This window comes from Pseudokineococcus sp. 1T1Z-3 (genome assembly GCF_037482365.1).
Lineage (GTDB): Bacteria > Actinomycetota > Actinomycetes > Actinomycetales > Quadrisphaeraceae > Pseudokineococcus.
This window is the reverse complement of record NZ_JBBHZF010000026.1, coordinates 289737-518581: the sequence shown is the minus strand read 5'-3', so window position 1 is coordinate 518581 and position 228845 is coordinate 289737. Positions and strand designations below refer to the sequence as shown.

Annotated in this window: 203 protein-coding genes, 2 tRNA genes and 1 pseudogene (1 of these 206 only partly in view); 74 read left to right on the top strand and 132 right to left on the bottom strand. The window is 75.8% G+C overall.

Going from position 1 to position 228845, the window contains the following annotated elements; all coding sequences use genetic code 11:
• The 7 genes in view from WDV86_RS14500 to WDV86_RS14470 are tightly spaced (at most 51 nt apart) and all read right to left on the bottom strand, a layout consistent with a single transcriptional unit that may run on beyond the window.
• Positions 1-96: the 5' end (the start) of a DEAD/DEAH box helicase gene (locus WDV86_RS14500; protein ID WP_339568345.1), read on the bottom strand. Its footprint begins 3060 nt before the window's first position; only the first 96 of its 3156 coding nucleotides appear in the window; the start codon lies at positions 94-96; the stop codon falls past the left edge of the window.
• A gap of 21 nt (positions 97-117) precedes the next feature.
• Positions 118-1134, bottom strand: a complete 1017-nt coding sequence (locus WDV86_RS14495) for a diacylglycerol/lipid kinase family protein (RefSeq protein ID WP_339568344.1) — start codon at positions 1132-1134, stop codon at positions 118-120.
• Between the two features lie 25 nt (positions 1135-1159).
• Positions 1160-1939 (bottom strand): twin-arginine translocase subunit TatC, encoded by a 780-nt coding sequence (gene tatC, locus WDV86_RS14490; RefSeq protein WP_339568343.1) that lies wholly within the window; start codon positions 1937-1939, stop codon positions 1160-1162.
• A gap of 51 nt (positions 1940-1990) precedes the next feature.
• Complete coding sequence (gene tatA, locus WDV86_RS14485) at positions 1991-2278, bottom strand: Sec-independent protein translocase subunit TatA (RefSeq protein ID WP_339568342.1); 288 nt, start codon at positions 2276-2278, stop codon at positions 1991-1993.
• 47 nt (positions 2279-2325) lie between these two features.
• On the bottom strand, positions 2326-2640 hold the full coding sequence (locus WDV86_RS14480) for a hypothetical protein (RefSeq protein ID WP_339568341.1): 315 nt from the start codon (positions 2638-2640) through the stop codon (positions 2326-2328).
• On the bottom strand, positions 2637-3680 hold the full coding sequence (locus tag WDV86_RS14475; RefSeq protein WP_339568340.1) for a helix-turn-helix transcriptional regulator: 1044 nt from the start codon (positions 3678-3680) through the stop codon (positions 2637-2639). Before WDV86_RS14475 ends, WDV86_RS14480 begins: the two co-directional genes overlap by 4 nt.
• On the bottom strand, positions 3677-4651 hold the full coding sequence (locus WDV86_RS14470) for a helix-turn-helix transcriptional regulator (RefSeq protein ID WP_339568339.1): 975 nt from the start codon (positions 4649-4651) through the stop codon (positions 3677-3679). The genes WDV86_RS14475 and WDV86_RS14470 overlap by 4 nt, the downstream gene beginning before the upstream one ends.
• A 29-nt stretch (positions 4652-4680) precedes the next feature.
• Between WDV86_RS14470 and WDV86_RS14465 the strand changes: the two genes are divergently transcribed.
• Positions 4681-5937, top strand: a complete 1257-nt coding sequence (locus tag WDV86_RS14465; RefSeq protein ID WP_339568338.1) for a DUF3866 family protein — start codon at positions 4681-4683, stop codon at positions 5935-5937.
• Between the two features lie 93 nt (positions 5938-6030).
• On the opposite strand, the gene WDV86_RS14460 is transcribed toward WDV86_RS14465, so the two are convergent.
• From WDV86_RS14460 to dop, 7 genes are all read right to left on the bottom strand, one after another.
• Positions 6031-6402, bottom strand: coding sequence for an FKBP-type peptidyl-prolyl cis-trans isomerase (locus tag WDV86_RS14460; RefSeq protein ID WP_339568337.1), 372 nt, complete (start codon positions 6400-6402; stop codon positions 6031-6033).
• 102 nt (positions 6403-6504) lie between these two features.
• Positions 6505-7461 (bottom strand): FKBP-type peptidyl-prolyl cis-trans isomerase, encoded by a 957-nt coding sequence (locus tag WDV86_RS14455; protein WP_339568336.1) that lies wholly within the window; start codon positions 7459-7461, stop codon positions 6505-6507.
• A gap of 137 nt (positions 7462-7598) precedes the next feature.
• Positions 7599-8966: a Pup--protein ligase gene (pafA, locus tag WDV86_RS14450; protein ID WP_339568335.1), complete on the bottom strand. Its 1368-nt coding sequence runs from the start codon at positions 8964-8966 to the stop codon at positions 7599-7601.
• Between the two features lie 94 nt (positions 8967-9060).
• Complete coding sequence (prcA, locus tag WDV86_RS14445) at positions 9061-9831, bottom strand: proteasome subunit alpha (protein ID WP_339568334.1); 771 nt, start codon at positions 9829-9831, stop codon at positions 9061-9063.
• On the bottom strand, positions 9828-10724 hold the full coding sequence (prcB, locus tag WDV86_RS14440) for a proteasome subunit beta (RefSeq protein ID WP_339568333.1): 897 nt from the start codon (positions 10722-10724) through the stop codon (positions 9828-9830). Before prcB ends, prcA begins: the two co-directional genes overlap by 4 nt.
• A gap of 98 nt (positions 10725-10822) precedes the next feature.
• A complete protein-coding gene (locus WDV86_RS14435; RefSeq protein ID WP_339568332.1) occupies positions 10823-11026 on the bottom strand; it encodes a ubiquitin-like protein Pup in 204 nt (67 codons plus the stop codon).
• 151 nt (positions 11027-11177) lie between these two features.
• Positions 11178-12791 carry a depupylase/deamidase Dop gene (dop, locus tag WDV86_RS14430; RefSeq protein ID WP_445263108.1) on the bottom strand — a complete coding sequence of 538 codons (1614 nt, stop codon included), beginning with the start codon at positions 12789-12791 and terminating at the stop codon, positions 11178-11180.
• A gap of 122 nt (positions 12792-12913) precedes the next feature.
• On the opposite strand from dop, the gene WDV86_RS14425 reads away from it, so the two are divergent.
• A complete protein-coding gene (locus WDV86_RS14425) occupies positions 12914-13402 on the top strand; it encodes a DUF3054 domain-containing protein (RefSeq protein WP_339568330.1) in 489 nt (162 codons plus the stop codon).
• 133 nt (positions 13403-13535) lie between these two features.
• Here the strand turns inward: WDV86_RS14425 and arc are convergent, their stop codons facing one another.
• The 5 genes from arc to WDV86_RS14400 all read right to left on the bottom strand — a co-directional run bounded on the left by arc (position 13536) and on the right by WDV86_RS14400 (position 20613).
• Positions 13536-15251 (bottom strand): proteasome ATPase, encoded by a 1716-nt coding sequence (arc, locus tag WDV86_RS14420; RefSeq protein WP_339568329.1) that lies wholly within the window; start codon positions 15249-15251, stop codon positions 13536-13538.
• Between the two features lie 299 nt (positions 15252-15550).
• Complete coding sequence (locus WDV86_RS14415) at positions 15551-16600, bottom strand: CNNM domain-containing protein (protein ID WP_339568328.1); 1050 nt, start codon at positions 16598-16600, stop codon at positions 15551-15553.
• A complete protein-coding gene (locus WDV86_RS14410) occupies positions 16597-18111 on the bottom strand; it encodes a hemolysin family protein (protein ID WP_445263107.1) in 1515 nt (504 codons plus the stop codon). The genes WDV86_RS14415 and WDV86_RS14410 overlap by 4 nt, the downstream gene beginning before the upstream one ends.
• Before the next feature lie 199 nt (positions 18112-18310).
• On the bottom strand, positions 18311-19417 hold the full coding sequence (locus WDV86_RS14405) for a tRNA (adenine-N1)-methyltransferase (protein ID WP_339568326.1): 1107 nt from the start codon (positions 19415-19417) through the stop codon (positions 18311-18313).
• Entirely contained in the window at positions 19414-20613 is a 1200-nt protein-coding gene (locus WDV86_RS14400; protein WP_339568325.1) for a site-2 protease family protein, read from the bottom strand. Before WDV86_RS14400 ends, WDV86_RS14405 begins: the two co-directional genes overlap by 4 nt.
• Before the next feature lie 197 nt (positions 20614-20810).
• Between WDV86_RS14400 and WDV86_RS14395 the strand changes: the two genes are divergently transcribed.
• Positions 20811-21077, top strand: coding sequence for a hypothetical protein (locus WDV86_RS14395; RefSeq protein WP_339568324.1), 267 nt, complete (start codon positions 20811-20813; stop codon positions 21075-21077).
• Positions 21078-21304: 227 nt separating this feature from the next.
• Here WDV86_RS14395 and WDV86_RS14390 read toward each other — a convergent pair whose 3' ends face one another.
• Positions 21305-21811: a DUF421 domain-containing protein gene (locus WDV86_RS14390; protein ID WP_339568323.1), complete on the bottom strand. Its 507-nt coding sequence runs from the start codon at positions 21809-21811 to the stop codon at positions 21305-21307.
• Positions 21812-22132: 321 nt separating this feature from the next.
• On the bottom strand, positions 22133-22351 hold the full coding sequence (locus tag WDV86_RS14385) for a ribbon-helix-helix protein, CopG family (RefSeq protein ID WP_339568322.1): 219 nt from the start codon (positions 22349-22351) through the stop codon (positions 22133-22135).
• A 361-nt stretch (positions 22352-22712) separates the two neighbouring features.
• On the opposite strand from WDV86_RS14385, the gene WDV86_RS14380 reads away from it, so the two are divergent.
• Positions 22713-23054 carry a hypothetical protein gene (locus tag WDV86_RS14380; protein WP_339568321.1) on the top strand — a complete coding sequence of 114 codons (342 nt, stop codon included), beginning with the start codon at positions 22713-22715 and terminating at the stop codon, positions 23052-23054.
• A gap of 1283 nt (positions 23055-24337) precedes the next feature.
• Here the strand turns inward: WDV86_RS14380 and WDV86_RS14375 are convergent.
• The 8 genes from WDV86_RS14375 to WDV86_RS14340 all read right to left on the bottom strand — a co-directional run bounded on the left by WDV86_RS14375 (position 24338) and on the right by WDV86_RS14340 (position 33174).
• Positions 24338-25009 carry a hypothetical protein gene (locus WDV86_RS14375; RefSeq protein WP_339568320.1) on the bottom strand — a complete coding sequence of 224 codons (672 nt, stop codon included), beginning with the start codon at positions 25007-25009 and terminating at the stop codon, positions 24338-24340.
• Positions 25010-25290: 281 nt separating this feature from the next.
• The gene (locus WDV86_RS14370) at positions 25291-25707 is read right to left on the bottom strand and encodes a tyrosine-type recombinase/integrase (RefSeq protein ID WP_339568319.1); all 417 of its coding nucleotides are present in this window, start codon (positions 25705-25707) and stop codon (positions 25291-25293) included.
• A gap of 670 nt (positions 25708-26377) precedes the next feature.
• Positions 26378-27448, bottom strand: a complete 1071-nt coding sequence (locus WDV86_RS14365; protein WP_445263106.1) for an ABC transporter ATP-binding protein — start codon at positions 27446-27448, stop codon at positions 26378-26380.
• Between the two features lie 47 nt (positions 27449-27495).
• On the bottom strand, positions 27496-28500 hold the full coding sequence (locus tag WDV86_RS14360) for an ABC transporter ATP-binding protein (protein ID WP_445263105.1): 1005 nt from the start codon (positions 28498-28500) through the stop codon (positions 27496-27498).
• Positions 28501-28562: 62 nt separating this feature from the next.
• A complete protein-coding gene (locus WDV86_RS14355; RefSeq protein WP_339568316.1) occupies positions 28563-29552 on the bottom strand; it encodes an ABC transporter permease in 990 nt (329 codons plus the stop codon).
• Positions 29549-30553: an ABC transporter permease gene (locus WDV86_RS14350; protein WP_339568315.1), complete on the bottom strand. Its 1005-nt coding sequence runs from the start codon at positions 30551-30553 to the stop codon at positions 29549-29551. The genes WDV86_RS14355 and WDV86_RS14350 overlap by 4 nt, the downstream gene beginning before the upstream one ends.
• A gap of 79 nt (positions 30554-30632) precedes the next feature.
• Positions 30633-32300 carry an ABC transporter substrate-binding protein gene (locus WDV86_RS14345; protein WP_339568314.1) on the bottom strand — a complete coding sequence of 556 codons (1668 nt, stop codon included), beginning with the start codon at positions 32298-32300 and terminating at the stop codon, positions 30633-30635.
• A gap of 190 nt (positions 32301-32490) precedes the next feature.
• Entirely contained in the window at positions 32491-33174 is a 684-nt protein-coding gene (locus tag WDV86_RS14340; protein WP_339568313.1) for an HAD family hydrolase, read from the bottom strand.
• Between the two features lie 158 nt (positions 33175-33332).
• Between WDV86_RS14340 and WDV86_RS14335 the strand changes: the two genes are divergently transcribed.
• Both WDV86_RS14335 and WDV86_RS14330 read left to right on the top strand, forming a co-directional pair.
• Positions 33333-34232 carry a PAC2 family protein gene (locus WDV86_RS14335; RefSeq protein ID WP_339568312.1) on the top strand — a complete coding sequence of 300 codons (900 nt, stop codon included), beginning with the start codon at positions 33333-33335 and terminating at the stop codon, positions 34230-34232.
• Positions 34233-34284: 52 nt separating this feature from the next.
• The gene (locus WDV86_RS14330; RefSeq protein WP_339568311.1) at positions 34285-34980 is read left to right on the top strand and encodes a DUF1345 domain-containing protein; all 696 of its coding nucleotides are present in this window, start codon (positions 34285-34287) and stop codon (positions 34978-34980) included.
• A 52-nt stretch (positions 34981-35032) separates the two neighbouring features.
• Here WDV86_RS14330 and mshC read toward each other — a convergent pair whose 3' ends face one another.
• From mshC to WDV86_RS14310, 4 genes are all read right to left on the bottom strand, one after another.
• Complete coding sequence (mshC, locus tag WDV86_RS14325; protein ID WP_339568310.1) at positions 35033-36295, bottom strand: cysteine--1-D-myo-inosityl 2-amino-2-deoxy-alpha-D-glucopyranoside ligase; 1263 nt, start codon at positions 36293-36295, stop codon at positions 35033-35035.
• Positions 36296-36318: 23 nt separating this feature from the next.
• Positions 36319-37284 (bottom strand): SCO1664 family protein, encoded by a 966-nt coding sequence (locus WDV86_RS14320; protein WP_339568309.1) that lies wholly within the window; start codon positions 37282-37284, stop codon positions 36319-36321.
• A gap of 44 nt (positions 37285-37328) precedes the next feature.
• Positions 37329-37904: a DUF3090 domain-containing protein gene (locus WDV86_RS14315; RefSeq protein ID WP_339568308.1), complete on the bottom strand. Its 576-nt coding sequence runs from the start codon at positions 37902-37904 to the stop codon at positions 37329-37331.
• Between the two features lie 89 nt (positions 37905-37993).
• On the bottom strand, positions 37994-38716 hold the full coding sequence (locus WDV86_RS14310) for an MSMEG_4193 family putative phosphomutase (RefSeq protein ID WP_339568307.1): 723 nt from the start codon (positions 38714-38716) through the stop codon (positions 37994-37996).
• 135 nt (positions 38717-38851) lie between these two features.
• Between WDV86_RS14310 and WDV86_RS14305 the strand changes: the two genes are divergently transcribed.
• Complete coding sequence (locus WDV86_RS14305) at positions 38852-39853, top strand: magnesium and cobalt transport protein CorA (RefSeq protein ID WP_339568306.1); 1002 nt, start codon at positions 38852-38854, stop codon at positions 39851-39853.
• A 39-nt stretch (positions 39854-39892) separates the two neighbouring features.
• On the opposite strand, the gene WDV86_RS14300 is transcribed toward WDV86_RS14305, so the two are convergent.
• Together WDV86_RS14300 and WDV86_RS14295 are read right to left on the bottom strand one after the other, a co-directional pair.
• Positions 39893-40753, bottom strand: a complete 861-nt coding sequence (locus WDV86_RS14300) for an undecaprenyl-diphosphate phosphatase (RefSeq protein ID WP_339568305.1) — start codon at positions 40751-40753, stop codon at positions 39893-39895.
• Positions 40753-41838, bottom strand: coding sequence for an LLM class F420-dependent oxidoreductase (locus tag WDV86_RS14295; protein WP_339568304.1), 1086 nt, complete (start codon positions 41836-41838; stop codon positions 40753-40755). Before WDV86_RS14295 ends, WDV86_RS14300 begins: the two co-directional genes overlap by 1 nt.
• Before the next feature lie 219 nt (positions 41839-42057).
• On the opposite strand from WDV86_RS14295, the gene WDV86_RS14290 reads away from it, so the two are divergent.
• The gene (locus WDV86_RS14290) at positions 42058-43029 is read left to right on the top strand and encodes an aldo/keto reductase (protein WP_339568303.1); all 972 of its coding nucleotides are present in this window, start codon (positions 42058-42060) and stop codon (positions 43027-43029) included.
• A gap of 22 nt (positions 43030-43051) precedes the next feature.
• On the opposite strand, the gene WDV86_RS14285 is transcribed toward WDV86_RS14290, so the two are convergent.
• Entirely contained in the window at positions 43052-43384 is a 333-nt protein-coding gene (locus WDV86_RS14285; protein ID WP_339568302.1) for a primosomal protein, read from the bottom strand.
• 63 nt (positions 43385-43447) lie between these two features.
• On the opposite strand from WDV86_RS14285, the gene WDV86_RS14280 reads away from it, so the two are divergent.
• Positions 43448-43717 (top strand): DUF5703 family protein, encoded by a 270-nt coding sequence (locus WDV86_RS14280; protein WP_339568301.1) that lies wholly within the window; start codon positions 43448-43450, stop codon positions 43715-43717.
• Positions 43718-43905: 188 nt separating this feature from the next.
• Here WDV86_RS14280 and WDV86_RS14275 read toward each other — a convergent pair whose 3' ends face one another.
• Complete coding sequence (locus WDV86_RS14275; protein ID WP_339568300.1) at positions 43906-45285, bottom strand: M20/M25/M40 family metallo-hydrolase; 1380 nt, start codon at positions 45283-45285, stop codon at positions 43906-43908.
• Positions 45286-45458: 173 nt separating this feature from the next.
• Here WDV86_RS14275 and WDV86_RS14270 point away from each other — a divergent pair, with 173 nt between their 5' ends.
• The 4 genes from WDV86_RS14270 to WDV86_RS14255 all read left to right on the top strand — a co-directional run bounded on the left by WDV86_RS14270 (position 45459) and on the right by WDV86_RS14255 (position 49867).
• Positions 45459-45836, top strand: coding sequence for a hypothetical protein (locus WDV86_RS14270; protein WP_339568299.1), 378 nt, complete (start codon positions 45459-45461; stop codon positions 45834-45836).
• Between the two features lie 123 nt (positions 45837-45959).
• Positions 45960-46047: transfer RNA gene (locus WDV86_RS14265), tRNA-Leu, on the top strand.
• A gap of 277 nt (positions 46048-46324) precedes the next feature.
• Positions 46325-49183, top strand: coding sequence for a phosphoenolpyruvate carboxylase (gene ppc / locus WDV86_RS14260; RefSeq protein WP_339568298.1), 2859 nt, complete (start codon positions 46325-46327; stop codon positions 49181-49183).
• Between the two features lie 147 nt (positions 49184-49330).
• On the top strand, positions 49331-49867 hold the full coding sequence (locus tag WDV86_RS14255; RefSeq protein WP_339568297.1) for a YbaK/EbsC family protein: 537 nt from the start codon (positions 49331-49333) through the stop codon (positions 49865-49867).
• 101 nt (positions 49868-49968) lie between these two features.
• On the opposite strand, the gene WDV86_RS14250 is transcribed toward WDV86_RS14255, so the two are convergent.
• From WDV86_RS14250 to WDV86_RS14240, 3 genes are read right to left on the bottom strand one after another with little or no spacing between them, the layout of a single operon-like run.
• The gene (locus WDV86_RS14250) at positions 49969-50868 is read right to left on the bottom strand and encodes a TrmH family RNA methyltransferase (RefSeq protein ID WP_339568296.1); all 900 of its coding nucleotides are present in this window, start codon (positions 50866-50868) and stop codon (positions 49969-49971) included.
• Positions 50865-51686, bottom strand: coding sequence for a sulfite exporter TauE/SafE family protein (locus WDV86_RS14245; protein ID WP_339568295.1), 822 nt, complete (start codon positions 51684-51686; stop codon positions 50865-50867). Before WDV86_RS14245 ends, WDV86_RS14250 begins: the two co-directional genes overlap by 4 nt.
• Entirely contained in the window at positions 51683-52543 is an 861-nt protein-coding gene (locus WDV86_RS14240) for an ABC transporter ATP-binding protein (protein WP_339568294.1), read from the bottom strand. The genes WDV86_RS14245 and WDV86_RS14240 overlap by 4 nt, the downstream gene beginning before the upstream one ends.
• Positions 52544-52632: 89 nt before the next feature.
• Between WDV86_RS14240 and WDV86_RS14235 the strand changes: the two genes are divergently transcribed.
• Positions 52633-53412 carry a hypothetical protein gene (locus WDV86_RS14235; RefSeq protein WP_339568293.1) on the top strand — a complete coding sequence of 260 codons (780 nt, stop codon included), beginning with the start codon at positions 52633-52635 and terminating at the stop codon, positions 53410-53412.
• Positions 53413-53442: 30 nt separating this feature from the next.
• Here WDV86_RS14235 and glgA read toward each other — a convergent pair whose 3' ends face one another.
• The gene (gene glgA / locus WDV86_RS14230; protein WP_445263104.1) at positions 53443-54648 is read right to left on the bottom strand and encodes a glycogen synthase; all 1206 of its coding nucleotides are present in this window, start codon (positions 54646-54648) and stop codon (positions 53443-53445) included.
• Positions 54649-54936: 288 nt separating this feature from the next.
• On the opposite strand from glgA, the gene glgC reads away from it, so the two are divergent.
• Entirely contained in the window at positions 54937-56190 is a 1254-nt protein-coding gene (gene glgC / locus WDV86_RS14225; protein ID WP_339568291.1) for a glucose-1-phosphate adenylyltransferase, read from the top strand.
• 233 nt (positions 56191-56423) lie between these two features.
• Complete coding sequence (gene serB / locus WDV86_RS14220) at positions 56424-57164, top strand: phosphoserine phosphatase SerB (protein WP_339568290.1); 741 nt, start codon at positions 56424-56426, stop codon at positions 57162-57164.
• 251 nt (positions 57165-57415) lie between these two features.
• Here serB and WDV86_RS14215 read toward each other — a convergent pair whose 3' ends face one another.
• From WDV86_RS14215 to fabG (WDV86_RS14205), 3 genes are all read right to left on the bottom strand, one after another.
• Complete coding sequence (locus WDV86_RS14215; protein ID WP_339568579.1) at positions 57416-57931, bottom strand: SixA phosphatase family protein; 516 nt, start codon at positions 57929-57931, stop codon at positions 57416-57418.
• Between the two features lies 1 nt (position 57932).
• Complete coding sequence (gene fabI, locus WDV86_RS14210) at positions 57933-58694, bottom strand: enoyl-ACP reductase FabI (RefSeq protein ID WP_339568289.1); 762 nt, start codon at positions 58692-58694, stop codon at positions 57933-57935.
• A gap of 167 nt (positions 58695-58861) precedes the next feature.
• The gene (gene fabG, locus WDV86_RS14205) at positions 58862-59572 is read right to left on the bottom strand and encodes a 3-oxoacyl-ACP reductase FabG (protein ID WP_339568288.1); all 711 of its coding nucleotides are present in this window, start codon (positions 59570-59572) and stop codon (positions 58862-58864) included.
• A 350-nt stretch (positions 59573-59922) separates the two neighbouring features.
• On the opposite strand from fabG (WDV86_RS14205), the gene WDV86_RS14200 reads away from it, so the two are divergent.
• From WDV86_RS14200 to WDV86_RS14190, 3 genes are all read left to right on the top strand, one after another.
• On the top strand, positions 59923-60387 hold the full coding sequence (locus tag WDV86_RS14200) for a DUF3099 domain-containing protein (protein WP_339568287.1): 465 nt from the start codon (positions 59923-59925) through the stop codon (positions 60385-60387).
• Positions 60388-60519: 132 nt separating this feature from the next.
• Complete coding sequence (locus tag WDV86_RS14195; protein ID WP_339568286.1) at positions 60520-60816, top strand: hypothetical protein; 297 nt, start codon at positions 60520-60522, stop codon at positions 60814-60816.
• Between the two features lie 4 nt (positions 60817-60820).
• Positions 60821-61858, top strand: coding sequence for an SURF1 family cytochrome oxidase biogenesis protein (locus WDV86_RS14190; protein ID WP_339568285.1), 1038 nt, complete (start codon positions 60821-60823; stop codon positions 61856-61858).
• Positions 61859-61886: 28 nt separating this feature from the next.
• On the opposite strand, the gene WDV86_RS14185 is transcribed toward WDV86_RS14190, so the two are convergent.
• The gene (locus WDV86_RS14185; RefSeq protein WP_339568284.1) at positions 61887-62825 is read right to left on the bottom strand and encodes an NADP-dependent oxidoreductase; all 939 of its coding nucleotides are present in this window, start codon (positions 62823-62825) and stop codon (positions 61887-61889) included.
• Between the two features lie 132 nt (positions 62826-62957).
• Between WDV86_RS14185 and WDV86_RS14180 the strand changes: the two genes are divergently transcribed.
• Positions 62958-63392 (top strand): winged helix-turn-helix transcriptional regulator, encoded by a 435-nt coding sequence (locus tag WDV86_RS14180; RefSeq protein WP_339568283.1) that lies wholly within the window; start codon positions 62958-62960, stop codon positions 63390-63392.
• Here WDV86_RS14180 and WDV86_RS14175 read toward each other — a convergent pair.
• From WDV86_RS14175 to WDV86_RS14130, 10 genes are all read right to left on the bottom strand, one after another.
• Positions 63338-65287, bottom strand: coding sequence for an ABC transporter ATP-binding protein (locus WDV86_RS14175; protein ID WP_339568282.1), 1950 nt, complete (start codon positions 65285-65287; stop codon positions 63338-63340). The two genes, WDV86_RS14180 and WDV86_RS14175, sit on opposite strands and share 55 nt — an antisense overlap.
• Positions 65288-65363: 76 nt before the next feature.
• Positions 65364-65627 carry a helix-turn-helix domain-containing protein gene (locus WDV86_RS14170; RefSeq protein WP_339568281.1) on the bottom strand — a complete coding sequence of 88 codons (264 nt, stop codon included), beginning with the start codon at positions 65625-65627 and terminating at the stop codon, positions 65364-65366.
• 102 nt (positions 65628-65729) lie between these two features.
• Entirely contained in the window at positions 65730-67331 is a 1602-nt protein-coding gene (locus tag WDV86_RS14165; RefSeq protein ID WP_339568280.1) for an ABC-F family ATP-binding cassette domain-containing protein, read from the bottom strand.
• A gap of 154 nt (positions 67332-67485) precedes the next feature.
• Complete coding sequence (locus WDV86_RS14160) at positions 67486-68133, bottom strand: acVLRF1 family peptidyl-tRNA hydrolase (protein WP_339568279.1); 648 nt, start codon at positions 68131-68133, stop codon at positions 67486-67488.
• Positions 68134-68180: 47 nt separating this feature from the next.
• Complete coding sequence (locus WDV86_RS14155) at positions 68181-68567, bottom strand: metal-sulfur cluster assembly factor (protein ID WP_339568278.1); 387 nt, start codon at positions 68565-68567, stop codon at positions 68181-68183.
• A gap of 40 nt (positions 68568-68607) precedes the next feature.
• Positions 68608-69369 carry a Fe-S cluster assembly ATPase SufC gene (gene sufC, locus WDV86_RS14150; RefSeq protein ID WP_339568277.1) on the bottom strand — a complete coding sequence of 254 codons (762 nt, stop codon included), beginning with the start codon at positions 69367-69369 and terminating at the stop codon, positions 68608-68610.
• A gap of 102 nt (positions 69370-69471) precedes the next feature.
• Positions 69472-69828, bottom strand: a complete 357-nt coding sequence (locus WDV86_RS14145) for a non-heme iron oxygenase ferredoxin subunit (protein WP_339568276.1) — start codon at positions 69826-69828, stop codon at positions 69472-69474.
• The gene (sufD, locus tag WDV86_RS14140) at positions 69825-71006 is read right to left on the bottom strand and encodes a Fe-S cluster assembly protein SufD (RefSeq protein WP_445263103.1); all 1182 of its coding nucleotides are present in this window, start codon (positions 71004-71006) and stop codon (positions 69825-69827) included. The genes WDV86_RS14145 and sufD overlap by 4 nt, the downstream gene beginning before the upstream one ends.
• 325 nt (positions 71007-71331) lie before the next feature.
• Positions 71332-72753, bottom strand: a complete 1422-nt coding sequence (gene sufB / locus WDV86_RS14135) for a Fe-S cluster assembly protein SufB (protein WP_339568274.1) — start codon at positions 72751-72753, stop codon at positions 71332-71334.
• Positions 72750-73598, bottom strand: a complete 849-nt coding sequence (locus WDV86_RS14130) for a helix-turn-helix transcriptional regulator (protein ID WP_339568273.1) — start codon at positions 73596-73598, stop codon at positions 72750-72752. The genes sufB and WDV86_RS14130 overlap by 4 nt, the downstream gene beginning before the upstream one ends.
• 121 nt (positions 73599-73719) lie before the next feature.
• On the opposite strand from WDV86_RS14130, the gene WDV86_RS14125 reads away from it, so the two are divergent.
• Genes WDV86_RS14125 through WDV86_RS14110 form a run of 4 tightly spaced genes read left to right on the top strand, consistent with a single transcriptional unit; the run spans position 73720 to position 77381 of the window.
• Positions 73720-74670, top strand: coding sequence for an ABC transporter ATP-binding protein (locus WDV86_RS14125; RefSeq protein WP_339568272.1), 951 nt, complete (start codon positions 73720-73722; stop codon positions 74668-74670).
• Positions 74667-75452 carry an ABC transporter permease gene (locus tag WDV86_RS14120; RefSeq protein WP_339568271.1) on the top strand — a complete coding sequence of 262 codons (786 nt, stop codon included), beginning with the start codon at positions 74667-74669 and terminating at the stop codon, positions 75450-75452. The genes WDV86_RS14125 and WDV86_RS14120 overlap by 4 nt, the downstream gene beginning before the upstream one ends.
• 54 nt (positions 75453-75506) lie before the next feature.
• On the top strand, positions 75507-76535 hold the full coding sequence (locus WDV86_RS14115; RefSeq protein WP_339568270.1) for a COX15/CtaA family protein: 1029 nt from the start codon (positions 75507-75509) through the stop codon (positions 76533-76535).
• A 57-nt stretch (positions 76536-76592) separates the two neighbouring features.
• Positions 76593-77381, top strand: a complete 789-nt coding sequence (locus WDV86_RS14110) for an AMIN-like domain-containing (lipo)protein (RefSeq protein WP_339568269.1) — start codon at positions 76593-76595, stop codon at positions 77379-77381.
• A gap of 106 nt (positions 77382-77487) precedes the next feature.
• On the opposite strand, the gene WDV86_RS14105 is transcribed toward WDV86_RS14110, so the two are convergent.
• On the bottom strand, positions 77488-78414 hold the full coding sequence (locus WDV86_RS14105) for a heme o synthase (RefSeq protein ID WP_445263102.1): 927 nt from the start codon (positions 78412-78414) through the stop codon (positions 77488-77490).
• 725 nt (positions 78415-79139) lie between these two features.
• Between WDV86_RS14105 and tkt the strand changes: the two genes are divergently transcribed.
• The 6 genes from tkt to pgl all read left to right on the top strand — a co-directional run bounded on the left by tkt (position 79140) and on the right by pgl (position 87786).
• Entirely contained in the window at positions 79140-81320 is a 2181-nt protein-coding gene (gene tkt, locus WDV86_RS14100) for a transketolase (protein ID WP_339568267.1), read from the top strand.
• An 86-nt stretch (positions 81321-81406) separates the two neighbouring features.
• Positions 81407-82561, top strand: a complete 1155-nt coding sequence (gene tal, locus WDV86_RS14095) for a transaldolase (RefSeq protein ID WP_339568266.1) — start codon at positions 81407-81409, stop codon at positions 82559-82561.
• 32 nt (positions 82562-82593) lie between these two features.
• Positions 82594-84249, top strand: coding sequence for a glucose-6-phosphate isomerase (locus tag WDV86_RS14090; protein ID WP_445263101.1), 1656 nt, complete (start codon positions 82594-82596; stop codon positions 84247-84249).
• Positions 84250-84296: 47 nt separating this feature from the next.
• A complete protein-coding gene (gene zwf / locus WDV86_RS14085) occupies positions 84297-85841 on the top strand; it encodes a glucose-6-phosphate dehydrogenase (protein ID WP_445263100.1) in 1545 nt (514 codons plus the stop codon).
• Entirely contained in the window at positions 85838-86971 is a 1134-nt protein-coding gene (gene opcA, locus WDV86_RS14080; RefSeq protein WP_339568263.1) for a glucose-6-phosphate dehydrogenase assembly protein OpcA, read from the top strand. The genes zwf and opcA overlap by 4 nt, the downstream gene beginning before the upstream one ends.
• Positions 86968-87786 (top strand): 6-phosphogluconolactonase, encoded by an 819-nt coding sequence (gene pgl / locus WDV86_RS14075; protein WP_339568262.1) that lies wholly within the window; start codon positions 86968-86970, stop codon positions 87784-87786. The genes opcA and pgl overlap by 4 nt, the downstream gene beginning before the upstream one ends.
• A gap of 96 nt (positions 87787-87882) precedes the next feature.
• Here the strand turns inward: pgl and WDV86_RS14070 are convergent, their stop codons facing one another.
• From WDV86_RS14070 to WDV86_RS14015, 12 genes are all read right to left on the bottom strand, one after another.
• On the bottom strand, positions 87883-88233 hold the full coding sequence (locus WDV86_RS14070; protein WP_339568261.1) for an RNA polymerase-binding protein RbpA: 351 nt from the start codon (positions 88231-88233) through the stop codon (positions 87883-87885).
• A 141-nt stretch (positions 88234-88374) separates the two neighbouring features.
• Positions 88375-88626, bottom strand: coding sequence for a preprotein translocase subunit SecG (gene secG / locus WDV86_RS14065; RefSeq protein ID WP_445263099.1), 252 nt, complete (start codon positions 88624-88626; stop codon positions 88375-88377).
• 222 nt (positions 88627-88848) lie between these two features.
• Positions 88849-89643 carry a triose-phosphate isomerase gene (gene tpiA, locus WDV86_RS14060; RefSeq protein ID WP_339568259.1) on the bottom strand — a complete coding sequence of 265 codons (795 nt, stop codon included), beginning with the start codon at positions 89641-89643 and terminating at the stop codon, positions 88849-88851.
• A 3-nt stretch (positions 89644-89646) separates the two neighbouring features.
• On the bottom strand, positions 89647-90864 hold the full coding sequence (locus WDV86_RS14055) for a phosphoglycerate kinase (RefSeq protein WP_339568258.1): 1218 nt from the start codon (positions 90862-90864) through the stop codon (positions 89647-89649).
• A complete protein-coding gene (gap, locus tag WDV86_RS14050) occupies positions 90861-91856 on the bottom strand; it encodes a type I glyceraldehyde-3-phosphate dehydrogenase (protein ID WP_339568257.1) in 996 nt (331 codons plus the stop codon). The genes WDV86_RS14055 and gap overlap by 4 nt, the downstream gene beginning before the upstream one ends.
• 221 nt (positions 91857-92077) lie before the next feature.
• On the bottom strand, positions 92078-93058 hold the full coding sequence (gene whiA, locus WDV86_RS14045; RefSeq protein WP_339568256.1) for a DNA-binding protein WhiA: 981 nt from the start codon (positions 93056-93058) through the stop codon (positions 92078-92080).
• 165 nt (positions 93059-93223) lie between these two features.
• On the bottom strand, positions 93224-94225 hold the full coding sequence (locus tag WDV86_RS14040) for a gluconeogenesis factor YvcK family protein (RefSeq protein WP_445263098.1): 1002 nt from the start codon (positions 94223-94225) through the stop codon (positions 93224-93226).
• Positions 94226-94284: 59 nt separating this feature from the next.
• Positions 94285-95292: an RNase adapter RapZ gene (gene rapZ, locus WDV86_RS14035; protein WP_445263097.1), complete on the bottom strand. Its 1008-nt coding sequence runs from the start codon at positions 95290-95292 to the stop codon at positions 94285-94287.
• A 336-nt stretch (positions 95293-95628) separates the two neighbouring features.
• A complete protein-coding gene (gene uvrC / locus WDV86_RS14030) occupies positions 95629-97776 on the bottom strand; it encodes an excinuclease ABC subunit UvrC (RefSeq protein ID WP_339568253.1) in 2148 nt (715 codons plus the stop codon).
• A 130-nt stretch (positions 97777-97906) separates the two neighbouring features.
• Entirely contained in the window at positions 97907-98968 is a 1062-nt protein-coding gene (locus tag WDV86_RS14025) for a homocysteine S-methyltransferase family protein (protein WP_339568252.1), read from the bottom strand.
• Between the two features lie 216 nt (positions 98969-99184).
• Positions 99185-102106, bottom strand: a complete 2922-nt coding sequence (gene uvrA / locus WDV86_RS14020) for an excinuclease ABC subunit UvrA (RefSeq protein ID WP_339568251.1) — start codon at positions 102104-102106, stop codon at positions 99185-99187.
• 67 nt (positions 102107-102173) lie between these two features.
• A complete protein-coding gene (locus WDV86_RS14015; RefSeq protein ID WP_339568250.1) occupies positions 102174-103619 on the bottom strand; it encodes a glucose-6-phosphate dehydrogenase in 1446 nt (481 codons plus the stop codon).
• Between the two features lie 155 nt (positions 103620-103774).
• Here WDV86_RS14015 and WDV86_RS14010 point away from each other — a divergent pair, with 155 nt between their 5' ends.
• Positions 103775-105571: a glycoside hydrolase family 15 protein gene (locus WDV86_RS14010; protein WP_339568249.1), complete on the top strand. Its 1797-nt coding sequence runs from the start codon at positions 103775-103777 to the stop codon at positions 105569-105571.
• Between the two features lie 25 nt (positions 105572-105596).
• On the top strand, positions 105597-106241 hold the full coding sequence (locus tag WDV86_RS14005; protein ID WP_339568248.1) for an MBL fold metallo-hydrolase: 645 nt from the start codon (positions 105597-105599) through the stop codon (positions 106239-106241).
• An 84-nt stretch (positions 106242-106325) separates the two neighbouring features.
• Here WDV86_RS14005 and WDV86_RS14000 read toward each other — a convergent pair whose 3' ends face one another.
• The 5 genes from WDV86_RS14000 to rpsA all read right to left on the bottom strand — a co-directional run bounded on the left by WDV86_RS14000 (position 106326) and on the right by rpsA (position 113634).
• Positions 106326-107330: a TerC/Alx family metal homeostasis membrane protein gene (locus tag WDV86_RS14000; RefSeq protein WP_339568247.1), complete on the bottom strand. Its 1005-nt coding sequence runs from the start codon at positions 107328-107330 to the stop codon at positions 106326-106328.
• On the bottom strand, positions 107327-108499 hold the full coding sequence (locus WDV86_RS13995) for a TerC family protein (protein WP_339568246.1): 1173 nt from the start codon (positions 108497-108499) through the stop codon (positions 107327-107329). Before WDV86_RS13995 ends, WDV86_RS14000 begins: the two co-directional genes overlap by 4 nt.
• Before the next feature lie 228 nt (positions 108500-108727).
• Complete coding sequence (gene uvrB / locus WDV86_RS13990; RefSeq protein WP_339568245.1) at positions 108728-110839, bottom strand: excinuclease ABC subunit UvrB; 2112 nt, start codon at positions 110837-110839, stop codon at positions 108728-108730.
• 78 nt (positions 110840-110917) lie between these two features.
• Positions 110918-111904 (bottom strand): dephospho-CoA kinase, encoded by a 987-nt coding sequence (coaE, locus tag WDV86_RS13985; protein WP_339568244.1) that lies wholly within the window; start codon positions 111902-111904, stop codon positions 110918-110920.
• 176 nt (positions 111905-112080) lie between these two features.
• Positions 112081-113634: a 30S ribosomal protein S1 gene (rpsA, locus tag WDV86_RS13980; protein ID WP_339568243.1), complete on the bottom strand. Its 1554-nt coding sequence runs from the start codon at positions 113632-113634 to the stop codon at positions 112081-112083.
• A gap of 308 nt (positions 113635-113942) precedes the next feature.
• Here rpsA and WDV86_RS13975 point away from each other — a divergent pair, with 308 nt between their 5' ends.
• Positions 113943-114788: a class I SAM-dependent methyltransferase gene (locus WDV86_RS13975; RefSeq protein ID WP_339568242.1), complete on the top strand. Its 846-nt coding sequence runs from the start codon at positions 113943-113945 to the stop codon at positions 114786-114788.
• Between the two features lie 68 nt (positions 114789-114856).
• On the opposite strand, the gene polA is transcribed toward WDV86_RS13975, so the two are convergent.
• Positions 114857-117589 (bottom strand): DNA polymerase I, encoded by a 2733-nt coding sequence (polA, locus tag WDV86_RS13970; protein ID WP_445263096.1) that lies wholly within the window; start codon positions 117587-117589, stop codon positions 114857-114859.
• A 177-nt stretch (positions 117590-117766) separates the two neighbouring features.
• Here polA and WDV86_RS13965 point away from each other — a divergent pair, with 177 nt between their 5' ends.
• Positions 117767-118360, top strand: coding sequence for a PaaI family thioesterase (locus tag WDV86_RS13965; protein ID WP_339568240.1), 594 nt, complete (start codon positions 117767-117769; stop codon positions 118358-118360).
• 52 nt (positions 118361-118412) lie between these two features.
• Here the strand turns inward: WDV86_RS13965 and WDV86_RS13960 are convergent, their stop codons facing one another.
• Positions 118413-119057 carry a GNAT family N-acetyltransferase gene (locus WDV86_RS13960; RefSeq protein WP_339568239.1) on the bottom strand — a complete coding sequence of 215 codons (645 nt, stop codon included), beginning with the start codon at positions 119055-119057 and terminating at the stop codon, positions 118413-118415.
• 277 nt (positions 119058-119334) lie between these two features.
• Between WDV86_RS13960 and WDV86_RS13955 the strand changes: the two genes are divergently transcribed.
• Genes WDV86_RS13955 through WDV86_RS13940 form a run of 4 tightly spaced genes read left to right on the top strand, consistent with a single transcriptional unit; the run spans position 119335 to position 123604 of the window.
• Complete coding sequence (locus WDV86_RS13955) at positions 119335-120711, top strand: branched-chain amino acid ABC transporter permease (RefSeq protein WP_339568238.1); 1377 nt, start codon at positions 119335-119337, stop codon at positions 120709-120711.
• Positions 120712-120724: 13 nt separating this feature from the next.
• A complete protein-coding gene (locus tag WDV86_RS13950) occupies positions 120725-121720 on the top strand; it encodes a branched-chain amino acid ABC transporter permease (RefSeq protein ID WP_339568237.1) in 996 nt (331 codons plus the stop codon).
• The gene (locus WDV86_RS13945; protein ID WP_339568236.1) at positions 121710-122831 is read left to right on the top strand and encodes an ABC transporter ATP-binding protein; all 1122 of its coding nucleotides are present in this window, start codon (positions 121710-121712) and stop codon (positions 122829-122831) included. The genes WDV86_RS13950 and WDV86_RS13945 overlap by 11 nt, the downstream gene beginning before the upstream one ends.
• Entirely contained in the window at positions 122828-123604 is a 777-nt protein-coding gene (locus tag WDV86_RS13940) for an ABC transporter ATP-binding protein (RefSeq protein ID WP_339568235.1), read from the top strand. The genes WDV86_RS13945 and WDV86_RS13940 overlap by 4 nt, the downstream gene beginning before the upstream one ends.
• A 141-nt stretch (positions 123605-123745) precedes the next feature.
• On the opposite strand, the gene WDV86_RS13935 is transcribed toward WDV86_RS13940, so the two are convergent.
• Both WDV86_RS13935 and WDV86_RS13930 read right to left on the bottom strand, forming a co-directional pair.
• Positions 123746-125092, bottom strand: a complete 1347-nt coding sequence (locus tag WDV86_RS13935; RefSeq protein WP_339568234.1) for an ABC transporter substrate-binding protein — start codon at positions 125090-125092, stop codon at positions 123746-123748.
• A 156-nt stretch (positions 125093-125248) separates the two neighbouring features.
• A complete protein-coding gene (locus tag WDV86_RS13930) occupies positions 125249-125899 on the bottom strand; it encodes an ANTAR domain-containing response regulator (RefSeq protein WP_339568233.1) in 651 nt (216 codons plus the stop codon).
• A gap of 131 nt (positions 125900-126030) precedes the next feature.
• Here WDV86_RS13930 and WDV86_RS13925 point away from each other — a divergent pair.
• Positions 126031-126107: transfer RNA gene (locus tag WDV86_RS13925), tRNA-Leu, on the top strand.
• Positions 126108-126204: 97 nt separating this feature from the next.
• Here WDV86_RS13925 and pyk read toward each other — a convergent pair.
• The 7 genes from pyk to trpC form a co-directional block, all read right to left on the bottom strand.
• On the bottom strand, positions 126205-127686 hold the full coding sequence (gene pyk / locus WDV86_RS13920; protein WP_339568232.1) for a pyruvate kinase: 1482 nt from the start codon (positions 127684-127686) through the stop codon (positions 126205-126207).
• 121 nt (positions 127687-127807) lie between these two features.
• Positions 127808-129301 (bottom strand): glutamate synthase subunit beta, encoded by a 1494-nt coding sequence (locus WDV86_RS13915; RefSeq protein ID WP_339568231.1) that lies wholly within the window; start codon positions 129299-129301, stop codon positions 127808-127810.
• Entirely contained in the window at positions 129294-133922 is a 4629-nt protein-coding gene (gene gltB / locus WDV86_RS13910) for a glutamate synthase large subunit (RefSeq protein WP_339568230.1), read from the bottom strand. The genes WDV86_RS13915 and gltB overlap by 8 nt, the downstream gene beginning before the upstream one ends.
• A 226-nt stretch (positions 133923-134148) precedes the next feature.
• Entirely contained in the window at positions 134149-135246 is a 1098-nt protein-coding gene (gene lgt / locus WDV86_RS13905; RefSeq protein ID WP_339568229.1) for a prolipoprotein diacylglyceryl transferase, read from the bottom strand.
• A complete protein-coding gene (gene trpA / locus WDV86_RS13900; RefSeq protein ID WP_445263095.1) occupies positions 135243-136001 on the bottom strand; it encodes a tryptophan synthase subunit alpha in 759 nt (252 codons plus the stop codon). Before trpA ends, lgt begins: the two co-directional genes overlap by 4 nt.
• An 86-nt stretch (positions 136002-136087) precedes the next feature.
• Complete coding sequence (trpB, locus tag WDV86_RS13895) at positions 136088-137512, bottom strand: tryptophan synthase subunit beta (protein ID WP_445263066.1); 1425 nt, start codon at positions 137510-137512, stop codon at positions 136088-136090.
• Positions 137509-138339 carry an indole-3-glycerol phosphate synthase TrpC gene (gene trpC, locus WDV86_RS13890; RefSeq protein WP_445263065.1) on the bottom strand — a complete coding sequence of 277 codons (831 nt, stop codon included), beginning with the start codon at positions 138337-138339 and terminating at the stop codon, positions 137509-137511. The genes trpB and trpC overlap by 4 nt, the downstream gene beginning before the upstream one ends.
• Positions 138340-138607: 268 nt before the next feature.
• Between trpC and WDV86_RS13885 the strand changes: the two genes are divergently transcribed.
• Positions 138608-139162 carry a DUF4190 domain-containing protein gene (locus WDV86_RS13885; protein ID WP_339568226.1) on the top strand — a complete coding sequence of 185 codons (555 nt, stop codon included), beginning with the start codon at positions 138608-138610 and terminating at the stop codon, positions 139160-139162.
• 162 nt (positions 139163-139324) lie between these two features.
• On the opposite strand, the gene WDV86_RS13880 is transcribed toward WDV86_RS13885, so the two are convergent.
• The 3 genes from WDV86_RS13880 to WDV86_RS13870 all read right to left on the bottom strand — a co-directional run bounded on the left by WDV86_RS13880 (position 139325) and on the right by WDV86_RS13870 (position 141474).
• Positions 139325-139660 (bottom strand): DUF2752 domain-containing protein, encoded by a 336-nt coding sequence (locus WDV86_RS13880; protein ID WP_339568225.1) that lies wholly within the window; start codon positions 139658-139660, stop codon positions 139325-139327.
• A 161-nt stretch (positions 139661-139821) separates the two neighbouring features.
• Positions 139822-140217: an HGxxPAAW family protein gene (locus WDV86_RS13875; protein WP_339568224.1), complete on the bottom strand. Its 396-nt coding sequence runs from the start codon at positions 140215-140217 to the stop codon at positions 139822-139824.
• A gap of 147 nt (positions 140218-140364) precedes the next feature.
• On the bottom strand, positions 140365-141474 hold the full coding sequence (locus tag WDV86_RS13870) for an alcohol dehydrogenase catalytic domain-containing protein (RefSeq protein WP_339568223.1): 1110 nt from the start codon (positions 141472-141474) through the stop codon (positions 140365-140367).
• A 164-nt stretch (positions 141475-141638) separates the two neighbouring features.
• On the opposite strand from WDV86_RS13870, the gene WDV86_RS13865 reads away from it, so the two are divergent.
• Together WDV86_RS13865 and WDV86_RS13860 are read left to right on the top strand one after the other, a co-directional pair.
• Positions 141639-141809 (top strand): hypothetical protein, encoded by a 171-nt coding sequence (locus tag WDV86_RS13865; RefSeq protein WP_339568222.1) that lies wholly within the window; start codon positions 141639-141641, stop codon positions 141807-141809.
• 221 nt (positions 141810-142030) lie between these two features.
• On the top strand, positions 142031-144217 hold the full coding sequence (locus tag WDV86_RS13860) for a RecQ family ATP-dependent DNA helicase (RefSeq protein ID WP_445263094.1): 2187 nt from the start codon (positions 142031-142033) through the stop codon (positions 144215-144217).
• 77 nt (positions 144218-144294) lie between these two features.
• Here the strand turns inward: WDV86_RS13860 and WDV86_RS13855 are convergent, their stop codons facing one another.
• Entirely contained in the window at positions 144295-145047 is a 753-nt protein-coding gene (locus tag WDV86_RS13855; RefSeq protein ID WP_339568220.1) for a GntR family transcriptional regulator, read from the bottom strand.
• Between the two features lie 122 nt (positions 145048-145169).
• On the opposite strand from WDV86_RS13855, the gene WDV86_RS13850 reads away from it, so the two are divergent.
• The 5 genes from WDV86_RS13850 (at position 145170) to WDV86_RS13830 (ending at position 150442) form a co-directional block, all read left to right on the top strand.
• Positions 145170-146459 (top strand): ABC transporter substrate-binding protein, encoded by a 1290-nt coding sequence (locus WDV86_RS13850; RefSeq protein WP_339568219.1) that lies wholly within the window; start codon positions 145170-145172, stop codon positions 146457-146459.
• Positions 146460-146611: 152 nt separating this feature from the next.
• Positions 146612-147400, top strand: a complete 789-nt coding sequence (locus WDV86_RS13845) for a hypothetical protein (protein ID WP_339568218.1) — start codon at positions 146612-146614, stop codon at positions 147398-147400.
• Positions 147397-148413, top strand: a complete 1017-nt coding sequence (locus WDV86_RS13840) for an ABC transporter permease (RefSeq protein ID WP_339568578.1) — start codon at positions 147397-147399, stop codon at positions 148411-148413. The genes WDV86_RS13845 and WDV86_RS13840 overlap by 4 nt, the downstream gene beginning before the upstream one ends.
• The gene (locus WDV86_RS13835; RefSeq protein WP_339568217.1) at positions 148410-149588 is read left to right on the top strand and encodes an ABC transporter ATP-binding protein; all 1179 of its coding nucleotides are present in this window, start codon (positions 148410-148412) and stop codon (positions 149586-149588) included. The genes WDV86_RS13840 and WDV86_RS13835 overlap by 4 nt, the downstream gene beginning before the upstream one ends.
• Positions 149589-149713: 125 nt before the next feature.
• Complete coding sequence (locus WDV86_RS13830; protein WP_339568216.1) at positions 149714-150442, top strand: HAD family hydrolase; 729 nt, start codon at positions 149714-149716, stop codon at positions 150440-150442.
• A 55-nt stretch (positions 150443-150497) separates the two neighbouring features.
• Here the strand turns inward: WDV86_RS13830 and WDV86_RS13825 are convergent, their stop codons facing one another.
• Positions 150498-151577: an NAD-dependent epimerase/dehydratase family protein gene (locus WDV86_RS13825; protein ID WP_339568215.1), complete on the bottom strand. Its 1080-nt coding sequence runs from the start codon at positions 151575-151577 to the stop codon at positions 150498-150500.
• A 222-nt stretch (positions 151578-151799) separates the two neighbouring features.
• On the opposite strand from WDV86_RS13825, the gene fabG (WDV86_RS13820) reads away from it, so the two are divergent.
• A complete protein-coding gene (gene fabG, locus WDV86_RS13820) occupies positions 151800-152564 on the top strand; it encodes a 3-oxoacyl-ACP reductase FabG (RefSeq protein ID WP_339568214.1) in 765 nt (254 codons plus the stop codon).
• Positions 152565-152575: 11 nt separating this feature from the next.
• Entirely contained in the window at positions 152576-153328 is a 753-nt protein-coding gene (locus WDV86_RS13815; RefSeq protein ID WP_339568213.1) for a maleylpyruvate isomerase N-terminal domain-containing protein, read from the top strand.
• Between the two features lie 76 nt (positions 153329-153404).
• Here the strand turns inward: WDV86_RS13815 and WDV86_RS13810 are convergent, their stop codons facing one another.
• Together WDV86_RS13810 and WDV86_RS13805 are read right to left on the bottom strand one after the other, a co-directional pair.
• On the bottom strand, positions 153405-154916 hold the full coding sequence (locus WDV86_RS13810) for an amidohydrolase family protein (RefSeq protein WP_339568212.1): 1512 nt from the start codon (positions 154914-154916) through the stop codon (positions 153405-153407).
• A gap of 60 nt (positions 154917-154976) precedes the next feature.
• Positions 154977-155648, bottom strand: a complete 672-nt coding sequence (locus WDV86_RS13805) for an NAD(P)H-binding protein (RefSeq protein WP_339568211.1) — start codon at positions 155646-155648, stop codon at positions 154977-154979.
• A gap of 165 nt (positions 155649-155813) precedes the next feature.
• On the opposite strand from WDV86_RS13805, the gene serA reads away from it, so the two are divergent.
• Complete coding sequence (gene serA, locus WDV86_RS13800; protein WP_339568210.1) at positions 155814-157007, top strand: phosphoglycerate dehydrogenase; 1194 nt, start codon at positions 155814-155816, stop codon at positions 157005-157007.
• A gap of 37 nt (positions 157008-157044) precedes the next feature.
• On the opposite strand, the gene WDV86_RS13795 is transcribed toward serA, so the two are convergent.
• The 3 genes from WDV86_RS13795 to WDV86_RS13785 all read right to left on the bottom strand — a co-directional run bounded on the left by WDV86_RS13795 (position 157045) and on the right by WDV86_RS13785 (position 160183).
• Complete coding sequence (locus WDV86_RS13795) at positions 157045-157557, bottom strand: metallophosphoesterase family protein (protein WP_445263093.1); 513 nt, start codon at positions 157555-157557, stop codon at positions 157045-157047.
• A 44-nt stretch (positions 157558-157601) separates the two neighbouring features.
• Positions 157602-159374 carry a RecQ family ATP-dependent DNA helicase gene (locus WDV86_RS13790; protein WP_339568208.1) on the bottom strand — a complete coding sequence of 591 codons (1773 nt, stop codon included), beginning with the start codon at positions 159372-159374 and terminating at the stop codon, positions 157602-157604.
• A 176-nt stretch (positions 159375-159550) separates the two neighbouring features.
• A complete protein-coding gene (locus WDV86_RS13785) occupies positions 159551-160183 on the bottom strand; it encodes a superoxide dismutase (protein WP_339568207.1) in 633 nt (210 codons plus the stop codon).
• A gap of 189 nt (positions 160184-160372) precedes the next feature.
• On the opposite strand from WDV86_RS13785, the gene WDV86_RS13780 reads away from it, so the two are divergent.
• A complete protein-coding gene (locus WDV86_RS13780) occupies positions 160373-160804 on the top strand; it encodes a ChaB family protein (RefSeq protein WP_339568206.1) in 432 nt (143 codons plus the stop codon).
• A gap of 73 nt (positions 160805-160877) precedes the next feature.
• The gene (locus WDV86_RS13775; RefSeq protein WP_339568205.1) at positions 160878-161180 is read left to right on the top strand and encodes a DUF3072 domain-containing protein; all 303 of its coding nucleotides are present in this window, start codon (positions 160878-160880) and stop codon (positions 161178-161180) included.
• Positions 161181-161209: 29 nt separating this feature from the next.
• Here the strand turns inward: WDV86_RS13775 and WDV86_RS13770 are convergent, their stop codons facing one another.
• The 4 genes from WDV86_RS13770 to WDV86_RS13755 are packed head-to-tail and all read right to left on the bottom strand — an operon-like array spanning position 161210 to position 168139.
• Positions 161210-162820 (bottom strand): circularly permuted type 2 ATP-grasp protein, encoded by a 1611-nt coding sequence (locus WDV86_RS13770; protein ID WP_339568204.1) that lies wholly within the window; start codon positions 162818-162820, stop codon positions 161210-161212.
• Positions 162817-163986: a carboxylate-amine ligase gene (locus WDV86_RS13765; protein ID WP_339568203.1), complete on the bottom strand. Its 1170-nt coding sequence runs from the start codon at positions 163984-163986 to the stop codon at positions 162817-162819. Before WDV86_RS13765 ends, WDV86_RS13770 begins: the two co-directional genes overlap by 4 nt.
• Positions 163983-166289 (bottom strand): S9 family peptidase, encoded by a 2307-nt coding sequence (locus WDV86_RS13760; protein WP_339568202.1) that lies wholly within the window; start codon positions 166287-166289, stop codon positions 163983-163985. Before WDV86_RS13760 ends, WDV86_RS13765 begins: the two co-directional genes overlap by 4 nt.
• Positions 166290-166294: 5 nt before the next feature.
• A complete protein-coding gene (locus tag WDV86_RS13755) occupies positions 166295-168139 on the bottom strand; it encodes an N-acetylglutaminylglutamine amidotransferase (RefSeq protein WP_339568201.1) in 1845 nt (614 codons plus the stop codon).
• A gap of 233 nt (positions 168140-168372) precedes the next feature.
• Between WDV86_RS13755 and WDV86_RS13750 the strand changes: the two genes are divergently transcribed.
• The 3 genes from WDV86_RS13750 (at position 168373) to WDV86_RS13740 (ending at position 170527) form a co-directional block, all read left to right on the top strand.
• On the top strand, positions 168373-169470 hold the full coding sequence (locus WDV86_RS13750) for an NAD(P)/FAD-dependent oxidoreductase (RefSeq protein ID WP_339568200.1): 1098 nt from the start codon (positions 168373-168375) through the stop codon (positions 169468-169470).
• A gap of 155 nt (positions 169471-169625) precedes the next feature.
• Entirely contained in the window at positions 169626-169838 is a 213-nt protein-coding gene (locus tag WDV86_RS13745; RefSeq protein ID WP_339568199.1) for a hypervirulence associated TUDOR domain-containing protein, read from the top strand.
• Between the two features lie 155 nt (positions 169839-169993).
• A complete protein-coding gene (locus WDV86_RS13740; RefSeq protein ID WP_339568198.1) occupies positions 169994-170527 on the top strand; it encodes a 2'-5' RNA ligase family protein in 534 nt (177 codons plus the stop codon).
• On the opposite strand, the gene WDV86_RS13735 is transcribed toward WDV86_RS13740, so the two are convergent.
• The gene (locus tag WDV86_RS13735) at positions 170524-171459 is read right to left on the bottom strand and encodes an NAD-dependent protein deacetylase (protein ID WP_445263092.1); all 936 of its coding nucleotides are present in this window, start codon (positions 171457-171459) and stop codon (positions 170524-170526) included. The genes WDV86_RS13740 and WDV86_RS13735 overlap by 4 nt on opposite strands.
• A 223-nt stretch (positions 171460-171682) precedes the next feature.
• Here WDV86_RS13735 and WDV86_RS13730 point away from each other — a divergent pair, with 223 nt between their 5' ends.
• Positions 171683-172114 (top strand): ATP-binding protein, encoded by a 432-nt coding sequence (locus WDV86_RS13730; RefSeq protein ID WP_339568196.1) that lies wholly within the window; start codon positions 171683-171685, stop codon positions 172112-172114.
• Between the two features lie 105 nt (positions 172115-172219).
• Here WDV86_RS13730 and WDV86_RS13725 read toward each other — a convergent pair whose 3' ends face one another.
• Entirely contained in the window at positions 172220-172516 is a 297-nt protein-coding gene (locus WDV86_RS13725; protein ID WP_339568195.1) for a DUF1540 domain-containing protein, read from the bottom strand.
• A 311-nt stretch (positions 172517-172827) separates the two neighbouring features.
• Between WDV86_RS13725 and WDV86_RS13720 the strand changes: the two genes are divergently transcribed.
• From WDV86_RS13720 to WDV86_RS13710, 3 genes are read left to right on the top strand one after another with little or no spacing between them, the layout of a single operon-like run.
• Positions 172828-173868: a hypothetical protein gene (locus tag WDV86_RS13720; RefSeq protein ID WP_339568194.1), complete on the top strand. Its 1041-nt coding sequence runs from the start codon at positions 172828-172830 to the stop codon at positions 173866-173868.
• Positions 173869-173925: 57 nt separating this feature from the next.
• Positions 173926-174258 carry a hypothetical protein gene (locus WDV86_RS13715; protein WP_339568193.1) on the top strand — a complete coding sequence of 111 codons (333 nt, stop codon included), beginning with the start codon at positions 173926-173928 and terminating at the stop codon, positions 174256-174258.
• Entirely contained in the window at positions 174255-175601 is a 1347-nt protein-coding gene (locus WDV86_RS13710) for a saccharopine dehydrogenase NADP-binding domain-containing protein (RefSeq protein WP_339568192.1), read from the top strand. Before WDV86_RS13715 ends, WDV86_RS13710 begins: the two co-directional genes overlap by 4 nt.
• Before the next feature lie 20 nt (positions 175602-175621).
• On the opposite strand, the gene nrdR is transcribed toward WDV86_RS13710, so the two are convergent.
• The 3 genes from nrdR to WDV86_RS13695 form a co-directional block, all read right to left on the bottom strand.
• On the bottom strand, positions 175622-176104 hold the full coding sequence (gene nrdR / locus WDV86_RS13705) for a transcriptional regulator NrdR (protein WP_339568191.1): 483 nt from the start codon (positions 176102-176104) through the stop codon (positions 175622-175624).
• Positions 176105-176320: 216 nt separating this feature from the next.
• Entirely contained in the window at positions 176321-177820 is a 1500-nt protein-coding gene (locus WDV86_RS13700; RefSeq protein ID WP_339568190.1) for an NCS2 family permease, read from the bottom strand.
• 200 nt (positions 177821-178020) lie between these two features.
• Complete coding sequence (locus tag WDV86_RS13695) at positions 178021-178566, bottom strand: LysM peptidoglycan-binding domain-containing protein (RefSeq protein WP_339568189.1); 546 nt, start codon at positions 178564-178566, stop codon at positions 178021-178023.
• Between the two features lie 418 nt (positions 178567-178984).
• On the opposite strand from WDV86_RS13695, the gene lexA reads away from it, so the two are divergent.
• Positions 178985-179758 (top strand): transcriptional repressor LexA, encoded by a 774-nt coding sequence (lexA, locus tag WDV86_RS13690; RefSeq protein ID WP_339568188.1) that lies wholly within the window; start codon positions 178985-178987, stop codon positions 179756-179758.
• A gap of 16 nt (positions 179759-179774) precedes the next feature.
• Here the strand turns inward: lexA and WDV86_RS13685 are convergent, their stop codons facing one another.
• The 4 genes from WDV86_RS13685 to hflX all read right to left on the bottom strand — a co-directional run bounded on the left by WDV86_RS13685 (position 179775) and on the right by hflX (position 185363).
• Positions 179775-180446: a UdgX family uracil-DNA binding protein gene (locus WDV86_RS13685; protein WP_339568187.1), complete on the bottom strand. Its 672-nt coding sequence runs from the start codon at positions 180444-180446 to the stop codon at positions 179775-179777.
• A 96-nt stretch (positions 180447-180542) separates the two neighbouring features.
• Entirely contained in the window at positions 180543-181598 is a 1056-nt protein-coding gene (locus tag WDV86_RS13680) for an aminotransferase class V-fold PLP-dependent enzyme (RefSeq protein WP_339568186.1), read from the bottom strand.
• Entirely contained in the window at positions 181595-183700 is a 2106-nt protein-coding gene (locus WDV86_RS13675; RefSeq protein WP_339568185.1) for an ATP-dependent DNA helicase, read from the bottom strand. The genes WDV86_RS13680 and WDV86_RS13675 overlap by 4 nt, the downstream gene beginning before the upstream one ends.
• Before the next feature lie 100 nt (positions 183701-183800).
• The gene (gene hflX, locus WDV86_RS13670; protein WP_339568184.1) at positions 183801-185363 is read right to left on the bottom strand and encodes a GTPase HflX; all 1563 of its coding nucleotides are present in this window, start codon (positions 185361-185363) and stop codon (positions 183801-183803) included.
• Between the two features lie 140 nt (positions 185364-185503).
• Between hflX and WDV86_RS13665 the strand changes: the two genes are divergently transcribed.
• Positions 185504-186190 carry a class I SAM-dependent methyltransferase gene (locus WDV86_RS13665; RefSeq protein WP_339568577.1) on the top strand — a complete coding sequence of 229 codons (687 nt, stop codon included), beginning with the start codon at positions 185504-185506 and terminating at the stop codon, positions 186188-186190.
• Between the two features lie 66 nt (positions 186191-186256).
• On the opposite strand, the gene WDV86_RS13660 is transcribed toward WDV86_RS13665, so the two are convergent.
• The 3 genes from WDV86_RS13660 to miaA form a co-directional block, all read right to left on the bottom strand.
• Positions 186257-186496: a hypothetical protein gene (locus WDV86_RS13660; protein WP_339568183.1), complete on the bottom strand. Its 240-nt coding sequence runs from the start codon at positions 186494-186496 to the stop codon at positions 186257-186259.
• A 200-nt stretch (positions 186497-186696) separates the two neighbouring features.
• Positions 186697-187626, bottom strand: a complete 930-nt coding sequence (gene dapF / locus WDV86_RS13655; RefSeq protein ID WP_339568182.1) for a diaminopimelate epimerase — start codon at positions 187624-187626, stop codon at positions 186697-186699.
• The gene (miaA, locus tag WDV86_RS13650; protein ID WP_339568181.1) at positions 187623-188582 is read right to left on the bottom strand and encodes a tRNA (adenosine(37)-N6)-dimethylallyltransferase MiaA; all 960 of its coding nucleotides are present in this window, start codon (positions 188580-188582) and stop codon (positions 187623-187625) included. The genes dapF and miaA overlap by 4 nt, the downstream gene beginning before the upstream one ends.
• A 68-nt stretch (positions 188583-188650) precedes the next feature.
• On the opposite strand from miaA, the gene WDV86_RS13645 reads away from it, so the two are divergent.
• Positions 188651-189409: a sulfite exporter TauE/SafE family protein gene (locus tag WDV86_RS13645; protein WP_339568576.1), complete on the top strand. Its 759-nt coding sequence runs from the start codon at positions 188651-188653 to the stop codon at positions 189407-189409.
• A gap of 37 nt (positions 189410-189446) precedes the next feature.
• Here the strand turns inward: WDV86_RS13645 and miaB are convergent, their stop codons facing one another.
• Complete coding sequence (miaB, locus tag WDV86_RS13640; protein ID WP_339568180.1) at positions 189447-191054, bottom strand: tRNA (N6-isopentenyl adenosine(37)-C2)-methylthiotransferase MiaB; 1608 nt, start codon at positions 191052-191054, stop codon at positions 189447-189449.
• Positions 191055-191218: 164 nt separating this feature from the next.
• Here miaB and WDV86_RS13635 point away from each other — a divergent pair, with 164 nt between their 5' ends.
• The 4 genes from WDV86_RS13635 (at position 191219) to WDV86_RS13620 (ending at position 194568) form a co-directional block, all read left to right on the top strand.
• Positions 191219-191938, top strand: a complete 720-nt coding sequence (locus WDV86_RS13635) for an amino acid ABC transporter ATP-binding protein (protein ID WP_339568575.1) — start codon at positions 191219-191221, stop codon at positions 191936-191938.
• A gap of 74 nt (positions 191939-192012) precedes the next feature.
• A complete protein-coding gene (locus WDV86_RS13630; protein WP_339568179.1) occupies positions 192013-192918 on the top strand; it encodes a glutamate ABC transporter substrate-binding protein in 906 nt (301 codons plus the stop codon).
• A 112-nt stretch (positions 192919-193030) separates the two neighbouring features.
• A complete protein-coding gene (locus tag WDV86_RS13625) occupies positions 193031-193687 on the top strand; it encodes an amino acid ABC transporter permease (RefSeq protein ID WP_339568178.1) in 657 nt (218 codons plus the stop codon).
• A complete protein-coding gene (locus tag WDV86_RS13620) occupies positions 193684-194568 on the top strand; it encodes an amino acid ABC transporter permease (protein ID WP_339568177.1) in 885 nt (294 codons plus the stop codon). The genes WDV86_RS13625 and WDV86_RS13620 overlap by 4 nt, the downstream gene beginning before the upstream one ends.
• A gap of 72 nt (positions 194569-194640) precedes the next feature.
• Here WDV86_RS13620 and WDV86_RS13615 read toward each other — a convergent pair whose 3' ends face one another.
• The 3 genes from WDV86_RS13615 to WDV86_RS13605 form a co-directional block, all read right to left on the bottom strand.
• Entirely contained in the window at positions 194641-195234 is a 594-nt protein-coding gene (locus WDV86_RS13615) for a regulatory protein RecX (protein WP_445263091.1), read from the bottom strand.
• Positions 195231-196283, bottom strand: coding sequence for a recombinase RecA (gene recA, locus WDV86_RS13610; protein ID WP_339568175.1), 1053 nt, complete (start codon positions 196281-196283; stop codon positions 195231-195233). The genes WDV86_RS13615 and recA overlap by 4 nt, the downstream gene beginning before the upstream one ends.
• Positions 196284-196498: 215 nt before the next feature.
• A complete protein-coding gene (locus tag WDV86_RS13605) occupies positions 196499-196723 on the bottom strand; it encodes a DUF3046 domain-containing protein (protein WP_339568174.1) in 225 nt (74 codons plus the stop codon).
• Between the two features lie 162 nt (positions 196724-196885).
• On the opposite strand from WDV86_RS13605, the gene WDV86_RS13600 reads away from it, so the two are divergent.
• Both WDV86_RS13600 and WDV86_RS13595 read left to right on the top strand, forming a co-directional pair.
• Positions 196886-202105: an Lhr family helicase gene (locus WDV86_RS13600; protein ID WP_445263090.1), complete on the top strand. Its 5220-nt coding sequence runs from the start codon at positions 196886-196888 to the stop codon at positions 202103-202105.
• 9 nt (positions 202106-202114) lie between these two features.
• A complete protein-coding gene (locus tag WDV86_RS13595) occupies positions 202115-203074 on the top strand; it encodes a DNA-formamidopyrimidine glycosylase family protein (RefSeq protein WP_339568172.1) in 960 nt (319 codons plus the stop codon).
• Between the two features lie 76 nt (positions 203075-203150).
• Here the strand turns inward: WDV86_RS13595 and WDV86_RS13590 are convergent, their stop codons facing one another.
• The 10 genes from WDV86_RS13590 to WDV86_RS13545 all read right to left on the bottom strand — a co-directional run bounded on the left by WDV86_RS13590 (position 203151) and on the right by WDV86_RS13545 (position 214413).
• The gene (locus WDV86_RS13590) at positions 203151-203480 is read right to left on the bottom strand and encodes a helix-turn-helix domain-containing protein (protein ID WP_339568171.1); all 330 of its coding nucleotides are present in this window, start codon (positions 203478-203480) and stop codon (positions 203151-203153) included.
• 447 nt (positions 203481-203927) lie between these two features.
• Positions 203928-204464 carry a CinA family protein gene (locus WDV86_RS13585; protein WP_339568170.1) on the bottom strand — a complete coding sequence of 179 codons (537 nt, stop codon included), beginning with the start codon at positions 204462-204464 and terminating at the stop codon, positions 203928-203930.
• Positions 204461-205084, bottom strand: a complete 624-nt coding sequence (pgsA, locus tag WDV86_RS13580) for a CDP-diacylglycerol--glycerol-3-phosphate 3-phosphatidyltransferase (RefSeq protein ID WP_339568169.1) — start codon at positions 205082-205084, stop codon at positions 204461-204463. The genes WDV86_RS13585 and pgsA overlap by 4 nt, the downstream gene beginning before the upstream one ends.
• The gene (gene rimO / locus WDV86_RS13575; protein ID WP_339568168.1) at positions 205081-206625 is read right to left on the bottom strand and encodes a 30S ribosomal protein S12 methylthiotransferase RimO; all 1545 of its coding nucleotides are present in this window, start codon (positions 206623-206625) and stop codon (positions 205081-205083) included. The genes pgsA and rimO overlap by 4 nt, the downstream gene beginning before the upstream one ends.
• Positions 206626-206665: 40 nt before the next feature.
• Positions 206666-207331, bottom strand: a complete 666-nt coding sequence (locus WDV86_RS13570) for an NYN domain-containing protein (protein ID WP_339568167.1) — start codon at positions 207329-207331, stop codon at positions 206666-206668.
• Between the two features lie 7 nt (positions 207332-207338).
• A complete protein-coding gene (locus WDV86_RS13565; protein ID WP_339568166.1) occupies positions 207339-210275 on the bottom strand; it encodes a DNA translocase FtsK in 2937 nt (978 codons plus the stop codon).
• Between the two features lie 76 nt (positions 210276-210351).
• On the bottom strand, positions 210352-210876 hold the full coding sequence (locus WDV86_RS13560; RefSeq protein ID WP_339568165.1) for a hypothetical protein: 525 nt from the start codon (positions 210874-210876) through the stop codon (positions 210352-210354).
• A 1-nt stretch (position 210877) separates the two neighbouring features.
• On the bottom strand, positions 210878-212563 hold the full coding sequence (locus WDV86_RS13555) for a ribonuclease J (RefSeq protein WP_339568164.1): 1686 nt from the start codon (positions 212561-212563) through the stop codon (positions 210878-210880).
• Positions 212560-213492, bottom strand: a complete 933-nt coding sequence (gene dapA, locus WDV86_RS13550; RefSeq protein WP_339568163.1) for a 4-hydroxy-tetrahydrodipicolinate synthase — start codon at positions 213490-213492, stop codon at positions 212560-212562. Before dapA ends, WDV86_RS13555 begins: the two co-directional genes overlap by 4 nt.
• 9 nt (positions 213493-213501) lie before the next feature.
• A complete protein-coding gene (locus WDV86_RS13545; RefSeq protein WP_339568162.1) occupies positions 213502-214413 on the bottom strand; it encodes a lysophospholipid acyltransferase family protein in 912 nt (303 codons plus the stop codon).
• 201 nt (positions 214414-214614) lie between these two features.
• Here WDV86_RS13545 and WDV86_RS13540 point away from each other — a divergent pair, with 201 nt between their 5' ends.
• From WDV86_RS13540 to WDV86_RS13525, 4 genes are all read left to right on the top strand, one after another.
• Positions 214615-215505, top strand: a complete 891-nt coding sequence (locus WDV86_RS13540) for an alpha/beta hydrolase (RefSeq protein WP_339568161.1) — start codon at positions 214615-214617, stop codon at positions 215503-215505.
• Positions 215502-216134, top strand: coding sequence for a hypothetical protein (locus WDV86_RS13535; RefSeq protein WP_339568160.1), 633 nt, complete (start codon positions 215502-215504; stop codon positions 216132-216134). The genes WDV86_RS13540 and WDV86_RS13535 overlap by 4 nt, the downstream gene beginning before the upstream one ends.
• Entirely contained in the window at positions 216131-216547 is a 417-nt protein-coding gene (locus tag WDV86_RS13530; protein WP_339568574.1) for a MerR family transcriptional regulator, read from the top strand. Before WDV86_RS13535 ends, WDV86_RS13530 begins: the two co-directional genes overlap by 4 nt.
• Positions 216548-216720: 173 nt before the next feature.
• Entirely contained in the window at positions 216721-217713 is a 993-nt protein-coding gene (locus WDV86_RS13525; protein WP_445263089.1) for an aldo/keto reductase, read from the top strand.
• On the opposite strand, the gene WDV86_RS13520 is transcribed toward WDV86_RS13525, so the two are convergent.
• The 4 genes from WDV86_RS13520 to WDV86_RS13505 all read right to left on the bottom strand — a co-directional run bounded on the left by WDV86_RS13520 (position 217683) and on the right by WDV86_RS13505 (position 221145).
• Positions 217683-218468: an endonuclease/exonuclease/phosphatase family protein gene (locus WDV86_RS13520; RefSeq protein ID WP_339568158.1), complete on the bottom strand. Its 786-nt coding sequence runs from the start codon at positions 218466-218468 to the stop codon at positions 217683-217685. The two genes, WDV86_RS13525 and WDV86_RS13520, sit on opposite strands and share 31 nt — an antisense overlap.
• Positions 218465-219469: an ROK family glucokinase gene (locus WDV86_RS13515; protein WP_445263088.1), complete on the bottom strand. Its 1005-nt coding sequence runs from the start codon at positions 219467-219469 to the stop codon at positions 218465-218467. Before WDV86_RS13515 ends, WDV86_RS13520 begins: the two co-directional genes overlap by 4 nt.
• A gap of 206 nt (positions 219470-219675) precedes the next feature.
• Positions 219676-220617, bottom strand: a complete 942-nt coding sequence (locus tag WDV86_RS13510) for an ROK family glucokinase (protein ID WP_339568156.1) — start codon at positions 220615-220617, stop codon at positions 219676-219678.
• A 75-nt stretch (positions 220618-220692) separates the two neighbouring features.
• Positions 220693-221145, bottom strand: coding sequence for an SRPBCC family protein (locus WDV86_RS13505; protein WP_339568155.1), 453 nt, complete (start codon positions 221143-221145; stop codon positions 220693-220695).
• Between the two features lie 156 nt (positions 221146-221301).
• Here WDV86_RS13505 and WDV86_RS13500 point away from each other — a divergent pair, with 156 nt between their 5' ends.
• Complete coding sequence (locus WDV86_RS13500; protein WP_339568154.1) at positions 221302-223089, top strand: AMP-dependent synthetase/ligase; 1788 nt, start codon at positions 221302-221304, stop codon at positions 223087-223089.
• Here the strand turns inward: WDV86_RS13500 and WDV86_RS13495 are convergent.
• From WDV86_RS13495 to WDV86_RS13485, 3 genes are read right to left on the bottom strand one after another with little or no spacing between them, the layout of a single operon-like run.
• Positions 223080-224300 (bottom strand): glycosyltransferase family 4 protein, encoded by a 1221-nt coding sequence (locus WDV86_RS13495; RefSeq protein WP_339568153.1) that lies wholly within the window; start codon positions 224298-224300, stop codon positions 223080-223082. The two genes, WDV86_RS13500 and WDV86_RS13495, sit on opposite strands and share 10 nt — an antisense overlap.
• A 1-nt stretch (position 224301) precedes the next feature.
• Positions 224302-225726 (bottom strand): hypothetical protein, encoded by a 1425-nt coding sequence (locus WDV86_RS13490; protein WP_339568152.1) that lies wholly within the window; start codon positions 225724-225726, stop codon positions 224302-224304.
• Entirely contained in the window at positions 225704-226087 is a 384-nt protein-coding gene (locus WDV86_RS13485; RefSeq protein ID WP_339568151.1) for a hypothetical protein, read from the bottom strand. Before WDV86_RS13485 ends, WDV86_RS13490 begins: the two co-directional genes overlap by 23 nt.
• A gap of 188 nt (positions 226088-226275) precedes the next feature.
• Here WDV86_RS13485 and WDV86_RS13480 point away from each other — a divergent pair, with 188 nt between their 5' ends.
• Complete coding sequence (locus tag WDV86_RS13480; protein WP_339568150.1) at positions 226276-228147, top strand: DEDD exonuclease domain-containing protein; 1872 nt, start codon at positions 226276-226278, stop codon at positions 228145-228147.
• 65 nt (positions 228148-228212) lie between these two features.
• On the opposite strand, the pseudogene WDV86_RS13475 reads toward WDV86_RS13480, so the two are convergent.
• Positions 228213-228845, bottom strand: a pseudogene (locus WDV86_RS13475) (anthranilate phosphoribosyltransferase); the annotation flags it as partial.

Below are 228845 nucleotides of genomic sequence, written 5' to 3'. Positions count from 1 at the left end.
GACCTCGGCGTCCCGGGCCGGCGCGGGGCGCTTCGTCCGCCCGCCGGGGCTGCCCTTGGGGCCGGTGCTGCCGGAGCGACGTCGTCGTGACGGCATGCGGCCAGCGTAGGCGCGCGCTCAGGACAGGACGCGCAGGCCCCCGGGGCGCACCTGCACCCGCAGGGGCAGGTCACCGAGCCGCTCGCCGTCGCCGAACGCCGGCGCCGGGCCGTGCGGGCGCCCGCGGCGGTCCCGCCCGGCCGTGGCCCTGCGGGGGGCGTCGGGCCCGTACCCCCCGCCCGCCTCGACGGACAGCTCGACCTCCCGGGCCCGGCGCACCGTGACGGCGGGGTGCTCGACGTGACGACCGCTGAAGACCCGCGGGAAGACGCGGGCGACCTCCCGCGCGGGCAGCGCGTCGACGGTCACGAGGTCGACCAGGCCGTCGCCGGGGTCGGCGTCGGGCGCGATCTGCATCCCCCCGCCGATCGAGGAGGTGTTGGCGACGGCCACGAGGAACGCCTCGCGCTCCTCGACCACGCCGTCGACGACGAGGCGGTAGCGCAGCGGCCGGTGCGCGGGCAGCTCGCGGGCGGCGGCGAGGACGTAACGGGAGCCGCCCCGGGGCCACCGCCAGCTGTTCGCGCGGGCGTTGACGGCGGCGTCGAAGCCGGCGGAGACGACGCCGAGCACGACCCGCTCGCCGTCGTCGGCCGGGGAGCCGTTGGCCTCGGGCGCGCCGGCGCCGTCGCCACCCGCGACGCCGAGGACGTCGACGGACCGGGCCCGGCCCTCCCGCAGGGCGGCGACGACCCGCCTCGTCGACGCCGCCGGGTCGCCCGAGGGCAGGCCGAGGCCGCGGGCGACGTCGTCACCCGTGCCCGCCGGGACGATGCCGAGCGGCAGGTCGTGAGCGGTGGCCACCTCGGCGCCGAGGTGGGCCATCCCGTCCCCGCCGACGACGACGACGGCGTCGGCCCCGGCCGCGGCGACGTGCGCCCGCCGCAGGGAGCGGGACGCGCTGCTGCCGGTCGCGTCGAAGACACGCACACCGAGTGCCTTCAGCACGTGGCGGGCGGCGTCGGCGGCGCCCTGGCCGCGACCGGCGCCTGAGGCGGGGTTGGTGAGCAGGCAGACGAGGGCCGGGTCGCTCACGCCCGTGATGCTCGCACGGCGCCGGTCACAGCGGGCTGACCTCCTCGTCGGCGAGCCCGCCGTACCCCTCCTCGCGGTCCCGGCGCGCGCGGCGGCGGTCGTTGAGCGCGGAGATGCCGATGGCGACGAAGAAGAGCAGCGTCATGGGGACCGCGAGGAAGAACATCGCCGTCACCTCGGGGCTCGGCGTGGCCACGGCGGCGAAGGCGAAGCTGACGACCACGACCCATCGCCACGCCCTGAGCATGCTCCGGGCCTGCAGGACGCCGATGACGTTGAGCGCCACGAGCACCACCGGCAGGAGGAAGGCGATGCCGAAGGCGAGCAGGATCCGCATGACGAAGCCGAGGTACATGCTCGTGTCGACCAGGTTGACGATGCCCTCGGGCGTCAGCTCGACGAGGAAGGTGACCGCGCGGGGCAGGGCCGTGTAGGCGAGGGCGACGCCACCGAGGAAGAGCGGGACGGACGCGGTGACGAAGGCGGTCGCGTACCGCTTCTCCCGCCGGGTCAGGCCTGGGGTGATGAAGGCCCACAGCTGCCACAGCCAGACGGGGCTGGCGAGCAGCACGCCGGTGAAGACCGAGACGCGCACCTTGAGGTCGAAGACACCGACGACGCTGCCGATGTTGAGGGTGACGTCGTCCTCACGCCCAGCCTCTGCGGCGGCGACGGCCAGCGGCCTGCCCAGGACGGCGAAGACCTCGTCGTAGAAGACCCAGCCGACGACGGACAGGACGGTGACCGCGACCGCCACCACGACGACCCGGTTCCGCAGCTCCCTGAGGTGGGCCCCCAGGGGCATCCGTCCCTCGGGGTTGCGCCGTCGCCGGCTGGGCGTCCGGATGGCCACCGGTCAGGAGGAGGGGCGGTGCTGCTGGTCTGCCTCGCGCTGGTGCTCGCGCGCCTCGTCGACCGCGCGACCCTCCAGGGGGCGGGGCGGCTCGGCGGGGCTCGACGTCCCGGTGCTCCCCGGGGAGGGACTCGGCTCGTCGGAGTCGTCGTCGCGCAGGCTCTTGACCTCGGTCTTCATGATCCGCATCGACTTGCCGACGCTCCGGGCCACGTCGGGCAGACGCTTGGCACCGAAGATGATGAGGACCACGAGGAGCAGGACGAGCAGGTGCCAGGGTTCGGGGCGCATCGAGGGCTCCTCGGACGACACGGCCGCCACGAGGGCGGCCCAGGGACTCAGTGGATGGTACGCCGCGCCCTTCCGGCCTGTCGGCGACGGGCACGCGTCCGCTGGGCCAACCGCTGGTTGCGGACGCGGCGGAGGGCGACGGGGTCGTCGAAGGCGGTCGCGACGACCGGCTCCTTCTCCTGCTCGGCACGCAGCCGCGCCACCTGCTCCGAGAGGGCGGCGGAGACCTCGCCGGCGCGGCCGACCTCACCCAGAAGGGCCAGCACCTTGCGCCAGAGGGCGAGGCCGAGGCGGACGAGGACGACGGCGGAGACCACGACGACCGCGGTCCAGAGCAGCACCCACATCCACCACGTGATCACTGCTCGACCCTAGCCGCGTGGGCCAGGGCGGCCCGGGCGGCCGAGGCGAGCTCCCCGGCGAGCCCGGGTGGCGAGACGACGACGGCCGCGCCCCCCAGGCGGAGCACGAGACGCCGCAGCCAGGCGTCGTCGGCGACCCGCAGGCGCACCCGCAGCCACGGCCCTTCCTGACCCGCCCGGGCGCGTGGGCTCGGGGCGACGTCCTCCAGCGGGTAGGAGTCGACGACCCAGCGGGCCGAGGGGGCCAGGTCCAGCACGACCAGCGGGAGGTCCTGCCCGGGGACGAAGAGGCGGTCGTCGAGCTCCGGGGCGAGCACGTCGGCGGGCGGGGTGCCGTCCTCGTCCAGCTCGCGGGCGGTGACGACGCGGTCGAGCCGGAAGCTGCGCACGTCCTGGGCGCGGTGGCACCACGCCTGGAGGTAGAAGTGGCCGTCGCGGGAGTCGAGCCGGACCGGGTCGACGTCGCGGTCGGTGGTCTCGTCGCGGGCCGCGGTGAGGTAGCGCAGCCGCAGGCGGCGGGTGCGGCGCAGGGCGCCGCGCACGGTGGCCAGGACGCCGGTGTCGGCTCCGGTCGCGAGGTCGAGCTGCACCGAGGAGGCAGCCGCGACGGCGTCACCGGCGGCCGCGGAGAGCTTGGCCAGCGCGCCCTCGAGCGCCGCGCTGTCCTCGACGCCCTGGAGGTCGGCGAGGGTTCGCAGGCCCACCAGGAGGGCCAGCGCCTCGTCCTGGCCGAGCCGCAGCGGCCGGGCGATGGCGTCGGCGTTGCCGAGGTAGACCCTCCCTGACTCCCACTCGGCCTCGATGAGGTCGCCGGGCATGTGACCCGGCGTGCCGCAGACGAAGAGGAGCTCCAGGTCGGTGACGAGCTGGTCGGTCGAGACGTCGAAGTGGCGGGCCGCCTCCTCCAGCGCGACGCCCTGGCGCTCCAGCAGCCACGGCACCATCGCCAGCAGCCGCGAGAGCCGGTCGGCGGCACCCGCTCCGGGCGCCGTCGCGGCGGGCCCGGCGATGCGTCCTGAGGCGCGGGCGGCAGGGCTCACGACGCCGCCCCGGGCGCTGCGTGCGCCGCGAGGACGGCGCGCCACCGCGCGACGACGGCCTCGGCCAGGTCGGGCGGAGCCAGCACGCGGACGTCCGCGCCGAGGCCGGCGACCTCGTCGGCCAGCTCCTCGACGTCGGCGAAGGGCACCTCCACCTGCTGCGCGTCGGCCGGGGCGCCGGCACGCAGGCGCAGCGCGGCCCCGGCGCTGCCGGTCAGCGCGAGGGAGGCGGTGCGCTCGGCGGGGGCGCTCGTGCGGCCGCGGACGAGGGCGCGGGCGTCCAGGTCGGCGGGCACCGGCTCGGTGGCGCCCGCGCCCGTCCGCGTGATGCCCGAGGCGACCCGGTCCAGGCGGAAGACCCGCGGCGCCCTGCGGTCGAGGTCGTACCCGACGAGGTACCACCGGCCGTAGCAGGAGGTGATGGCCCAGGGCTCGACCGTGCGCCGGGCCGTCTCCCCCGTCGACCCGGTGCGGTAGGCGAAGGCGACGGGCGCCTTGTCGCGGGTGGCGGCGTAGAGCGGGCCGAAGGCGGGCTCGGCCGTGCGCACGCGGGGCTCGACGCCGACGAGCGAGGCGTCGTCCGGCTCGACGCCGAGGGCGCGCAGCTTGACGAGCGCGCGGGAGGCGGGACCGGCCAGGCTGGCCTGCTGCCAGACCCGGGCGGCCAGGCCCAGGACGGCGAGCTCGGCGGGCGTGACGTCGATCGCCGGCAGCTCCCAGGCCTCGCGGTCGACGCGGTAGGCGGGCTCGTCGTCGAACCAGGCGTCCGCGGCGCCGGTGACGAGCGGCACGCCGAGGTCGCGCAGCTCCTCCTTGTCGCGCTCGAACATGCGGTCGAAGGCCTCGTCGCTGCGGGCCTCGGCGTACTGCGGCACGGCCTGGCGGATCTGGGCCTTCTGCAGCCACCGCCGGGTCGACAGCAGCGCGATCACCAGGTTGAGCAGGCGCTCCGTGCGCTGGGCGGCGGCCACGTCGCGACGCTACCCGTAGCGTCGCGGGCATGACCGAGGGCGACGCGCCGGGAGCAGACGGTGACGGCGTCGCCACGACGGACGGCACCGGCGTCCCTCACCCTCAGGCTGAGGTCGAGACTTCGGACCGGCGAGGCACCGTGCACTGGCGCCGCGGCGTCGTGACGGACGTGGTCCGTGAGTGGCCCGGGGTGCGGGAGGTGGCTGCGCGCCTGGACGCGTCGCTCCCAGGGACCGCAGCGACGACGGGTGCCGGCGAGCGGGGCGGGGACGCCGAGGAGGTGCGGGCGACGGCGCTCACGGACCTCGTCGGCGCCCCGGAGGTCGGCGACGAGGTGCTGCTGTCGGTCTCTGCCCTCGCCCGCGGGCTCGGCACGGGCGGGTCGGCCGGTGTCGTGGCCGTCCCGGGCCGGCTGCCGCCCGACCCGCCCCCCTCCCCGGGGCACCTCGTGAAGGCGCGGTACACCCCGCTGCAGGCGATGGTGCTCGGCGTCGACGAGCAGGAGTCGCCGCACCACGGGGTGATGGCGGAGGCGGACGACCTCGCGGGGCTGCCCGTCGTCGTGGCCGACCTGCACTCGGCGCTGCCGGCCGTCCTCGCCGGCTGGCGCGAGGCCAGGGCCCGCGTCGGCCTGCCGCCCGGGCGCTGCGTCTACGTCATGACCGACGGCGGGGCGTTGCCCGCGGCGCTCTCCCGGGCCGCGGCCGGGCTGCGCCGCGCAGGATGGCTCGACGCCGTCGTGACCACCGGCCAGGCCTTCGGCGGCGACCACGAGGCGGTCACGCTCCACACCGGGCTGCTCGCCGCCCGGCACGTGCTCGACGCCGACCTGGTCGTCGTCGCCCAGGGCCCGGGCAACCTCGGGTCCGGGACGCGGTGGGGCTTCTCCGGCGTCGCGTGCGGCGAGGCCGTCAACGCGACGTCGGTGCTCGGGGGGCGGGCCGTCGCCTCGCTGCGGGTCTCGGGCGCCGACGGGCGCGAGCGGCACCTCGGCGTCTCCCACCACAGCCTGACGGCCTACGGACGGGTGGCGCTGGCGCCGGCCGAGGTGGTCGTGCCGGTGCTGGGCGGTGCGCTGGGCGAGCGGGTGCGCGAGCAGGCGGCGACGTTGGCCGGGCGGCACCGCCTGGTCGAGGTCGGCGTCGACGGCCTGGACGAGGCCCTGGCCGTCAGCCCGGTGCGGCTGTCGACCATGGGGCGCGGCGTCGACGTCGACCCGGCGCCCTTCCTCGCCGCCGCGGCCGCCGGCCGCTGGGCGGCCTGCGACGCCGCGGCGACCAGCTGACCGGCCCGGTTCCCTGCCCCCGGTCGGTCGCCGGGACGCTGCGGCTGGCGCCGGACGCCCGCTCGGCGCGTCCTCGTCAGCGCTGCGGGCCGCTCAGCGCACCGCGTCCAGGTCGACGACGAAGACGAGGGTCTCGCCGGGGGCGATGACGGGCGGGGCGCCGCGGTCGCCGTAGCCGAGGTGCGGCGGGATGGTGATGCGGCGGCGACCGCCGACCCGCATGCCCTGGATGCCGGTGTCCCAGCCCTCGATGACCTGCCCCGCCCCGAGGCGGAAGGACAGCGGCTGGCCGCGGTCCCACGACGCGTCGAACTGGGTGCCGGTCGACCACGAGACGCCGACGTAGTGCGCCGAGACGGTGGCGCCGGCGACGGCCTCCTCGCCGTCGCCGACGACCAGCTCTTCGAGCTCGAGCGCGGCGGGCGGGTCGGTCGCGGGGATCTCGACGGTGGGCTTGTCGGCCACGGGGCAGCTCCTGGGAGTCGCAGGTAAGTCAGGGACGATGGAGGACGCCGCGAGAGGCGGCTGGTGCGAGGCGGGCCTCGGCCCGGCCCGCGAGCGCTCGCGTCAGCGCACGGCGGGCAGGGCCGCGAGGACGTCGACGACGAAGACGAGCGTGGAGCCGCCGGGGATGCCGCCGTTCTCCTGGTCGCCGTAGGCCTGGTCGGGCGGCGCGACGACGAGGACCTGGCTGCCGACGGGGACGCCGGCGAGCCCGGAGTCCCAGGCGGGGATGACCTGGCCCGCGCCCAGGGTGAAGACGAAGGGAGGCCGCTGCGAGCTCCACGTCGAGTCGAACTCCGACCCGTCGCTCCACAGCACCCCCTGGTACTGCACGGCGACGGTGTCGCCGGGCGCGGTGGGCTCGCCCTCGCCCTCGACCAGCGTCTCGACGCGCAGCTCCGTCGGCGGGTCGCCCTCCGGCACGGCGATGGTCGGCGCGCCGTCGTCGGCCAGCGTCACCTGCGGCAGCCCGTCCACGGGCGGCTGCGCCACGCCGGAGGCCCGGTCGGGCACCTCCACCGACCCCTGGACGTCCACCAGCAGGACGACCGAGCCGTCCCCCTCCTCCGGCGTCGCCGCACCGCCCTGGGCGCTCGGGAAGTCGGCCGGGCTGACGGCCACGAGCACGCGCGAGCCCTCCTGCTGCCCGATGACACCGGCAAGCAGGCCCTGGACGGTCGTCGACGGGTCGGCCAGCAGGGTCAGGCGTGTCGGCCCCTCGAAGGTGGAGGACAGCACCTCGCCCGACCCGCCGTCGACGGCCAGGACGTCGAGGGCGACGAGGTCGCCCTCCTCGACGGTGCGCCCCTCGCCCTGCTCGAGGACCTCGACCGAGGTCTCCGCGACGGTGACGGGGGTCTCCAGCTGCAGCTCCGGCGCCTCGCCGTCACCGCCGTCGGAGACGACGTCGACGCGGTCCAGGGGGGTGGAGGTGGACTCCCCGCTGCCGCAGGCCGCCACGAGGAGCAGGCAGGACGCCGCGGCCGCGAGCGCGCGGGCGGGGTGTGGCAGGTGTCGCACGAGGACCTCTCGTCGGGCCGGTCGCCCGGCGTCGTCGTCGGCCGGGGCTCCCGGCGCGACCCCGACGGTAACCGCTGACCCTGGCTCGTCCCTGGGTCCCCCGCCGGCACGGCGGGCCGGCGCCGCGGGTGAGCCGCTCACATGCTCGCGATGAGCCGTTCCACCCGGTCGTCGACGGCGGCGAACGGGTCCTTGAGCAGGACCGTCCGCTGGGACTGGTCGCCGAGCTTCAGGTGCACCCAGTCGACGGTGAAGTCCCGGCCGTGCTCGGTCGCGGCGCGCACGAAGTCCCCGCGCAGCCGGGCGCGCGTCGTCTGCGGCGGGTGCTCGGTCGCCGCGCTCACGTCGTCGTCGGTCGTCGTCCGGTCCACCAGGCCGCGGGCGGCGAGCTGGTGGTAGAGCCCGCGGGTGCGCGAGATGTCGTGGTAGGCGAGGTCGAGGCGGGCGACCCGGGCGCTGGCGAGGGTGAGGTCGTGCTTGCGCATGTACCGGTCGAGCAGCCGCTGCTTGATGGCCCAGTCGAGCTCGCGGTCCACCAGCGTCGGGTCCTGGGTCGCGACGGCGCGCAGCCCCCGCTCCCACAGGTCGAGCACCGCCTTCGTCGTCGCGGTGACCTCCCCGGCGTCGCCGCGCTCGACGAAGGCTCGCGCCCGCTCGCAGAACTCCCCCTGCACGTCCAGCGCGGTGACCTGCCGGCCGCCGGCCGTCCGCAGCAGACGCCGGCCGGTGAGGTCGTGGCTGACCTCGCGGATGGCGCGGATCGGGTTCTCCAGCGCCATGTCCCGCAGCGGCGCCCCCGCCTCGAGCATGCGCAGGACGAGGTCGACGGCGCCGACCTTCAGGGTCGTCGTCGGCTCGGCCATCGTCGAGTCGCCGACGATGACGTGCAGGCGCCGGTAGTGCTCGGCGTCGGCGTGCGGCTCGTCGCGGGTGTTGATGATGGGCCGCGAGCGCGTCGTCGCGCTGGAGACGCCCTCCCAGATGTGGTCGGCGCGCTGGGAGAAGCAGTAGGTCGCCCCCCGCGGGGTCTGCAGCACCTTGCCCGCCCCCACGAGCACCTGGCGCGTGACGAGGAAGGGGATGAGGACGTCGGCCAGCGTGCTGAACTCCCCGGCCCGCGGCACGAGGTAGTTCTCGTGGCAGCCGTAGGAGTTGCCGGCCGAGTCGGTGTTGTTCTTGAAGAGGAAGATCTCGCCCTGGACGCCCTCGTCGGACAGCCGCTGCTCGGCGTCGGCGACGAGGCCCTCGAGCACCCGCTCCCCCGCCCGGTCGCACGCGACGAGCTGCGCGACGTCGTCGCACTCCGGCGTCGCGTACTCCGGGTGGGAGCCGACGTCGAGGTACAGCCGGGCGCCGTTGGCGAGGAAGACGTTGCTCGAGCGCCCCCAGGCGACCACGGTGCGGAAGAGGTAGCGCGCCACCTCGTCCGCCGACAGCCGCCGCTGCCCCTGCGTGGTGCAGGTGACGCCGTACTCGGTCTCCAGGCCGAGGATGCGTCGCTCCATGACGAGAGCCTACGTCGGGCCCCCCGCACGGGCCGGGCGCGCCCGGCACCTCACCCCGCTCCGGCTCAGCGGCTCCCGCGCGGGCTCGGCGCCCTCAGGACCCCTGCGGTCGGGCCGGCGCGAGCAGGTCCGGGGCCGGTGGCAGGTCGGTCGTGCCGTCCTGCGCCGACAGCAGGGCCGCCAGCAGGGTCCCGGTGACCCGGCGGAAGGATCGCCGTGGCCTGCCCCGCTCGAGCACGGCGACCTCGAGCGACTCGGCCCCCAGCTCGCGGGCCGGTCCGGCGGCGGGGGCCGCGGGGTCGGTGGCCAGCACCCGGTGGGCCAGCGACAGCGCGTCGACGAGGGTGAGGTCGGGGCGCCACCCCTGCGTGAGCGGGCCGGAGAGGGCGTCGGCGGCCCCGCCGATGACGACGGCGCCGCGCTCGTCGGCCACCGAGCCGTCGTAGGTGAGCCGGTACACCTGGTCGGCCTCGACGCTCGCACCGACCTCGGCGACGACGATCTCGACCTCCAGCGGCTTGCTCTCGGTCGTGAAGACGCTGCCGAGCGTCTGCGCGTAGGCGTTGGCGAGCCCGCGGGCGGTGACGTCGGCCCGGTCGTAGGAGTACCCGCGCAGGTCGGCGTAGCGGACACCGGCCACGCGCAGGTTCTCGAACTCGTTGTACTTGCCGACGGCGGCGAAGGCGATGCGGTCGTAGACCTCGCTGACCTTGTGCAGCGCCCGCGAGGGGTTGTCGGCGACCAGCGCGATGCCGCCGGCGTACCCGAGCACGACCACGGAGCGCCCCCGGGCGATGCCCTTGCGCGCGAAGTCGGCCCGGTCGCGCATGAGCTGCTCGGGCGAGACGTAGAACGGCTGGCTCACGGCTGCTCCCCTCCCCCGGCTGCGCCGCCCAGGGCGCCGCGGACCTGCCGGCTGGTCGACGTCCGGTCGGCGAGCACCTGCTCGACCACCGCGGCGAGGCGCTCGTCGCCCACCCGGCGGTAGCCGGCCTCGTCGACGACGGCGACGACGGGGTAGATGCCGCGGACGAGGTCGGAGCCGCCGGTCGCCGAGTCGTCGTCGGCGGCGTCGTGGAGGGCCTCGACGGCCGTGGCGACGGCCTCGTCGGCGTCGCCCGTGGGCCGGTGCAGCTTCTTCAGCGCCCCGCGGGCGAAGACCGAGCCCGAGCCGACCGAGTGGTGCCCGCGCTCCTCGTAGCGACCGCCCGTGACGTCGTAGCTGAAGATCCGCCCGCGACCGGCGGCGAGGTCGTACCCGGCGAAGAGCGGGACGACGGCGAGGCCCTGCATCGCGAGACCCAGGTTGCCGCGGATCATCGTGGAGAGCCGGTTCGCTTTCCCGTCGAGGGACAGCACGGCCCCCTCGATCTTCTCGAAGTGCTCCAGCTCGACCTGGAAGAGCCGCACCATCTCCACGGCGATGCCTGCCGTGCCGGCGATGCCGACGCAGGAGTGGGTGTCGGCGGGGAAGACCTTCTCGATCTCCCGGTGGGCGATCATCGCCCCCGCCGTCGCCCGCCGGTCGCCGGCCATGACGACGCCGCCGGGGTAGGTGAGCGCCACGATGGTCGTGGCGTGCGGCGGGTCGAGCTCGGGGGCCAGCGTGCCGGCCGGCAACGGCCGGCGGCCCGGCAGCAGCGACGGGTCGTGACCGCCGACGAAGTCGGTGAAGGACGAGGCGCCCGGCACGAGGAAAGGCGCCGGGAGGCGACCGGGCAGAGCTCCCGGCGGCGGGGCTGGCGTCGCTGACGTCACGGGCCGACCCTAACCAGCGGTGCCGACGGCGGTGCTGGGGCCGGGCGGCGACGTCCCCGGTCGGGACCGGTCAGGACCTCTGGGGACGCGGGCGCCCGCTACTGGCCGCCCTTCTGGACGAAGGAGCGGACGAAGGTCTCGGCGTTGGCCTCGAGGACGTCGTCGATCTCGTCGAGGAGGTCGTCGACCTCGGTGTCGCCCTGGGAGGTCTGTGCCCCCGTCGCGGTGGGCGGCGGGGGCGCGGGCGCCTCGTCCGGCTCCTCGTCGCGGCGGTCGTGCCGGCGCTGCTCCTGGGCTGCCATGGCTGCTCCCTGCTGCTCGGGCCCTGGGCCCCACGGGCCGCTGCGGGCTCCCTCGCGAGCCGCTCGCGCGGCTCCGCTCCTGGCGATGGTAGGCGCCGCACCTGCTCCCGCGGCAGCGGGAGGCCTCGGTCGGCGGCCTCGGCCGCCTGGCTCAGCGCCCGCCCGTGAGGGCGTGCACCAGCTCGACCGCGGTCGGGCACCGGTCCAGCAGGGCCCCGGTGGCCGCCCGGGTGCCCCGCAGCGGCTCGAGCATCGGCACCCGCTGCAGCGACGCCCGGCCGGCGACGTCGAGGACGACGGAGTCCCAGCTCGCGGCCGCGACCTCGTCGCCGTAGCGGCGCACGCACTCCCCGCGGAACCACGCCCGCGTGTCCTCCGGCGGCGTGGTGACGGCGCGGGCGACGTCCGCCGGCTCGTGCAGGACGTCCACGGCGTCGCGGCCGACGAGCCGGGCATGCAGCCCCTTCTCGGGGCGCAGGTCGGCGTACTGGATGTCGATGAGCGCGAGCCGCGCGGCATCCCACGACAGCTGCTCCCGGCTCCGGAAGCCCTCCAGCAGGCGGAGCTTGGCCACCCAGTCCAGCTGCCGGGCGCACCGCAGCGGGTCGGCCTCCAGGTCGGTGAGCACCTGCTCCCACAGGCCGAGCACCTCGGCGGTGTCCGTGTCGACGTCCTGGCCCTGGCGTCGGGCGACGAAGCGCTGCGCCGCCTCCAGGTGCCGCCACTGCAGCTGCACGGCGGTGAGGCGCTCGCCCGTGCGCAGCGTGAGCAGGTGCCGCAGGGACGGGTCGTGGCTCACGGCCCGCACCGCCGCGACGGGGTTCTCGACCGCGAGGTCCGGCATCTCCCCGGCCTCGACCATGGCCAGGACGAGCGACGTCGTGCCCGTCTTCAGCAGGCTCGCGACCTGGCAGAGGTTGGCGTCGCCGACGATGACGTGCAGCCGGCGCCAGGCGTCCGCGCTCGCGTGCGGCTCGTCGCGGGTGTTGACCAGCGGTCGCTTGAGCGTCGTCTCCAGACCTACCTCGGTCTCGAAGAAGTCGGCGCGCTGGCTCAGCTGGAAGCCGTCCTCGCCGCCCTCCTGGCCGCGCCCGACCCGACCGGCGCCGGTGACCACCTGCCGGCTGACGAAGAAGGGCACGAGGGCGCGGGCGATGTCGCCGAAGGGCACCGAGCGCGGCATGAGGTAGTTCTCGTGCGTGCCGTAGGAGGCGCCCTTGCCGTCGGTGTTGTTCTTGTAGAGCACGACGTCGCCCAGCCCCGGCGAGGCGGCGATCCGCCGCATCGCCTCGCGGGCCACCTCGTCCCCCGCGAGGTCCCACAGGACGGCGTCGCGCGGCGTCGTCACCTCCGGGCCGGAGTACTCCGGGTGGGCGTGGTCGACGTAGAGCCGCGCGCCGTTGGTGAGGACGGTGTTGGCCAGTCCGGCGTCCTCCAGCTCCTCGGCGACGGCGACGCCGGAGCCGGCGTCGCCGCGCCGGGTCGCCCGAGCCGGGGACGAGGCCTCGGCGGCGACGTCGGGCGGGACGTCGGTCAGCTGGCTGGGGTGGGCGCGCGCCCGGTCCAGCTCGAAGCCGCGGGCGTCGCGCAGCGGGGCCTCGTCCGCGTAGTCCCAGCGCGTGCCGCGACGGCTGCGGGTGCCGCGACCGGTGACCCCGCTCGGCGCCGGCGCCGCGTAGGCGTGCACGACGCGCCCGGAGAGCAGCATCGGGTTGGTGCCCGGCTCCCCCGGGGCGCTGACGCCGAACTCCGTCTCCAGGCCCATGACCCGGCGGACGCCGCCGTCGCGCCCCCACGGCCCCTGCGAGCGCACCGGCCCCGAGGGCCGGGCGCCCGGCGTCGCGCCGTCAGCAGCGGTGCTCATCGCCGCGAGCCTACGGTGGCCCCGTGAGCAGACCGCACGAGCGACGGCGCAGCGCGCAGCAGCGCGCCCAGCGGCGGACGCAGCAGCAGGCGCGGCGCCGGCGCCGCGAGGAGCAGGCCGTCGTCGAGCCCGCCCCGGCCGGCGGCGCCCCAGCACGCCCGCCGGTCGCCGGCCTGGCCGTGGACCTGGTCGCCGTCCTCGTCTTCGCCGGCGTCGGCCGGGCCAGCCACGGCGAGGGCCTCGGCCTGCTCCAGGTGCTCGGCACCGCGCTGCCCTTCTGGGCGGGCGTCGTCCTCGCCTGGGCGCTGCCGCGGGTGCACCGCGACCCCACCCGGGTCGTGCCCGCCGGCGTCCTCGTCCTCGCGGCGTCCGTCTCCCTCGGCATGGTGCTGCGCCTGGCCACCGGCCAGGGCGCCGAGCCGTCCTTCGTCGTCGTCACGACGCTCGTCCTGGCGGTGCTCATGCTGGGTTGGAGGGCGCTGGCCGGGCGGGCGGCACGCCGCAGCGGCTGACGCCTCACGGGCCGCGTCGCCGGACCACCTGCGCGCCGCCCCTGCCCGCGATGTGTGACCTTGTCGAGTCCTGGTCAGGTGTTCTCGCCAGCGTCAAGGTCACACATCGCGGAGGGGGCGGCGGGGCGGGGCGCTACAGGTACTGCCCCGGGCTCGCGACGGTGTCGATCGTCCGGCCGGCGTCGGAGCCCTTCTTGCCCTGGACGATGGTGCGGATGTAGACGATCCGCTCGCCCTTCTTGCCGGAGATGCGGGCCCAGTCGTCGGGGTTGGTCGTGTTGGGCAGGTCCTCGTTCTCCTTGAACTCCTCGACGCAGGCGACGAGGAGGTGGTCGACGCGGATGCCCTTGGTCCCGGTGGCGAGGAAGTCCTTGACGGCGGTCTTCTTCGCCCGGTCCACGATGTTCTGCACCATCGCGCCGGAGTTGAAGTCCTTGAAGTAGAGGACCTCCTTGTCACCGCCGGCGTAGGTGACCTCGAGGAACTGGTTCTCCTCGGTCTCGCTGTACATCCGCTCGACCGTCGCCCGGATCATCGCGTCCACGCAGTCCTGCGCGGAGCCGCCGTGGTGGGCCAGGTCCTGCGGGTGCAGCGGCAGGTCGGGCGTCAGGTACTTGGCGAAGATGTCCTTGGCCCCCTCGGCGTCGGGCCGCTCCACCTTGATCTTCACGTCGAGACGGCCGGGCCGCAGGATCGCCGGGTCGATCATGTCCTCGCGGTTGGACGCCCCGATGACGATGACGTCGTCCAGGCGCTCGACGCCGTCGATCTCGGCGAGCAGCTGCGGCACGATCGTCGTCTCCACGTCAGAGCTGACGCCCGAGCCGCGGGTGCGGAACAGCGACTCCATCTCGTCGAAGAACACGACGACGGGGTGGCCCTCGCTCGCCTTCTCCCGGGCCCGGGCGAAGATCATCCTGATGTGCCGCTCGGTCTCCCCGACGTACTTGTTGAGCAGCTCCGGCCCCTTGACGTTGAGGAAGAAGCTGCGCGCCTCGTCACGGCCGCTGCGCTCGGCCGACTGCCGGGCCAGCGAGCGCGCCACGGCCTTGGCGATGAGCGTCTTCCCGCACCCGGGCGGGCCGTACAGCAGCACGCCCTTGGGCGGCTTGAGGCCGTGCTCGCGGAAGAGGTCGGGGTGGCGGAAGGGCAGCTCGACGGCGTCGCGGATCGTCTCGATCTGCGCGCCGAGCCCGCCGATGTCGGAGTACTCGATGTCGGGGACCTCCTCCAGCACGAGGTCCTCGACCTCGGCCTTCGGCACCACCTCGTGGACGTACCCCGACCGCGGCTCCATGGTGAGGGACTCCCCCACCTTGATCGTGCGCCCCAGCAGCGGGCCGGCGAGGCGGACGACGCGCTCCTCGTCGCCCTGGACGGCGACGAGCGCCCGGTCCTCCCCCAGCGCCTCCTTGAAGGTGACGACCTCGCCCGTGCGCTCGAAGCCGCGGACGGCGACGACGTTCATCGCCTCGTTGAGCTCGACCTCCTGGCCGGGGCGCAGGTCGTCGGCGTCGATCGCGGCGGACAGGGCGACCCGCATCTTGCGGCCCTGCTGCATGACGTCGACGACTCCCTTCCCCGAGGGGCCCAGGTAGGTCGCGTAGCCGCTGGGCGGCTGGGCCAGCCGCTCCACCTCGCCGCGCAGGGTGAGGAGCTGCTCACGGGCCTGCGTCAGCGTGGTGGCGAGCCGCTCGTTGCGGGCGACGAGCTCGCCGACCTGGTCCTGCAGGGCAGAGACGCGCGCGGCGCTCGTGGCCCAGGTGCGCGGTGGTTCGGCGCGCCGCTGCTCATCGGCGGGCTCGCTGCCGCTGCCGTCGTCGCGGGGCTGGTCGGGTCGGACGTCCATGCACGCCTCCTCACGGGGGCGCGGCCGGGGCCGCGCGGGCACCTCGTCGAGCGGCGACAGTAACCCGCGCACCGGCTCCCAGGTCCGGCGCCCCGCACCTCCGGGCGCCTGCATCGCCGGTTGGGCCAACGGGTGACGACGCGTCGACGTCCTCCGGGCTGCCGCGGCCGGGCGCACGCGCCCCCGATCGGTGCAATGGAGGCGACGGGGACGCGGGCGCCCGGGATGAGCAGCACACCCCGAGCGACGACGTCCCCAGTCGGTGCCGTGAGGCGCCTGGAGACACCAGCGCCCGCCCGTCAGGCCGGCGCGCCCGGCGTGACGACGACGTCCTCGGCCCCGGGCAGGACCCGGGCCAGGACGTCGGAGACCGTGATGACGCCGACGGGCACGTCGTCCGGCCCGACGACGAGCGCCAGCTGCTCGCTGGCCCCCCGCATCCGGGTCAGCGCCTCGTGGACCGGGAGGTCGGCCGGCACGGTGAGCGCCTCGCGGGCCAGCTCTCGCGCCGGCCGCTCCGGCGGCTCCAGCAGCGTGTCGCGCACGTGCACCACCTCGCGGGGGTGCTCGGCACCTGTGGGCCCGCGACCGACGAGCACCCGCAGGTGGCCCGAGCGCAGCGCCGCGGCGTGCACCTCGCCCACGGTGGCCGAGGCGCCGACGGCGGTCGGGGGCTTGCGCCCCTCGGCGAGGGCCCCCGCCGTCAGGGTCTGCAGGTCGATGGCGGTGGCGATCTGCTCCCGGAACGCCGCCTCGAGCGTGCCTACCTGCGCCGAGTGCTCCACGAGGTGGCGGATCGTCGCGGCGTCGCGACCGCCCACGGCCGCCCGCTCCACGGGCTCGACCCCGGTCGCGGCGACGAGCCGGTTGGCGACCTGGTTGACCCAGCCCAGCAACGGCCGGAAGGGCCACACGACGATGCGCGAGGGCAGCCCGATGATCGTCGCCGAGCGCTCCGGGTGGGCGATGGCCCACGACTTCGGCGCCATCTCGCCGACGACGAGGTGCAAGAAGGTCACGAGCACCAGGGACAGACCGAAGGCGAGGGCCCCGGAGACGAAGCCCGGCATGCCCGTGAGCCCGAGCAGGTCCGAGAACCATGCGTCGACGGCCGGCTTCGTGACGGCGCCCAGCGCGAAGGTGCAGGCCGTGATGCCCAGCTGGGCACCGGCGAGCATGACCGTCAGCTCGTTGACCCCTCGCAGCGCCGCCCGCGCCGAGCGGCTCGTGCCCGCGGCCTCCTCAAGCCGGTGCCGGCGGGAGCCGAGGAGCGCGAACTCCACGACGACGAAGAAGGCGCTCGCGAGGACCAGCCCGACCGTGGTGGCCACGACGACAGCCGGGTTCATCGCTCCCCCTCCGCCGAGGCCGCGCTGTCCGCGGTCATCCGGCGCTCCCGGCGGGCGGCGTCGCGCTGCTCGGCCTCCTCGACCTCCTCGCGCTGACGGGCACGGGCCTCCTCCTGCTCACGGTGCTCCGCGGCCTCGTGCTCGGCCAGCACCTCGCCGCGCTCCTCGACGACGCACAGCCTCAGCAGGCTCGGCACGTGCCGCTCGACCTCGAGGACCTCGGCGTTGACGAGCCGCCGCACGGGCTCGTCCTCGAGCAGGTCGCCCGGGTCCTGGGGCAGCGTGACGACGACGACGTCACCCACGGCCGGCAGCGCGCCGTGGGAGGAGATGACGAGGCCGGCGACGGTCTCGAAGTCCCCGCGTGGCAGCTCGTGCTCCAGGGCCCGCTCGGCCTCGTCCACGTGCGCCTCGCCCCCGACGAGCCAGACGCCGTCGCCCTCGGCGGTGACCTCCTCCGGGTCACGACCACCCTCGTCGTGCTCGTCGTGGATCTCCCCGACGACCTCCTCGGCCAGGTCCTCGGTGGTGAGCACGCCGGTGAAGCCGCCGTACTCGTCGATGACGCAGGCCAGCTGGTCGTGCGAGCGTGACAGCTGGGTCAGCGCGTCCGGCAGCGACATGAGCGTCGGCAGCACGACGGGCGCCCGCATGATCTCGGTGACCGGGGACTGCCCCGGGCACTGCGCGCCGAGCACGTCGACGAGGTGGACGACGCCGACGGGCTGCTCCCGGTCGTCGACGACGGGGTAGCGGGTGTGCGCGGTGGCCATGAGGCTGCGGACCTCGTCGACGGTCGTCGTCGGGCGGACGACGTCCACGCGCGAGCGCGAGACCATCGCGTGCTCGACGTCGCGCTGGGGGAAGTCGAGGATGCGGTCCAGGACGACGGACAGCTCGGCCGAGAGGTCCCCGCTCTCCTTGGAGTCCGCGACGATGCGCTCCAGGTCGGCGGCGGTCGCGCTGTCGTCGAGGTCCTCGACCGGCTCGATCTTGAGCAGCCTCAGCAGCCCGGCCGCAGCCCGGTCGAACACGGTGATGAGCCACCCGAAGGCGACGAGGTAGATGCGCGTCGGCCGGGCCAGCGTGCGCGCCAGCGGCGTCGGGTTGGCGATGGCGAGGTTCTTGGGGAACAGCTCGCCGAAGATCATCTGCACGACGGTGGAGACGGCGAGCGCCAGCACCGTGCCGACACCGATGCTCACCGCCGCCGGGACACCGACCCCCCCGAGCAGCGTGCCGAGGGCGCTACCGACGAGCGGCTCGGCGACGTAGCCGACGAGCAGGCCCGTGACGGTGATGCCCAGCTGGGCGCCCGAGAGCATGAAGGACGTGCGCTTGGTCACCGCGAGCGCGTGGCGGGCCTTGTCGTCGCCGGCGTCGGCCTTCGCGCCGAGGACCGAGCGGTCCACCGACATGTAGGCGAACTCCTGCGCCACGAAGAAGCCGTTGGCGGCGATGATGACGCCGATGACCACGACGCCGAGGAGCAGCGTGAGAAGGGCGGTCAGGACCTCCACGGAGCCCCCTCGGGCCAGATCGGTCCACTGCGCGATGGGCCCGCGCCGAGGTCGCTCGGGCGGGCCACGGGTCTGTCGTCCAACAGGCTCCTCGGTCGGTGGGGAGGACGGGCCGCCGTCATGGGGCGGGTCGTCCTAGGCACAGCGTAGGGCCAGCCCCGGGGGCGAGGGCCGCGGCGCCCGCAGACTTCTAGCCGCCGTCGGCGGGGTCCGGGTCGCCGTCCTCGGCCGCGACGTCGCCCACCTCGGCCCGCCCGGGCCGCTGGGCCGCCAGGTCGCGGCGGACCCGGCGGACCTTGCGGGGGGAGACGGCGCGCTCCCCCACCGCCTCGGGCGACCAGTCCTGCTCGTCGGCCCAGGCGCTGCCGCCGACCGGCTCGTCCCCCGCGGGCGCGTCCTCGCCCGTGCGGGTTGCCTCCGGGGTGGCGACCGAGCTGCCCTTGGCCGGCCGCCGGCGGCGCTGCGGCGCGGCGACGCCCTCGGCCATCCGCCGCGTCGTCAGCAGGAAGCCGGTGTGGCCGACCATGCGGTGCTGAGGGCGGACCGCCAGGCCCTCCAGGTGCCAGCCGCGCACCATCGACTCCCAGGCCGACGGCTCGGTCCAGCGGCCGTCGGCGCGCAGGTCCTCGGCCATCCGGGAGAGCTGGGTGGCGGTGGCGACGTAGGCGATGAGCACACCGCCGGGCACGAGCGCCGTGGCGGCGGCGTCCAGGCACTCCCACGGCGCGAGCATGTCGAGGACGACGCGGTCGACGCTGCCGGGCTCCTCCGCCGCGGGCAGGACGTCGACGAGGTCGCCGACGCTCACGCGCCAGGCCGGGTGCGGCCCGCCGAAGAAGCCCTCGACGTTGGCGACGGCGATCTCGGCGAAGTCGGCGCGCCGCTCGACCGAGTGCAGGCAGCCGTCGTCGCCGACGGCCCGCAGCAGCGACATGCTCAGCGCCCCGGAGCCGACGCCGGCCTCGACGACGCGGGCGCCGGGGAAGACGTCGGCCATCGCGACGACCTGCCCGGCGTCCTTGGGGTAGACGACCGCGGCCCCGCGGGGCATGGAGAGCACGTGGTCGGCCAGCAGCGGTCGCAGGGCGAGGTGCTCGACGCCGGAGGTGCTCGTGACGACGACGCCCTCGGGCCCGCCGAGCAGGTCGTCGTGGGCCAGGACGCCGCGGTGGGTGTGGAACTGCCCGCCCGCGCGCAGGGTGATGGTGTGCAGCCGCCCGCGAGGGTCGGTGAGCTGGACCCGCTCGCCCTCGCGCAGGGGCCCACGGCGCAGCGCGGCGCCGGTCGGCGCGCTCACGGGCGAGCCCTGGCGGCCGCGACGACGTCCGACCCCCGCAGGACCCCGACGACGTGCCCGGCGCCGTCGACGACGGCCGCGACCTCGGCGCCCGTGACGGCCTCGGGGTGCCCGCCAGCGGCGGCGAGGCCGTGCACGAGCTCCTGCCCGGCGGCGTCCCGGCGCAGCGGCGCACCGCGCAGCGGGCGGGCGACGGAGGAGGCCTGCACCCACGGCCACCGCTCCTGCGGCACCCGGGTCACGGCGTCCCGGTCGACGAGGGCGACGGGGCGGCCGTCCGGGGCGAGCAGCACGACCTCCTGGGCGCCGGCGGCGTCCGCGGACCGCGCCACGTGCGCGACGACGACGTCGGCCGGCACGCCGACGGCACGCACGAGCAGCTCCTCGGCCCGCAGCGCGGCGACCCGGGTGCGCAGCCGGGCGTCCTTGAGCACGGCGCTGGCGCCCGTCCACAAGGTCCCGGCGACGAGCGCGGCCCAGGCGACGAAGAGCAGGGACGGCGAGCCGCCGCGCAGCACGGGCACGCCGAGCAGCACCAGCACCGCCAGCACGGCGAGGACGCGCCCGGCCTGCGCGGCGACGACCGTGGCGCGCAGCCGGTCCCCCGTGGCCTTCCAGACGCCGGCCTCGAGCATCCGGCCGCCGTCCAGCGGCAGGCCCGGCAGCAGGTTGAAGACGGCGACGAAGAGGTTGGCGAGGGTGAGCGCCGTGAGCAGCAGCCAGGCCAGCCCGCCGAAGGGGACGAGCAGCACCAGCAGCGCACCGAGCCCGGCGAGCACCGCGTTGGACGCCGGCCCGACGGCCGAGATGACGAAGCTGCGCCCGGGCGTGCTGGCCTCGGAGGCGAAGGTGGTGTGGCCGCCCCAGAGCGTCAGGACGATGCGGGTCGGCGGGAGCCCGACGGCGCGGGCCGTCAGGGCGTGGGCGACCTCGTGCACGAGCACCGAGAGGGCCAGCACGAGCGCGTAGGACAGGGCGACGACGACGGCGCCCGGGCCGCCGAGCTCGGGCGCGGTCCGCGCCACCGTCGGCGCGAAGAGCAGCGTGATGACCACGGCGATGACGACCCACGAGCGGGCCAGCACCACCGGCACGCCGGCGATGCTGCCGAGGTTCCAGCCCTCGCTGCCCTTCCGCGGCGCCGGGCCGCTGGCGGGCGGCCCCGCGGGGTCGGGTCGGGCGCTGGCAGGGTGCACCGGACGAGCGTACGGGCGCCTCCCGACAGCCCCGGTCGCGAGTCCCCTCAGATGACGTCGGTGCACCGGACGAGTGTCGTGGTGGGCACCTGGCACGCGATGCTGACGGCACGACGACCGGCGGGCAGCACGGCGGCGACCACGGCGAGCCCGGGCGGGTCGTCGCCTTCTTCCGGGGCGGCCCGCTCCCGCCGACCGTGGACCCGCCCACCGTCGCGCGGTCCGGCCCGCCCGCCGAGAAGCAGAGGCTCGCGGATGAGGACCATCTCGACGACGAGGTCGTCGACCTCCTCGTCCTCTCCGGCGACACCCATGTCGCCGCGGCGCTCGCCACGAGCAGCTCGGTCACCACGGCCACTCTCGAGCGGCTCGCCGAGCTGCACCCCGAGCACCGCCGGTGGATCGGCAGCCAGCCCGAGGTGCCGGTCCACCTCAAGGACGCCGTACCCGTCGACGACCACTGACGTCGGCGACCCGTGGGTGGACCAGCCGGGCGGGCGCTGGGACGTCGGCGACCGGACCGCCGGGGCAGCTCCTCGACCCCCTCGCGACCCAGGGCAGGACGACGGCGGGTCGTGGCGGCGCACGACCTCGACGAGGTCGGGGCACCTGGACGTCGTCGCCGAGCTGGCCGGTGCTCCGACGGGCGAGGAGCAGCTCGCGAGACGAGGACGGACCACCGGCGCTGCGCTCACCGCCCGACGTCGGTGAGCGCGGAGCCGTCGCCGACGGCGTCGAGCGGCACCACGCTGAGCGTGCCGTCGCTCTCGAGCACCACGGCGCCGACCTCGGCGAGGCTGCCCAGGCCGCTGGCGCGCACGGCCTGACGCAGCTCGGCCGGCGAGATGCGGTGGCGGTGCAGGGCTGCCTGCCGCACCTGCCCGTGCTCGAGCAGCAGCGAGGGCGAGGAGGTGACCGCCCACCGCGTGCCGGGCAGCCGCGTCGTCGTCCACGCGACGACCAGCTGCAGCGCGACGAGCAGCACGAGGGCGAGGACCCCCTCGGTCCAGGCGACGTCGGCGCTGAGCAGGATGGTCGCCAGCGTCGAGCCCAGCGCCACGGTGACGACGAGGTCGAAGGCGTTGAGCTTGGCGAGCGTCCGCTTGCCCGAGACCCGCAGCAGCGCCACCAGTGCCGCGTACGCGGCCGTGCCGACCAGCAGCACCCGGACGAGGTCTCCCCACGCGTCGAACCACATGGCGGCCAGCATGGACGCGCCCCCCGACACCGCGCCCGCTCGGCCGGGCGCGGACCCGTGGGGACCGGGCGACGGATCACCCGGCTGGTGGTCGCCCGGTCGGAGGTCTCCCGATGACGACCGACCTCCTGGCGGCGCCCCCTCGACACCGCCCACAGCGCCGTCCCGGCGACGACGGCCGTGGTGGCGACCAGCGCGCCCGTCGGGTCCTCGGCCGCGTCGAGGCCGTAACCGGTCCAGGCACCTGCCACGCTGCCGACGGCGGACAGCGAGAACGCCCACCCGAGGCCCGATGCTGGGTCGAGGTCGACCAGCCGGATCTCACCGCGCAGCATCGTCGAGGCCGTCTCCGGTGGTCGTCTCCCACCAGGCCCGCTCACCGGAGATGTCCCACTCGGCGTACGCCTCGGCATAGGCCTGCTGCAGTCCTTGGTGCCGGAGCCGGCGCACCGCCTGCTGCACGGCCGCGGACCGCGAGGGCAGTCCTGCCATGCAGACGTACTCGTCGAGGGTGGCGACGTCGTCCTCCGTCAGACTCACGCTGAGTTCCACACCGCGATGCTCCCCCGATGCCACCGACGGCCACCGATCGAGTGCAGCCGGTCAGGACGACCGACGGCCGCCTCTCCTCCGACGCCGCCGACTCCCAGAAGCCGGCCGTCGCGGGCCCACAAGGGATCGCTGATCTGGGATGCCTCGTAGAGGCGGGAACCTCGACCACGCCAGCTGCCGTCGTACGGGCATGCGTCGCCGCCTGCTACCAGCCGTGGTCGGCTTCACCGCCGCCCTCACGCTCATGGCCGCGGGCTGCGGGCACGACCCGGGCGCGGACCCGGGTCATCCCCGGCCGACGTGGGATGCCTCGGTCCCTACCCGTAGCGAGCCACCGCCGCAGCCAGCCGTGACCGGTCGGCCTGGGCCGACGCAGACCGCCGTGCAGGAGGTGCTGACGACCGAGACGACGGTCGAACGGCGGCGGACCGCCGTGCGGGTGCAGCTGTGGGGCAGCAGCAGCTGCCCGCAGGTCGTCACGGGCTCGCGCTTCGAGGAACCACGACGGCTGCTGGTGTGGGCCGAGTACGACGGTGGGACCGACGGCGCCTGCACTGCCGACCGGGCGCCGACGTCGTCGACGGTGCCCCTACCTGAGGAGCTGCAGGACGTCGACGAGCTGGAGGTCGTCGTCATCCACCTCGACGAGCAGGAAGTGGGCGTCGTCGGCTCGGTGCACCGTCTCCGGTAGACGCACAGCCCCCGACGGCTTCGCCGCCGCTCCCCGGCCGCCAGGACCTCCTCGTCGTGGTGCGGAACCTTCAGCAGTCCCACTCCACACCGGGAAGTCCTCACCCTCGTCACGACGCGCTCAGGCGCTCACGTCGCACCCACGCGACCAGCGTCCCTGGGCAGTACACCTAGCCGCCGGCGGACGCATCGACCACGAAACCCTCAGCCGCCCCAGCCAACGAGCCTGGCTGCACGCCGCCGCCACCGTCATCAACCAGTGCACGACCACGCCGGCGACCGCCTCGTCCCTGGCGTCGACCCCAGACCGCTGAGCGAGCCGTCGAGCCGGCGCCTCTGGCGTCGTGCTCGGCTGGCTGGCCACCGCCATGCAGTCCTCGTCGAGCCCACCAGATGCAGCATTCCGCCAAAACGCCGACGACGACCCGAACTACCCGGGCGTGGGCGTCCCCCCGCAAGTTCTAGAAAACCGCCGCCTGGACCACCCCTGACGACGGCCCCGTCGCCGACGACGGCGCCCGTGGCGGTAATGGTGACCCACCGGCCCTGCACTCGTCGACGACCACCGCAGGCGACTGGCCCGCGTACGGGTCCTTGGGCACGGGCAACTCTACGGTCCGGCGTAGAAGCACCTACGGCCTGCTACATCTGCGCCGGTAAGGCTCTGGGTCCTGAGTTACACACGTCTTCTCACGACGTGATCACCCGCAGATCGGTAGTCCGGTAGATGCGACCGAGAGACGTAAAAAAGCTAACGGTTTGACCCTCGTCGTTTACAGTCGCTCCAGTGTGAACTCCTAGCGCCCGAGAGTTCTCGAACCACGGGCCGCCGCTGTCTCCGTTCGCCGTGATGGAACGATCCATAAGAGTAAGACCAGAGTAGGTGTAGCGACCGTCCGACCTCGACTCCCCCACCTGGGCTACGAAGGCGCAGCCCCCACCAGTAATAGTGCCATACTTGCATGCTAGGTCGCCCACGCGAGCGTTGCCCGTGCTGAGGATGCGCCTAGTAAATAGTTGGCCGTTCGACGAGCGATCCGAAATGATGTTGTTGGAGGGGCCCTCCTGAGGCGACCTGTGCCACTGCGCATCCGTGTTGCTACCCAGCAGTGCATCCCCAAGGAACTCCATGTTCAACCGGTTCTCGTAGTTCAAGGGGTTCCGGCAGTGCCCAGCAGTCATGAGCCCGTTGCCGCCGCGCACGTTATACACCCCGAAGGCCGCCGTACACGCAAGGGGGGCGTTAGGGATGCCGCCGAGGCCGAGTGCCGTACCGCCAGAAAGTTACTCGGTCTCGAAGAACAGGTCCTCGTCAACCTGCGCGGCGAGGTCCACCTCGACTGACAGGCCCTCGGCGTCGACAACGTCCTGAGCGCTCTCGGCGGCGAGAGCAAGCGCTCCACTCGGCATAACAACCGACGTCTTAACGTCGACCACCCCTGTACGAGGATCGGCACTGCCAGCGGCGATAAAGTCAGTGTTGTTACTCTCTCGCCGTAGTGTTGTCACGGCGGCATCCGCGACCTCTTCGGCGGCGACGGCACTCAAGGCGTAGCCGCCCTCCAACCTCACATCAACAGCCAAGCCGGCAAGCATGTCGATGACTGGCGGCGGAACTGCTCCGACGAAGGAGACGGACGACACCTCGCCGGGCCCATTCGCGTATACTGACGCAGCGAACTGGTCCGGGTATCTTTCTGCGATCGTGTCCACAGCGACGCTGAAGTCGTGATTTGGCCCGTACTCTTCAACGATGTCACTCAGGGGAGTGTCTGTCTGATTGGCCAGAGTAGTCAGGTCTCGTAGATCAACGGGTGTTAAATCCGCCGTGTCCGTCGCTGCAGGCACAATAATGGTGGTAACATCGGTCGCGGCCTGCGCGCCTGTTGCGCTAGAACTGATGAGCAGCGCCGCGCCAGCAAAAGCCACGGAGATGCTTCGCCGGTTGTGGGTCATTGCGCCAGGGTGAGCCAGGGCTGTCAATCTGTCAAGCGGCTTGGGACTTCGTCGTCTCGCAGTCACCCATATAGGCTAGAGCGTGTCCTTCTACCGCCGGGGTAGGTCCCGCCCACGCTGGCCGGGTGACTCGCACAGCTGAGATCGACGACGCGACTTGGGCGGTGCTGGAGCCGTTGCTGCCGTGCAGATGTGGGGGTGGGCCTGAAAGCGGCCCCTAGGGGTGACCCACGCGGTCGGGTAGACACATCGGAGGCTCGATGCGAGCACCTCGACCCACCTCACGGCAGGAGTCCGGCGAGGGCGTAAGTGGGGTGTCGGTCGAGGTTGTGGCGGGCGGTGCGGGGGTTGGCGTGGCCGGCGGCGTCTTGGACGTCGCGGAGGCTGGCGCCGGTGTCCAGGGCGAGGGTGACGAAGGCGTGCCGCAGGTCGTGGGGGTGCAGGGAGCCGGCCTTGTCGGGGACGGCGTTGGCAGCGAGGCGGCGCAGGAGTCGCCAGACGGCGTGGCGGTCCATGGCCCTGCCGGTGCGGGTGGGGAGCAGGGGATCGTTGGTGCGGCCGGCGAAAGCGTGCTGAAGCCGCAGCAGGACGTCGGTGACCCTGCCGTCGTCGTGCGGACTGTTGAAGGCCGTCATCGCGGCTCGCATCGAAGACAGTGACTTCTTCTTCAGAGCCCGGGCGTCTTGCTTGAGCCTCACACGTCAAGGGTGCACCTCGCGAACAGGCCGTGCACGGCGACTCGCCCATGCCACAGCACCACAGCGACCGCTCTGATCAAATCCGGTGACCCCAGCTCGATCGGCAAGACTGATGGGCCAGCAATCGTCCCAGCAGCCGACCCCCTACCGGTGACGCCGCAGGTCAGGACCGCGCCGAGGCAGCGCCTCGGTGTCGGCGTCCCGACAGCCCTGTTCGGATGAAGGTCCCGCGCAGGTGCGTCATGCGGGACGCCTCCAGGGGGCGCGGGCGGTGCGGTGCCTTCTCCGTGCCGGTCATCGGCCTCGGCTGGCCTCCATGCCGGCACGTTGGGCCGCGCGTGGTTGCTGGGAGCGTGAGGGCGGGTGACCACTCCCCCGCCGTGACGATCGCCCCGCGGCTGAAGAGCCGGCCACGGTGGTTCGGTGATGAGTGCGACAAGATTCTGAGACGCCGGCGTTGACCCGTCGGCGAGACATCGCAGGGCCAGCCGGCGGCGCCTACGACAGCTTCAACGAGCTCCTGCAGACGAGGGCTCCCGACGCGTCGAACCACAGGGCCGCCAGCATGGACGTGGTCCCCGACGGCGCGCCTGCCGGCCAGGCGCAGGTCGAGGGCGACCCGATGACCCGACGAGAGGCGCGAGCGGTGCTCGGCCCCGCCCCGCTGGCGTCAGGAGCCCGTCGCCACCTCCCGCGTGGCGGTCGGGTCGGAGGCGTCGGCGCGGGGGGTGATGCGGCCGTCCCGGACGTCCTCGGCCCAGTGGCAGGCGACGGTGTGGCCGGGCGCGAGCTCCCGCGCCCGCGGCACCTCGTCGGAGCAGCGGGTCTCCTGCCGGAACGGGCAGCGGGTGTGGAAGCGGCAGCCGGGTGGTGGGTCGGCCGGGCTCGGCAGGTCACCTGTGAGCAGGATCCGCTCTCGCGCGTCCTCGGCCGCCGGGTCGGGCACGGGGATCGCCGACATCAGCGCGAGGGTGTACGGGTGCAGCGGGCGGGAGTAGAGCTCGTCGCTGGGCGCCTGCTCGACGACGACGCCGAGGTACATGACGCCGACGACGTCGCTGATGTGGCGCACGACGGCGAGGTCGTGGGCGATGACGAGGTAGGTCAGGCCCAGCCGCTCCTGCAGCTCCTCCAAGAGGTTGACCACCTGCGCCTGCACCGACACGTCGAGGGCGCTGACGGGCTCGTCGGCGACCACGAGGTCGGGCGAGAGCGCGACGGCGCGGGCGATGCCGATGCGCTGGCGCTGCCCGCCGGAGAACTCGTGCGGGTAGCGGGCGGCCGCGCTGGCGGGCAGCCCGACGACCTCCAGCAGCTCCAGCACCCGGGCCCGCCAAGCCTGCGGGCCGCCCGGCACGTCGTGGGCGCGCAGCGGCTCGGTGAGCAGGCTCTCGACGCTCTGGCGCGGGTCGAGGCTGCTCATCGGATCCTGGAAGACCATCTGCATGCGCCGACGCAGCGACCGCAGGGCCGCCGGCCGCAGCGCGAGCACGTCCTGCCCGTCGAGCTCGACGGTGCCGGCCGTCGGCTCCTCCAGCCGCAGCAGGGCCCGTCCGAGCGTCGACTTGCCGCAGCCGGACTCCCCCACGAGGCCGTAGGTCTGCCCGCGCCGCAGGTCCAGGTCGACGCCGTCGACCGCCCGCACGTGCCCGACGGTCCGGTCCAGCAGCAGCCCCTTCTTGAGGGGGAAGTGCACCTCCAGGCCGCGCACGCGCAGGAGGACGTCGTCGCCCGTGCCCATCTCGCTCCTGCTCTCCACGTCGTCCCGGTCCTTCGCGCCCACCCCGCTCACGTGCTCGCCCCCGCCGTGGCAGCGGCCGCGGGCAGCGCCGGGTGCACGCACCGGACGGCGTGCCCGCCGCCCAGCTCTGGTGGCTCGCGCAGCGCCATGCCCGGGTCGGCGCACGCGACGTCGGCGTACGCGCACCGCGGGGCGAAGGCGCACGCCCGCGACCACGGCAGCGTGTCGCGCGGCGTGCCGGGGATCGGGCGCAGCGGCTCGCCGCGCGGGCCGTCGAGGCGCGGCACCGAGGCGAGGAGCCCCTCGGTGTAGCGGTGCGCCGGCGCGCCGAACAGCTCGCGCCGGCGAGCGGTCTCGACGACGCGCCCGCTGTACATGACGGTGACGTCGTCGCACAGGCCCGCCACGACGCCGAGGTCGTGCGTGATGAGCAGCATCGCCGTCCCCGACTCGGCGACGAGCACCCGCAGCAGCTCGAGCACCTGCGCCTGGATGGTCACGTCGAGCGCCGTCGTGGGCTCGTCCGCCACCAGCAGCCGCGGCTTGCACGCCAGCGCGATGGCGATGAGCGCCCGCTGCCGCATGCCGCCGGAGAGCTGGTGCGGGTAGTCCTTCAGCCGCCGCCGCGGGTCGGGGATGCCGACGCGGCGCAGCAGGTCCTCCGCCTCGTCCCGCGCCTCCGCCCGGGTGGCGCCGGTGTGCGTGCGCAGCACCTCGGTCACCTGCACCCCTACGGGCACGACGGGGTTCAGCGAGCTCATCGGGTCCTGGAAGACCATCGACATCTGGTCCCCCCGCAGCGCCGCGAGCCGTCGCGGCGCCATCCCGACCAGCTCCTGGCCCGCGAGGCGCACCGAGCCGGTGACGTGCGCCGACCGCCGCGGCAGCAGCCCCATCACCGCGAGCGAGGTCACCGACTTGCCACTGCCGGACTCCCCCACGAGCCCCATGACCTCGCCCGGGCGCACCGACAGGCTCACGCCGTCGACGGCGCGCACCGGCTCGGCGCCGCGGCGGCGGAACTCGACGCCGAGGTCGCGCACCTCCAGCAGCGCCTCGGCGCGGCCCTTCTCGCCCCCGCCGCGCAGGTCGCCGGGAGTCCCGCCCGCGGGGCTCACCGGCGCAGCTTCGGGTCGAGGGACTCGCGCAGGGCCTCGCCGAAGAGCGTGAAGCCGAGCGCGCTGACGGCGATGCAGACGCCGGGCAAGATCGCCAGGTGCGGGTCCGTGGCCAGCCGGTCCTGGGCCCGCACGAGCATCCGGCCCCACTCGGCGACGGTGGGGTTGGGGTCCCCCAGGCCGAGGTAGGACAGCGCGGCGACCTCGATGATCGCCGTCGCCAGCGTGAGCGTGCCCTGCACGATCACGGGGCCGAGGGAGTTCGGCAGGACATGGCTCATCACGACCGTCCGGTGCCGCAGCCCCAGGGAGGACGCCGCGAGCACGTAGTCGGCGCCGCGCTGGCCGAGCATCGACCCCCGCAGCAGCCGGGCGAAGATCGGCACCTGGGCGGCGCCGATGGCGATCATCAGGGCCGTCGGGCTGGGCCCGACCACGGCGGCGACGCTGACGGCCAGCAGCAGGCTGGGGATCGAGAGCAGGATGTCGACGACGCGCATCACCGCGGTGTCGACCCACCCGCCGAAGGCACCGGCCAGCACCCCCAGCGCCGCCCCGAAGACGAGGCCGATGGCCGTGGAGACGACGCCGATGACGAGCGACTGGCGGGCGCCGTAGACCAGCTGGGTGAAGAGGTCCGAGCCGAAGCTGTCCAGCCCCAGCAGGTGGTCATCGCTCGGCCCGGGCACCGAGGACGGCGTCACCTGGCTCGCCCACTGCGCCCCGGCGGGCTCGTAGGGCGCGATGACCGGCGCGAGCAGCGCCACGAGCACGAAGAGCCCGACGATGACGACGCCGACGATCGCGCCGGGGTCGCGCCGCAGCCGGCGCCACGCGCCGCGCCACAGGCTGGTGCCGCGCTCGTCCTCGCCCTCTGGCTCCAGCGCGAGCTCGGCCGGCGTGCCCGGGGGGTCGTCCTGCAGCCGGTCGTCCGGGGCGCCCCCGCTCGCGCCCGCCCCGGGCGGCGGCGTGATCCCGCTGCTCACGAGACCCGCACCCGCGGGTCGACGACGCCGTAGGAGAGGTCGACGAGGAGGTTGACGAGGGCGTAGATGACCGCGATGAAGAGGATGTAGCCCTGCAGCACCGGGTAGTCCAGCGCGGAGATGGACTCGAAGAGGTACTGCCCGATGCCGTTGAAGGCGAAGACCGTCTCGGTGAGGACGGCGCCCGAGAGCAGCAGGCCGGTCTGCAGGCCGACGGTCGTCAGCACCGGCAGCATCGCGTTGCGCAGCACGTGCCGCCGACGCACCAGGGAGCGCGTGAGCCCCTTGGCCTCGGCGGTCCGGACGTAGTCCAGGCCGGTCACCTCCAGCACGGACGCGCGCGTGATCCGCACGATGATGGCGAGCGGGATGGTGCCCAGTGCCACGGCCGGCAGCACGAGGTGCACGACGGCGTCCCAGGCGGCGTCCCACTCCCCCGTGAGGATCCCGTCGAGCACGTAGAAGTTGGTGACGTGGGTCGCGTCGATCCGCGGGTCCTGCCGCCCGGCGGTCGGCAGCCATCCGAGCTGGACGGCGAAGACGAGCTTGAGCAGGTAGGCGAGGAAGAAGACGGGGACCACGGTGCCGAGCAACGAGCCGCCGACAAGCAGGGTGTCGAGCGCGCTGCCGTGCCGGCGCGCCGCCAGGTAGCCCAGCGGGATGCCGAGGACGACGGCGACCAGCAGCGCCGCGACCGACAGCTCCACCGTCGCCGGGAAGCGCAGGAAGAAGCTGGCGACCACGGGCTCCCCCGTGCGGGTGGAGGTGCCGAGGTCACCGGTCAGCAGGTTGCCCAGATAGGTGACGTACTGCACCGGCAGCGGGCGGTCGAAGCCGTAGGCCTCGGTGATCCGGGCGACGGCCGCGGGTGTGGCCCGCTGCCCCAGCAGGGTGGCCGCCGGGTCTCCCGGCAGCGCCCGCAGCCACACGAAGAGCAGCACCGACAGGCCGAGCAGGACGGGCACCAGCAGGGCCAGGCGCCGGACGATGAGCCTCAGCACGGCGGGTGCTGCCCGGCCTCGACGTCGACCACGTCGAGGACCTCGACCACCTCGCGCCCGCCGTGCCGGAGGTCACCGGTCAGCTGACCGTCACCCCGTTCCAGACCTCGTCCTGCACCGGGCTGGGCTCGTAGCCGCTGACGCGCTCGGCGAAGGCCAGCGACGGCACCGGCGAGGCGATCGGGATCCCCGGCAGGAACTCCATGACCTGCTGGTTGATGGCCTCGTAGGCGGTCCCCTGCTCCTCCTCCGAGGGCAGCTCACGGGCGGCCGCGAGGGCGGCGAACAGCTCGGGGTTGTCGAAGCCCCACTCGTCCGACTGCGTGCCGAAGAAGACGCCGACGAAGTTGTCCGGGTCGTTGTAGTCGCCCGTCCACCCGAGCAGGTGCAGGCCATGGTCCGCGCTGCCGATCACGCGGTCGAGGTAGTCCGGCGACCAGGGCAGCGCGACGGGGTTGACCGTGATGCCGACGGCCTCGAGCTGGCTGCGCATCGCGACGAAGCTGTCCTCGGGGTTGGGCATGTAGGGCCGCGAGACCCCTGTCGGGTAGACGAAGTCGATCGTCAGGTCGCTCTGGCCGGCCTCGGCGAGCAGCTCGCGCGCCCGGTCGGGGTCGTACTCGTAGGTCTCCACGTCGGGGCTCCAGCCCGTGACGATCTCGGGCATGAACTGCGTCGCGACGGTCGAGCCCTCGGGCATCGACTGGCTGATGACGGCGTCCTTGTCGATGGCGTGGGCGATGGCCTCGCGCACCAGCGGGTCCGCGAGCTCGGGCACGGCCTGGTTGATGCCGAGGTAGAGCAGGTTGAAGGGGTCGCGGTCCTCGATCTGGAACCCGGCGGCCTCCAAGGCGTCGATGTCGCCGGGGGCGACGAGGTCGTAGCCGTCGATGGTGCCGCCCTCGAGCGCCTGCCGGCGGGCGTTGCCGTCGGAGATCGTCTGGATGACGACGCTGTCGAGCTGGGCGACGTCACCCCAGTAGTCCGGGTAGGGCGAGAGGGTCACCGACTGCCCGCGCTGCCAGCTGTCGAAGACGAAGGGCCCCGTGCCCGTCGGGTGCTCGGTGCCGTAGGCGCTGAACCGGACGTCGTCGGCGTCGCCTTCCAGGTTGTCGGCGTCGTACTCCTCCAGCGCCGTGGGGCTCTGCATGGAGAAGGCGGGCAGCGACAGGGAGGCGATGAAGCCGGCGAAGGGCCGGGTGAGCGTGACGGTCGCCGTCTGCTCGTCGTCCACGGTGCAGCTCTCGTAGAGCCCGCCCACCCGCTCGGGGTCCTCGCTCTCGGCGAAGCCCTGGTAGAGGTTGTTGTAGTAGTAGGAGATGTTCTCGTTCTGCGTCAGCCCGGTCCAGCCGTACCAGCGGTCGAAGTTGAAGCAGACCGCCGCGGCGTCGAAGACCGTGCCGTCGTGGAAGGTGACGCCCTCGCGCAGGTCGAAGGTGTAGGAGAGCCCGTCGTCGGTGCTCTCCCACGACTCGGCCAGCAGCGGCGCGGGGTCGGCCGTGCCGGGCTCGGTGCCGACGAGGCCCTCGAAGATCTGCCGGGCGACGCGGAAGGTCTCGCCGTCGCTGGCGAAGGCCGGGTCCAGCACCACCGGGTCCGAGCTCGCCGCGAAGACGAAGGTGCCGCCGTCGCCGCCCTCGCCCGTGCCGCCGCCGGTGTCGTCGCGCTCGCTGGCGCAGCCGGCCACCGCCACCAGCGCTCCTGCCGTGAGCACCGCCGCTGCCCGTCCTGCGACGTTCCGCCTCATCGTCTGCCCCTCGCGTGTCGCGTCCTCGTGGCCGGCGCGCGGGTCGCGGCCGGCCTCCTGCCGGCACCCGTCCGGCGCGCAGCGGGCAGGACCGTAACCCTGCGGGCCTCAGATGAGGGGAGGCGGCGCTCAGGTGTGCCGAAGCGAGACCTCGGGAGACCGGCCCGGCACCAGCCCGTCGCCCCCGGCGTCAGCCCCGCGTCGGCGCGGAGGCGGTGAGGCGGAGCAGGTCCTGGGGCAGGAGGCCCGCGAGCGTCGGGACGACGGTCCGGCCCGGGCCGGGCTCGATGCCGACGACGTGCGGGACGGCGACCGTCGGCACGCCCGCCGCGACCGCCGAGGCGACACCGGTGGGGCTGTCCTCCACGGCGACGCACCGCGCGGGGTCCACGCCGAGGGCGGCAGCGGCCTGCAGATACGGGTCCGGGGCGGGCTTGCCGCGCGTCACCTCGTCGCCGACGACGACAGCGGTGAAGGTGCCGGCCGGCAGGTGGGCGACCATCGCCTCGGCGATGGAGCGCCACGACATGGTCACGAGGGCGCACGGGACGCCGTCCTCGTGCAGCGCCGTCAGCAGCTCACGGGCGCCGGGGCGCCAGCGGGGGTCGCGCCGGAGCTCGGCGATGACCTGCGCGGCGAGCACCTCGACGAGGGCGGTCGGCTCCAGGTCCACACCGCCCTCACGGCGCAGCGCCTCGGCGGAGACGTAGAGGTCGTTGCCCACGAGCGCCATCGCCTGGCTGTCGGTCCACGTGCCGCCGTGGGCCTCGACGAGCGCCTTCTGCGCCGCCCACCAGACCGGCTCGGTGTCCACCAGCGTGCCGTCCATGTCGAGCAGGACGGCGGCGGGCAGGTCATCCCGCGGCTCCGGCATGGCGGGCAGTCTGCCAGCCGGGCTCCCCGTCGACGGACCGCCCGGGCGGTCGCCGCGCCCGTAAGGTGGTGCGGCCCGGCCGAGGCCGACGGCGGCCGGTGCGCAGGTCGGTGGTCGTGGTGACGGGTCGGGCGGAGCCGGCCCAGGAGGAGGAGTGCGTGAGCGAGCAGGCAGGTCGACCCGGTCCGGGGGCCCCCGAGCTGCGGGACCCGGTCGTGCTGGCCGCCTTCGAGGGCTGGAACGACGCCGCCGAGGCGGCGAGCGGGGCGCTGGACCACCTGGCCCGCGTGTGGGGCGAGACGACCTTCGCCGAGCTGGACCCCGAGGACTACCACGACTTCCAGGTCAACCGGCCGGTCACGGGCTTCGACGAGGACGGCCGGCGGCGCACGACCTGGCCGACCACGCGCCTGGCCTGGGCGCGGCCACCCGGCGCGGACCGTGACGTCGTCCTCGTGCACGGCATCGAGCCGTCGATGCGGTGGCGCTCCTACACGGCCGAGCTGCTGGCCCACGCCGACGCCGTGGGCGCCCGCACCCTCGTGACCCTCGGCGCCCTCCTGGCCGACGTCCCGCACACCCGGCCGATCCCCGTCACCTCGACCGGGACCCCGGCGGACGGCGGGCCGACCCTGGACCACCTGGCGCTGGAGCCCTCCCGCTACGAGGGGCCGACCGGCATCGTCGGCGTCGTCGCGGACGCCGCCGCGGGCCACGGGCTGACGTCGGTGTCGCTCTGGGCCGCCGTCCCGCACTACGTCGGCCAGTCGCCGTCCCCGAAGGCGGTGCTCGCGCTGCTCGGCCGGGTCGAGGAGGTCGTGGGCTCGCCCGTGCCGATGGAGGACCTCGCCGAGGAGGCCGAGGCGTGGGAGCGCGGCGTCGACGAGCTCGCCGGCGAGGACGAGGAGATCGGCGAGTACGTCCAGCAGCTGGAGCAGGCCAAGGACACCGCAGAGCTCCCCGAGGCGAGCGGCGAGGCCATCGCCCGGGAGTTCGAGCGCTACCTGCGCCGACGCGGTGACGAGGGGCCCCGGCGAGGGCCGGCGCCGTCGGCCTGACGCTCTCGGCGCGAGACCCCGGCGCCAGACCCGGCGCGAGAAGGAGCTGGCCGTGGGACCTCTCGCTGGCGACGCACGTCGGCGGCTGCAGGCGGAGCTCGTCCGCGGCCTGGCCGCCTTCGTCGGTGCCCTGCCCGCCGCGGTCGTGGCCGTCGTCGTCGACTCCCTCGAGGTCGCCGGCGTCCTGGCGGGCGGGGTCTTCCTCGCGGCCTTCCTCGTGCTGTACGTCCTCCTCACGGCGGTCGCGTTCGGCGGTCTGCGGGGCGAGGCCCTGCAGGACGCGGCGCAGGCGCTGCCCGCCGACAGCTCCTGGCGGGCGGCCTTCCTCGGGACCCAGCCCGGTGGCGGCGTCGCCCTGGTGGGCGCGGTCGGTGGTCTCGTCGCCGCGGCGGCGCTGCTGCCCCTGGCGCTCGCGGCGCCCGGCGTGCTCGCCCCGGCCGTGATCACCGCGCTCGCCCTCGTGCTCGTCCTCAGCGGCTGGGCGGCGGTGGTCGCGACCTACGCCGTCGACTACCTGCGCCGCGACGTCCACCAGGGCGGCCTCACCTTCCCCGGTGAGGACGAGCGGGTGTTCGCCGACTACACCTACCTGGCCATCGCCGTCTCGACGTCGGTGTCGACGTCCGACGTCCTGGTGACGTCGAGCGCCCTGCGCCGGGTCGTCCGGGGCCACATGGTGGCCGCCTTCGCGTTCAACACCGTCGTCATCACGCTGGCCCTGGCGGTCGTCGCGACGCTGACCCGGTGAGGCGCCGTGGCGGGGCACCGACCCGCGCCGGCCCGCCCCGGGCCCAGGTCGCTCAGGACGCCGGACGCAGCGGGACGCCGAGCAGCGCCTCGACGACGTCGGCGACGAGCGACGTCGTGCCCTCTCCCCCGGCCTCGTCGGCGTCGGCGGGCTGCGCCAGCGCCGCGTCGGCCCAGGCGTCGACGACGGCGAGGGCGCCGGGGGCGTCGAGGTCGTCGGCGAGGCGGCTGCGGACGCCGTCGAGCACGCGGCCGGCGTCGGGCCCGGAGGGCCGCGCCGCGGCGGACCGCCAGCGGGACAGCCGCTCCCGGGCGGTCGCGAGGCCGGCGTCGCTCCAGGACCAGTCGTCGCGGTAGTGGTGGGCCAGGACGGCCAGGCGCACGGCCGCCGGCTCCTCCCCCGCGGCCCGCAGCGCCGAGACGAGCACGAGGTTGCCGCGGGACTTGCTCATCTTCTCGCCGTCGAGCCCGACCATGCCGGCGTGCACGTAGGTCTGGGCGTACGGCACCGAGCCCGTGAGCACCTGCGCGTGCGAGGCGCCCATCTCGTGGTGGGGGAAGACGAGGTCCGAGCCGCCGCCCTGGACGTCGAAGCCGCTGCCCAGGTGGTCCAGCGCGATGGCCACGCACTCGATGTGCCACCCCGGCCGCCCCGCGCCGAGGCTGCCGCCGTCCCAGGCCGGCTCGCCCTCGCGCTCGGCGCGCCACAGCACCGGGTCCAGCGGCGAGCGCTTGCCCGGCGTCCCCGGGTCCCCGCCACGCTCGGCGAACAGGCGCTCCATCGTCGCGGCGTCGTAGCCGCCGACGTCGCCGAAGCGCGGGTCGGCGGCGACGTCGAAGTACACGTCCCCCGAGCTCCCCAGCCGGTAGGCGGCGCCGCGCTCCACCAGCCCGCGGACGGCCTCGGCCGCCCTCGGCACCGTCTCGACGGCGCCGAGATAGACGTCGGGCGGGACGACGCCGAGCGCCGTCATGTCGGCGCGGAAGAGATCGGTCTCGCGGACGGCGAGGTCGCGCCAGTCGATGCCCGTCGCCGCCGCGCGCTCCAGGAGGGGGTCGTCGACGTCGGTGACGTTCTGCACGTACTGCACCTGGTGGCCGGCGTCCCGCCAGGCCCGCACGAGCAGGTCGAAGGCCAGGTACGTGGCCGCGTGCCCCATGTGGGTCGCGTCGTAGGGGGTGATCCCGCAGACGTACAACCCGGCGACCTCCCCCGGAGCCGTCGCGCGGACCTGCCCAGAAGCGGTGTCGTGCACCGAGACCGGTCCGCCTCGCCCTGGCAGCGACGGCAGGGCGGGGTGGGGCCAGGACTTCACCGGGCGAGCCTAGCCCGGGCGCCTCAGAAGACCGGCCAGGGCACGGCGCTGCGGTTCTCGGGCGGCTGCGGCATGACGGCGCCCCGCAGCAGCCGCTCGGTGCGCGTGCGCAGGGCACGCACCTCGCGGGCGGTCAGCAGCGCGCACAGCTGCTCCTCCAAGCCGTCACGCAGGGCGGCGCGCAGCCGGTCGAGCGCCTCCAGCTCGACGTCGGGGAGCGGCTCCCCGGCCCAGCCCCACAAGACCGTCCGCAGCTTGGCCTCCGCGTGCAGCACGAGGCCGTGGTCGATGCCGTGGACGGGCGGGCCGCCCCCCAGCCGGTCGGCGGACGGGACCGCCGCCTCAGGGCGCCCGAGCAGCACGTGCCCGGCCTTGCGGTCGGCGTTGTTCACGACGACGTCGAAGACGGCGACCGAGAGCAGCCGCGGGTCGTCGGCGTGGACGAGCGTCACCGGCTGCCCGCGCGGGCCCCACGCGTCCATCACCCCGTGCCAGCCCTGCGGCACCGCGCCCTCGGGGACGACGTCGACGAGCCCGGCGCCGGGCTCGCCGAGCAGCGGCTCGTCGTCGTGGGCCTCGTCGTCCTCCCGCTCGGCCTCGTCCGGCTCGGCGTCCTCGAGGTCCGCGTCCTCGACGACGCCCTCGTCGGCCGCCTGCTCGTCCAGCGGCGCCCCCCGCGGCGGGTGCACCCACCGCTGCACCGACCCCGGCCCGAGGGGGCCGTCCCGCAGCACCGTCGTGGGCACGACGCCCCATCCGCCCGCCCGCGAGACGAGGTGGGCGGCGACCTCCCTGCCGGCGAGCGTCCCGTCGGGGAAGTCGTGCAGCGGCCGCTCGCCGCGCACGGGCTTGTAGACGCACCGCACGTCGACGTCGCCCGCCCGGCAGGTCGCCAGCAGCGTGACGTTCGACGAGCCGGTGATGCGGCCGACGACCTCCAGCTCGCCCGTCGCGAGCAGGGCCGCGAGGGCGTCGCCGTCGGGCGGCACGGGGCTGCCGGCCGGGCCTGCCGGAGCCGGACCAGCTGACGGAGTCAGCGGCGGTACCCGTTGGCGCGCGGGCAGATGTGGCCCTCGGGGTCCAGGGGCCCGGAGCAGAAGGGGCACGGCGGGCGGCCCGCGGCGACGATCGCGAGCGCGCGGCGGGCGAAGCCGCGGGCCGTGGCCCCGGAGAGGCTCACGCGCAGCACCGAGCGGGCGTCCGGCTCGGGGCCCTCCCCCAGGCCCTCGGCGTCCTCGTCGTCCTCGACCGAGAAGCACTCGATGACGACGACGCCGCGCTCGCCGTCCCACTGCAGGCTCATGGTGCCGACGCGGAACTCCTCCTCGATGGGGGTGTCGAGGGGGGCGTCGTCGGTGGCGCCGAAGGGCACGACGGCAGGCACCGGCGCCTCGCCGCCGCTGCGGCGCACGACCTCGTCGAGCAGCTCCTCGACCTTCTCGGCGAGCGTGGCGACCTGCTGCTTCTCCAGCGCGACGGAGACGACGGCGGGCACGGGGCCCGTGCTCGGCGAGCGGGCCTGCAGGAAGAACGTGCGGGAGCCGGCCTGGCCGACGGTCCCGGCGACGAAACGGTCCGGCGGGTCGTACTCGAACACCTGCGACGCCATGGCTTCGAGACTACCCACGCGGGCCCGGAGGGGGGCCCGCGCCCGGGTGCGGCGCCCGACGGCGCAGACCTGCACGCCGTAGCTGCGGGTCAGGGCGCCGAAGCCCCGCCCCCGCCGCCCACGTCGGCGTCGGAGGAGGCCGCCCGCCGACGTCGGCGCGGCGGCGGCACCAGGCCGGAGAGGTCACCGCCGGTGTCGTTGGTGCGCACGACGAAGGGCCGCAGCGGGGTGTAGCGCACCACCGAGACCGACGCCGGGTCGACGACGATCCGCTGGAAGGAGTCCAGGTGCTGGCCGAGGGCGTCGGCGAGGACGGCCTTGATGACGTCGCCGTGGGAGACGGCGACCCAGACCGCGTCGGCGCCGTGCTCGGCCTCGACCCGCGCGTCGTGCTCGCGGACGGCGGCCAGCGCGCGGGACTGCACGTCGCGCAGCGACTCCCCGCCCGGGAACTGCGCGGCGCTGGGGTGGCCCTGCACCACCTTCCAGTGCGGCTCGCGCGCCAGCTCCTTCAGGGCCCTGCCGGTCCAGGCGCCGTAGTCGCACTCCAACAGCCGCGGCTCCTCGACCAGGGCCGGGCGCGGGCGGCGGGCGGTGCCGCCGGCGGCGAGCAGCGCCTGCGCCGTCGCGACGGTGCGCTGCAGCGGGCTCGCGACGACGGCGGCCAGCGGCACCGCGGCCAGGCGCTCGGCGAGGGCGGCGGCCTGCGCCCGCCCGCTCTCGTCGAGGTCGACACCGGGGCTGCGCCCGGCCAGCACACCTGTGGCGTTGGCCGCGGTGCGGCCGTGTCGGACCAGCAGGAGCGTCGGCACACGCGCCACCCTAGGCGCCGGCCCCTGGCAGCATCCCGCCGCCGGCCTGCCCCGGCCCTGCGCCGCACGCCCCGCCCGACCTCGACCACCGCTGCCCGACCTCCTCGTCGGCGGCCCACGCCCCGAGAGGCCGCCATGACCACGAGCGTCCGCACGTCCGACGGCACGAGCCTGCAGCCCGCTCCCGGGTCGCCCACCCCGGAGCAGGCGGCGGCCGCGCTCACCTCGGCCCGCGACCGCGGGCAGGGCTTCGTGTGGGTGCACCTGGAGGACCCGGGCGAGGAGGACCTGCACGGCTACGACGAGGCGCTCGGCGTCCACCCCCTCGCGGTCGAGGACCTCGTCACCGGCCGCCAGCGGCCCAAGCTGGAGCGCTACACGGGCGAGCACGGCGGCTCGCTGCTCGTCAGCACCCGCCCGGCCAGCTACGACGACGCCCGCTCGGCCGTGGAGACCGGCGAGGTCCTCGTGGTCCTCGGTGACCGGTGGGTGCTCACCGTCGCCCGCGACGACGAGGGCGTCGTCGCCAGGGCACGCGAGCGCGTCGCGCTCGAAGGCCTGGAGCTGGGAGCCGCCGGCGTCCTGCACGCGCTGCTCGACGTCGTCGTCGACGCCTACGTCGCCATCGCCGAGGAGCTGGAGGAGGACGTGAGCGCCCTGGAGACCGAGGTCTTCTCCCCCGACGCCCGCGGGGAGGGCACCACCGCGCGCGTCTACGAGCTGAAGCGGGAGGCGCTGGAGCTGCTGCGGGCCGTGCGCCCGCTCGTCGAGCCCGCCCGCCGGCTCTGGCAGCAGGAGCTGGACCTCGTGCCGGCCGAGGCGCGGGTCTTCCTGCGCGACATCGCCGACCACGTCGTCCAGGCCGCCGAGTCCGTCGAGGGCACCGACCGCCAGCTCGGGGACGTCCACAGCGCCCACCTCGCCGAGGTCGGCCTGCAGCAGAACGAGGACGCGCGGCGGATCTCGGCGTGGGCGGCGCTCGCCGTCGTCCCGACGATCATCGCGGGCATCTACGGCATGAACTTCGACGTCATGCCCGAGCTGGAATGGCGCTTCGGCTACCCGGCGGCCCTGCTGCTCATGGTCGTCGTCTGCTCGACCCTGTGGCGGGCCTTCCGCCGGTCGGGGTGGCTCTGAGCGCGCGCCCTCGCCGCGCCGACGCCGTCGCGGCCGGGCTCACGGCTGCACGGGCGGCGGCGCGACCGGCGTCGCGTCGACGAGGCCGGTCGTGAGCAGCACGACGAGGACGGCGGCCAGCGCGAGCCGGTAGATGACGAAGGGCCGGAAGGTGTGGGTGCTGATGTAACGCAGCAGCCAGGCGATGACAGCGAGGCCGATGGCGAAGGAGACCGCCGTCGCGAGGACCGTCGGCCCCCACGCCACCGAGGCGGCGCCGCCCTCGGCGAGCTCGGAGAACAGCTGGTAGCCACCGGAGGCCACGACGGCGGGGATGGCGAGCAGGAAGGCGTACCGGGCGGCGGCCTCGCGCTTGTAGCCCAGCAGCAGCCCGGCGGTGATGGTGCCGCCGGAGCGCGAGACCCCCGGGATCAGCGCGAGCGCCTGCGCGAAGCCGTAGGCGAGGCCGTCCCGCCAGGTGAGCTGGGTGAGGTCCTTGCGGGTGCGGGCGGTGGCGTCGGCGACCCCGAGCAGGAGGCCGAAGCCGGCGAGCATCGCCGCGGTGAGCCACAGGCTCCGCAGCTGGTTCTCGATGGCGTCCTGGAACACCAGCCCGAGGACGCCGATGGGCAGCGAGCCGAGGATCACGAGCCAGCCGAGGCGCACGTCCGGGTCGTTCCTCGGGACCTTGCCCACGAGCGAGAGCGACCACTGCCGCACGATCCGGACGATGTCGTGCCAGAAGTAGACGACGACGGCGGCCTCGGTGCCGAGCTGGATGATGGCGGTGAAGGCGGCACCAGGGTCGCGGCCCTCGAAGAAGAGCTGGCCGACGATGCTGACGTGCGCGCTCGAGCTGATCGGCAGGAACTCGGTGAGGCCCTGCACGACACCGAGGACGAGCGCCTCGAACCACCCCATCAGGAGCCCGCCCCGCTCGCGGCGAGGGCGTCGGCGACGTCGCGCAGCACCGCCGCCTTCTCGCCCGTGCTGCGGCCCTCGGGCACGACGGACAGCGTGGTGACGCCCGCGGCGGCGTAGGCGGCGAGCCGGTCGCGCACCGCCTCGGGCGGCCCGACGAGGCACGTGGCCTCCAGCAGCCCGCGCGGGACCGCGGCGGCGGCCTCCCGGTGCCGACGGTCGAGGTAGAGCTCTTGCACGAGGGCGGCCTCCTGCTCGTGGCCCAGGCGGACGGCCAGGGCGTTGTAGAAGTTCTGCTGGCGGCTGCCCATGCCGCCGACGTAGAGCGCCAGGCGGGCGCGCAGCGGCGCCAGGCGGCCGGCGTCGTCGTCCTCGGCCACCGAGGCGCCCCCCGAGGGGCGGGCGGGCACGGCGGCGACGACGTCGAAGGGGCGGGTGGGCGGCGTCTGCGCCCGGGCTCGCCCGGCCTCGATGCGGGCGAGGCTCTCCGGCAGGTGCTCCGGCGCGACGAGCACGCCGAGCCACCCGTCGGCGACCTCCCCGGCCAGCTCGAGGTTCTTCGGGCCGACCGCGGCGAGGTAGACCGGGACGTCGGCGCGCAGGGGCGTCACCGACAGCCGCAGCGCCTTGCCGGGGCCGTCGGGCAGCGGTAGACGCAGGTGCGGACCGTCGGCGCGGACCTCCTCGCGCCGCAGCGCGGAGCGGACGACGGCGACGTACTCGCGGGTGCGGGCCAGCGGGGCGTCGAAGCGGACGCCGTGCCAGCCCTCGGAGACCTGCGGGCCCGAGACGCCGAGGCCCAGGCGGAAGCGCCCGCCGGACAGGGCGTCCAGCGACGCCGTCGTCATCGCCGTCATCGCGGCGCTGCGGGCGGGCAGCTGCAGGACGGCGCTGCCGACGTCGATGCGCGTGGTCGTCGCGGCCACGGCGGTGAGGACGGTGACCGCGTCGGTGCCGTAGGCCTCCGGCGCGAAGGCGACGCGGTACCCGAGCCGCTCGGCCTCCTGGGCCAGGCGCACGGGTGCCCAGGGGTCGTCGTCGCCGGCTGCCGAGGAGCGGTGACCGAGGTCGACGGCCAGGTGCACGCCGCGACCCTAGCCAGGCCACGCGCCCTCGGGCGTCCGCCCGGGCACCGAGCGTGGCGCGTCGGCGGGACCCCCGGAGGACTCCCAGGCAACCGGGTCGCGGCGACGGGCGCCCGGGCCGGCGGACGACGTCGACCGGCGGCCGGGTGCGAGCGCCGTCGAGGCCCCCGCGTCCTGGGCGCCGGAGTGAGCCGGGACCGGCCGATACGCTCGCCGACCATGGAGACCCGGCGTGTCGGACGCTCGGGCCTCGACGTCTCGCGGCTCGGTCTCGGCACGCTGACGTGGGGTCGGGACACCGACGAGCACGAGGCCGCCGACCAGCTGCGGGCCCTCGCCGACGCGGGCGGCACGCTCGTCGCCGCAGCGGCGTCGCCGCACGGTGAGGCCGAGCTGCTGCTCGGCGCCCTGATGGAGGACGTCGTGGCGCGGCGCGAGGTCGTCCTGGCGCTGCGGGTCGGGGCCCGCGGCCCGGTGTCGGGCCGCCGCGCGGACGGGTCACGACGGGCGGTGCTGGCCGACCTCGACGACGCCCTGGCGCGCCTGCGCACCGACCACGTCGACCTGCTGCTGGTCGAGGGAGCCGGCGCGAGGGGCGCTGCGCCCGTAGAGGAGTCGCTGCAGGCGCTGGCGCAGGCGCAGCGGTCAGGGCGGACGCGCTACGTCGGCGTCGCCGAGTCCGGGGCCTGGCAGAGCGCGCGAGCCGCCGCGCTGGCCGAGCCGGGCGAGGCCCCGCTCGTCGCCGTCGAGGCCGAGCACTCCCTCGTGGCCCGCTGGGCCGACGTCGACCTCCTGGAGGCGGCCGACATCGCCGGGCTGGGTCTGCTGGCCCGCTCGCCGCTCGGGGGCGGCGTGCTCACGGGCAAGTACCGGCACGCGCTGCCGGCGGACTCGCGGGCGGCGTCCCCGCACCTCGTCGGCGTCGTCGACCCGCACCTGGACGGCGGCGCGCGGCGTGTCGTCGAGGCGGTCTGCACGGCCGCCGACGGGCTGGAGCGCTCACCGGCCGACGTGGCGCTGGCGTGGGCGGCCGACCGCCCGGGCGTCGCCGCCGCGCTCACCGGGGCCCGGACGGCCGCGCAGCTGAAGGTGCTGCTGGCCGGGGCCGACCTCCGCCTGCCGGCGCAGATCCGCGGTGCGCTGGACGAGGTCTCGCGCGAGCGGCTGGGCGTGGGGCGACCGGGCCGCTGAGCCCCTCGCCCCGACGGGCCCGCTAGAGCCGGGGGCGCCGGTCGTCGTCCGGCTCGTCGTCGGGCTCGTCGTCGTCCTCGTCGTCCTCGTCGTCGTCGTCACCGAGGTCTTCGTCGTCCTCGTCGAGGTCGTCGTCGTCGTCGTCCTCGTCGGAGTCGTCGAAGAGGATGAACGGCGTGACCTCGTCGAACTCCTCGTAGAGCGCCTCGTCGTAGGCCTCGAAGGCGTCGGAGAGCTTCTGGTAGGCGTCCTTGACGACGGGGTCGCTGTCCGAACGGCGGCGCTCCACGGCGTCGAGGTGACCCTCGAGCGCCCCGACGAGGCGGGCCAGGGCCGCGCGCGGCTCGGTGCTCATGGGGGGACCGTAGCCGGGTCGTGGCCCCTCGCGCGCCGGACCCGCGTGGCAGCATGGAGCGCGATGGACGCGAGCCGACGCCCCCTCGACGGCGACGACGCGACGCGCCGGCCCGACCAGGGTCTGCAGCGCCGCGGGACGCCCCGTGCCTCCTCCTACGAGTACCGCGAGATCGTGCTGCCCCGGGGCACCTCCCGGGGCGAGGCGCGGGCCCGGCTCACCGAGGAGGCCGAGTACGGCAAGTGGGAGCTGGCCGGCGTGCGGCTCTACCTGGGCGGGCGACGTCGGGTCGTCCTGCGGCGCCGGATCATCCGGATGGACCGGCTGGCCTGACGCCTCCGACCGACGGTTGTCCCTCGCCGTCAGCGCGACGACGTCTCCTCCGACGGCGTCTGCGGACCTCGCGGGCCAGCGGTCGGCGCGTCGTCCCTCGATCTCCGCGCTCGTCCGGACCGGTCGGCGTGCCGTCCCTCAAGGTCCGCGCTCGACTCCCCGCTCCCCGCCCGACGGCGTCGGGCCTCTCAGCAGGTCCGCAGGAGCCGGTCGAGCACGCGGGTGCCGAAGCGCAGGGCGTCGGTGGGCACGCGCTCGTCGACGCCGTGGAACATGCCGGCGAAGTCCAGGTCGGCCGGCAGCTGCAGCGGCGCGAAGCCGAAGCCGCGGATGCCGAGGCGCGCGAGGGACTTGTTGTCCGTGCCGCCGGACAGGCAGTAGGGCAGCACGCGCGCGCCGGGGTCCTCGGCGAGCATCGCGGCGACCATCGCCTCGGGCAGGGCGCCCTCGAGGTCGGTCTCCAGCGCCCTGTCCTGGTGGAGCACCTCGACGTCGACGCCCGGCCCCGCCAGCTCTCGGAGGACGTCGAGGACGTGGTCGGCCTGGTCCGGCAGCGTCCGGCAGTCGACGAGCGCGCTGGCCGTGCCCGGGATGACGTTGTGCTTGTAGCCGGCCTCCAGCTGGGTGGGGTTGGAGGTGTTGCGCAGGGTCGCGCCGACCCAGTTGGCCGCCGTCCCGAGCAGGTCGGTGAGCCGGGCGAAGTCCTCGGGGTCGACGGGCTCACCCGTGATGTCCGAGACCCCCTCGAGGAAGGCCTGCACGCTGGGGCGGACCTCCAGCGGCCACGCGTGCTCGCCGATGCGGGCGACGGCGGCGGCCAGGCGCGTGACGGCGTTGTCGCCGTTGACCTGGCTGCCGTGCCCGGCGCGGCCGTGCGCGACGAGGCGGACCCAGGCGATGCCCTTCTCCGCCGTCTGCAGCAGGTAGCAGCGCTGGCCGGCGACGTCGAGTGAGAAGCCGCCCACCTCGCTGATGGCCTCGGTGGCGCCCTCGAAGAGGTCGGGGCGCGTGTCGACGAGGTGGCGCGCGCCCTTGGCGCCGCCGGCCTCCTCGTCGGCGAAGAAGGCGACGACGAGGTCGCGCGGCGGCGTCCGCCCCTCGCGCGTCATCTGCCGCACGACGGAGAGGATCATCGCGTCCATACCCTTCATGTCGACGGCGCCGCGGCCCCACAGGCAGCCGTCCTTGATCTCGCCGGCGAAGGGGTCGACGCTCCAGTCGGCCGCCTGCGCCGGGACGACGTCGAGGTGGCCGTGGACGACGAGCGCCCCTCGGCTGCGGTCGGCGCCGGGGACGCGCAGGACGACGCTGGCGCGGCCCGGGTCGCTCTCGAACACCTCGGGCGCTAGTCCGACCTCCTCGAGCAGACCGACGACGAGGTCGGCCGCCGCCCGCTCCCCCGGCCCGCGGCCGTCGCCGTAGTTGGAGGTGTCGATGCGGATGAGGTCGCGGGCGATGTCGACGACCTCGTCGGCGGCGGCGGGGACCCCCGGCGCCGGGGTCAGGTCGAGGGCCGCGCGATCGCTCTCCGTGGTCGGGCCGGACGTCGTGGCGGAGGTCGTCGACATGTCCAGCACGGTACCGGCGGGGCCGCGCGACGGGCCGTGCTGCCGGCCTCGCCAGGCACCGGCCCCGGCGGCACAGGCTGTCGGGGGCCGCCGATACCGTGACGACGTCGCCCGGCCCCTCCGCCGGCGACCCGGGTCCACCCAGTGCCCGGCGAGCCCAGCGAGAGGACGCCATGACCGCCCTGACCCTCCTCGTCGGAGCCCTGCTGTCCACCATGGGCGTCGTCGCCTACGCCGCCACCGGCGCCGAGAGCCTGACGGCGCTCATCCCCTCGGTGGTCGGGGTCCTGCTCGTCGTCGCCGGTCTGCTGGCCCGGAAGGCCTCGCTCCACCGCCACGCCGTCCACGGGGCGCTGGTCGTGGCGCTGCTGGGCCTGCTTGGCTCGCTGATGAACGTCGCGCGGGTGCCCGACGTCGTCGCCGGGACGGCCGAGCGGCCGGCCGCCGTCGTCGTCAGCACGCTCATGGCGGTCGTGCTGCTGGGGTACCTCGTCGCCGGCATCCAGTCCTTCGTGCGGGCGCGCAGGCGGCGGGCGGCGGCGTCCGTCTGAGGCCTCACGACGTCCTCGGCGGGGGCGCTCGCACCGGGTCGCCGGGCGCTCTGGCGTTCAGGGCGAGGCCCCCCGCGTGGTAGTTTTCGACCCGCTCGCGGCGCTGTGCGCCGCACGGCACCTGTCCGGGTGGCGGAATGGCAGACGCGCTAGCTTGAGGTGCTAGTGCCCTTTATCGGGCGTGGGGGTTCAAGTCCCCCTCCGGACACCACGATGACGGCCGCTCCCGCTGGGGGCGGCCGTTCTTCGTCGTCGACCCCCGGAGGTACGCCGGCCGACGTGGTGCGAGCCCCGACCGTGCACGGTCAGGTCTGCGCACCTGCCCCAGTGGCTGAGCCCGGGCCTGCACGACCGACCGGGCCTGCACAGCTCACCGCGCGCACCGCCCCCGTGAGGTGCAGCACACTGGCGCGCGTCACCCGGACCCGGCCGGTCCGGCGCCCGCGGCCACGTCGCGGCGCGTCCCGGCCCCGCCCCCGAGGAGCGCCATGACCACGACCGCACCGTCGGCCGACCCGAACACCTCCCCGCTCGTGGACCCTGCCCCGGCGGGCGTCCTGGCTGGGGCGGCCGGCCCCGCGGGCGACGGCGTCTCCTCCGACGAGGCGCACACCCAGCTGCGGGCCTCGGTGCGGCACCTGGCCGCCCTGCTCGGCGAGGCGCTGGAGCGGCACGAGGGGCCCGAGCTGCTGGAGCTCGTCGAGCGGGTCCGGCACCTGGCGCGGCGTCCGGACGAGGGGGCCGAGCTGAGCCGGGTGCTGGCCGACGTCGACGACCGGACGGCGATCGTCCTGGCCCGCGCCTTCACGGCCTACTTCCAGCTCGCCAACATCACCGAGCAGCTGCACCGCGCCCGCGAGCTCGCGACCCGCCCCGGCGCCGGCCTGGCCCTGACCGTACCGCGCATCGCCGAGGCGCTGGAGCAGGGCGACGTCGACCTGGAGATGGTGCAGGCCGTCGTCGACCGGATGGAGCTGCGGCCGGTCTTCACCGCCCACCCCACCGAGTCCAGCCGCCGCTCGGTCCTGGACCTGCTCTCCCGGACCGCCGCGGCGCTCGACCGCTCCGACGACCCGCGCCGCCGGGCCGCCGACACCGAGGCCGACGAGCGGCGCGTCGTCGAGCTCGTCGACCTGCTGTGGCAGACCGACGAGCTGCGGGTCGGGCGCCCGCAGCCCGCCGACGAGGCCCGCTCGGCGCTGTACTACCTGTCCTCCCTCGCCACGGGGGTGCTGCCGGACCTGCTGGAGGAGCTCGACCACCGCCTCTCCGGGCTCGGCGTCGAGATGCGCGCGCGGGCCAGGCCGCTGCGCTTCGGCAGCTGGGTCGGCGGCGACCGCGACGGCAACCCCAACGTCACGCCCGCCGTCACGCTCGAGGTCCTGGCCCAGCAGCACGAGGCGGGCGTCGCGGTGCTGCTGCGGACGGTCGACGAGCTGGTCGTCCAGCTCGCGTCCTCGACGCAGGTCGTCGGCGTCTCCGACGAGCTCGCCGCGAGCCTGGAGCGCGACCGCGAGGCGCTGCCCGCCGTCTACGACCTGCGCCACCGGCTCAACGCCGAGGAGCCGTACCGACTCAAGCTCAGCTACGTCCGCGAGCGGCTCGTCGCGACCGGACGACGGGTGGCGGGCGGCGGCGAGCACGTCCCGGGGCACGACTACGCCGGCGTCGAGGAGCTGCTGGCGGAGCTGGAGCTCGTGCAGCGGTCGCTGGCCGAGAACGGCTGCGAGCTGGTCGCGGGCGGCGTCGTCGCGCGCGCGCTGCGGACGGTCTCGGCGTCGGGGCTGGGGCTGGCCGTGCTCGACGTCCGTGAGCACTCCGAGCGCCACCACACCGCCCTGGCCGCCCTCGTCGACCGGGCCCGTGCGTCGAAGCGCCCCTACGGCGAGCTGGACCGCGCCGAGCGCAAGGCCCTGCTGTCCGCCGAGCTGGCGGGGGGGCGCCCGCTCGCGAGCGCGGCGACGCTCGACGCGGTCGAGGGCACGGCGGCCGAGGTCGTCGAGCTGTTCCGTGCCGTGCGGACGGCGCTGGACCGCTTCGGCGACGACGCCGTCGAGACCTACATCGTCTCGATGACCAAGGGCGTCGACGACCTGCTCGCCGTCTCGGTGCTCGCCCGCGAGGTCGGGCTCGTGGACCTGCCCGCCGACCCCGACGTCCCGGCGACGGCGCGCCTCGGCTTCGCGCCGCTCTTCGAGACCATCACCGAGCTGGAGGCCGCTGGCCCGCTGCTGCACGAGCTGCTCTCCGACGCCTCCTACCGGCGCCTGGTGGCCGCGCGCGGGGACGTGCAGGAGATCATGCTCGGCTACTCCGACAGCTCCAAGGACGGCGGCATCGCGGCGTCGCGCTGGCAGATCCACCGGGCCCAGCGGGCGCTACGCGACGTCGCCCGCGAGCACGGCGTCCAGCTGCGGCTCTTCCACGGCCGCGGCGGCTCCGTGGGGCGTGGCGGCGGGCCGACGGGCGAGGCGATCCTGGCCCAGCCCTACGGCAGCCTCGACGGCGCGATGAAGGTCACCGAGCAGGGCGAGGTGATCTCCGACAAGTACCTGATGCACGGCCTGGCGGTGCACAACCTCGACGTCGCCCTGTCCGCGGTGCTGGAGGCGTCGGTGCTGCACCGGACGTCGTTGCTCTCCCGCGACGTGCTCGACGTCTGGGACGCGACGATGGACGTCGTCGCCTCCGCCGGGCGCGAGCGGTACCGCGCGCTCGTCGACGACGAGCGGCTCGTGCCCTTCTTCGTGCAGGCGACGCCGGTCGAGGAGCTCGGGCACCTCAACATCGGCTCGCGGCCGGCCCGCCGCCCCGGCGGCCTCGGAGGGCTGGAGGACCTGCGCGCCATCCCGTGGGTGTTCGGGTGGACCCAGACCCGCATCAACGTGCCCGGCTGGTACGGCGTCGGCAGCGGCCTGGCGGCGGCGCGCGAGGCCGGCCGCGGCGACGCGCTGCGCGAGATGTTCGCGACCTGGCCGTTCTTCCGCAGCTTCCTCGGCAACGTGCAGATGACGCTGGCCAAGACCGACCTGTCCATCGCCCAGCGCTACGTCGAGAACCTCTGCGACCCCGAGCAGGTCGCCCTGCTCGAGGACATGCGCGCGGAGCTGGAGCGCACGCGGGAGGAGGTGCTCGCCGTCACCGGGCAGTCCGAGCTGCTGGAGGGCGCGCAGGTGCTGCGCCGCACGCTGGACCTGCGCGACCGCTACCTGGCGCCCCTGCACGCCCTGCAGGTCGAGCTGCTGCAGCGCTCCCGGGCGCAGGGCGACGACGTCGACCCGGCGGTCCGCCGGGCCCTGCTCCTGACCATCAACGGCATCGCCGCGGGCATGCGCAACACCGGCTGACCCGCGCCCGTCCCCGCCCTTCCCGGACTTCGTAGCCCTTCTCCGTCGTCAGGGGCCCCGGGGGCGAACTTCGTAGCCTGTCTCCGTCGTGAGCCCTCCCCACGGCGGACTTCGTCGCTCTTCTCCGACACCTGGGGTACCGACACCATGACGACGCTCGACTGGACGCCGGCGCTCACGCGCCCGGACCTGCTCGCCGCCCCCGTCCTCGCCGCGCTGCAGGCGATGGGTGAGGACGCCGACCGGGTGCTCGTCGCCGAGATCGACCCCGACGTCGCCGACACCGCCGCGCTCGTGGCGGCCTCCGACGTCACGCTGGCCGAGTCCGCCAACTGCGTGCTCGTGGCGGGCCGGCGGGACGGCGAGCAGCGGGTGGCGGCGGCGCTCGTGCGCGGCAGCGACCGCGCGGACGTCAACGGCCTGGTCAAGCGCACGCTCGACGTGCGCAAGGCGTCGTTCCTGCCGCGCGAGGACGCCGTCGCGGCCTCCGGCATGGAGTTCGGCGGCATCACCCCGCTCGGGCTGCCGGCCGGGTGGCGGCTGCTGGTGGACGGCGCCGTCGCGGCGCTCCCCCGCGCCGTCATCGGCAGCGGCGTCCGGCGCTCGAAGCTCGCCCTGCCCGGTGAGGTGCTCGCCCGCCTGCCCGGCGCCGTCGTCCTCGCCGACCTCGGTCGCCCCGCCTGACGCTCCGCCCGGAGAAGGGCTACGAAGTCCGCCCAGAGGGCTCCTGGAGGCGGAGAAAGGCTACGAAGTCCGCCCAAAGGGCCCCTGGAGGCGGAGAAAGGCTACGAAGTCCGGTCGGGGCGTGCGGGGGCGCGCAAGGCCCAGAAGGCGACGGCGGACGCCGCGGCGACGTTGAGGGAGTCGACGCCCCCGGCCATCGGGATGCGCACGACGACGTCGCTCGCGGCCACCGCGGCGCGGGACAGGCCGTCGCCCTCGGTGCCGAGCAGCAGCGCGAGGCGCTCGGGCGGGTCGGCGGCCAGCTCGTCCAGGCCCACGGCGTCGTCGGCCAGCGCGAGCGCCGCCACGGTGAAGCCCCGCTCGCGCAGGAGGTCTAGCCCGCCGGGCCAGGGGTCGAGCCGGGTCCACGGCACCTGGAAGACCGTGCCCATGGACACGCGCACGGCCCGCCGGTAGAGCGGGTCGGCGCACCGCGGCGCGGCCAGGACGGCGTCGACGCCGAGCGCGGCGGCCGAGCGGAAGACCGCGCCGACGTTCGTGTGGTCGACGACGTCCTCCAGCACCGCGACCCGCCGGGCGCCCGCCAGGACCTCCTCCAGCGCCGGCAGCACCGGCCGCGCCATCGCCGCCAGCGCCCCGCGGTGCAGGTGGAAGCCGGTGATCTCGCGCAGCAGCGGCTCGGGCGCCACGAGCACCGGGACGTCGCCGTCGCGCGCCCACCGGGCGCTGTGGCGACCCAGCAGCGGCAGCACGTCGGGCAGCCACCGCGGCGCCAGCAGCAGCGAGCGCGGCCGGTGGCCCGCCTCCAGGGCCCGAGCGAGCACCGTGCTCGACTCGGCCATGTACAGGCCCTCGGCCGGCTCCTTGCGCCGACGCAGCGCGACGTCGGTGAGGCCCGTGTAGTCGCCCAGGCGCGGGTCGCCGGCGTCCTCGACCGCCGTGAGCACGACCCCGGGCGGGACGTCGAGTCCTTCGGGCGGCGTCAGCGCCTGCTCGCTCATCCCGCGAGCAGCGCCACGAGCGCGACCACGCCCAGCACGACGATGGTCGCGCGCAGCACCACGGCGGGCAGCCGCCGGCCGAGGTAGGACCCCAGGAGCCCGCCCAGCAGCGACCCGACGGCGATGACGAGCACCGCCGCCCACACGATCCGGTCGAACCCGATGACGACGTACATCGTCGCGGCGACGACGTTGACCACGAGCGTGAGCAGGTTCTTCAGCGCGTTGAGCCGCTGGATCGGCTCGACGAGCAGCGCCCCATGCGCGCCGACCAGCAGGATGCCCTGCGCCGCCGTGAAGTAGCCGCCGTAGACGCCGACGAGCAGCGTGACGATCAGCAGCAGCACCTGCCCGCGGCGGTCGGGACGGCGCGCCTCGCCCGGCGGCAGCGCCGCGTCCAGCCGCTGCATCCGCCGCCGCGTGCGGGCCTGCAGCCGCGGCTGCAGCACGACGAGCACGATGGCCAGGACGACGAGTCCCGGCACCACCGTCTCGAAGGCGCTCGCGGGCAGGCTCAGCAGCAGCAGCGAGCCCGCGACGGCGCCGACCACCGACGCCGGCACGAGCAGGGCGACCCGCCGGCCCTGCCCGCGCAGCTCGCGCCGGTACCCCCACGTCCCGGAGATGCCACCGGCGACGAGCCCGACGGCGTTGGACATCGTCGCCGACACCGGGGGGACGCCCAGGGCCACGAGCGTCGGGAAGGTGACGAGCGTCCCCGAGCCGACGACGGCGTTGATCGAGCCCGCCCAGACGGCGGCGAAGGACAGTAGCAGCAGCTGCCACCCGGTGAGGTCGCCGAGGACGGCCTCGCTCACGCGGCGGCCGCGCGAGCGCTCCAGCGGTTCCCGGTGCGCTCGACCCGCAGCGCCAGCCCGAAGGTCTCCCCCAGCGCCGGGGCGGTGAGCACCTCCTCGACCGGCCCCTGCCCGACCACGCGACCGGCGCGCAGCAGCAGCGCGTGCGTGACGCCCGGCGGCACCTCCTCGACGTGGTGGGTGACGAGGACGAGCGCCGGGGCCAGCGGGTCGGCCGCCAGCGCCCCCAGGCGGCGCACGAGGTCCTCGCGGCCGCCGAGGTCCAGCCCCGCCGCCGGCTCGTCGAGCAGCACGAGCTCGGGGTCGGCCATGAGGGCGCGGGCGATCTGCACCCGCTTGCGCTCACCCTCGCTGAGCGTCCCGTAGGCCCGCGGGCCGAGGCCGTCGACGCCGAGCTGGCGGAGCAGCGCCTGCGCGCGGTCGTGGTCGGGGCCCTCGTAGGCCTCGCGCCAGCGCCCGACCATCCCGTACGAGGCCGTCAGGACGACGTCGACGACCCGCTCGTGCGCCGGGACCCGCTCGGCGAGGGCGGCGCTGGCCAGGCCGATGCGGGGCCGCAGCTCGAAGACGTCGGTCAGCCCGAGCTCCTCCTCCAGCACCTCCGCGCGTCCCCGCGTCGGGTGCACCCGGCCCGCGGCCACCTGCAGCAGCGTCGTCTTACCGGCGCCGTTGGGGCCGAGGACGACCCACCGCTCGTCGGCCCCGACGGCCCAGGAGACGTCGTCGAGCAGCGTCTGGCCGCCCCGCACGACGGTGACGCCGTCGAGGTCGAGGACGGGCACCTCGGGGGTGCCCTTGGCCGTCGGGACGCCGGACGCCGTCCCCGCGCGGACCGTGCCGGTGCTGCCCTGGCTCATGGCAGGCGACCCTAGCGGCGCCGCCCCGACCGCTCATGACGCCAGCGGCTCGCGGGCGGCACGCGGGCGCCGGCTCGTAGCCTTCTCCCGTGATCGACCTGCCACGCTCTGCGCGCCTGGCCGCCTGGGGGACCGCGGCGTGCCGCGGCGAGGTGCCCGTGCCGGCGGCCGTCCGGGCCGTCCAGCGCGACGACGAGCCGCACGAGACCGGCGGCGACGCCCCGGCCACCGACCTCGGCGAGCTGCTGGAGGGCTGGCGCGCCGCCGGTCACCGCGGGCTGCGCCTGGTGCTGCCCGTGCCGGGTGACGTCAGCGGGCTGCCCGGGCCGGCGTCCTTCAACGTCGAGGCGCTCGACGTCGGCGAGGCGGTCCTGACCGACGACGCCGACAAGGCCGGCCGCCGCTGGGGGGCGTGGCCGGACGTCACGGAGTTCGGCTCGGCGCTCGAGCCCGGCGCGATGGTCACGTGGCGCACCGAGCTCGTGCAGCGCCCGGCCGCTCCCCCGTCCACGACGCTGGCCGACGCCGAGCGCCAGCTGGAGCGGGCCCTGTCCACGGCGCTGGACGCCCTGCACCGCCTCGACGTCGCCCGCTGGCGCGAGGACGCCGCCGAGCGCATCGCCCGGGTCCGCGACGGCGCCCTCCCCCGCGACGCCATGCCGGCGTCCGCACCGCCGCGGGCGCAGCGCGTGCTCGGCACCGCGGTGCGGCTGCGCGGCATCGTCGCGCTGGCGTCCGAGGACGACGGCGCCGTCGTCACCGGGTGGGAGGCCGCCGGGCGCACCGAGGCTCTGCGGGGCGTCGAGACGGTGGCGCGGCTCGCCGTCGTCGCCGCCGTCAACGCGGCGCTGGAGCCGGTGCGGCGCTGAGCCCCGGGCCGCGCCGCCGCCGGGCGTGGCTCAGCCGGCGACCCGCGACAGCGCCGCCCGGTAGACCTCCATCGTCCGCTCGCCGATGGCGGTCCAGGAGAACTCTTCGACGGCGCGCTGCCGGCCGGCGGCGCCGCGTCGGCGGGCCTCTGCGACGTCAGCGGTCGCCTCGGTGAGGGTGCGGGCCAGGTCGGCGGCGAAGGCCTCAGGGTCGGTCGGCGCCCCCGTGCCGTCCTGCACCTGGTCGATGGGCACGAGCCAGCCGGTGCGCCCGTCGTCGACGACCTCGGGGATGCCGCCCGTCGCCGTCCCGACGACGGCGGTCCCGCAGGCCATCGCCTCGAGGTTGACGATGCCGAGCGGCTCGTACACCGACGGGCACACGAAGACGGTCGCGGCCGAGAGCACCTGGCAGAGCTCGGCGCGCGGCAGCATCCGGGAGATGACGAGGACGCCGGAGCGGCGGGCCTGCAGCTCGGCGACGAGCCCGTCGACCTCCGCGGCGATCTCGGGGGTGTCCGGCGCACCCGCGCACAGCACGACCTGGACCTCCGGCGGCAGGTCGCGCGCGGCACGCAGCAGGTGCGGCAGGCCCTTCTGCCGGGTGACGCGCCCGACGAAGACGACGCTCGGCCGGTCGGGGTCCACCCCGAGGGAGCGCACGTGCTCGCGCGCCTGCGGGGAGTCGTCGCGCTGCCAGTCGGTGGAGTCGATGCCGTTGTGCACCACGTGCACCCGCTCGGGGTCGACGCCCGGGTAGCACCGCAGGATGTCGGCGCGCATGCCGGCGCTGACGGCGACGACGGCGTCCGCGGTCGTCATCGCCTGCTCCTCGGCCCACGAGGACAGGGCGTAGCCGCCGCCGAGCTGCTCGGCCTTCCACGGCCGCAGCGGCTCCAGGCTGTGCGCCGAGACGACGTGGGGCACGCCGTGGAGCTTGCCGGCCAGGACGCCGGCGAGATTGGCGTACCAGGTGTGGCTGTGGACGAGGTCGGTGCCCTCGGTCGCCGCGACCATGCCGAGGTCGACGCCGATGGTGCGCAGCGCCGCGTTGGCCCCGGCGAGCGTCTCCGGCTCAGGGTGCGCCGTGACGCCGTCCTCCTGGCGCGGCGCGCCGAAGCACTGCACCCGCACGTCGGCCAGGGAGCGCAGCGCGCGGGCCAGCTCGGCGACGTGGACGCCCGCGCCGCCGTAGACCTCCGGCGGGTACTCGCGGGTCAGGAGGTCGACGCGCAGCCGGTCGCCGTCGGCCGGTCCAGCCGCGGGTCCGGTCGCCGCTCCGGTGGGAGACCCCGTGGTGGGGCTGACGGCCGGGCCAGGGGCGGGCCCGGCCCCGGGCCCCGTGCCTGGGAGCGCGGCGGTGGACTGGGCGTCGGCGACCATGGCCGGACCGTAGCGGTCCCCGCCGCTCGCGCGAGCCGAGCGGCCCGCGGGCCGTCCGCGAGCCGGGGACGTCGCCGCGCGCCGCGAGGTCGAGGCGTCGCTCCCGTGCCGACAGCGCGCTACGGGCCTAGGGTCCGGCGCATGCACAACCCGCGCGTGCTCGCCATCGTCCTCGCCGGCGGCGAGGGGAAGCGGCTGATGCCGCTGACCGCCGACCGTGCCAAGCCGGCGGTCCCCTTCGGCGGGACCTACCGGCTCATCGACTTCGCCCTCTCGAACGTGGCGAACTCGCGCTACCTGCAGATGGTCGTCCTGACCCAGTACAAGTCCCACAGCCTCGACAAGCACATCTCCATGACGTGGCGGATGTCGACGATGCTCGGCAACTACGTCACCCCCGTCCCCGCGCAGCAGCGGCTGGGCAAGAACTGGTACCTCGGCAGCGCCGACGCGATCTACCAGAGCCTCAACCTCGTCGACGACGCCCGTCCCGACATCGTCGTCGTGGTCGGCGCCGACCACGTGTACCGCATGGACTTCTCCCAGATGGTGCAGGCGCACGTCGACTCGGGCGCCGGCTGCACCGTCGCGGCGATCCGCCAGCCCGTCGCGATGGCCGACCAGTTCGGCGTCATGGAGGTCGGCGAGGGCGAGGACGTGGCGACGACGCCGCGGATCACCGCCTTCCGCGAGAAGCCCAGCGACCCGGCGACCATCCCCGGCTCCCCGGGGGAGATCCTCGCCTCGATGGGCAACTACGTCTTCGACGCCGACGCGCTCGTCGAGGCCGTGACGCGTGATGCTGGCACCGAGGGGTCCAAGCACGACATGGGCGGCGACATCGTCCCCGACTTCGTGTCCCGGGGAGCCGCGGCGGTCTACGACTACGCCCGCAACGACGTGCCCGGCTCGACGCCGCGCGACCGGGGCTACTGGCGCGACGTCGGGACGATCGACTCCTACTACGACGCGCACATGGACCTCACGTCCGCGCTGCCCGTCTTCAACCTCTACAACGACCGCTGGCCGATCCTGTCCCAGCAGCGGCCGCTGCCCCCCGCCAAGCTCGTCCACGACGCCGACCGCCGGGCCGGCACCGCCGTCGACTCGATCCTCGCGCCGGGCGTCGTCGTCTCGGGGGCGTCGGTCGAGGGCTCGGTGCTGTCCTCCGGGGTGTGGACGAGCTCGGGCAGCACCATCAGCGACTCGGTGCTCCTCGACGGGGTCAAGGTGGGGCGCCACGCCGCCGTGCGGCGGGCGATCCTCGACAAGAACGTCGTCGTCCCCGAGGGCGCGCGGATCGGCTACGACGCCGACCACGACCGCGCCCGCGGGTTCGTCGTGACCGACTCGGGCCTCACCGTCGTCGGCAAGAACGCCGTGGTCCAGCCCTGAGGGGCGCCGCGTCGGCGGAGGGCCGCCACTTCGGCGCGCGGGTCCTCGTCCTCGGTGACGCCGGACGCCCGTCCGCCGTCGACCGGACGGTCGAGCAGCTGCGCGGTCGTCTGTCGCCGGCTCAGGCGTCGGTCGACGCGGGCGACGGCGCGACGCTGGCCGTCGGCGAGCTGCTCCTGCCGACGGACGACGTCCACGCCGAGGAGGAGCTCGTCGCCCGCCTGCGCCGGGACGTGCGCGCCGTCCGGCGCGAGGGCGGGGGCGCGGACGTCCGCCCCGGGACGGTCGGCGACGACGGTGGGGGGGCGGTCGACGTCGCCGTCGTCCCGGCGAGCGCGTCAGGTCTGCCCCGGCTCGTCGTCCTCGACGTCGACTCGACGCTCATCACCGGTGAGGTCGTCGAGATGCTCGCGGCGCGGGCCGGCGTCGAGGCGGAGGTCGCGCGGGTCACCGACGCCGCGATGCGCGGGGAGGTGGACTTCGCCGAGAGCCTGCACCGCCGTGTCGCGCTGCTGGCCGGGCTGCCCGTCACGGTGCTGGCCGGGGTGCTGGCCGACGTCGTGCCCACCCGCGGGGCGCAGGTGATGGCCCGGAGGCTGGCGGGCGCCGGCGTGCCCGTCGGCGTCGTGTCCGGCGGCTTCGCCGAGGTCGTCGAGCCGTTGGCGGCCTCCCTCGGCGTCCCGCACACCCGCGCCAACCGGCTCGAGGTCGCGGCGGGCCGGCTCACGGGGCGGGTCGAGGGCGACGTCGTCGACGCCGCCGCCAAGGAGTCCTTCCTGCGGCGTCTGGCCGCCGACCACGGGGTGCCGCTGGAGGCGGCGGTGGCGGTGGGCGACGGCGCCAACGACCTGGCGATGGTCCGGGCAGCCGGGACGGGCGTCGCCTTCTGCGCGAGGCCCGTGCTGGTGGAGGCCGCAGACGTCGTGCTGCGACGTCGCGACCTCTCGGCGCTCGTCCCCCTCGTCGGCGTCTGACCCTGACACCCCGGGGCTGGCCCCTTCCCCGATGTGTGACCTCGTCGCGGACGCGTGGCGGCCCCTTCCCCGCGGCGTGTGACCTCGCCGGCGTCGTCGCCCGACAAGGTCACACGTCGCGGAGGGAGGCCACCGCGTCTGTCCCGACAAGGTCACATCGCGGCAAGGGGCCGCGGCGAGGAGCGCGCAGAGGGTCCTGGAGCAGGGACGTCGACGGGTCGGGCACCAGCGGGACCGCCGGGTCGCGTCGGTCAGGTCGTCTCGTCGGGCCTGACGACGTCGACGAGCTGGGCGGCGGCCGGCGACAACTCGGCGAGGTCGCCGTCCCACTGCAGGACGGCCGCCTCCGCCGTCCCGAGGCCGCTGAGGACCTCCGCGCGGAGCCGCTGCGCCTCCGGGGCCGCCGAGGGGCCCGCCAGCGCGATGGCCAGGCCTGAGGCACCCGGCTCGTGGCAGACGAGCACCGTGACGCCCGCGTCGGCGCCGCGGTTCTCCAGGACGGCGGCGAGGCGGGAAGGACTGGCCTCGTACACGTCGGGGTCGACCTCGACGGGCCAGTCGTCCCCGCCGACGACCAGCTCCGTGGTCCGCCGGGTGCGCGCCGCGTCGGAGGTGACGACGACGTCGGGCACGAGCCCGCGGCGGCGCAGCGCCTCGCCGAGGGCGCGGGCCTGCTCCTCGCCGGTCGGGGTCAGCACGCGGGCGTGGTCGGGACCCGCCCCGGCGGCGACCGCCTGGGCGTGGCGGAGGACGACGAGAGTGGCCAGGTCAGCTCCCCATCGCGTGGACGCCGCCGTCGACGTGGACGATCTCGCCCGTCGTCGCGGGGAACCAGTCCGACAGCAGCGCCACGCAGGCGCGAGCCGCGGGCCCGGTGTCGGTGAGGTCCCAGCCGAGGGGCGCGCGCTCGGGCCAGCTGTTCTCGAAGGCCTCGAACCCGGGGATGGACTTCGCGGCCATCGTCCGCAGCGGACCGGCCGAGACGAGGTTGCAGCGGATGCCCTCCGGCCCGAGGTCACGGGCGAGGTAGCGCGAGACGGACTCGAACGCCGCCTTGGCCACGCCCATCCAGTCGTAGACCGGCCAGGCGAAGCTCGCGTCGAAGGTCAGCCCCACGATGCTGCCGCCCCCGGAGAGCAGCGGCCGGGTCGCCACGGCGAGCGACTTCAGGCTGTAGGAGGAGATCTGCAGCGCCGTCGCGACGTCGTCCCACCCGGCCCCCATGAAGTCGAAGGCGTCCTTCGGGGCGAAGCCGATGGAGTGCAGGACGCCGTCGAGACCGTCGACGTGCTCGCGCACGCGCCCCTCGAGGGCGTCCAGGTCCTCCTGCTTGCTGACGTCGAGCTCGATGACCGGCGCCGTCTCCGGCAGCCGCCGTGCGATGGCCTGCGTGATCCGCATCTGCCGCCCGAAGGAGGTCAGGACGACGCTGGCCCCCTCGCGCTGGGCGGTCTCCGCCACGCGGAAGGCGATGGAGGCGTCCGTGAGGACCCCCGTGATGAGCAGCCGCTTGCCGTCCAGGATCCCCATGGCGGGTGGTCCGTCCTCTCGTGGTGCCGGTGGTCGCCCTCAGTCAGGGTGCGCCGTCAGTCAGGGTGCGCCCACAGCCAGGGTGCCGTCAGTCAGGGTGCGCCGTCAGTCGTGGTCGCCGTACGTGGTGGTGCGCCGTCGGTGGTCGTGGGTCGTGGAGGCCGCGGTCAGTGCCCCATGCCGAGGCCGCCGTCGACGGGGACGACGGCGCCGCTGACGTAGGCCGCCTCGGGCGAGGCGAGGAACAGGCAGACGCCGGCGACCTCTTCCGGCCGGGCGAGCCGGCCCGCCGGGATGGCCGCCAGGTGCCCGGCGCGGACCTGCTCGGGCAGGGCTGCGGTCATGTCCGTCTCGACGAAGCCGGGGGCGACGACGTTGGCGGTGACGCCGCGCCCGCCGAGCTCGCGGGTCAACGAGCGGGCCATGCCGACGAGGCCGGACTTGCTCGCCGCGTAGTTCACCTGGCCCGGCGAGCCGTACATGCCGACGACGCTGGAGACCAGGACGACGCGCCCGCGCCGCAGCCGCACGAAGCCCTTCGTCGCCCGCTGGACGCACCGGAAGGCGCCGGTGAGGTTCGTGTCGAGGACGTCGGTGAAGTCCTGCTCGCTCATCCGCATCACCAGTCCGTCCTTGGTGATGCCGGCGTTCGCGACGAGCACCTCCACGGGGCCGTGCGCCGCCTCGACCTCGGTGAAAGCGGCGTCGACCGACGCCGTGTCCCGGACGTCGCAGGCCACGCCCAGCGCGCCGTCGGGTGCCTCCCCGGTGCGGGTGGTGACGGCGACCCTGTCTCCCGCGGCGAGGAAGGCCTGCGCGACGGCGCGACCGATGCCGCGGTTGCCCCCGGTGACCAGGACGCTGCGGGGCTCGGGCACGGGAGGGTCCTCCGGACGTCGGCCGCGAGCAGGGCGCGGCAGTGGCTGGTGCGGGAGCAGTGGCGGGGCGGCGCCTCGGTGGCTGGCGCCTCGGTGGTCGGTTCTTCCTGGGTCTGGCGGCGGCCTGCTCGGCACGGGCGCCGACGCCGGCGTCCTGCACGACCGACCCGCCGTCGCGGCGCGGAGGCTACCCGAGCGCCCGTGGGGCGTGACGTTCTGCGCCCACGGCGGCGCGTCGCCCTGCTGCGGCTTGCCAGAGGCGGGCGGGCTCCTGCGGCGCGCTCCCGCAGCCCCCGCCCACGTCCCCTCCCCGCCCGCGCCTGCTCGCGCGCGCGACGTACCGTAGAGACGTGGCCAGCACCAGCGCCGACGGCGCCCGCAGCACGGGGACCTCCTCCCCCCGCCAGCGAGGCTCCGCGTCCTCCTCCGGCGGACGCCGTCAGCACGAGGAGGTCCAGCGGATCACGACGGCGCCCGTCGGCCAGCGGCAGCACCAGCAGCAGCGCATCGGCCGCTACATGGTCTCGATGGGCATCCGGACGGCGTGCTTCGTCCTCGCGCTCGTCGTCGCGAGCTTCTCCATCTGGGCGATGTGGGTGTGCCTCGTGCTGGCGATCGTGCTGCCCTACTTCGCCGTCCTCGCGGCCAACGCCGGCCGGGAGACGGTGCGGGCCACGACGACGCAGGTCACGCCCGTCGCCCAGCCGGCCCTGGCTGCCCCGACGTCCGAGGAGCCGCTGGTCGGCGAGGTGCGCGAGCCCGGCGCGCCGTCGCAGGCGCGCCAGGACGGCGAGCCCTGGCGCGGGGCCGCCTGAGCCGAGGTCGGGAGGGGCCGCGACGGCTCCGCGACCCCCGACCCACGACCCACAGGAGTGCCGTGCGTCCCGGGAGGGACCCGCGACGCAGCCCGCCACGTGCTCGCGCGTCGCGGGGTGGACACTGGGGCGGTGGAGGAGGACCGCAGCGGCGCACGGCCGGCGCCACCGGCCGACCACGACCAGAGCGGCCAGCGCGGCCAGGAGCAGGGGGCCGACCAGGCCCCGCTCGTCTGCAGCGCTCGCGGCTGCCGCGCAGCGCCGGCGTGGGGCCTGCGCTGGAACAACCCGCGCCTGCACACCCCCGAGCGCCGCAAGACCTGGCTCGCCTGCGACGAGCACCGCGAGCGTCTGTCCACCCACCTCGACGTGCGCGGCTTCCTGCGTGACGTCGTCCCGGCGGCGGGGCTGACCGGCGGACGGTCCTGAGCGCGTGCGCTTCCTCCTGACCCGCAGCTGGCTCACGGGCCTGGCCGCCGCCGTGGCGTTCGCCCTCGTCTGCGTCGGCCTCGGCCTGTGGCAGTGGGACCGTCGCCTGGCCCGCCTGGAGGCCAACCAGCTCGTCGTCGAGAACTACACGCAGGCGCCGGTCCCCGCCGGCGAGCTCGTGCCGCCGCCCGGGACCGCCTTCCGCGCCGACGACGAGTGGCGGCCCGTCGAGCTGACCGGCGCGTACCTCACCGGGGCGACGACGCTGCTGCGCCAGCGGCCGCTGGAGGGCACCAACGGCTTCCACGTCCTCGTGCCCTTCCTGCTCGACGAGCCGCTCGCAGGTGGCGAGGCGGCCGTGCTGGTCGACCGCGGCTTCCTTCCCGCCGGCGACGAGGCCGGCTCCGTGGACGTGCCCCCTCCCCCGACCGGTGAGGTCACGCTCGTCGTCCACCTGCGCCCGGGCGAGGACGCCTTCGGGCAGGCACCGGCGTGCCAGACGAGGACGGTCGCCCTCACCGCCATCGCCGCGAGCGGCTGCGTCGCCCCGGTCCTCGCCGCCGCCGACGCGTCGCTCGTCGACGCCGCCTACGGCGAGCTGGTCAGCGAGCAGCCGACCACCTCACCCGCCCCGACGCTCCTGCCGCCGCCGCCCGTCGACCCGGGCCCGCACCTGTCCTACGCGTTCCAGTGGTGGATCTTCGCCCTCGGCGGCTTCGTCGGCTACGGCGTCGTGGCCCGCCGGCACGCCGCCGACCTGCGCGCCGAGCGCGAGGAGGCAGCGGCCGGCGGCCCGCCACCCCCCTCCCCCGACGACGCGAGCACCTCGACGGGGCCCGTGCGGGTGCGGACGCCGACCGGCGCCCGGGCCGTGCGCCCGCGCACCCACCTGCGCCCCACGCGGCGCCGGCCGACCGCCGAGGAGGAGGAGGACGCCCTCCTCGACGCCGCCCAGCACGAGACGACCGTCGTCGAGGTGCCTCACCACGAGATGCCTCACCACGACCAGACGCGGCACGGGAGGACGGCGGTCGACCGGTAGGCCGCGCGGGCCTGCCGCTCCGGTCGCGTCAGGGCAGGAGGACGACCCGCCCGCGCGACCCGCCCCGCTCGAGCCGGCGGTGCGACTCGGCGGCCTCGGCGAGCGGCAGGGTGGCCGCGACCCGGGCGGGCACCTCGCCCGCCGCGGTCCGGGCGAGGACCTGCCGCAGCACGGCGACGTCCGGGCTCACCATGACGGCCGTGGTCGTGGTGGCGCGCACCGGCTCGGGCACCGCCGGCGGGAGGACGCCGACGTAGGCGCCGCCGTCGACGACGACGTCGAGCGCCGGGTCGCCGAGGGCGGCGGCGTCCAGCACCGCGTCGTAGGTCGGCGCCGACGGGAGGCTCGCCGCGGGCTCTGCGCCCAGCCCGCCGACGAAGGCCGCGTCGCCCGCGCGGGCCAGGCCGGTGACGTCGAAGCCCCGCTCGGCCGCGAGCTGCGCCGCGTACGCCCCGACGGCGCCGACCGCACCCGTCACGAGCAGGCGCCGGCCGGCGGCCGGGCCGAGCAGGTCGAGCGCCTGGCTCGCCGTCGTCGCGTTGAGCGGGACCGTCGCCGCGGCGACCGCGTCCAGCCCGGCCGGACGCTCGGCGACCGCCCCGACGTCGAGCAGCACATGCTCGGCGTAGGCCCCGACGGGCTTGTCGACGCCCGCGTGCAGCCCGGCGACGGGTGTCCCGACCCGCAGCGAGGGGGTGCCCGACGCGCCGGTCCCGTCGAGGTCTCCGCCGACGCCTGCGCCGAGCTCCTCGACGACGCCGGCGACGTCCCACCCGAGGCCGACGGTGGGCCTGGTCACCCACCCCACCTCGTGGGCCTGGCCGCTGCGGGTGAACAGGTCGACGGGGTTGACCGCCGCCGCCTCGACCCGGACGAGGACCTGGCCCGGGCCGGGGCGCAGGTCGGGCACGTCGGCCAGCTGCAGGACCTCAGGTCCTCCGGGGGTGGTGACGACGACGGCGCGCACGGGTCCTCCTGGGAGCTCGGTGGTGGAGCGGTCGTCGACCACCGTGCCCGCGCTACTCTCCGATGGGTAGCAGGCACCTGCGAGTGCCCCGGTACCCCGCAGGTGCCCAGGAGCTCGCCGAGGGGAGATCCCATGCCCACGACCACGGCCGCCCAGCGCCGCCAGCAGGCGAAGGTCGCCTACGACGCCTACCTCGCGACGTGCCCGAGCCGGCAGCTGCTGGCGACCCTCTCGGACAAGTGGGTCGTCCTCCTCCTCAAGGCCCTCTCCGACGGCCCGGCTCGCTACTCGGGGCTGCGTCGCACCGTCGCCGGGGTCAGCCCGAAGATGCTCACCCAGACCCTGCGCGGGCTGGAGCGCGACGGCCTGGTCACCCGGGCGGTCGTCCCCACCACGCCGGTCGCCGTCACCTACGAGCTCACCGACCTCGGCGCTTCGCTCCTCTCCGTCGTGGCCGCACTCAAGTCCTGGGCCGAGGACAACATCACGCAGGTCCACGAGGCCCGGGAGCGCTACGACGCGAGGCCACCTGCCGCCGCGACGTCGCCGGGGGCGCCCCGCAGCTGAGTGCGGTGCAGCTCCTCGTACCGCCCGCCGCGCGCCAGCAGCTCCTCGTGCGTGCCGCGCTCGACCACCCGCCCCGCCTCGACGACGGCGATCTCGTCGGCGTCCCGGACCGTCGAGAGCCGGTGCGCGATGACCAGGCTCGTGCGCCCCTCGAGCGCCGTCTCCAGCGCCTTCTGCACGAGCGCCTCCGAGGCGGAGTCCAGGTGCGCCGTCGCCTCGTCGAGCACGACGACGTCCGGCGCCTTGAGCAGCAGCCGGGCCAGCGCCACGCGCTGCTTCTCCCCGCCGGACAGGCGGTGCCCGCGGTCGCCGACCACGGTGTCGAGCCCCTCGGGCAGCTCGCGGACGACCTCGGCCGCCTGCGCCGCCCCCAGGGCGTCCCACAGCTCGGCCTCGGTCGCCGACGGCCGGGCGTAGCGGAGGTTGGCGCGCACGGTGTCGTGGAAGAGGTGGGCGTCCTGGGTGACGACGCCGACCCGGTCGTGCACCGACCCCAGGCGGGCCGCCCGCAGGTCCACCCCGCCGACCCGGACGGCCCCCTCCTGCGGGTCGTGCAGCCGCGCGACGAGCGCCGTGATCGTCGTCTTGCCGGCGCCGCTCGGCCCGACGAGCGCGAGCATCCGCCCCGGCGGCACGTGCAGGTCCACCCCGCTCAGCGCCGGGCCGTCGGGCGGGCCGGGCCCGGCGGCGGCCGCGGCGCCGGCGTCGGGCTCCTCCAGCAGGTCCGACAGCGACCCGGGCGCCGCGCCGTCCAGCGACGTCAGCCCGTCGGCGGCGCGCGGGTAGGCGAAGGTGACGTCGTCCAGCCGGACGTCGAGCGGTCCGGGCGGCAGGTCGACGGCGTCGTCGGCCTCGGTGAGCGGCGAGCGCAGGTCGAGCACCTCGAAGACCCGCTCGAAGCTCACCAGGGCGCTCATGACGTCGACGCGCACGTTGGCCAGGCTCGTGATGGGCCCGTACACCCGCGCCATGATCGCGGCGAGGGCGACGACGTCACCGACGCCCAGCTGCCCGCCCAGGGCCAGCAGTCCACCGACGCCGTAGACGAGCGCGGTGGCGAGCGCCGTCACGGTCGTCAGGGCCGTGAAGAAGACCCGGTTGGACATGGCGATGGAGACGCCGATCCCGCGCACCCGGTCGGCGCGCTCACGGAACTGAGCGTCCTCCTCGGCGGGCCGGCCGAAGAGGGTGACGAGCAGCGCGCCGGAGACGTTGAAGCGCTCCGTCATCCGGTTGCCCATGTCGGCGTTGAGCTCCATCGACCGGCGGGTCAGGCCCGAGAGCCGCTTGCCGACCCGGCGTGCCGGGACCCAGAAGAGCGGCAGCAGCACCGCCACCCCGAGCAGGAGCACGGGCGCCTGGCTGAGGACCACGGCGCCGGCGAGGACGAGCAGGACGGCGTTGGAGACGACCTGCTGCAGCGTCGAGGTGAAGGCCTGCTGCGCGCCGTTGACGTCGCTGTTCAGGCGGGTGACGAGGGCGCCGGTCTGCGCGCGGGTGAAGAAGGAGATCGGCTGGCGCTGCACGTGCGCGAAGACGGCGGTCCGCAGGTCGTAGATGAGGCCCTCGCCGATGCGCGAGGAGTACCAGCGCTGCGCCAGGGTGATGGCGCCCTCGACGAGCGCGAGGGCGCCGACGACGCCCGCGAGGGCCAGGACGAGCCCGCGGTCCTGGTCGGTGACCGCGTTGACGATGGCGCCGAGCAGCAGCGGCGTCGCGATCGCCGCGGCCGAGCTGAGCACGACGAGCGCCAGGAAGGCGGCCAGCTGGCGGCGGTAGGGCCGGGCGAGCCCGCCGATCCGCCGCCAGGTGTCAGACCTGCGGCCCTGCGTGGTGACCGAGCGGTCGCGCGTGAAGCCCCGCAGCGTCTGCCAGGAGGTGTAGCCGTGGCTCATCGCCCGGTGCCGTCGGTCTGCCCCCGGGTCGCGACGTCACCGGCCGGGGCCGCCGGGACGAGGTCGCGCGGAGGTCTCAGGACGCCGCGGCCCGGCGGGTGCTGCCCCCGCGCCCGCGCAGCTCGACGTCGCTCTCGGACAGCAGCCGGTGCACGAAGCCGTAGGAGAGCCCCTCCTCGGCGGCGATCTGCCGGATGCTCGCGCCACCGGTGTACCGCGGCGCCACCCTCTCGACGAGCGCCGAACGCTCCTGCTCGGTGAGCCGACGACCCGGACGTCGCCGTCCTGGTGCCTCGGCGTCGCCCGTCCCCCGGTCCTGCTCGTCGGTCGTGCTGGCCACGGCTGTCCTCCTCGGCGTCCCCCGCGGTCTCCCCGCTGTCTGCCCTGAGCAGATCATCGCCCCACGGCGAGGTTCGCGCGTCCTGACCCTCGACCGGTCGCGCTACGCCAGCTGCACCAGCTCGGCGTACGAGGGGTTCCACAGGTCCTCGGTGCCGTCGGGCAGGACGACGACGCGCTCGGGCTCCAGCGCCTCGACGGCGCCCTCGTCGTGGGTGACGAGGACCACGGCGCCGGCGTAGCGACGCAGCGCCGAGAGCACCTCCTCGCGCGAGGCCGGGTCGAGGTTGTTCGTCGGCTCGTCGAGCAGCAGCACGTTGGCGGCCGAGACGACGAGCGTCGCGAGCGCGAGGCGCGTCTTCTCACCGCCGGAGAGCACCGAGACGGGCTTGCCCGCGTCGTCGCCGGAGAAGAGGAACGAGCCCAGCACGTTGCGCACCTCGGTGTCGCCCAGGTCCGGTGCCGCCGAGCGCATGTTCTCCAACACGGTGCGGCCGGGGTCGAGCGTCTCGTGCTCCTGGGCGTAGTAGCCCAGCCGCAGCCCGTGGCCGGGGACGACCCGGCCGTCGCCGTCGCTCGGCTCCAGGCCCGCGAGCATCCGCAGCAGCGTCGTCTTGCCGGCCCCGTTGAGCCCCAGGACGACGACGCGGCTGCCCCGGTCGACGGCGAGGTCGACACCGGTGAAGACCTCCAGCGAGCCGTAGCTCTTCGACAGGTCCTCCGCCGTCACCGGGGTCCTCCCGCAGGCGGCCGGCTCGGGGAAGCGCAGCTTGGCGACCTTGTCCTGCGCCCGCACGGCCTCGAGCCCCTCCACGAGCCGCTCGGCACGCTTGGCCATGTTCTGCGCCGCGACCGCCTTGGTCGCCTTCGCCCGCATCTTGTCGGCCTGGGCGTTGAGCGTCGCCGCCTTCTTCTCGGCGTTGGCGCGCTCGCGCTGCCGGCGCTTCTCGTCCGTCGCCCGCGCGGCCAGGTAGGCCTTCCAGCCGACGTTGTAGACGTCGACGACGGAGCGGTTGGCGTCGAGGTGGAAGACCTTCGTGACGACGTCCTCCAGCAGCTCGACGTCGTGGCTGATGACGACGAGCCCGCCCGAGTGCCGGGCCAGGTGGTCGCGCAGCCAGCTGATCGAGTCCGCGTCCAGGTGGTTGGTCGGCTCGTCGAGCAGCAGCGTCTCGGCGCCGGAGAAGAGAACGCGCGCCAGCTCGACGCGCCGGCGCTGCCCGCCCGAGAGCGTCTTGAGCGGCTGGTCGAGCACCCGCGGGGGCAGCGCCAGGTTGGCTGCGATGGCGGCCGCCTCGCTCTCGGCGGTGTAGCCGCCCTGGGCCGTGAAGTCGGCGTCCAGGCGCGCCCACCGGTTCATCGCCTTCTCGCGGACGGCGTCGTCCTCGCTGGCCATGCCGATCTCGGCGGTGCGCAGACCCGCGACGATCCGGTCGAGCCCGCGGACGGCGAGGATCCGGTCGCGGGCCAGCACCTCCGGGTCCCCGACGCGCGGGTCCTGCGGCAGGTAGCCGACGGGCGCGTTGCGGCTGATCGAGCCGCCGGCCGGCTGGGTCTCCCCCGCGAGCGCCCTCGTCAGCGTCGTCTTGCCGGCGCCGTTGCGGCCGACGAGGCCCACCCGGTCCCCCGGGCCGACGCGGAAGGTGGCGCCGCCGAGCAGGAGGCGGGCGCCGGCGCGCAGCTCGACGTCGGAGGCAGTGATCACGGGGGCAGGCCTTCCAGGTGGTGCGCCGCCGCCGCTCGGGCGGCCGGCGGTGGCGGGTCAAGGGTACGGACGTACGGGGCCGAGACATGCGGGGCCGGGACGTGCGGGGCCGGGACGTGCGGGGCTGGGACGTGCGGGGCTGGCCTCGCCGCGCTCAGCCGCGCGGCGGGTCCTGCACCCGGACGTGGAGGCCGCCGACGTCGCGGGCGAGGTCGTCGAGCACCCGGCGGCGCGGGTCGGCCGTCAGCGCGAGGTCCTGGCGGACCAGGTTCGCGGCGCCCGCCACGGACGCCGGCAGGGCGGCGAGCGCCGCGGCGCACAGCTCGCGGTCCCCGCCGACGGCCAGCAGGTCGGCGCGGCCGGTGTGCGGTGCCCAGACGGTCGCGGCGCTCGCGGCGGCGTCCCGGACCAGGCCCGCGGCCTGCCCGGCCCGTCGCCGGGCGAAACGCTGCTGGCTCCAGCCGCCCGCGGCCGTCCGGGCCTGCACACGCGCCACCCGGACCCGTGCGTCGAGCACCTGGCTCCCGTCGCGGTCGACGGCGACCACCCCCGCGACCGCCCCACCCCGCCGCAGCAGCAGCACGAGCGCCACCCGCGGGAGCAGCAGCCGGTCGAGCACGTCCTCGGCCTGCAACGGCGAGCCCGCCGGAGCTCCCCCGGCCAGGTCACGACCGGGGCAGCGCCAGAAGGCCTGCGTGCCGTCGGGCGCGGCCAGGTGCACCGCTCCGCCGGCTCCCGCGACGACGGTGACCCCGCCGTGGGAGGCCGCGAAGCGCTGCAGCCAGCCGGGGACCCGCCCCACCGGGACCAGGGCGTCCCGGGTGAGCGCGTCCCGGTGGCCGCGCCTGCTCAGATGTTGAAGCCGAGCGCCCGCAGCTGCTCGCGACCGTCGTCGGTGATCTTCTCCGGGCCCCACGGCGGCATCCAGACCCAGTTGATGCTGTGCCCGGCGACGACGTCGGCGAGCGCCGCGGCGGTCTGGTCCTCGATGACGTCGGTCAGCGGGCACGCCGCCGAGGTCAGCGTCATGTCGACGACGGCGTGGTTGGCCTCGTCGACGGACAGGCCGTAGACGAGGCCGAGGTCGACGATGTTGACGCCCAGCTCGGGGTCGACGACGTCCCGCAGCGCCTCCTCGACCTCGACGACCTGCGCCGGGGTCGGACCGGTCGCCGCGCCCGAGGGCGCGGTGGGGGCGGCGTCGTCGGTGGACGTCGAGGTCGGGCTCGTGCTCATGCTCACTCCCGGGGCAGGTGCGGAGGGGGGCGGGGCCGGCTCAGGCGGGGACGGCCGCGACGAAGCGGTCGTAGCCGTTCTCCTCGAGCTCCTCGGCCAGCTCGGGACCGCCGGTCTCGGCGACGCGTCCGGCGACGAAGACGTGGACGACGTCGGGGCGCACGTACTTGAGGATGCGCGTGTAGTGCGTGATGAGCAGCACGCCCACCTCGCCGCTCTCGCGCACGGTGTTGACGCCCTCGGACACGATCTTCAGCGCGTCGACGTCGAGCCCGGAGTCCGTCTCGTCGAGGACGGCGAACTTCGGCGCGAGCAGCTGCATCTGCAGGATCTCGTGGCGCTTCTTCTCCCCGCCGGAGAAGCCCTCGTTGACGTTCCGCTCGGCGAAGGACGGGTCCATCTTCAGGTCGGCCATGGCCGTGCGGACGTCCTTGACCCAGTGCCGCAGCGCGGGCGCCTCCCCGTCCAGCGCCGTCTTGGCGGTGCGCAGGAAGTTCGAGACGGTGACGCCGGGGACCTCGACGGGGTACTGCATGGCGAGGAAGAGCCCCGCGCGGGCGCGCTCGTCCACGCTCATGGCGAGGACGTCCTCGCCGTCGAGGGTGACGGTGCCGCCGGTCACGGTGTACTTCGGGTGCCCCGCGATGGAGTAGGCCAGGGTCGACTTGCCCGAGCCGTTGGGGCCCATGATGGCGTGGGTCTGGCCGGAGTCGACCGTCAGGTCGACGCCGCGGAGGATCTCCGTGGGCTCGCCGTCGGTGTCGACGCTCACGTGCAGGTCGCGGATCTCGAGGGTGGCCATGGCGCTCAGCTCTCCTTGGACGGGCGCCGGCGCAGCGCCCAGGTCTTGTCGGTCGGGTCGGTCAGGTCTGGTCTGGTCTGGCAGGTGTCGCGGGACGTCGCGTCAGGCCGCGACGTCCTGGCGGACGTCGACGTCGACGAGGACGTCGTCGCCGTCGACCTCCAGCCGGTAGACCGGCAGGGGTCGGGTCGCCGGCAGGCCCGAGGGCTTGCCGGTCCGCAGGTCGAAGCGCGAGCCGTGCAGCCAGCACTCGACCGCGCAGCCCTCGACGGCGTCGTCCTCGCCGTCGGACAGCAGCACGGCCTGGTGGCTGCACTCGTCGGCGACGGCGTGGTACCCGCCGTCCTCGTCGCGCACGACGACGACCGGGAGCAGGGTGCCGTCGGCGCCGGCGACGTCCAGGGCCCGCAGCGAGCCGGGCTCCAGCTCGCCCGCGCCGAGGACGCGGACGAGGCTCATGGGGCGCCGACCAGCGCGGGCCCGGCGGCGGCGTCGGCCACCGCGGCGCTGCCGGTGACGGGGCCGACCGACAGGTCCAGCTCGGCCTCGATGGCCGTCATCACGCGCTCGGTCACCGACGGCACGCCGATGCGCGCGACGACGTCGGCGAAGAAGCCCCGCACCACCAGGCGCCGGGCCACCTCCTCGGGGATGCCGCGCGAGCGCAGGTAGAACAGCTGCTCGTCGTCGAAGCGGCCCGTGGCGCTGGCGTGGCCGGCGCCCTCGATGTCCCCGGTCTCGATCTCCAGGTTGGGCACCGAGTCGGCGCGTGCGCCGTCGGTGAGCACGAGGTTGCGGTTGAGCTCGTAGGTGTCCGTGCCCTCCGCCGCGGCGCGGATGAGGACGTCGCCGATCCACACCGTCCGCGCCGTCTCCCCCTGCAGGGCGCCCTTGTAGCGGACGTCGCTGGAGCAGCGGGGCTGGGCGTGGTCGACGAAGGAGCGGTGCTCCAGGTGCTGGCCGGAGTCGGCGAAGTACACGCCGAGCATCTCGGCCTGGCCGCCCGGGCCGTCGTAGCGAGAGGTCGCGGACAGCCGCACGACCGAGCCGCCGAGCGTCACCGCGATGTGGCGGTAGCGCGCGTCCCGGCCGAGGCGGGCCTCCTGCTGGGAGACGTGGACGGCGTCGTCGTCCCACAGCTGCAGGCTGACGACCGTGAGGTCGGCGCCGTCCCCGACGACGACCTCGACCGCGTCGGCGTGCGTCCCGCCGCCGGTGTGCTCGACGACGACCACGCCGCGGGCGTGCCGCTCGGCCTCGACGACCAGGTGCCCGGCGCCGCGACGCCCGGCGTGGCCGACGACCGACACGTGCACGGGCTCGTCCAGCTCGACCTCGCGGGGGACCCGCACGTGCGTGGCCTCGGTGGCGGCGACGTCGGCCAGCGCGGCGGCGCGGTCCTCGGGCACGAGCGCGGCGCCTCGCGGCCTCTCGCCGCGGGCCAGCGTGCCGACGGTGACGGCCTCCGGGGCCTGCACGACGACGTCACGGGCGCCCTCGTCGACCTCGGCGTCCGCCAGCAGCCCGCCGAGGCGGTCCAGCGGCGTGAAGCGCCAGACCTCCTCCCGCCCCGTCGGCACCGGGAAGTCGGCGGGGTCGAAGGAGCGGGGGCGCTCGCCGCGCGTGGCCTCCAGCACGGCCTCGCCGGCCGCGGCGACGCGCGCCGCCGCGGTGTCGTAGCCGGGGCCGGGGGTCGCCGAGGAGTCCAGCGTCACCTCGGCCGGCGCGCCGGCGGCGTGGTCGACGGCATGCTCCTGCCGCGCCTGGGCGGCGTCCTCGACGGTGACGTCCTCGCCGGGAGAGGCAGGGGTGGCGGTGTCGGCGGTGCTGATGGCGGGCTCCTCGGGCTGTCGGTCGGGCGGTGCGGTGCTGCGGGGCGCCCGCCGCGCCGAGCCCCCGCGGCGCCCCGGCACGGTGCGCGGGGCGGGCGGGGGCGGGCGCGACGAGGTCGCCGGAGGGCGGTCAGCCGACCGCGCCCTCCATCTGCAGCTCGATGAGGCGGTTGAGCTCGAGGGCGTACTCCATCGGGAGCTCACGGGCGATCGGCTCGACGAAGCCGCGCACGATCATCGCCATCGCCTCGTCCTCGGCCATGCCGCGGGACATGAGGTAGAAGAGCTGGTCCTCGCTCACCTTGGAGACCGTGGCCTCGTGCCCCATGACGACGTCGTCCTCGCGGACGTCGACGTAGGGGTAGGTGTCCGAGCGGCTCACCTGGTCCACGAGCAGCGCGTCGCAGCGCACCGTCGAGGCCGAGTGCGCGGCCCCCTCCAGCACCTGCACGAGACCGCGGTAGGAGGTGCGCCCCCCGCCGCGGGCGACGGACTTGCTGATGATGGAGGACGACGTGTGCGGCGCCGCGTGCACCATCTTGGCGCCGGCGTCCTGGTGCTGGCCCTCGCCGGCGAAGGCGATGGACAGCGTCTCGCCCTTGGCGTGCTCGCCCATGAGGAAGATGGCGGGGTACTTCATCGTCACCTTGGAGCCGATGTTGCCGTCGACCCACTCCATGGTGGCGCCCTCGGCGGCCGTGGCCCGCTTGGTGACGAGGTTGTACACGTTGTTCGACCAGTTCTGGATGGTCGTGTAGCGGACGCGGGCGTCCTTCTTCACGACGATCTCGACGACGGCCGAGTGCAGCGAGTCGGTCTTGTAGATGGGCGCCGTGCAGCCCTCGACGTAGTGCACGTACGAGCCCTCGTCGGCGATGATCAGCGTACGCTCGAACTGGCCCATGTTCTCGGTGTTGATCCGGAAGTAGGCCTGCAGCGGGATGTCGACGTGGACGCCCGGCGGGACGTAGATGAACGAGCCGCCCGACCACACCGCGGTGTTGAGCGAGGCGAACTTGTTGTCCCCGGGCGGGATGACGGAGCCGAAGTACTCGCGGAACAGGTCCTCGTGCTCGCGCAGGCCCGTGTCCGTGTCGACGAAGATGACGCCCTTCTCCTCCAGGTCCTCGCGGATCTGGTGGTAGACGACCTCCGACTCGTACTGCGCGGCGACGCCGGCGACCAGGCGCTGCTTCTCGGCCTCGGGGATCCCGAGCCGGTCGTAGGTCGACTTGATGTCCTCGGGCAGCTCCTCCCAGGACGTGGCCTGCTTCTCCGTCGACTTCACGAAGTACTTGATGTTGTCGAAGTCGATGCCGTCCAGGTCGCTGCCCCAGCTCGGCATCGGCTTGCGGCCGAACATGCGCAGCGCCTTGAGCCGGGTGCGCAGCATCCAGTCAGGCTCGCCCTTGCGGCGGGAGATGTCGGTGACGACCTCCTCGTCGACGCCGCGGCGGGCGCTCGCGCCGGCGGCGTCGGAGTCGGCCCAGCCGTAGTTGTAGGTGCCGATGCCCTTGAGCTCGGGGTTGAGTGCTTCGACGTCGGTGGTCATCGAGGTCCCTCCGGGGTGGTGGGGGTCGTGGGCGCGGGGGCGTGGCGCCTGCTGGCCGGCGGCCGGCCGCGGGCCGGCCGACCTTCTGCGCTCCGGCCTGGTGCGCTCTGGTCGGCTGGGGCCCGGTCGGCTGGGGTCCGGTCTGCAGGGCTCCGGTCGCTGCGGGGGCGGACGGCGGTCGGGACGTGCGTGGTGCAGACCCGGTCGCCGGAGCCGAGCGTCGCCAGACGGCGGGTGCCGACGCCGAGGAGGTCGGAGAAGGCGGCCGTCTCGGCGTCGCAGAGCTGGGGGAAGGCCTGTGCGGCGCCGTGGACCGGGCATCTCCCCTGGCACAACTGGAGCGCCCGCACCCCTGTTCCCGGGTCCACCGGCCGGGTGCTGGCGGCGAACCCGTCCCGGCGCAGGGCCTCGGCCAGCGCACCGGCCCGGGCCTCGACGTCGTCGCCGGCGGCCCCCACCTCGGCGGCGTAGCGCTCGCGCAGCGAGGCAGCGCGGTGGTCTGCGTAGGCCCGGACGGCCTCGGCGCCGCCCGTGGCGGCCAGGTGCTGCAGCAGGTCGAGCGCGAGGTCGGCGTACCCGTCGTCGGCGCGCGAGGCGCGGGGGGCGGCGACGAACTCGCGTGCGGGGCGCCCGGGCCCTCTGCCCTGCGTGGTCGTGGCCGGCTGCGCCCGCACGAGCCCCTCGGCCTCCATGGCCTCGAGGTGACGGCGGACGCCGGCCGCCGTCAGGCGCAGGACGTCGGCGACGGCCCCTGCGGTCGCAGGCCCGTGCTCGGTGACGACGGCGAGCACGCGCTCGCGCGTCGTCACCGCCTCGCCCTCGCCGGGCCGCACCTGGGATTGCACAACACGAGTGTGACGAAACCCCGCACGGCTCGTCCAGTGAGGCTCCCCTTGTCTCGTCGGCGCCGCAGCAGGCCGCTCCCGGCGACGGCGGCGCGTGCCGGCGCACCTAGGATCGCCGTCCGTGGGTGGTCCTCCGGGCGGCTCCCCGTCCGGCGGGGCCGCGCTGCGCGTGCGCGGCCTCGTGAAGCGGTACGGGGGCGCCGTCGCGGTCGACGGCCTCGACCTCGACGTGGCCGCCGGCGCCGTCACCGCGCTGCTGGGGCCCAACGGCGCGGGCAAGACCAGCACGGTGGAGTGCTGCCTCGGCCTGCGCCGTCCCGACGCCGGTGAGGTCACGGTCCTCGGCCGCCCCGTCGCCGCGGCCGCCACGGACGCCGACCACCGTGCCGCCGTCGGCGCGATGCTGCAGGACGGCGGCCTGCCGACGTCGGCCAGGCCGCTGCGGCTGCTGCGCCACCTGGCCCGCCTGCACGCCGCCCCCCGGGACGTCGACGAGCTCGCCGGCCGCCTCGGCATCCCGGCCTTCGCCCGCACGAGCGTGCGACGGCTGTCCGGGGGCCAGCGCCAGCGGCTCGCCCTCGCGGCGGCCCTCGTGGGCCGTCCGAGCCTGCTCTTCCTCGACGAGCCGACGGCAGGCCTGGACCCGGCCGCCCGGCTCGTCGTCTGGGAGCTGGTGCGCGAGGTCGTCGCGCAGGGGGCGGGCGTGCTGCTCACCACGCACGACCTGGAGGAGGCCGAGCGCCTGGCCGCGACCGTCGTCATCGTCGACGGCGGCCGGGCCGTCGCGACCGGCGCGCCGAGCGAGCTGGTGGCCGGGGCGGGTGCCTCGGTCCGCTTCCGGGCGAGCCCCGGCCTCGACCTGGCCCCCCTGCGCCAGGCCTTGTCCGAGGACGTCGTCGCCACCGAGCCGGTGCCGGGCAGCTACGTCGTGTCGGGGGCGGTGGACCCGCAGGTCGTCGCCGGCGTGACGTCCTGGTGCGCCCAGCGCGGCGTCATGCCGGAGGCGCTGTCCGTCGGGCGCCCGAGCCTGGAGGAGGTCTTCCTCGACCTCACCGGCCGGAGCCTGCGGTGAGCACCCGGGCCCAGGCGCCGACGGCCGCCCAGCCGCGGGCCGCAGGGGCCGCGGCGCGGGTGCTCGCCCAGGCGCGGTGGGAGGCCGGGACGATGCTGCGCAACGGCGAGCAGGTGCTGCTCACCCTGGTGCTGCCCGCCCTCGTCCTCGTCGGGCTGTCGGTGACCTCCGTCGTCGACCTCGGGCTCGCCCCCGGCCAGGCGGCGGTCGACGTCGTCGCGCCGGGGGTCCTGGCCCTGGCCGTGCTCTCCACCGCCTTCACGGGGCAGGCCATCGCGACCGGCTTCGACCGCCGCAGCGGCGTGCTGCGCCTGCTCGCGACGACGCCGCTCGGGCGCGGCGGCCTGCTCGCCGGGCGGGTGCTCGGCGTCCTCGTCGTGGAGGTGGTGCAGGTGCTCGTGCTCGGGGCCGTCGCCCTGGCCGTCGGGTGGCGCCCCGACCCGCTGGGCCTGCTGCCGGGGGCCCTGCTCGTGCTCGTGGGGACGGCGGCGCTGACGGCCCTGGCCCTGCTGCTGGCCGGGGTGCTGCGCGCCGAGGCGGTGCTGGCCGCCGCCAACCTCGTCTGGGCGCTCCTGCTCGTCGGCGGCGGCGTCGTCGTGCCCGCCGACGCGCTGCCCGGCGCCTGGGGGGCGCTGGTCCACGTCCTCCCGTCGGGTGCCCTGGGCGAGGGGCTGCGGCAGGCCTCGACCGACGGGAGCCTCGACGTCGTCGCCCTCCTCGTCCTCCTGGCGTGGGCGGCCGCCGCCACGCTGGCCGCCCGGCGCTGGTTCCGCTGGGACTAGCGGCGCCAGCCGGGTCCCTGCTGCCCTCCCGCCCCTCCCACCTACCCTGGTGACGTGAGCACAGACGTCGGCCGGCGCCCGCACCCCTCCGGCGGCGCGGCCGAGGGCTCGGACCCCGTGCCGGCGCCGCGCGCGGTGGCCGCTCCCCGGTGGGCCGTCGTCCCGGTCGTGGCCAACCTCGTCGCGCAGGTCGGCATCGTCGTCACCGGCGGCGCGGTGCGGCTCACCGGCTCGGGCCTGGGGTGCCCGACGTGGCCGCAGTGCACGGAGGGCTCCTACACCCCGGTCTACAGCCCCGAGATGGGCCTGCACGACGACATCGAGTTCGGCAACCGGCTGCTGACCTTCGCGGTCGCCCTGGCCTCCCTGGCGGCGCTCGCGGCCGTCGCCCGGCTCGTCGTCACGGGCCGGCGCGAGGCGAACCTGCTCCCGTGGGCGGTCGCGCCGCTCGTCGGGGTCGTCCTGCAGGCGGTCATCGGCGGCATCACCGTGCACCTGTCCCTCCACCCCGTCACGGTGGCCACCCACTTCCTCGTCTCGATGGCGCTGGTCGCCGTCTCGACCGTCCTCCTCGTCCGGGTGCGCGAGCGCGCCGACGGACCGGCGGGCCTCGTCGTGGCGACGGCGCCCCGGCGGGTCGCCCAGGCGTGCGGCGTGCTGCTCGGTGCCGTCCTGGTCCTCGGGACGCTCGTGACCGGCGCCGGCCCGCACTCCGGCGACGCCGAGCAGCCGGCCCGCCTCGGCTTCGACACCGCGGTCGTCTCCCGCGTGCACGCCGACGCGGTCGTGCTGCTCGTCGTGGCCCTGCTCGTCCTCCTCGTGGCGCAGCACCGCACCGGTGCGCCGGCGCGGGCGCAGCGCCGCGCGGTGACGCTGCTCGCCGTCGTCCTCGCCCAGGGCGTCGTCGGCTGGGTGCAGTACGCCACCGACCTGCCCGTGCTGCTCGTCGCCCTGCACATGCTCGGGGCAGGGCTCCTCGTCATCGCGACGACGGTGCTCCTGATGTCCCAGCGACGCCGTTCCCCGCTGCCGCTCCCCCCGGCCCCGCGCTCGCCCGTCGAGCACAGCCCGCAGCAGGCGTGAGCAGATCGTGACCCTGCTGCGCTGAACGTGCGCGCGCGGAGCGCCGATGATCCATCCATGACGACGCCCGTCCCCTGCACGACCACCGGCTGCACGACCACCGGCTGCACGACCACCGGCGCGGCGAGCCTCACCGCCACCCGCGCGGCCGCCGAGGTCGCGGCCCCCCGCCGGAGCCGGGCCGGCGCCGCCTGCGCCCTCGCCGCCGCCCTGCTGCTCGGGGCCGGGTGCGGCGGGAACGGCGTCACCGCCGGGCCGGCGGAGTCCGCGGTCGCCTCGACGCCGGCGCCCACGGACGTGCCCACGCCGGAGGTCGCGGTCTCGCCCACGCCGTCGACGACGCCGTCGCAGGCCTCCGCGAGCACCCCCCGGCCCGACGAGGAGCCGAGCGAGGAGGCCACCGGCCTGCCCGAGGACGCGACGACCGGGACCTCCGAGCAGGCCTCCGGCGGCGGCCCGATGTCCGTCGTCGCCGTGCGCTCGGCGCGCCGCGAGGGCTACGACCGCGTCGTCCTGGAGCTGGCGGGCGAGGAGGGCGAGCCCGGGTGGTTCGTCCAGTACACCGACGAGCCGACGCAGCAGGGCTCCGGCGACCCGGTCGAGGTCCAGGGCGCGGCCACCCTCGTGGTCGTCGTGCGCGGCCTGGGCTACCCCTTCGAGACCGGCCAGGAGGAGGTCCTCGGCGCCTTCCCCGGCCAGGGCACCTCGGTCTTGCAGGAGATGCTCGTCGGCGGGGTCTACGAGGGCCAGGGCCAGGTCTTCCTCGGCCTCTCGCAGGAGGTCCCCTACACCGTCACGCGCCTGCAGGACCCGCCCCGCGTGGTCGTCGACCTGTACGGCGGCTGACCCGCCGGCCCGGGGGTGCAGACGCCCCGGCGAGCGCGGCCGCCGCGGGCTGGCCCTACCGGTCTGGCGACCGCGGCCGATGCCTGACGGCGGCCCCGCCCGGCCCTCACCACCAGCCGACGAAGGGGTCCACACCCACGGCGAGGAAGAGGAGGGTCAGGTAGGAGATCGAGACGTGGAAGACGCGCATCGCGCCGGCGGTCGCGACCGGCTCGGGCGACTCCTCGGCGCGAGCGGCGCGACGACGCAGCGCGTGCGCCTCGGCGAGGAACCAGGCGCCGAGCAGCACCGCCGCGAAGGTGTAGACCGGGCCGGTGCCGGCGACGGGCACGAGCAGCAGCGAGCAGGCCACCATCGCCCACGAGTAGGCGAGGATCCGGCGGGCGACGAAGCCCGGCCGCTCGACCGCGCCGAGCATCGGCACGTGGACCGCGGAGTAGTCGCGCGCGTACCGCATCGACAGGGGCCAGTAGTGCGGGGGCGTCCACAAGAAGACGACCCCGAAGAGCACGAGCGGGGCCCACGCCAGCGAGCCGGTCACCGACGACCAGCCGACCAGCACGGGGATGCAGCCGGCGGCACCGCCCCAGACGATGTTCTGGGAGGTCCGGCGCTTGAGCCCGAGGGTGTAGACGAAGAGGTAGAAGGCGATGGCCGCCAGCGCCAGCGCCGCCGAGAGGACGTTGACGAGGGTGGCGAGCCACCCGACGGCGACGACGCCGAGCGCCACGCCGAAGACCAGCGCCTCGCGCGGGCTCACCTCGCCCGTGACGAGGGGCCGCTCGCGGGTGCGGTCCATCAGCGCGTCGATGTCCCGGTCGACGTAGCAGTTGAGGGTGTTGGCGCTGCCGGCGGCGAGCGCACCGCCGACCAGGGTGGCGAGCACGAGCCAGAAGGAGGGGAAGCCCCCGGCGGCCAGGAACATCACCGGCACGGTCGTGACGAGCAGCAGCTCGATGATGCGCGGCTTCGTCAGCGCGAGGAAGGCCGCGGCCCGGGGACGCCGCGCCCGCCCCGCCGAGCCAGGGTGCAGGGGGCCGGAGACGCCGTGCGCGGCGTCCTGGGCCGCGACCTCTGCGGACGGCCACCGCCCCGACGTCGCGGGGGCGGGGTCGTGGGTGCGCGCCCCCGCCGGGTCGGTCGCTCTCACGGCATCTTCACGAGGAGGTCTCGTCCGATCCTTCCGGGGTCCGGGTCCGCGGGGCGCCCGGCCGCCCCGCAGGGCCTGCCGGAGCCTCGGCCGCCGGTACCCCGGCCGCCGGCGCTCGCGCTCCACCGCCGCCGATCGTAGCCGTCGCGCCGGGCCCCGGGTCGGCGGCCCGCCGCTGGCGGGCTCGCCGCCGCACCGGCCGCCGCGCGGGTGAGGAGGACCGGCGGGCGGCGACGAGGACCGGCGGGGGGCGACGAGGGCCGAGCGCCACTAGGGTCCTGGCGCGAGAGGAGCAGGCCCTCGACGAGGGCCGGAGACGACGTCGCCCGCGCGCGCCACGGCGGGCCGAGGACCCGGGGAAGAGCGAGGACCCGGGGAAGAGCCCGGGGAAGAGCACGGACGGTCCCGACGCTGGGGTCACCCGGGAGGACGCCGCCGGGGCCTGGCGCCGGCGGGCCGACGTCAGCAGGAGACCGGCCCGGCCGACGCCTGGGTCGGCGCTCGCGCCAGACCAGCACACGCGCCAGACCAGCACACGAGCAGACGAGCACCGGCCCACCGCTGCGGGGCACCCCGCCGGCCGGCCCGGGAGGAGCGAGGAGCAGCGCATGGACACCGAGACGACGCCTGACACCTTCACCTGGAGCGAGGCCGACCAGCGGGCGGTGGACACCGTCCGCGTGCTGGCCGCCGACGCCGTCGAGAAGGTCGGCAACGGCCACCCCGGCACCGCCATGAGCCTCGCGCCCGCGGCCTACCTCCTGTTCCAGAAGGTCATGCGCCACGACCCCGCCGACTCCCACTGGCACGGCCGTGACCGCTTCGTGCTCTCCGCCGGGCACTCCTCCCTGACGCTGTACATCCAGCTGTACCTCGCGGGCTACGACCTGGGCCTCGACGACCTCAAGGCCCTGCGGACCTGGGGCTCGCGGACGCCGGGCCACCCGGAGTTCCGCCACACCGACGGGGTGGAGATCACCACCGGCCCCCTCGGGCAGGGGCTGGCCAGCGCGACCGGCATGGCGATGGCGGCCCGGCGCGAGCGCCACCTGCTCGACCCGGAGGCGGCGCCCGGCGAGAGCCCCTTCGACCACACGATCTACGTCATCGCCTCCGACGGCGACGTCCAGGAGGGCGTCACCGCCGAGGCGGGCTCCCTCGCGGGCCACCAGGAGCTGGGCAACCTCGTCGTCATCTACGACGACAACCGCATCTCCATCGAGGACGACACGGACATCGCCTTCAGCGAGGACGTGCTCGCCCGCTACGCCGCCTACGGCTGGCACACCCAGCACGTCGACTTCACCCGCGGCGGCACCTACGCCGAGGACGTCGAGGGGCTGCACGCGGCGCTGACGAAGGCGCGCGCCGAGACCGCCCGCCCGTCGATCATCAAGCTGAGCACCGTCATCGCCTGGCCCGCCCCGACCATGCAGGGCACGGGCGCCTCCCACGGTGCCGCCCTCGGGGACGAGGAGATCCGCGCCACCAAGGAGGCCCTCGGGTTCGACCCCGACCAGACCTTCCAGGTCGACGACGAGGTGCTGGAGATCACCCGGGCGAGCACCGAGCGCGCCAAGGGGGTCCGCCAGGCGTGGGACGAGCGGTACCAGGCGTGGCGCTCGGCCAACCCCGACCGGGCCGCGCTGCTGGACCGCATCTCCGCGCGCGAGCTGCCCGAGGGCTGGGCCGACGCGCTGCCCGACTTCCCGGCGGGCAAGGACGTCGCCACCCGGTCGGCGTCCGGCGACGTGCTCTCCTCCCTGGCCGACGTGCTGCCCGAGCTGTGGGGCGGCTCGGCCGACCTCGCCGGCAGCAACAACACGACGATGGCGGGCGTCAGCTCCTTCGTCCCGGCCGGGCGGGCCACGAAGAAGTTCCCGGGCGACGAGGGCGGGCGCACCCTGCACTTCGGCATCCGCGAGCACGCGATGGGCGCCGTCCTGAACGGCATCACGCTGCACGGCGGCACGCGGGCCTACGGCGGCACCTTCCTCATCTTCAGCGACTACATGCGCCCGGCGGTCCGGCTCGCCGCGCTCATGGCGATCCCGACGATCTACGTCTGGACGCACGACTCCATCGGCCTCGGCGAGGACGGCCCGACCCACCAGCCGGTCGAGCAGCTGGCGGCCCTGCGCGCCATCCCGGGCCTCGACGTCGTCCGCCCCGCGGACGCCAACGAGACGTCGTGGGCGTGGCGGACGGTGCTGGAGCACACCGACCGCCCTGCCGGCATCGCCCTGACCCGGCAGAAGCTGCCGACGCTGGAGCGCGGCGACGGCGCGGCGCAGGGCACGACGCTCGGGGCGGCGTCCGGCGTCGCCCGGGGTGCGTACGTCCTGGCCGACGCGCCCGAGGGCGGCACGCCCGACGTCCTGCTCGTCGCCACCGGCTCCGAGGTGCACCTGGCGCTGGCGGCCCGGGAGGCCCTCGCCGGCGAGGGCGTCGGCGCACGCGTCGTCTCCATGCCCTGCCGCGAGTGGTTCGACGAGCAGGACGCCGAGTACCGAGAGTCCGTCCTGCCCGCCGGGGTGCGGGCCCGCGTCTCGGTCGAGGCCGCGGTCGCCCAGGGCTGGCGCGACGTCGTCGGCGACGCCGGCCGCACCGTCTCCCTGGAGCACTTCGGCGCGTCGGCCGACTACGAGACGCTGTACCGGGAGTTCGGCCTCACGGCCGAGGCCGTCGCCGCCGCGGCACGGGAGTCGATCGCCGCCGCGACCGACGGCGACACGCCCGGCGGCGCCGCCACGACGCCGACCGACCCCGGCACCGGCGACCAGCAGTGAGCCGGCCTGCCTGAGCGCCCGACGAGAGCACCCGGAAGACCCAGAACGCTGACAGAGCACGTCCGCCCACCGCACCGGAGGACACCGTGACAAGCACCACGCAGACCGGCTCCGACCCGCTCGCCCAGCTCTCTGCCGAGGGGGTCTCCGTCTGGCTCGACGACCTCTCCCGCGAGCTGCTGGAGTCGGGGGAGCTCGCGCGGATCATGGCCGAGAAGTCGGTCGTCGGCGTGACGAGCAACCCGACGATCTTCGCCAGCGCCCTCGCCAAGGGCGACGTCTACGCCGAGCAGACGAGCGGTCTGGCCGAGCGGGGCGTCGGCGTCGACGAGGCCGTCTTCGAGCTGACGACCGAGGACGTCCGGCGGGCGTGCGACCTGTTCATGCCGGTCTACGAGCGCACCGGCCACCTCGACGGCCGGGTCTCCCTGGAGGTCGAGCCGGGACTGGCGCACGACACCGAGGGGACCGTCGCGGCGGCCCGTGCCATCTGGGCGGCCGTCGACCGGCCGAACCTCATGGTCAAGATCCCCGCGACGCTCGAGGGGCTGCCGGCCATCACGACGGCGCTGTCCGAGGGCATCAGCGTCAACGTCACGCTGATCTTCTCCCTCGACCGCTACCGCGCGGTCATGAACGCCTTCCTCACGGGGCTGGAGCAGGCTCGGGAGGCAGGGCGTGACCTGTCGTCGATCGCGTCGGTGGCGTCGTTCTTCGTCAGCCGCGTCGACTCCGAGATCGACAAGCGGCTGGAGGCGGTGGGCACCGACGAGGCGCTGGCGCTGCGCGGGAAGGCCGGCCTCGCCAACGCCCGGCTCGCCTGGGCCGCCTACGAGGAGGTGTTCGCGACGCCGCGCTGGGAGGTGCTCGCCGAGGCGGGCGCCCGCCCGCAGCGGCCGCTGTGGGCCTCCACCGGCGTGAAGAACCCCGACTACCCCGACACGCTCTACGTCACCGAGCTCGTCGCCCCCGGCACGGTGAACACGATGCCGGGCTCGACGATGGACAAGACCGCCGACCACGGCCAGGTGCACGGCGACACGATGTCGGGGACGGCCGAGGCCTCCACCGAGGTCATGGACCACCTGGAGCGTCTGGGCGTCTCCTACGCCGACGTCGTCGACCAGCTCGAGCGCGAGGGCGTGCAGAAGTTCGCCGACTCCTGGGACGAGCTGCTGCAGACCGTCTCCGACGAGCTGGCACGGCTGTCGACGACCGACGACGCCGAGGCCGGGCAGTGACCTCCGGGCTGGACACCACGCCGGACGCCGCCATGAGCGACCCGGCGCCCGGGCTCGCGCTCGCCGTCGCGGGTGCCGCGGCCACCGCCGTCGCGGAGCACGTCCCGACCCTCGTCGCGGACGGGGTCGCCGGCGGGATCGCCGCCCAGCGGGCCGACCTGTGGGGACCGGAGGCCGAGGAGGAGTCGGGCAAGCGCCTCGGCTGGGTCGCCGTCGGCGAGCGGTCCGCGGACCTGCCGGCGCGGGTCGAGGCGCTGCGGGCCGAGCTCGCGGCCGAGGGCGTCGACCGGGTGGTCCTGTGCGGCATGGGCGGGTCCTCGCTCGCGCCCGAGGTCATCACCGCGGCGGCCGGCGTCCCGCTCGTCGTGCTCGACGGCACCGACCCGGGCCAGGTCCGCGACGCTCTCGCCGAGGGCCTGGGCCGCACGGTCGTCGTCGTCTCCAGCAAGTCCGGCGGGACGGTCGAGACCGACTCCCAGCGGCGGGCGTTCGTCGAGGCGCTCACCGCTGCAGGCGTCGACGCCGCCTCACGGGTCGTCGTGGTCACCGACCCGGGCTCGCCCTTCTCCCAGCTGGCCCGTGACGAGGGCTACCGCGCGCTCTTCGAGGCCGACCCGACCGTCGGCGGGCGTTACTCCGCCCTGACGGCCTTCGGGCTGGTGCCCGCCGGCCTGGCTGGGGCCGACGTCGCCGGGCTGCTGGCGGACGGCGCCGAGGCGCTCGCCCTGCTGGCGGCCGACGACGACGGCAACCCGGCGCTGCAGCTGGGTGCGGCGCTCGGCGGCACGTCTCCCCTACGGGACAAGGTCGTCCTTATCGACGACGGCAGCCCGCTGCCGGGCTTCGGCGCCTGGGCCGAGCAGCTCGTGGCCGAGTCCACGGGCAAGGAGGGCACCGGGCTCCTGCCGGTCGTCGTCGCCGGGACGGGCTCCCCCGAGGTGAGAAGCCCCGCGGACGACGTGCTGCTCGTCCACCTCGTCGCCGACGCCAGCACGGCCGGGCCGGCCGCGGGTGACGCGACGGTCTGGACGAGCGGCTCGCTCGGCGCGCAGATGGTGCTGTGGGAGACGGCCACGGCGGTCGCCGGGCGGCTGCTCGGCATCAACCCCTTCGACCAGCCCGACGTCGAGAGCGCCAAGTCCGCCACGCGCGAGCTCCTCGAGGGCTCCCCCGAGCCCGAGCCGGCCGACATGAGCGACGACGGCGTCGAGCTGCGGGCCACGCCCGGCCTGCTCGATCGGGCCGAGGACCTGGAGGGCGCCGTCGCCGCTCTGCTCGCCACGCTGGAGGACGTCGAGGGCGGCCGCGGCTACCTCGCCGTCATGGCTTACCTGGACCGGGAGGCCGACGCGTCGCTGGAGGAGGTGCGCGAGTCGTTGGCGGCCCGCACCGGCCGGCCGGTGACCTTCGGGTGGGGCCCGCGCTTCCTGCACTCGACCGGGCAGTACCACAAGGGCGGCCCGGCCACGGGCGTCTACCTGCAGGTGACGTCCGCGCCCGCCGGGGAGGACCTGCCCATCCCCGACCGGCCGTTCACCTTCGGGGTCCTGCAGCGCGCCCAGGCCGCGGGCGACGCCGCCGTGCTCGCCGACCACGGGCGCCCGGTCCTGCGGGTGCACCTCACCGACCGCGGCCATCTGAGCCGTCTGCGCGAGGTGCTGTCCGCCCCCGCGGCGGGGACCGCGTGAGCACGACGACGTCGTCGGGCGCCGCCCGACGTCCCGTCCGGGCGGGGCTGCTGGGCGGTGGCCAGCCGGCCGAGACCAACCCGCTGCGCGACCCGCGCGACAAGCGGCTCTCGCGCATCGCCGGGCCCTCCTGCCTCGTCATGTTCGGGGTCACGGGCGACCTGGCGCGCAAGAAGCTCATGCCGGCGGTCTACGACCTCGCCAACCGAGGTCTGCTGCCGCCGGGGTTCTCCCTCGTCGGCTTCGCCCGCCGGGAGTGGTCGGACGAGGACTTCGGGCGGGTCGTCCACGACGCCGTGCGGGAGCACGCGCGGACGCCGTTCCGGGAGGAGGTCTGGCGCCAGCTCGCCGAGGGCCTGCGCTTCCTGCCCGGGGAGTTCGGCGACGACGAGGCCTTCGACGCGCTCGCCCGGACGGTCAAGGACCTGGACGCCGCCCGCGGCACGGGCGGCAACGTCGCCTTCTACCTCTCGATCCCGCCGTCGAGCTTCCCCGTCGTCTGCGAGCAGCTGGACCGCTCCGGGCTGGCACGCTCCCAGGACGGGTCCTGGCGCCGCGTCGTCATCGAGAAGCCCTTCGGGCACGACCTCGCCTCCGCGCGCGAGCTCAACGCCGTCGTCGAGCGCGTCTTCCCCTCCGACGCGGTCTTCCGGATCGACCACTACCTCGGCAAGGAGACCGTCCAGAACCTCCTGGCGCTGCGCTTCGCCAACGAGCTGTTCGAGCCGACGTGGAACGGCCAGCACGTCGACCACGTGCAGATCACCATGGCCGAGGACATCGGCATCGGTGGTCGTGCCGGCTACTACGACGGCATCGGCGCGGCGCGCGACGTCATCCAGAACCACCTGCTGCAGCTGCTGGCGCTCACCGCGATGGAGGAGCCGGTCTCCTTCGACGCCGCGGACCTGCGCGCCGAGAAGGAGAAGGTCCTCTCGGCCGTCCGCCACCCCGCCGAGGGGCTGGACGCCTCGACGGCCCGCGGGCGGTACGCCGCCGGCTGGCAGGGCGGCACGGAGGTCAAGGGGTACCTCGAGGAGGACGGAATCTCGCCCGACTCCACGACGGAGACCTTCGCCGCCGTCAAGGTCGAGGTGGAGACGCGGCGCTGGGCCGGCGTGCCCTTCTACCTGCGGGCGGGCAAGCGGCTGGGACGCCGCGTCACCGAGATCGCCGTCGTCTTCCGCCGGGCGCCGCACCTGCCCTTCGAGCAGACGGCGACCGAGGAGCTCGGCAAGAACGCGCTCGTCATCCGGGTGCAGCCCGACGAGGGCGTCACGCTGCGCTTCGGGTCCAAGGTGCCGGGCACGGCGATGGAGGTGCGCGACGTGACGATGGACTTCGGCTACGGGCACGCGTTCACCGAGTCCAGCCCCGAGGCCTACGAGCGCCTCATCCTCGACGTCCTGCTCGGCGACCCGCCCCTGTTCCCGCGGCACGAGGAGGTCGACCTGTCCTGGCGGATCCTCGACCCGGTCATCGAGCACTGGGCCGCGCAGGGGGTCCCCGAGACCTATCCCTCCGGCAGCTGGGGGCCTCAGGGCGCCTTCGCCATGATGGCGCGCGACGGCCGCGAGTGGAGGCGCCCGTGATCATCGACCTGCCCTCGACGACGACGAGCCGGATCAACCGGCGTCTGGTCGACCTCCGCGAGAGCGGCGGTGCCGTCGCCCTCGGCCGGGTCCTCACGCTCGTCATCGCGACGGACGACGAGGAGGCCGAGGAGGCCATCGCCGCGGCCAACGAGGCCAGCCGGGAGCACCCGTGCCGCGTGCTGGTCGTCGCCCGCGGCAGCCGGCGCGGAGCCAGCCGCCTCGACGGCCAGATCCGGGTGGGCGGCGACGCCGGCGCCAGCGAGGTCGTCGTCGCCCGGCTGTACGGCGAGCTCGCCCGCCACGGCGACGCCGTCGTCGTCCCGCTGCTGCTGCCGGACGCGCCCGTCGTCGTCTGGTGGCCGGGCGAGCCGCCGGCGGCGCCGAGCCAGGACCCGCTGGGGGCCATGGCGCAGCGGCGGATCACCGACTCCGGGGCGGCGAGGCGGCCGTCGAAGGCCCTGCAGGCGCTCGCCGCCGGGCACGTCCCCGGTGACACCGACCTGGCCTGGAGCCGGCTCACGCTGTGGCGCGGGATCCTCGCGGCGGCGCTGGACCAGCCACCGTTCGACCCGGTCGTCTCGGCGACGGTCACGGGGGCGGAGGACTCCCCCAGCACCGACCTGCTGGCCGCCTGGCTCGGGATGGCCCTGGACTGCCCCGCGGCCCGGGTCCGCAGCGCCTCGGGCACGGGCATCGTCGGCGTCCGGCTGGAGCGCCGCAGCGGGGACGTGGAGCTCGTGCGGCCCGAGGGCTCGACGGCGCTGCTCACGGCGCCGGGCCAGCCCGAGCGGCAGGTCGCCCTCCCCGTCCGCGGGGTGCGCGACTGCCTCTCCGAGGAGCTGCGCCGGCTCGACCCGGACGAGGTCTACGGCGAGGTCCTCACCGTGGGCCTCGGACGGCTCGGGCGGGCGAGGCGGGCGGGTGACCGCGCCGGCGTCTCGCGGTCGGGCGCCCAGCAGCGGCTCGACGAGCGCCAGGAAGAGGCCCGTGCGCACGCGGCGGCCGTCGCCGACGCCGAGCCGGCGGACCCACCGCCGGTGGAGGAGCCGACGGACAGCTCCGAGGTGGTCTCCGTCGGCCCGACCGTCCCGGTGACCGGCACGGACGGCGACGGGGCACGGGCATGAGCGACCACGTCGAGGTGGTGCTGCACGAGAACGCCGAGGACCTCGCGCAGCAGACCGCACGGCGGCTCCTCGCGGCCGTGGGCGAGGTGCTCGGCTCCCGGCCCGCCCCGGCGCCCGTGCACGTCGTCCTCACCGGCGGTCGGGTCGGCGGCCGGACGCTTCAGGCGCTCGGCGAGCTCGCCGGGGACGCCGTCGCCGGCGAGGAGGGCTGGGACCTCTCCCGCCTGCACCTGTGGTTCGGCGACGAGCGTTACGTCCCGGCGGGCAGCGACGACCGCAACGACGCCCAGGCCCGAGCGGCACTGGCCTCCTCCCCCGCCCTCGCACCGGTCTGCTGGCACCCGATGCCGTCGGCGGACGACGGCGGTGACGCCGTGGACGCGGCGGCGCGCTACGCCGCCGAGCTGGCCGAGCACGCCGAGGACCTGGGCGCGCCCGACGTCGAGGGCGACGGCCGGCAGCTGCCCGGCGTCCCCGCCTTCGACGTGCTGATGCTGGGCGTCGGCCCGGACGGCCACGTCGCCTCCCTGTTCCCCGACCGGCAGACGCTGTCGCAGCAGGGCGTCAGCGTCGTGGTCGAGGAGGACGCGCCCAAGCCGCCGGCGCTGCGCCTCAGCCTGGGCGTCGACGCCATCCGCTCCGCGGCCGAGGTGTGGCTGGTGGTCGCCGGCGAGGACAAGGCCCAGGGCGTGGCCCGGGGCCTCGACCCCGACGAGGACGTCGTGCGGACTCCCGCCGTCGCCGCGCGCGGCCGCCGGGTCACGCGCTGGCTGGTCGACCGGGCGGCGGCGTCGCAGCTGTCGGGGAACGCGTAGCGCCCGAGCGGGCACCTCCTGCCCTGGCGGGCACGCACGCACGACGGCCCGCACCCCGAGGGGATGCGGGCCGTCGACGGTGGTGGGTGAGCGGGCTCAGGGCACGAGCCGCCTGGCGCGCAGCGACTCCAGGGCCTCCTCGAGCAGTGCGGCGCCGTCCGCGTCGTTGCGGCGCTCCTTCACGTACGCGAGGTGCGTCTTGTACGGCTCGTTGCGCAGGGGCTGCGGCGGGTTCGCGCGGTCCTGCCCGGCCGGGAAGCCGCAGCGAGGGCAGTCCCACGTCTCGGGGACGGGGACGCCGGAGTCCTGCGCGAAGCTCGGGCGGACCTCGTGCTCGTTGGCGCACCAGTAGGAGATGACCACGCGGGGCGCGCTGTCGCCACGCTCGGCCTCTCCCATCGGCCCCGCCCCGACCCGGCTGCCCCGGATCGCGTTGCCTCCCGCCACTGGACCCCTCCTCGTTCGTGCACGCCGTCGGGCACGTCCCTCATGACGTGCTGGTGGTCGTGCTCCCGGTGCTGCTCGTCGTGCTCGTGCTGCTCGTGCTGCTGGCCGCCGCTGCCGCTCCGGCCGGGTCGTCGGCCTCTCTCAGATCGTCGGGTCGAAACGCTCGACCAGGCCGAGGAGGACGACGACGGCCGCCCAGACGAGCGCCATCCCCACCGTCAGCCGGTTGAGGTTCCGCTCGGCGACGCCGGAGCTGCCGACGCTGGCGGACATCCCGCCGCCGAACATGTCCGACAGGCCACCGCCCTTGCCCTTGTGGAGCAGGACGAGCATGACCTGGAAGAGGCCGGTGACGGCGAGGAGGACCATCAGCACGATCCTCAGGACGTCGATCAGGGTGCTCTCCTCCTCGGTGACCCACGGACCGGTGCCGTGGTCGATCTCCTCGTGCGCTCACGTCCAGCGAGCGGCCGCGCGGCGCCCAGGGTACGGGATGTGGCCAGGGTCACGGCCCGCGACGAGCGGTGAGCACGCCGGACCCCCACCACGACCCGGGTGCGCCGAGGCCCCACCCGGTCGGGTGCACCGGGTGGGGCCGTCGGGCAGGAGGAGCGCTCAGCTGCCGCCGTGGTGGTGCTGGTAGCGGACGATGGCGGCGAAGTCGCCCGGGTCGAGGCTGGCGCCGCCGACCAGGGCTCCGTCGACGTCGGTCTCGGCCATCACGGCCGCGACGTTGCTCGCCTTGACCGAGCCGCCGTAGAGCACGCGGACTCCCTCGGCGGCCTCGTCGCCGTGCGTCTCGCGCAGCCGGGCGCGGATGGCCCCGCACACCTCCTGCGCGTCAGCCGGCGTCGCCACCTCGCCGGTGCCGATGGCCCACACCGGCTCGTAGGCCACGACGAGCCCCGCGACCGCGGCGGCGTCCAGGCCGGCGAGCGAGCCGTCGACCTGGGCGAGGACGTGCTCGACCTGCCGCCCGGCCTGCCGGACGTCGAGACCCTCCCCGACGCAGACGACGGGAGTGATGCCGTGCTCGAGCGCCTTGCGGGCCTTCGCGGCGACGACCTCGTCGGCCTCGCCGTGGCCCTCGCGCCGCTCGCTGTGCCCGACGACGACGTAGGAGCAGCCGAGCCGGGCCAGCATGGCTCCCGACACCTCGCCGGTGTGCGCGCCCTTCTCATGCGCGGACAGGTCCTGGGCGCCGAAGCGGATCTCCAGCTTGTCGCCGTCGACGAGGGTCTGCACCGTCCGCAGGTCCGTGAACGGCGGCAGGACGACGACCTCGACGCTGGAGTGGTCGTGAGAGGCGTCCTGCAGGGTCCACGCCAGCTTCTGCAGGGTGGACGCCGCCTGCAGGTGGTCCAGGTTCATCTTCCAGTTGCCCGCCATGAGCGGGGTGCGCGACGCCACGGGTCAGTCCTCCAGTGCCTGCAGGCCGGGCAGCACGTCGCCCTGGAGGTACTCCAGGCTCGCACCCCCGCCGGTCGAGATGTGGCCGAAGTCCTCCTCGGACAGCCCGAGGGCGCGGACGGCCGCGGCGGAGTCTCCGCCGCCGACCACCGAGAAGGCGTCCGAGCCGGCGATCGCCTCGGCGACGGCCCGGGTGCCGCCCGCGTAGGGCTCCATCTCGAAGACGCCCATCGGGCCGTTCCAGAAGACGGTGCCCGCGTCGGCCAGGGCGCTCGCGAAGGCCGCCGAGGACTCCGGCCCGATGTCCAGGCCCATCCGGTCGGCGGGGATGGCGTCGGCGGCCACGACGGCGTGGTCGGCGTCGGCGGAGAAGGCGGTGGCCGCGACGACGTCGGTGGGCAGCACGATCTGCACGCCCCGCTCGGCGGCGGTCGCCAGGTAGCCGCGCACGCGGTCGAGCTGGTCGCGCTCGAGCAGGCTCGACCCGACGTCGTGGCCCTGCGCCGCGAGGAAGGTGAAGACCATGCCGCCGCCGACGAGGATCTTGTCGGCGGCGCCGAGCAGGGCCTCGATGACCCCGAGCTTGTCGGAGACCTTCGAGCCGCCGAGGACGACGACGTAGGGCCGGGCCGGGTCGGTCGTCAGGCGCCGGAGCACCTCCACCTCGGCGAGCACGAGCCCGCCGGCGGCCGACGGCAGGTGCCGCGGGACGTCGTAGACCGAGGCGTGCTTGCGGTGGACCGCGCCGAAGCCGTCACCGACGTAGGCGCTGGCGCCGTCGGCGAGGTCTCGGGCGAGCCGGCCGCGCTCGTCGTCGTCCTTGCTCGTCTCGCCCTTCTCGAACCGCAGGTTCTCCAGCAGCAGGAGCTCTCCGTCGCCGAGGGCGTCGCCCTGCGCCCTCGCGGACTCCCCGACGAGGTCGGTCGCGAACCGCACCGTGGTGCCCGGGAGCAGCTCGCGGACACGCTCGGCGACCGGGGCGAGGGAGTACTTCTCCTCCGGCTCGCCCTTCGGACGGCCGAGGTGGGCGCACACGACGACCCGCGCGCCCTGGTCCAGCAGCGCCTGCCACGTGGGCAGCGAGGCCCGGATGCGCCCGTCGTCGGTGATCCGGCGGACGCCGTCCTCCTCGGCCAGCGGGACGTTGAGGTCGCTGCGGACGAGGACGCGCTTGCCGCCGAGGCCGTCGACCTCGGCGGCGAGCTGCTCCAGCGACCTCACAGGTCGGCGCCGACGAGCTTCACGAGGTCGACGAGGCGGCTGGAGTAGCCCCACTCGTTGTCGTACCAGCCGACGACCTTGACCTGGTCGCCGATGACCTTGGTGAGGCCGGCGTCGAAGATGCACGACGCCGGGTCGCCGGCGATGTCGGAGGAGACCAGCGGGTCCTCGGTGTAGCGCAGGATCGTCCCGTCCGCGGCGGCCTTGACCGCGGCGTTGACCTCGGCGACCGAGGTCTCGCGCCCGACCGTGACGGTCAGGTCGGTGGCCGAGCCCGTGGGCACGGGCACGCGCAGCGCGTAGCCGTCGAGCTTGCCCTTGAGCTCGGGCAGGACCAGCCCGATGGCCTTCGCGGCGCCCGTCGACGTCGGCACGATGTTGAGGGCGGCGGCACGGGCCCGGCGCGGGTCCTTGTGCGGGCCGTCCTGGAGGTTCTGGTCGGCGGTGTAGGCGTGCACCGTCGTCATGAGGCCCTGCTTGATGTCGAAGGCGTCGTGGATCGCCTTGGCCATCGGCGCGAGGCAGTTCGTCGTGCACGAGGCGTTGGAGATGATCGTGTGCGCCGAGGGGTCGTAGGTGCCCTCGTTGACGCCCATCACGACGGTGACGTCCTCGTCGGTGGCCGGCGCGGAGATGATGACCTTCTTGGCCCCGGCGTCGACGTGCGCCCTGGCCTTCGAGCCGCTCGTGAAGATGCCGGTCGACTCCACGACGACGTCGGCCCCGAGGTCTCCCCAGGGCAGGCCCGCCGGGTTGCGCTCGGAGGAGACCGCGACGTGCCGGCCGCCGATCGTCAGGCCCTTCTCGTCGGCGGAGACGTCCTGCGCCAGGCGACCGAGGAGGGAGTCGTACTTCAGGAGGTGGGCCAGGGCCTGGTTGTCGGCGAGGTCGTTGACGCCGACGACCTCGACGTCGGCGCCGGAGGCCAGGGCGGCGCGGAAGAAGTTGCGGCCGATGCGGCCGAAGCCGTTGATGCCCACGCGGATGGTCACGTCGAGTCTCCAGGGGGTGCTGGGCCCGCGGGGGCGGGCCGACGGGAGGTGCTGCACGGCGGTCCGGGCCGACGGCGGTGGGAGCGCCCTCGCGGGTGGCTCGTCGCGTCCGGCCCTGCGCCACCGACCCTAGGGGATGCGGCCCTCGCGGGCACCGGAGAGGTGCCCCCGGATGTGACTCGGGTCACAGCCTGGGCGGGGCGCCCGGGGCGGCGCCGGCCTCAGGCCTCGAGCATGTCGGGGGTGAGGTTGGCCTCCGTGCCCGGGACGCCGGTCTCGACGGCGCGCCGGTCGGCCATGGCCAGCAGCCGTCGGATGCGCCCGGCGACGGCGTCCTTCGTCATCACGGGGTCGGCCATGGCGCCCAGCTCCTCCAGCGAGGCCTGGCGGTGCTCGCACCGGAGGCGTCCGGCGACGAGCAGGTGCTCGGGCACGTCGTCGCCGAGGATCTCCAGGGCCCTCTCGACGCGGGCGCCCGCCGCCACCGCCGCCCGGGCGGAGCGGCGCAGGTTGGCGTCGTCGAAGTTGGCGAGCCGGTTGGCCGTGGCCCGGACCTCGCGGCGCATCCGCCGCTCCTCCCAGACCATGACCGCGTCGTGCGCGCCGAGGCGGGTGAGCAGGGCGCCGATGGCGTCGCCGTCGCGGACGACGACACGGTCGACGCCGCGCACCTCGCGGGCCTTGGCGGAGACCCCGAGACGGCGGGCCGCGCCGACGAGCGCGAGGGCCGCCTCCGGCCCGGGGCAGGTGATCTCCAGGGAGGCGCTGCGGCCGGGCTCGGTGAGCGAGCCGTGCGCGAGGAAGGCCCCCCGCCAGGCGGCCTCCGCGCAGCAGGCGGCCCCGCCGACGACCTGCGGCGGCAGCCCCCGCACGGGGCGCCCGCGGGTGTCGAGCAGGCCGGTCTGGCGCGCCAGGGCCTCGCCCTCCCGCAGGACCCGGACGACGTAGCGGGTGCCGCGGCGCAACCCCCCCGGGGAGAGGACGACGACGTCGCACGAGGCGCCGAAGACCTCGCTGACGTCCTTGCGCAGCCGCCGCGCGGCCGCCCCCGTGTCGAGCTCGGCCTCCACGACGACCTGCCCGGAGACGATGTGAAGCCCGCCGGCGAAGCGCAGGACCGAGGAGGTCTCGGCCTTGCGGTCGCACGAACGGGTGACGGGGAGGCGGCTGAGCTCGTCCTTGACCTGCGCCGTCAGTGCCATGCACCCATCCTCGCACCGGAGCCGGCCTCCCCGGCCCGGGGCCGGCCACGTCGACCGGCCACGTCGACCGGCCACGTCGACCGGCCACCTCGAGCCGGCCACCTCGAGCCGGCCGACGAGGCTCCGGCGGCGCGTGGCGCCCGGCGCCCCTACCGGCCCGCGCGGTCAGCGCGGCAGCGCGTCGGCCCCCTCGAAGGCGTCGCGGAAGGCGGCGGCCAGCCGCAGCGGGTCGTGCACGTCGGCCGTCGCCGAGCGGGCCACGCGCCGCAGCACGAGCTGGGCGCCCAGGTCCGCGCAGACCCGCTCCAGCGCGCCGCCGGCGGGGCCGCGGGCGCAGCGGTCGTCCGCGACGACGGCGTCCAGGCGCAGGTCGGGGGCGTGCCGGGCCAGGGCGGCGAGGTGGTCGGCCGGGGTCAGGCCGGCCGTCTCCGCCTGCGTCGAGGTGAGGTTGAGGACGACGCACCGCCGCGCCGACGTCGTCCCCAGCGCCTCGGCCAGCTCGGGCACGCACAGGTGCGGCATGACGCTCGTGAACCACGACCCCGGGCCGAGGACGACCCAGTCGGCCTCGTGCACGGCCTCGAGCGCCTCGGGGCAGGCGGGCGGCGCGCCGGGGTCGAGCCGGACGGCGTCGATGCGGCCGGTCGCCGTCGCGAGCGCCACCTGGCCGCGGACGACCCGGCTGGGTCCTCCCTCCTCGGGGGTGACGTCGCCCTCGACGACGAGCGGCACGAGCGACATGGGGAGCACCCGGCCGCGCGCCCCCAGCAGGTGCGCCATCCAGTCCAGCCCGGCGACGGTGTCGTCGAGCAGCTCCCAGAGCGCGACGAGCAGGAGGTTGCCGACCGAGTGGCCCCGAAGCTCGCCCTCCCCGGCGAAGCGGTGCTGGACGACGTCGCTCCACGTGCGGCCCCAGTCGGCGTCGTCGCAGAGGGCGGCGAGCGCCATCCGCAGGTCGCCGGGGGGCAGCACGCCGAGCTCGGCGCGCAGGCGCCCGCTGGAGCCGCCGTCGTCGGCGACCGTCACGACGGCGGTGAGCCGGTCGGTGAGGTGGCGCAGCGCGGACAGGGACGCCGAGAGCCCGTGGCCGCCGCCCAGGGCGACGACCGAGGGCGGCGGGGCGCCGTCCCCGGACCGGCCGGGCGCCGTGAGCGGCAGGCCGCCCAGGCTGAGGGGCCCCGTCGTCGGGCCCGCGTGGGCGCCGGTGTGCACGCCGCCCTGCGGGCTCACTCGCGGCCCAGGTCGCGGTGGACGACGCGGGTGCTCACGTCCCCGCCGGCCAGGAGCCCGCCGAGCGCCTCGCTGAGGGCGACCGAGCGGTGCTTGCCGCCGGTGCACCCCACCGCGACGGTGGCGAAGCCGCGGTGCTCGCGCCGGTACCCCCCGACGACCGGCTCCAGGGCGGCGGCGTACCGCTCGAGCCACTCCCGGGCGCCCTCCTGGGCGAGGACGAAGTCGCGGACGACGTCCTCGCGCCCGGTGTGCGGGCGCAGCGCCGGGTCCCAGTAGGGGTTGGGCAGGAAGCGGACGTCGGTGACGTGGTCGGCGTCGACCGGGATGCCGTACTTGAAGCCGAACGACATGACCGTCAGCTGCAGCCGGGCCCGCCCGACCTCGCCGAAGTCCTCGGCGACGCGGGCCCCGAGCTGGTGCACGTTGAGCTGGCTGGTGTCGACGAGCAGGTCCGCACCACCGCGCAGCGCGGCGACGAGGTCGCGCTCGCGGCGGATGCCGTCGAGGATCCGGCCGCCCTCCTGGAGCGGGTGCGGGCGCCGCACCGACTCGAACCGTCGGACCAGCGCCTCGTCGGAGGCCTCGAGGAACAGGACGCGGACGACGACGCCACGCCCGCGCAGCTCCCCCAGCGCGGACTGCACCTCGGGGAAGAACTCCTGCCCGCGGACGTCGAGGACGACGGCGACCCGCGGCAGGCCCCGCCGCGCGCGCGAGGCGAGCCCCGCGAGGGCGCCGAGCATCTGCGGCGGCAGGTTGTCGACGACGTACCAGCCGAGGTCCTCCAGCCGGTCGGCGACCGTCGAGCGCCCCGCCCCGGACATGCCGGTGATGACGAGCACCTCGGTCTTGGCCTGCGCGTTCTCCCCGTGCACCGTCGGCGCCGCTGCCGTCCGGGCCGGCGAGGCCTGACCGTCCGTGGCGGGTGGTGGCGCGGCACGGTGCTCACCGGTGCGGGCCCAGGCCCGGTCCCCCTCGGTGGCCTCCTCGACGTCGGCCAGGTCGCCGTCCTCGGGGGCGGGCGCCTCGGCCGGCACGTCGCCGCCCGCCGGGAGGAGGAGCTGCCCCTCACCGCCCCCCGCGGCGCTCGACCACCCCCGCGGCTCGGCGGTCGCGCCGTCGGGCCGTGCGTCGTGGGGCCCGTCGCTCGCCGGACGCACGACCGGCACCTCACCGGTCTCCTCGAGGTTGCCCCACGGGCTCGGACGCCCCGGCACGGGCGTCGCTCCCCCTCCTCGGCGCTCGTCGGTCACCCACCGATCTTGGCAGCGTGCCCGCCCGGCGTCGACGCCGAGCCCCCGCGCCACGTCGCAGGCGGGCGGGCGTGGCGCGCTCGCTCAGTCGTCGAGCAGCTCGCCGGTGGCCGTGTTGACGCGCAGGGGGGCGTCGTCGGCGCGTCCGGCGCTCGCCTGGGCCGGCACCTTCTCGCCCGCGGGAGCCAGCGCGTCCAGCACCGCCCGCGCGGTGGCGGGGCCGACGCCGGGCACCTCGCAGACCTCGTCGACGGTCGCGGCACGCAGCCGCTTGAGCGAGCCGAACCGCTTGAGCAGTGCCTGGCGGCGGGCCGGGCCGAGCCCGGGGACGTCGTCGAGGGCGCTGCGGGTCATCGACGAGCTGCGCCTCTGCCGGTGGTAGGCGATGGCGAAGCGGTGGGCCTCGTCGCGCACCCGCTGCAGCAGGTAGAGCCCCTCGCTCTGGCGGGGCAGGACCACAGGGAACTCCTCGCCCGGCAGCCAGACCTCCTCCAGCCGCTTGGCGAGGCCGACCAGGGCGACGTCGCTGATGCCGAGCTCGGACAGCGCCCGGGCCGCGGCGTCGACCTGCGGGCGACCGCCGTCGACGACGACGAGCTGCGGCGGGTAGGCGAAGCGGCGGGGGCGGCCGGTGTCGGGGTCGACGGGCTGGTGCGCGGGCTCGTCCGCGCTGCCACCGGCCCCGCCGGCGGCCGGGCCGGTCGCCGCGTCGTCGGTGAGCCCCTCGGGCGGCGGGCCGGCGACCGCGCCGCTCGCCGACAGGTGGCGACGGAAGCGTCGGAGCATGACCTCGTGCAGCGACGCCGTGTCGTCCTGCTCGTCCCCGGCGCGCACCGAGTCCCCGCGGACGGCGAACCGGCGGTACTCGCCCTTGCGGGGCAGCCCGTCCTCGAAGACGACCATGGAGGCGACGACGTCGGTGCCCTGGAGGTTGGAGACGTCGTAGCACTCGACCCGCAGCGGGGCCTCGTCGAGGTCGAGGGCCTCCTGCAGCTCCTGCAGCGCCAGGCTGCGGGTGGTCAGGTCACCGCCGCGGCGGGTCTTGTGCAGCGCGAGCGCCTGCCCGGCGTTCTTCTCCACCGTCTCCAGGAGCGCCCGCTTGTCTCCGCGCTGCGGCACGCGGACGTCGACGGCGGACCCGCGCAGCCCCGTGAGCCACTCCGTCATCTGCTCGGCGTCCTGCGGCGCGACCGGCACGAGGACCTCGCGCGGGACGGCGCCCGTGGGGGCGCTGCGCCCCTCCCCCGGGCGGCGGGCCGAGAGGTCCTCGGGGTCGGCCGCCGCCATCACCGCCTCGGCGTCGCCGTAGACCTGCTGCAGCAGGTGCTGGACGAGGCCGGCCGTGCTGACGTCCTCGACCTTCTCCACGACCCAGCCCCGCTGGCCGCGGACGCGCCCGCCGCGGACGTGGAAGACCTGGACGGCCGCCTCCAGCTCGTCCTCGGCGAGGGCGAAGACGTCGGCGTCCGTCGCGTCGGGCAGGACGACGGCGCTCTTCTCCAGCGCCCGGCGCAGCGCGCCGAGGTCGTCGCGGCGGCGTGCGGCCCGCTCGAAGTCCAGGTCCGCCGAGGCCTCGCGCATCTCCGCCTCGAGCCTGCGCTCGAACCTCGCCGTGCGCCCGGCCATGAAGTCGGCGAAGTCCTCGGCGAGGGCGCGGTGGTCCTCCTCGCTGATCTGCCCCGTGCAGGGCGCCGAGCACTTGCCGATGTAGCCCAGCAGGCACGGTCGTCCCACCTGCGCCGCGCGCCGCAGGACGCCGGCCGAGCAGCTGCGGATGGGGAAGACCCGCAGGAGCAGGTCGACCGTCTCGCGGATGGCCCAGGCGTGGGTGTAAGGCCCGAAGTACCGGGTGCCCTTGCGCTTGGTGCCGCGCATGACCTGCACGCGGGGGATGGCCTCCCCCATCGTGATGGCGAGGTAGGGGTAGGACTTGTCGTCGCGGTACTTGACGTTGAAGCGCGGGTCGAACTCCTTGATCCAGGAGTACTCCAGCTGGAGCGACTCGACCTCGGTCGCGACGCTCGTCCACTCCACCGACGCGGCCGTCGTCACCATCGTCTGGGTGCGTGGGTGCAGCCCGGCGACGTCGGCGAAGTAGCTGTTCAGCCGCTGCCGGAGGCTGCGGGCCTTGCCGACGTAGATGACCCGTCCGTGCGCGTCGCGGAACCGGTAGACCCCCGGCGTGTCCGGGATCTCCCCCGGCCTCGGTCGGTAGGAGGACGGGTCGGCCACCGCCCCAGACTAGGTCGGCGGCGCGGCGGTGGCCGACGGCGTCCGGGCGGCCGCCGCCACGCCCGGCCGGGGACGACGACCGGGCCCGGTCGCCGGAGGCGACGGTCAGGCCGGTCGCCGGAGGCGACGGTCAGGCCCGGTCGCCGAGGGCGACGATGTGCTCGGGGAGCCGCTCGTTGCTGCCGTACATGAAGTGGTTGCTCATGTTCTCGGAGAAGCGGCTGGCCGGCGTGGTGCGGCCGACGGCCTCGGCGGTCTCCCGCAGGTGGACCGGCGAGGCGCCGCAGCAGACGCCCAGGTAGTGGATGCCGAGGTCGTAGGCCTCCTTGGCGAAGGCCCCGATCTCGTACCGGTTGGTGTACAGCGGGTCCAGCGCGGTGGGGAAGGTCCGGCCGTGCGGGGACGGCACGGCGGCGCGGTCGTCGGAGAGGTTGAAGAAGGTCGGCTCGGCGTCGGTCGTCCGGTACGGGATGGGCAGGGCGCCGACGTGGCAGGACACGGCCTCCCGGATCTGCCGCAGCCAGGGCAGCATCGTCTGCGGGCCACGGAAGCAGTTCATGCCCACGACGTCGGCCCCTGCCTGCTCGAGCCGCTGGCAGGTCTCGACGATGCCCATGCCGTCGGCCATCTCCTCGAAGGCCATCGGCGCGAGGGTGACGACGGAGGGGAGCCCCGAGGCCTTGATGACCTCGAGGGCCGTGAGGGCCTCTTGCGCGAAGTAGAAGGTCTCCCCGATGACGAGGTCGGCGCCCTCCTCGACGGCCCAGCCGACCATCTCCTCGAACATGCCGCGGACCTCGGCCTGGCGGGCCGGGTCGGCGGGGTCCCAGATGTTGGTGTTGGAGATGTTGCCGGCCATGAGGTCGCCGGGGTTCGCGTCGGCGACGCCGCGGGCGATCTGCAGCGCGGCCCGGTTGAGCGGCTCGAGCAGGTCCTCCTTGCCGATGACCCGCATCTTCTCGCGGTGGCCGTTGTAGGTGAAGGCCTCGACGACGTCGGAGCCGGCGCGCTGGAAGTCCACGTGCAGGGCGCGCAGCGCCTCGGGGAACTCCAGGGCCACCTCGGGCACGAACTCCCCGGCCGTGAGGTACCCGCGCCGCTCCAGCTCGAAGAGGAAGCCCTCGGCGCACAGGACCGGGCCGGCGTCGAGCCGGTCGGTGAGGGAGGGGACGGTGGCGTCAGCAGCAGACATCAGAGGTCCTTCGCGGTGAGGAAGGTCGGGTGGGGCACGAGCGTGCCGGGCGCCGCCGGCGGACCGGGGGTCGCAGGCGGGTCAGGGGGCGCAGGCGGGTCAGGGGGCGCAGGCATCTTGGCCCATCCCACGCCGCCGCCGGACCGCCTGCCCGGCAGTCGGGCAGGGCGTCGGCGGACGACCGGGCGACCGGACGACCGGACGACCGGCCCACGGTCAGGCGGTGGCCGCCGCCGGTGTGCGCCGCGGCGGCGGCAGCGCGTCGGCCGATCGGGTCGGTCCGCCGGCGTGCTCCCCGGTGCCGAGCACCTCGGCGAGGAAGCGCCCGGTGTGGCTCTCGACCCGCCGCGAGACCTGCTCGGGCGTGCCCTCGGCGACGACCCGGCCGCCGCCCCCGCCGCCCTCGGGGCCCATGTCGACGACCCAGTCGGCGCTCTTGACGACGTCGAGGTTGTGCTCGATGACCAGGACGGTGTTGCCCTTGTCGACGAGGCCCTGCAGGACCCCGAGCAGCTTGCGGATGTCCTCGAAGTGCAGGCCCGTGGTCGGCTCGTCGAGCACGTAGACCGTGCGTCCGGCCGAGCGCTTCTGCAGCTCGGCCGCGAGCTTGACCCGCTGCGCCTCGCCGCCGGACAGCGTCGGCGCGCTCTGCCCGAGCCGCACGTAGCCGAGACCGACGTCGACGAGCGTCCGCAGGTGCCGCGAGATGGCCGGGACGGCGGCGAAGAAGTCGACGGCCTCCTCGATCGGCATGTCGAGGACGTCGGCCACCGTCCGGCCCTTGAAGTGCACCTCGAGCGTCTCGCGGTTGTACCGCGCGCCGTCGCAGACCTCGCAGGGCACGTAGACGTCGGGCAGGAAGTTCATCTCGATCTTGATCGTGCCGTCGCCCTGGCAGTTCTCGCAGCGGCCGCCCTTGACGTTGAAGGAGAAGCGCCCCGGCTGGTAGCCGCGGACCTTCGCCTCGGTCGTCGTGGCGAAGAGCTTGCGCACGTGGTCCCACACCCCGGTGTACGTCGCCGGGTTGGAGCGCGGCGTCCGGCCGATGGGGCTCTGGTCGACGTGGACGACCTTGTCGAGGTGCTCCAGGCCCGTGACGGTGCGGTGGCGCCCCGGCACCCGCTTGGCGCCGTTGAGCTTGTTGGCGAGCACGGTGTAGAGGATGTCGTTGACGAGCGTCGACTTGCCCGAGCCCGAGACCCCGGTGACGGCGACGAGGCAGCCGAGCGGGAAGGCGACGTCGACGCCGCGCAGGTTGTTCTGCCGGGCGCCCTTGACGACGAGCTGGCGCGAGCGGTCCCGCGCCCGCCGCGACGACGGCACCGGCACCGACCGGCGTCCGGACAGGTACTGGCCCGTGAGCGAGGACTCGTGGTCGAGCAGCCCCTGCACGGGCCCGGAGTGGACGACGTGCCCGCCGTGCTCGCCGGCGCCCGGGCCCACGTCCACGACCCAGTCGCTCGCGCGGATGGTGTCCTCGTCGTGCTCGACGACGATGAGCGTGTTGCCGAGGTCGCGCAGCCGGGTGAGCGTCTCGATGAGCCGGCGGTTGTCGCGCTGGTGCAGGCCGATGCTCGGCTCGTCGAGCACGTAGAGCACGCCGACGAGGCCCGAGCCGATCTGGGTCGCGAGCCGGATCCGCTGCGCCTCCCCGCCCGACAGCGTGCCGGCGGCGCGGTCGAGGGAGAGGTAGTCCAGGCCGACGTCGAGCAGGAAGCCGAGGCGGGCGTTGATCTCCTTGAGGACGGCGTCGGCGATCTGCCGCTCGCGCGCCCCCAGCTGCAGGTCGCGCAGGAAGGCCGCGGCCTCGTCGACCGGCAGGGCGCACACCTCGGAGATCGACCGCCCGCCGACCGTGACGGCGAGCACCTCCGGGCGCAGCCGCGTGCCCCGGCACACCGGGCACGGGATCTCGCGCATGTAGCCCTCGTACCGCTCGCGCGACCACTCCGAGTCGGTCTCGGCGTGCCGGCGGCGGACGAAGGGCACCACGCCCTCGAAACCCGTGGAGTAGGCCCGCTCGCGCCCGAAGCGGTTGCGGTAGCGCACGTGCACCTCGTGCTCGTGCCCCTCCAGCAGGGCCTTCGTGGCGCGCTGCGGCAGGGCCCGCCACGGCGTGTCCATCGAGAAGCCGAGCTGGTCGGCCAGGCCGCCCATGACGCGCTGGAAGTACTCCGCCGAGCCGGAGCCGGCGGCCCACGGGGCGATGGCGCCCTCGGCGAGGGTCAGCTCCTCGTCGGGGACCAGCAGCTCGGGGTCGACCTCCAGCCGGGTGCCGATGCCGGTGCACTCGGGGCAGGCGCCGTACGGCGCGTTGAAGGAGAAGGTGCGCGGCTCCACCTCGTCGAGCGCGAGCGGGTGCTCGTTGGGGCACGCCAGCTTCTCGGAGAAGCGTCGCTCGCGCTGCTCGCCCTCGGCCGCGTCGACGAGGTCGACGAGCACGACGCCGTCGGACAGGCCCAGCGCCGTCTCCACCGAGTCCGTGAGGCGCCGCTTGGCGCCGTCGCGCACGACGAGGCGGTCGACGACGACCTCGACGTCGTGCTTGAACTTCTTGTCCAGCTGCGGCGGCGTGGCGAGGGAGATGACGTCGCCGTCGACGCGGGCGCGGGAGAAGCCCTTGGTCTGCAGCTCGGCGAAGAGCTCCACGTGCTCGCCCTTGCGCCCGCGCACGACGGGCGCGAGCACCTGGAAGCGCGTGCCCTCGGGCATCTCCAGCAGCCGGTCGACGATCTGCTGTGGGCTCTGCCGGCCGATCGGCTCCCGGCACACGGGGCAGTGCGGCTGCCCGGCGCGCGCCCACAGCAGCCGCAGGTAGTCGTAGACCTCGGTGATGGTCCCGACCGTCGAGCGGGGGTTGCGGCTCGTCGACTTCTGGTCGATGGAGACGGCCGGGGACAGGCCCTCGATGAAGTCGACGTCGGGCTTGTCCATCTGCCCCAGGAACTGCCGGGCGTACGCCGACAACGACTCGACGTACCGGCGCTGGCCCTCCGCGAAGATCGTGTCGAAGGCGAGCGAGGACTTGCCCGACCCCGACAGCCCGGTGAAGACGACCATCGCGTCCCGCGGGAGGTCGAGCGACACGTCCCGGAGGTTGTGCTCGCGGGCGCCGCGGATGACCAGCTCTGACTGCACGGCTCGATCGTAGGTGCGACCCCCGACGACGCCGTCCGTGCCGGCGGGCCCGCCCCCCGGGACGAGGTCAGACGCAGCCCTGGGCGTCGACGTCGGCCATGAGCCCGGTGCCGCGGGGGCCACCGCTGCCGGCGGGGTAGGTCTCCAGGGGGACGAGGCCCTGCGACCAGGCCCTCACCACGGGCTCGACGACGCGCCAGCACTGCTCGGCGGTGTCCCCGCGCACCGACAGGGTCGGGTCGCCCTTGAGGACGCCGAGCAGCACCTGCCCGTAGGCCGTCAGCTCCCCGGGTGACAGCTCGGTGCTCAGCGCGGCGCGCTCGAGGCCGAAGGCGTCGTCCTCGCCGTTGAGGTCGAGCTCGAGGGTGACGTCGTCCGGCCCGAAGCCGATGCGCAGCCGGGTCGGGGACTGGGTCCCGAGCAGCCCCGTCGGCAGGTGCGGCACGTGCTTGAAGGTGATGACCGCCTCCTTGCGCCGGGTGCTCAGCGCCTTGCCCGAGCGCAGCCGGAAGGGCACGCCCGCCCACCGCCAGGTGTCGACGGCGAGGACGACCTCGGCGAGCGTCTCGGTCTCGCGCTCGGGGTCGACGCCCGGCTCGTCGGCGTAGGCGCCGAGCTTCTCGTCCCCGATCGTGCCGGCGGTCCACCGGGCCCGGCGCGTGCAGGACGCCGGGTCGTCCTCGTCCCACAGGCGCGTCGCCCGCAGCGCCGCCGCCTTGGCGTCGCGGAGGTCCCGGGGCGAGATGGTCGACGGCGGCTCCATCGCGAGGAGCGCCAGCAGCTGCAGCAGGTGGCTCTGCACCATGTCGGCCATCGCACCGGCGTGGTCGTAGTACCCGGCGCGCCCGGCCAGCCCGAGGTCCTCGTCGAAGACCACGTCGACCCGCTCGACGTGCTCGGCGCTCCACATCGGCTCGAACAGCCGGTTGGCGAAGCGCAGGCCGAGGATGTTGAGCACCGTCGACTTGCCGAGGAAGTGGTCGACCCGGTGCACGTGGTCCTCGGGCACCAGCGTCGTGAGGAGCTCGTTGAGCTCGGCGGCCGACTCCCGGTCGTGCCCGAAGGGCTTCTCCAGCACCAGCCGGGTGCCGTGCGGGAGGTCTCCGGGCTGCAGGGCCCGCAGGGCCGACCCGGTGACGGCGGGCGGGAGGGCGAAGTAGAGGACGACGTCGCGCGAGCTCGCCTCGTCCCCCGGCCCGCCGGGCCCGCCCGGCCCCTCGGCGCCGGCCTCCTGGACCAGCCGGGCCAGGGACCCCCGCTCGGAGACGTCGACGGCGGCGTACCGGGTGCTCTCGACGAGGGCGTCGACGGCCGGCCCCCGCGCCCCGGCGGACTCGGCGGCCGCGCGCACGACGCCCGTCCACCAGGCCTGCTCGCGCTCGTCGCGGTCGGCGCCGACGAGGTGCAGGTCGAGGTCCCCGCCGTGGTGGCTGACGAGCAGGTCGGCCAGGCCGGGGAGCAGGAGGCGCGAGGTCAGGTCCCCGGCGGCGCCGAGGACGACGAGGGTGGTCACGGCGGGGCTCCTGACGTCGGGGGCGGCGGTCCTGCGCGCGCCGTCGCGGCTCCAGGGGAGGTCACCCTCCCGGCAACCGGGAGAGGCCGCAAGCACAGAGGGGCACGTCCCTGGTCTCGGTCGTGGCGGGCGGCGGCTCGTGGGAGCCTCCCGCCATGACGGACCTGCGCATCGAGGACTACGCGCTCATCAGCGACTGCCACAGCGCCGCCCTCGTGGGGCGGGACGGCAGCGTCGACTGGCTGTGCCTGCCGCGCTACGACTCCTCCGCCGTCTTCAGCGCGCTGCTGGGCACGCACGAGCACGGCCGCTGGCTCGTGCGCCCGGTCGACGACGGCGCCACCGCGCAGCGTCGCTACGTCGGCGACACCTTCGTCCTGGAGACGACGTGGACGACGTCCACGGGGGTCGTGACGGTCACCGACTTCATGCCGATGAACGACCTGCGCGCCGACGTCGTCCGCCGCGTCGAGGGCGTCAGCGGCACCGTGGCGATGCGGCAGGAGCTCGTGGTCCGCCCGGACTACGCCAAGGTCGAGCCGTGGGTGCGGCGCGTCACCGACCCCGACGGCCTGGACGGGCTGCTCGCCGTCGCCGGGCCGGACGCCTTCCTCCTGCGCGGCGGGCCCATGCCGGGACCCGTCGACCACCGCCACGCCGGGCAGTGGGAGCACGCCGAGGGCGACCGGCACGACATCAGCCTCACGTGGTACCGCTCCTACCGGGACATGCCCTCGCGCCTGGACGTCGACCACCGCCTCGAGACGACGCTCGCGTGGTGGCAGGAGTGGGCCGACCGGGCCGAGGCGGGCGAGCGGCACGAGGAGGCCGTCAAGCGCTCGCTGCTGGTGCTGCGGGCGCTCACCCACGCTGACACCGGCGGCATCGTGGCGGCGGCGACGACGTCGCTGCCCGAGGACTTCGGCGGCGGGCGCAACTGGGACTACCGGTTCGTGTGGCTGCGCGACGCCGCGCTGACCCTGGAGGCCCTGCTCACGCACGGCTACCGCGACGAGGCGGAGCGCTGGCGCGAGTGGCTGCTGCGCGCCGTCGCCGGCAGCCCCGCCGACGTCCAGATCATGTACGGCATCTCCGGGGAGCGGGAGCTGCCCGAGCGCGAGCAGCCGCAGCTGCCGGGGTACGAGGGCTCGCTGCCCGTCCGCACGGGCAACGGCGCCGTCGACCAGTACCAGGCCGACGTGCTCGGCGAGGTGCTCGTGGCCCTCGACCGGGCCCGGCGCGAGGGCGTCGCCGAGGACCAGTTCTCCTGGCCGCTGCAGCGCGCGCTGCTCGGGTACGTCGAGGAGCACTGGGAGCGCAAGGACCACGGCATCTGGGAGATGCGCGGGGACCTGCACCACTTCACGCACTCGCGGGCCATGGTCTGGGCGGCCTTGGACCGCGGTGCCCGCGCCGTCCGCGAGGGTGGCATGGAGGGCCCCGCCGAGCGGTGGGAGGAGCTGCGCGAGCGCGTGCGCGCGGAGATCGAGGAGCACGGCTGGGACGCCGGGCGGGGCACCTACACGCAGGTGTACGGCAAGCCGCACGTGGACGCCTCGCTGCTCATGCTCCCGCAGGTGGGCTACCTGGCCGCCGACGACCCGCGGATGGTCGGGACGGTGAGGGCCATCGAGGAGGACCTCCTGCGCGGCGGCCTGGTGCTGCGCTACGACACCGGTCCGGGGCTCGACGGGCTGGAGGGCGACGAGCACCCGTTCCTGGCCTGCTCCTTCTGGCTCGTGGAGCAGTACGCCCGGATGGGACGGGTCGAGGACGCCGAGGCCCTCATGGAGACGTGCCTCGCCTGCAGCAACGACCTCGGTCTGCTGTCGGAGGAGTACGACACCGACGTGCGCCGGCAGGCGGGCAACACGCCGCAGGCGCTGAGCCACCTGGCGCTCGTCCGCGCGGCCGACGCCCTCGGCGACGTCCACCACCAGGACCCGCGGTGAGCGCGCGGCCGAGGAGGAGCACCCGATGAGCGCGAGCGCGAGCCTGCCGCACGAGGACCGCGCGCCGCTGGAGGCCGTCCGCGTCGACGTCGCGCGGGTCTCGGGCATGGACAACGCCTGCTACCTGCTGGAGTGCACGGCGACCGGCGCGCGGCTGCTCGTCGACGCCGCGGACGACGCGCCGCGGCTGCTGGAGCTGGCCGACGGCCGGCTGGACGTCGTCGTGACGACGCACGGGCACGCCGACCACCACCGGGCGCTGGCGGAGGTCGTGGCCGCCACCGGCGCCCAGGTGCTCGTCGGGGCGCCGGACGCCGGCGACCTGCCCGTGCCGGCGGACCGGGAGCTGCACCACCGCGACGTCGTCGAGGTCGGCGACCTGCGGCTCGACGTCGTCGCGCTGCGCGGTCACACGCCCGGCTCGGTGGCGCTCGTCCACCACGACCCGTCGGGGCGGGTGCTGGCCTTCACGGGCGACAGCCTCTTCCCCGGCGGCGTCGGGGCGACGGGCGGGGACCCCGACCGCTTCACCCAGCTGCTCCACGACGTCGAGGACCGGCTCTTCATGGTCCTGCCCGACCAGACCGAGGTGCTGCCCGGCCACGGCGAGCCGACGACGCTGCAGGCCGAGCGCGTGCACCTGCCGGAGTGGCGGCGGCGCGGCTGGTGAGGCCCGGTCGGTGCTGGTGAGGCCCGGTCAGTGCTGGTGAGGCAGGTCAGTGCTGAAGAGGCAGGTCAGTGCTGAAGAGGCAGGTCAGCCCGCCGACGTCGAGCGGTCACGGCGCCGGCTCACCGCGAGCGAGACGACCGTCGTCACCCCGAGGATGACGACGATGGCGGTGAGCGAGAGCCAGACCGGCACGACCGGCGCCCACTCGACCGGCTCGCCTCCGTTGAGGAAGGGCAACGTGTTCTCGTGCAGCGCCTCGAGGACGAGCTTGACGCCGACGAAGGCCAGCAGCACCGCGAGCCCCAGGTCCAGGTAGACCAGCCGCTTGAGCAGGTCGCCGACGAGGAAGAACAGCTGCCGCAGCCCCATGAGCGCGAAGACGTTGGCGGTGAGCACGAGGTAGGGCTCGCTCGTCAGGCCGAAGATCGCCGGGATCGAGTCGAGCGCGAAGAGCAGGTCCGTCGTCCCCAGGGCGAGAAGGACGAGCAGCATTGGCGTCGCCGCGCGCCGCCCGCCCTCGCGGACCAGCAGCGACGGGCCGCGGTAGTCCTCGGTCACGGGCAGGACGCGGCGCACCAGCCGGACGAGGCGGTTCTCCCCCACCTCCTGCTCGGCGTCCTCGTCGTCCCCGGGCCCGGCCTCGCGGACCAGCTTGACGGCGGTGAAGAGCAGGAAGGCGCCGAAGAGGAAGAAGACCCAGCTGAAGGCCGAGACGAGGCTGGCGCCGACGGCGATGACACCGGCCCGCAGCACCAGCGCCAGGACGATGCCGACGAGCAGGGCGTTCTGCTGCAGCTCCCGGGGGACGCCGAAGCGGCGGAAGATCAGGAGGAAGACGAAGAGGTTGTCCACCGACAGCGAGTACTCGGTCAACCAGCCGGCGTAGAACTCTCCCGCGTACCGCCCGCCGGCGAAGGCCCAGACGCCGAGGCCGAAGACGAGCGCCGCCGCGACGAAGCCGGCCAGGTGGAGACCGCTCTCGCGCGGGGACGGCTCGTGGGGGTCCCGGCGGCTGCGGAGGACGTCGACCGCGAGGAAGAGCACGGCCGCGCCGATCGTCGCCGCCCAGAGCCATCCCGGGACGGTCACCGCCGGTGCTCGCCGCTCCCGTCACCGCTGCGACCGGCGGCGGTCGGCGTGTCGTCGGGCACCTGGTCGAGGGCGCCGCCGTCCCGCAGGCCCTCGTCGACGGGCGAGCGGGTGGCGCTGGGCGCCTCCGTCGGGGAACCCTCGCCCGCGGCGTCGACGTCCGGGCCGTCGGCGACGGCCGCCTGGGCGGCCTTGGTCCTCGCGCCGGCCCGCAGCGACGCGACGGTGGTGACGCCGAGGGCGAGCACGATGAAGGACAGCGACATCCAGATCGGCACCTCGGGGATGGCGTAGACGGCCTCGCCGCCGTTGATGAAGGGCAGCTCGTTCTCGTGCAGCGCGTGGATGAGCAGCTTGACGCCGATGAAGCCGAGGATCGCCGCCAGGCCGTAGTGCAGGAAGACCAAGCGGTCCAGCAGCCCGTCGATGAGGAAGTAGAGCTGACGCAGCCCGAGGAGGGAGAACGCGTTGGCCGTGAAGACGAGGTAGGGCTCCTGCGTGAGCCCGAAGATGGCCGGGATCGAGTCGACGGCGAAGAGCAGGTCGGCGCTGCCGATGGCGATCATGACGACGAGCATCGGCGTGACGAACCGCTTGCCGTCGATGCGGGTCGTGAAGCGGTCCCCGTGGTAGTCGTCCGTCGTCGGCAGCACCCGCTTCGAGACGCGCAGGAGGAGGTTCTCCTTGAACTCCTCGTCCTCGTGCTCGTCCGTGCGGCCGGCCTTGGCCTGCACGTAGGCGGTGTAGAGGAGGAAGGCGCCGAAGATGTAGAAGACCCACGCGAAGTTCTCGATGACGGCGACGCCGAGCGCGATGAAGATGGTGCGCAGCACCAGCGCCAGGGCGATGCCGATGAGGAGCACCTTCTGCTGGTACTCCCGGGGCACCGCGAAGCTGCTCATGATGAGCACGAAGACGAAGAGGTTGTCGACCGACAGGCTCTTCTCCGTGATGTACCCGGCGAAGTACTCCCCGCCGTACACCGGGCCGGCGAGCAGGAGCACGCCCAGGCCGAAGAGGACGGCGATGCCGATGTAGGCCGACGACCAGACCGCCGCTTCCTTGATGCTCGGGCTGTGCGGCGTCCGCACGTGCACGACGAAGTCGTAGGCGATCATGCCGACGATGCCGGCGACGGTCAGGCCCCAGACGAGCAGGGGTACGTCCACAGGTGTCCTCCGGAGGCTGGTCGTGCTCTACCGGAGGTCTCTCCCGCCCGGGCGCCGGCCGCGCTCGGCGGCCGACGCAGGACCGACGGCCCCGGAGGCCCCGGCTCGGCCGGGCGCCGTCGTGGTGACGAGGCCGTCGCGCAGGGATACTCCCCTCCTCGACGTCGAGGAGTATGCGGCCGCGAGGGCGCCCGGAGCAACCGACCCGGCCGTCGGGGGGGCGAGCGGTCACCCGGTGGCGGCCTGCATGCCGCGCAGCTCCTTCTTGAGGTCGCCGATCTCGTCGCGCAGCCGGCCGGCCAGCTCGAACTGCAGCTCGGTGGCCGCGGCGTGCATCTGGTCGGTGAGGCTCTGGATGAGCTCGGACAGCTCGGCCGCCGGCATCTGCCCGAGCCGCTCGCGGCGCTCGGCGGCGCCCTCGCCCTGCCGCGAGGCCATCCCCGGCACCGGCGTCTTGCCCCGGGACTGCTGCCGGCCCCCGCCACCGAGCAGCGCAGCCGTGTCGGCGTCCTCGCGGGCGAGCATGTCGGTGATGTCGCGGATCTGCTTGCGCAGCGCCGTGGGCGTGATGCCGTGCTCGCGGTTGTAGGCGAGCTGCACGTCCCGGCGCCGGTTGGTCTCGTCGATGGCCTTGGCCATCGACGGCGTCACGGTGTCGGCGTACATGTGCACCTGGCCCGAGACGTTGCGCGCGGCGCGCCCGATCGTCTGGATGAGCGAGGTCCCGCTGCGCAGGAAGCCCTCCTTGTCGGCGTCGAGGATGCTGACGAGCGAGACCTCGGGCAGGTCGAGGCCCTCGCGCAGCAGGTTGATGCCGACGAGGACGTCGAACTCGCCCTGGCGCAGCTCGCGCAGCAGCTCGACCCGGCGCAGGGTGTCGACCTCGGAGTGCAGGTAGCGCACCTGCACCCCGTGCTCGAGGAGGTAGTCGGTGAGGTCCTCGGCCATCTTCTTCGTCAGCGTCGTGACGAGCACGCGCTCGTCCCTCTCCGCGCGCCGGCGGATCTCCTCGAGCAGGTCGTCGATCTGGCCCTTCGTCGGCTTGACGACGACCTCGGGGTCGACGAGCCCGGTGGGGCGGATGATCTGCTCGACGTGGCCGTCGCCCCGTCCGAGCTCGTAGTCCCCGGGCGTCGCCGAGAGGTAGACGGTCTGGCCGATGCGCCCGAGGAACTCCTCCCACTTCAGCGGCCGGTTGTCCATGGCGCTCGGCAGCCGGAAGCCGTGGTCGACGAGGGTGCGCTTGCGGCTCATGTCGCCCTCGTACATCGCCCCGATCTGCGGCACGGTGACGTGGCTCTCGTCCAGGACGAGGAGGAAGTCCTCGGGGAAGTAGTCGAGCAGCGTGTTGGGGGCCGAGCCGCGCTCGCGGCCGTCGATGTGCAGGGAGTAGTTCTCGATGCCCGAGCAGGCGCCGACCTGGCGCATCATCTCGACGTCGTAGGTGGTCCGCATCCGCAGCCGCTGGGCCTCCAGCAGCTTGCCCTGCTGCTCCATCTCCTCCAGCCGGCCCGCCAGCTCGGCCTCGATGGAGGCGACGGCGCGCTCCATCCGCTCGGGCCCGGCGACGTAGTGGGTGGCCGGGAAGACGTACATCTCCTTCTCCTCGGCCACGACTTCCCCCGTCAGCGGGTTGAGCGTGTACAGCGCCTCGATCTCGTCGCCGAAGAACTCGACGCGGACGGCCAGCTCCTCGTAGACGGGGATGATCTCGACGGTGTCCCCGCGGGCGCGGAAGGTGCCGCGGGTGAAGGCGAGGTCGTTGCGCGTGTACTGCATGGTGACGAACTGCCGCAGCAGCTCGTCGCGCTCGACCTGCTGGCCCACGTGCAGGCGCTGCATCCGGTCGACGTACTCCTGCGGCGTTCCCAGGCCGTAGATGCAGGAGACCGAGGCCACGACGACGACGTCCCGCCGGGTCAGCAGCGAGTTCGTGGCCGAGTGCCGCAGCCGCTCGACCTCGTCGTTGATCGAGGAGTCCTTCTCGATGTAGGTGTCGGTCTGCGGGACGTACGCCTCGGGCTGGTAGTAGTCGTAGTACGAGACGAAGTACTCGACGGCGTTGTGCGGCAGCAGCTCGCGGAACTCGTTGGCCAGCTGCGCCGCGAGCGTCTTGTTCGGCGCCATGACGAGCGTGGGCCGCTGCAGCTTCTCGATCATCCACGCCGTCGTCGCGGACTTGCCCGTGCCCGTCGCGCCGAGCAGGACGACGTCCTTCTCCCCCGCCTCCACCCGGGCGGCCAGCTCGGCGATGGCCCGCGGCTGGTCCCCGCTCGGGGAGAACTCCGAGACGACCTCGAAGGGCGCGACGGTCCGCTGCAGGTCGGTCACCGGTCTCATGCAGGCCACGGTAGGCGCCGCCACCGAAGACGGCTCCGCCGTCCTCGCCTCTGGTCACCGTCCCGGCGTCCTCGCCGGTCAGCCGGTTGGTGCGACCCCACGGACCACGCAGACGACCGGACCCGCGGGGTCCGCGCCGACGGCCAGCGCCCCCGGCCCCGCCCCACCGCGCCGCTCGTCCGCCGCGGCGCCGGTGAGCCGGACGAGGCCGGCGCCGCGCAGGTCGTCGGCCACGTCGTCCGCCGTCGCGGCGTCGTCGACGAGGACGAGGACCTCCGGCAGCTCGTGCGCGGCCCCTCCGGCGGGGCGCGGACCGACGAGCACGACGGAGCGGGCCCGCTCCCCCGCCGCCCGACGGACGCGGGCGAGCAGCCGCTCGGCCCGCGCCGGGTCCACTGGGTCCGCCGGGTCTGCGTCGACCGCGGCGCCCGCCGACGGGAGGGGGGCAGGCCGACCCGCGCGGAGGTTCCGCTCGAAGGGGACGAGCCGCTCGTGCCAGAGCGCGTCCACGTGCGAGCGCAGGGCCGGCTCGTCGCCGGCGTTGTCCAGGAGCACGTCGGCGGCGGCCCGGCGCTCCTCGTCGCTCGCCTGCGCGGCGGCGCGGGAGCGGGCGTCCTCCTCGGCCATCCCGCGGGTGGCGACGAGCCGGGCCACGCGCACGTCCAGCGGGGCGTCGACGACGACGACGAGCGGCCAGTGCGCCGCGCGCCCGGACTCGACGAGGAGGGGGATGTCGTCGACGACGACGGCGTCCACGGGCGCGGCGGCCACGAGGGCCTCGCGCCGCTCGCGCACGAGCGGGTGGGTGATGGCCTCCAGCGCCCTGCGCCGCCCCGCGTCGCCGAAGACGACCCGCCCGAGCGCCGGCCGGTCGAGCGAGCCGTCGGGCGCGAGGACGTCGTCGCCGAACTCGGCGACGACAGCCGCCAGGCCCGGCGTGCCGACGGCGAGCACCTCGCGGGCCAGCGCGTCGGCGTCGACGACGACGGCACCCAGCTCGGCGAGCCGTCGCGCCGCCGTGCTCTTGCCGGCGCCCGTCCCACCCGTCAGGCCGACCCTCAGCACGCCGCCAGCCTAGGCACGCGGACGCGTCCGCCGGTCGTGGCTGCCCCGGCAGCCCGCTCACGGCGTCACCACCACGCCCGACCCCGAGGACGCCGCAGGGGCCCGACGTCGGTGACGTCGGGCCCCTGCGGTGCTGCCGTGGTGCTGGGCTGCTGCGGCGCGCGGCGCCGCGGTCGTCAGCTCCCGGCGCCGGTGAGCTTCTCGCGCAGGGCCGCCAGCGCCTCGTCCGAGGCCAGCGTGCCCTCGCCGCCGCCCTGCGCGGGCGCCGACGGAGCAGCGCTGCGCTGCGGGCGGTCGCCCTGGCCGGAGGACGACGAGGAGGAGGAGCCCGAGTCGGAGGAGTAGGACGTCGCCGGGGCGTCGCCCGCGGTGACCGCCTCGGCCTCGGCCTGCGCGGCCGAGCTGACCTGGCGCTTGTGCGCCTCCCAGCGGGCCTGCGCCTCGGCGTACTGGCGCTCCCACTCCTCGCGCTGGGCCTCGAAGCCCTCGAGCCACTCGTTGGTCTCGGGGTCGAAGCCCTCGGGGTACTTGTAGTTGCCGGCCTCGTCGTACTCCTGCGCCATGCCGTACAGCGAGGGGTCGAACTCGTCGCTGGCCGGGTCCACGCCCTCGTTGGCCTGCTTGAGCGAGAGGCTGATGCGCCGGCGCTCCAGGTCGACGTCGATGACCTTGACGAAGATCTCGTCGGCCACGGACACGATCTGCTCGGGCACCTCGACGTGGCGCACGGCCAGCTCGGAGATGTGCACGAGGCCCTCGATGCCCTCGTCGACGCGCACGAAGGCACCGAAGGGGACGAGCTTGGTGACCTTGCCCGGCACGACCTGCCCGATGGCGTGGGTGCGGGCGAACTGCTGCCACGGGTCCTCCTGCGTCGCCTTCAGCGACAGGGAGACCCGCTCGCGGTCCATGTCGACGTCGAGGACCTCGACGGTGACCGGCTGCCCGACCTCGACGACCTCGGAGGGGTGGTCGATGTGCTTCCACGACAGCTCGGAGACGTGGACGAGCCCGTCGACGCCGCCGAGGTCGACGAAGGCGCCGAAGTTGACGATCGAGGAGACGTTGCCCGAGCGGACCTGGCCCTTCTGCAGCGTCTGCAGGAAGTTGTGCCGGACCGCCGACTGGGTCTCCTCCAGCCACGCACGCCGCGAGAGCACGACGTTGTTGCGGTTCTTGTCGAGCTCGATGATCTTGGCCTCGATCTCCTGGCCCACGTAGGGCTGGAGGTCGCGCACCCGGCGCATCTCCACCAGCGAGGCCGGGAGGAAGCCGCGGAGGCCGATGTCGAGGATGAGACCGCCCTTGACGACCTCGATGACGGTGCCGGTGACGACACCCTCCTCCTCCTTGACCCGCTCGATCGTGCCCCAGGCGCGCTCGTACTGGGCGCGCTTCTTGGACAGGATGAGCCGGCCCTCCTTGTCCTCCTTCTGGAGGACCAGGGCCTCGACCTCGTCGCCGACGCCGACGACCTCGCCCGGGTCGACGTCGTGCTTGATCGACAGCTCGCGCGAGGGGATGACGCCCTCGGTCTTGTAGCCGATGTCGAGCAGCACCTCGTCGCGGTCGACCTTGACGATGGTCCCGGAGACGATGTCGCCGTCGTTGAAGTACTTGATGGTCGCGTCGATCGCGGCGAGGAAGTCCTCGGCCGTGCCGATGTCGTTGATCGCGACCTGGGGCGTCCCCGAGGCGGTGGTCGAGGTGCGCTCAGCGGTGGTGGTCATGAAGTCGGTGGGCTCCGATGCGGACGGTGGTGTCGGGAGCGCGCCGGTCGACGGCGCCCTCTCTCGGTCAGGGCAGGTCCAGCACCTCGCGGGCCGGTGCTGGTCGTGCGGTGTCGCCTCCCACGGCCGGTCGGCCGTGGCAAGATCTGCGGCCCCGCCCGCGCGACCGGTGACGTCAGCGTCGCGAGCCGGCCGGGGCAGACGGGCGAGGAGGACGAGGCCGCGCGCACGGCGCGCACGCGCAAAGCCTACGCGCGTGCCGCGGGCGAGGGCAAAGCGCACCTGCCGCGGAGGGGCACGATGCGGGCATGACGACGTCCCCGCCCGGACCCGCGCCGGAGGACGGCGCCGGCCCGGCCGCGCGCAGCCCCCTGGCCACCGCGGGCTACCGCCCGCTCGACGCGCCCTCGTCCGTGCGGGCGAACCGGGGCTGGTGGGACGAGGCCGCCCCGGGCTACCTGGCCGAGCACGGTGGCCACCTCGGCGACCGGGACCTCGTGTGGGGGCCGGAGGGCCTGCGGGAGGCGGACGCGCGGCTGCTCGGCGACGTCGCCGGCCGGCGGGTGCTGGAGGTCGGGTGCGGCGCGGCCCAGGGCAGCCGGTGGCTCGCCGACGCGGGCGCCGACGTCGTCGGCCTGGACCTCTCGGCGGGGATGCTGGCGGCCGGTCGCGCCGCCGACGGCCGGCTGCCGCTGCTGCAGGCCGACGCGGCACGGCTGCCGCTGGCCGGTCGCTGCGTCGACGTCGCCGTCTCCGCCTACGGGGCGCTGCCGTTCACGGCCGAGACCGAGCGCGTCCACGCCGAGGTCGCGCGGGTCCTGCGCCCCGGCGGGCGATGGGTGTTCAGCCTCACCCACCCCGTGCGGTGGGCCTTCCCCGACGACCCCGGGGAGGCCGGGCTCACGGCGTCGAGCAGCTACTTCGACACCACCCCGTACGTGGAGACCGGCGAGGACGGCGAGGTGCTCTACGCCGAGCACCACCGCACCCTCGGCCAGCGGGTCCGCGAGGTCGTGGGCGCCGGGTTCACGCTGCTCGACGTCGTCGAGCCGCGCTGGCCGCCCGGTCGCGACGTCGTCTGGGGCGGCTGGAGCCCGCTGCGCGGCCGTCTCCTGCCCGGGACGGCGATCTTCGTCTGCGTCCTGCCCGGCTGACCACCGCCCCTGCCGGCACGTCGTCGGAGCCGCCCACCCGACGCCCCCGGGAGAGGCGCCGTCGAGGGTCAGTGGCCGGCCTCGTGCCAGGACGTGCCGACGCCGACCGAGACGTCGAGGGGGACGGTGAGGTCGGCGGCGCCAGCCATCTGCTCGCGGACCAGGGCCTCGAGGGCCTCCCGCTCGCCGGGGGCGACCTCGAGGACGAGCTCGTCGTGGACCTGCAGGAGCATCCGCGAGCGCAGGCCCTGCGCGACGACGGCCTCCTCGACGCCGAGCATCGCGACCTTGATGACGTCGGCGGCCGAGCCCTGGATGGGGGCGTTGAGCGCCATCCGCTCGGCCATCTCGCGGCGCTGGCGGTTGTCGCTCGTGAGGTCGGGCAGGTAGCGGCGCCGGCCGAGGATCGTCTCGGTGTACCCCGTCGAGCGGGCCTGGTCGACGACGCCGCGCAGGTAGTCGCGCACCCCGCCGAAGCGCTCGAAGTACTCGTCCATGAGCGTGCGGGCCTCGTCGACGGCGATCCGCAGCTGCCGCGAGAGCCCGAAGGCCGACAAGCCGTAGGCGAGGCCGTAGGACATCGCCTTGATCTTGCTGCGCATCTCCGGCGTGACGTCGGCGGGCTCGACGTCGAAGACCCGGCTGCCGACGAAGGAGTGCAGGTCCTCCCCCGAGCGGAAGGCCTCGACGAGCCCCTCGTCGGCGGACAGGTGCGCCATGATCCGCATCTCGATCTGGCTGTAGTCGGCCGTCAGCAGCGACTCGTAGCCCTCCCCCACGACGAACGCCCGACGGATGCGGCGCCCCTCCTCGGTGCGGATGGGGATGTTCTGCAGGTTGGGCTCGGTCGAGGACAGCCGTCCCGTCGCCGCGATGGTCTGCATGTACGTCGTGCGGATGCGCCCGTCCGGGGCGACCGTCTTCAGCAGCCCCTCGACCGTCTGGCGCAGCCGGCTCGCGTCGCGGTGGGCGAGCAGGTGGACGAGGAAGCCGCTGCCGGGGTGCCCCTCGGTCTTGACGAGCAGGTCGGCGAGGGCCTCGGCGTCCGTCGTGTAGCCGGTCTTGATCCGCTTGGTCTTGGGCATCTCCAGCTGGTCGAACAGGACTTCCTGCAGCTGCTTCGGCGAGCCGAGGTTCACGCGCCGGTCGATGACGGCGTAGGCCGACTCGGCCTGCTCCTCGACCGTCCGGGCGAACTGCGCCTCCAGCGCCTCCAGCTGCGCGCGGTCGGCGGCGACGCCGCGGGACTCCATCCGCGCGAGGACCCCGACGAGCGGCAGCTCCAGCTCCTCCAGCAGCGCCGTCCCGCCGCGCTCGGAGAGCTCGCCGGCCAGCACCCCCGCGAGCTCGACGACGGCGGCGGCACGCACGGCGGCGCCGGGCGCCGGGTCGGGACGCTCGTCGGCGTCCGCGGGGCCCATGTCGAGGGCCAGCTGCGGCTCGCCCTCCTCCCGCGCGTCGACGGCCCCCGTGGGCTCCTCCTCCACCCGCAGCTCGCGGTGCAGGTGGCGCAGCGCGAGGTCGGCGAGGTCGTAGGAGCGCTGGTCGGGGCGGCACAGGTAGGCGGCGAGGCAGGTGTCGGAGACCAGCCCGGCGAGCGCGAGCCCGGCCCCCGCGAGCGCCTGCAGCGGCCCCTTCGCGTCGTGGAGCACCTTCGGTGCGTCCGGGTCGGCCAGCCACGCGGCGAGCGCCGCCCGGCCCTCCTCGTCCAGCCCGCCGCCGTCGACCGCCCCGTCGGGCGTCACGTCGCCGTCCTGCGCCGCCGCGAGCGGGAACCACGCCGCCGTGCCGTCCTCGGCCGCCAGGGCGAGCCCGGTCGCGAGCCCTGCCCCGGCCCCCCAGCGCCCCAGCACGTGGGCGCCCACGAGGGCGCCACCCCGGGCCGCCAGCCACTCGGCCACCTGTGCCCCGCGCGGCCGCGCGACGTCGACGGCGAAGCCGCCCTCCGCCTCCGGCTCGGGCGTGGCCAGGGTGGCGAAGAGCCGGTCGCGCAGGACCCTGAACTCCAGCGCGTCGAAGACCTGGTGCACCTGCTCGCGGTCCCACGGCGCCACGACCAGGTCGTCGACGACCACCGGCAGGTCGAGGTCGACGACGAGCCGGTTGAGGCGTCGGTTGCGCAGCACCTGGTCGAGGTGGTCGCGCAGCGCCTGCCCCGCCTTGCCCTTCAGCTGGTCGACGTCGGCCACGAGACCCTCGAGGCCGTCGTGCGCGGTGAGCCACTTGGCCGCCGTCTTCGGCCCGACGCCGGGCACGCCCGGCAGGTTGTCGCTGGTCTCGCCCACGAGCGCCGCCAGCTCGGGGTAGCGCTGCGGGCGCACGCCGTACTTCTCCTCGACCGCGTCGGGCGTCATCCGCAGCAGGTCCGAGACCCCACGCCGGGGGTAGAGCACGGTCGTGGCCTCGTCGACGAGCTGGAAGGCGTCCCGGTCGCCCGTCGAGACGAGCACCTCGAAGCCCTGCGCCCGGGCCTGCGTGGTGAGGGTGCCGATGACGTCGTCGGCCTCGAAGCCCTCCTTCTCCACGACCTGGATGCGCAGCGCGGCCAGCACCTCCTTGACGAGGGCCACCTGCCCGGAGAACTCCTCGGGGCTCTTGCTGCGCCCGGCCTTGTACTCGGCGTACTCCTGCGTGCGGAAGGTCTCGCGCGAGACGTCGAAGGCGACGGCGACGTGCGTGGGCGCCTCGTCGCGCAGCACGTTGATGAGCATGGACGTGAAGCCGTAGACGGCGTTGGTGACCTGGCCCGTCGTCGTCGAGAAGTTCTCCACCGGCAGGGCGAAGAAGGCGCGGTAGGCCATCGAGTGGCCGTCGACGAGCAGCAGCCGGGGGCGGGGCCCGTCGGGCACCGCGAGACCCGCCTCCCCGGCGGCCGGGCCGTCCACCACCGGGGCGACGAGGCCGTCGTCGAGCCCGTCGTCGAGGTCGGCACCGGGTCGCAGGAGGGCGCTGTCGCTCACGCCGCCAGACTAGGCGGCATGACCGACGGCGAGCCCGGTGCACGTGAGGAGCCCGGTGCACGTGAGGAGCCCGGTGCACGTGAGGAGCCCGGTGCACGTGAGGAGCCCGGTGCACGTGAGGAGCCCGGTGCGGGTGGGCAGGAGACGGCCCGCGAGGCCTGGGAGGCGCTGCACGCCCTCGCCGGCACCGACCCCGCCGCCGCGGCGGCGGCCGCGACGGCGCTGTGCCGCGGCACGCTCGCCGAGCGCACCGGCACGACGTTCGTCGCCGTCGGCCCCGACCGGGTGGTCGCGACGATGCCGGTCGCGGGCAACACCCAGCCGGCCGGGCTCCTGCACGGCGGGGCCAGCGCCGCGCTGGCCGAGACGGTCGGCTCGGTCGGCGCGGTCGTCGCCGCGGGCCCGGGCCTCGCGGCGGTCGGCGTGGACCTCAACGCCACCCACCACCGGGCGGTGCGGCCCGGGCGCACGGCGGCGGTCGTGGCCACGGGCCACCCCCTGCACGTCGGACGGCGGGTCGTCAGCTACGAGGTCGTCGTCACCGACGACGACGACCGCCGGGTGTGCACCGCGCGGCTGACCTGCCAGCTCGTGCCCCTGCCCGGCGCCTGAGCCCGGCGGCCCGGGCGTGAGGCCTGGGAGTGGGCGTGGGCCTGGTCTCGGCTCACGCCGGCAGGCCCCGCTCGCGGCGCCGCCGCGAGAGCACACGCTCGACCGCGGCCCGGCGGTGGGCGACGACGTCGGCGCGCTCGTCCAGCACGGGTGGGGGGGCCGGGGCGGCGCTGCGCCGGAGCGTCTCCCGCAGCGCGGCGACCGAGGCGCTGCGCTGGACGACGAGCGGGCTGAAGCCGAGACGGGCGAGGAAGCGCTGGGCCTCGCGGCCGCTCGGCGGGGCCGAGACCACGAGGCGTTCCAGGCCGTCCTCCTCGGCCGCGCGGGCCGCTGCGGCGAGCAGGGCCCGGCCGACGCCGCGGCGGCGGTGGTCGGGCGCCACGGCGATCTGCTCGACGTGGGCGGCCGGGCGCTCGGACAGGGGCAGCACCTCCCCGCGGCGCAGGACGGCGACGCCGACGGCGCGCCCCCGCCGCTCCGCGAGCAGGACGACGACGTCCCGGCGCTCGAGGGCGCCCGCCACGACCGCCTCCGGCAGGCGCTCGTCCTGGGCGGCCCCCGTCACCGGCCGGGCGCCGGGAGGCACCTGCCCGTCCGCGCGGGGCGCCCCACCGGCACGCACCTGGGCGACGAGGTGCAGCACGGCGGCGGTGTCCGGTGGGGCGGCGACACGCACGGCGAGCCTCGACCCGCTCACGCCCCACCTCCTCCTCGCGCTCCCCGGCCGTTCTCCCCGGTCTCGTCCGTCCCTGCTGCTGGTCCCGGCGGCTCGTCCCGCTGGCCCGTCGCGCCCGGGCCGGGCGACCGCCGCGACCTCGTCGCGCCGCAGCGTAGACCCGTCGTGACCAGCCCGTGACCGAGCAGTTCGTGCGGGGCGGGCCCTCGCCGTCGGCCCTCCGTGGTTTCCTGACCGCGCTCACCCGCCGGCCCCACGTCGGCGAGGGGCCTGTCGTCCTGCCGAGGGGAGCCCGCCCGTGCCCGTCCCGTGCCGGGCGACGCCGTCACCCACCGCCCTGCGGTGGCTGCTGGTCGTCGCCGCGCTGCTGCTGGCCGTGCTCGCCCCCGCCGCGGGGGCGCTCGCGGCGACGCCGCCGCCGGCCCCCACCGCACCGGCGTCACCGACCAACGAGCCGGGGGCCACGGCCCCCGCCGAGGTCGACGGCGAGACCATCACGGTCCGGGTGCGCACCGCCGACCGCGAGGACGTCGAGGGCGCCGAGGTGACGGCCACCAGCGGCGCCGACGACCCGGTCTCGGGCACCACCGACTCCGGCGGCGTGGTCGAGCTGACGGTGCCCGGCACCGGCACCTACGCCGTCCAGCTCGACACCGACAGCCTCGCCGGCGTGGCCGAGGGGCTGCTGCCGCAGGAGAACCCGATCGAGCGCTCGGTCACCTCGGGCAGCGCCAACCCCGTCGTCTTCCAGGTCTCCGAGGACGGCGACGCCATCGGCAGCGCGGGCGGCACCAGCCTCAGCCAGGTGGCCCAGCTCACCGCCAACGGCCTGCGCTACGGGCTCATCATCGCCCTCGCCGCCATCGGCCTGTCCATGGTCTTCGGCACCACGGGGCTCACGAACTTCTCCCACGGCGAGCTGATCACGCTCGGTGCCATCTCGACGTACTTCCTCAACGTCTCCCTGGGCCTGCCCTTCCTCGTGGCGGCGCCGCTGGCCGTGGTGGTGGGCGGCCTCTTCGGCCTGGCGAACGACCGTCTCCTGTGGCAGCCGCTGCGCCGACGAGGGACGGGGCTCATCGCGATGATGATCGTGTCGATCGGTCTCGCGCTGTTCCTGCGGTACTTCTACCTCTTCATCTTCGGCGGGTCCCGGCAGACCTACGCCGAGTACCAGGGCCAGCGCGGCGTCGACCTCGGCCTGTTCTCCCTGCGCCCCATCGACCTCATCAGCATGGCGCTCGCCGCCGTGGTGCTCGTGGCCGTCGGGCTCGCGCTGCAGCGCACCCGGCTCGGCAAGGCCACCCGCGCCGTGTCGGACAACCCGGCGCTGGCCGCGGCCTCCGGCATCGACGTCGACCGCATCATCCGCATCGTCTGGGTCTCCGGCGCCGCCCTCGCGGGCCTGTCCGGCGTGCTGCTGGGCCTGGCCCAGCAGGTGCAGTTCCAGATGGGCTTCCAGATCCTGCTGCTCGTCTTCGCCGCCGTGACGCTGGGCGGGCTCGGCACGGCCTTCGGCGCCGTCGCCGGCGCCCTCATCATCGGCGTCTTCCTCGAGGTGAGCACGGTCGTCATCCCCACCGAGCTGCGCAACGTCGGCGCCCTGCTCGTCCTCATCCTCGTCCTCCTCGTGCGGCCCCAGGGCATCCTCGGCCGCGCCTCCCGTATCGGCTGAGCGGAGCTCCCCCGTGGACTGGTCGACGATCCTCAGCAACTCCGCGCGCTCGGCCATCGGGCTCGAGACGGTCATCTACGCCCTGGCGGCCATCGGCCTCAACGTCCAGTTCGGCTACGCCGGGCTGCTCAACTTCGGCCAGGCGGCGTTCGTCGCCGTCGGTGCGTACGGCATCGCGATCACGGTGACGGTCGCGGGCCTGCCCTTCTGGCTGGGCATCGTCGTCGGGCTGCTGGGGGCGGTGCTGCTGGCCCTGCTCCTCGGCATCCCCACGCTCCGCCTGCGGGCCGACTACCTGGCCATCGCGACGATCGCCGCCGCCGAGATCGTCAGGCTGGTCTTCCGCAGCGCGACGCTGCGGGAGTACACCGGCGGCTCGGGCGGTCTCAGCGGCTTCGCGGAGGCCTTCTACGACCTCAGCCCGCTCGACCCTGGACGGTCCTACGGCTTCGGGCCGTGGGTCTTCGGCTCCCGGCTGACGTGGATCCTCGTCGTCGGCTGGGCGCTCGTGGCGCTCAGCTGCGTCCTGGTCTACCTGCTCATGCGCAGCCCCTGGGGGCGGGTCCTGCGTGGCATCCGCGAGGACGAGGACGCCGTCCGCAGCCTCGGCAAGAACGTCTACGCCTACAAGATGCAGGCCCTCGTCATCGGCGGCGTCATCGGCGCCCTCGCCGGCTTCACGTTCGGCGTCGGACGGGCGTCGGTGCAGCCAGACCTCTACGGCACCGAGCTGACCTTCTTCGTGTACACCGTGCTCCTGCTCGGCGGTGCGGCCCGCGTGCTCGGGCCCGTGGTGGGGGCAGCCATCTTCTGGGTCGTCCTGGTCCTCACCGAGAACGTCCTCATCCAGGCGGTGGGCGCCGGGTACATCCCCTCGTCCATCATGAGCACGACGCAGGTCGGGCAGGTGCGCTTCATGCTCGTGGGGCTCGCCCTCATGCTCCTCATGATCTTCAGACCGCAAGGGATCTTCGGTGACCGGAGGGAGCTGGCCATCGATGCCCGCTGACCAGAGGCCTCACGGCTCGGCCGACCCGACGGGCGCGGCGGAGGGGCACGAGCCCTCGCCCCCCTCACCGGCGACCCCGCTGGCCGGGGGCGACGACGCCGCCGCGGCCGACGGCGCCCCGGACGGGGGCCGGCCGGCCACCGACCTGGAGGACGACGCGCCGCCGACCCCCGACCCGGGCGCCGGTGGTGGCCCCGGCCCGGCGGCCCGGCGGGCCCGGGAGGTGCTGCGGGACGTGCCGCGCGTCCCCGGCGCCCCCAAGCCCGACCCGGTGCTCGTGGCCGACGGCGTCGTGCGCCGCTTCGGGGGGCTGACCGCCGTCGACGTCGAGCACGTCGAGATCCAGCGCGGCGCCATCACCGCGCTCATCGGCCCGAACGGTGCCGGCAAGACGACCTTCTTCAACCTGCTCACCGGCTTCGACCGGCCCGACGAGGGCTCGTGGACCTTCGAGGGACGCAGCCTCGCCCGCGTCCCGGCGCACCGCGTGGCCCGACGGGGCATGGTGCGCACCTTCCAGCTGACGAAGGCCCTGTCCCGGCTGACGGTCATCGAGAACATGCGGCTCGGCGCGACGGGGCAGGTCGGCGAGCGGCTCGCCTCGGCGATGTTCCGAGGGCTGTGGCGCGGCCAGGAGGACTCCAACACCCGCCGCGCCGACGAGCTGCTGCGCCGCTTCAAGCTCGACGCCAAGCGCGAGGACTTCGCCGGCAGCCTCTCCGGCGGTCAGCGCAAGCTCCTGGAGATGGCGCGCGCACTCATGACCGAGCCCCGCATGGTCATGCTCGACGAGCCGATGGCCGGGGTGAACCCGGCGCTGACGCAGTCCCTGCTCGGCCACGTCAAGGACCTCCGCGAGCAGGGCATGACCGTCCTCTTCGTCGAGCACGACATGGACATGGTCCGCGACATCGCCGACTGGGTGCTCGTGATGGCGCAGGGCTCGGTCGTGGCGGAGGGCCCCCCCGACTCGGTCACGGCCGACCCGGCCGTCATCGACGCCTACCTGGGCGGGCACCACGACTCCTCCCTCCTGGAGGAGGACGAGGACGAGATCGTCGCCGCCGGCGAGGCCCGGCTGGCGCAGGAGCAGCAGGAGGCCGGTCGATGAGCGGTGCACGCGTGACGGCCGAGGGCGACCGCACCGACCACCTGGCGGGGGCGGAGGGCGCCGTCCTGCGCGCCGACGAGCTGGTGGCCGGGTACCTGCCCGGCGTCAACATCCTCAACGGCAGCGACCTCTACGTCCGGCCGGGCGAGCTCGTCGCGATCATCGGGCCGAACGGCGCGGGCAAGTCGACGCTGCTCAAGGCGCTCTTCGGCCTGGTGAAGATCCGGTCGGGCAGCGTCCACCTGGAGGGCGAGGAGATCACCGGGCTCGGCGCCGACAAGCTCGTGCGCCGTGGCGTGGGCTTCGTCCCGCAGAACAACAACGTCTTCCCCTCGCTCACCATCGGCGAGAACCTCGAGATGGGCCTCTACCAGGCGCCCAAGCGCTTCAAGGAGCGCTTCGCCGCCGTCGTGGACCTCTTCCCGACGCTCGGCCAGCGCCGCAACCAGCGGGCCGGCTCGCTGTCGGGTGGCGAGCGGCAGATGGTGGCGATGGGCCGCGCGCTGATGATGGAGCCGAGCGTCCTGCTGCTCGACGAGCCCTCCGCGGGCCTGTCCCCCGCCCTGCAGGACGAGGTCTTCGTCCGGACCCGCCAGATCAACCGCACCGGTGTCTCCGTCGTCATGGTCGAGCAGAACGCGCGCCGCTGCCTGCAGATCTGCGACCGCGGCTACGTCCTCGACCAGGGCCGCAACGCCTACAGCGGCACGGGTCGCGAGCTCGCCCAGGACCCCAAGGTCATCGAGCTCTACCTCGGCACGCTCAGCACCTGAGCCGCGCGTCGGCGACGTCAGGGCGAGTCCTCGCCCTCCGGATGCACCAGGACCGACATCGCCCACCGGACGCACCGGAGCCCCGGTCCCACGAGGGGACCGGGGCTCCGGTGCGTGCGGTGACTCGGGTCCAGCCGGAGGTCAGCCCAGCGAACCCTCGACGTACCGCTCGTTCACGTACGAGTTGTCCTCGACGTAGGAGTAGATGCCGATCGTCGCCTCGGTCGGGTCGCCGAGGTCGGACAGCTCGATCGGGCCGGACACGCCCTGGTAGTCGATGTCCTCGCCGTTCGCGAGCAGCTCGGCGCACTCGGCGAAGCTGCTGCACGCCGTGCCGTCGCGGCTCACGCCGGGCAGCTCGGTCGCGATGCTCGCCCCGCTGTCGTCGTCCGCGGCCACCGCGGCCAGGGCGGAGAGGATGACGGCGTCGTAGGACTCCGGCGCGTAGCTGAAGTCCTGCAGGCTGGGGTCGACCGCCAGGAGACGGTCCTGGAAGTCACCGGTCGCCGCAGCACCCGGGAGGGTGCCCTGCGTGCCGAGCAGGGCGCCCGGCTCGAGGGCGTCCTCGCTGTAGTTCGCGAGGTTGCCGTCGACGAGGTACAGCGGGACCTCGCTCGGGCCGATGCCCTGCGAGATGAGCTCCGGGATGATCTGGAGCGTCTCGTCGAAGCCGATGAGGACGATGGCCTCCGGGTCGGTGCCCGCCAGCTGGGAGACCTCGGCGCTGAAGGTCGCCGCGTTCGGGTTGTAGATGATCGGCGAGCCGCCCGCGATGCTGCCGCCGCCAGCCTCGATGGTGGCCGTGACGTTCTCGGCCAGACCGGTGCCGTAGGCGTCGTCGAGCGCCATGATCCCGACGTCCAGGAAGCCGTCACCGACCACCAGGTCACCCATGACGCGGCCCTGCAGGACGTCCGAGGGCGCCGTCCGGAAGTACAGGCCCGAGTCGGAGATGCAGGTGAACTGCGGGGAGGTGTTGGCCGGGGAGAACTGCACCACGCCGGCGCCGGTGATGGCGTCGATGACGGTGAGGGAGACGGCCGAGGAGGCCGCGCCGACGATGACGTCGGCGTCGGCGTTGAGCAGCCGCTGGACCGTCAGGGAGGCGATGTCGGTCGTGGTGTCGCCGGAGTCGCCCTCCAGGTAGGCGACGTCCTGCCCCAGCACGCCGCCGGCCTCGTTGATCTCCTGGACCGCCAGCTCCACGCCCGCGAACTCCGGCGGGCCGAGGAAGGAGAGGGTGCCCGTCTGCGGCAGCAGCGAGCCGATGGTCAGCACCCCGTCGCCCTCGGCGGGGGTGGGCGTCTCGGGCTCGCAGTCCTCGCTGCCGCCCGTGGCCGCCTCGTCGGGGGTGTCCACCGACCCGGTCGCGGAGGACTCGTCCGAGGGGGCGGCACCGTCGTCGCCGCCGTCACCGCACCCGACGAGGACAAGGGCCGCGACGCCCGCCACGGCGACGGCGCGGGTGGCCAGAGTGGTTCGCTTCATGCAGGGCTCTCCTTCGTCCCGGCCGCCCGGGGGCGCCGAGGTCGCAACGGTCCGGGCGAAGGTAGTCGAGCCCTCAGCTGCTCGGGTGCTCCGCAGCACGAGCCCGCGCGCTCGTCACCACATCGTGACCGCCCGCCGCTGGGTGCCCGCGCGCCGTCAGCCCTTGCGCACCTGCTCCAGGACGACGTCGGCGACCTCGCGCATCGTCAGACGGCGGTCCATCGACGTCTTCTGGATCCAGCGGAAGGCCTCCGGCTCGGACAGCCCCATCTGCTGCTGCAGCAGGCCCTTGGCGCGCTCGACCCGCTTGCGCGTCTCGAACCGCTCGGTGAGGTCGGAGACCTCGTCCTCCAGCGCCCGCAGCTCCGCGTGCCGGCTCAGGGCGATTTCGACGGCCGGCAGCAGGTCGGCCGAGGTGAAGGGCTTGACGACGTACGCCATGGCCCCGGCGTCGCGCGCGCGGTCCACGAGCTCCTTCTGGGAGAAGGCCGTGAGCAGCACGACGGCGGAGCGACCGCTGCGCCCGATCCGCTCGGCCGCCGAGATGCCGTCCAGCACCGGCATCTTGACGTCCATGACGACGAGGTCGGGGCCCTGCTCCTCCACGAGGCGGACGGCGCTCTCGCCGTCCCCGGCCTCGCCGACGACGTCGAAACCGGCCTCGGTGAGGGTCTCGACGACGTCGAGACGGATGATCGCCTCGTCCTCGGCGACGACGACGCGCCGCCTCGGACCCTCGTGCTCGTCGGTGCCGTCCTGCGCGTCCGCGTCCTTGCCGGTGCCGCCCGTGCTGGTCTTCTCGCTCACGCCCGTCACCCTAGTCCCCGGCTCGCCCGTCCCCCGCGCCGCGGGCAGACCCGACGGCCCGCTGCCCGGCCGGCCCCGGCCGCCTCGTCCGTGCCGTCGGACGGCTACGGTGTCGCTGCCTCGTGAGGTGCGCCCCGGTATCCCAATCGGCAGAGGAAGTGGCCTCAAAATCCACGCAGTGTGGGTTCGAGTCCCACCCGGGGCACCAGCCGGCGGTGGTGACGACGGAGCACGCCGTCACCACCCCGGCCGCCCGAGGCGTCTCACGGCGAGCGTCTCGGGGCTGACGTCTCAGGGCTGACGTCTCAGGCCGGCTCGCCCTGGCGGGCGCCCACCTGGGTGCGGGTGTCGCGGTAGGCCTGCGTCACGCCGTTGACGGCGTCGCCCATCCGGTGCGCCCGCAGCGCGTTCGTCGACCCGGGGATGCCCGGGGGCGCACCGGCGACGACGACGACGAGGTCGCCCTCGGCCGCCACCTTGCTCTCCAGCAGCACCTCGTCGAGCGCCAGCACCATCTCGTCGGTGTGGGTGACGTAGGGCATGAGATACGTCTGCACGCCCCACGTGAGCGCCAGCTCCGAGCGCACCCGCGGCTCCGGGGAGAAGACGATGAGCGGGATCGGCGAGCGCAGGCGCGCCATCCGCCGGGCCGAGTCACCCGTCGTCGTGAACACGACGAGGAACTTTGCGCCGAGGTTGACGCCCACGTCGAGCGCCGCGCGGGTGATGGCCCCACCGCGGGTGTGCGGGTTGGTCCCCAGCGGCGGGATGCGGTCGAGCCCGTGGGCCTCGGTGCTGGCGATGATCTTGGCCATCGTCTGGACGGCCTCGACGGGGTACTGGCCGACGCTCGTCTCGCCCGAGAGCATGATCGCGTCGGCCCCGTCGAGCACGGCGTTGGCGCAGTCGGAGGCCTCAGCGCGGGTCGGCCGCGGCGCCGAGATCATGGACTCCAGGACCTGGGTGGCCACGATGACGGGCTTGGCCGACCGCCGGCACAGCTCGACCGCCCGCTTCTGGACGATCGGCACCTGCTCCAGCGGCAGCTCCACGCCGAGGTCGCCGCGGGCGACCATGACGCCGTCGAAGGCGTCGACGACCGCCTCGAGGTTCTCGACCGCCTGGGGCTTCTCCACCTTGGCGATGACGGGGACCCGTCGGCCCTCCTCGTCCATGATCTTGTGGACGTCCTCGACGTCCTTCGCGTCCCGCACGAAGGACAGCGCGACCATGTCGGCTCCCTGGCGCAGGCCCCAGCGCAGGTCCTCGACGTCCTTGTCCGACATCGCGGGGACGCCGACGGCGACACCCGGCAGGTTGAGGCCCTTGTTGTCGGAGACGACCCCGGGGACGACGACCTGGGTGACCACGCGCGGACCCTCGACGGCCGTCACGCTCAGCGTGACCTTGCCGTCGTCGACGAGGATGACGTCGCCCGGTGCGACGTCGCCCGGCAGGCCCTTGTGCGTCGTCGAGCACAGCTGTGCGTCGCCGGGGACGTCCTCGGTCGTGATGGTGAAGACGTCGCCCACGCCCAGGGCGTGCGGACCGTCGGCGAACTTGCCGAGGCGGATCTTGGGTCCCTGCAGGTCGACGAGGACCGCGACGGCCCGACCGGCCTCGTCGGACGCCCGGCGGACCTGCTCGTAGCGGGCCGAGTGCTCGGCGTGCGAGCCGTGGCTGAGGTTGAAGCGGGCCACGTCCATGCCGGCGTCCACGAGGGCGCGGAGCTGGTCGTCGCCGGAGACGGCGGGCCCGAGGGTGCAGACGATCTTGGCGCGGCGCATGTGACGCAGCCTACAGAGCGCAGGCATCCCGAGCTCCTGCTCGCGCCACGGGTCGTCGCGCCGTCGGGTGCCCGTCCCCGGGCGGTCACCGCGACCTCGACCGCTGGTCGCCGGCGGCGCCTCAGACGACGAGCGGGCGGTCCGTCGGGCGGACGGGTGCAGGCAGGGTGCTCGGCTGGCCCGTGAGGTAGGCGTCCACGGCCGCGGCCGCCGCCCGCCCCTCGGCGATGGCCCAGACGATGAGCGACTGCCCTCGGCCGGCGTCGCCGGCGACGAAGACCCCGGGGACGTCGGTCGCCCAGGAGCCGTCCCGCGCCACGTTGCCGCGGTCGTCGAGCGAGACGCCGATCTCGTCGAGCAGCGGCCCCTGCTCCGGGCCGGTGTAGCCCGTGGCGACGAGGACCATCTGCACGTCGATGACCTCCTCCGTGCCCTCGACGGGTCGGGTCTCGCGGCCCACCCGCTCGGCCTGCACGATCTCCAGCCCGCCCACGCGACCGTCCTCGCCCGCGAGGAAGCGGGTCGTCGACGCCGTAAAGCGCCGCTCGCCGCCCTCCTCGTGGGCGCTCGTCACCTCGAACAGGCGGGGGTCGACAGGCCACGGCTCCCCCGCCGAGCGCTCGGCGGGCGGCTGCGGGCCGTGGGCCAGCTGCGTCACCGAGCGGGCGCCCTGGCGCAGCGCCGTCCCCAGGCAGTCGGCGCCGGTGTCCCCGCCGCCGATGATGACGACGTCGAGGCCCCGCGCGTCCAGGTGCGCCGGCACGCCGCGCCCGTCCTCGCCCTCGCCGCCGCCGCGGGCGGCCCGGTTCGCCGGCACCAGGTAGTCCATCGCCGGCATGATCCCCGGCAGGTCTGCGTCCGGCACCGGCATCGTCCGCGGCGCCGTGGCCCCCACGGCCAGCAGGACGGCGTCGTACCGCGAGACCAGCGCCTGCCCCGGCACCGCCCGCGGGGAGTCCCCGCCGACGGGCGTCCCCGGCCGGAACCGCGTGCCCTCGTCCTGCATCTGCGCCAGCCGCGCGTCGAGCAGGTCCTTCTCCATCTTGAACTCGGGGATGCCGTAGCGCAGCAGCCCGCCGATCGCGTCGTCGCGCTCGTAGACCGCGACGGTGTGCCCCGCCCGCGTGAGCTGCTGCGCGGCGGCCAGCCCCGCCGGGCCGGACCCGACCACGGCCACCGTGTGCCCGGTCAGCCGCTCCGGCGGCTGCGGGACGACCCAGCTCTCGTCGAAGGCCCGGTCGGCGATGGCCACCTCGACCTGCTTGATCGTCACGGGCGGCTGGTTGATGCCGAGCACGCAGGCGCTCTCGCACGGCGCCGGGCACAACCTCCCCGTGACCTCGGGGAAGTTGTTCGTGGCGTGCAGCCGCTCGACGGCCTCGGCCCAGTCCCCCCGCCACGTGAGGTCGTTCCACTCGGGGATGAGGTTGCCGAGCGGGCAGCCCTGGTGGCAGAACGGGATGCCGCAGTCCATGCAGCGCCCGGCCTGGCGCAGCAGCGCACCCTCGTCGCGCTGCTCGTAGACCTCGCGCCAGTCCATGATCCGCACGTCCACGGGCCGGCGCGCCGGCAGCTCGCGCTCGCGCTGGGTGAGGAAGCCCTTCGGGTCAGCCACGGGTCGCCTCCACGATGCGTGCCCAGACGTCGTCGCCGTCGGGGTCCAGGCCCTCCTCCTGCGCCGCCGCGCGGACGGCGAGCACGCGGGAGAACTCCCGGGGCAGGAGCTTGGTGATGCGGTCGAGGCCCGCGTCGCCGGCCGCGAGCAGCGCGCCCGCGACCTCGGAGCCGGTCTCGGCCTGGTGGCGCACGAGCAGGTCCCCCACGACGACGCGGTCGGCGGCGTCGAGCGGGTGCACCCCGAGCTCGCCGCTGCGCACGGCCGCGGGGTTGACCTCGCCCTCGTCCAGGTCGAGCACGTACGCCGTGCCGCCCGACATGCCGGCGCCGACGTTGCGCCCCGTCGGCCCGAGCACGAGCACGGTGCCGCCGGTCATGTACTCGCACGCGTGGTCCCCGACGCCCTCCACGACGGCGGTCGCGCCGGAGTTGCGGACGCAGAAGCGCTCCCCGACCCGCCCCCGCAGGAAGATCTCCCCCGACGTCGCGCCGTAGCCGATGGTGTTGCCCGCGATGACGTTCTCGGCCGCCACGAAGGGCGACCCGGGATCGGGCCGCACGACGACCCGACCGCCCGACAGGCCCTTGCCGACGTAGTCGTTGGCGTCGCCGACGAGCCGCAGCACGACGCCCCGGGGCAGGAAGGCCCCGAGGGACTGCCCGGCGCTGCCGGTGAGGGTGACGTCGACCGTGCCCTCGGGCAGTCCCTGCTCGCCGTACCGGCGGGTCACCTCGTGCCCGAGCATCGTCCCGACGGTGCGGTTGACGTTGCGGACGGCGGAGCTGACCTGCACCGGCGTGCCGTTCTCCAGCGCGTCGCGGCTCATGGCGATGAGCTGGTGGTCCAGCGCCTTCTCCAGCCCGTGGTCCTGCGCGGTCGTGCGCCGGCGCGAGGACCCGGGCGTCAGCGCCACCTGGTGCAGGACGGGCGCGAGGTCCAGCCCGGAGGCCTTCCAGTGGTCAACCGCGCGACGCACGTCGAGCAGGTCGCTGCGCCCGACCGCCTCGTCGAGAGAGCGCAGCCCGAGGGCCGCGAGGTGCTCGCGGACCTCCTGGGCGAGGAACTCGAAGAAGCTGACGACGAACTCGGCCTTGCCGCCGTAGCGGGCCCGCAGCTCGCGGTTCTGCGTCGCGATCCCGACCGGGCAGGTGTCCAGGTGGCAGGCGCGCATGAGGATGCACCCGGACACGACGAGCGGCGCCGTCGAGAAGCCGTACTCCTCGGCGCCGAGCAGCGCGGCCACGACGACGTCGCGACCGGTCTTCAGCTGGCCGTCGACCTGGACGGTGATGCGGTCGCGCAGCCCGTTGAGCATGAGGGTCTGCTGCGCCTCGGCCAGGCCCAGCTCCCACGGACCGCCGGCGTGCTTGAGCGAGGTGAGGGGGCTCGCGCCCGTGCCGCCGTCGTGCCCGGAGATGAGGACGACGTCGGCGTGCGCCTTGCTGACCCCCGCTGCCACCGTGCCGACGCCCATCTCGCTGACGAGCTTGACGTGCACCCGCGCCGAGGGGTTGGCGTTCTTGAGGTCGTGGATGAGCTGGGCGATGTCCTCGATGGAGTAGATGTCGTGGTGCGGCGGCGGGGAGATCAGCCCGACGCCGGGCGTGGAGTAGCGCGTCCGGGCGATCCACGGCGAGACCTTGTGGCCGGGCAGCTGCCCGCCCTCCCCCGGCTTGGCGCCCTGCGCGATCTTGATCTGCAGGTCGTCGGCGTGGGTCAGGTACATGCTCGTGACGCCGAACCGGCCCGAGGCGACCTGCTTGACCGCGCTGCGGCGCTCGGGGTCCAGCAGCCGCTCGACGTCCTCGCCGCCCTCGCCGGTGTTGCTCTTGCCGCCGAGCCGGTTCATCGCCACGGCGAGCGTCGAGTGCGCCTCCTCCGAGATCGAGCCGTAGCTCATGGCCCCGGTGGAGAACCGCTTGACGATCTCGCTGACCGGCTCGACCTCCTCGACCGGGACGGGCTCGCGGCCCTGCGCGAAGGAGAACAGCCCCCGCAGCGTCATGAGCTGCTCGGCGGTGTCGTCGACGCGCCGGGTGTACTGCTTGTACACGTCGTAGCGCCCGGCCCGGGTGGCGTGCTGCAGCCGGAAGACCGTCTCGGGGTCGAACAGGTGCGGCTCGCCCTCGCGGCGCCACTGGTACTCCCCGCCGACCTCGAGCCGGCGGTGGGCGGCCTGCTGGCCGCCGGGCGGGTAGGCGGTGGCGTGCCGGCGCGCGACCTCCTCGGCGATGACCTCGAGGCCGATGCCGCCCAGCTGGGTCGTCGTGCCCGTGAAGTAGCGGTCGACGAGCTCGGAGGAGAGCCCGAGCGCCTCGAAGGTCTGCGCGCCCCGGTAGGAGGCGACGGTCGAGATGCCCATCTTGGACATGACCTTGAGCACGCCCTTGCCGAGCGCGTAGATGAGCCGGCGGACGGCGTCGGCCGGCTCCACGCCGCGGACGACGCCGCGACGCACCTGGTCCTCGACAGACTCCATCGCCAGGTAGGGGTTCACCGCCGCGGCCCCGTAGCCGACGAGCAGCGCGACGTGGTGGACCTCGCGAACGTCGCCGGCCTCGACGACGAGTCCCACCTGCGTGCGCGTCTTCTCCCGCAGCAGGTGGTGGTGGACGGCGGCGGTCAGCAGCAGCGAGGGGATCGGCGCCAGGAGCGCGTCGGAGTCCCGGTCGGACAGGACGACGAAGCGCGCGCCGTCGGCGATGGCCGCGCTCACCTCGGCGCAGATCTCCTCGAGGCGGGCCGCGAGGGCCTCGCCCCCGCCGTCGACCCGGTACAGGCCGCTGACCCGCACGCACCGGAAGCCCGGCAGGTTGCCGTCGGCGTCGACGTGGACGATTTTGGCGAGCTCGTCGTTGTCGATGACGGGGAAGGGGATGACGAGCTGGCGGCAGTGCGCCGGGCTCACCGACAGCATGTTCTGCTCGGGCCCGACCCCCGTCGTCAGCGAGGTGACGAGCTCCTCGCGGATGGCGTCCAGCGGCGGGTTCGTGACCTGCGCGAACATCTGGGTGAAGTAGTCGAACAGCAGCCGCGGGCGCGTGGACAGGACGGCGACGGGCGTGTCGGTGCCCATCGAGCCGATCGGCTCGGCCCCCGCCCGCGCCATCGGCGCGACGAGCAGGCGCAACTCCTCCTCGGTGTAGCCGAAGGTCTGCTGCCGGCGCGTCACGGAGGCGCGCGTGTGCGCGACGTGCTCGCGCTCGGGCAGGTCCTCCAGGCGCAGCATGCCCCCGAGCAGCCACTCGTCGTAGGGGTGCGCCGCCGCGAGCTCGGCCTTGACCTCCTCGTCGTCGACGATCCGGCCGGCGCCGGTGTCCACGAGCAGCATCCGGCCCGGCTGCAGCCGGCCCTTGCGCACCACCGTCGCCGGGTCGAGGTCGAGCACGCCCGTCTCGCTCGCGAGGACGACGAGCCCGTCCTGGGTGACGGTGTACCGGGAGGGCCGCAGGCCGTTGCGGTCGAGCACCGCGCCGATGAGCGTGCCGTCGGTGAAGACGACGTCTGCCGGGCCGTCCCAGGCCTCGGTGAACATCGAGTGGAACTCGTAGAAGGCCCGCCGCGCCGGGTCCATCTGGGCGTGGTTCTCCCACGCCTCCGGGATCATCATGAGCATCGCGTGCGGCAGCGACCGGCCGCCGAGGTGCAGCAGCTCGAGGACCTCGTCGAAGGACGCCGAGTCGCTCGCCCCGGGGGTGCAGATGGGGAAGAGCCGCGCCAGGTCCCCGGGGATGAGGTCGGAGGCGAGCATGCTCTCGCGCGCGCGCATCCACCCGCGGTTGCCCTGGACCGTGTTGATCTCGCCGTTGTGGGCGATCAGCCGGAAGGGGTGCGCCAGCGGCCACGACGGGAAGGTGTTCGTCGAGAAGCGCGAGTGCACGACGGCCAGCTCGGTCGTGTAGCGGCGGTCGGACAGGTCGGGGAAGAAGGGCTCCAGCTGCCCCGTCGTCAGCATCCCCTTGTAGGTGATGGTGCGGCAGGACAGCGAGGCGAGGTAGACGTCGGCCTCGTGCTCGACCCGCTTGCGCAGGCAGAAGGCACGCCGCTCGAGCGCCATCCCCGTGATCCGGGCCGAGCGGCCCGCGACGAAGACCTGGCGGAAGCGCGGCATGGCGGCGCGCGCGGTGATGCCGACGAGCTCGGCGGCCACGGGCACGTCCCGCCACGCGAGGACGGCGAGGTCCTCCTCCTCGGCGATGACGGCCAGCCGGGCCGCCACCTCGTCGGCGGCGTCCTCGTCGACCGGCAGGAACGCCAGACCGACGGCGTAGGCGCCCCGCGGCGGCAGCTCGACGCCCTGCTCCTCGGCCAGCACCGCGCGCAGCAGCTCGTCGGGGACCTGGGTGAGGATGCCGGCGCCGTCACCGGTGTCCTCCTCGGCGCCGACGGCGCCGCGGTGGTCGAGGTTGCGCAGCGCCGTGAGCGCGTGGTCGACGATGTCGTGGCCCGGGGTCCCGCGCAGCGTCGCGACGAAGGCGACGCCGCAGGCGTCGTGCTCGTGCCGGCCGTCGTAGAGGCCCTGCGGCGCCGGGGTGCCGGGGGCACGCGCCGGTGGCACCGGCGTCTCGGCCGGGGCGCCGACGGTGGCGGTGGGGCGGGGGGCCTGTGCGGGGCTCATGGGTCTCGCACCATCCTCACGGGGACCGCGCTGCGGCCGACGTGCCCCGCCGGTCGGCGGGACGGGGGACGGGTCGGGGCGTGGCGGCCCCAGGTCGAGGAAAGGTACACCGCCGCAGCCCCTGCTCCGGCGCTCGGGCCGCAGGTCGAGACCACCGGCCCGGCGACCGCGGTCGTGACCGGTCTGCCGTCCTCGCCGGGCCCGGGTGAGCTGCCTCGCCCCGGCGTCAGCCGCGGTCGGGTGGGTCGTCCCCGGCGGCCGACGACGGCCGGGCCTGGTGCTGGTGGACCTGGTCCTGGTGGGCCTGGTGCTGGTGGGCCTGGTGCTGGTGGGCCTGGCGCTGGTGGGCCTGGGCGCCGGCGCGCTCCCCCGCCTCGGCGGCCTCCTCGGGGTCGGCCCCGGCGTCGAGCGCCTCGACCTCCGCCGCGGCGGCCGCCGTCTGCGGCCGCGGCTCACGCAGCGCGCTCGCCTCCCGGCCCGGGTGGCGCAGCGAGCTGACGAGCAGCAGCACGACGGCGACGAGCCCCACGACCACGGAGGTCCACACGTTGAGCCGCAGCCCGCCGACCACGACGGCCTCGTCGATGCGGAAGGTCTCGATGACGCCGCGACCCAGCACGTACAGCAGGACGTAGGTCATGAAGACCCGGCCGTGGCCCAGCCGCAGGACCCGCTCCAGCACGAGCAGGACGCCGAGCGCGACGAGGCACCACAGCGACTCGTAGAGGAAGGTCGGGTGGAAGGTCTCGACGTCCGCGTAGCCGGCAGGGCGGTTCTCCGGCGAGATCTCCAGGCCCCACGGCAGGTCGGTGGGCCGGCCGAACAGCTCCTGGTTGAAGTAGTTGCCGAACCGCCCGATGGCCTGGGCCAGCAGCAGCCCGGGCGCCAGGGCGTCCGCGACGACACCGACCCGCAGCCCGAGCTGGCGGATCGGCACGAGGGCGCCGAGGAAGCCGCCGGCGACGGCACCCCAGATGCCCAGGCCGCCGTTCCAGACGTAGAGCGCGCTCAGCAGGTCGCCGTCCTCGCCGAAGTAGGCCGCCGGCGAGGACAGCACGTGGTAGATGCGGGCGCCGACGATCCCGGCGAGGACCGCCCAGACCGCGATGTCGACGGCCGCACCGGGAGGGGCGCCGCGGGCCCGCAGCCGCCGCTCGCCGACGAGGACGCCGGCGACGACGCCGAGGATGATGGCGATCGCGTAGGCCCGGACCGGCACCGGCCCCAGGTACCAGACGCCGGTCGGCGGGCTGGGGATCGAGGCGAGCACCGGCGCCAGGGCGCCCTGGAGGGCGGCGGCGGGTGCCGCGAGCAGGCCGCTCACCCGCGCAACCCCGCCGCCAGCTCGGCGGCGAGCGCCCCGACGGCCGGGACGCCGCCGTCGCCGAGGGCCCGCACGAGCGCGGAGCCGACGATGACGCCGTCGGCGTAGCCGGCGACCTCGGCGGCCTGCGCGGCGGTCGAGACGCCGAGGCCGACGCACACCCGCTGCGCCCCCGCCGCACGGGTGTCGGCGACGAGCCGGGCGGCAGCGCCGCCGACCGCGGACCGCACGCCGGTGACACCCATCGTCGAGGCGGCGTAGACGAAGCCCCGGCAGGAGGCGGCCGTGCTGGCCAGCCGCGCAGGCGTCGAGGAGGGCGCGACGAGGAAGACCCGGTCGAGGTCGTGGCCGGTCGCGGCCTCGACCCACTCGGCGCCCTCGTCGGGGATGAGGTCCGGCGTGATCATCCCGGCGCCGCCGGCCGCGGCGAGGTCGCGGGCCCAGGCGTCCACCCCGTAGCGGTCGACGGGGTTCCAGTAGGTCATGACGAGCACGGCGGCGCCGGACCCGGCGACCTGCTCGACGGCGGCCAGCACGTCGCGCGGCCGCGTGCCGCCCGCCAGCGCCGCCTCCGCGGCGGCCTGGATGACCGGCCCGTCCATGACGGGGTCGGAGTACGGCAGCCCGAGCTCGACGACGTCGACGCCCTCGGCGACCATCGCCCGGGCCGCCCGCACCGAGGTGGCGAGGTCGGGGTAGCCGACGGGCAGGTACCCGACGAGGCCGGCGCCGCCGCGGGCGCGGGCGGCGTCCAGCGCGGCGGCGGTGCGGCTGGTGCCCGCAGCCCCGCCCGCCGCCGGTGCGGCGGCTGCGGTGGGCTCGCCCGTGGACGTGGGCGCGCTCACGCGTCGCCCCGGTCGTCCCGCGAGCCCGGGCCAGAGGCGGGCACGCCCTCCTGGGCCGGTCCGGCGCCGGCGGGCGCGACGACGTCGGGGCCGTCGTGGACGCCCTCGTCGGCGCGGTCGGTGCGCACGTCCTGCGCCGCCACCAGGTCGGACTCGCTGACGAGCTCGAACCAGCGGGCGGCCGTGTCGACGTCCTTGTCCCCCCGCCCGGACAGGCTGACCAGGACGACGCCGTCGGGGCCGAGCCGCCGTCCCTCCTCCAGGGCGCCGGCCAGGGCGTGGGCGCTCTCGATCGCCGGGATGATGCCCTCGGTGCGGCACAGCAGGCGCATGGCCTGCATCGCCTCGTCGTCGGTGACGGGCCGGTACCGCGCCCGCCCGGTCTCGGCGAGCCAGGCGTGCTCGGGGCCCACGGAGGGGTAGTCCAGACCCGCGGAGATCGAGTGCGACTCGACGGTCTGGCCGTCCTCGTCCTGCATGACGTAGGAGCGGGTGCCCTGCAGCACGCCGGTCAGCCCGCCCGCGATGGCCGCGGCGTGCCGGCCCGTCTCGACGCCGTCGCCGCCGGCCTCCAGGCCGAGCAGCGTGACGTCCTCGTCGTCGAGGAAGGCGTGGAAGATGCCCATGGCGTTGGAGCCGCCGCCGACGCACGCGGCGACGACGTCGGGCAGCCGGCCGACCCGCTCGAGCACCTGGGCGCGAGCCTCGGTGCCGATGACGCGGTGCAGCTCACGCACCATCGTCGGGAAGGGGTGGGGGCCGGCGACGGTGCCGAGCAGGTAATGGGTGTCGTCGACGTTCGCGACCCAGTCACGCATGGCCTCGTTGATGGCGTCCTTGAGCGTGCGCGAGCCCGTCGTCACGGGGACCACCTCGGCGCCCAGCAGCCGCATCCGAGCCACGTTGAGCGCCTGGCGGCGGGTGTCCTCCTCGCCCATGTAGACGACGCACTCCAGGTCCATCAGCGCCGCGGCCGTGGCGGTCGCGACGCCGTGCTGGCCGGCGCCCGTCTCGGCGATGACGCGGCGCTTGCCCATGCGCCGGGTCAGCAGCGCCTGCCCGAGGCAGTTGTTGATCTTGTGGGAGCCGGTGTGGTTGAGGTCCTCGCGCTTGAGCAGGACGGTCGCGCCGCCGGCGTGGGCGCCGAAGCGTGGAGCCTCGGTGAGGACGCTGGGGCGGCCGGTGTAGGTGGCGTGCAGCTCGTCGAGCTCGGCGCGGAAGGCCGGGTCGGCCCAGGCGGCGGCGAAGGCGGCGTCGAGCTCGTCGAGCGCCGCCACGAGCGCCTCGGGCACGAAACGGCCGCCGAAGCGCCCGAAGTAGGGGCCGCTGGCGGCCGACCACGCACCGCCGCCGGGCCGGCCGGAGGTGGGCGGCGCCGGCACCGTGGCGGCGTCGCTGCGGGAGGGCGTCTGCGTGCTCATGCGCGTCCTGCTCGGGTGGAGGGGTGGTTGCCGGCGGCGACGAGGTCGGCCACGGCCGAGCGCGGGTCCCCGCCGGTGACGAGGGCCTCGCCGACGAGGACGGCGTCCGCGCCCGCGCGGGCGTAGTCGAACACGTCGTGCGAGCCGCGGACGCCGGACTCTGCGACGACGACGACGCCGGGCGGGATGGCCGGGCGGACGGCGGCGAAGGTCGCCCGGTCGACCTGCAGCGTCTTGAGGTCGCGGGCGTTGACCCCGATGACACGGGCGCCGGCGTCGACGGCGCGGGCGACCTCCTCGACGTCGTGCACCTCGACGAGCGCCGTCATCCCGAGGGAGTGCGTCCTCTCGACGAGGGACACGAGCGCCGGCTGCTCGAGGGCCGCCACGATGAGCAGGACGACGTCGGCGCCGTGGGCGCGCGCCTCCAGCAGCTGGTAGGAGGTGGTGAGGAAGTCCTTGCGCAGGACGGGGACGTCGACGGTGCGACGCACGGCGTCCAGGTCCTCCAGGCTGCCGCCGAAGCGGCGGCGCTCGGTGAGGACGCTGATGACGGCGGCGCCACCGGCCTCGTAGTCGCGGGCCAGCCCGGCCGGGTCGCCGATGGCGGCCAGGGCGCCCTTGCTCGGGGAGGAGCGCTTGACCTCGGCGACGACCTTCACCGAGCCACGGCCCTCGACGCCGTCGACCCGGCGCAGGCGCTCGACGGCGTCGAGCGCCGCGGGGGCACGGGCGGCGCGCTCCTTCAGCTCGTCCAGGCTGGTGCGCTGCTGGCGCACCGCGAGGTCGGCGGCGACGCCGGCGAGGATGTCCTCGAGCACGCTCACGTCCTCGGCGCTCCCTCCGGGCGGCGGTGGGCGGGCCGGTGCAGGTCCGCTCGGCGGTCGGCGACGACTGTAGTGCGTGCCGCGCGGCGCCCCGGACGGCCCCGGCCCGGCGCCGCGACCGGGCCGCTCCCCGGCGCAAGGGTGCCCGGCGGCTACGGTCGTGGCCGTCGGCCCGTGCGGCCGTGCCGTCGCCGCCCGGCGACGTCGAGGTCAGGTCCGCCGCCGAGGTCACGCCCCGGGGCGGGCGTCGAGGTCTTGGAGGCCCACCGTGAGCACCCCCGGCGACCAGCCCGAGCCCCGGCCCGAGGGCACCGGCGACGACGCGGCGAGCCCGTCGCGCGGGTACGGCGAGCCGCCCGCGGCCGGCTACGGCGTCCCCGCCGACCGGCCCCGGGACGGTGGCGCCGAGGCCGTCCGCTACGGGGGCGACGCGTCGCCGTCCGGCCCGGCGGGCGGCGGGAGCACGGGCGGCGAGGTCAAGAACGGCGTGGGCGTCGGCGCGCTCGTCGTCGGCATCGTCGCGGTGCTGCTCGCCTGCACCAGCGTCCCCGGCATCCTCCTCGGCGTCGTCGCGCTGGTGCTGGGCGTCGTCGGCCGCAAGCGCGTGGCGCGCGGTGACGCGACGAACAAGGGCGTCGCGACGACGGGTCTGGCCCTCGGCATCGCCGGCATCGTCCTGGGGCTCGTCTTCCTCGTCGTCCTGGTGGCCTTCACCTCCTTGCTCGTGCCCTTCTTCGGCGAGGCCTTCGCCGCGTGCGAGGGCCTCGAGGCCGCCGAGCTCGACGCCTGCCTCGAGGACCAGGCAGAGCAGGCCTTCGGCTGACCGGGTCGGTGGGCTGCGCGGCCCCCCGAGGCCGCGCAGCCTGACGGCCCGGAGGCGAGCGACCGGAGATCGGGGCCTCGCGGCCCGTCGCGCGTGCCGGGCCGGGTCCTCGTCGGGTCGGACCACTGGTGAGGCCGGGTCGCCCGCCACGCCGGGACGCCGTCAGGGCCGCAGCCACTCCAGGCCCGGCACCCACCGCAGCACGGTGAACGTGACGAGGCTCGCGGCGAGCAGGACGGCGTGGCGACCCGTGACGGCGTCGACCAGGCGCAGCGGACGTCGTCGGATCGCCGCGGCCGTCCAGGTGGCCCAGACGGCGACGGCACCGACGAGCAGGACGACGACGAGGGCGTTGCTGACGAGGGCGGCGGCGACCTGCCCGCTGACGAGGTCGTGGACCGCCCGCAGGCCGCCGCACCCGGGGCACGGCAGGCCCGTGACCAGGAGGAAGGGGCACGTGACCCAGCTGCCGGGCACGTGCGGGTCGCGCAGGGCCACGCTCCCCACCGCCGCCGCCCCGAGGGCGCCCAGCAGCGTGGGGGGCCAGCGGGCGGGGACCCGTGCGTGCGACCGGGCAGGACCCGGCGTCCCCCTGCTCGCGGGGCCCAGCGCCTGCCGAGGACTCAGCGGCTGCCGAGGACTCAGCGGCTGCCGAGGACTCAGCGGGTGCCGGGGTCGGTGGCCGTGCCGGCGTCGGGCCCGGAGCCGCCGGCACGCGCACCGGGCTTCTGCTCGCCCCGGCCGTCGATGTCGTGCGGCTCGTCGGAGGGGTGGTCGGAGGACTGCTCGACCTTGACGGCGCCGCGCCCCATGGCCGAGAGCACGCGCCCGACGAGGGGACCGACGAGCGCGAAGACGGCCATCCCCACCCAGAAGACCCACCAGACGAGGAAGACGACGCCGAGGCTGGCCACGAGGGCGCCGACGAGGCAGATGGTGACCGCCGTCCACGCGGCGACGCTGTGGCCGTGGTCCTCGGTGTGCGGCGGGAGGACGGGGCCGCGCTGCTGCCCGGCGTCCCGCTCGGTGCTCTCGACCCGCTCCTGCTGCGCCATGGGTGTCCTCTCCTCCGAGCCGGCTCGCCGCGGACCGCCTGGCCGGCGGGGTGCGTCGGCGATCATCATGCCGCACCGTGTCGCCGGGGCCACCGAGGGCGCGCGCGGGCGTCGCCCCCGGCCACGCCTCGGCCGCGGGGAGCAGCGCTACCGGCGCGGGTCGACCACGACGACCCCAGCGGTCGACCGTCGCGGGAGGTCGACGAGCGCCCGGCCGGCCGCCTCCAGCCCGACGACCTCGCCGACGAGGTCGGCCGGGCGCAGCGCGCCGGTGGCGACGAGGTCGAGCAGCCCCGGGTAGTCGGCGGCGGCCATGCCGTGGCTGCCGAGCACGTCGAGCTCGTGGCTGATGACGCGTTCCATCGGCACGGCCGGGCGGCCGGAGCCGTCGGGCCCGGGCGGCAGCAGCCCGACCTGCACCAGGCGCCCGCGCCGCCGCAGCGACCAGAGCCCCCTCGACAGCGTCTCGGGGGAGCCGAGCGCCTCGACGGCGACCGCGGCGCCGCCCCCGGTCGCCGCGAGCACCTCGGCGACCACCTCGTCGCCCTCGTCGACCGCCCGAGGTGCGTCCACGCCGTGGCCCGCTGCCGCGGTGGCCCTCACTGTCACGTCGGCCCCGAGCTCGCGGGCCCGGAGCAGCGCCGCCGGCGACACGTCGACGGCGACGACCACTCCCGCGCCGAGCGCCCGCGCGAGCATCACGGCGGACAGCCCCACCCCGCCGCAGCCGAGGACGACGGCGGGCTCGCCCGGCCGCAGCCGTGCCCGCCCCACGAGCGCCCGGTAGGCGGTCGCCGTCCGGCACCCGAGCGCCGCGGCGGCGGCGTCCTCGGGGCCGCCGTCCTCGACCGGCGGCAGCGCGACGAGGTTGGCGTCGGCGTGGTGCAGCGCCACGAGCTCGGCGAGGGAGCCGTCGTCGGTGAAGCCCGGCTGGCGCTGGTGCGGGCACACCTGCGGGTCCCCGGCGCGGCACGTGGGGCACCGGCCGCAGCCGCAGACGAACGGCGTCGTCACGCGGTCCCCCACCCGCCACCGGCTGACCTCGGGTCCGACGCGCTCGATCACACCGGCCATCTCGTGGCCGAGCACCTGCGGCACGACGACGTCGGGGTCGTGCCCGGCGTAGGCGTGCCAGTCGCTGCGGCACAGCCCGCTCGCCGCGACCCGCAGCACCACGCCGTCCGCCGGCGGAGCCGGGTCGGGAACCTGCTCGACGAGCGGCTCCACGCCGAAGCGGCGCAGCACGAGGGCCCTCACGCCCGCGACGCTACGAGCCGCCAGGGCCGGCCGTGCCCGGAGGGTCACCCGCCCGCCAGGATGAGGTCGTGGTGGACGACGACGAGCGCCGACGCACCCCGTGGTGGCAGAGCCGCGCCCAGACACCGCGGGGGTCGGCGCGCGCGGCGGCCTGGAGGTGCGTGATGGCGGTCCTCTTCATGGGGGGCGTCGCCCTGCCCCAGCTCGTGCGCGGCGACCTCGCCGGCTGGCTGGTCGTCGCCCTCGTCGTCGCGTCCGCGGGATGGGTGGTCCTCGGCGCCCGGGCCGTCGCGGGCGCCGTCGCCCAGCGGCGCGAGGTGGCCTCCGCCGGCTGAGGACGACCGCCTGGACCTCTGGCCGACGACCGCGGGGTCCAGGACGGCGTGGACCCGGCTGCCGTGCCCGCTGCGCCCCAGGCCCCCTGCCGGTCGACGTCCCCGGCGTCCACAGGCGTCGACCCGTCACCCGACGCCCGGGCTCCCTGGGGACGACGACGCCGCCGTCGCAGGTCGCCCGTAGCGTCCCCGTCGTGGACACCGCACCGGGCACGACCTCCCTGGGCACGACCTCCCCGACGCCGACCTCAGGCACCTCCGCCGTCGGCGGCACCGCGCAGGCCGCGGCGCAGGTGCTGCGCCGGCTCGTCGGCCGCGAGGACGCGGTCCTGCGCGACGGGCAGGGCGAGGCCGTCGAGGCGCTCGTCGACCGCCAGGCGCGGGCGCTCGTCGTGCAGCGCACGGGGTGGGGCAAGTCCGCGGTGTACTTCGTCGCCACCGCGCTGATGCGGGCCCGCGGCGCCGGCCCGACGCTCCTGGTCTCCCCACTGCTGGCGCTCATGCGCGACCAGGTCGCCGCCGCCGCGCGGGCGGGCGTGCGGGCGGTCGAGATCTCCTCCGCGACGGCGCACGAGAACGACCAGGCGCTGGCCGCGCTGGCCGCCGACGAGGTCGACGTCCTGCTCATCTCCCCCGAGCGGCTCGTCAACCCGCAGTTCGCCGCCGACGTGCTGCCCGACCTGCTGGCCCGCACCGGGCTGCTCGTCGTCGACGAGGCGCACTGCATCTCCGACTGGGGCCACGACTTCCGTCCCGACTACCGGCGCATCCGCGACCTGCTCGGGCGCCTGCCCGCGAGCACGCCCGTCCTCGCGACGACGGCGACGGCGAACGCGCGCGTCGTCGCCGACGTCGCCGAGCAGCTCTCGGCACCGCCACCGGGCTCGGCCGACCCGGTCGAGGTGCTCACCGTGCGCGGACCGCTCGCGCGCGACTCGCTCCGCCTCGGCGTGCTCGACCTGCCCGACGACGCCGCCCGGCTGGCGTGGCTCTCGGCGCACCTGCCCGCCCTGCCCGGCTCGGGCATCGTCTACACGCTCACGGTGGCGGCGGCCGAGGACACCGCCTCGGCCCTGCGCGCGGCCGGGCACGAGGTGCTCGCCTACACCGGCCGCACCGACGACGCCGACCGCCGCGAGGCCGAGAGCGCGCTGCGGGAGAACCGGGTCAAGGCGCTCGTGGCCACCTCGGCGCTCGGCATGGGCTTCGACAAGCCCGACCTGGGCTTCGTGGCGCACCTGGGGGCGCCGTCGTCACCGGTCAGCTACTACCAGCAGGTCGGGCGGGCCGGGCGCGCCGTCGAGCGGGCCGACGTCCTGCTGCTGCCGGGGCGCGAGGACAGGGCGGTGTGGGCCTACTTCGCCACCGCGAGCATGCCCCGCGAGGAGGACGCCGCCGCCGTGCTCGACGCCCTCGCGAGCGCCCCGAGGCCGATGAGCGCGGCGGCGCTGGAGGCCGTCGCCGACGTGCGGCGCACCCGGCTGGAGCTGCTGCTCAAGGTGCTCGCGGTCGACGGTGCCGTCGAGCGCGTCCGTGGGGGGTGGACGGCGACCGGCCGCCCCTGGGACTACGACGGCGAGCGCTACGCGCAGGTCGCGGCGACGCGCACGGCCGAGCAGGCGGCGATGGTCGCCTACGAGCGCACCGACGGCTGCCGCATGGCCTTCCTGCAGGCTGCGCTCGACGACGACACCGCCGCGCCGTGCGGTCGCTGCGACCGGTGCGCCGGGCCGTGGTACCCGGTCGACCTGCCCGACGACGCCCGGGCCGCGGCCTCGGCGGCGCTGCGGCGCGCCGGGACGGTCGTGGAGGCCCGGGCGCAGTGGCCGACGGGCGCCGACCGCCTCGGGGTGCCGGTCCGGGGGCGGATCGCGGCCGACGAGCAGGTCGGCACGGGCCGGGCGCTGGCGCGCACCAGCGACCTCGGCATGGGCCCACGGCTGCGCGACCTGCTCGGCGACGTCTCCGGGGACCGCGAGCGGGCCCGCGACGTCCCCGTCCCCTCCGACGTGCTGCGCGCCGTCGTCCCCGTGCTGGCCGCGTGGGACTGGGAGCGGCGGCCCGTGGCGGTCGCGTCGGTGCCCTCGCGGACCCGGCCGACGCTCGTGGACAGCCTCGCCCGCGGCATCGCCGAGATCGGCCGGCTGCCCTACCTGGGGGCGCTGCCCCTCGTCGAGGACCACCCCCCGGCGCGGGCGGGCTCGGGCAACAGCGCCTTCCGGCTGGCGGGCGTGTGGGGTGCCTTCGGGGCGGCCGACGCCCTCGTCGCCCCGCTGGGCGGCGGGGACGGACCCGTGCTGCTGGTGGACGACGTCGTGGACACCCGCTGGACGATGACCGTCGCGGGCCGCCAGCTGCGCCGCGCCGGGGTGCAGGTGCTGCCCTTCGCGCTCGCGGTCGCCGGGTAGCGGGGGCGACGGCCCCTCCGCCGCCCCGCCCTGGTCCTGGCCTGCCCGGGCCTTGCTCCTGGCCTCCCCGGGGACGGCTACGGGCCCGGGGGCAGGACCCACCGCAACGGGCTGGAGTGCCACGAGGTGCCGGCGGAGAGCATCACGCGCCCGGCGACGTACCGGTCCAGCGACCACTCCAGCGGACGACCCGTCGCGTCGCGGGACAGCCGGCGGTGCACGAGCAGCGGCGTGCCGGCCTCCACGCCGAGCACCTCCGCGTCCTCCTGCCGGGCCGCCTCGGCCCCGAAGAGGTGCTCGGCGTGGCTGAACCGGACACCGTGCTGCTCCTCCAGCAGCGCGGTGACGGACGGCGCGTCGTCCCCCAGCGCGGCGACGAGCTCTCCGAGCCAGTCGACGTAGCGGGAGCGCTCCAGCATCACCCGCTCGCCGTCCAGGGTGCGCAGCCGGGTGACCTCCAGGACGCGGCTGCCGTCGTCGACGGCGAGGAGGTCGACGTCGGCGTCCGAGGCGATGTGCCACCTCTTCGCGACCAGGTGGCCCCCCGGGCGCAGCCCGTGCTGCCAGGCCCACTGGGCGAGGCTGCGGAACTGCCCGAACGAGCCGGGCGGCTGCGGTGGGCGGACGACCGTCTTCGGCCGGCCCCGCACCCCGTCGACGGTCCCCTCGACGACGAGCTGGCGGAGCGCGACGCGGACGGTGCCCACGGACACCCCGAAGCGCTCCGCCAGCTCGCGCTCGGTCGGCAGCGACGCCCCGACCGCCCACACGCCGGCGACGATCTCCGAGCGCACCGCGTCGGCGATGACGGCGAACGCAGGCTCAGCCACCCCGGCTCCCCTCTCCCTGAGTCCTCGGCACGGCCCGCCCCGGCCTCCGCCCCGGCCTCCGCCCGCAGACCCGAGGCCAGCACCACCGCGGGAGGACTCTCCCCCAACCACGGGCCGAGGAGGTGAGCGGGGGCGCCGCGACCACGGGTGCCGGGCGCCGTCATCAGATGTTCACCGAGAAGTTCCGGCCGCGGGCCCCGCCGGACCAGGTCACTAGTGATCCTTGGCGCAGCACGTCCGCCTCACTAGCGAACCTCCTCCCGAAGGGCCTCCTGATGACCGTCACCGCTCGGCGCCTGCTGGTCGGCTCCGCCACCGTCCTCCTGCTCGCCACCACCGCCTGCGGCGCCGGCGGCGCGCCGGCCGCCGACGAGCGCTGGCGGACCGCGACCAGCGCGCAGGACGGCGGGGGGATGGAGCAGCTGGTGGCCGACGCGCAGGCGGAGGGGACCTTCAACGCCATGGGCCTCTACGACGACTGGGCCAACTACGGCGGCGTCCTGGCGACCTTCTCGGAGAAGTACGGCATCGAGGTCGTCAACGACACCTCCACCGGATCCAGCCAGGACCTCGTCAACGCCGTGATCAACCGGCAGGGCCAGGCCGACTCGCTGGACTACCTGGACACGGGGCTCAGCTTCGCCGAGGAGGCCTCGCAGGACGGCCTCCTCGCGCGGTACAGCCCCGAGACCGTCGACGACGTCCCCGAGGAGTTCCGCTCCCCCGACGGGACGTGGATCAACCACCTCGGCGGCACCATGGCCATCGGGTGCGACGCCTCGCGCGTGCAGGTCTGCCCGCAGACCTTCGCCGACCTGCTCGACCCCCGCTACGCCGGCCAGGTGGCCATCCCGGGCGACCCGACGGTCAGCGAGACCTCCTTCATGGTGGTCATGGCCGCCGCGCTGGCCTCGGGCGGCGGCTTCGACGACATCGGCCCCGGCGTCGACTTCTTCCGCCAGCTGAACCAGGTCGGCAACTTCCTGCCCGTGGAGGCCAACGCCGGCACCATCGAGACCGGGGAGACCCCGGTCGTCATCAACTGGGACTACCTCCTGCAGCCGATCGCCGACGACCTCGCCGCCTCCGGCACCGACCTGCAGATCACCCTGCCCGCGGACGGCCGGGTCTCCTCCTTCTACGCCGCCTCGATCAACGCGGACGCCCCGCACCCGGCCGTGGCCCGCCTGTTCATGGAGTTCCTCTTCTCCGACGAGGGCCAGAACCTCCTCCTCGAGGGCTACGTGCTCCCGATCCGTCTCGACACGATGGTCGAGGAGGGCACGGTCGACCAGGACGCCCTCGCCGCCCTGCCCAACGCGGAGGGCGTCATCGCCCCGTCCCCGTCGCTGGCCCAGCGCGCCGCCGCGCAGGAGGAGCTGTCCACCACCTGGGTGGAGGCCATCCAGTGACGGGAGCCACCACGGTGGCGCTCCCCGAGGACGTCGACGGCGCCGCTCCGCCGGGCCCTGGCCGTAGACGGGGCAGGGGCTCGGGCAGGCGGGCGGGACCGGCGGCTGCCCTGCGATCGCCCGCCGTCGCGGCCCTGGCGCCGCTCCTGGGCGTGGTCGGCCTGTTCTTCGTGCTGCCGCTGGTCGGCATGGCGCTGGTCTCCACCGGCCTGGTGGGCCGCGGCGAACCCGGTCTCGGTGCCTACGCGGGCCTGCTGCAGGGGTCGCAGGCCTCGGCCGTGGCGAACTCGGTGCTGGTCTCCCTCGTCGGCTCCTCGATCGCCGCGGTCGTCGGCGCGCTGACGGCCTTCTGCCTCGCGCGGATCGCCAGCGCCCGGCTCAGCTCGCTGGCGGGGGTCTTCTCCTCGGTGCTGGCGACCGACGGCGGACCGCCGCTCGCCTTCGCCTTCGTGGTCACGCTGGGCAACACCGGCTTCCTCACCGAGGCGCTCGGGCTCGGCGCCCTCGGCTTCACGCTCTACTCCTGGCAGGGCCTCGTCGTCATGTACCAGTACTTCCTGGTCCCGACGATGGTACTGGTGACCCTGCCCACCTTCGTCGGGCTGCGGCGGGAGTGGGCCGAGGCCAGCACCTCTCTCGGCGGGACCCCGCTCACCTACTGGCGGCGGGTCGGGCTGCCCGTGGCGCTCCCCGCGCTGCTCGGCGGCTGGGTGCTGCTCTTCGGGGCGGCCTACGCGACCTACGCCTCCGCCGCCGTGCTCATCGGCTCGGGGGCGCTGCCCCTCGTCCCGCTGTCCATCGCCTCGCAGCTGCGCTCGGGCATCAGCTCGGGCGGGGAGGCCAGCGCCATGGCGCTGGGCGTCCTCATGGTCGTGGTCGCCGTCGTCGTCCTCGTCCTGTTCAACCGGCTCCAGGCACGGTCGGCCCGGTGGCTGCGATGACGGCGGGCGTGCCGCGTGAGCCCCTGCGGCCGCAGCGGGTGCTGCTGTGGCTGCCCGTGGTCGCCGTCGTGCTGTACGTGACGGTGCCCGTCGTGGCCACCGTGGCGTTCGCGGTGCTGCCCGGGGGCTCCTTCTCCCTGGACGCCTACCGCGTCCTCGGGGACGACCCGAGCCTGGCCCGGGCCGCCGGGCGCACCGTCGGCGTGACCGTGCTGACGGTGCTCCTGCTGCTGGCGACGCTCGTCCCCGCCGTCGTCGCGGTGCACCTGTGGGCGCCGCGGCTGCGGGCGCTGCTCGAGGTGCTCTGCACGTTGCCGCTGGTGGTGCCGCCGATCGCCCTGGCCGCCGGGGTCGTGGCGCTGCTGCGGCTGGGGGCCCAGCAGGGTCGGGGGTCGGCCGCCAGCACGGTGAGCCAGGCCTTGCAGGACCCCGACCTGCCCCTCGTCCTGGTCGGGACCTACGTCGTCCTCTGCCTGCCCTTCACCTTCCGGGCGCTCGACGCGGGGCTGCGCACCATCCCCCTGCGGGCGCTCGTCGAGGCCTCGGCCACCCTCGGGTCCAGCACGACCGGGACGCTGTGGCGGGTGGTCGTGCCCAACGTCCGCGGCCCCGTCCTCTTCTCGGTCTTCTTCGCCACGGCCGTGTGCCTCGGGGAGTTCGCCGTGGCGGCGACCCTGAGCCAGGAGACGCTGCCGGTCTGGCTGGCGACCGTGGCTTCCACCGACTTCCGCGCCTCGATCGCCGTCGCCGTGCTGCTCAACCTGTCGACGTGGGCCCTGGTCCTCGTCGCGATGCTGAGCGCCGACCACGTCTCCGCCCGGGGGCACCGCGGCGCGGGTCGCGACGGCGCGCGGCCTTCCTCGACGGACCCCACCTCCACGGGCCCTGGCTCGACGGGCCCTGGCTCGACGGGGCCTGGCTCGACGGGGTCCGACCTGTCGGCCCCGGCCGGCGACTCCCACCTCGACGACGGCGGCGTGCTCCCGGGCGCCGCGGGAAGGCCCTCCCGATGACGACGACCCCCGGTGGCAAGGAGGTGCGCCTGGAGGGCGTCGGCAAGACGTTCGGCTCGACCCGGGTGCTCGACGGCTTCGACCTGCGGATCGCCCCCGGTGAGCTGGTGACCCTGCTGGGGCCGTCGGGGTGCGGGAAGACGACGGCACTGCGCGTGCTCGCCGGCTTCGAGCGGGCCAGCGAGGGGCGCGTCCTCGTCGACGGCCAGGACGTCGGCGGGGTGGCGGCCGAGCGACGAGGGGTCGGCATGGTCTTCCAGGCCTACAGCCTCTTCCCGAACATGTCGGTCCAGGAGAACGTGGAGTACGGGCTGCGGGTCCGCCGGGTCGACCGGGCCGCGCGCCGGCGGCGCGCGGCCGACCTCCTGGAGACGTGCGGGCTGGGCCACCTCGGCGAGCGCTTCCCGCACCAGCTCTCGGGCGGCCAGCAGCAGCGGGTGGCCCTGGCCCGGGCGCTGGCCGTGCAGCCGTCGGTGCTGCTGCTCGACGAGCCCCTCTCGGCGCTGGACGCCGTCGTCCGCGCCTCGATCCGCGAGGAGATCCGGCGGCTGCAGCGCCAGCTCGGCATCACCACGCTCTTCGTGACGCACGACCAGCACGAGGCGCTCGCGGTCTCCGACCGCGTCGCCGTGTGCGCGCAGGGCCGGGTCGAGCAGGTCGACGTGCCCGCCGTCGTCTACCGCTCCCCCGCCACCGCCTTCGTCGCCCGCTTCGTCGGGACGGTCTCCGAGGTGGGGGTCGAGCCCGGTGTGCAGGTGGGCCCAGAAGCAGGCCCAGGAGCAGGCCCAGAAGTCGGCCCAGAAGTGGGCCCAGAAGTCGGCGGAGGAGCGGGCCCGGGGGTGAGCCCGGGCGTGGGTTCTGGAGGGGGCGCCTTCCGGCCACGACGTCCGGGGGCGGGGCTGGACACCCTCTTCGTGCGCCCGGAGGACGTGAGGCTCTCCCCGGCGCCCGACGGGCCGTGCACCGTGGTGGGGCAGAGCTTCACCGGCGAGCGCACGGCGGTGCGGGTCGTGGCCCCGGACGGCCTCACGCTCGTCGCGTCGGTGCCGGCGGCGGAGGCGGGCGGCCTGGGCGTCGGCACCCGGGTCGTGCCCCGGCTGGGCGCCACGCCGGCCCTGCGCACCGACGCCGAGGGCCGGGTCGTCACCCGCGCCCGCGCGGCGGCGCTCGCGTGAGCGTCGGACCGCGCGGGCAGGGAGCCCGACTCCTGGGAGCCCCAGCCCAGGAGGCCCCAGTCCAGGGAGCCCGTGTCCGCCTGCAGGTCGGGGGGGCCGCGCCCCAAAGGGTGGAGGCCCGCGCCGTGCTGCTGGACTGCGACGGGCTGCTCGTCGACTCCGAGTCGGTCTGGCTGGACATGGTCGCCACCTGGTGCGAGGAGGAGCAGGTGGCGCCGCCGACGGCCCCGGCCCTGCGCGGGCTGTCCGCGACGGACACGGCCCGCGTCCTGCTCGCCGCCGCCGAGAGCCCGCACACCCGGGAGGACAGGACTGGCCAGGACGGCGGGGCCGGCACGCCCGAGGCCCCCTCCGCCCTCGTCGACCAGCTCACCGGCGTCCTGGCGGCGCGCTACTCCGCCGTCCTGGCGGCCGGTGCTCCCCCGATGCCCGGGGCGGCACGCCTGCTCCACGCGCTGTCCGGCCGCGTGCCCCTGGCGGTGGCGAGCAACGGCAGGCGCGCCGACGTCCGGGCGCTGCTCGCCGGCGCAGGGCTCCTCGACCTCGTCGACGTCGTCCGCACCGTCGACGACGTGCGGCACGGCAAGCCGGCGCCCGAGGTGTACGCCGCCGCCGCCGCCGCCCTCGGCGTGCCCCCGGAGCACTGCGTGGCCCTGGAGGACTCCGCCGTCGGCGTCGCCGCGGCGCGGGCGGCCGGCTGCGTGGTCGTGGGCGTCAACCCGGCCGCCGACGTCGAGCTGACCGGCTGCCTGCGCGTCGCCTCGCTCGCGGAGGTGGAGATCGAGGAGGTGGCGGCACCCGGCGCCGCCGCGCCGGCCGGTGACGGGATCCTCCCGGCCGCCTCCGGCGGGTGACGCGGGCGAGGCGGTGACGGCCGGCCGGCCCGGCGGCGCCTCGGGGAGGTCCCGCTCAGCCGCGGGGCGAGCTGCGCTGCCGGAGCCGGCGGCGGGGCGCCAGCGGTGGTGTGGCGGAGCCACGGCCGGTGGACAGCCCGTCGAGCAGCTCGACGAGCGCGCTGTCGGCGCGGACCTGGGGCACCCAGCCGAGCTCGGCGCGGGCCAGGCCGGAGGACAGCAGCGGCACCTGGGTCAGCAGGTCGACCCAGCCGGGCTCGGTGGGCTGCAGCCGCGCCCGCCACGTGGCGGCGGCGAGCCCCCGCAGCGCGGCGGCGGGCAGCCGCGGGACGCGCTGCGCGCGCAGGGCCGCCGCGACGTCGAGAGGGCCGAGCACCGGCCCCGCGACGAGGTTGAAGGGCCCCGTCGCCCCCCGTCGCAGCATCGCCAGGACGGCGTCGGCGACGTCGTCGGCGTGGACGACCTGGAAGACGACCTCCTCGGGCAGCGGCAGCGCCGGCAGCAGGACGCGCCGCACCAGGGACAGGGGAAGGAGCCCGCCCAGGAAGTACCGGCCGACCTCGGCGCCGGCGTCGGCCTGCAGCACGAGACCAGGACGCATCCGGGCGACCCGGGCCTGCGGGTGCGTGCGCTGCAGCTCGTCGAGCACCCGCTCGGCCGCGACCTTGTGCCGGCTGTAGGTGGAGGACTCGACGCCGGTCGTCGGCCAGTCCTCGCCGACCGCGTCGCGCGGGTCCTCCCGGCCCGGTCCTGCCGGGCGGCCGTCGGGCACGGGCGTCGCCCGCGGCGCGTAGGCCCCGACGGAGGAGGCGTGCACCAGGTGCACGCCGGCCGCGGCCGCCGCCGTGGCGACCCGCCGGGTCCCGTCGACGTTGACCGCACGCATGGCCGCCTCGTCGTGGCTGGGCTGGAGCCGCCACGCCAGGTGGACCACGGCGTCGGCGCCCTCCAGCTCCCGTTCCAGCACCGGTACCGAGGCGGGGGTGGCCAGGTCCGCCGCCACCCACCGGACCCCGGCGGCCTCGCGCGGCGGGCGCCGGACCAGGCCGACCACCTCGACGTCGTCCTCTCGCAGCAGCCGGCGCCGCAGCGCCGTGCCGACGTTGCCGCTGGCTCCCGTGACGAGCACCCTCATGGACACACTGTGGTGGTGCGGGGTCGGCCCGGGCGCACCGACACGCGGCGGCCCGCGCCGGGCCCCGGCTAGCGTGCGCGACGTGCAGCCTCCGGGGCGGCCCGCGCGTGACGCGGCCGAGGGGGCGCCAGCCGCCCGTGCGCGGCTCGCCGGTGGGCTCGCAGGTGTCGGCTGCTGCGCGGCGACGAGTACCAGGTACGACGACCTGAGGAGAGGACCGGCATGGCAGGCGTGGAGGGCAGGGTGGCCCTGGTCACCGGCGGCGGACGTGGCATCGGCGCGGCGGTGGGACGGCGCCTGGCCGCCGGCGGGGCGGCGGTGGCGCTGCTCGACCTCGACGGCGGGCGGGCGGGGTCGACGGCCACCGAGATCGCCGCGGCGAGCGGGGTGCGCACGCTGGGCCTGGCGGCCGACGTCACCGACGCCGAGGCCGTCGGCGCGGCGGTCGAGCAGGTGGTGGCCGAGCTCGGAGGTCTCGACATCGCCGTCAACAACGCCGGTGTCACCCGCGACAACCTGCTGTTCAAGATGACCGAGGACGACTGGGACACCGTCGTCGGCGTCCACCTGCGGGGGGCCTTCCTCGTCTCCCGGGCCGTGCAGGGACCGATGGTCTCGGCGGGCCACGGCCGGATCGTCAGCCTGTCGAGCACGAGCGCGCTCGGCAGCCGCGGGCAGGCCAACTACTCCGCCGCGAAGATGGGTCTGCAGGGCTTCACCCGCACGCTCGCCGTCGAGCTGGGGAAGTTCGGCATCACGGCCAACGCGGTGGCACCCGGCTTCGTGCAGAGCGAGATGACCGACGGCACGGCGCGCCGGCTCGGCGTCAGCCCGCAGGAGTACCGCCACAGCATCGCCGACCGCACCCCCGTGGGCCGGGTCGGGCAGCCGGACGACGTCGCCGCCGCGGTGGCCTTCCTCGCCTCCGACGAGGCGTCCTTCGTCACCGGCCAGACGCTGTACGTCGACGGCGGCCAGACCCTGTGACGTCCGAGCCCGTGACGACGGGAGTCAGCCTGACGACGGGTCCGCAGGCGCAGGCCACCGCCACGACCGCGGCCGACGTCGGCGACCCGGCCGCGCCGCTGCTGGCGACGGCGCGGGGTACGGCGGGCGCGCCGGACCCGGCGGCCGCGCCGCTGCTGGCGACGTCCGAGGGTGGCGCGGGCGGCGACGCCCCCGCCCGCGCCCTGCTGCCCGACGCCCTGCGGACCTTCACCGCCGCCGTCGACGCCGCGGCCGCGGCCGGTGCCTGGGCGGCCCCGACGCCGTCGGGCTGGGACGTGCGCGGCGTCGTCGCGCACGTCGCCGCGCAGCAGCGCCGCGTGCCGCACGTCCTGGCGGGCGCCGAGCCACCGGCCCGGCCAGCCGACGACGACGGGCTCGGCGCCGACCCCCGCCGGACGTGGCGGGCGGTCTCCGCGGCGTCGACGGTGGCGTGGGCGGGCGCCGCGCAGGACGCGACCGTCCGGCTGCGCGGGGAGCAGGCCCCGGCCTCGGAGCTGGCCGAGCGGCTGCTCCTGGACCTCGTCGTCCACGGCTGCGACGTCCGCCGCGCCGTCCGGGCGACCGGCGCACCGGCACCCGAGCCGGCCGACGGCGGGGCGGCCGCCTGCGCGGCCCACGCCCTCGCGTGGGCCCGGGCGCACCAGCGCCTGCTCACCGGGTCGGGGCACTTCGGGACCCCTCAGGAGGCCGGCTCCGACGAGCCGCTCCCCCAGCTCCTCGCCCTGACCGGCCGCCGGGCCTGACGCGGGCCGCCGGGACCGCCACGGCCCCTCCTCGTGGCGTCGCTGCGGACGGGCTCGCTGCGCACGGGCTCGCTGCTCAGTCCCGCACGCCCCACGGCGACGGCGCGCGAGCGGGACCGCCCGCCCCGACCTGCGCGTCGTCCAGCGGCAGGCGCAGGCCCAGCCGCCGGGCCGCGGCGCCGACGCGGCCCGCCAGCTCGGCGTCGACGTCGTCGGCCAGCGGGCTCGTGGACCGCCCGTCCTGGCTGACGAGCCGGCCCCCGACGTAGACCCGCTTCAGGTTGCGCAGCCCGCAGGCGAGGACGTACGTGGCGTGGACGTCCCACACCGGTCCGGTCGACGGCGCGCGGTGGTCCACGACGAGGAAGTCGGCCATCTTGCCGACCTCCAGGCTGCCCACCCGGTCGGCGACGCCCAGCACCTCGGCCGAGTCGAGGGTGTGCATCCGCAGCACGTCGCGCGGCATGAGCACGGACGCGTCGTGGTGCAGCGCCCGCATCGCGTACATGCCGATCCGCATGCTCTGGAAGGGGTCGGAGATGTCGGTGCAGGACTGGTCGTCGAGACCCATCCCCACGCGCAGGCCCGCGCGGCGGTAGCGCACGACGTCGGCGACCCCGGAGCCGAGCCGCCCGTTGGACGTGGGCTGCCACACGACGCCGCTGCCCGTCTCGACCGCGCGGGCGACCATCTCCTCGGTCGGGTGCACGAAGTGGCCGAAGAGGAAGTCCGGTCCTAGGACGCCCGCCTCGTCGTACCAGGCGAACTTGGCCCGCTGCGTCTGCACCCCCTCCGCGGTCTCGACGAGGTGGGCCTGGTTGGTGATGCCGTGCTCGGCCATCACCTGTGCCTCCAGCTGGGCGCTGCGCGGGCCGGCGGCCCACTGGACGGCCCCCATCACCGAGGTGCCGAGGTGCAGGTCGGGCGGCTTGCGCTCCTGGGCCGCCGCGACGCCGCAGGCGAAGGTCTCCAGCACCTCCTCCTCCGGACCGGCCTCGTCGTCCAGGCGCAGCGCCGTCACCGTCCGCAGACCCGCGTCGGAGGGGCCGTCCATCTGCCGCGTCGTGTACTCGAAGGGGTGCACGTGCCCGAGGGCGTTGGACGCCGTCGCCGGGTCGTAGAGCCACGTCACGCGGGACTGGAGGAAGTCGTAGGCGCTCGTGATGCCGTTGGCGAGGTAGTCCATCGCCCCGTGCAGCGTGCACCAGTACATGTCCTCGGCACTGGTGCCCGTGAAGACGTCCATCATCGAGCGGACCCAGGGGTAGAGCGTCGCCCCCGAGGAGATGCCCCGCAGCCCCGAGGTGAACAGGTGGGAGTGGGCCGAGACGAAGCCTGGCGCGACGAGGGCCCCGCCGACGTCGAGGACCTCCCCCTGCGGCGGGCCGGGCGGGGCGCCGGGGCCGAGGCCGGTGATGCGGCCGTCCGCCCCGACGCCCATCCAGCCGCGGAACCAGCCGGGGTCCGCCGCCGCCCCGTCGGCGACGGGCAGCAGCACGGCGTCGACGACGGTCAGCGCGGCCGGCGCGAGCGACGACGCCGTGGGCGCGCTCGTGGAGGTCTCGGGCCCGGTGGTCTCCGACGTCACGCCGAGGAGTCTGGTGGCGTCGGCGCCGGCCGTGGTGGCGGCGGGAGCACCTGGTGGCGGTCAGGCGAGTGCCGCGACGGCCTCCTCCACCGGTACGTCGCCCGCGAGGAGCTCCAGGGTCTGCCCGGCCGTGCCCGGGGCCTGCACCAGCGCCGCGAGGACGGCGGCCACGTCGGCGCGCGGGACGTCGTCGTGGCCGAGGGTGCTGCGGGACAGCGCCACCCGGCCGGTGCCCGGCTCGTCGGACAGACGGCCGGGCCGCAGCACCGTGAGGTCGAGCTCCGGCCGGGAGCGCAGGGCGTCCTCGGCCGCGAGCTTGGCGCGCAGGTAGTCGACGAAACCTGGGTCCACGCCGTCGGGCGTCGCGCCGTCGACGACGGACTCCAGGCCCATGGCCGAGACGAGCAGGTAGCGGCGCACGCCGGCCGCCGCGGCTGCGTCGGCGAGCGAGATGGCGCCGTCCCGGTCGACGTCGAGCTTTCTCTGGGGGCCGCCCTTGCCGCCGGCCCCCGCTGCGAAGACGACGGCGTCGGCGCCCTCCACGTGCGGCTGCAGGTCTGCGGCCGAGGCGCTCTCGACGTCGAGCAGGACCGGCGCCGCGCCGTCCGCCTCGAGGTCCGCCGTGTGGTCGGGGTTGCGCACGACGCCGACCACGTCGTGGCCGCCGGCCACCAGCAGCGGGGTGAGCAGGCGCGCGACCTTGCCGTGCGCTCCGACGACGACGACCTTCATGGGGACCTCCGGTTGCTCGGTGGGGGTGCTCGGTACGGGTGCTCGGTGCGGGTGCTGGTGCCGGTGGGGCGAGCGCACGGCGCCCCCGTGCTGTTCCTGCGCGGGCCGCCGTCCACCCGACGGACCCGTGCCCGCCCGTCGGGGCGGAGCGACGATGATCGGCGCATGGTCCGTGCCCTCCTGCTGGAAAGCCTCCACCCCCAGGCCTCGACGATCCTCGCCGGCGCCGGTGTCACGCCGGTCGAGCACCGGGGGGCGCTGGACGAGGACGAGCTGGTCGCCGCCCTCGCCGGCGTCGCCGTCCTCGGCATCCGCTCCAAGACGCAGGTGACCGAGCGGGTCCTCGCCCACGCCCCCGACCTGCAGGCCGTCGGGGCGTTCTGCATCGGCACCAACCAGGTCGACCTCGAGGCGGCGGCGGCCCGCGGCATCCCCGTCTTCAACGCGCCCTTCTCCAACACCCGCAGCGTCGTGGAGCTGGCGATCGCCGAGATCATCGCGCTGACGCGGCGGCTCACCGTCAAGGACACGACGCTGCACGCCGGCGTCTGGGACAAGTCGTCCGAGGGCAGCCACGAGGTGCGCGGCCGGACGCTGGGCATCGTCGGCTACGGCAACATCGGCAGCCAGCTGTCCGTCGTCGCCGAGGCGCTCGGCATGTCGGTCCTCTACTACGACACCGCCGAGAAGCTGGCCCTCGGCAACGCCCGCCGCGCGCCCGACCTCGAGAGCCTCCTGCGCCACAGCGACGTCGTCACGCTCCACGTCGACGGCCGCTCGGGGAACGCGGGCTTCTTCGGCGTCGAGCAGCTCTCGGCGATGCGGGAGGGGGCAATCTTCCTCAACCTCTCCCGCGGATTCGTCCTGGACCACGACGCGCTCGCGGACGCCCTGGCGCGCGGGCACCTCTCCGGCGCCGCGGTCGACGTCTTCCCCCACGAGCCCAAGGCCCGCGGGGACGCCTTCACCTCACCCCTGCGCGGCCTGCCCAACGTCATCCTCACCCCGCACATCGGCGGGTCGACGGAGGAGGCGCAGGAGGACATCGGCCGGTTCGTCGCCACCAAGCTGCGGGACTACCTGCGCACCGGCAGCACGAGCCTGTCGGTCAACCTGCCCGCCGTGGCGCTCGACCGGGTCCCCGGCACCGCCCGCCTGGCGCACCTGCACCACAACGTCCCGGGGGTGCTCGCCACGGTCAACAGCGTGCTCGCCGAGCACGGCGTCAACGTCGACGGGCAGCTGCTGACCACGCGCGGCGCCTACGGCTACGCGGTGACCGACGTCGGCGCCCTCACCCCCGCGGTGCTCGACGCCCTGCGCGCCATGCCCGAGACGGTGCGGCTCAGCGTCGTCTAGGCCCGCCCGCCTGCCCGGCCGTGGGCGCGGCAGCCGGTCAACGCCGCAGCGGCAGGTCGTGCAGGGCGACGTCGTCCAGGCGGCCGTCGGCGGCGGTCGCGGTGAGGTAGGTGCACCGCGGCTGGCGCCGGCGGTCGGTCGGCGAGCCGGGGTTGAGCAGCCGCAGCCCTCGCGGCGTGGTCGTGTCCCACGGGATGTGGCTGTGCCCGAAGACGAGGACGTCGGCGCCGGGGTGCGCCGCCTCGCAGCGTCTCTCGCGGCCGTCCTTGCCGCCGGTCTCGTGGACGACCTCGACGTGCAGCCCGGCCAGCACGGCGCGGCCCACCTCGGGCAGCCGCGCCCGCAGGCCGGGGCCGTCGTTGTTGCCCCAGCAGGCCAGCAGGCGGGCCCCCGGGCGCATGAGGGCGAGAAGGTCGTCCACCGCGGCCTCGTCCACCCAGTCGCCGGCGTGCACGACGGCGTCGGCCTGCCCGGCGGCCGCCACCACCTGCGGCGGAAGGACCTTCGCCCGCCGGGGCAGGTGGGTGTCGGCGACCACGAGCAGGCGCAGCGGCCCGGGCAGCACCTCGCCGGACGTCACGAGACGCGCCACGCTCAGGCGCTCTCGAGCAGGTCGTGCTCCTCGACCAGCCCGAGCGCGAGGGTCTTGTACCCCTCCTCCTCGAACAGGACGGTGACGGTGCCCTGCTCGACCGAGGCGACGACCCCGGGCCCGAAGGCGCGGTGGCGCACCCGCTGGCCGCCCGCGAAGGTCGCGTCGACGACGTCCCCCGAGGTGCCGGCGTCGCAGCTGTCGCAGGCGCCGCACCGCTGCGGGTGGCTCTCGCCGAGCAGCTCCAGCAGCAGCCGGCGGCGGCAGTCGTCGGTGCCGGCGTACCGCTGCACCATCTCGACCGCCGACTCGTCGAGACGGCGACGACGCTCCCGCTCGGCGTCGACGCGGGCGGCCACCTGCGTCCCGTTCTCCTCCCCGCCGACCCAGCGGGTACGCCCGCCCTCGGCCGGGGCCACGACCCCCAGCTGGGTGAGCGCACCGAGCGCGCGCGAGAGCGTCCGCGGCGTCAGGTCGGCCGCCTCGGCCAGCTCGCGGCGGGTGAGCCCGCGCGTCCCGGCGTGCTGCAGCGGGGCGACGACCGCGCGGACGGTCGCGGCGCGCGGCCCTCCCCCGGCGGCGTAGAAGAAGCCCAGCGAGGAGTCGCTGCCGGTGTGCACGAGCAGCGCGCGCGCCGGCTCGCCGTCGCGGCCCGCGCGGCCGACCTCCTGGTAGTAGGCGTCCAGCGACGACGGAGGGCCGGCGTGCACGACGAGGCGCACGTCGGGTCGGTCGACGCCCATGCCGAAGGCGCTCGTCGCGACGACCAGGTCGATGGTGCCCTCCAGGAAGAGGTCGGCGACGGCGTAGCGCTGGTCGGGCGGCAGGCCGCCGTGGTAGCGGGCAGGTGCGAGCCCGCGTCGCTCGAGGGCGTCGGCGACGGCGTCCACCTGCGCGCGGGTCTGGACGTAGACGATGCCGACGCAGCCCGCCCCGTCGCCGCTCGCGTCCTCGGCCCCGCCCGCGGCCCCGGCCCCGCCCTCGGCGGAGCGGCAGGCGGCGACGACCTCGTCGACGACCGCCGCGTCGCGAGCGCCCACGTCGGCGGCGGCGCGGACGGCGAGGTGGATGTTGGGCCGGTCGACGTCGTCGACGACGACGGCCGCGTCGTCGAGGGCGAGCCTCTCCACGACGTCGCGGCGCACGGCCGGCGAGGCCGTCGCCGTCAGCGCCAGCACCCGCGGGCCGCCGAGCCGCCGGACGGCCGGGCCGATCTGCAGGAAGTCGGGGCGGAAGTCGTGGCCCCAGTCGCTGACGCAGTGCGCCTCGTCGACCACGACGAGGCGGACGTCGGCCGCTGCCAGCAGCTCCGTCGTGGCCTCGCGGGCCAGCTGCTCGGGGGCGAGCAGCAGCAGGTCGACCTCCCCGGCCCGCACCCGCTCGACGACGTCGCGCTCCTCCCGGGCGCTGAGCGTGCTGTTGAGCAGCGCCGCCCGGTGGCCGTCCTCGACCAGCCCGCGCACCTGGTCGCGCTGCAGGGCGACCAGCGGGGACAGCACGAGCGTCAGCCCGCCGAGGAGCCTGCTCGCCACCTGGTAGACGGCGGTCTTGCCCGCCCCGGAGCGGGCGACGAGCACCGTGTCCGAGCCCGCGAGCGCGGCGAGGGCGTCCCGCTGGGCGAAGCGCAGGTCCGCCCCCTCGCCGAGCACCGCCCGGACCGCGGCGGACAGCTCGCGCCCCGCGCGGGTCCGGCCGTCACCGCCTGCTCCCGCCTGGGCCAGAGCCTCCTCGGCCCGGCTCGTGCTGGTCTCCCTGGGGCGCTCCTGGCTCGTCACCACGCGACGTTACGACGGCCGCCCGCGCCCCACCCGACGGGGTCCGACGCGCCGTGCGGGGCTCCAGCGGTCGGGACGGCAGCGGAGGCCTGGACGGCTGCGGCCGGCGGCCGGTGGGGCCGCCGGCCGCGGCGGCCCAGAGAGCCGCCGGCACGGTCAGAGAGCCGCCGGCACGGTCAGAGAGCCGCCGGCACGATCAGCCCGGAGGTCTGCGTCTGCGCCCGGGCGAAGCGGTCGGCGACGTCGGCCCAGTTGGCCACGTCCCACCACGCCGTGACGTAGTCGGCCTTGACGTTGCGGTACTGCAGGTAGAAGGCGTGCTCCCACATGTCGAGCATGAGCAGCGGCACGAGCCCCACGGACAGGTTGCCCTGGTGGTCGTACAGCTGGACGACGAGCAGCTTCTGGCCGACGGAGTCCCAGGCCAGGATGGCCCAGCCGGAGCCCTGGATGCCGAGGGCGGTCGCCTGGAAGTGGGCGCGGAAGGCGTCGAAGGAGCCGAAGTGCTCGTCGATGGCGGCGCCCAGCTCGCCGTCCGGCTTGTCCCCGCCGTCGGGGCTCATGTTCGGCCAGAACACCGAGTGGTTGACGTGGCCGGCGAGGTTGAAGGCGAGGTTCTTCTCGAAGAGGTTCACCGAGCCGAGCGACTCGCTGGAGCGCGCCTCGGCCAGCTTCTCCAGCGCGGTGTTGGCGCCGCTGACGTACGTCTGGTGGTGCTTGGAGTGGTGCAGCTCCATGATCTCGCCGCTGATCGCCGGCTCGAGCGCCGAGTAGTCGTACGGGAGGTCGGGCAGGGAGTAGTCGGCCATGGGTGAGGTCCTCCTCGGCGCGGGTGCGCCTGGTCGGGGCCGCGGACCCGGCGACGCCTCCCGAGGGGCGCCGGACCGGCCCGCGGGCTCGGTCCACGCCGACGGTGCCGTCGGCGTGATCACCCTGCTGCCTCGCCCCCCGCGCTGCAAGATGGCTCGCGAGCACGCGACGAGCCCGGGAGCACAGGCATGGCCGAGAAGAACGGCGACCAGCACGACGACGTCCCCGACGTCGACCTGCCCAGCACGCTGGAGCGCAGCGACGAGAAGGCGCAGCGCACCTACGCCAAGGCGAAGACGTCGGCGGAGGAGTCCTACGGGGACGGCGAGCGCGCCAACCGCACGGCGTGGTCGGCGCTCAAGCACACGCACGAGAAGGTCGGGGACCACTGGGAGCCCAAGGACGAGAAGGGCCCCTCCGACGCGCAGGCCGAGGGCGGGCTGGGGACGCAGGAGGACCGCGAGACGGCGGGCGGGGTCGACGCGAACGCCAGCAAGGAGCACCTGGCGGACCTGGCGCGCCGCCTGGACGTCCCCGGCCGGTCCTCGATGACCAAGGACGAGCTCGTCGAGGCCCTCCAGAAGGCCAACGACGCGAGCACGCGCCGGAGCCGGGGCTGACCCGGCGGCCTCGGCGGGAGCACCCGCGCGGCCCGGCGCGCCGTCGTCGGGAGGTGGCCCTACGCTCGAACACATGAGCGATGACACCCCGCAGGGGACCGAGCAGGACGTGAAGCAGCCCACCGACGAGCCCACCGACGAGCGGGGCGCCCACGGCGACGGCCGGCCGGAGGACCAGACGCCGGGCACCTCGCCCGCCGACGCCGAGAAGGACCCCTCGACGTGGGTGACGGGCGGCGAGCCGGCCACCGGCCCGCAGCGCAGCTACCTGCAGACCCTGTCCCAGGAGGCCGGCGAGCAGGTGCCCGAGGACATCTCCAAGGCCGACGCCTCCCAGGAGATCGACCGGCTCCAGGACAAGACCGGGCGCGGCTAGCCGCCCACGCCGCGGCGGACGGGGCTGGGCTACCCGCTCGGGGAGGGCAGCGGCGTCTCGGCCCCCTCGGGGACCGAGACGTCGCGGACCCCGGCGACGGCCTCCCGCGCCGGCTGGCCGCGCCCGTCGGTGCCGACGGGGGCGGCCGTCGGGGCGCCGGTGAGCACCCAGGTGTCCTTCGAGCCACCACCCGCCGAGCTGTTGACGATGCGGCTTCCCTCCCGCAGCGCCACCCGCGTGAGCGGAGCCGGTGAGGCGACCGCACCGACCCCTGGCCCGGAGATGGCGAACACGCGCAGGTCGACGTGCCGCGCGCGCAGCTGCTCGTCGACGAGCGTGGGGTGGGTCGTGAAGCTGACGGGCTGCTGGGCGACGAAGCGGTGCGGCGCCGCCGCCACCTCCGCCTCCAGGTCGGCGAGGCCGCGCTCGTCCAGCTCGGGCCCGAAGACGACGCCGACGCCGCCGTACCCGTCGACCGGCTTGACCACCAGCTCCCCGAGTCGGTGCCGCACCTCGGCGTACATCTCGGGGTCGGCCAGGACCCACGTCGGCACGTCGTGCAGGAGCGGCGTCTCGCCGAGGTAGTGGCGCACGAGGGCTGGCACGTAGGCGTACGTCGCCTTGTCGTCGCCGACGCCGTTGCCCGGTGCGTTGGCGACGGCCACCCGGCCGGCGGCCACGGCCCGCCGGAGCAGGTCGCCCACCGGGGTCCCGTCGGCCGTGGGCTCGACCATCTCGTCCTCGCTCAGCCGCCGGTAGACGACGTCGACCGGCACCCGGCCGAAGGGCGTGCGAGCCATCAGCCCGTCGCCGTCGGCGGCGAGGTCGGCCGGCGTCACGACGGGTGCGTCCATCGCCGCGGCCAGCAGCCGGTGCTCGAACCAGGCGGTGTTGGTGGGCCCGTCGGTCAGCAGGACGACGGAGGGCTCCGGCCGGGGGCACCGGCGCGGGGCGAGCGCCTCCAGCGCCGCCCGCAGGAGGGCCGGTGCGCCGGTCGGGTCCAGCAGGTCCGGCGCACCGCTCAGCAGCCCCGGCTCGGCGGCGGCGAGCCCGGCGCGGTTGGCGATGGCGTAGCCCTGGCCCGAGGGGATGCGCAGGTTGTCCTCCAGCACCCGCCACGGACCGTCGCCGTCCTTCAGCAGGTCCATCCCGCTGACGGTGACCCGGGTCGCGCCAGGGGCGGCCCAGCCGACGGCGTCCTCCCGGTACCCGGGGCTGTCGCGCACGAGCCAGTCAGGCACCACGCCCTCGGCCTGCGCGCTCGAGACGTGACCCGGACCACCCCCGTAGACGTCGCTGATGAAGGCCTCCAGCGCCCGCGTCCGCTGCGCGACGCCCTCGCCGATGCACGTCCAGTCCTCCCCGGTCAGCACCCGCGGCACGACGTCGAGGGGGAAGGGCTGCTCGACGAGGTGGCCGTCGACCCGGACGGTGAAGGCGACGCCGTCCTGGATCCGGGTGCCGTGGACGCGCGCGGCCGTGCCCAGCAGGTCCTCGGGGCACCCCCAGACCCGCGCGAGGTCGGCGTAGGGCGCTCGCCACCCGAGGTCGCCGTCAGCGCCGCCCCCGGTGACCGCCTCGTCCACGTAGGGCGTCGGCCGTCCGGAGGCGGCGCGGCGGTACTCCTCGAGGAGCGTCATGACGGCGTCCCTTCTCTCTGCGTCTCCTCGACCAGGACGTCCACGACGTCGCGCAGCGAGCCGCGCCGCTCGAAGGCGGCACGCTGGCGGGCGGCGCTGCTGCCGCGGGCGAAGGCCTCGTCGACGAGGTGCTCGGTGAGGGCGAGGTCGCCCTCGGCGTCCAGCTCGTCGCGGACCAGGTCGACCAGCACGCCGACGACGTCCCGGGCCGGGCGCGGGTCCCAGGCCGTGGGGTGCAGCAGGTCGCCCTCCAGCCCTGACCGGGCGGCGCGCCAGCGGGCGGCGTCGACGACCTCGCGGGGGGTGTAGGGCCGCACGGTGGGCACGCCCGCCTCGTGCTCGGCCAGGCTGCGGCGCACCAGCGCCCGGCTGAGGGCCGTGACGAGCAGCACGTCGTCGACGAGCGGCGCCGAGTCGCAGAGGCGGACCTCCAGCGTCGGGTAGTTGTGCTGCGGACGGACGTCGAAGTAGAGCATCCCGCGGTCGGCCATCGTCCCCGACGCGACGAGGGCGGCGACGAGCTCGTCGTATTCCTCCTCCGAGTCCATCACCGGCGGCGGACCCGACGTGGGCCAGCGACGCCACAGCTGGCTGCGGAAGCTGGCGTAGCCGGTGTCGCGCCCGCACCAGTAGGGCGAGCTGGCCGACAGGGCCATGAGCACGGGCAGCCACGGCCGCAGCCGACCGAGCACGGCGACGGCGGCCGACCGGTCGAGGCAGTCGACCTGCACCTGGAGCCCGCAGATCATCTGCTCGTCGACGAGCACCTTGAACTCGTCGCGCATCCGGTCGTTGCGCGGGTGGGCGACGACGCCGACCTCGGCGGGGTCGGCCAGCGGCGTCGTCCCCGCGGCGACCAGCGCCCAGCCGCCGTGCGCCGCCTCGGCGTTGACCGCGGCACGGGCGGCCACGAGGTCTCGCCGCAGCTGCTCCAGCGTGCGGTGCACGGCGGAGTTGGTCTCCAGGGAGGAGCGCAGCAGCTCGGCCTTGTACGTCGGGCTCTCGCCCAGCCGCTCGAGGATGTCGCCGGCGCGGTCGCACAGCTGGCCGCTGCGGACGTCGACGACGTGGAACTCCTCCTCGACGCCGATGTGGCAGGCCTCCCCGACGCTCGCCGGGGGCGCCAGCGTCGGCGCGGTGCTCGCCGTCACCTGCTGCTCGCTCATGCCGCGCTCCTCTCGACCCCGGGCTGCAGGTGGCGAACGTAGAAGCCCGTGAGGGCGCGTGCGAACTGCAGGATGCCGGCGGTCCCGACGACGGAGTGGCCCTCCCCCGGCAGGACGACGAGCTCGCAGGGCCGCCCGAGGGCCGTCAGCGCGTCGTGGGCCTGCACCGACTCCCCGAGGGGCACGTTGGTGTCGCGGTCGCCGTGCGAGAGCAGCACGGGGCAGGCGATCCGGTCCAGGTGCGTCATGGGCGAGATCTCCTCCAGCAGGACGGCGTCGGTCGCCGGGTCGCCGTACTCGGTCGTCGAGGCCGCGGCCATCCAGCTCTCGGTCTTGGCGAAGAAGGTCATGAGCGAGCTCATCCCCGCCAGCGAGCTGCCTGCGGCGAAGACGTCGGGCCACCGGCACAGCGACGCGAGCGTGAGGTAGCCGCCGTAGGACCAGCCGTGCACGCCGACGAGCCCCGGAGCGGCCAGGCCGCTGGCGAGGACGTGCTCGACGGTCGTGATGACGTCGGTCATCGACGACCAGCGTGCGCCGAGGTCGTCCAGGCCCCGGAAGTGCGCCCCGTAGCCGTCGGAGCCGCGGATGTTGGGCGCGAAGACGCCGACCCCGGCGGCGAGCAGGCACTGCGCGAGCCGGGACAGGAGGGGGCGCTCCTGCGCCTCGGGGCCGCCGTGCAGGAACAGGACCGTCGGCACCGGGCCGCTCGTGCCGACCGGCCGGTAGGCCCAGCCCTCCAGCTCGACCCCGTCGGGTGCCGTGTACCGCTGCAGCTCGGGGACGACGAGGTCCACCGGCAGCTCGTGCGGCGGCGTGCAGCCGAGCAGCTGCGGGACACCCGCCTCCTCGACGCCGCCGCCCGGCAGCGCCATCCACCACAGCGACCGTGGCAGCGCCGGGCCGCTCGCCTCCAGGACGACGCCGGAGCCGTCGGGCGTGAGGGCCCACGCCATCACGACCTGCGCCCCGGGCGGCAGCGGGAGGCGCTGCACCACCGCCTCGGGCGTGAGGTCTGCGGCGAGGTGGCGGGCCGCCGGGGAGGCGACGCGCGCGACGGGGCGGCGGGGGGCGGGCGGGGTCGCGGCGCCCTCCCAGGAGCCGACGAGCACCTCCGCGGGCGGTCCCGCCGCGAGGTCGGGCGCGGGTCCGGCCGCGGCCAACGCCGGCTCGACGTCGACGGGCTCGGCCTCCCCGAGACCGCCCACGCGCCCGGCGGTGGGGGCGGAGGAACCGGCAGAGCTGCCGGCGGGGGCGCTGCCGGGGGCGCCGTCGCCCTCCCAGCCGTACTCGGCGACCTCGGTCGAGGCGAGGTGGCGGACCTCCACCTCCGAACGGCCGCGCACGTTCCACCGGCACAGGTGCGCCCCGCCCGGCAGCGGGAGCGCCGCCTCGAGGTCGGCGTCCTCGCGGGCCAGCAGGACGACGGGCAGCCCGGGGACGCCGTCCTCGTCGAGGGGCACGCGCACGAGCGCCACCCGCCCCCCGGTTACCGGCAGGGCGTCGGTGCGCAGGGTCACGCCGGTGCCGTCGCCGTCGACGCGGCCGTCCTCGCCGCGGTCCTCGGCGAGCGCGACGGCGCTCTGCAGCAGCCGGTGGCCCTGGCCGCCCTCGGCGAGGTCGACGAGCCACAGGGCGCGGTGCCCGCGCCGTCCGCGCCGCACGACGGCCCGCCCCGTCGCCGCGTCGGCGGAGGTGACCACCTGGTAGTCCGCCGGCGCGAGCTCGCGGACGTCGTCGGCGCGCCCGTCGTCGCCGGGGGTGACGACGACGACGGCGGCGTCCGGGCCGACGCCGTCGGCCACCGTGCAGACGTAGCGCCCGTCCGCCGTCCACGCCCCCGCGACGACCGTCTCCATCCCGCCGCCGCCGGCGACGAGCCGGTGCCCGCGGCCGTCGGCGCCCACGGCGTGCAGCTCGGCGCGGATCAGCCCATCAGGAGCCACGAGGTAGAGCAGGTGCTGCCCGTCCGGCGACCACGACGCCGAGACGACCTCCTGGTCGGGCAACGAGACCTGCTGGGGCACTGCGGTGGTGACGCCCGCGGGAGCGTCGGGGACGCCGCCGGCGGCGAGTCCGTCGACCTCGACGACCTCCAGGCGCGGCAGACCCGTGCGGTCGGTGACGTAGGCGATCTTGCGGCCCGAGGGGTGCAGGGCGGGCCCCCAGGCCCCGTGCGCGCCGGCGATGCGGTCCAGCAGCCCCAGCAGCTCGGTGGGCAGCTCCTGCGGCAGGCCGCGGCCGGTGCCGGTGCCCCCGCCGGTCGAGGCACCGTCGAGCGCGTCCGCGACGGTGGTCGGCACGGGACTCACGCGGCACCCGCCGTGCGGGCGCCCGCGTCCTGGAGGGTGGCGAGGGCCTCGCCGGCGCCGTCACCGACGCCGTGGGCCTGCAGCCACATCTCGAGGACCCCGACCTGCCAGAGCTGGTTGCTGCCGAGCGTCGTGCGAGCCTTGTTCGGCTCGGCGAGGAGCGCCTCGACCCGCTCGGGCCGGAAGAGACCCCGCGAGCGGGCGACGGGAGCGCTGAGCGCGTCGCGCACCCGCTCCAGGTACTCCCCCTCCAGGTGGATGATCGCCGGCACGGGGAACGAGCCCTTCTCGCGGTCCACGACCTCCCGGGGCAGCACCGCCCGAGAGGCCTCCTTGAGGACGCCCTTGCCACCCCCGGCGAGCTTCAGGTGCGGCGGGCAGGCCGCGACCAGCTCGACGAGGTCGTGGTCGAGGAAGGGCACGCGCGCCTCCAGGCCCCAGGCCATCGTCATGGTGTCGACCCGCTTGACGGGGTCGTCGACCAGCATGATCGTCGAGTCCAGCCGCAGGGCGCGGTCCAGCGCGGTGTCGGCGCCGGGGGCGCCCATGTGCGCCTCGACGAGGGCGCGGCTGACGTCGTCGGCCAGGCCCCATCGCTCGCCGAGCATGGCGCCGAGGGCCTCGTGCGGGCGGTCGACGAAGACCCCGCGGTAGACCCCGGCGGCGTCGGCGGGCGCGACGTCGGCCAGCGGCGGGTACCAGTCGTACCCCGCGAGGATCTCGTCGGCGCCCTGGCCCGATTGGACCACCTTGACGTGCTGGCTCACGTGCTGGCCCAGCAGGTAGAACGCCACGCAGTCGTGGCTCGTCATCGGCTCGGACATCGCCTCGACCGTCCCCGGCAGCGCCGCGAGCACCTCGTCCGTCGGCACGAGGATCCGGTGGTGGTCGGTGCTGTACCGCTGCGCCACGAGGTCGGAGTAGACGAACTCGTTGCCGGAGCGGCCGCCGACGTCCTCGAAGCCGACGCTGAAGGTCTTGAGGTCGGGCACGCCGAGCTCGGCGAGCAGGCCGACGACGAGGCTGGAGTCGATGCCGCCGGACAGCAGGACGCCGACGGGCACGTCGGAGACGGTGCGCCGCCGCACCGCCGTCCGCAGCGACTCCAGCACCGCCTCCTGCCAGTCGCCGTCGCTCATGGCGGCCCGCCCGGGGTCGCGCTCGTGCACCGGTGCCCAGTACGTGTGGTCGGTCGTGCGGCCGCCGGGGGTGACCTCGCGGACGGTCGCCGGGGGGAGCTTGCGCACCCCGTTGAGCAGGGTGCGCGGGGCCGGGACGACGCCGTGGAAGCTCATGTAGTGATGCAGGGCCACCGGGTCGATGCTCGTGTCGACGTCGCCGCCCGCGAGCAGCCCGGGCAGCGACGAGGCGAAACGCAGCCGACCGGGGGTCTCGGCGAGGTAGAGCGGCTTGATGCCGAGCCGGTCGCGGGCCAGCACCAGGCCGCCGCCGGCGTCGACGAGGGCGAAGGCGAACATGCCGACGAAGCGCTCGACGCACCGCCAGCCCCACCGGTGGAAGGCCTTGAGGACGACCTCGGTGTCGGAGATCGACCGGAAGCGGTACCCGTGCCCCTCCAGCTCGGCCCGCAGCTCGTGGTGGTTGTAGATGCAGCCGTTGAAGACGACGGCCAGGCCCAGCTCGTCGTCGACCATCGGCTGGGCGCCGGCGTCGGACAGGTCGATGATCTTCAGCCGCCGGTGGGCGAGCGCGACCGACCCGCGCGTCCAGCTCCCCGCGGCGTCGGGGCCGCGCCGCTGCTGGGCCGTGCCGATGGCCTCGACCGCGGCGACGTCGGGCGCGCCGCCGTCGGTCCGCACCTCACCTGCGATGCCGCACATGGACCGTCCTCCGCTCGGGGCGCTGGCGTCCGGGCCGGACACGCGGCCGGACGAGTGTGGTGCACGCTGGTGGGCCGGCGTTGCGCCGGTGTTACCACCGGGTGTCTGGCGCGAGTCCACCTGCCGTTCACCCGGCACCTGCCGGCCGGCGGCCCTCCGACCCCCACCGAGCGCCCCCCACCGAGCGCCCCCCCACCGAGCGGTCGTCGCCGGGCCCGCCTAGCGTCGGGCGGGTGAGCACGAGCACCGGGCCCGCGAGCACCCAGCCGGGGAGCACCCAGCCGGGGAGCCGCACGGCGCGCCGGGTCGTCGTCGTCGGCGGCGGCGTCGCCGGCCTGGCCAGCGCGGCCTCCCTGCGCGACGGCGGCGCCGACGTCGTCGTGCTGGACCGAGGACGCTCCCCCGGTGGCCGGCTCGGGCTGCGCCGGTCGGGCCGGGGCACGCCGGGCGAGCGGGTCGTCGACGTCGGCGCGTCCTACTTCGTCCCCCGCGCGACCTCCTTCGCCGCGCTCGCCGCCTCCTGGCAGGACCGGGGCCTGGCGAGGCCCTGGGCCGACACCTTCCTCGCCGTCCACCGGGGCGACGACGGCCGGGTGACCTCCGAGCCCAGGAGCGGCCCGACCCGGTGGGCGGCGCCTGGCGGGCTGCGCTCGCTGACGGACGACCTCGCCGCGGGTCTCGACGGGCGCGGGGTGCCGGTGCGCCGCCAGGACGTGCGGTCGCTCACGCGCACCGGGGGGCAGCTCGCCGTCGACGGCGAGGCCGTCGACGGCGTCGTGCTGGCGATGCCCGAGCCCCAGGCGGTCCGGCTGCTCGGCCCGGGGCTGCAGGACCTCGCCGCGACGCTGCGCCCGCGGTCCTGGACGCCCGTCGTCACCGTCTGGGCGCGCTGGGAGCACCCGTGGTGGCCGGCGATGGACGGCGCCTTCGTCGCCGGCTCGCCCGCCGTGGACTTCGTCGCCGACGACGGCCGGCGCCGCGGTGACGGCGCGCCGGTGCTCGTGGCGCACTCGACGGCTCAGCTCGCGCGCGACCACCTCGGTGACCCGGACGCGGCCGTGCGCCCCGTCCTCGCCGAGCTGGGCGACCTGCTCGGTGACGGCTCGGCGCCCGAGCCGGTCGAGACGGGGGCCCAGCGGTGGACCTTCGCCCGCCCCGACGGCGGTCGCGAGGAGACCTGCCTCGTGGCGGACGACGTCGCCGTCTGCGGTGACGGGTGGGGGCCCCGCCCCGGCGTCGAGCAGGCCTGGCTCTCGGGGACGCAGGCGGGGGTGCGGTTGGCCGCCCGCCTCGCCGACGCAGGTCCCGGCGTGGGCGCGCGCAGCGCCTGACCGTCGCGGGACGCCCGCGACAGCCACCCCAAGACCCGGCCCGCCGCCGTCGGCGGGACCGACCGAGCCCTGACCCCGCTCACCCGGCGCACCGCACGCGCCGAGCTGCACCGGCTGGAGCCCGCGACGACGTCGCGGCGGAGGAGGAGGACGACATGGCCGACAAGGACTTCGACAAGGGCGACGACGTCACCTGGTCCTCGCACGGGAGCACCGTGCACGGGACGGTGGAGAAGAAGATCACGAAGGACACCGAGGAGGCGGGGCGCACCGTGCGGGCGAGCAAGGACGACCCGCAGTACCTCGTCGAGAGCGACAAGAGCGGCAAGGAGGCCGTCCACAAGGAGAAGTCGCTCGACCCGGAGTGAGCCCGCAGGGTGGCCCCGGGACGTGACCCCGGGGAGTGACCCCGGGGAGTGACCTGGCGAGGCGGCCACGCCCCGCCACCGGGCGCTGGACGACGGGCGACGGGCCGCCGCACCCCCACCGGGTGCCGCGGCCCGTCACCCGGCACCATCGCCACGTGGTGCAGACGGCCGAGCTCCTCCTCGACGGCGCGAGCGAGCAGGCGGTGCTGGAGCAGTGGCGCCGTCTGGAGGAGGCGGACCTGCCGAACCAGGGCCGCCACACCGGGGCGACGAACCGTCCCCACCTGACGCTCGTCGTCGCCGAGGAGATGCCGGCCTCGCTGGACCCGCTGCTCGCCGCGGCCGCCGCGGCGCTGCCGGTGGCGGCCCGGCTCGGGCCGCTCGTGGTCCTCGGCGGTCGCCGGCACGTCCTGGCCCGGCTCGTCGTGCCGTCCGCGGCGCTGCTTGACCTGCACGCCGGCGCCCTCGTCGTCACCGCCGCCTGCCCGGGCCGCAACGAGCTCGTCGAGGCGGGCACCTGGACGCCGCACGTCACCCTGGCGCGCGGGCTGTCCGCCGACCAGGTCTCCGCGGCCCTCGCGGTGCTGGGGGGACAGGCGACCGACGCGGGGCAGGTCGTGGGACTGCGGCGCTTCGACGGCGAGGCGAGGAGGACCCGCCTCGTCGCCGGGGCGGACCCGCAGGCCTAGCCTGCGGCTCCCGGCCGGTCGGACGCCAGGAGCGCCAGCGTGCGCACCAGGACGGGCGTGATGGGCGCGTCCAGCCGCAGCGTCGCCGTCGCGTCCGCGCGGGTCTCCCCCGCCGTCAGCACCGCGACGGGCAGCCCGGCGCGACGGGCGCGGAGCACGAACCGGTAGCCCGACATCACGGTCAAGGACGACCCGAGCACCAGCAGGGCACGCGCGGCGTCCACCCGGGCGAAGCTCTCCTCGACGCGGGGGCGCGGCACCGTCTCCCCGAAGAAGACGACGTCCGGCTTGAGCGGCCCGTCGCCGCAGCGCTCGCAGCCCACGACGACGAAGCGCTCGACCGCCGTCTCGGGCAGCTCGACGTCGCCGTCGGGGTTCACCTCGCCGGCGGGAGGCTCGACGGCGAACCCCGGGTTGGCGGCCCGCAGCCGGTCGTCGAGGCGCTCGCGGGCCGACACGTCGCGGCAGGCGAGGCAGACGACCCGGTCCAGGCTGCCGTGCAGCTCCACGACGTCACGCCCGCCGCCGGCCTGGTGCAGCCCGTCGACGTTCTGGGTGATCGTCCCCCGCAGCAGCCCGGCCCGCTCGAGCGCGGCGACCGCACGATGGCCGTCGTTGGGCCGCGAGCGCGCGATGACCCGCCACCCGACGTGGCTGCGCGCCCAGTAGCGACGACGCGCCGACGGCCCGTCCTCGCTCTGCCCCGTAAACGCCTGGTAGGTCATCGGCGTGTGCCGGCGCAGCGAGCCCTGCGGCCCGCGGTAGTCGGGGATGCCGGAGTCCGTCGACAACCCGGCGCCGGACAGGACGGCGACCCCACCGGGGCCGACGAGCTCGGCCAGGCGCTGCGCGCACTCCTCCACGTCGGTCAGCGCGGGCACGCGCGGGCGCCCGCGGTCCGCCACGGCCCCCAGCGAGGGCCGGCCCAGCAGCCGCGCGGGTGGCAGAGGGGTCGGCACCACCGGGCCACCGTACGTCGGCACCTCCGGGCGGCACCTCCGGGCGGCACCTGTGGGCGGGGCCTCTGGGCGGCACCTGTCGGCGGCACCTGTGGGCTGGGCATCAGATGGCCCGACGGCCACCCCGCCGAGACCTCGTGCGCCCGACGCGGGGGCGCTCGCCCACCCCGGGGACGGGGGCACCTAGGCTGCAGCGGTGAGCGAGGCGCGAGGTTCGGCGGGCAGCACGGCGGCGACGGCTCTCGTGCCCGGGCAGGCGGCCGAGCTCCGGCTCGAGGCGCACCCACGGGGGGCGTCCGCGGCCCGCTCGCTCGTCGCGCGGGTGCTGTCGCCGACGGCGCCGGCGTCCGTCGTCGAGACCGCCGCGCTGCTCACCAGCGAGCTGACGACCAACGCCGTCCTGCACGCGCGGGGCGAGGTCGTCGTCCGCGTCGAGCTGGAGTCCGACCTCGTCCGGGTCGAGGTCACCGACCGCTCGAGCGCCACACCCTCGGTGCGCGTCCCGCGCCTGGACTCCCCCGGTGGGCGCGGGCTCGTCCTCGTCGAGGCCCTCAGCTCTCGCTGGGGCACCCGCATGGTGCGCGGCGGCAAGGGCGTGTGGTTCGAGCTGCCGCTCGACCCGGCCTGAGACCGACGTCCCGGGCGGGACGCACGCCCTCCACGACGCGCCCTCGCCACGACGCACGAGAGCCCCGGCGCGGTGCGCCGGGGCTCTCGCGGGGGGTGTGCTGCCTCAGCCGGTCGTGTAGGTGAGGCAGTTGGCGACGACGTCGTGACCCGGGCCGACGCGCACCGACTCGGCCGAGCAGGTGAGGTCCTTGTTGAAGGAGCAGTCGGTGCGCTCGCAGGCGCCGACCTGACCGACGACGCGGTCCAGGCCCCCCTTGGTGCTGATGTCGAAGAAGGTGCCGCAGCCGGCGGTGCCCTGCTCGCTGCGGACGGTGATGGCGGGCGCGTGGCACCCGTCGTGGTTAAAGGCGCAGCCGTCGACCGCGCACTCGCTGACCTGGGGCATCTCCAGCAGGGACATGCGATCTCCTTGGGTCGAGCCGCCGAGGGCGGCGTCCGGGGTGTCGCGGACGACGGTAGGGCTCTTTCTCAAGAATTGCACCGAAGGCAAGCCTTCGTTGAATGTCGGACGGACGGCCGGCTCGTCCGAGGTAATGGCAGGAAAGGGGAGCCTCACCATTGTCGGTGGCCGTGGGGCGGGCGCGGGCGGACCAGCTCCTCCGCGCGCGCCGCCGCTGTCGGTGGTCTGCCGCACACTCCCCGGAGGAGGTCGCGCACCGGGCGTGACCCCGTGCTGCGGCCCGCCGGTCGCGGCCGCACCGGGGAGGTCCCATGGACAGGCAGGCAGCACGCGAGCTCAAGCGGGAGCTCCTGGCGACGTCGAGCCCCCTGCGCGCGGCCGCGCGCGAGGACGCCGTCGGGGCGGGCGGCGCGGTCGTCGTCGGCGTCCGGGTCTTCGGCGAGGGTCGCTACGGGGTGGCGGTGCGCCACAGCGGGGGCGTCGGCGCGGACGTGGGCGCCCGGGCGCGCGACCTCGCCGGGGACGACGCCGACGTGCTCGACATCGGTGAGGTGCGGGCCCTGTCCTCCGCCGCGCCGCAGCGTGTCGGGGCACCCGGCGAGGAGCGCCCCGCGCCGTCGGGCCCGCCGTCCGGCCGTGCGACGCCGCAGGAGCCGGGCCGCTGGGCCGCGCCGGTGCTGCAGCAGCGCGAGCGCCCGCTGCGGCCGGGGCTGTCCGTCGCGCAGGAGGCCGTCACGGCGGGGACCCTCGGCGCCCTGGTGCGCCGGCGGGCGGACGGGCGCACGTACGCCCTGTCCAACAACCACGTGCTCGGCGACTCCGACCGCGCCGCCGAGGGCTCGCCCGTGCTGCAGCCCGGGCCCGCGGACGGCGGGACGGCAGCGGACGTCGTCGGTGCTCTCGGGCCGGTCGTGCCCCTGCAGGTCGCCACGCCCAACGTCGTCGACGCCGCGCTGGCCGCTCTCGCGGACGACGTCGAGGTCGACCCGACCTACCCCGTCGGCGCGGTCACGGGCACGGCCGTGGCCGACGACGAGCTCGTCGTGGAGAAGGTGGGACGCACGACCGGGCTGACCCGCGGGGTCGTCACGGCCGTCGAGCTGGACGGCGTGGCGGTGTCCTTCCCCGCCGGGGTCCTCACCTTCGACGACCAGGTCGAGGTCGCGGGCCTCGACGGGGCCTTCAGCGCCGGCGGCGACAGCGGCTCGCTGGTCTACGACCCGGCCACCGCCCGCGCCGTCGGCCTGCTGTTCGCCGGCTCCCAGCGCGGCGGTCCCGGCGGCACCGGGCTCACCTTCTGCAACCCGGTGGACGCCGTCCTCGCCGCCCTGGAGGTCGAGCTCCTCGGCTGAGCGGGTGCCTGCGCGCCGGCCCGTGCCACGCGGCGCGTCAAGGAGCACACTGGCGGGGTGAGCCGACGCCCCGGGACGCTGCCACCCCCGGAGGAGGGGCGCGCGCCGGGGGGCAGCCCCGCTCCCGCGCCTGCGCAGGGCCCCAGCCGCGAGGCGGCGCGGGCCGCCAAGGACCGTCTTGCGCCGTCGCTGGCCGACGACCCGCGCGTCAACGGCGTCGGCGTGGTGCGCTGGCGCAGCGCCTACGCCGTCCGCGTCAGCGTCGTGACCCAGGAGGACCTGCCCGAGGTCCCGGCCGAGGTCGACGGCGTCCCGGTGCGCGTCGCGGCCGTCGGCCGCGTCGTCGCCACGCCGGCGCCCCTGCCCGGGACCACCGCCGGGCCGCTGTGAGCCCGGGACCGGCCGCGGCGTCGGCGCAGCGCGACCTCGACGTCCTCGTCCTCGGCGCCACCGGCCTCACGGGCCGCCTGGTCGCCGAGCACCTCGCCGGAGGCCGCACCGGCACCCTGGCCTCGGCCACGGGGGCGGACGACGTCCGCTGGGGCGTCGCCGGGCGCGACCCCTCGCGGCTCGCGTCGCTGCTGGCCGACCTGGGCGCGCCGACGGTCCCCTCGCTCGTCGTCGACCTCGCGGACACCCCGGCGCTGGAGCGCGCCGCCCGACGGGCCCGGGTCGTGCTCAACCTCGCCGGGCCCTACGGCCGCACGGCCGACGCGGTCATCGGGGCGTGCGTGCGCGGCGGCGCCTCCTACGTCGACCTCAGCGGCGAGATCCCCGCGGTGGCACGCTCGGTGCGGCGCTGGCACGAGCCGGCCCGTGCGGCCGGGGTGCAGGTCGTCCAGGTGAGCGGCTACGAGGCCCTCCCCGCCGACCTCGCCGTGCTCGTGGCCTGCCGGCGGGCGTCCGGACCGGGGCGGGGCGAGGGCTCGGGGGACGGCCCGGGGGCCGCGGGCCCCGTCGTCGCCGTCGCGGTCACGGCGCGGGCCACGCCGCCGCGCCGGCGGCTCGGCCTGTCCGACGCCGTGTCCGGCGGCACGCTCCAGAGCCTGGCCGGGGTCCTCGCCGACGCGGACGCCCGGGCCGCCGCGGACCCGGCGGCTCTCGTCACCCGCCGCAACGCGGCGCGGCGGGTGCGGCGCGCCAGCCCTCTGCGGCTGCGCCCGCGCGTCGTCGGCGGGCGCGTGCTGGGTCCGCTCGTGCCCGCCGGCTTCCTCGACCCGCCCGTGCTGCACCGCACCGCGGCGCTGCTGGCGGCCGAGCGGGGCGAGGAGCACCACCCGGCCGCCCTCGCCGAGGGCCTCGACCTCGGGCCGGCCCGCTCGCCCGCGGTGCCGGCGCTCCTCCTCGTGGCGTCAGCCACGTGGCTGCTCCAGCGCGCCGTGCTCACCGCGGCACACCTGCCACGGCGCCTGCGCGAGCCGCTCGCCGCGGCCCTCGCCCACGTGCTCCCCGGCTCGGGCAGCGGCCCGGACGGCGACGTCCTCGACGGCTGGTCGTGGAGCGTGCGCGCCGACGCGCTGACGGCCGACGGCGCCCGCGCGAGCGCTGTCCTGGACGGCGAGGGTCACCCGGGCTACCGGGCCACCGCACGGATGGTCGCCGAGGTGGGCCTGCTGCTGGCCCGGCCGAGGGGTGGGCCGCGCCGCACCGGTCACCTCACCCCGGCCCTGGCGGTCGGGCTCGACGGCCTGCCCGAGCTGGCGGCGGCAGGGCTCGTCCTGCGGGACGCCTGAGGATGCTGCGGCGGCCCTGCTCAGAGCGGGTCGCCGGCGTGGGCGCCGTCGACGGCGTCCCGCTCGGTGCGCAGCAGGGTGATGGCGGCCTCGAAGTCCTCGAGCGAGCCGAAGGCCTGGTAGACGGAGGCGAACCGCAGGTAGGCGACCTCGTCGAGCGCGCGCAGCGGGGTCAGGACGGCGACGCCGACCTCGTGCGCCTCGACCTCGGCGGTCCCCGCGGTGCGGATCGACTCCTCGACCTGCTGGGCGAGGAGTGCCAGCTGGTCCTCCGAGACCGGCCGGCCCTGGCAGGCCTTGCGGACGCCGGCCAGCACCTTCTCCCGGCTGAAGGGCTCGGTCGTGCCCGAGCGCTTGACGACGGTGAGGCTCGCGGCCTCCATCGTCGTGAACCTGCGCTGGCAGCGGGGGCACTGCCGGCGGCGCCGGATGGCGGCGCCGTCCTCGGTCGCGCGGGAGTCCACCACGCGGGAGTCGGGGTGCCGGCAGAAGGGGCAGTGCATGGTCGTCCCCTCTCGGCTCGGCGCCTGCCCTGCGGGCGCCCCGGGCGTCCGCCCGCGGCCTGACGCCCTCTCGTCTCGACGCCCTGTCGCGTCGACGAGGTGTCGCGTCGACGAGGTGCCGCGCCGATGAAGCACCGGGCACCACGACGGCCTCGCCCCCGGCGGTGAGGTGACGCTAGGCCGGTCCGCGGGCTCGCGCAAGGAGCAGGACGCCGGTCAGCGCGCGAGGACCTCCTGCACGGGACCGACGGTGAAGTAGAGGAGGAAGGCAGCCCCGACGACCCAGAGCAGCGGGTGGATGCCGCGGGCCTGGCCGCGCACCACGGCGACGAGGACGTAGCTGAGGAAGCCCGCCCCGATGCCCACGGTGATCGAGTAGCTGAAGGGCATGAGGACGATGGTGAGGAAGGCCGGCAGGGCGATGCCCGGGTCGTCCCAGCTGATGCCGGTGACCTGCGTCATCATGAGGTAGCCGACGACGACGAGCGCCGGGCTGGCCGCCTCGTAGGGCACGAGGGCGACGAGCGGCGAGAAGAACATCGCGAGCAGGAACGCGGCACCGGTGACCACGCTCGCCAGTCCGGTACGGGCGCCGTCGCCGACGCCGGCGGCCGACTCGACGAAGCTCGTGGCGCTGGAGGCGCTGGCGCCCCCGCCCGCGACCGCCGCGAGGCCGTCCACGAGCAGGATCCGCTGGCTGCCCAGGGGGTTGCCCTCCTCGTCCAGGAGGTCGCCCTCGGAGCCGACGGCGACCATCGTGCCCATCGTGTCGAAGAAGTCCGCGACCACGAGCGTGAAGACGACGAGCACGGCCGTGATGACCCCGACGGCGGCGACGCCGCCGAGCAGGCTGACGGCACCGACGAGGCCCAGGTCGGGCAAGGAGAACCAGTCGTCGGGCAGCGCCGGCACCGAGAGGCTGAACCCGGTCGGGTTCGGCTGGTCGCCGCCCGCCTGCGGGCCGATGTCGAAGAGCGCCTGCAGCACCAGGGCGAGGGCCGTGGCCACCACGACCCCGATGAGGAGCGCCCCGCGGGTGCCGCGCACCACCAGGGCGACGGTGACGAAGAGGCCCGTGAGGAAGACCAGGAGCGGCCAGCCCACGACCGAGCCGCCGACGCCGAGCTCCAGCGGTGTGCCACCGCCCTCGGGCGGGCGGACGAAGCCGGCGTTGACGAGGCCGATGAGGGTCAGGAACAGGCCGATGCCGACGCTGATCGCCGTCTTCAGCTGGCCGGGCACGGCCCGCAGGACCGCGCGGCGGAAGCCCGTGAGAACGAGGACGACGATGACAGCACCCTCGACGACCACGAGCCCCATGGCCGCCGCCCACGTCATGCCCGGCAGGCTGGCGACGCCGTAGGCGACGAAGGCGTTGAGGCCCAGCCCTGCAGCCACGCCGAGCGGGAACTTGCCGACGGCGCCCATGAGCAGCGTCATGACGCCCGCGACCAGGGCGGTCACCGCCGCGACCGCGGGCAGGTCCGGGGCGTCGCCACCGCCGAGGTAGGCCCCGGTCGAGTCGGGCACCGTGCCGATGATCAGCGGGTTCAGGACGACGATGTAGGCCATCGCCACGAAGGTGACGAGACCGCCGCGGACCTCGCGCGTCGTCGTCGACCCCCGCTCGGTGATGCCGAAGTAGCGGTCGAGCCGCCCCGTGGGCGGCCGCTCGTCCGACGGCGCCGTGGCCGTGCTCGCGCCTCTGCTGCTCATGCGGACCTCCGCGGGCCACCGGGACGCGCGGGCGGCGTCCACGGCGGCAGCTCGTGCGGTGCTGGTGCCGGGCAGCCGCAACGGTGGCAGAGGTCACGTCCGCGCGGGGGCCGCGTCGCCCGGACGAGGCGAGCTCCTCGGCAGGACGTCAGGGTGAGACGCGCGGGCAGGACGTCAGGGTGGGACCTCTGGGCAAGGTCTCAGGGCAGGAGGAGGCGCTGCCCCACGGCGAGGTCGCTGGAGGTCAGCCCGTTGAGCGTCTGGAGCTGCGTGACGACGTCCCGGACGTCCTCCCCCGGCGCGGCCAGCCCGGCTGCGATCGCCCACAAGGTGTCCCCCGCCTCGACGACGACGGCACCGGCCGAGGTGCCCGCCGCGGGGACGGCCACCGACGAGGCCGGCACCGTGGCCGCGAGCTGCGCGCCCCGGCTCGCGCCGAGCGCCGTCGCCGTGACGAGGAGCAGGACGGCCGCCGCGGCGACGAGACGCCCTCGCGACGTCAGGCGCAGGGGAGCCTCAGCGCTGGCCGGGCGCGGCGTCACGCACCTCGGCACCACCCCGTCGCCCGGGACGGCGGGCGCAGGGCTGGTACCCGGCACAGGTGCAGGCGCTGGCACGAGCACAGGCGGCCCCGCCGGCACGGGAGGGGGCGCGAGGGCGACGGCGAGGCGACGGCGCGGCACGGCGCCGCCGCGGCGGGTGCGGGGGACGGGGAAGGTGTCGAGCGGCAGGGCGATGGTGCTCATGGGACCTCCTGGTCGAGGCCGCCGGGCTCAGACCCGGCGGGCGTGCACGGTCGAGGGCGGGGCGCCCGTCCGCGAGGCTCCGCGTCGAACGCGCATTCGATAGAACGTCTGTGCGATGTGTACCAGCCACGGCGGCGGCCGTCCAGGGGTGGCCCCGCGGCCAGCCCCGCGCCTGCCTCTTCTGACCTCGTCCGCCGTCACCAGCCGGACCTCACCACCGACCACCGACAGCGCCAGCACCACCGGGCGGCTCCACCGGTCACCACCGGCAGCACCGTCCACCGGCACCGCGCCCGGCCCCGCAGGAGAGCCGCGACACGCTCGAACAGATGTTTGGCATCGCCCCTGGCGATCTCTACCGTGGGCCCCGCACGGCGGCGCACGAGGCGCCGGCCGGGCACCGAGCTCAGGAGGCGACGTGGCGCGGCGCACGAGGCAGGGCGGGACCGACGCGGGGCCTCCGCAGGACGGCACGGGGACGGAGGGCGGCCAGGTGGTGGAGCTGCCCGAGACGCCGGCGGCGCGGGACGGGCTGACGGCGCGCCAGCGCAAGGTGCTGGAGTGCATCAGCGACTCGGTGAGCCGGCGCGGGTACCCGCCGAGCATGCGGGAGATCGGCGAGGCCGTCGGTCTCACAAGCCCCTCGAGCGTCTCCCACCAGCTGAGCGCCCTGCAGCGCAAGGGCTACCTGCGCCGAGACCCCAGGCGTCCCCGCGCCATCGAGGTCGTCGCGCCGGGCCTCCCGCCGGTCGAGGCCGACGAGGCGTCGCTGCTCGCCCCGCACGCCGACGAGACCGGCTCGGGGGACCAGCGGCCCGCGGCGACGTACGTCCCCGTCGTCGGGCGCATCGCGGCGGGTGGCCCCGTGCTGGCCGAGCAGGCCGTCGAGGACGTCTTCCCCCTCCCCCGCCAGCTCGTCGGCGACGGGCAGCTCTTCCTCCTGCGCGTGACCGGCGAGTCGATGGTCGACGCGGCGATCTGCGACGGCGACTGGGTCGTCGTGCGTCAGCAGCCGGTGGCCGAGAACGGCGAGGTCGTCGCCGCGATGATCGACGGCGAGGCCACCGTCAAGGTGTTCCAGCGGCGGGACGGGCACGTGCGGCTGCTGCCGCGCAACCCCGCCTTCGAGCCGATCCCGGGCGACGAGGCGACCGTCCTCGGCCGGGTCGTGGCCGTGCTGCGGAGCGTCTGAGGCCCGGCGCCAGGCCTCAGGTCTCCGCGGCGCCGTCGCCCAGCGCCGAGGCGGCGACCCGCAGGTCCGCGACGAGGCCGGCGCGCGCCTGCTCGCGCTCCGGGGCCGGGGTCCGCAGCACGGCCGAGGGGTGGATGGTCGCGACGAAGCGCTTGGTGCCTCGGGAGGTCTCGCGCTCCAGGACGACGCCGCGCTCGCGCGTCACGCGGAAGGACGGCCCCAGCAGGGCCTTGGCCGCCGTGGCACCGAGCACGACGACGACGTCGGGGTCCACGGCCACGAGCTCGGCGGCCAGCCACGGCTTGCAGGCCGTGACGTGGCCCGCGTCGGGGGTGGCGTGGATCCGGCGGTTACCGGGTGCGCTCTGGCTGAAGCGGAAGTGCTTGACGGCGTTCGTGACGTAGACGTCCTCGCGGGCCAGGCCCGCCTCGGCGACGGCCTCCTGCAGCAGCCGGCCGGCCGGCCCCACGAAGGGGATGCCGCGCTGGTCCTCGACGTCGCCCGGCTGCTCGCCGACGAGCGCGACCCGCCCGGTGACGACGCCGGCGGAGAAGACCACCTGGGTCGCGGGCTCCCAGAGCTCGCAGCCGCGGCACGCCGTGGCGGCCTCCCGCAGGTGCGCGACGTCCCGGTGGTCGGGGTCGGGCAGCCACGCGGTGGCGCCGGGTCGGTCGGGGCGCGTCGCCATGACCGGCACCGTAGGTCCCTCGCACCGACCGCACCCGTCCAGCACGTGTTGGTGCCGGGCCCTCCGCGAGGCCGTCCCGGGCTCCTGCCCGACCCCTCAGCCCCGCAGCGCCCCGAGCACCCGCTCGACGTCGTCGGGGCCGTTCCAGAGGTGGAAGGAGAGCCGGACGGCGCCGGCGCGCGCCACCGCCGTCACGCCCGCGTCGGCCAGGCGGGCCAGGGCCCGCCCGTCGGGGTCGGGCACCGTCACGACGGCGCGGCCGGCCGGCGGCAGGTCGAGCCCCGCCAGCACGGCGTCGGCCAGCGCGGCGTCGTGGTCGCGGACCTGGGCGACGTCGAGACCGGCGAAGACCTCCAGCGCGGGCACGGCGCCGGCCCACGCGAGCCACGCCGGGGAGACGTCGAAGCGCCGCGCGTCGCCAGCCAGGGCCATGGCGGGGCCGTAGACCGAGCCCCAGACGTCCTCGCCGGCGTACCAGCCGGCGGACGTCGGCAGCAGCCGCTCCTGCCAGGAGGGCGCGACGGTCGTGAAGCACACGCCGCGGGGCGCGCACAGCCACTTGTAGGCGGCGGTGACGCTGACGTCGTAGTCACCAGCCCGCACCGGCAGCCAGCCGGCGGCCTGGGTGAGGTCGCAGAGGGTGGCGGCACCGACCCGCGCCGCGGCCTCGCGGACGGCCGTGTCGTCGGCGAGCGCCCCGTCGGCGGACTGCACCCGCGACCAGGCGACGAGGTCGCAGCCCTCGTCGACCGCGTCGGCGAGGCCGGCCAGCGGCACCTGGGCGACCACCAGACCTCTCCGCCCGGCGTGGACCAGGAAGGGGAAGACCACGGAGGTGAAGTCCCCGGCCGGCACGACGACGCGCGCCCCGTCGGGCAGCGACGAGGCGACGGCGCCGACGGCGACCGAGGCCTGCGAGCCCACGGCGACCCGCCCGACCGGCACGTCGACGAGGCCGGCGAACAGGGACCGTGCCCGCGCGACGACGGCGTCGTAGCCGGTGGCCGTCGCCGTCCCCGTGGCCCACTCGTGCACCGCCGCGGCCAGGGCCTCCCGCGTCGTCCGGCTCGGCAGGCCGAGGGTCGCCGCGTTGCAGTAGCCGGGCACGGCCTCGAAGGCCGCCTGCGCGCTCGCGAGGTCCGGGCCGGTCACGGCGCCCCCTCCTCGGCGGCGCCCTGCTCCTGGGCCCGGGCGGCGGCGTCCAGGCGCCGCAGCGCCCCGAGCACGACGTCGCGGTCGCTCGTCGCCCACAGCGGCGGCAGGCTCGCGCGCAGGAAGCCGCCGTAGCGCGCCGTCGCCAGGCGCGGGTCGAGGACGGCGACGACGCCGCGGTCGGCGGTCGAGCGCACGAGCCGCCCGGCGCCCTGGGCCAGGCGCAGCGCGGCGTGCTGGGCGGAGACGGCGAGGAAGCCGTTGCCGCCGGCGCGCGAGACGGCCTCGGCGCGGGCCGAGAGCAGCGGGTCGTCGGGGCGCGGGAAGGGGATGCGGTCGATCGTCACGAGCTGGCACGAGGGCCCCGGCACGTCGACGCCCTGCCACAGCGACAGGGTGCCGACGAGCACGCTCGTCGGGTCGGCCGCGAACTCGCGCACGAGGGTCGGCGTCACGTCGTCGCCCTGGCACAGCACGGGGACGTCGAGCCGCTCGCGCAGCACCTCGGCGGCGGCCTCGGCGGCACGGCGCGAGGAGAAGAGCCCCAGCGTGCGCCCGCCGGCGGCGCGGACCAGCTCGGTGACCTCGTCGACCACGGGCGTCCCGGCGCCCTCACGACCCGGGACGGGCAGGTGGCGGGCGAGGTAGAGGATCCCCTGGCGCGGGTAGTCGAAGGGGCTGCCGACGTCGAGGCCGTCCCAGGCCGGGCTCCCCTCGCCCCCAGCCCCGGGGGTGGAGCCGAGGCCGACCGCCTGCGCGGCACCGGTGAAGGTGCCTCCCGTCGTGAGCGTCGCGGACGTCAGGACCACGGTCCGGTCGGCGAACAGCGCCTCGCGCAGCAGTCCCGCCACCTGCAGCGGCGCGACCTGCAGGGCCCTGCGCGCGGCCGAGGGCGTGGAGGACAGCTCGGAGACCGAGAGCCACAGCACGTCGTGCCCCGTGCCGTCGCGGGGCGCGCCCGCCATCCGCTCGGCGACCTCGAGGACCTCCCCGACAGCGGCCTTGGCGACGGAGATCGCCCCGGCCACGGCGTCCGTGGGTCGTTCCCCGGGGGGTGGGCGCAGCCGCCCCGTGAGCTCGCGGGCGGCGTCGCGGACGCCCGAGACGGCGAGGTGCACCAGCTCGGGCAGGCCACGGGCGAAGCGCCCCTCGGGCACCTCGGCCAGGGCCACGCCGAGGTCCTCGGCCGCGGCGTCGAGGCGGTCGGTCTCGGCGCCGGACTGCCGCGCCCGGGTCGCGGCGGCGGCCACCGAGGCCACGGTCAGCTGCGCCGAGACGACGGAGGTGACCCGGTCGGCGAGCTCGTGCGCCTCGTCGACGACGAGCACCTCGTGCTCGGGCAGGATCGCGCGGCCCTCGAAGGCGTCGATCGCGAGCAGCGCGTGGTTGGTGACGACGACGTCGACGTCCCGCGAGCGCTCGCGCGCCCGCTCGCTGAAGCAGTCCTCCGCCTGCGGGCACCGTGTCGCGCCGAGGCACTCCCGCGCGCTGACGGCGAGCTGGCGCCAGGCGAGGTCGCTGACGCCGGGCACGAGGTCGTCGCGGTCCCCGGTCGACGTCGTCCGTGCCCACTCCCGCAACCGGACGACGTCACGGCCGGTGCGCCCGCTCGGGCCGCCGGAGGTCAGCGCCAGCCCCGGCATCGGTGCGGGAGCGTCGAACAGGGCCTCGTCCTCGGGGAAGCCGCCGTCGACCTTGTGCACGCACAGGTGGTTGGCGCGGCCCTTGACCACCTGCCAGGTGAGGCGGCGCCCGAGCAGCGGCTCGAGCGCGTCGGCCAGGCGCGGCAGGTCCCGGGCCGCGACCTGGTTCTGCAGCGCGAGCGTCGCCGTCGAGACGACGACGGGGCGTCGCGACTCGACCGCCCGCCGGGCGAGGGGCACGAGGTAGGCCAGCGACTTCCCGGTGCCGGTCCCGGCCTGGACGAGCAGGTGCTCGCGCGTGGACAGTGCCGCGTCGACGGCGCGGGCCATGACGTGCTGCCCCTCGCGCCGGGCGCCCCCGAGCGCGGCGACCGCGCTGGCGAGCAGCGCGTCGACGTCGGGCACCTGGTCCGCCGCCGGGGGCGGGGGCGCGGCAGGGGCGGGCGGGGCGGTGCTCACCGGCCCGAGGGTAGGTGCGCCACCGCCGGCGCCGGCCGTCGTCCCCCGGGCACGGCGAGGACGGCGGCCGAGCGGCACCTGTGGGCGCCTGCGCGCACCCTCAGACGGCGACGCCGTGCAGCTCGGCGGCCAGGTGCTCTCCGACACGGGCGACGAGCCGGGTGCCCGCGCCCGTGTGCTCCTCGGCGAGGACCTCGCCCGTGCCGTGCACGCGTGAGACCAGGTCCCCTCGGGTGTAGGGCACGACGACGTCGACGTCCACGTCCGGGCGCGGCAGCCGCTCGGCGACCACGTCGAGCAGGTGGTCCAGCCCCTCCCCGGTGCGGGCCGACACGACGACGGCGCCCGGCAGCGCCGACCGCAGCCGGGCCACCGCCTCGGGGGAGGCCGCGTCGCACTTGTTGAGCACGACGAGCTCGGGCACGTCGAGCGCCCCGACGTCGGCGAGGACGGAGCGGACGGCGGAGACCTGACCGAGCGGGTCGACGTCGGAGGCGTCGACGACGTGGAGCACGAGGTCGGCCCCGCCCACCTCCTCCAGCGTCGAGCGGAAGGCCTCGACCAGCTGGGTGGGCAGGTGCCGCACGAAGCCGACGGTGTCGGCGAGGACGTAGGCGCGCCCGTCGGGGGTCTGCGCCCGCCGGACCGCCGGGTCGAGCGTGGCGAACAGCGCGTCCTCGACGAGCACGCCGGCGCCCGTCAGGCGGTTGAGCAGGCTCGACTTGCCGGCGTTGGTGTACCCGGCGATGGCCACGGCCGGCACGCCGCCGGCGAGGCGGCGGGCCCGCTTGGTCGCCCGCGCCGGGCTCATCTCCCGGATCTGGCGGCGCAGCCGGGCCATGCGGGTGCGGATGCGGCGCCGGTCCAGCTCGATCTTCGTCTCACCGGGCCCGCGGGAGCCGATGCCGGCGCCGGCGGCCACGCGACCACCGGCCTGGCGGGACATCGACTCGCCCCAGCCGCGCAGGCGGGGCAGCAGGTACTCGAGCTGCGCGAGCTCGACCTGGGCCTTGCCCTCCTTGGACTTCGCGTGCTGGGCGAAGATGTCGAGGATCAGCGCGGTCCGGTCGATGACCTTGACCCCGACGATGTCCTCCAGCCCGCGGCGTTGCGACGGCGAGAGCTCGCCGTCGCAGACGACCGTGTCGGCCTCGGTGGCCGCGACGATGCCCTTGAGCTCGGCGGCCTTGCCGGAGCCGAGGAAGGTGGCCGGGTCGGGCGTGGGGCGACGCTGCAGGACGCCGTCGAGGACGGCCGAGCCGGCGGTCTCGGCCAGGGCGGCCAGCTCGCGCAGGGACGCCTCGGCCTCCTCGACGCTCGCAGTGGTCCAGAGCCCGGCGAGGACGACGCGCTCCAGGCGCAGCTGCCGGTACTCGACCTCGGTGACGTCCTGCAGCTCGGAGGAGTGCGTGCCCAGCCCGCCGACGCGCCGCAGCGCCTGCCGCTCGGCGAGGTCGAGCTGCTCGCCGTCGAAGGCGGATGCCTCGGCGGTGGGCGGTGCCTGGCCGTGCTGGCCGCCGGGCGTGCCATGGCGGGACAGGATCCGGCTGACCGCGTCGCTGCGGCCGTCGGTCGAGGTGCCCGTCGTGGCCTCGTGGTGGGTCGACGTCTCGGAGCGGGTCGACGTCTCGGAGCGGGTCGACGTCTCGGTGCGTGCAGTCATGGTCTCCTGCGGAGGGTCGGGGCGGGCCCGGCGGGTAGGAGCGGGCCCGTGCGTGGCGTGGCGCCAACTGTGGCAGTCAACGGGCGCCGTGACGAGGCCATTCCGCCGTCCGCCGCGACGCGGGTAGCGTCCCGGCGGTGATGCAGGGACCCGCCGCGGGCGAGGACGGGACGGCCTCGCCGGCAGGCGCGCCGGCGACGGAGCACTACTTCGGCGGCCGCCTCGCGGGGGTGCCCGCGCCGGCGGACGAGCGCACGCTGCTGCAGGTGCGCCTGCGTGGGCGCGACGTCGAGGTGGAGACCGCGCGCGGGGTCTTCAGCGCCGAGCGGGTCGACCTCGGCACCCGCGTCCTGCTGCGCGAGGTGCCCGCGCCGCCGCGCTCGGGGCACCTGCTCGACCTCGGGTGCGGCTGGGGCGCGGTGGCGCTGGCGATGGCCGCCGAGGCGCCGGAGGCGGTGGTCTGGGCGGTCGACGTCAGCGCCCGGGCCCGGGACCTCACGCGCCGCAACGCCGAGCGCCTCGGGCTGGCGGGGGTGCGCGCCGTCGCGCCGGAGGAGGTGCCGGACGACGTCGCGCTCGCCGCGCTGTGGTCCAACCCGCCCATCCGGGTGGGCAAGGAGGCGTTGCACGACCTGCTGGCCCGGTGGTTGCCGCGGCTCGCGCCGGGCGCCGACGCGCACCTCGTCGTCCAGCGCAACCTCGGCGCGGACTCGCTGCAGGCGTGGACGACGGCGCACCTCGGCGACGTCGTCGAGGTCGAGCGCGCGGGCAGCGCCAAGGGCTACCGGGTGCTGAGGGCCCGGCGGCGGGAGACGCCAGAAGGCTGAGCGGCGCGAGACGCCAGAAGGCTGAGCGGCGGGAGACGCCAGAAGGCTGAGCGGCGGGAGACGCCGTCAGGTCCGGCGGCCGGGACCGCGGCGGCGGCGGGACATCTCCAGCAGGTGGAGCAGCGCCTCGCGGCGCGCGGCGCGGTCTCCCTCGGCCGGCGGGCGCGGGATCTCCGCCGTCACGCTGCGCATGAGCTGGCGGCGCGCCGCCTGGGTGCTGACCGCCCGGCCCCGCTCGGTGACGTCGAGCACGCCTCCGCCATCCAGCACCTGCGCGTGCCGTGCCCGCGCCCCTCGCTCGCCCATGCTGCCCCCGCCCCCGAGGTCGGCGCGGGGAGCGCCGACCAGTCCTGCCGTCGGGAGGAGTGCATCACCTCTGCGTGATGTTGTGTGGCAGGCCGTGATCACGAATTGGTCACCGTCACCCGGCGGGCCGGTGGACGTGGGGTGGCCGGGAGGCGCCGCCGCCGCCCGGCGACGTCGACGTGCGCAAGACCGGTCGTCGCTCAGGCCAGGACGCCGTCGGCGACGAGGACCGCCGGTCCTGCGAGCTCGACCCGCCCCCCGGGCAGCGCCGTCACGCGCAGACGTCCGCCGGGGACCGCGACACGCCAGACGTCGGGCGAGTCGGCGCCGCCCCACAGCCGTACGGCGAGCGCCGCGGCGCAGGCGCCCGTGCCGCACGAGCGGGTCTCGCCGACCCCGCGCTCGTGCACGCGCATGAGCAGCGCCCCGACCCCGGGCGCCGGCGCGTCGAGCGGGACGACCAGCTCGACGTTCGCCCCGTCGGGCGGCACGGGCGAGACCTCCGGGGCGTCGAGGAGGTCGGCGGCCTCCAGCTCGCCGCGGCCGGTGAGGGCGACGACGACGTGCGGGTTGCCGAGGTCGAGGGACAGGCCGGGGCGCGGGACGCCGTCGAGGCCGCGGACCCCGACGGTGGCGTCGAAGCCGGCGGCCACCCCGGCGTCCCCGCCGGGCACGGCCCAGGGCCCCATGTCGACGGCGAACCAGCCGTCCGTGCCCTCGTCGTCGAGCGCCGCGGTGACGCGCTTGACGCCCGAGCGGGTCCCGACGGCGAGGACGCGCCCGTCGGCGAGCTCCTGCGGCGCGAGGAGCCCCTCGCGCAGCAGGTGCGCGACGAGGACCCGGACGCCGTTGCCGCACATCTGGGCAGCGCTGCCGTCGGCGTTGCGGTAGTCCATGAACCACGTCGCGGCGGGGTCCTCGGCCAGCGCGGCTGCACCCTCGGGCAGCGCGTCGCTGCGGACGGCGCGGATGAGCCCGTCCCCGCCCAGCCCGGCACGGCGGTCGCACAGGGCCCGGACGTCGTCGGCGCCGAGGTCGCGCTCGCCGTCGGGGTCGGTGACGAGGACGAAGTCGTTCTCGGTGCCGTGGCCCTTGGTCCAGCGCAGGCCCGCGAGGGTCGAGAGGCTCACGCCCGGGAGGCTACGGCCCCGGGGACGACCTGCTCGACCGCGGCGAGGGCCCGGGCCAGGAGGTCGCCGGGGAGGTCGGCGTCCAGCCAGTGCACGCGCGGGTCGCGGCGGAACCAGCTCTCCTGCCGGCGGGCGAGGCGCCGGGTCGCGCGGACGGTCTCGGCGAGGGCGTCGGCCAGCGAGCACTGCCCCGCGAGGTGGGAGAGCACCTGCGCGTACCCCAGCGCGCGCGACGCCGTCGGGCCCTCGGCCAGCCCGGCGGCCGCCAGGGCGCGGACCTCGTCGACGAGCCCGTCCGCGGCCATCTCGGCGACGCGGGTCTCGATGCGGGCGTCCAGGACCGGTCGCGGCACGCGCAGCCCGACCTGGACGACGGGACGCAGCTCTGGCGGGTGCACGTAGGTCGGCATCGTGGCGCTGAAGGGCCGGCCGCTGACCTCGATGGCCTCCAGGGCACGGACGACGCGGCGCTCGTTGCTCGGCAGCACCGCCGCCGCGGCGGCCGGGTCGAGCTCGGCCAGGCGGGCGTGCAGCGCCGGCGCGCCGAGGCGCCTCGCCTCGGCCTGCCAGCGGGCGCGCACGGCCGGGTCCGCGCCCGGGAACTGCAGGCCGTCGAGCACGGCGCGCACGTACAGCCCGCTGCCCCCGACCAGCACCGGGACCGCTGCCCGGGAGCGAATCTCGGCGACGGCGGCGCGCGCGGCCCGCTGGTAGGCGGCGACGCTCGCGTCCTCGCGCACGTCGAGGACGTCGAGCAGGTGGTGGCGGACGCCGCGGCGCTGCTCGGGCGGGAGCTTCGCCGTCCCGACGTCCATGCCCCGGTAGAGCTGGGAGGCGTCGGCGCTGACGACCTCGCCGCCGAGGGCGAGCGCGAGCGCGACGCCGAGGTCGGACTTGCCGGTCGCGGTCGGGCCGACGACGGCCACGAGGGGCGGCTGGTCAAGGGGGTCCGCCACCCGGCGAGCGTCCCACGCGCGAGGGCGCTGGCCGGCAGGTCTTCGCCGCGGTGGTTGGATCGCCCGTGATGACGCCGCTGGAGCTCGGCCTGCTCGCCCTCGCCGGCGTCGGCGCTGGGCTCGTCGGGTCGGTGGTGGGGCTGGCGTCGCTCGTGTCCTACCCGGCGCTGCTGGCGGTGGGCCTGTCCCCCGTCACGGCCAACGTCACGAACACCGTGGCGCTCGTCGCCTCCGGGATCGGGTCGGCGGCCAGCTCACGGCCCGAGCTCACCGGGCAGCGGGCACGGCTCGTCCGCCTCACCCCGTGGTTCGCGCTCGGTGGCCTCGCCGGCGCCGTCCTGCTCGTGACGACGCCGGGCGAGGTCTTCGAGCGGGTCGTGCCCTTCCTCGTCGGCGGCGCGTCGGTCCTCATGCTGCTCCAGCCGCGGCTGCGCCGGCTCATGCGACGCCCGGTCACGCCGGACGCGTCGGAGTCCTGGCTCGCCCGCGTGGGCCTGCTGCTCGTCGCCGTGTACGGCGGCTACTTCGGCGCGGCGGCCGGCGTGATCATCCCGGTGCTGCTGGGCTTCGTCCTGGACGCGACCGTCCAGCGCCTCGTCGCGCTGAAGAACATCCTGCTCATGGTGAGCAACGTCGTCGCCGCGGGGCTCTTCCTCGCCCTCGGGGTCGTCGACCTCGTGGCCGCGCTCCCCCTCGCCGCCGGGATCCTGCTGGGCGGGTGGCTCGGGCCGATCGTCGCCCGGCGGCTGCCGCAGACCCTGCTGCGCGCCGTCATCGGCGTCGCCGGCCTCGCCCTCGCCGTGCGGCTGTGGGTGGGCGCGGGCTGACCCGCCCGCGAGCGGCCGGGCCGCCGGCCCGCGCTGCTCAGCCCCGCCGCGTCGGCAGCCCGAGGCTGACCGGCACCGGTCCGCGCGCACCTCTGCCCGTCGTCCCGGCACCCCCAGCCGGCGCCGGCACGCCGCACGAGTCGGCCTGCCGGCGGTCCCAGGCGTCCCCGGCCGAGGTGCGCCGCAGCCGGTGGACGAGCTCGCCGCGGGCGGCCAGCTCGGGCCCGACGCCCACCCCCGGGTCGGCGACGAGGTGGTGCGGCGCCGCGTAGGTGACGCGCGTGCTCACCATGTCCCCGGGCCGCGGCGCCGGCTCGCCCTCGGGCAGCGCGACGTGGACGAGCCGGTTGTCCGGCGCGCGCCCGGAGATCCGCGCAGTCGCGCCGTCCTTGCGGCCCTCGCCGACCGAGACCATGACCTCGACCTCGCGGCCGACCTGGGTGAGGTTCTCGTCCCAGCTCACCTGCTCCTGCAGGGCCACGAGCCGCTCGAAGCGCTCCTGGACGACGGCCTTGGGCACCTGGTCGGGCATCGTCGCGGCGGGTGTCCCGGGCCGCGGGGAGTACTGGAAGGTGAAGGCCTGGGCGAAGCGGGAGGCGGCGACGACGTCGAGGGTGGCCTGGAAGTCCTCCTCGGTCTCGCCGGGGAAGCCGACGATGAGGTCGGTGGAGATCGCCGCGTCGGGCATGGCGGCGCGGACGCGCTCGAGGATCCCGAGGAACCGCGTGCTGCGGTAGGAGCGGCGCATCGCGCGCAGCACCCGGTCCGAGCCCGACTGCAGCGGCATGTGCAGCTGCGGCATGACGTTCGGCGTCTGCGCCATCGCGGCGATGACGTCGTCGGTGAACGACGCCGGGTGCGGGCTCGTGAAGCGCACGCGCTCGAGCCCCTCGACGTCGCCGCAGGCGCGCAGCAGCTTGGCGAAGGCGCCGCGGTCGCCGAGCTCGATGCCGTAGGTGTTGACGTTCTGGCCCAGCAGCGTCACCTCCAGCGCGCCGTCGGCCACGAGCGCCCGCACCTCGGCGAGCACGTCGCCGGGGCGCCGGTCCTTCTCGGTGCCGCGCAGCGCCGGGACGATGCAGAAGGTGCACGTGTTGGTGCACCCCACGCTGATGGAGACCCAGCCGGAGGCCGCGGAGTCGCGCTTGGTCGGCAGCGTGGAGGGGAAGGTCTCCAGCGCCTCGAGGATCTCCACCTCGGCGCGGGCGTTGTGCGCAGAGCGCTCCAGCAGCGCGGGCAGGGACCCGATGTTGTGCGTGCCGAAGACGACGTCGACCCACGGGGCGCGCTCGACGATGATCCCGCGGTCCTTCTGGGCGAGGCAGCCGCCGACGGCGATCTGCATGCCGGGGCGCCGCGCCTTGACCGGGGCGAGCCGCCCGAGGTTGCCGTAGAGCTTGTTGTCGGCGTTCTCGCGCACCGCGCAGGTGTTGAAGACGACGACGTCGGCGCTCTCGGGGTCCGCGCCGGCCGGCAGCGCCGTGTACCCGGCGGCCTCCAGCGAGCCGGACAGCCGCTCAGAGTCGTGGACGTTCATCTGGCACCCGAAGGTGCGCACGGCGTAGGTGCGGCCCCGAGCCGGTGCGGCTCCGGTCTCCGGGACGGTCGAGGGGGCGCTCGCGGGGGCGTCGGCGGTCGTCGTCATGGCGTCACCAGGGTACGGACCGCGGCAGGGGCGCCCGAGAGGTCACGATGCCGTCACCTGCGCGTCGCCCCGCCCCGTGGACGCGGCGGGCGGCTACGTTGCGCCGCGTGACCACTGCTGAGGGCGCGGGGGCGTCGGCCGGTGAGCGCGAGCCGCTCGTCGTCATGTCCGGGGTGCAGAAGCACTTCGGCGACCTGCACGTGCTCAAGGACGTCGACCTGACGATCGGCCGCGGCGAGGTCGTCGTCGTCATCGGGCCGTCCGGGTCGGGCAAGTCGACGCTGTGCCGCACGATCAACCGCCTGGAGACCTACGAGGGCGGGTCCATCACCGTCGACGGCCAGCAGCTGCCCGAGGAGGGCAAGGCGCTGGCGCGGCTGCGGGCCGACGTCGGCATGGTGTTCCAGGCCTTCAACCTCTTCGCGCACAAGACGGTGCTGGAGAACGTCACCCTGGGCCCGATCAAGGTCCGCAAGGTCAAGAAGGCCGACGCCGAGCGCCGCGCCCGCGAGCTGCTCGACCGGGTCGGCGTCGGGCACCAGGCGAAGAAGTACCCGGCGCAGCTGTCCGGGGGCCAGCAGCAGCGCGTGGCCATCGCCCGGGCCCTGGCCATGGACCCGAAGGTCATGCTGTTCGACGAGCCCACCTCCGCGCTGGACCCGGAGATGATCAACGAGGTCCTCGAGGTCATGACCGACCTGGCGAGCAGCGGCATGACGATGGTCGTCGTCACCCACGAGATGGGCTTCGCCCGCAAGGCGGCCGACCGCGTCGTCTTCATGGCCGACGGCGAGCTCGTCGAGCAGGCCGACCCCGAGACGTTCTTCACCGCGCCGAGCTCCCCGCGGGCGAAGGACTTCCTCTCCAAGCTCCTGACCCACTGACCAGCGACCCAGACCAGCGAGCGCCCGAACCAGCGACCGCCCAGACCAGCGATCCCCGACGGACGAGGAGCACCATGAGGACCGCACGTACCCGCAGCACCGCCGTCGCCGCCGCCGCGGCGACCACCCTGCTCGTCCTGGCCGCGTGCGGCAGCGACGACGGCGGGGAGGCCGAGGCGCCGGTCGAGACCCCCGACGCGAGCGAGTTCGAGGCCGGCACGACGATGGCCGACCTCAGCGAGGCCGGCACGATGACGATCGGCGTGAAGTACGACCAGCCGGGCTTCGGCCTTCTCGGCCTCGACGGCACGCCCGAGGGCTTCGACGTCGACATCGCCGCCTACATCGCGGGTCAGCTCGGCATCGAGCGGGACTCCATCGAGTGGGTGGAGGCGCCCAGCGCCCAGCGCGAGACGCTGCTGGAGAACGGCACCGTCGACATGGTCATCGCGACCTACACGATCAACGACGAGCGCGCCGAGCGCATCACCTTCGCCGGCCCGTACTACGTCGCCGGCCAGCAGATCATGGTCAACGCTGGCGACGACACCATCAGCGGGCCCGACGACCTGGCCGACAACCCCGACTTCACGATCTGCTCGGTGACCGGGTCCACGCCGGCCGAGAACATCCGCCAGTACCTGGCCGACCCGAGCCAGCTCGTGGAGTTCGCCGTCTACGACGACTGCGTCTCGGCCATGGAGACCGGCCAGGTGCAGGCGGTGACGACGGACAACGTCATCCTCCTCGGCTACGTCGCCGAGTCCGACGGTGCGTTCGAGCTCGTCGGCGAGCAGTTCACCGAGGAGCCGTACGGCATCGGCCTGCCGAACGGCGACGTGGAGATGTGCGAGTTCGTCAACGGGGCCCTGGCCTCGGCCGCCGAGGACGGCTACTACGAGGAGGCCTGGAACTCGACGGCCGGCCAGTACGAGGGCGCAGAGCTGCCTGCGCTGCCCGACCCCGACCCGTGCGCGTGACCACCTGAGAAGGCTCGCCTGAGGAGCGCCGGGGGCGATCACCGCCCTCGGCGCTCCCGTCATCCGTACGGTCCCGGCTCCGGCGACGGAGGCCCGGTGAAGAGGAGCTGACGTGACGCCAGTCCTGGAGAACCTCGACCTGTACGTCTCGGGCTTCTTCGTGTCCCTGCGGATCGCCCTGCTCGCCGGGGTCGGCGCGCTCCTGCTGGGGGCGGTGCTCGCGGCCTTCCGCGTCTCCCCGGTCCCGGTCCTGCAACGCTTCGGCGCCGCGTACGTGACCGTCTTCCGCAACTCCCCGCTCGCGATCGTCCTGTACTTCTTCGCCTTCGGGCTGCCGGCGGCCGGCATCAGCGCCGGCGGCAACTACTTCGTGCTCGGAGTCTCGGGCCTCGCCATGTACACCGCCGCCTTCGTCTGCGAGGCGCTGCGCAGCGGCGTCAACTCGGTCGCGACCGGGCAGGCGGAGGCGGGACGGGCCATCGGTCTCGGATTTACCCAGAACCTTGGTCTCATCGTGCTGCCCCAGGCAGTCCGTTCGGTCGTCCCGCCGGTCGGCAACGTCCTCATCGCCATGACGAAGAACTCAGCCGTCGTAGGTGCGCTCGGGGTCGGCGGCGACCTCTTCAGCGCCTACAACCGGATGACCAGCGCCCTGGGGTACGCGCAGCTGCCGTCCCTGCTCGGGATGGCCATCGGCTTCCTCGTCATGACCCTGTCCGCCGGCGCCTTGCTGGCCCTGCTGGAGCGGAAGCTGGAGATCGCCCGATGAGTGCCGTCGCCCCTGTGCTCTTCGACGCGCCCGGACCGCGGGCCCGCCGGCGCATCTTCGCGCTCACCGTCGTCGCCGCTCTTCTCGCCGCTGGCGTGGTCGCGCTGGGTGTACGGCAGCTCGCGGTGACAGGCGAGCTGTCGTGGGCGCTCTGGGGGCCGTTGCTCGACCCGAGCAACGAGGACTTCGCGCTGGTGTGGGCGCGGCTCGGCAGTGGGCTTGCCGTGACCCTCCAGGCGGCGTCTCTCTCGATGGTCCTGGCACTGGTCCTCGGCACGGTGGTCGCGATGGGCCGCCTCATGGCCGGGCCGGTGCTCCGCGTGCCATTGGTCGGCATGGTCGAGCTGCTCCGCGGGCTGCCCGTCATCGTCACCTTGCTGCTCAGCAGCTTCGTCCCCCGGTCGCTCGGCTTCCCGATCCCCGACTTCGCCGCGCTCGTCGTCGGGCTGGTCCTCTACAACATGGTGATCATCAGCGAGATCTTGCGGGCGGGAGTGCGCTCGCTGCCGCGGGGGCAGTCGGAGGCCGGCAAGGCGATCGGCCTGCGCCCCGGGCAGACGATGCTCCTCGTCCAGCTGCCCCAGTCCTTCCGCTCGATGCTCCCCTCGCTCATCAGCCAGCTCGTCGTGGTCGTCAAGGACACCGCACTCGCGATCTTCGTCTTCGTCCAGGTCACGGAGCTGGCGCGGTCCGGTCAGCAGATCCGCAACGCCTTGGACAACCCGATCCAGACCTTCGCCGTCGTCGCGGTCATCTACGTCGTCCTCAACCTCCTGCTGGAGAAGCTGGCGACGCTGGTCGAGGCTCGGCTCTCGGCCAGCCGGTCCGGGGACGACGAGGACGCCCCCGCCACCCCGGCGACCGAGGGCGCCCGCGTCTGAGACCGGCCGGGGCATCGCGCCGGCCGGCCGTCACGGACGGTGCTGCAGGAGGTCGGGCACAGATCTGCCCGATCAGCCGCCCTCGCCGTCCAGCGCCGCGCGCACGACGGCGTAGGCGAGGCCGGCGGGGTAGCCCTTGCGCGCGAGGACGCCCGCCAGGCGGCGCTCGCGGACCGACCGGTCGAGCCCGCGCGTGGCCCGGAGCTTGCGCTCGACGACACGTTCGGCCGCCGCCCGTTCGTCATCGTCGGTGACCTCGGCGAGGGCGCCCTGGGCGACGTCGTCCTCGACGCCCTTGCGCCGCAGCTCGTGCGCGAGCCCCCGGCGGGCCAGGCCACGCGTCTCCTGCCGGGACCGGACGAGCATCCCGGCGTAGGCCTCGTCGTCGACGAGACCGACCTCCTCGAGCCGGTCGAGGACTGCCGCGGCGACCTCCTCCTGGACGCCCTTGCCCGCCATCTTCTGCGCCAGCTCGGCGCGGCTGCGCGGTGCCGTCGTCAGCTGGCGCAGGGCGACCGCCCTCGCGACGGCAGCGGGGTCGGCGTCGGCGTCCTGCTCCGGCCGCTCCCGGGCGTCACCGCCCCTGCGGCCCTGACCCGGCGCGCGGCCTCGGGACCGGCCTGCGTCGGGGGCGGCACCACCGCCCCCGACCTCGGCCCCGCTCAGAAGGCGACCTCAGGCCCCTGCCCGGTGTCGGCGGGCTTGTCCACGCGCGGCCCGACGCCGAGCTTCTCCTTGATCTTCTTCTCCAGCTCGTCGGCGAGGTCGGGGTTGTCGCGCATGAACGCGCGGGCGTTCTCCTTGCCCTGGCCGAGCTGGTCGCCGTCGTAGGTGTACCAGGCACCGGACTTGCGGACGAAGCCCTGCTCGACCCCCATGTCGATGAGGCCGCCCTCCCGGGAGATGCCGTGCCCGTAGAGGATGTCGAACTCGGCCTGCTTGAACGGCGGGCTGACCTTGTTCTTGACGACCTTGACGCGGGTGCGGTTGCCGACCGGCTCGGTGCCGTCCTTGAGCGTCTCGATCCGCCGCACGTCCAGGCGGACGGAGGCGTAGAACTTCAGCGCCTTGCCGCCCGTGGTGGTCTCGGGCGAGCCGAACATCACCCCGATCTTCTCGCGCAGCTGGTTGATGAAGATCGCCGTCGTACCCGAGCCGTGCAGGGCACCGGTGATCTTGCGCAGCGCCTGCGACATGAGGCGGGCCTGCAGGCCGACGTGGCTGTCCCCCATCTCGCCCTCGATCTCGGCGCGCGGCACGAGGGCGGCGACCGAGTCGATGACGATGATGTCGAGCGCCCCGGAGCGGATGAGCATGTCGGCGATCTCCAGCGCCTGCTCACCGGTGTCGGGCTGGCTGACGAGCAGCGCGTCGGTGTCGACGCCCAGCTTCTGCGCGTAGTCCGGGTCGAGGGCGTGCTCGGCGTCGATGAAGGCCGCGATGCCGCCGGCCTTCTGGGCGTTGGCGACCGCGTGCAGGGCCACCGTCGTCTTGCCGCTGGACTCCGGGCCGTAGATCTCCACGACGCGCCCGCGGGGCAGCCCCCCGATGCCGAGGGCGACGTCCAGGGAGATCGAGCCGGTCGGGATCGTCTCGATGGGGGCACGCACCTCGTCCCCGAGGCGCATCACCGAGCCCTTGCCGAACTGGCGGTCGATCTGCGCCAGCGCGGTGTCGAGCGCCTTGCTGCGGTCCGCCGTCACGGGAGCGGCCATGGTGTCACCTCAGGGTCTCGGCCGGCGTGGGCGCCGGGGTTCTCGTCCGTCGGGGCGACGCTAGGAGCACCCGCCGACAGCGGGCGCCCGACGCCGCGGGCTGTGGACGAGCGGCGCGACCGCCGTCCTGTGCGCTCCACGGTAGGCGAACGTCCGTTCGACCGTCGCACGCCGCGCGCGACACGCCGGGAGGCCCGGCGCCGCGGCGGCGCCCCTCACCGCCGCCGCGCCGCCGGGTCGCGGCCCAGCCGGCGCTCGGGCGGGACGTCCATGACCTCGCACACCGCCGCCCACACCTCCCGCGGGGGCACCCCCGCCTCCAGCGCCTCGTCCGGCGTCCGGCTCCCGAGCGCGCCGACGACCTGGCTGGAGGCCACCGACCGCGCGTAGCCGGAGCCCAGCTCCTCGTCCATCAACCGCCAGAACTCGCTCAGCCGCACCTCTCCAGGGTGCCACCCGAGGCGGTCCCGGGGCCCGACGACGCCGTCGTCGGTGGTGGCGGGCAGGATCGCGGCGTGCCTCGGAGAGCAGCGACGTCCAGCGTGGAGGGCCCCGCCGCGGGCACGTCCGGCGCCGGCTCGTCCGCGCCGTCCGGCCCGGAGGTGCTCGGGCGCTTCTCGGAGGCGACGCGGCGCTGGTTCACGGGCGCCTTCGCCGCCCCGACGAGCGCGCAGGTGGGCGCCTGGGACGCCATCAGCAGCGGTGACCACACCCTCGTGGTGGCCCCCACGGGCTCCGGCAAGACCCTGTCGGCGTTCCTGTGGTCGGTCGACCGGCTCGTCAGCGAGCCCGTCCCCGAGGCCGCGCAGCGCTGCCGGGTCCTCTACGTCTCGCCGCTCAAGGCCCTCGCCAGCGACGTCCAGCGCAACCTGCGCGCCCCGCTCACCGGCATCGGGCACGAGCGCGTGCGCCTGGGCCTGCCCGAGCCGGACGTCCGGGTCGGCATCCGCTCGGGCGACACCACCGCGGCCGACCGCCGCCAGCAGGCGCGCACGCCGCCCGACATCCTCATCACGACGCCCGAGTCCCTCTTCCTCGTCCTCACCTCCCGTGCGCGCGAGTCGCTCGTGGGGGTGACCACGGTCGTCGTCGACGAGGTCCACGCCGTCGCCGGCACCAAGCGCGGCGCGCACCTGGCGCTGTCGCTGGAACGGCTCGACGCGCTGCTGCCGCAGCCGGCCCAGCGCGTCGGCCTGTCGGCGACCGTGCGCCCGCCCGAGGCCGTCGCGCGCTTCCTCGCCGGCACCCGCCCGCCCGGGTCGCCCGGCGGGCGGGCGACGACGGTCGTCCAGCCGCCCTCGGAGAAGCGTTTCGGCCTCTCCGTGGTCGTGCCGGTCGAGGACATGTCCGCGATCGGCGACGCCACCGAGGACCTCTCCGGCGCCGCCGCGGGTGCCCAGCGCACGACGTCGATCTGGCCGTCGGTCGAGGAGCGCATCGTCGACCTCGTCGCGCCGACCGGGGACGAGCACCGCTCGACCATCGTCTTCGCCAACTCCCGCCGGCTGGCCGAGCGGCTCACCGCCCGCCTCAACGAGGAGTGGGCGCAGCGGCTCGGGACGACGCAGGAGCAGGACGACGACGCCCCTGGCGACGAGGGCTCCGACGTCGACCAGCGGGACGACGACGGCGAGCACGACGAGCACGACGAGGGCCCCCAGTGGGCCGCCTCGGCGGGCACCCGCCTGGCCGAGCGGCCGCGCCGCCCGCCCGCGGAGGTGATGGCGCAGGCCGGCGCCTCCGCCGGCCTGCCCGCCCTGCTGGCCCGCGCCCACCACGGCTCGGTGAGCAAGGAGCAGCGCGCGCTCATCGAGGACGACCTCAAGAGCGGGCGGCTGCCCGCCGTCGTCGCCACCTCCAGCCTCGAGCTCGGCATCGACATGGGCGCGGTCGACCTCGTCGTGCAGGTCGAGTCCCCGCCGAGCGTGGCCAGCGGCCTCCAGCGGGTCGGGCGGGCCGGGCACCAGGTCGGCGCGGTCAGCCGCGGCGTGCTGTTCCCCAAGTTCCGCTCCGACCTCGTCCAGACGGCCGTCGTCACGGAGCGGATGCGGGCGGGCCGCATCGAGGAGCTGCGCATCCCGACGACGCCGCTGGACGTGCTGGCCCAGCAGGTCGTCGCGATGACGGCGATGGACGACTGGTCGGTCGACGACCTCGAGGCGCTCGTGCGCCGGACGGCGTCCTTCGAGCAGCTGGGTCGCCCCGTCCTGGAGGCGGTCCTCGACATGCTCTCGGGGCGCTACCCCAGCGAGGAGTTCGCCGAGCTGCGCCCGCGGGTGGTGTGGGACCGCGTGGCCGACACCCTCTCCGGGCGGCCGGGAGCGCAGCGGCTGGCCGTGACGAGCGGCGGCACCATCCCCGACCGCGGGCTCTACGGCGTCTTCCTGGCCTCGGGCGAGGGCCCGGGCCGGCGGGTCGGGGAGCTCGACGAGGAGATGGTCTACGAGTCGCGCGTCGGTGACGTCTTCACCCTGGGCGCCTCGACGTGGCGGATCGAGGACATCACCCGCGACCAGGTGCTCGTCACCCCGGCGCCGGGGCAGCCGGGCAAGCTGCCGTTCTGGCACGGCGACGCGCTCGGCCGCCCCGCCGAGCTGGGCCGGGCGGTGGGCGGGTTCGTGCGCGAGCTCGCTGCCGCCCCCGGCGGGTGGGACGGCGAGGTGGCCCGCGGCCGCGCGCAGGCCGCCGGGCTCGACGCGTGGGCGGTCGACAACCTCCTCGGGTACCTGCGCGAGGAGCAGGAGGCCCTCGGCCACCTGCCCGACGACCGCACCCTCGTCGTCGAGCGCTTCCGCGACGAGCTCGGGGACTGGCGCGTCGTCGTCCACTCCCCCTACGGCCAGCAGCTGCACGCGCCGTGGGCGCTGGCCGTCGCGGCGCGGATGCGCGAGCGCTTCGGCGTCGACGTCCAGGCCATGCCCGCCGACGACGGGATCGTCCTGCGGCTGCCCGACGCCGGCTACGACGGAGGCCTCGGGGGCGGGCTGGGCGACGGCGACGCCGAGGACGCCGCCGGCGGCGCCGGCCTGCCCGACCTCGCCGACGTCCTGCTCATGGACCCCGACGACGTCGCCCAGGTCGTCACCGAGGAGCTCGGCGGGTCGGCGCTGTTCGCCGCCCGGTTCCGCGAGTGCGCCGGCCGGGCGCTCCTGCTGCCCCGCCGCAGCCCGGACCGGCGCCAGCCGCTGTGGCAGCAGCGTCAGCGCGCCGCACAGCTGCTGGAGGTCGCCGCGCGCTACCCCTCCTTCCCCGTCGTCCTGGAGACGGTGCGCGAGTGCCTGCAGGACGTCTTCGACGTCCCCGCGCTGGAGCAGCTGCTGCGCGACCTGCGCTCGCGGGCCGTCCGGGTCGTCGAGGTGACGACCCAGACGCCGTCGCCCTTCGCCCGCAGCCTGATGTTCGGCTACGTCGCCCAGTTCCTCTACGAGGGCGACTCCCCGCTCGCCGAGCGCCGCGCGGCGGCGCTGTCGCTCGACCCCGGCCTGCTCGCCGAGCTGCTCGGGCGCGGGGACGGCGCCGCGCTCGCCGACCTGCTCGACCCGGGCGCCGTCGTCCGCACGCACCGCGAGCTGCAGCGGCTGCTGCCCGAGCGCGGGGCGCGCGGCGCCGAGGACGTCGCCGACCTGCTGCGGGTGCTCGGTCCGCTCAGCACGCTGGAGGTGGCGCGGCGGGTGCGCCCGGGTGCCGTCCCCGGCGTCGACGACGCCCCAGCCAACGACGACGCAGCCCACGACGACGCAGTCCACGACGCCCCAGCCCACGACGACGCAGCCGACGACGCCTCGCCGGCGGACGGGACGTCCGACGACGCGCCGGAGCGGGACGCCGACGCCCGCGAGGCGGCGGCGCACGCGCGGCTGCCGACGGTGGAGGGCTGGCTGCGCTCGCTGGAGCAGCAGCGACGGGTGATCGCCGTGCGCATCGCCGGCGAGGAGCGCTGGGCGAGCATCGAGGACGCCGGGCGGCTGCGCGACGCCCTCGGCACACCGCTGCCCGTCGGCGTCCCCGAGGCCTTCACGGCGCCCGTGCCGGACCCGGTCGGCGAGCTGGTCTCCCGCTACGCCCGCACCCACGTGCCTTTCGCCCCGGCGCAGCTGGCCCGGCGGTTCGGCCTGGGCGGTGCCGTCGTCGCCGCCGCGCTGCGGGCCCTGGAGCAGCGGGGCCGGCTCGTGCGCGGGGACCTGCTGCCCGACGGCGCCCGCGGCCTGCTCGGCGAGGGGACCGCTCCTCCCGACGAGGCCACCGTGGCGCCCGCCGAGGCGGGCGTCGAGCACGTCTGCGACGCCGAGGTGCTGCGGGTGCTGCGGCGTCGCTCCCTGGCGGCGCTGCGGGCCGAGGTCGAGCCGGTGCCGGCCGAGGACCTCGCCGCCTTCGTCCCCCGCTGGCAGGGCGTCGGGGCGCGGCTGCGCGGCGCCGAGGGCCTCGTGCGGGTCGTCGAGCAGCTGGCGGGGGCGGTGCTGCCGGCCAGCGCGGTGGAGTCACTCGTCCTGCCGGCACGGCTGCAGCGGTACTCCCCCGCGCTCCTCGACGAGCTGACCGCCTCCGGCGAGGTGCTGTGGTGCGGGCACGGCACGCTGCCCGGGGACGACGGGTGGGTGTCGCTGCACCTGGCCGACTCGGCGCACCTCACCCTGCCGCCGCGGGCGCGCTGGGACTGCGTGGACGGCCGGGGCGACGCCGCGCTCCCCCACGCCGTCGCCGCGGCGGCCTCGGAGGACACGCTCGAGCTGACCGACGACCACCGGGCCGTCCTGGACGCGCTCGACGGCGGCGGCTCTTACTTCTTCCGCGCCCTCGCCGACGCCGTCGGCGCCACCGACGACGAGGCGCTCGCGGGTGTGCTGTGGGACCTGGTCTGGGACGGCCGGCTGACCAACGACACGCTGGCGCCGTTGCGGGCGCGGCTGCGCGGCGGCCGGACCCGGCACCGCAGCGCGCCGGCCCCCGCGACGTCCCGGTACGCGAGCAGCCGCCGCGGGTGGGCCGCCGGCCGCTCCCGCCCCGGCCGTCCGTCGGTCCCCGTCCGGGGCGGCCCGCCGCACGCCGCCGGGCGCTGGTCGCTGCTGCCGGAGACCGAGCCTGACGTCACGGTGCGGGCGGCGGCGCAGGCCGAGGTGCTGCTGGACCGCTACGGCGTGCTCACGCGCGGGTCGGTCGTCGCCGAGCGCCTGCCCGGCGGCTTCGCCGGGGTGTACCGCGTGCTCGCCGCCATGGAGGACGCCGGACGCGTGCGTCGCGGCTACTTCGTCGAGGGCCTCGGGGCCTCCCAGTTCGCCGGGCCGGGCGCCGTCGACCGGCTCCGCGCCGTCGCACGTCCGGTCGGCGAGCACGCCGACGACGGCTGGTCACCCCCGGGCCGCCGGGACGAGGACGACCGGCCCGCCGTCGTCGTCTCGGCGTGCGACCCGGCCAACCCCTTCGGCGCCGCGCTGCCCTGGCCGCCGCGGGAGGCCGGCGCGGGCGCCGGCGCCCAGGAGGCGAGCGGTGACGGCGGCGAGAGCCCGGGTGAGGACGGCGCGGCCACCATCACCCGCGGGCACCGGCCGGCCCGCGCGGCCGGCGCGCTCGTCGTCCTGCGGGAGGGCCGCCTGCTGCTCTACGTCGAGCGGGGCGGGCGGTCCGTGCGCTCGTGGTCGGGCGACCCCGACGACCTCGCCGCCGCGGGCCGGGCGCTCGTCACCGCCGTCCGCGACGGCGGCCTGGGCCAGCTGCTCGTGCAGAAGGCCGACGGCGAGCCCGTGCTGGGGGGCGGCCCGGTCGCCGACGCCCTCGAGGCCGCCGGCTTCACCCCCACGCCGCGCGGGCTGCGGCTGCGACCGTGAGCGTCAGCGGTGCCTGAGGGCGACACCGTGCTGCGGACGGCGCGGCGCCTGCACGCCGCGCTGGCGGGGCGGACGCTCCTGCGCAGCGACCTGCGGTGGCCGACGCTGGCGACCGCGGACCTGCGCGGGCAGGTGGTCGAGGAGGTGGCCGCCCGGGGCAAGCACCTGCTGCTGCGCACCGACGCCGCGCTCACGCTGCACAGCCACCTGCGGATGGACGGGTCGTGGCACGTCGTCCGCACCGGCGACCGGCGACGGGTCCGCTCCGCCGAGGGCGTCCGCGCCGTCCTGACGACGGAGGAGTGGACGGCCGTCGGCCACCGGCTGGGGATGCTCGACCTCGTCGCGACCGCCGACGAGGGCTCGCTCGTCGGTCATCTCGGGCCCGACCTGCTGGCCGACGACTGGGAGGCCGGCGGCGCGGACGCCCAGCCCCACGCAGGGCTCGACGCCCAGCCCGACGCGGTCCCCCGTTCGCAAGGCGGGGCGGGGCGCGCGCTGAGCGCCCTGCAGGCCGACCCGGCCCGCGAGGTCGGCGACGCCCTGCTCGACCAGCGCCTGGTGGCGGGCATCGGCACCTTCTGGATGAGCGAGGTGCTCTTCCTGCGCGGGCACAGCCCCTGGGCGCCGGTCGCCGCGGTGGACCTCGCCGCCGTGCTGGCCCTGGCCCGGCGGGCGATGCGCCTGGCGCTCGAGGCCCGCGAGCCCGTGCAGACGACGACGGGAGACACCAGGCCCGGGCGCAACCGCTACGTGCACGCCCGCTCGGGCCTGCCCTGCCGGCGGTGCGGGAGCACGGTCCGGGTCGCCCCGATCGGCGTCGGGCCGCACGCCCGCAGCGCCTTCTTCTGCCCGTCCTGCCAGCCCGGGCCGCGCCCGACCGACGACGGCCGCGCGCAGCCACCCCTCGGTCACGACCGCCGGGGAGGTGCCGCAGCCAGGCGCCGAGGCACCTCGCCGTACGCCTGAGACCCCGGACGTGGCCGCGCTGACCGGCAGCCAGGAGCCGGCCGGCTCGCCGCGACGGCACGGCGTCGCCCATCACTCAGGCGGCGCTGACCAGACCCCGGGAACGGCGGCCGCCCTGGTGGACGAGCTCGGGCGGGACGACGTCGGGCACGACGTCCGGGACGACGAAGTCCTCGGCGACGGCGACCCGGTCGCTGACCTCGCTGAGCAGCACCGACAGCGGCGTCTGCAGCGCCCCGCAGATGGAGGAGAGCAGCTCGGAAGAGGCTTCCTTCTGACCGCGCTCGACCTCGGACAGGTACCCCAGGCTCACCCGGGCGGTGCTGGAGACCTCGCGCAGCGTCCGGCCCTGCTTCTGCCGCAGGTCGCGCAGGACGTCACCGAGCTCTTGGCGGAGCAGGACCACGGCGTGCTCCCCTCTCTGGCTCGGGGCGGGCGTCGGTGCAGTGGCGTGGACGGGCTGGGTCGCAGGGACCGGGACGGTGGCACGAGCGGGTGCTGGTGCGGCGGCGCGGCGGACGGTCGTGCCGCTGGGCGTCGCGGCGGGTGCGGACCCGCCTCGACGCGCCGGGACCGGAGCGGCCTTCGTCGCGCTGGAGGTGGGAGCGGTCGTCATGACGCCTGACGCCCGTCGGCCAGGAGCCACCGGGCGGGTCGTGCTGGTCCGCCGGGACGCTGGTGCGCTCCCGGCACGCCCACGGTACCCGGCAGTCGCCGCCGAGGGTGTGGGGCCATGAGATCCGTGCATGACCACTCCAACGGGCGGCGCTGGACACCTGTTCCACCGCGCCCGGGCGACGGTGAGGGCGAGGCGACGACGCCAGCAGCAGCAGCACGGGTGACGGACGGGGCGTCACGCGCCCGCCTCCTGCGGCGCCCCGAGCGCCGCGGCGAGGAGCCCGAGGGCGGCGGCGGCCGCACCGGCCCGTACCTGGGACCGGTCACCGTCGAGGTGCAGCACCCGCACCAGGGGGCGCTCGACGCCGGTGACGGCGACGACGAGCGTCCCGGCGGGGTGGCCGTCGGCCGGTCCGGGGCCGGCGACGCCCGTCGTCGCGACGGCGACGTCGGCGCCCAGCAGCCGACGGGCGCCGTCGGCCATGGCGAGCGCCACGTCGACGTGCACCGGGCCGTGCTCGTCGAGCATCTCCTGCGCGACGCCGAGCACGTCCACCTTGACCGCGGGGGCGTACGCGACGACCCCGCCGCGCAGGACCTCGGAGGCACCGGCGACCGTCGCGAGCCGGGCGCTGACCAGCCCGGCGGTCAACGACTCCGCCGTCGCGACGACGACGCCGGCGGCCCGCGCGGCGTCGAGGCACCGACGGGCGAGCCGCTCGAAGGGGTCGCCCCCTGCGCCCTGGCGAGACGTCGAGGCGGAGGCGGTCACGACGTCGGCGGGAGCGTCCGCGGGCCGAGGCGGCGTCCGCGCACCGCAGAGGCCAGGTAGTCCAGCCCCGTCACCACGGTGACCAGGGTCGCCACGAGCACCAGCCCGAGGCCCAGCCCGGGCTTCCACGCGGCGACGGCGTCGACCGTCGGCAGCAGGTACACGCCGATCGCGAGGCTCTGCAGCACCGTCTTCGCCTTGCCGCCGCGCGAGGCTGGGATGACGCCACGACGGATCACGACGAGGCGCAGCAGCGTCACGCCGAGCTCGCGCCCCAGGACGACCACGGTGATCCACCACGGCAGCTCCCCGAGCGCCGACAGCAGCACGAGCGCCGTCCCGATGAGGGCCTTGTCGGCGATGGGGTCGACGAGCTTGCCGAAGTCGGTGACGAGGTCGTGCCGCCGGGCCAGGTCTCCGTCGACCTTGTCGGTCGCGATGGCGACGGCGAAGGCCGCGAAGGCCGCGAGGCGCCACCCCGCGTCCTGGCCGCCCTCGACGAGCAGCAGCGCCCCCATCAGCGGGACGAGCAGCACCCGCAGCACGGTGAGCGCGTTGGCGACGTTCCAGGCGCTCGCCGTGCCGTCGGCGTGACGACGGGCGACCAGCCACGACGTCATGGCACCGGCTCCGCGACGAGGTCGGCGCCGGCCCAGCCGGTGACGACCGCCTCGACCAGCTCACCGACCCGCGGCCGCGGCGCACCGGGCGGCAGGTGGACCTCGGTGGCGCCGTCGACCTCGGGGCCCTGGTGCTCGGCGCGCCCGACGACGAGCGCCCGCGCGTCGGGGCCGTCGGCCCCCTCGTCGACGTCCTCCTCCACGAGCACCCGCACCCGCTCGCCGACGCGCTCGGCGGCCCGCTCGTCGACGAGCGCCTCGACGAGCTGCTCCAGGTGCGCGCGGCGCTCCTCCACGACGGCCGCCGGCAGGTGACCGTCGAGGCGCGCTGCCTCGGTGCCGTCCTCGTCGGAGTAGCCGAAGACACCCGTGACGTCCATCCGCGCCGCCTCGAGGAAGGTCGCGAGCTCCTCGACGTCGGCCTCGGTCTCCCCGGGGAAGCCGACGATGACGTTGGAGCGCACCCCGGCGCGCGGCGCCAGCGCGCGCACCCGCTCCAGCAGGGCGAGGAAGTGCTCGGTGCCGCCGAAGCGCCGCATCCGGCGCAGGACGGTCGGCGAGGCGTGCTGGAAGGACAGGTCGAAGTAGTCGGCGACGCCCTCGGTGCCGGCGACCGCCTCCAGCAGGCCCGGGCGCACCTCGGCCGGCTGCAGGTAGGTGACGCGCACCCGCTCCAGCCCCTCGACGGCGGCCAGGCGCGGCAGCAGCTGCTCCAGGGACCGCAGGTCCCCGAGGTCCTTGCCGTAGGACGTGGAGTTCTCGCTGACGAGCAGGACCTCGCGCACGCCCTGCTCGGCCAGCCACCGCGCCTCGGCCAGCACGTCCTGCGGAGGTCGCGAGAGGTAGGCGCCGCGGAAGGCCGGGATGGCGCAGAAGGTGCACCGCCGGTCGCAGCCCGAGGCGAGCTTGAGCGGCGCCCACGGACGGCCGGGGTCGAGCAGCCGACGCAGCACGGGCGGTCCGGACGCCGGCGCCAGCCCCGCGGCCCGCTCGTCGGCCGCCCGCTCCCCGGCGGCCTGCTCGTCCGGGCTCGACGTGCCGGCCCCGTGCCCCGGCGTCGCGACGGCGCTCCCCCGGCGGGCGACGGGGCTCAGCGGCAGCAGCGAGCGCCGGTCCCGGGGCACGTGGCTGGCCGGCCGGTGCCCGGCGAGGACGTCGTCGAGGTGGCCGGCCAGGTCGGCGTAGGAGTCGAAGCCGAGGACGGCGTCGGCCTCGGGCAGCTGCTCGGCCAGCTCGGTGCCGTACCGCTCGGCCATGCACCCGACGGCGACGACGGCCCTCGTCCGGCCGGTCTCCTTGAGCTCTCCCGCCTCGAGCAGCGCGTCGACCGAGTCCTTCTTCGCCTGCTCGACGAAGCCGCAGGTGTTGACGACGGCGACGTCGGCCTCGGCGGCGTCCTCGACCAGCGACCAGCCGGCCCCCGCGAGCCGCCCGGCCAGCTCGGAGGAGTCCACCTCGTTGCGCACGCACCCGAGGGTCACGAGCGCGACCGAGCGACCCGCCGTGGGGGCGGTCTGGGGCGTCGGCGACGTCGGGCTCATCCCGACCACTGTAGGGGCCGGGTGCGGGCGTCCCGAGACCTCAGGGAGCCCCCTCGACCAGCGCGCGCAGCGAGCGGGTGGGCCGGAGCCACGCGCCCTCGGGCGGGAGGTTGTCGAGGCGGATGCGCGGCAGCGGCATGGTGAACGCGCCGGGCACCTCCTCGAGGTCGATGAAGGTGAGCAGGTCGGACTCCTGCGCGTAGCCCGCCACCTCGGAGAAGGCGATGACGACGCACTCCACGCCGGCCCGCGCGAGGTCCTCCAGCGGCTCGCGGAAGTTGCGCCCGTCGGCGCTCGCGACGACGACGCGGGCGAGCGGCCCCTCCTTCGCCCGGCGCGAGATGTGCTCGAGCATCGCCTCGTCGACGTCGTCCTCGGGCCGGGACTTCGGGCGGGCGAACACCGAGAACCCGAAGGAGCGCACCGCCTCGACCCACGGGCGCACGCTGGCGACGTGGGAGGGGTTGATGTTGGTGAAGACGCACCCCTCCACCTCGTGGTCGCCGGCCGTCCCGACGAGCCAGCGGCCGACCGCGTCGAAGCGTGGGCGCGAGGACGGCGACGGGCGCTCGCCGATGACGTTGGCGAGCGTCATGTCGATGTTCGGCGCGTCCCAGACCAGCAGGTCCAGGGGCGGGGCGGGCGGCGTGCCGTCGCCCTCGGGGTCGGCCACCACCTCGGCCGCAGCCTCCTCCACGACGCTCATGCGCGCCTCACCGTCCCGTCAGCTGCCATGCGTCGTCGCCACCCTCGTCGTCGTCGTCGGACCAGTCGGCACCGTCGTCGTAGCGCTGCGGCGGCGGGGGCAGGCCGGCGTCCCACTCGTCCTCGCCCGGTGCTCCGTAGCCGCCGGTCGGCTGCGGCGGCGCCGGCTCGACCTCGACGGCCTGGTCGTAGGCCTGGTCGGGGTTCCCACCGCCGGGCACCGGGTCCCCGCGCAGCCGGGCGAGGGTGTCCTCGAGGTCGTCGGGGCGCACGAGCACGTCGCGGGCCTTCGAGCCCTCGCTCGGCCCGACGACCCCGCGCGACTCGAGCAGGTCCATGAGCCGGCCGGCCTTGGCGAAGCCGACGCGCAGCTTGCGCTGGAGCATCGACGTCGAGCCGAACTGGGTGGTGACGACGAGCTCGGTGGCCTGGAGCAGGAGCTCCAGGTCGTCGCCGATCTCCTCGTCGACCTTCTTCTCCGGCGCCGCGACGACGACGTCCTCGCGGTAGACCGGTGCCAGCTGCTGCTTGACGTGGGCGACGACGGCGCCGATCTCGGCCTCGGTGACCCACGCCCCCTGCACGCGCATCGTCTTGGAGCTGCCCATCGGCAGGAAGAGGGCGTCGCCCTGGCCGATGAGCTTCTCGGCGCCCGGCTGGTCCAGGACGACACGGGAGTCGGCCAGCGAGCTCGTCGCGAAGGCCAGCCGCGAGGGCACGTTGGCCTTGATGATGCCCGTGACGACGTCGACGCTCGGGCGCTGGGTCGCCAGCACCAGGTGGATGCCCGCCGCCCGCGCGAGCTGGGTGATGCGCTGGATCGAGGCCTCGACGTCGCGGGGGGCGACCATCATGAGGTCGGCCAGCTCGTCGACGACGACGAGCAGGTACGGGTAGGGCTGCAGCGTCCGCTCGCTGCCGGGCTTGGGGGTCACCCGCCCCGCGCGCACGGCCGCGTTGAAGTCGTCGACGTGCTTGAAGCCGTACGTCGCGAGGTCGTCGTAGCGCGTGTCCATCTCCCGGACCACCCACTCCAGGGCCTCGGCGGCCTTCTTGGGGTTGGTGATGATGGGGGTGATGAGGTGGGGGATGCCCTCGTAGATCGTCAGCTCGACCCGCTTGGGGTCGACGAGCACGAGCCGCACCTCGTCGGGCGTGGCCCGCATGAGCACCGAGGTGATCATCGCGTTGACGAAGCCGGACTTGCCGGCGCCGGTGGCACCCGCGACGAGCAGGTGCGGGGTCTTCGCGAGGTTCGCGACGACGTAGCCGCCCTCGACGTCCTTGCCGACGCCCATGACGAGCGGGTGGGCCTGGTTGCGGGCGGCCTGGCTGCGCAGCACGTCGCCCAGCGACACGGTCTCGCGGTCGGCGTTGGGGATCTCGATGCCGATGGCCGAGCGGCCCGGGATCGGGGACAGGATGCGCACGTCGGCGCTCGCGACCGCGTAGGCGATGTTCTTGCTCAGCGCCGTGACCCGCTCGACCTTGACGCCCGTGCCGAGCTCGACCTCGTAGCGCGTGACGGTCGGGCCGCGGCTGAAGCCGGTGACGGCGGCGTCGATGTCGAAGCTGTCGAGCACGCCGGTCAACGCCTCGACGACCCGGTCGTTGGCGACGCTGCGGGCCTTGTGCGGCGAGCCCGGCGTCAGGACGTCGGACGGCGGCAGGCTGTAGGTGATGTCACCACCCAGCAGCAGCTGCTCCACGCGCTGCGGCAGCTGGCTGACCGGCGGCGCCTCCAGCTCCTCCGGGGTCGAGCTGGGCACCTTCTGCCCGGGCGGGGCGCCGCGGCGGCGCCCCTTCGCGGCCGCGGCCGGCGCGCCGTCCCCCTGCGCCTCGGGCGCGGGACCGCCCGGCTGCTGCACCTGCTGCTGCGTCGTCGCCTCGACGGGGTCGAGCGCCTGGGCACCCTGGTCGTCCCGCGGCCGCGGGGTGCCGCGGCGGCGAGGTCGCGCCGGCGCCTCCTCGTCCCCGGCCGCCGACCAGCCCGGGGGCTCCTCGGCCGCGGGGCCCGCCGACGCCTCGTCCCGGCCGCGGGCCCGCAGCCGCTCGGCGGCCCGTCGCGCGCGACCGCCGGAGGGCTCCTCGGCCGGCGTCTCCTCGTGGGCCTCCGGCCCGGCGTCGTCGCGGCGCCGTCCGCGCCGGCCCCGCGGCCGCGGGGCCTCGCCGTCGGCCTGGTGGTGCTCGTCCTCGTCGTCCCCGCGCCCGAGCACGCGGTCGCGCAGGGCGCCGAGCCGCTCGGGGACGGCGTGCACGGGCGTGGCGGTGAGCACGAGGAGCCCGAAGACGCCCAGCAGCACGAGCACCGGGACGGTGACGACGGGCGAGGCGCCCACGGACAGCGGCACGGCCGCGAGCCAGCCCACCGCCCCGCCGCCGCTGCGCAGCACCGGCCACGTGGACGGCGCGTCGGCGCCGACGGCGACCAGGTGCACGAGGCCGCAGACCGCGAGGAGGAGGGAGGCCATGCCGACCCAGGACCGCCCCGGGCGCGCCGGCCTGTCGGGGTGGCGCATGAGGCGCACGGCGGCCACGAGCAGCAGGACGGGGACGAGCAGCCCGACGAGGCCGAAGGCACCGGCGACGACGAGGTGGACGCCCTGACCGAGGGTGCCCGTGATGCCCCACCACTCCCGCGCCGCCACGAGGACGCCGAGGGCGAGCAGGAGGAAGGCCAGGCCGTCGCGGCGGTGGGCCGGGTCGAGGTCGCGGGCGCCGTCGCCGACGCGGCGGACCGTCCCGCCGACGACGTGCGACGTCCCCGTCCACAGGCCCTTGGCGGCGCGGCCGGCGACCGAGGCGCCCGTGCGCGGCGGCGAGCCCTTGCCCCCGCCGGCGTCCTTCGCGGCGGCCGAGGAGCCCCTGGAGGAGGGCTTGGCGGCGCCGCCCCGGGTGCTCCCGCCGCCGGAGCGGCGCGCCGTCGTCGTGCCGCGCGTCGCCATACCGGCACCGTAGCCGGGCCCGCCGACGGCGCGGACGAGCCGCAGCGGCGCGGCGGGCACCGGCCGCGCCTGGACCTCAGCCGTCCCGCGGCGTCGTCGAGAGGGTCCCCCGGCCGTCACGGCGCCATCGGCGTCCCGCGCTGTCCGTGAAGGTCAGCTCGGCGACGCGCCACTGCTCCTTCTTCATGACCGGCCTGATGGTGCCGGGGTAGGCGTCCACGTGGTCGGGGAAGTACCAGCCGTACGTCGGCTCGCCGTCGCGGGTGAAGTACCGGCCGGGAGGGACCACGAGCATGGTCGCGTCCCGCCACCCCTTGTAGTCCGGCGACAGGAAGCGCACGGTCACGTCGTGGACCGGGGCGTCCGAGACGTTGTGGAGGACGAACCCGTCCTGGCGGCTCCCGCGGTCGTCGAGGTGGACGGCGACCCAGGCCGAGACGCCGCGCGCCTGGAGCTCGCGGCGGTCCTCCTCCGCCCGCGCGTCGCGCGCCGACTCGATCCGCAGCACCCGACCGGCGTGGGTCGCGGCGACGGCCGCCGCTCCCAGCGCGAGGGCCGAGACGAGCACGCCCAGCCAGGTCGGGAGGTCGCCGAGGTCCACCTCAGGCGCTGACGACGACGGGCACGATCATCGGCTTGCGCCGCAGCTTGCCCGAGGCGAAGCGGCCGACGACGCGGCGCACCACCTGCTGCAGCTGGTGGGTGTCGGTGGTGCCGTTCGCGGCGGCCTGCTCCAGCGCCTGCACCACCTGCCCGCGGACCTGGGAGAAGACCGCCGAGTCCTCCGCGACGCCACGGGCGTGGATCTCGGGCCCGGCGACGACGGCGCCGGAGGAGGCGTCCACCGCGACGAAGACGGAGATGAAGCCCTCGTCGCCGAGGATGCGGCGGTCCTTGAGGTCGGCGTCGGTGATCGCCCCGACGCTGGAGCCGTCGACGTAGACGTACCCGCACGGCACGGCGCCGGCGACCCGCGCGACGCCGCCCTTCAAGTCCACCGCCACGCCGTCCTCGGCCATGATCACCCGCTGGCGCGGCACGCCCGTCGCGACGGCGAGGTCGGCGTTGGCGTGCAGGTGCCGGTGCTCGCCGTGGATCGGCAGGACGTTCTTCGGGCGCACGATGTTGTAGCAGTACAGGAGCTCGCCGGCGCTGGCGTGCCCCGAGACGTGCACCCGCGCGTTGCCCGAGTGCACGACCTTGGCGCCCAGGCGCGTGAGCCCGTTGATGACGCGGAAGACGGCGTTCTCGTTGCCGGGGATGAGCGAGGACGCCAGCACGACGGTGTCGCCGCGGCCCACCCGCACCCGGTGGTCGTTGTTCGCCATCCGCGACAGCGCGGCCATCGGCTCGCCCTGGCTGCCGGTGCACATGAGGACGACCTTGTGCTGGGGCAGGTCGTCGACGGCCTTGACGTCGACGAGGACCTTGTCCGGCACCGTGAGGTAGCCCAGCTCGGCGGCGATGCCCATGTTGCGGACCATCGAGCGACCCACGAGGGCCACGCGCCGGCCCGAGCGCGCCGCGGCGTCGAGCACCATCTGCACGCGGTGCACGTGGGAGGCGAAGGACGCCACGATGATGCGCCGCTCGGCCGTGCGGAAGACCCGGTCCAGGGCCGGCTCGATCTCCCGCTCGCTCATCGTGAAGCCGGGGACCTCGGCGTTGGTGGAGTCGACGCAGAAGAGGTCGACGCCCTCCTCCCCGAGGCGGGCGAAGGCCCGCAGGTCGGTGATGCGCCCGTCCAGCGGCAGCTGGTCCATCTTGAAGTCACCGGTCAGCAGCACCGAGCCGGCCCTGGTCCGCACCATCACGGCGAGCGCGTCGGGGATCGAGTGGTTGACGGCGACGTACTCGGTCCCGAAGGGCCCGAGCTGCTCGACCTGGCCCTCGCGCACCGTCAGCGTGTACGGCGTGATCCGGTGCTCCTTGAGCTTGGCCTCGATGAGGGCCAGCGTCAGGGTCGAGCCGACGAGGGGGATGTCCGGGCGCAGCCGCAGCAGGTAGGGCACCGCGCCGATGTGGTCCTCGTGCCCGTGGGTGAGGACGACCGCGACGACGTCCTCGAGCCGGTGGGCGATGGAGGAGAAGTCCGGGAGGATGAGGTCGACGCCGGGCTGGTGGTCCTCGGGGAAGAGGACGCCGCAGTCGACGACGAGCAGCTTGCCCTCGGTCTCCAGCACGGTCATGTTGCGCCCGACCTCGCCGAGCCCGCCCAGCGGCGTGACGCGCAGCGCGCCGTCGGCGAGTGCGGGCGGGGGGGAGAGCTCGGGGTGGGGGTGGCTCACAGCAGTCCTGCTTCCGTCAGGGCGCCCTGCAGCTGCTCCACCTGGTCCTCGTCGAGAGGGAGCAGGGGCAGCCGCACGGCGCGGGAGGTCGTGGCACCGAGCAGCTGCGCGACGGCCGAGGCCGAGGCGGCGCCCTGGGCGCGGTTCATCATGAGGTCGACGACCGGCAGCAGCCGGGCGTGGAGCGTGCGGGCGGTGGGCAGGTCACCGGCGTCGACGGCGTCGACCATCGCCCGGTAGGCGCCGGCGGCGGCGTGGCCGACGACGCTGACGACGCCGGCCGCGCCCTGCGCGAGGTGGGCGAGGTTGAGGGCGTCCTCGCCGGAGTACCAGGCGAGGTCGGTGTTCGCCATCACCTGCGAGGCGGCGTACAGGTCGTTCTTGGCGTCCTTGACCGCGACGACGCGCGGGTGCTCGGCGAGCGCCTGGAGCGTGCCGACGGCGATCGGCGTCCCCGTGCGGCCGGGGATGTCGTACAGCATGACCGGCAGCCCGGTGGCGTCCGCCACGGCGCCGAAGTGCGCCAGCAGCCCCGCCTGCGGCGGCCGGGAGTAGTACGGGGTGACGACGAGCAGCCCGTGGGCTCCCGCCACCTCGGCCGCGCGGGCCGCCTCGACGCTGGCGGCGGTGTCGTTGCCCCCGGCCCCGGCGAGCACGTGGGCGCGGGCGCCGACGGCCTCCAGGACGGCGCCGAGCAGGCGCGCCTTCTCCCCCGTCGACGTCGTCGGGGACTCCCCCGTCGTGCCGCTGAGGACCAGGCCGTCGCAGCCGGCGTCCACCAGGGTGGTCGCCAGGCGGGCCGCCGCGTCGAGGTCCACCTCGCCGTCCGCGGCGAAGGGCGTCGCCATCGCGACGAGCACCGAGCCGAAAGGACGGGCGGGCGCCGCGGGGGCTCCGGGGGTGCCCTGGGGCGTCGTCGTCAGCGGCACGGGAGCACGCTACCGACCTGCGGGACCCCCGCCGCGCACCCCGGGCCGGCGGTGGTGGCGCTGCCTCGCGGGTGAGCCCCGACGACCCTCGACGCCGACGGCCGGGTCGTCGACGGCGGACGTGCCCGCGACCCCGGCCCCTGCCGCCGGCTCCCCGGGGCCCGCCTCACGCCGGAGGCCACCGGGTGCGCTCGCCCCGGTGGGCAGCTCGACGGTGCGGCCGTGCTCGGCCGCCTCGCGCTGCGCGGCGATCGCCTCCTTCATGACGGTGGCGTAGACGTCGACGTACTCCTGGCCCGAGAGCGCGAGGACGGCCCGCATGACGTCGTCGGTGGCGGCCCGCAGCACGAAGCGGTCGCCCTCGCCGCCGGCGTAGCGGGAGAGGTCGACGGGCGGGCCGATGCGGATGCCGACGCGTCGGACCGCCGGCAGCAGCCGGCCGACGGGCTGCACCTCGGCCGTGCCGACCATGGCGACGGGCACGACGGGCACACCGGCCTCCAGGGCGAGCCTCGCCGCGCCGCTGCGGCCCCGGTGCAGCCGGCCGTCGGGGCTGCGGGTGCCCTCGGGGTAGATGCCGAGCAGCTCGCCGCGGCGCAGCACCGCCAGGCCGCTGCGCAGGGAGGCCAGGCCCGCCGCACCGCCGGAGCGGTCGACCGGCAGCTGCCCGACGCCGCGGAAGAAGGTCGCGGTGAGCCGCCCCCGGACTCCGCGGCCGGTGAAGTACTCGTCCTTGGCGAGGAAGGTCACCCGCCGGTCGAGCACGAGCGGGAGGAAGATCGAGTCGCTGAAGGACAGGTGGTTGCTGACCAGCAGGGCTCCGCCGTGGTCGGGCACGTGCTCGCGCCCCTCCACCCAGGGGCGGTAGAGCACCAGGAGCACCGGGCCGAGCACGAACCGCTTGAGCAACCAGTAGAGCACCGCGCCCCCGCCCTCCGCGTCGTCCTCGCCGTCCCGGTCTCCCGGAGGTCCTCCGGTGCGCGCAGGACTCTAGGACGGGCGAGCCCACCGGGGCGGGCGAGCGCGCCGGAGCACCGCCAGGCGGGTGGGAGCCGGCGCCTCCCGCGGGCAGGTGGCCGCCCGGCCTCGCCGGGCCAGCGCGGCCCGTGCCACCATCGTCAGATGCGCCAGCGCGACCCTCGCACCGGACGTCCCGTGGGGGCGCCGGCGCCGGCCGCCGCGGGCTCGGGCGGCCCGCTGGTCGTCCGCGGCGCCCACGCGTGGTCGGCCCCGCCCCCGGCCGGCCCGGCCCTCGTGGACGGCGTGCGCGTCGGCGCGCTCGTCCTGCACGGCTTCACCGGCAGCCCGGCGTCGGTGCGGCCGTGGGCGCAGGGCCTGCACGAGGCCGGTGCCGAGGTCGCCGTCCCCCGGCTGCCCGGGCACGGCACGAGCGTGGAGGACCTCGACCGCTCCTCCTGGCGCGACTGGTACTCCCTGGCCCGAGCGGACCTGCACCTGCTGCGGGCTCGCTGCGACGTCGTCGTGGTCGCCGGGCTGTCGATGGGCGGCGCGCTCGCCCTCCGCCTGGCGGCCCGCGAGGAGGACGCCGTCGACGCCCTCGCCCTCGTCAACCCGGCGGTCCTGCTCGGCGACCCACGGCTCGCGGCGCTGCCGCTGCTGCGGCTGGTCCGGCGCAGCGTCCCGGGAGTGGCGAGCGACATCGCCGCGCCGGGGCGCGACGAGATCGGCTACGACCGCGTGCCCCTGCGGGCGCTCGCGTCCTTCGTCGAGCTCATGGCCGGGGTCCGCGCAGACCTCTCCCGGGTGCACCAGCCGGTGCTCGTCGCCAGCTCGCGCACCGACCACGTCGTCCCGCCGACGAGCGCCGCGCGGGTGCGCGAGGGGGTCTCCTCGCGCGACGTCCGCGACGTGCGCCTGGAGCGCAGCTTCCACGTCGCGACGCTCGACCACGACCTGCCGGTGGTCGTCGAGGAGACCCTGCGGCTGGCCCGCGACGTCGCGGGAGACCGTGCGGGAACGGCTACGGGGACGCGCGCGGGGGCCCCCGCGTGAGCGAGCGGGGTCAGGGGCGCGGGGAGGACCCGGTCGACGTCGACGCGGCCTGGGCGGAGATCGTCGCGCGCTGGGAGCAGCCGCCGGGCTCGCGCCCGGCCGGAGAGCGGGGCTCCTCGGCAGGGGACGGCGCCCGGCCCGTCGTCGAGGACCAGCAGGCCCCGCCGGAGGCCGCGCCCGCGGCCGAGGACGGCAGCGCCGCCGACGCCGCCGCCGAGGGCACCCCCGACGCGGACGCCGCCGCCGAGCAGGTCAGCGACCCGCCCGCCGCGGACGAGGCGACTCCCGAGCCAGCCCCGGCCCCCACCCCGGCTCCGCGCGGCTGGGCCGACGACGCCGTCGCCGGGGACCGGCGCCCGACGCCCCGGGAGCCTGAGCCCGAGCCGGAGGACCACTTCGTCCCGCCGCCCCTGCCGCCCACCCCGCCGGTGACGCCCCTCGTGCGGGCCGCGTGGGTGGGCGCCCTGGGCGGGCCTGCCCTGCTGCTCGTCTGCGCCCTGGTGTGGCGCGACGCGCCGACGCTCGTCGTCGTGGCCGGGGTCGCCGCCTTCGTCGCCGGCTTCGCCGTCCTCGTCTCGCGCCTGCCCCGCTCGCGCGACGAGGACGGCGACGACGGCGCGGTGGTCTGAGGGGGTCGGCCACGAGCCCGGGCGCCGACGACGGCACCGGCATCGGCATCGGCATCGGCATCGGCATCACCCAGGCGGCCCGGGAGGCCGGGCTCTCGGTGCACACGCTCCGGTACTACGAGGACCAGGGCCTGCTCCGGCCCGACCGCGACGTCGGCGGCCGGCGCACCTACCGCCCCGACGACCTCCGCCGGCTGCGCTTCGTGCGGCAGATGCGTCGCTCCGGCATGTCGATGCAGGCGCTGCGGCGGTACGTCGCCCTCTCCGACGCCGGGCCGGCGACCGTCCCGGAGCGCCAGCAGATGATGCTCGACCACGCGGCACGGGTCGCGGCGGACATGCAGGACCTGGCCGAGGCGCTCGCGACGACCCGGCACAAGATCCGTACCTACGACGGCCACCCCGAGCCCTGACCCGGACCCTGACCCGAGCCCCCTCGAGCCCCCGGGGCGGCCGTCGGTCGGCGCGGCTTGACCTCGAGCGCGCTCGAGCTCCCAGGGTGAGCGCCATGACGCGCGACCACCTCCCCGCCCCCTCCGCCACCACTCCCTCCGCCACCGGCCCCTCCGCCACCGCCACCGGCTCGTTGCCGTCGCGCACCCTCGGTGACCCGGCCTCGGGGAGCGCCCTGCGCGTGTCCGCGCTGGGGCTGGGGTGCATGGGCATGAGCGAGTTCTACGGCCCGAGCAACGAGCGGGAGTCGCTCGCGACCATCGCGGCCTTCTGCGACGCGGGGGGCACGCTGCTGGACACCGCCGACATGTACGGCCCCTTCACCAACGAGCAGCTGGTCGGCCGAGCCGTCGCCCAGCGTCGCGAGCAGGTGGTCGTGGCCACCAAGGTCGGCATCCGGCGCCGGCCCGACGGCTCTCGCTCCGTCGACGGCCGCCCGGAGCACGTCCGGGCGGCCTGCGAGGCCAGCCTGCGGCGCCTCGGCGTCGAGCACGTCGACCTGTACTACCAGCACCGCGTGGACCCGGACGTGCCCGTGGAGGAGACCTGGGGAGCCCTGGCGGACCTCGTCCGCGCCGGGCACGTCCGCCACCTGGGGATCAGCGAGGCCGCTCCGGAGACGCTGCGCCGCGCCCACGCCGTCCACCCGGTCACCGCCGTGCAGACCGAGTGGTCGCTGTGGTCCCGGGACGTCGAGGTGGACGGCGTGCTCGCGACCGCCCGCGAGCTCGGCGTCGGGGTCGTGCCCTACTCGCCGCTGGGCCGCGGGTTCCTCTCGGGCGCCCTGCGCGACCGGGCGGCCTTGGCCTCCGACGACTTCCGCCGGTCCGACCCCCGTCTCCAGGACGGCCGGCTCCCGTCCAACCTGCGGCTCGTGGAGCAGGTGCAGGCCCTCGCCGCCGAGCTCGACGCCACCGCCGCCCAGGTCGCCCTGGCCTGGCTCCTGGCGCAGGGGCCCGACGTCGTCCCGATCCCGGGCACCCGGCGAGCAGGCCGGCTCGCCGAGAACCTGGCCGCCGTCGACGTCGTCCTGGGCACCGACCTCCTCGCCCGCCTGGACCGCACCCTGCCCGTGGGGGCGGACGTCGGGGACCGCTACGCGGACATGAGCCCGCTGCGGCGCTGAGCGGCGGCGGCGGTCACGACGAGGTCGACGACGACGGCCCGGTGGTCGCTCGCGGCACCCGTCGCGAGGACCTCCGCCCGCATCGGCTCGACGCCCCGCGCCAGCACCGCGTCGATGCGGGCACGCGGGCGGGAGGCCGGGAAGGTGGCGCCACCGCCGCCGGCGCCCTCGTCGGCGCCGGCCGCGACCTGTGCCCAGCAGTCCCGGCCGCCCGGCGCCACCGCCGACCACGACGGCCCGCCGGGGTGCTCGTTGAGGTCGGCGCCCACGACGACCGGCAGGTCGTCCGGCTCGCCGAGGTCTCGGGCCAGGAGCCCGGGCACCTCGGCCAGCCGGGCCGCGTGGTCGCGGCGCTCGCCCTCGACGAGGCCCAGGTGGGCCGCGAGGACGACGAGGCGCCGCCCGCCCGGTCGCCGGAGCACCGCCGCGGCGACGCCGCGGACCGGCGTCGTGAGGCCCCGCACCGGCAGGGCGGCGGCCCGGGCGACGTCGACGGCCAGGCGCGGGGCGACCAGCACGAGGTTCCCGGCGGCGGGGCGGCCGGCGGCCGCGACGAGCAGGCCGCTGCGGCGGGCGAGGTCGGCCGCCCGCGGCACCGTCCGCAGGCCCCGTGGCCCCTCCTGCAGCAGCGCGACGTCGCAGCGGGCCTCCCGCAGCACGTGCGCCACGGCGCCCGCGCCCGCGCGCAGCCCGTGGACGTTCCAGGTCAGCACACGCAGGACGTCGGGCGCCGGCGCCGGGCGCGCCCCGCTCACCCCCAGCCCCGGGAGAGGTCGGCGGCGCCGACGAGACCGGCGTCGGGGCCCAGCTCGGCGAGCAGCACCCGCGCCTCCGGCCGGTACCCGCGGCCGGTCAGCGTGCGGCGGAACTCCTCCCGCGCCGGGCGCAGGAGCAGCTCGCCGGCGTCGCTGACGCCCCCGCCGACGACGAAGGTGCCCGGGTCCAGGGCGGCGGCCAGGTTGGCCAGCCCGGTGCCGAGCCACCGGCCGGTGTCCTCGACGATCTCGACGGCCGCCGGGTCGCCGGCGCGCGCGGCGGCGGTGACGACCGGCCCGCGCACGGTCTCGGGGTCGCCACCCGCCTCCGCCAGCAGGCCCAGGGCGAAGGGCGAGCGGCCGCGCGCGAGCTCGCGGCCCTCGCGCCCGAGGGCGTTGCCGGAGGCGTACTGCTCCCAGCAGCCGCGGTTGCCGCACTCGCACCGGTGCCCGCCGGGCACCAGCACCATGTGGCCGAACTCCCCCTCGATGCCGTAGCGCCCCCGCTGGAGCCGGCCCTCGGTCACGACGGCACCGCCGATGCCGGTGCCGAGCGTGAGGCACACCAGGCGCGGCTCCCCGCGCCCCGCGCCGAAGCGGTACTCGGCCCAGGCCGCCGCGTTGGCGTCGTTCTCCACCAGCGTGCGCCGCCCGACCCGCCGCCCGAGGCGGTGGCGGACCCGCGCCTCGACGGCCTCGCGCAGCGGCTCGTCACGCCAGGCTAGGTGCGGGGAGAACAGGACGGTCGAGCGCGTCGCGTCCACGAAGCCGGCCGCGCCGATGCCCACCGAGACGACCTCGTGGCGCGCCGACAGCTCCGCGACGAGCTCGGCGATGAGGTCCTCGACCGCCTGCGGGCTTCGGGTCGGCGTCTCCCGGCGGGCCCGGGCGACGACGCGGCCGCGGCCGTCGACGACGCCGGCGGCGACCTTCGTGCCGCCGATGTCGATGCCGATGGCCAGCCCGTCGCCGATGACGGCGCGCCGCGCCTGCCGGCGCAGCCGCTCCCCGGCCTGCGCCCTGCGCAGCCGGCGGACCTCGTCGACCTCGGCGCGGCGGAAGAGCGGCTCGCGCGAGCGCCGCGCCTCCCGGCGGCGCTCGGCGGGGGTCGCACCGCGGCCCTGCGCGCGAGCGGCGGGCGGGCGGGGGCGCCTGCGCGCCGAGGAGGGCTCGGCGGGCTCGGCCGGCTCGGGATGGGGCGGCTGGCTCACCCGCGCGCCGCCAGGTGCGCCACGCCCACCATCCCGGCGTCGTTGCCGAGGACGGCCGGCTCGATCCGCGCGAGCTCGCGGTGCTGGGCGGCCGTCAGGGCGCCGGCGAAGGCCCGGCGCATGGGCGCGAGGAGCATGTCCCCCGCCGAGCTCACTCCTCCGCCGACGAGCACCAGCCCCGGGTCCAGGACGGCGGCCAGGCTGGCTGCACCCTCGCCGAGCCAGCGGCCGAGGGTCGCCACGAGCGCCAGCGCGGCCTCGTCGCCCTCCTCGGCCGCCCGTGTCACGTGCGGGCCGGTGACGGCGCCCGGGTCCCCGCCGGCGAGCTCCAGCAGCCGCGCCGCCCCCGTCGGGTCGGTGCCGGCGAGCGCGCGAGCCCATCGGACCAGGGCCTGGCCGGAGCCGTACTGCTCGAAGCAGCCCGTGCGCCCGCAGCCGCACTGGTGGCCGTCGGGGACGACGCGCAGGTGGCCGACCTCGGCACCCATGCCGCCGGTGCCGCGCACGAGCTCGCCGTCCAGCACGACGCCGCCGCCGAGGCCCGTGCCCACCGTGAGCAGCAGCATGTCGCGCGTCCCCTGGCCGCCGCCGTGGACGAACTCCCCCCACGCGGCGGCGTTCGCGTCGTTCTCCACGACGACGGGCAGCTCGACGCGCTTCTCGACCTCCTCGCGCAGCGGCTCGTGGCGCCAGGCGAGGTTGGGCGCGAAGACGACGGTGGAGCGGGAGGCGTCGATGTACCCGGCCGCCGCGACCCCCACCGCGGTGACGTCGTGCTCGGCCCGCAGCTCGGCGACGGCGTCGGCGACGGCGTCCTCGATGGCCTCGGGGTCGGTGGCGGGGGTGACCCGCCGCGTGCGTGCCGCGACGGTGCCGTCCGCCTCGACGACCCCCGCGGCGATCTTCGTCCCGCCGATGTCCACGCCGATCGTGCTCATCTCGCTCCTGTCCTGGGGGTGCCGCGGGCGGGGCCTCGCGGCGCGTGCGGAGGGTGCGGGGGTCGCCGGGGGGCGTCAGCCGCTGGCGGCGCGGCGCGCCAGCTCGGTGAGGGCGGTGGTCGTGAGCGTCCGCTCGGCGCGCCGGCGCAGCGGCCCGGGCAGGGGCACGCGCAGCTCGACCCCGAGGTCGTAGCGGACGTCGGTGCCGCCGTCGGCGCGGGCGGCCAGGACGTAGGAGCCGTCCAGGTCGGCGAGGACCCGGCCGGGCTCGTCGACGTGCCAACGGACCGTCCCGGTGCCGTCGTCGGCGACGTCCCATCCGTAGGCCAGCACGTACTCGTCGGCGAGCGGGCCGCCCTCGACGCGGAAGCGTGCCCGCGCGGGCCGGCCGTCGGCACCCGCGTCGAGCACCTCGACCGTGCGGACCGACGCCGCCCACGAGGGGTAGGCCTCCAGGTCGGCGACGACGGCGAGCACCCGCTCCGGGGGCGCGTCCACGACCGCGGAGGAGGAGGTGCGCTCAGCCATGCGCGCGAGGCTAGCGCTCGACCCCCGTGGCCTCGGGGCGACGACGCCCGCCGCGCCCAGGGCGGTGCACCTAGGCTGGGGGGCCGGCCCGGGGAGGTGCCGGGTGCGGCGCCCGGCCGGCACCCGAGCCCGGGCGTCCCAGCGAGGGAGCCGTCCGTGCGCGAGTCCAGCCGCCCCGCCGTCGTCGAGGTCGACCCCCGCCGCCACCTCGCCGGGCTGGTCCTCGAGAACGCCACGGACTGCCCCGACGCCGTGGGCCTGCGACGCCCAGACGGCGAGGGCGGGTGGCGCGACGTCACCTGGTCCACCTTCCGCGACGAGGTCGAGGCGCTGGCCAGAGGGCTCGTGGGTGCCGGCGTCCAGGCGGGCGACCGCGTCGCCCTCCTCGCTCGCACCCGCTACGAGTGGACGCTCGCCGACTTCGCCATCTGGACCGCGGGCGCCGTCACGGTGCCCGTCTACGAGACCTCCTCCCGCGACCAGGTGGCGTGGACGCTGGAGAACTCCGGCGCCCGTGTCGCGCTCGTCGAGAGCGCCGAGCACGCCGCCCTGGTGGCACGAGCCAGGGCCGAGGGCGAGGACGACGCCACGTGGACCTTCGACGACGACGGCCTGGCCCCGCTCGTGGCGCTCGGCGCCGACGTCGACGCCGGTGAGCTGGACCGTCGTCGCGCCACCCTCTCCGGGGACTCGCTCGCGACGGTCATCTACACCTCGGGCACGACCGGCCGGCCGAGGGGCGTCGAGCTGACCCACGGCAACTTCCTCGTGCTCGCCGAGAACACCGCCGCGGTGCTCAAGGAGGAGGTGCTCGCCGACGACGCCAGCACCCTGCTGTTCCTGCCGCTGGCCCACGTGCTGGCCCGCTTCATCCAGGTCCTCGCCGTCGTGGCGCGCACCCCGGTCGGCCACACCGCCGACGTCAAGCAGCTGGCGGCCGACCTGGCCTCCTACCAGCCGACGTACGTCCTGTCGGTGCCGCGCGTCTTCGAGAAGATCTACAACGGGGCCGAGGCCAAGGCCGACGCCGCCGGCAGGGGCGACCTCTTCCGGCGTGCCGCCGGGGTCGCCGAGCGGTGGAGCCGGGCCCAGGACACCGGCGGGCCCTCGCTGGCGCTGCGGCTGCAGCACGCCCTCTTCGACCGGCTCGTCTACGCCCGGCTGCGCGCGGCCATGGGCGGGCGCCTCGCCTTCGCCGTCTCCGGCGGGGCGCCCCTCGGCGAGCGGCTCGGCCACTTCTTCCGCGGCGTCGGCGTCACGATCCTCGAGGGCTACGGCCTCACCGAGTCCACGGCGCCGACCGCCTGCACCCGGCCGGGCGAGGTGCGCATCGGCACCGTCGGCCCGCCCATGCCCGGCACGGCGCTGCGGGTCGACGACGAGGGCGAGGTGCAGCTCAAGGGCCCGAACGTGCTGCGCGGGTACTGGCGCGACGAGGAGGCCACTCGCGAGGCCTTCGTCGACGGCTGGTTCCGCACCGGCGACCTCGGCCACGTCGACGACGACGGCTTCCTGCGGATCACCGGGCGCACGAAGGAGATCATCGTCACCGCGTCGGGCAAGAACGTCGCCCCCGCCGTCCTGGAGGACCGGCTGCGCGCCCACCCGCTCGTGAGCCAGTGCATGGTCGTCGGCGACGGCAGGCCCTACGTCGCAGCGCTCGTCAGCCTCGACCCCGACATGCTCCCGATCTGGCTGCGCAACAACGACCTGCCCGAGGTCGACGCGGAGAAGGCGGCCGACGTGCCCGAGGTGGTCGCCGAGGTGCAGAGGGCGGTCGACGCGGCCAACGAGGCCGTCTCCCGGGCCGAGTCCGTCCGCCGCTTCGTCCTGCTGCCCGGCGACCTCACCGAGGAGTCCGGCCACCTCACCCCCTCGCTCAAGCTCAAGCGGACGGTCGTCCTCGCGGACTACGCGCGCGAGGTGGAGGCGCTCTACCCCTGACCCGGCCCTGGCAGGCGCAGCGCCGGGTCGGGGCCCGGTGGCAGCGGGACGTCGGGGTCGAGCAGGCGCGCCAGCCGCTCGACCTGCTCCGGCCAGGACCACGTCGCGGTGACCCACTGCCGGCCGGCCGCGCCGAGGGCGCGGGCCCGGTCGCGGTCGGCGAGCAGCTCGGCGACGGCGTCGGCGACGGCGCCGACGTCCCGGCCGTCGACGACGACCCCGCTGCGGCCGTCGAGGACCGCGTCGGGGGCGCCGCCGGAGCGGCCGACGACGACGGGCAGGCCGGTCGCGGCGGCCTCGAGGTAGCAGATGCCGAGGGCCTCGGGCTCCAGGCCGAGCAGCCGCGTGCGGGTGGGCACGGCGAAGACGTCGCCGGCGGCGTGGTGGGACGGGGTGTCGGCCCACGGGACCCGGCCGGCGAGCACGACGTCACGCTCGACGCCCAGGCGCCGGGCGAGCCGCTCGACCCGCCGCCGCCCGGGGCCGTCGCCGACGACGAGCAGCGCCGCCCCCGGGACCCGCGCGCGCACCGCCGGCCAGGCCCGCACGAGCGTGTCCTGCCCCTTGCGCGCGACGACGCGCGACACGCACACCACGACGGGCCGCCCGGTCAGCCCGTGGGCCGCGCGGACGGCGTCGCCGTCGGCGGCCGGGGAGAAGACGTCGGCGTCGACGCCGGGGACGAGACGTCGCAGGCGCGCGCGCCCCTCGCAGGAGAGCGGCCGGGCGATGCGCGAGGCGCACCACGGGCCCAGCGCGGTGAGGACGTCGACCCGGTCGCCGATCGCGCGCAGCGCCCGGCGCGTCCCGGGCAGGGTCGACCACCACACCTCGTGCCCGTGCGTCGTGGCCACCACGCGCCGCACGCCGGCCCGGCGGAGCGCCGGCGCCATGAGGGCGAGCGGGGCCGCCGCGCCGAACCAGACGCGGTCGCAGCCGTGCGCACGGGCGGTCGCGGCGACGCGGCGCGTGACCGCCGGGGTCGGCACGAGCAGCCGCGCCGGGTCGCGCACCACGGCGTGCGGGCGGGCGGCGTCGTAGGCGGCGTCGCCGTCCTGGCGGGCGGTGTGGACGACGACGTCCTCCGGCGGCAGCCGCGCGACGACCGCCGCGACGAAGGTCTCGATGCCCCCGGTGCGCGGCGGGTAGTCGTTGGTGACGACGAGGGTGCGGCCACCGGCCGCCCGCCCCGCACCGGCCGGGCCCGCCACCTCAGCTCCCGCCCGCCGCGAGGGACCCGAGGTCGGCGAGCCACTGCTGCTCCAGCTCGACGAGCGTGACGCCGAGGACCTCCGGCACCGCCCGCTCGGCCGGGAGCGGGGCGACGGCGGCCTCCTGCTGCGTGGCGGCGCGACCGGCGCTCGCCCGCACGAGGTCGAGCAGCGCCTGGCGGCCGTGGCGCTGCTCGACCGTGCGCGCGGCCAGGAAGGACTGGCCGTAGGCGGGCGCGACGTCCCCGCCCGTCGGGTCGAAGGCCGCCGGGCCGGGCAGCGCCGTCGGGCCGTCGCCGGCGCGCACGGCGGCCAGCGTCCCCGCAGCGACGACCTCGGGGGGCAGGACGTCGTCGTCGGCGCCGGCCGTGGCGCCGCCGTAGGCGACGAGCTCGGCGAAGCCCTCGGACAGCCACGGCGGCGGGTCGTCGGCGGCGCCGGCACGGACGGCGACGTGCGTCGTCTCGTGCGTGAGGACGACGGCGCGGCCGAGCTCGCCGAGCTGATCGAGGGCGGCGGGGTTGACGACGACGCGGTCGACGGCGCCCTCGGCGCCGGGCTCGCCCGAGGCACGGTCGGCGCCCGTCGTCAGCGCGGCCAGCTGGTCGAGACCCGTGACGTCGGGGCTGGCTCCCCCGGCGCGCCCGAGCAGCCGGGCGAGCTGGTCGAGGTCGGCCGGGACGTGCAGGACGGTGCGCCGGGGCCAGCCGGTGCCCCACGCCGCGTCGACCTGGCGGGCCGCGGCGTCGCCGAGGACGGCCTGCTCCGCCAGGACGGCGCGGGGCGCCGTGCCGACGACGAAGGTGCGCTCCCCCGCGACGACGTCGACCAGGCCGAGGTCCCAGGGGTCGGGCCGGCCCGGCGTCTCCCCGTCGCCCACGAGGACCAGCCCTGCGTCCTGCTCCTCGACGGCGAAGGAGCGGTGCCGCACCTGCGGCACCTCGTCGACGCCCTCGAGCCGGTAGGACAGCAGGGTGTCGGCCTCCCAGCTCCCGGGGCGCCCGGCAGGGCCCGGGCCCACCGCGACGACGTCGTAGGACCACTCGGCCAGCGGCAGCCGGGTCAGGCCCTCGACCAGGTCGACCTGCCGGGCCGCGAAGGCGCTGGCGGCGGGGTCGACGCCCGCGAGGACCCCGCCCACGTCCCCGGCGAGGACCGCTGCGGAGCGGGCCGCCAGCAGCTCCTCCAGCGCGACCCGCCGCCCGGCGTCCGCGGACGTGGCTGCGGTGCTCGCCTCCTCGGCGGCCGGCGCGCCCGTCCCCGGCACCCGCCCGAGGGCGGCCAGCACGCCGAGGAGCACGAGCACGGCACCGGCGACCGCGAGGACCAGCGCGGCCCGGGCACGACCGGTCTGGGCCGGGCCTCTCCGCCGCCTGTCCCCCGAGGTCTCGGCGCCGGCCACCTCAGCCGGCCCGGGTCGCTCCACGGCGCGCATCGTAGGCGGGAGGACGAGACCCGCTCCGGGCCTCGCAGGCGGCGGCGTCGGGGCGCGGCGCGGCGACGGGCACGAGCCGCAGCCGGGGCACGAGCCCCGCCCCGGCGAGGACGTCGAGCGCGGCGCGCTCGGCGTCGTCCAGGCCGTCGGCGGGGGCCTCCAGCAGCGCCCCGCTCTCCTCCAGCCACCGGCGCCCGACCACCGGCACGCCCACCGGTACCGCCGTCGGCGCCGCACGGGGCGCCGTGACCTGCGGCGACCCGGACTGGGGCGGCATCCCGAGCAGGACGGTGACGACGCAGCCGGAGCAGGCGGGGCCGCGGACGGCGCAGCGCTCGCAGTCGACGATCATGGGGACTCCTCCCTCGGGCGACGGCCGAGGGAGTCCCCGACCGGTGCGCCGGACGCTAGGGACGACCCCCGACAACGCCGCCCGCCGGCCTCTCGCGGGCCCCCCACGACCCGCCCCGCAGCGCCCGGAGCACTCGGCGGGCGCGGCGGGCCCGGGCGTCGTCGGGGGTCGCCCCTACCGTCCGCGCCATGCCCGCCCCGACCACCCTCGACGCCCCGGCCACCCTCGACGCCCCGGCCACCCTCGACGCCGCGGCCACCCCGGCGGCCCGCCCCGTCCGGGTGCCCGTGCAGACCTCGCTCGACGACCTCGGGACGCCGCTGCAGGACGTCACCTTCGTCGTCGTCGACCTCGAGACGACGGGCGGCTCGGCGCGCACCGACGCCATCACCGAGATCGGCGCGGTCAAGGTCCGCGGCGGCGAGGTCGTCGGCGAGCTCGCGACGCTGGTCGACCCGGGCGGTCCCATCCCGCCGCTCATCACCGTCCTCACGGGCATCACCGACGCCATGGTCTGCGGCGCCCCACCGGTCGAGGAGGTGCTGCCCGCCTTCTGGGAGCTCGCGGGCGACGCCGTGCTCGTCGCCCACAACGCCCGCTTCGACACCGGCTTCCTCAAGGCCGCCGGGGCACGCGGCGGGCGGGCGTGGCCGGGCAACGAGGTGCTGTGCACCGTCGCGCTCTCCCGGGCCGTGCTGCCCCGCGGCGAGGTGCGCGACCACAAGCTCGCCACGCTCGCGGCCCACCTGGGCGCGACCACGACGCCGACCCACCGCGCCCTCGACGACGCCCGCGCCACCGTCGACGTCCTGCACGGGCTGCTCGAGCGGCTCGGCGGGGTCGGCGTCCGCACGCTGGAGGACCTGCGCGAGCAGGTGCAGGCCGGCGCCCGCCTGTCGCCGCAGCGCCGCGCCCGGCGCCACCTCGCCGAGGGGCTGCCGTCCGCGCCAGGGGTGTACGTCTTCCAGGACGCCCTCGGGGAGGTCCTCTACGTCGGCACGTCGCGCGACATCCGCCGACGGGTGCGCAGCTACTTCACCGCGGGCGAGACCCGAGCCCGCATGGACCAGATGGTCGCCCGCGCGGCACGCGTCGTCCCGGTCCCCTGCCCGACCCCGCTGGAGGCGGCCGTCCGCGAGCTCCGGCTGCTCGACGAGCACCGACCCGCCTACAACCGCCGCTCCACCCGCCCGGAGCGGGGACGCTGGGTCAAGCTCACCGAGGAGCCCTACCCACGCCTGTCGGTGGTCTCCCGCGTCGCCGACGACGGCGCCACCTACCTCGGGCCGCTGCGCAGCACGCAGGCCGCCGGGCTCGCCGTCGAGGCCCTGCACGAGGCGCACGCGCTGCGCCGGTGCGGCGGACGGCTGCCGCGGCGCCCCTCCCCGACCGCCACCGCCTGCGCGCTCGCCGAGCTCGGCCGCTGCGGCGCGCCCTGCACGGGGGCGCAGTCGCACGAGCAGTACGCGGCCGTCGTCGAGCAGGCGCGCACGAGCCTCGCCGGGGACGCCCGCCCGGTCGTCGCGGCGGGCCTGCGCCGGGCCGCCGACGCCGCCGCCCGGGAGCGGTACGAGGAGGCCGCCTGCCACCGCGACAGGCTGCGCGCCTTCCTCGACGCGGCGAGCGCCCACGACCGGCTCGCCCCGCTCGCCGCCCTGCGCGAGCTGGTCGCGGCGCGACGTCGCCCCGCCGAGGACGGCGGCGGCTGGGAGCTGGTGCTCGTCCGCCACGGCCGCCTCGCCGGCAGCGCGGTAGCGCCTGCCGGCACCGACCCGATGCCCGTCGTCGCCTCGCTCCACGCCACCGGCGAGGTCGTCGAGGCGCCGCCCGGCCCGGCCCCCGCCGCGCTGGTCGAGGAGACCGCGCTTCTCGCGCGCTGGCTGGAGCAGGACAGCGTCCGCCTCGTCGAGCTCGACGGCACCTGGTCCAGCCCCCTGCACGGCGCCGCCGGGCTCGCCGACGGCCTGCGCCTGCCGGCCCTCCTCACCTCGGCCGGCGGCGCGGAGGACCTCGCCCTCGAGCCGCCGTCCGGTGGCGAGGTCACCCGCGGGACCCGGTGACTCTCACCCTCACGTCGAGGTTCACAGGTACAGGTCGTCGACGGGCCCTTGGCTCGGGGGCGCGCTCAGGAGCGCGCGGCGCTGATCCAGCGGTCGAGCACGTCGGCGGCGGCGCCGGAGTCGACCGACGTCGCGGCACGGTCGAGCGCCGAGCGCATCCGGGCGAGCAGGTCCCCGCCCCGGCCCTCGGCGGCGACGAGCGCGGCGGCGGCGTTGAGGAGCACGGCGTCGCGGACGGGCCCGCGGGTGCCAGCCAGGAGCTCGCGCACGACGGCCGCGTTCTCCGCGGGCCCCCCGCCGCGCAGGTCCTCGGGCCGCGCGCGGTCGAGGCCGAGGTCGGCGGCGTCGAGGACGAGCTCCTCGACGGCGGCGGTGCCGCCGGGAGCCCCGCCGGTCTCGACGTCGCCCACGGCCCACCACACCGTCGACGGCGCGGTCGTCGTCAGCTCGTCGAGGCCGTCGCCGCCCCGCACGACGAGGACGTCGACGCCCCGCCCGGCCAGGACGCCCGCCACCAGCGGCGCCGAGCGCACGTCCGCCACCCCGACGGCCATGGCCGCCGGCCGCGCCGGGTTGCACAGCGGTCCCAGGAGGTTGAAGGCCGTGGGGACGCCGAGCTCGCGGCGCACCGGCCCGGCGTGGCGCACCGACGGGTGGAAGACCGGCGCGAAGCAGAAGGTGATGCCCACCTCGACGGC

Bases quoted from the DNA above. Each gene is read 5' to 3' on its own strand.
- tatC (WP_339568343.1), bottom strand. From the start codon at position 1,939: ATGCCCCTGGGGGCCCACCTCAGGGAGCTGCGGAACCGGGTCGTCGTG.
- tatA (WP_339568342.1), bottom strand. From the start codon at position 2,278: ATGCGCCCCGAACCCTGGCACCTGCTCGTCCTGCTCCTCGTGGTCCTC.
- WDV86_RS14465 (WP_339568338.1), top strand. From the start codon at position 4,681: ATGACCGAGGGCGACGCGCCGGGAGCAGACGGTGACGGCGTCGCCACG.
- pafA (WP_339568335.1), bottom strand. From the start codon at position 8,966: ATGGAGCGACGCATCCTCGGCCTGGAGACCGAGTACGGCGTCACCTGC.
- WDV86_RS14435 (WP_339568332.1), bottom strand. From the start codon at position 11,026: ATGGCAGCCCAGGAGCAGCGCCGGCACGACCGCCGCGACGAGGAGCCG.
- dop (WP_445263108.1), bottom strand. From the start codon at position 12,791: ATGGGCCTGGAGACGGAGTTCGGCGTCAGCGCCCCGGGGGAGCCGGGC.
- arc (WP_339568329.1), bottom strand. From the start codon at position 15,251: ATGGACGTCCGACCCGACCAGCCCCGCGACGACGGCAGCGGCAGCGAG.
- WDV86_RS14415 (WP_339568328.1), bottom strand. From the start codon at position 16,600: ATGAACCCGGCTGTCGTCGTGGCCACCACGGTCGGGCTGGTCCTCGCG.
- WDV86_RS14390 (WP_339568323.1), bottom strand. From the start codon at position 21,811: ATGTGGTTCGACGCGTGGGGAGACCTCGTCCGGGTGCTGCTGGTCGGC.
- WDV86_RS14375 (WP_339568320.1), bottom strand. From the start codon at position 25,009: ATGACCCACAACCGGCGAAGCATCTCCGTGGCTTTTGCTGGCGCGGCG.
- WDV86_RS14365 (WP_445263106.1), bottom strand. From the start codon at position 27,448: ATGGGCACGGGCGACGACGTCCTCCTGCGCGTGCGCGGCCTGGAGGTG.
- WDV86_RS14345 (WP_339568314.1), bottom strand. From the start codon at position 32,300: ATGAGGCGGAACGTCGCAGGACGGGCAGCGGCGGTGCTCACGGCAGGA.
- WDV86_RS14340 (WP_339568313.1), bottom strand. From the start codon at position 33,174: ATGCCGGAGCCGCGGGATGACCTGCCCGCCGCCGTCCTGCTCGACATG.
- WDV86_RS14315 (WP_339568308.1), bottom strand. From the start codon at position 37,904: ATGGCGTCGCAGGTGTTCGAGTACGACCCGCCGGACCGTTTCGTCGCC.
- WDV86_RS14305 (WP_339568306.1), top strand. From the start codon at position 38,852: ATGACCACGAGCGTCCGCACGTCCGACGGCACGAGCCTGCAGCCCGCT.
- WDV86_RS14300 (WP_339568305.1), bottom strand. From the start codon at position 40,753: ATGGGGTGGTTCGAGGCGCTCGTCCTCGGTGTCGTGCAGGGCCTCACC.
- WDV86_RS14290 (WP_339568303.1), top strand. From the start codon at position 42,058: ATGGAGACCCGGCGTGTCGGACGCTCGGGCCTCGACGTCTCGCGGCTC.
- WDV86_RS14285 (WP_339568302.1), bottom strand. From the start codon at position 43,384: ATGAGCACCGAGCCGCGCGCGGCCCTGGCCCGCCTCGTCGGGGCGCTC.
- WDV86_RS14280 (WP_339568301.1), top strand. From the start codon at position 43,448: ATGGACGCGAGCCGACGCCCCCTCGACGGCGACGACGCGACGCGCCGG.
- WDV86_RS14275 (WP_339568300.1), bottom strand. From the start codon at position 45,285: ATGTCGACGACCTCCGCCACGACGTCCGGCCCGACCACGGAGAGCGAT.
- WDV86_RS14270 (WP_339568299.1), top strand. From the start codon at position 45,459: ATGACCGCCCTGACCCTCCTCGTCGGAGCCCTGCTGTCCACCATGGGC.
- ppc (WP_339568298.1), top strand. From the start codon at position 46,325: ATGACCACGACCGCACCGTCGGCCGACCCGAACACCTCCCCGCTCGTG.
- WDV86_RS14255 (WP_339568297.1), top strand. From the start codon at position 49,331: ATGACGACGCTCGACTGGACGCCGGCGCTCACGCGCCCGGACCTGCTC.
- WDV86_RS14250 (WP_339568296.1), bottom strand. From the start codon at position 50,868: ATGAGCGAGCAGGCGCTGACGCCGCCCGAAGGACTCGACGTCCCGCCC.
- WDV86_RS14240 (WP_339568294.1), bottom strand. From the start codon at position 52,543: ATGAGCCAGGGCAGCACCGGCACGGTCCGCGCGGGGACGGCGTCCGGC.
- glgC (WP_339568291.1), top strand. From the start codon at position 54,937: ATGCACAACCCGCGCGTGCTCGCCATCGTCCTCGCCGGCGGCGAGGGG.
- fabI (WP_339568289.1), bottom strand. From the start codon at position 58,694: ATGGGGATCCTGGACGGCAAGCGGCTGCTCATCACGGGGGTCCTCACG.
- WDV86_RS14180 (WP_339568283.1), top strand. From the start codon at position 62,958: ATGCCCACGACCACGGCCGCCCAGCGCCGCCAGCAGGCGAAGGTCGCC.
- WDV86_RS14175 (WP_339568282.1), bottom strand. From the start codon at position 65,287: ATGAGCCACGGCTACACCTCCTGGCAGACGCTGCGGGGCTTCACGCGC.
- WDV86_RS14155 (WP_339568278.1), bottom strand. From the start codon at position 68,567: ATGAGCACGAGCCCGACCTCGACGTCCACCGACGACGCCGCCCCCACC.
- sufC (WP_339568277.1), bottom strand. From the start codon at position 69,369: ATGGCCACCCTCGAGATCCGCGACCTGCACGTGAGCGTCGACACCGAC.
- WDV86_RS14145 (WP_339568276.1), bottom strand. From the start codon at position 69,828: ATGAGCCTCGTCCGCGTCCTCGGCGCGGGCGAGCTGGAGCCCGGCTCG.
- sufB (WP_339568274.1), bottom strand. From the start codon at position 72,753: ATGACCACCGACGTCGAAGCACTCAACCCCGAGCTCAAGGGCATCGGC.
- WDV86_RS14110 (WP_339568269.1), top strand. From the start codon at position 76,593: ATGACGACGCCCGTCCCCTGCACGACCACCGGCTGCACGACCACCGGC.
- tkt (WP_339568267.1), top strand. From the start codon at position 79,140: ATGGACACCGAGACGACGCCTGACACCTTCACCTGGAGCGAGGCCGAC.
- WDV86_RS14090 (WP_445263101.1), top strand. From the start codon at position 82,594: ATGAGCGACCCGGCGCCCGGGCTCGCGCTCGCCGTCGCGGGTGCCGCG.
- pgl (WP_339568262.1), top strand. From the start codon at position 86,968: ATGAGCGACCACGTCGAGGTGGTGCTGCACGAGAACGCCGAGGACCTC.
- whiA (WP_339568256.1), bottom strand. From the start codon at position 93,058: ATGGCACTGACGGCGCAGGTCAAGGACGAGCTCAGCCGCCTCCCCGTC.
- WDV86_RS14025 (WP_339568252.1), bottom strand. From the start codon at position 98,968: ATGTCTGCTGCTGACGCCACCGTCCCCTCCCTCACCGACCGGCTCGAC.
- WDV86_RS14010 (WP_339568249.1), top strand. From the start codon at position 103,775: ATGACGGACCTGCGCATCGAGGACTACGCGCTCATCAGCGACTGCCAC.
- WDV86_RS14005 (WP_339568248.1), top strand. From the start codon at position 105,597: ATGAGCGCGAGCGCGAGCCTGCCGCACGAGGACCGCGCGCCGCTGGAG.
- uvrB (WP_339568245.1), bottom strand. From the start codon at position 110,839: ATGAGACCGGTGACCGACCTGCAGCGGACCGTCGCGCCCTTCGAGGTC.
- rpsA (WP_339568243.1), bottom strand. From the start codon at position 113,634: ATGACCACCACCGCTGAGCGCACCTCGACCACCGCCTCGGGGACGCCC.
- WDV86_RS13975 (WP_339568242.1), top strand. From the start codon at position 113,943: ATGACGACGTCCCCGCCCGGACCCGCGCCGGAGGACGGCGCCGGCCCG.
- polA (WP_445263096.1), bottom strand. From the start codon at position 117,589: ATGGCCTACCGCGCCTTCTTCGCCCTGCCGGTGGAGAACTTCTCGACG.
- WDV86_RS13965 (WP_339568240.1), top strand. From the start codon at position 117,767: ATGACCGACGGCGAGCCCGGTGCACGTGAGGAGCCCGGTGCACGTGAG.
- WDV86_RS13945 (WP_339568236.1), top strand. From the start codon at position 121,710: ATGCCCGCTGACCAGAGGCCTCACGGCTCGGCCGACCCGACGGGCGCG.
- WDV86_RS13940 (WP_339568235.1), top strand. From the start codon at position 122,828: ATGAGCGGTGCACGCGTGACGGCCGAGGGCGACCGCACCGACCACCTG.
- WDV86_RS13935 (WP_339568234.1), bottom strand. From the start codon at position 125,092: ATGAAGCGAACCACTCTGGCCACCCGCGCCGTCGCCGTGGCGGGCGTC.
- pyk (WP_339568232.1), bottom strand. From the start codon at position 127,686: ATGCGCCGCGCCAAGATCGTCTGCACCCTCGGGCCCGCCGTCTCCGGC.
- gltB (WP_339568230.1), bottom strand. From the start codon at position 133,922: ATGAGCCCCGCACAGGCCCCCCGCCCCACCGCCACCGTCGGCGCCCCG.
- trpB (WP_445263066.1), bottom strand. From the start codon at position 137,512: ATGAGCACGCAGACGCCCTCCCGCAGCGACGCCGCCACGGTGCCGGCG.
- WDV86_RS13875 (WP_339568224.1), bottom strand. From the start codon at position 140,217: ATGGCGCAGCAGGAGCGGGTCGAGAGCACCGAGCGGGACGCCGGGCAG.
- WDV86_RS13865 (WP_339568222.1), top strand. From the start codon at position 141,639: ATGGCGGTCCTCTTCATGGGGGGCGTCGCCCTGCCCCAGCTCGTGCGC.
- WDV86_RS13840 (WP_339568578.1), top strand. From the start codon at position 147,397: ATGACGGCGGGCGTGCCGCGTGAGCCCCTGCGGCCGCAGCGGGTGCTG.
- WDV86_RS13835 (WP_339568217.1), top strand. From the start codon at position 148,410: ATGACGACGACCCCCGGTGGCAAGGAGGTGCGCCTGGAGGGCGTCGGC.
- WDV86_RS13825 (WP_339568215.1), bottom strand. From the start codon at position 151,577: ATGAGGGTGCTCGTCACGGGAGCCAGCGGCAACGTCGGCACGGCGCTG.
- fabG (WP_339568214.1), top strand. From the start codon at position 151,800: ATGGCAGGCGTGGAGGGCAGGGTGGCCCTGGTCACCGGCGGCGGACGT.
- WDV86_RS13805 (WP_339568211.1), bottom strand. From the start codon at position 155,648: ATGAAGGTCGTCGTCGTCGGAGCGCACGGCAAGGTCGCGCGCCTGCTC.
- serA (WP_339568210.1), top strand. From the start codon at position 155,814: ATGGTCCGTGCCCTCCTGCTGGAAAGCCTCCACCCCCAGGCCTCGACG.
- WDV86_RS13785 (WP_339568207.1), bottom strand. From the start codon at position 160,183: ATGGCCGACTACTCCCTGCCCGACCTCCCGTACGACTACTCGGCGCTC.
- WDV86_RS13780 (WP_339568206.1), top strand. From the start codon at position 160,373: ATGGCCGAGAAGAACGGCGACCAGCACGACGACGTCCCCGACGTCGAC.
- WDV86_RS13775 (WP_339568205.1), top strand. From the start codon at position 160,878: ATGAGCGATGACACCCCGCAGGGGACCGAGCAGGACGTGAAGCAGCCC.
- WDV86_RS13770 (WP_339568204.1), bottom strand. From the start codon at position 162,820: ATGACGCTCCTCGAGGAGTACCGCCGCGCCGCCTCCGGACGGCCGACG.
- WDV86_RS13765 (WP_339568203.1), bottom strand. From the start codon at position 163,986: ATGAGCGAGCAGCAGGTGACGGCGAGCACCGCGCCGACGCTGGCGCCC.
- WDV86_RS13755 (WP_339568201.1), bottom strand. From the start codon at position 168,139: ATGTGCGGCATCGCAGGTGAGGTGCGGACCGACGGCGGCGCGCCCGAC.
- WDV86_RS13745 (WP_339568199.1), top strand. From the start codon at position 169,626: ATGGCCGACAAGGACTTCGACAAGGGCGACGACGTCACCTGGTCCTCG.
- WDV86_RS13725 (WP_339568195.1), bottom strand. From the start codon at position 172,516: ATGTCCCTGCTGGAGATGCCCCAGGTCAGCGAGTGCGCGGTCGACGGC.
- WDV86_RS13720 (WP_339568194.1), top strand. From the start codon at position 172,828: ATGGACAGGCAGGCAGCACGCGAGCTCAAGCGGGAGCTCCTGGCGACG.
- nrdR (WP_339568191.1), bottom strand. From the start codon at position 176,104: ATGCACTGCCCCTTCTGCCGGCACCCCGACTCCCGCGTGGTGGACTCC.
- WDV86_RS13700 (WP_339568190.1), bottom strand. From the start codon at position 177,820: ATGAGCAGCAGAGGCGCGAGCACGGCCACGGCGCCGTCGGACGAGCGG.
- WDV86_RS13695 (WP_339568189.1), bottom strand. From the start codon at position 178,566: ATGAGCACCATCGCCCTGCCGCTCGACACCTTCCCCGTCCCCCGCACC.
- WDV86_RS13685 (WP_339568187.1), bottom strand. From the start codon at position 180,446: ATGGCGACGCGCCCCGACCGACCCGGCGCCACCGCGTGGCTGCCCGAC.
- hflX (WP_339568184.1), bottom strand. From the start codon at position 185,363: ATGACTGCACGCACCGAGACGTCGACCCGCTCCGAGACGTCGACCCGC.
- WDV86_RS13665 (WP_339568577.1), top strand. From the start codon at position 185,504: ATGCAGGGACCCGCCGCGGGCGAGGACGGGACGGCCTCGCCGGCAGGC.
- WDV86_RS13660 (WP_339568183.1), bottom strand. From the start codon at position 186,496: ATGGGCGAGCGAGGGGCGCGGGCACGGCACGCGCAGGTGCTGGATGGC.
- WDV86_RS13645 (WP_339568576.1), top strand. From the start codon at position 188,651: ATGACGCCGCTGGAGCTCGGCCTGCTCGCCCTCGCCGGCGTCGGCGCT.
- miaB (WP_339568180.1), bottom strand. From the start codon at position 191,054: ATGACGACGACCGCCGACGCCCCCGCGAGCGCCCCCTCGACCGTCCCG.
- WDV86_RS13635 (WP_339568575.1), top strand. From the start codon at position 191,219: ATGTCCGGGGTGCAGAAGCACTTCGGCGACCTGCACGTGCTCAAGGAC.
- WDV86_RS13630 (WP_339568179.1), top strand. From the start codon at position 192,013: ATGAGGACCGCACGTACCCGCAGCACCGCCGTCGCCGCCGCCGCGGCG.
- WDV86_RS13620 (WP_339568177.1), top strand. From the start codon at position 193,684: ATGAGTGCCGTCGCCCCTGTGCTCTTCGACGCGCCCGGACCGCGGGCC.
- recA (WP_339568175.1), bottom strand. From the start codon at position 196,283: ATGGCCGCTCCCGTGACGGCGGACCGCAGCAAGGCGCTCGACACCGCG.
- pgsA (WP_339568169.1), bottom strand. From the start codon at position 205,084: ATGACGTCGTGGCTGGTCGCCCGTCGTCACGCCGACGGCACGGCGAGC.
- rimO (WP_339568168.1), bottom strand. From the start codon at position 206,625: ATGAGCCCGACGTCGCCGACGCCCCAGACCGCCCCCACGGCGGGTCGC.
- WDV86_RS13570 (WP_339568167.1), bottom strand. From the start codon at position 207,331: ATGAGCGTCGTGGAGGAGGCTGCGGCCGAGGTGGTGGCCGACCCCGAG.
- WDV86_RS13565 (WP_339568166.1), bottom strand. From the start codon at position 210,275: ATGGCGACGCGCGGCACGACGACGGCGCGCCGCTCCGGCGGCGGGAGC.
- WDV86_RS13540 (WP_339568161.1), top strand. From the start codon at position 214,615: ATGCGCCAGCGCGACCCTCGCACCGGACGTCCCGTGGGGGCGCCGGCG.
- WDV86_RS13510 (WP_339568156.1), bottom strand. From the start codon at position 220,617: ATGAGCACGATCGGCGTGGACATCGGCGGGACGAAGATCGCCGCGGGG.
- WDV86_RS13505 (WP_339568155.1), bottom strand. From the start codon at position 221,145: ATGGCTGAGCGCACCTCCTCCTCCGCGGTCGTGGACGCGCCCCCGGAG.
- WDV86_RS13485 (WP_339568151.1), bottom strand. From the start codon at position 226,087: ATGATCGTCGACTGCGAGCGCTGCGCCGTCCGCGGCCCCGCCTGCTCC.
- WDV86_RS13480 (WP_339568150.1), top strand. From the start codon at position 226,276: ATGCCCGCCCCGACCACCCTCGACGCCCCGGCCACCCTCGACGCCCCG.